The sequence below is a fragment of the Pseudomonas azotoformans genome (assembly GCF_001579805.1).
GTDB classification, from domain to species: domain Bacteria; phylum Pseudomonadota; class Gammaproteobacteria; order Pseudomonadales; family Pseudomonadaceae; genus Aquipseudomonas; species Aquipseudomonas azotoformans_A.
On sequence record NZ_CP014546.1, the window covers coordinates 2,749,294 to 2,977,285 of the forward strand.

The window sequence follows — 227,992 nt, forward strand, 5'->3', positions numbered from 1 at the left end:
CCTTTTTGTTGCAGGGTCAGGTCATCGCCTTCCAGCACGGTGGTGGGCGAGGCGAGCTGTTCGCTGCCCAACGGGTTGCCGGTGATGACTTGGGGTTGCAGCTCAAGCGCGTGGGCTTCGGAGCCAATCAACAGGGCCGCGGCAAGCGGGGACAAGCGCCAGAGAGAAGAGAGGGACATCGGACACATTCCTTGGCAAAACGACTAAAAGATTTGAAAGTTATAGTTACAATATAACATCTCTTTTTCATTGAGAACGGGAACTTTTTTCTTCGTGCTAAAGTGAGCGGCTGTATTTCTACTTTTTTGCAAAAGGCCTGGCATGACCGCGACAAGCAACGACCCACTTCACGGCGTGACCCTGCAACACGTCCTCACCACTCTGGTGGAACACTACGAATGGGAAGGCCTGGCCGAGCGCATTGATGTCCGCTGTTTCAAGAGCGACCCCAGCATCAAGTCGAGCCTCACGTTCCTGCGCAAAACTCCGTGGGCGCGGGAGAAAGTCGAAGGTCTGTACGTAAAACTGATGCGCACCAAACGCCCGCTGGATTGATTCGATGAAGCGGTTCGTGGCAGCAGCGGCGCTGGCCGGTTGGGCGGGGTTGGCGATCCAGCAATACCTGATTTTCTATTCGCGCTGGGAATCAGGTGCCAGCCTGTTGGGCGGGTTGATCAACTTTTTCAGCTTCTTCACCGTGCTCACCAACACCCTGACGGTGGTGGTGTTGAGCTATGCGCTGGTGAAACGTGATTCCCCTGCGAAGCGGTTTTTCCTTGCGCCGGTAATCTGCAGTGGCATCGCCGTGAGCATCCTGGTGGTAGGCCTGGCGTACAACCTGCTGCTGCGCCATTTGTGGCAGCCCGAAGGCTTCCAGTTCATCGCCGATGAGTTGCTGCACGACGTGATGCCGGTGCTGTTTTTCATCTACTGGTGGCGGTGTGTGCCCAAGGGCGATTTACGCTTGAAGCACATCGGCGGTTGGGTGATTTACCCGCTGGTGTACTTCGCTTACGCACTGCTGCGGGGGGATCTGCTCGGGCAGTATCAGTACCCTTTCATTGACGTGAGCACCCTCGGCTATCCACAGGTGTTTGTGAATGCCGGGGGGATTCTGATGGGGTTTGTGCTGATCGCGTTGGCGGTGGTGGGGCTGGATAAGCTGATCAAGCCCCGGCGCTGATCATTCCTCTTCGCCGCCTTCGGCACGCCAGTAACCCACGGCCTTGAGGTAGTCCTCATTGACCTGGTGCGTGTCCAGCAGCACACGGCGAACACGGCGCGACAACTTGGTTTCAGTGGCGACGAAGCTGTACAGCGAACCACTCGGCAGCGTCAGTTTCTGCACGGTGTCGAGCAGGTCGTCCTGGCCACGGATCACCCAGGTCACTTCAACATCGGCAGCGCTTTGCAGCGGCTGCTTTTCTTGCGCATTGGCGATCTCAATTACCGCCAGCACCTTACGCCCCGCCGACAACTCTTCCAGGCGTCGAGCAATGGCCGGCAGGGCGGTTTCATCGCCGATCAGCAAGTAGCTGTCGAAGATATCCGGCACGATCAACGAGCCCCGTGGCCCGCCGATGTACAGGTGCTGGCCGACCTGCACTTGTTCGGCCCAAGTGGATGCAGGGCCATCGCCGTGCAGCACGAAGTCGATATCCAGTTCGCCGATGCTGAGGTCAAAGCGACGCGGCGTGTAGTCGCGCATGGCCGGTTGCGGGCCGTCGCCCTTGATGGTGAATGTCGGACTTTCCAGTGCAGCCTGCTCGGCGGCGTTCTGTGGGAACAGCAGCTTGATGTGATCGTCGGCCCCCAGGCTGACAAACCCCGCCAGCTCAGGCCCGCCCAGGGTGATGCGGCGCATGCGTGGTGTGATGTCGACCACCCGCAGCACTTGCAGGCGGCGGCGTTTGATTTCGTGGGTAACGCGATGGATGGCTTGAGTATTCATTGGTCTTTCCCGTCGGCAATGGCTTGAGCGGTGCGATTGAGCAGCGCCGCGACACGAACGATTTCTTCCGGGCTCCAGCGCCCGTGGTGCGAGTGCAGGGCATGACGCAGGTTGTGCACCGCCTCGTGGATCTCCGGTGGGCGGTCATGACCGCGCAGTGAACGCTTGCTCACGTCGATGCGCATGCGTACGCCGTCCAGGGCGACCGCTTGCTCGCTTAAGAAGAGACGACCGGCGTCGGTGATTGTGTAGCGTTTTTTTCCGCCATCGGCGTCGCCCTGGATCAAATCGCTTTCTTCCAGGAAGGTCAGGGTCGGGTAGATCACGCCGGGGCTGGGGGTGTACGCGCCATCGAACAGGCTTTCGATCTGGCGGATCAAGTCGTAGCCGTGGCAAGGCTGTTCGGCGATCAGCGCCGGCAGCAGCAGTTTCAAATCGCCGGGTGCAAATACCCGGGGGCCGCGGCCGCGGCCGGAGCGCGGGTCAAAACCGTCGCGCGGATGAGGATGGTCTCGCATGGGTAGGCGCCTCTGTGTGTCTAGATATAACGTAAGATATATCTTATAGGGCTGGCAAGAGCGCCCGACGGACGGCACGTCGTCTCGCAGGTGTTCGCGCATGACGGCGAGATAAACTAGAGCAACTACTCAAGTTAAGCATTAAGTGGGTTAAGTCTAATAAATGCAGTTGTTTTTTATTGGGTGTAATCATATTCTTACGAATAAGAATGCAACTAAAGCATTCTCATTTGGTCTCGCGTAGTTTATGTCTTACGGCTATGTTTTAAGTTTTGGCAAAATGCCATAGCTTTCCTGTCAGTTGTAGTGTTACAAGGCTGCGCAACTAAGTGAATTCGCCTGATTACTTTAAATGACGTGAGCTGGATACTTGCCTGGCGTTGAACAAGTCGCCGACTTGCAATGCAAATAGTTGAAAAATATGTCGTTTTTCAACTGCTTCTAAGAACCCCTCTTTAGATGACAGGTAATCACCATGTTCAAGACACTCGCCGTAGCTGTCCCCTTCGTTGCGGCCGCCCTGAGTTCCTCCATCGCCATCGCTGCCGATGACGCACGTTCGCCCATCAGCATCACGGCCGACATTCCAACCAAGCAGTTCCACGCCCAGCCTCGTGACCCGAACTTCGGTAAAGACGAGACCATGAACTACAACCCTGTCAGCGGTGAACTCAGTTCCCTGCGGGCAACCTTCGATGTGAAAAACACCGACGGTTCGGTCAATGCCTACATCGAAGGCGGCCCAACCGCCGCTGCGCTGTACAACGGTTCGGACGGCATTGCCCTGACCAACACCTTCAACGGTGTGGTCCTGACCGGCACTTCGCAGGAAATGGTCGATGATCCGCAGTCCACGCCCGGCACCCAGGCTGACCTGGTGATCGCACCGGCTCGCCCGGCAGACACCCAGAACGGCCTGTACACCGCCAGCTACACCGTGATCTTCGACGCAGTACCACGTTGATTCCAGCGGGTGTGTAACCCCCAGGCCACCCTGGCCATGGGGGTATGAAAAGACCGGCCGGCGCCTTCCTCCTCGAACGCCGGCCTGGTTCAACCGTCCCGACTGTCCGTACCGACGAGTATTCCGTCCATGTTTTCGATGACGCCAATTGCGGGCGCGCTTGCGCTCTTGCTGTGCGCCACTGCGCTGGCCGCGCCAGCGACCCCCGGCACCACGCCCGGCAGTCTGTTATCTCAGTCCAAGGGACTGCCAGAAGATTTTGAACAACACTTTTTCGATGTGCCATTGCCAGTGCGCGTGGAACTGGATCAACAGTTCCTGGGCGAAGCCATGATTGTATTAGGACGCGATGATCGTATTACCCTGTTGCAATTCAATGATATCGGCGATAGCCCCGTCTCTGCCACCACCCGTGCAACTTTGGAGCAACTTCTGCAACAAGGCCTGCTGCTGGGAAGTTGCCAACAAAGTTGCCCGTCGCAACTGTTGGCCGTGCACTACAGCCTGGAAAAACTCACTGGTGTCGATTCTCACCGAGAACGTTGAGCGCAACGCCCAGATCAAACAGTTTTATGATCAACCGGACACCAGCAGTCTTGGCCTGATCGTCAATAACCAATTGAACGTTACCGGTGGCGAGAACGAAGCGGTCGGCGGACGTTACGGCGTCGTCGCCAGTTCCAGTCTCGGTAACTGGAGCCAGGCGATGAACCTGCAGTTGTCCCGTATCGGTGGCACCGCCACCACTCTGTACCATGCGATACACGAGCTTTATACCCAGCGCGAACTGGAAGGCAACTTCGTGCGCCTGGGCTATTTCACTCCCGGCTCCAACGGCCTCACCCGGCAGATCCGCTCGTTCGGCGCCAACCCCGACACCGCCATGGGGCTGATGTACGGCAGTTCCGACAGCCTGGTGATCAACAACCCCAAGCCCAGCGTGTACCCGGTGTATGTCACCGCCAGCCGCCAGGCCTCGGTGGAAATCTACCGTGCCGGCCTGCTGATCAATACGCAGCCGGTCGCCGCGGGCCTGCAAACCCTGGATACGCGGCCCTTGCCCGGCGGTATCTACGAAGTGGAAGTGCGCCTGATCGAAGATGGCCTCACCACATCCACCACCCAGGAGCTGATCTACAAGCCCAACAACTGGCGCAACCTCGACGAGCGCTGGCGCTATAACACTTTTGTCGGGCGCGAAAGCAAACTGCTGAGCAACTGGGACGAGCAGTCCAGCGGTTTCCTGACCTACGGCGCCGGCCTCAATTACTTGGCGCACCCACGGGTGATCCTCGGCCTGTCCACGCGCAAAGTGCGCGAAGCCATGCAATACGGCACCTCCATCGACTGGACCCTGGGCAACAGCCTCAGCCTGTATGCCAACGTCTACCAGACCCAGGACCACGGCACCGGCCTGGACCTGCAAACCCTGTATAGCTATGGCGCCGGCAGCGTGGTGTTCAGCCACAACCGCAGCTGGCTCGACACCACCAATATCTATGACGTGCTGCCGGACGGTACGCGCGTGCGTCAGCGCAACGTGTTTATCGGCCAGACCAGCAACTCGTCGTTGTCACTCAACCATCGACTCAGCAACACGAGTTCGATCAACTCGCGGCTGCCCTACAGCCAAGGCAATATCGAGGGGGTGGGCCTGGATGTGGGGTGGACTGAGCGCGGAACGTTCTTTGGCAGCGACGCCAACTGGCGCCTGTCGCTGTTCGATCGACCGGCCACCGCCAGCACCGGTGACAACCGCAACCGCGGCGTCGACCTCAGTGTCAGCGTGGCCCTCGGTTCACCGGGCGAGCAGTGGTCGGCCAGCATCGGCACCCGCACCGCACGCGATGGTACCCGCGACCATAACGGCTCGCTCACCTATACCAAGACCCTTGAAGACCACCTGCTGCAAAGCGTCTCCGGCACGGTACTGGCCGATACCTATGGCGTAGGTTTGTCCGGTCGCGCCAGCTTTCAAAATGATGCGCTCTACGGTGACACCTACGCACAGCGGTCGTCCTTCAACGGTCGCCTGTCCGGTGGCCTGAACCTCAGCAGCACCGTGGCGGTGGGCGGCGGCGCGGTGCTGCTGAGCAGCCAGCCCCAGGGCGGCGGGGCAGGGATGATCGTGGACGTCGAAACCGACGTCGACGACATCACTCTGCGCGCCGATGACTTGACCGGCGGCAGCACACGCCTGCGACCGGGGCGCAACTTTGTGCCGATCACCGCTTACAAGAACAGCACCCTCGCGTTCGACTTCGACGGCAACCACCCGCCGGCCGCCAACATTCAGCCGCCACGCAGCAACTACCACCTGAACAAGGGCGGCGTGGAGTACCGCAAGGTCAGCGTCATGAAGACCGTGACCGTGCTCGGGCGGCTGGTGGATGAAACCGGCCAGCCGCTGCGGGGCCACCAGGTGATCAACCACGCCAGCCGTGCGGTGAGCGAAGTGGACGGTTTCTTCTCGATGGAAATGACGGCCGGCGCGCCGACCCTGGAAGTGCGCTATGCCAACCAGCTGTTGTGCCAATTCCGGCTCGCCCCGAGTAATACGCGACAGGAGAGTGATGTGTTGATGATTGGGGATTTACGTTGTACGCCGGACACCTTGGCGGAAAACATTTCCAACCTGGCAACAGCAGGGTGAGCCGGATGACTGTAGTCAAGGTATCGCGGGGCGCGGGAAAAACCGCACTGTATGTCATGGGCTTGTGGGCGTGCCTGACGGCAGGAGCCGCCCAGGCGCTTGTTCAAGAGATCACTGCGCAATTTCGCCCAGCCCCGTCCAACCCGATGGTCAACCGGTTCAAGAACACCACCCCGGAAAGCGGCATCTGCCCTTGGCATATTCCCGAGAGGTGCAAGCAGTTGGGGATTTTCAGTATTCGGACCACGGCTATTCAGTTCAACTCCAACGGCCCAATCCTGGGCAATCACACAGACCCGCGTAAAGGCGCGATGTTCAAGGTGCCTACTGAATGGCGGGACTTGGTGGTGACCAATACGGTGACGGCGAAAACTGAAACGCTGCAGGTCAGAATTGCGGGCATTGGGGGTAAGTACGTGTTGCCAGTCTCAGACCGGTGGCTTTGGCTCTATGGCACTGGTGGGTGGCAATACGCTATTAGCCCTTGCTTGCCCACAGGCTACGCGATTGGCAACGATCGATATTTGTTGTGGTCGTGGATTACGCCGGTCGGCATCGGTGCCTGCGCAGTACCTGCGGCCAAAGACATTTCAACTCTGTTTTACGAAACGTTCGAGTATTCGTATGAGCTGAAGACCCCCAACCCGTTGAAAATGGACGCTGGCCAATACGTTGGCACCACCACCTACACCATCGGGCCGGGCGCGGATTTTGATTTCGGCGACATCATGATCCCGACCGACGACACCCTGACCTTCAACTTCACCCTGGATGTGGACCACCATCTCAAGGTCGAAGTCCCCCCCGGCGGCAACCGCATCCTGCTGGAGCCCCAAGGCGGCTGGCAGGCCTGGCTGCAAAACTGCGAAAACCCAGCCGCTTGTTCCGCGACCAAGCCATCAACCTGTGGACCAGTTCGGCCTTCAAGATGACCCTCGAATGCCCCGAGCCCCTGGGCAACACCTGCAGCGTGCGCAATGCGGCAGGCGTGCAGGTGCCGTTGGACATTGCGGTGACGCTGCCCAATGGCATGAGCGACGCCGCAGGGCGCCCGGTCAACCGCCTGCCGTTGCGGCTCGATGGCAGCGGCACGGAGCTGTTCCAGCCCACGCACTACATTGACCGCAAACCCAGCACCCTGCATTTCGAAATCAAGGCCGACGCTGTCGAGCAGATGCTCGACCACCCCGGCAGCACCTTCTCCGGCACCGTCACCGTGGTCTGGGATTCACAAGTTTGAAGCGCTTTTACATGAGGTTGAGTGAATGAAACGTTTGTTGATGCTGTGCGCCTTGTCGCTGTGTTCCCTCGGCGCCCTGGCCGGCCCGCAGATCAATGTGGGGGTGGTGTACGACTACCTCGCTGGCGATAAAAGTACCTACATGAAGCGGGTGTTCAACGGCGGCACGTCCACCGCGTTCGTCAAGGTCAATATCCTCGAGATGATCTACGACGACGATGGCACTTACCGCGAAGTGCCCCTGCAAAACCAGGCCGGCGCCACCGCCCGCGATGGCTTGATGGCCAGCCCGGCCCGGCTGATCGTGCCGGCCAACGACACTCAGGGCACACGGCTGCTGTTCATGGGCAACCGCGATAAAGAGCGTTATTTCCGCGTACGTTTTGTGCCGGTGGTGCCCCAGGCTGAGGATGACTTTGCCGTCACCGCAGACGAACGTGCTGAATATAAGGAAAGCCTCGCGGCCGGCGTTCGCGTGCTGGCGGGCTACGGCACGGTATTTTTCGTGCGACCGAAGCACACGCAGTTCAACACCCAACTGCAGGACGACGGCAAGCGCTACACCCTGCGCAACGACGGCAACAGCGTGGTGGTGGTCGATGAATTCAAGGACTGCGCCGCCGCGTCGCCGCAAGACTGCCGGCCGACTATTCGCCATCACATCCGCGCCGAGCGCTCCTACGGTTTTGACAAACAACCTGGCCGTGAATACCGCTTCAGCCTGATCGAAGGCGACGCAACCCGCAAAATCGAGGTCAAGGGGTGAAGCCATGTACAGAATAATTGCGCTGGTGGTGTTGGTGATTGTGCTGGTGTTGTCGATGTCCCAGTTGGAGGCCGCGGTCGAGCGCGAGACATTCGAGGTCTCGGTCACCATCCCCACCGCGGATTTCTACGTGCTGCCGGTTGACCCGCAACTGGTGCAGCGCGAGCAAGTGCTGGCGTACAACCCGGTGAGCTCGCAACTGGCAACCTTGCGCGCGCCGTTTGATGTAAAGAATGTCGGCGGGGCGATTGGTGCACGGCTGGACCAGGCGGCGTACCTGTTCAATGGTACGGATCGCGTCGACCTGCGTGTGAAGTTCAATGATGTGGAGCTGGGCCTGACCCAAAGCGAAGTGGTGTCCACCGCCGATGCCCGGCCCGGCAAACGCGTGGGCCTGGAGATCGCTGCGATCAAGCCCGATGGCGATTACCGGCCGGGGCATTACTTCGGCACGGTGCATATGGTGTTTGATGCGCTTGCGCCTTGATGCTGTCTGCGATGTTTCATGAGGCGGGCCCGGTCTCGTAGACCTCCAACCGTTGCAACACCTGGCGTGTCATGCGCCGGGCGAGGGCCTGCTCGCTCGGCACGTCCTCGGTGAAGCCGGCAGCCAGGATGCATTCGTAGCTTTCGGCGCTCATCGGCTGGCCGCTGAGCACATCGGCGTGGGGCACGTTGAGCGCGTCGGCCAGAATCAGCAGGCGAGGTTGCAGGACGCTGCGTTCTTCGGTCCCCGCGCTGGCCCATTGGTTCTGGGCGAATAGCAGGTCGTCCAGCGGGTCGATCAGTGCGTTCGCACGTTCAAGGCTGGCCTGGAATTCGGCGGCATGGGTGTCGCGCAGATGGCGGTCCCACAATGGTTGCTCAAGCATGCCGTCCACCAGCCCATCTCCTGTTTCCAGGCGCATCACTTCGTCGAACGCATGATTGAGCCGGGTGAGGCTGACATCGGCGGTCGCGCGGTAACTCATGTGCGGCGACACCCAGGGCAGTTTCAGGCGTGCCTTCAAGCCGCTGTGATAGGCCAGATACACCTCTACTTCATCCACTGTACCCGGTTCGCCGTCGATCACGTCGGTGCTGAAACGCAACCCTTGGCCACCTTCGTCCCGCGGTTTGATCCGCTGCCGGATATCGTCCTTGGCCACCTGGTTGAGGCGATCCAGGCGTGACTTCCCCCTGGCCAGCTGGGCCAGCTTCAAGGACTTCAGCTCACCGCGCAGGTCGCGATTGATCTCCACCAGCTGCACCTCAAAGCCCATCGCGTTGAAGATGTGTGCGCCGGCATCGGCGCAGGTCACCGGGTTACTGGCCATCTGAAACAACCGTGCACGCAGCTCCGGGTCGCCATCCATCGCCAGCAGCATGCGCCAGACCCTGTCAGTCAAGTTGGCACGGCCGTGTTCATACAGCTCGGCGTCATAGTCCTCTTCAACCAACGCCGAAGGCTCCAGGCTTTTGATCACTTCGAAAAAACCCTGGGAGCCGTGCTCTTCCTCGATGTCTTGCCACAGCTGCAACATCCAGGGCACATGCTCCTCACCTTCGTTCTGCAGCCAGAAGCTCGCATCGCCGCGCGGTGGGTAGCTGCGGTTTGGATCGAGGCCAGCCTCCAGGCGGTAACTGACCAGCAACTGCTCATTGGCCGGGCTCAGGTGGTTGCGATCCAGACGGGCGCGCGCCAGCACCCGGGCCTGGGCCTGCCAGGGCAAAAATTGCGGAAGGGTGTTGATCGGGGTGTTGCGCACATCCAGGAAAAAGTTGGCGGACCGTGGTTGGTCGAACAACCCCGCGGGCCATTCGCTGATCGCCGTGTTGTTCAACGACAAGGCTTCCAGGTGCGGCAAGCGGCTCAGGTCCGGTGCGCGGACAAGCTGGCGGTTATCACCCAGGAACAGCTGGCGTAAATGGGATCGGTTGGCGAGTTGTCGCAGGCTCCCGGCATCCCAGGCGATGGGATTGCTTTCCAGGTTCAGGTGCGTCAACGCGGGCATGTTTTGGATGGCTTGCGGCATCCGCGTCAGTTGATTGTCGCGCAGGTGCAGGCTTATCAGGTTGGGGAAGCTGTCGAGCAACGGCGTGTCGTTGTCCAGCAATTGGGTGTCGCTCAGTTCCAGATGCAGCACATGATCAAAGTTGGCGCGCAGGCGTAGATTGCCGAGCAGGCCCGTCAGGCGCACGCTTTGTATGCTCAGGCGCACCCCGATCTCGTCGCTGGCAAGGTGCTCCTCCCAGGTCCTGAGCAGCGCCTTGACCAGGTAGGCGCGCTGATGCGCCACGTCTGGCGGTTCGTTGATGGGCGCATCGGTGATCCAATTGCCGAGGTCATGTTGCAGCTCGGCTTTCTCGATCTCGCGCGCCTCGAAGCGCTGGCGTTGGAGCGGGTCGTCGAGGCTGCGCACGTAGGCGTCGATAAGGCTTTGTTTGGCGTAGGGGTAGAGTGCCTTGACCCGTTGTTCCAGAGTGCCGGGGAACAGGTCGCTGCGCCAGGCGGCCACGGGGTGCATGGGCGCTTGCACCAGTTGGCGCTGATCCTGGGGCGACAAGGCTTTGGTTTTCGGATCGGCCATGGTTGTGCGACGTGGTTCGGGCGCCAGCAATGTATCCATCACCCAATCTTTGAGGGCCGCGCCGTCGGCGCCTATTGCACCCCGTTTGGCAGCGGGTAGTGCGTGCAGCACGGCGTCGAAGAACTCCGTGGCGGGTTGCAGCAGTTGCTGGCGCTCATCGTAGACCTCATAGAACCCATTGGTTTTGCGCAGCAGGCGACGGTGGCGCGCCGGCTCTGGCCCGGCGCTCGCGCGGACGTTGGCGATGGGCGTGTGCTGGCGGATTTCGATTCGGCAATCTTCCAGGCTGTCGCTGTAGAGGCGCAGGGTGTTGAGCACCATTTGTTCGGTCTCGGGGCCGAGTAATTGTGGGTCGTAGAAACCCTGGTAGGCATGGGCGCCACGGGCCTGTAGCTGCAAGGCGCGGGCGAGGTTTTTCAGGCGCAGGGGCAGGCGTTTTTCAGTCGCCATGATCGCCAACTCTTGCTGATGCGCCTGGGCGAGCACGTGGCGAACCAGGCTTTTAGGCAGGTTGGGGCAGGTTTCGCGCACGCGCACGCCGTGCGCGGTGGTGAGGTCTTCACTGTGACGGTACAGGTAGTTGAACAATGCACCGCGGCGCGCGGCGAGATGGTCGGCGAGGCGATTGCGCAACGCATCGATTTGCGTGGCGCGGCCTTCGGGCAATGTGCCGAGCAGCGTTGTGAGCCTGGGCGGGTCGAGAAAATTCACCAAGCGTTCCGGCAGCTTGCCGAGGTTCAAATCCGCGCGGCTGATGAGCAGAGTGTGCACCGCCTCGGGGTCGCCGAAGCGCAGGGGCCCGCCGCTGAGGTCGGCGTCTTCGTACACCAGGATTGCCACATCGTACGGCCAGCCCGGCAGTTCGGTGGCAATGTGCGGGCTCCAGTAGGTGTCTTGGTCCACCGGTTCGCCGGCGCGCAGTTGCTCGGGCAGTTCGGCGGCCTGCTGGCTGAGGCGTACGCGCTTGAGCGTGTCGTCCAGCAGCGGCGCCGCCAGGTTATCGGCCTGCACGGCGCGCAGGGCGCCATGGTCGAGGCCACTGGTGCGCAGGATCTGTTGATGCTGTGCATCGGTGAACGGGCCGAGTGCCTGCAAGCGGCGCTCGTCGTTCCAGGCGCGGGGGCTGTCGTCGTGGCGGATCGACGGCGTATAGGCGTCTGAGCGGGTCGGGTGCTGGATGAGATGGTCGCCGCTAGCGGCATCGAACTTGACTGCGTAGTGCTGGCCTTCAAGGGGCAGGATCTTTTGCCCGGCATAGGTGTGGAGGCCCAGGGCGTCGGGCGTTGAGTCGGCGGGCAGTTGGAGGTTTTGCCGGTAGGGCGTCGGGTCGGGGTTCCACAGGCGTGTCCTGCCATTGACTTCGACCGGGCGCAGGCCATCGACGAACACCGAGCGCGCCAGCTCGCCGCCGACGCCAAACGCTGCCAGTTGCACCACGTCGCTGACCACGCCCACCAAATGCCCGGCGGCTTCCATCGCCTGGCCCTCGGCGAGGTCGACCACGCCTTCCACCAGCTCATCCAGTAATTGGTAGGCGGTGTAGGCCAGCATCGCTTCGCCGAGCAGCGGCACGAACGGAGTTGCCACCAGCAGTGCCACGTTGAGCAGGCCTTCGAGGGTTTGTGTGAGGGCGTCCCACCAGGCCCAGCGCGCTCGGCTGTCGGCCACTGCGGTGGCGACGGCGAGGTCGCGGCCATCGTTGAGGATTTTGTTCAGCGCGGCCCGGTACAGCTGCGGCCACAGGTCGCCGTCGATGCGGGCCGCGACAAGGGTCGGGTGCTGTTGCAGGCCACTGAAAAAGCGCGGGCGTTGCGAGTGGTCGACGAACTGGCTGAAGAACTGGCAGTAGGTGGAATCTTTCAACCGGTCGAGCAGTGCATCACGAAGTGCCGCGGTGCTGGGGTATTGCCGGATCGCGCCGTTGGGGTCATGGGGGATGTACGCCAGCACGGACACCACCGTCGTGGCCTGGTCGAGGTCGGCGGCGATCAGCAGGATGCCGGTGAGCAGTGTGTCCAGCATGCGCAGCCGATAAAACTGCATCAGCCCGCGCTCGCCTTTTACCGTGCGTTGCAGCACGTGAAAGGTATCGGCGGTGATGTCTCCGTGCAGTAACGCCAAGTGAGCGGCGCTATCGAGGGCGGCTTGCTGGCTCGCGATCACTTGGGGTTGCAGCGCCGTATTGTCGAGCAGGTGGTGTTGCAGGTGGCGTGCGTACTGCGCACCCAGGTCCACGTCGCGGCACAGGGCGACGAACTGCGCAATGCTCATGCGCGCATCATGGGCCAAGGGCTCGAAATGGCCGCGCGCGTCGGGGCGGGTGATGTAGCGCGAGTCGTCGGTGAAGGTCTCGCCGTGGGCGAAGTTCTGCAAGGCGGCGTCCAGCAATGACAGGGTGCGGCTGGTGGTGCCCGTGATCGATCCGCCTTGGGTTTTTACCAGAAACAGATAGGTGGCGCGCACGTCGAGTTCGAGCCCGTGGCGCTTGAGCAAGGCCTGGCTGAGCAAGGGTTGGGCAAAGGCGTAAACGTCTTGCAGGTCTTTGAGCTGCCGGTCGACGCTGTTCTGCGTGGCCCAGGCCCGGGCATTGGCCGCCTTGAGCGGGGCATGGTCGTGGTCGGTGGCACGCAACAGCGCCGGCACCTGCGCCAGCGGGGCCTGGCCCAGCGCCTGCGCACGTGGCCAGGCGGTGGATGCGAGCCAGTCGGGCAGGTTGCGTTTGATCAGTGAGTAGTGCGGGCCGTTGTGCGGGGGAGCAGGCATGGCGGATGACCTTGTGTCGTGGACAAGGCCATCAGCCTAGGGCCCGCGTGCAAGTGCCAGGGGTTAGATAGTTAGGTCATCGGCCAGCACCTCTACCGTTGGCCCGGCGGGCGGCGGAATGACCGGGCAGTTCGGCGCGAGTGCGCTGAGCTGGCCGTAGGTGTAGTCCAGCGCTTCGGTGGACAGCACGTCGCGCACGCTCCAGGTGTCGGTCCAGGGCGCGGTTTTGTCTGCCGCGTGAAACACCAATCTTGCGTCCATGTCGAGGTTCGGCCAGCCGCTTTGCGGCAGGTACGGCGAAAGGGTCGGGTGCTGGCGTTTCCAGCGTTCCCACAGCAGGTCGAGGTAGCAGTGATGCAGGAAGAACACCGGGTCGTTCGGTGAGGTGTTGACCCCCATATTGCCGCCCACCCAGCGATGCACCGGGTCGTGCAGCATGCCTTCGCAGAAATTCAGCCAGGTGTCGGGGCCGCTGGCGTAAGGGGTTTTTGACAGGGCCGCCGTGACCTGTTCGTTGTCGGGCAAGTGCGCGCCCGCTTCGTTGCCAAAATCACGGCGCAAGCCTGCATCGCCTGCCTCCTCATCCCAGATTCTTAGCGCAAACTGCCCTGCCTGTGCCGCAAACGGCCCGCTAACCACGCGAAAGTTCTGTTCGCGGTCGCCGTTGCCACCCAGAAAGGTCGGGGTGAATGGGTCGTTGGGGCCGTTCAACGTCCAGTCCCAGAACGGCAAGGTGATGCGGGTGTCATTGGCGGCCGTTTGCAGGGCGCGTTCGAACTGGCGCAGGAACACCCGATGCCAAGGGAAAAATAAGGGACTGCGGTGCGGCATGGGTTGGAATTGGTCGGTGCCGCCGAGGGCATTTTTATGCACCTGCACAAAGTCGTCGTAGCGGTTTTGCTGGCCGGGGCGCAGCACGCTGGCGGTGTCGTTTTTCAAGCGCAGGACGGCTTCGACAAAGGCGGTTTTCTGTTCGCGGGTCATGTGGCGATGGTTGAGCCGAATATCCATGGTGAGTCTCTGATTGGAATTGAGAGCGGCCAATTTAGAAACGAATCCGGGCCGGCACCATCATCCAAGGCGCCGCTGATTGTCGGAGGGCACCCTTTGCTCAGGTAAGCCTTGGGGCGCAGTAGATGTGTAGCGCGGCGAGGCGGGTGGGCGACGTTAGGATCAGGCTTAAACCTTATCGAGACCCCTTTGATGACTGCTTCCGATACCTCCGTGCGCCAAGTACACATCGGCGAAGTGCTGACCCTGTTCAGCGACCCCCCGTCCCTGAATGACGTCGCCGCCGACAGTGCGCAGGCCTACTTGGACTTGCATTTTGCCGGGCGTCATTACAACGCGAGCCACCTGTATATCGTTGCCCCCGGCGGACCCTATCGACCGCTGTTCGAGTGGGTGCTGGAGCGTTTATCTACGGCCAGCCCGACGTGGTTGGTCGAGCACCATCACCAAGTGCTGCAACGTCTGCGCGAAGACTACGTGCCGGGCGGTCCGAGCCATGCCGAGTTGGAGGCGTTGATCAACCGCTGTGGCGCCGAGTTGCTGGACTTTTACGCGCTGCGCCTGCAAGCCTGGTGGCGTGACGCGCTGCCGGTGGACATGACGCGCTGGGGCTACTTGTCGGATCAGTTGCTGGAAATGTTTTACGACTCGCCCCGCCCGTCCGGCATGAGCCAGGCACGGTTCGAGGCGATATTCCCCAAGGCGCACATCCATCCGCTGCGCCCTGATCGGTTGTGGAGCGCCCACGGCGCGACGTTGCGCGTGCAAACCGTGCACCTACAGCAACCGGCGCAGATGCTGCCGGTGTTGCTGTTCAGCCAACCTTCCCAGCCCGGCTTTTTGTTGTTCAGCCCCGCCAGCGGCGTGCAATGGCTGGACAGCCTGGACGCACTGCAAGGGTTATTGCCCGCCTACACACCCAGCGTTGGGCAATGGTTTACCGCCGACGTCCAGGGCGACCCGTTCGATGCCTTGGCCGCCAGTTACTTGCAGCGCCAGTTGCTGCAAATCGCAAGCCTGAGCCCCAAGGTGCCGCGCTCGCTGGAGGACTACACAGCGCTGCTGAGCCTGATCACCGACAGCCAGCGCTGGTTCGTGGTGCCGCTGACAGAGCGCCAACAGTTTTTGCAGGAAAAGCTGCCGCTGTGGCTGGCCCATGCGGATACCGCTGCCTGTATTGCCTACGCGCAACTGTTGCAGGCCTTGGTCCTTGATCGTCAGCAACAGGGGACGGCAAACTTTCTGGAGGGCATCCCTACGCTGAAAGACTATGCCGAGCAGCAACTGCAGGCCTGCCTGCGCAAGATTCCCAGGGCAGCGACGCTCGTGCCGGGCGATGTCAGGCTGACCTTCGAGCGGGTGATCGCCGCCGCGGTGCCGTCTCAAGGGGGCTTCATCGCCGGCGAGGTCGAGCGTATCGAGGTGACGCTGACCGAACTGGCCCAGGAAAACCTCGCCGGGTTCCCGTATGCCGCCAAGGCGGTCCACCCGGCGTGGCTGAGTTACGACACGCTCAAGGGCTGTGTGACGCAGGTCGATGTCGGCCAGGCCCTATCCGGCGCTGTTGAAAAAACACCTGGTGGATGACGCTGCCGAGGTGGCGCGCCGCCGCCAGCGTTTCAGCCGGCAACTGCGCATTCAACTGCCGATGCAGGTGCTGGAATGGCAAATTACCGGTAAGCATGGCCTTACCGCCGAGGGGTTTCGGCGCGTGCGAGCGGCGTTGCGCGCCACGGCCGCCGAGCGCCAGGGTATGGCGCTCTGGCCGTTGGCGTTCAAGGCTACGCCTGCTGCGGCGGCGGATACGGTGGCGAATATGTTCATCATCGGCCCGCACCACGGCGACGACGGTTGCCACGTGTTGTACCGGCCCTTGTTCGAGCCAGCGGTGCTGGAATACCCCTCGCTGGAGGCTTTATGCGAGGCGATCAGGCAACCGGGGGCGATCCAGGACAGCGTGTTGACCTGGATCGAATCCCGGCGCCAGGCGGTGTACGCCCACGGCGGTTTTCGTGAGCCCCATGTGCGGCATTTCCTGGCGGGCGATGAGTTCACCCGTTATGCGAAACCGGCTCCCGCGCAGTTGAGCAAAGCCCTGTCCAGCACAGACCCGGCGCAGCAATTGTTTACCAGCATGGCGCAGGCGCTGGTGGCGCTGGCCGACCGTCAATCGGTGTCGAATGCCGAACAACGCTGGGCCAGCCTCAAGCTCATCGGCTGGCTGCTGTTCGGCACCCTGCAACCGCTGTTGGCTGGGCCGCTGATGTTGGCGGGCTGGCTGGTGCAACTGATGGACAGTGCCGATCAGGACATCGTCGCCTTGCAAGGCGCCGATCCGCAAGCGCGTAACGCGGCGCTGCTGGATATGCTGGTGAACCTGACGGTGATCGTCGCGCACCAGGCCGCGCCCCATGATGTGCAGCGGCATGTGGCGCTGGAGCATCCGGTGTTTGCGCCGCAGGTCGATCCTGTCGTCTTGCCGCCCCGGCGAATCCAGGCGCCCGCGCAGTTCGTCGCACCCGCCGCCTGGGCCAATGCCCGTGATGCCCTGACCCCCGCCATGCAGGCGCGACTCACTGCATTGAGCCTGAAAAGCTATCCCGCGCCCTGGCCCAGGGCACTGCCCGGCGCCGAACAACGGGGTCAATGGCAAGGCTTGCTGCGGGTTGGGCAGCAATGGCAGGCACTGGTGCGCGGCCAGCAATTTCGCGTGCGCATGGAGCAAGGGCGGGTGCGGGTGGTCAGCGTCGATGGCAGTCGCCCTGGCCCGTGGCTTAAGGCGGTGAACTCGGGCCAATGGGACATCGACTTGCAATTGCGCCTCAGCGGTGGCGCTGACGCTGTGGAGGAGGCTGTGCCGGACCTCAAGCAGTTGGAAGCCCAGTACCAGCAGGCGATGACCGAACGTACCCGCGCGCAGCGGGCGATGGAGATTGCCCGCAACCTGACGCAGCAAAGCGGGCTGGATGAGCAACAACTCAGCAGTTTTAGAGCGCGCTATCGTCAGGCGCTGGAGGACAAGGTGCGGCAATCGATCAAGGAGTTGCAGCTGCTGCAACGCTTGCACCAACGGGCGCGCCGGCCCAGGCATGAAGAGGAGCTGAGCCAACTGCTGGAATCGCTTGTGCTCACGCTGCAACTGCTCGATATCCACTTGAGCAGTGAAGTGCGCCTGGCCAATACCCGTGTGGTGCCACTGCTCAACCGTTCTGACAACGACAGCGGCGACGAACAAGCCCACGCCGCGCTGAACCAGGGCATGCGCGCATTGGCGGCCAGTTACGACAGTGCTATCCGCTGGCGCAGCCAGGAAGATCGCTACCTGAATGAACTGCGCGAAGTGCCCCGGTTCGGACGTGACAAAAGTGCGGCGTTGCTCGCCCAGACGCCGGCACGCCCTTCGCTGCTAGACCTGCAATCCCTGCAATTGAGCACTTTGTGGGGGCTGGCTATCGATACGCCCGACACGGTGTTCGAGGACGATGTGTTTGAGCGCCTGTCGACGACCGTTGTCCGCGCGCGTTGGGCCAGCCGCTCGCTGGCGGAACGCGCACAGGTACAGGCCAGCGATGCCGAGCAGATTGAACTGCTCGACAGCATCAACCACATCTTTGCCCAGACCGATGACCAGATCGAATTCTGGCGCGCCATGGAGCCAGAGAAATTCGACCTGGAGTATTTGGAGAAACTCCAGCAATTGCTCACGGGCTTGCACCAGCAAGTCGAGCGTGACCTGAGTGCGTTGTTGCAGCCTGCATCAGTTGAAGCGACTGTACCCGCGCCTGGCACCAGCCCGCGCAAGAAGATCATCCGCACGCGTAACCGCGACCTACTTGTGGCCCGCACGGAACCGGCCGCCCGTACGACGGCGCAATTGACCGATGCCACCGGCAGTGTGATCGGCACCTTTACCGAGGCCGATGACGGTGTCTGGGAGCCAGTGCCTGCCCCTGCGCGCCCTGACCCGGAACTGGGCAGCCTGGTGAAAACCGCCCATGCGTTGCTGCAAGACGTTGACAGCACCATCACCAAGGTTGACACGCTGGCGGCGCGAGCAAACACCCCGGCTTCTCTTCAGGACCTGCTCGAAGCCGAGGCCCGCCGCCGCCTGTGGGTGGCCAACAAAATCCGCGAAAAGCTCAACGACGAGGGCAACATCCGCCTGGCTGCTGTACAGCAAACCAAAGCGCGCACCGCCGAAGCCGAGTTGCGCAAGGTGGTGACACGCCTGGAGTCTGCCGGTCTGGCGGCACGCATTCGCGCTACCCTGGGCAAACCCTTGAACCAGGATGACGTTGCGTTTTTGCACCAGCAACATCAAGTGAGCATCTTGCGTGAGGGTTCACGTGTCGCGCTCAAGGGCCGTCGCGATGACTATTTGCAGGTGTATGCGGTCAACGATGCCCACACCGGAAAAACGCTGGCCTACGCGCATTTTCACTACGCACGCGGCCAGGGCCCGGACGATCATTTCACTGCCGCGCACCTCAAGACCCCTGAGCAGGCACGGCTGGGGCGCCAGGCCCAGGCACAAGCCGAGGCGCAGGCATTTGCGCGCATGCGTATGGGGCAGACCGGGCGCGCGCAGCAAACCCTGGAGATCCATCGCTCAGAGATTCAATTGGCCTTGGCGCGGCGGGTGTTTTTCAGTGTCGACTAAAACACTGGGCTGACACTGCGTCAGGTCGCCCGGTTGCAGGTAGGGCATCAGGATCGGCGCCATGCCCTTGAGCACCTGCACGGGCAACGCCGAGGTAAAGGTGAAATGCTCCGCCGATTGGCCGGGCACAAAGGCCGTCAATGTGCCGAAGTGGTGTGCGCCCAGGTAGAACACAAAGGTCGCAGTGCGGTTGATGGATTTGGAGCTGAGAATTCGTCCGCCCGCCCCAATCGCCTCGATGCGGTTGTCGCCGGTGCCGGTCTTGCCGCCCATGGCCAGCGGCGTGCCGTCGGCCAGTTTGAAACTGCCGGCCACGCGTTTGGCGGTGCCGGCGTCCACCACTTGGGACAGTGCGCCGCGCAGGGCCCTGGCCACGTCTACGGGAATCACCTGCTTGCCCGGCGCCGGGTCGTTGACCACGCGGGTTTCGTAGGGAGTATCGGCGGCGAAGTGCAGGCTGTCGATGCGCAACACGCGGGGCCGCACGCCGTCATTGAGGATGATCCCCATCAGCTCCGCCAACGCGGCAGGGCGGTCGCCGGAGCTGCCGATGGCGGTGGCGAGCGACGGCACCAAGTGGTCGAAGGGGTAGCCCACGTCTCGCCAACGCTGGTGAATATCGAGGAACGCCTCGATCTCCAGCATGGTGCGGATGCGGCTGTCCCGTGCGCTTTGATGGCGGCTCTTGAACAGCCAGCTGTAAACCTCCTGGCGCTCGAACTGGCTGGCCTTGACCGCGTCGGTAAAGGTCGCTTCGGGATGGTTGAGCAGGTAACCCAGCAGCCACAGGTCCAGCGGGTGCACCTTGGCGATATAGCCTTGGTCGGGCAGGTCGTAGGTGCCGGGGCCGTAGTCCTTGTAGAGTTTTTCCAGGCGTTCATCGGTGAGCTTGACCGTGGTTTTTACGCCGGTCATGTGGGCGCGCACGAACAGGTTGAAGCTCGCCTGGCTGGCATTTGGCAGCAAATAGCGGTGCACGGCGGCCAGGCGGATCGGCGTGGGGCGCAGGCTGTCGAGGAAGGTTTCCAGGCGCGCCTGGGTGTCTTTTTTCTGGTACTTCTTCCAGAACTTGCGCAGGAAGGTGGTGCCTTCACGGTCGGCAAACCCGGCGAGGTATTCCTGGCGGCGCGGGTCGCTATCGTCCTTGAGCAGTTCGGCGCTGTTGTTTTCACCGGAGTAGGTGACATAGCGCACCACATCGCGCATCAGGCGAATGAACGGCAGGTTGATCGACTCGCGCAGGGCGTCGCGCAAGGTCGGGTTGCGGCCGTTGTCCTGGCTGCGAAAGTTGTGGAAGGTGTGCAGGCCGCCGCCGGTGAAAAAGCGTTCGCCGGGGTTGGCGGAATACGTGCGATCGAGGGCGGCGTCGAGCATTTTTGCCAGGGATTTGTCCGGTGCCTGGATCAGGTAATCGAGGGCCCAGCGGCTCAGGCGATCCTGGTCATCCACCGGGATTTTCTTCAGCTCGACCGGCGCCTTCGCCGCGTACTTGTCGTGCAGTTCACTGATGATTTGCAGGTACGTCGTGAGCACGCGCAGCTTAGCCGTGGAGCCCAGTTCCAGCTTGCTGCCTTCATTGATGTCGAAGGGCTGGTCGGTGTTGTCGGTCTGCACGCGCACGCGCGAGCCGTCCGGCGTCAGTTCGAACAGGGTAAAGCTGTAGCGCACTTGCGCGGTGCTGGCCGGGGTGAGCAGGCGCTCGCCGAGCAGGCCGATCTGACGGGCGTACTCCGGGTCGGCTAGATGCCGCAGGTAGTCGGTGGCCTGGCCTTGCAGCTCTGCTTGCAGGGTGGAGGTCGCGGACAGGTCCAGGCGGTCCAGGTCGTACAGCGGCCGGTCGAGCAGGGCGGCCAGGCGGCTGCGGGCGACGCTGATGCCTTTGTTGGTTTCGATCGGTTGAATCGTGGGCTGTTGCGCCCAGTCGCGATAAGTGACCTGGCTCGCCAGTGCGGCCTGCAACAGCGCCGGTTCGATCACGTCGTTCTGGGCCAGCAGGCGCAGGTGGCTGTCGGTGAGCTGCGCCAGTTCCTCGCGGCCCTTGGCCAAATAATACGACGGCCGACGCTGGGCGATGATCAGCGACAACACTTGGCGCAATGCCAAGCCTTGCTCCGCGCTTACCGGTCCTACCAACGCCTGGTTGACCTGGTTGAAATCGGCGCCGTACCACACCCGTAAACCTTCGGCCATGCCATGCACTTCGCCATGGCCGGGCACGGCGGACAGCGGCACGCTGTTGAGGTAGTCGCGCAGGATATTCTGCCGTGCAGGCAGGGTCTGCGGCCCATCGTGATAGGCGCGCACGGCGGCGGAAAACATCTGCCGCAGTTTCTCGCCGCCCGACAGGGTCAAGCCGTCCGGCGAATGGCGGTATTTTTCCAACTGGGTCGCCAGGGTGCTCCCGCCGGCACTCTGGCCCGGCAGGTGTAACAGCTTGGCCACTTGCGACCACGCCGCCTTGGCAAACCGCGGCCAGTCCACGGCAGGGTTGGCCTGGGGTTGGGCTGGATCGAGCAGGTCGCGGTTTTCGATAAACAACAGGCTGTTGGTCACCAACGGCGGGATCGCGGCGAAGCTGGCGTACAGCTGTTGCGGGTAGTTGTACTGATACAACGGCACTGCACGGCAATCGGTGATCGACAATCCCGCCTGGATTTTTTCCGCATAGGGCACAAAAAGTCCCTTGGCGCTGTAGTCCATCAATTCAGGCGAGAAACGTGCCTGGGCCTCGATCACATACCCGCGCTTGAGCAAGCGCGGCAGGAACGTATCGAGGTCGCTGTAGCCCAGGCGGCGGTCGAATGGGCCGGCGCCGGGGTAGGCAATGGCGTCACTGGGGCCGGGTTTGACCTGATAGGTCAGGTCGCGGGCCAGGCGGCTGAGTTCCTGGGCCTGCAGGCGTGAGGTGCGCATTTCCTTGGCGGCGGCAAACCCCAGGGCAATCAGGCCCATCAGCACAATGAGCCAGAACAGGCGGCGGGCGTAACGGGGCCGGGGTTTGTTTTCGGGTGACGGCGCTGGGTCCGAACTGCCTTGTACTTTCGCAGCCTGGGTCGAGTCGGTTTGCCACAGTGCGCCCATAGTCGATTGATCCTGCACGCAGATTGATCGGACTTGCTGAAAGCTTAGTCGATGGCGGCGATCCTGGCGTTTTAAGGTATTGGCAGCTTATCGCTGAGGGTCAGGCGTGCGAGCCAGGCCGGATCATTGGCTCGCGCCCATCGATAAGCCCCGGCATCGTTGAAAAACACCGAGATATCCAGCAGGTCCCATTCGATCATTTTGATATTCAGTGCGTGGATGTAATCAGCCGCGGCGCTGGTGACCGTCGACCACGGGTCGCAGATCCACACGTCGTCCCACCCGACTTCACCGAAGTTGATAGTTTGTACCAAGCCTGGCGGTGGTGTGCCCACCACGACAAACGCATGCCCAGCCGGCCGTGTGCCCCAGACACGCGCGGTACCGCCGTTTGTGCGGATCATCTCGCAGGCGATGTGGGCCATTTGGTCGCAATTGCCTGCGCCTGTCTTGAGGATGACTTCGGTGTAATTGGGATGGCCCATTTTGCTGTACTCCCACATCACGACGGGCTCGGCTACCCGCCAACGCTGCATTTCGGCGGCGCCCATGCCGAGGGTGTTGGCTGAGCCAACGCCGGTTTTTTCCACCACGGCCAAGGTGCTCGCGTTAGCCTTCTGCGCCAAATGCTGATTGATCTGTTGGGCGTTGGCGCCATCGGGCACGTTCGGCCGGGGTGGCCAGATGTCCAGCTGGATCGGTCGGTTGACCACTTGGATGTCCAGGCGCCGGCCCTGGTCGGAGGCGTTCAGTAATAATTCCCGTTGTTTGATTACGCTCAGTCGGCTGGCCTTGGTGCGCAGCCTCGCCATGCGAGCGGCATCAAAACCACGCCGTGTCAGTTGGCGATAAAGGGTTTCTAGGGTGGGCAGGGCGACCAGCGGCTGGTCCGGGATCAGCCCTCCGGCTTTCAAATACTGGTTGCGCCAGTCGCAGAAAGCCCCGATTAGTGCAGTGTCTTCACCGCCCAGGCTGTAATCCAGTTGCTGGAACTGCAACGCCCCCGCCGGTGTGGCGGTGGTCGCGTAAAACACGCCGGTGTCGGCCTCGACGACCCACTGGGTGCCATTCGGGCTGCCTGGCAAGGTGATGACCGCTGCTCGCAGGGTGCGGCTGTCTTCGATCCCGTCGAAAATGCCCTCCAGGCGCACGACTTGGGTCTGCCGGTTCAGGACGAAATCGAAGTCGTCGCCGGGCAGGCCGAACTGCATTTCATTGTCGATACGTTGGCCGCTGACCTGCTGTTTGTAGGTCAATGGCGTGCGGGGCCGCAGCGGCCGAAGTTCGAAGTCGTTCAGCGTCACGACGACCTCGTATACCCGGCGGTGCAACACCAGCCGGCGGTTGGCGCCCCCGATGACCGGCCCTGGAATCAGTCGGATATGGTCCAGGGCCTGGACCCGGCGTTTATGGATGGAGCCCAGGAAGGGATAGAGTTTTTTGCTGAAGCAGACAATGGGCACCGGGCTGCGTTTTGCCCGGCCGAGCGGGCAGGTGCTCTCAAGGGCATCGCTGAGTCGAATATAGGCGGCGCTGGTGATGTCGTTCAACTGTGCGCGGTTGTGCGGGGCCAATCGCCAGAGCTGATTACGCTCAAGAAGGTCGGTGGCGTCGGCACGGGGGATGATCAACGGCGGCGTTTCAAACAGGCGCTTCACCACACGGGCCTGATAGCCGTCGACGCTGCGCATCGGGTGGGTGACCAGCGCCGAATCCAGGCGCAGGTCACCCAGTGGCGGGCCATAGGGCCGGCTGCTGAAAGGGTCGAAGCCATACCAGGCTGCGGGACGATGGATGACCGGCAGGTGGGTTACCGTCTCGGCATGAAACAAGCGCGCGTTATCCACATCGGCCCGTTCGAGCAGGCGGCTGTAGTCCCGGCCACTGCCCTTGGCCAAGCGTTGCCGCGCGTGCCCCAGTGCAGTGTCCATCAAGTGGCGCCCGGCTTTGCTCAGCCTTACCCAGCCGTGGACGCCGAGGCGCACCAGCGACGGTAAGCCGTCGAGTGGGTTGAACGTTGCGTTCACATAGCGCGCACTGAGTGATGCCAGTTGCAGCAGTTTACGGCTGGCCGGCAAGGTTTTGCCCAGGGTAGACAGTGTGCGCGAGGCAAACACTTGAGTGGGGGCAAACACCCCCAGTACATCGAAGAAACAGCTCCATGCGCCCTCAATGGCCTGGCGGGTATCGCCCGAGCGCAGGTCTTGCACGCAGGACCAGAAGGGGACCAGGTTGAGCAGGTTGCGTATCAGGGCATCGTTGATGCGTTGTTGATCCTCTAGGATGTTGGACCCGCGTGCCTGCACAAGCAATGCATCAATATCGAGAAACAAGTGCTGGCGCGTGATCGCCTGGGCGATTGCCTGGCATCGCGGTGAATCGAAATCAAAAGCTGCGTCACTGGCCTGGGGGATATCAACGGGCAACGGGTCGGTGATCACGGTTGCCCATTGCTCCGTCTTGGGCTGTGAACCCTTGGCGTAAGCCGACCAGTCAATGGCCAATCGACTGCCGATATACAACTGGCTGCGTGGGTGAGTACTGGTGGGGCTGCCGGTGTTGAAGGACAGCGGCTGCCCGCCTGCTTGCAGGCTGATGGGCAGGCCTGGGTTCTTGCGCACGTGGTTGAGCATCGGGAACAGCTCGTAATACGTCACCACCGGGCGCTGCTCGCAACGTAGCAGGACCCCGTAACGCCCGGTGCGCGCCATTTTATCCACGACTGACTCCTGGTCCAGAGGCACCTTGGCGGGCTGGCGAAGCACCCACAGTTGCAGTTCGCCGTGCAGCAGCAGTTGCCTGTCAGCCAGGGGCAGTTGCGACAACAGGTACTGTATGGCGTGGGTATAGGCGCTTTTAAGGCGTGTCACGTAGGCGTCGGCGGCGTGGTTGAACTGGGCACTGATGTTGTTCAGGTATTTGAAACCGGGTTTGAGCCGCGCGAGATCAAGTTGTCGGTCGGTCGAGTGCCATTCTGGGCGGATCGGCGCCAGGTCTCCGCTGATGTGCAGGTCCACCAGGCTTTGGGGGGAAGGGTGGGCGCGCCGAAACGGCGGGGCTTTGCCGACGCCCTTGACCCATTGCAGGCATTGTTTTTTCAGCAAGGGGTGCTTGGGAAAGACGCGTTGCAAATCGGCCAGGGCCATGGCGCGGCGCGTCACCAGCGCAGTGGTCAATTGTTGGCTGGCGGACCTGAGGGCTTGCATGCGCGGTGCCAGTTGCTGTTTCAACGCCTCGATGGCGGCGAGCGAATAGGCCAGACCTTCGGGCACAGGGTGCAGTAGATTCCGGGCAACGCCCCAATCAATCAGGCTGGTGGTGGCGCAGTGTTCGTACCACAGCTGTTCATCGGCGGCGGCCTCCTGGGTCGCCAGGGTCATGACCTCGATAAATGTCATGTGTCGCGCTGCGCCACTGACCAGCGCCTCGGCCTGTAGAACGCCTTGCTTGAAGATCATCCAGGCGTAGGAACTCATGAAGTACAACGAGGCTGGAATGTCGCGCACCACGCATTCGGGCGCTACACCTGCCAGTAGCAGGTGGGCGGCAAGGGCCGTAGTGCGCGCGGTGGCGACACCCCGGTCGATCAGGTGTAATTCGACCGTTTGACGCAGCTCGACGTAATCGCGCCCCCAGAAGTCGCTGTGATTGAGGTCGAGACCGGCCACGCGATAGCGAACTTCGCCGGCGTGGGGGTCCAGGCTGAGTATCAGCGCGCCCAGTACCAGCGCGTCACGGCTGGCGCGGTTGGTCGGTTCATCGGGCCCCTGGCCGTACCAGCCGACCGCGCTGATCAGGCGGTCGGCCAGTGCCTGCGCGCGTGGGCTGTTGAGTAATTGATGCAGGCTTTCATCAGGTTCAGAGGGTTCCAAGGGGCCCAACAACATGGTCAGCAGCCCATTGATTGAGTCGGGCAGAAAAGCCGCGACCACCTCCCTGACTGCGGTGCGTTGCTGCGCCGAGAGCGTCAGCGCGCTCGGCTTGGGCAACCCCAGGGTTTCCCAGTAATTGCCCCAGCGCGGTTTAGCGTGGGCAGCGAGGGGCTGGTCGTAGTGCAACAATGCTACGTCGGAGTTGGCGAAGTCGCAGGCGGGCGGCACCGCCAGCGGTTCAGCCTGTTGCAGTTGCTCGATCACATCCCAGGCATCCTCGCGGCTCGCGGGCAGTGGCAGTTGATGCAGGTTGAGCAGTTGCGCCAGGCTGAAGCGGCCGTCCTGATGAATGAAGGTTTGCAGGCGCCCGGCGACGGCCATGAGCTCGTCAAACCGGGCTTGCGGCGGGAGCGCCAAGAGCTGTGCATGGCTGATCTCGACTGACGTGCCGCTGAGGGTGCCTGCGGTGGGATCAAAGGTGTAAACGTCACTCGCGGGTGCCAGGGCAATAAAGCGTGGATGTTCGATCAGGGCTTGCAACAGGGTGGCAGCTTGGCCCATGGCTCGGGCCCAGAACGAATTCGACGTCAGCCGGCATCGCGTTCGGTATAAGGCGAGTAAGTTGAAGGGGTCATCGGCCAAATCATGATGGCTGACCAGTGCGCGCAGTTCACGCGCCAGGGTTTGCGTGTCTTGGTGAAGCTGCTCGAAAGCGCTGTGCAGTTTTGGGGTCCCGGGCGTATCGGCGAAACCCTGGCGTGTACGCAAGGCATCCAACAGTACGCCCCGTTCGGCTGGCGTGCGCGGTTGTGGGTAGCCGTAGAAACGCAGGATTTGCCCAGGGCTCAGGAGGGGCAAGCCTTGGCTGTCGGGATCGATGATCCAGGCCAACTGTTGTTTGCGCCAAGGTTCGTTCTGTGCTTTGCGGTAGCACCGCAACCAGTTGTCCACCGAGCTGTGCGCCGGGATGTGCAGCGTCGCCTCAGGGGCGTCGCTGGCAAGATGATCGATCAGGCCGTTGATCAGCTCGCGGTCAGCCTGTTGGCGTTGAAGGGGCTCCATTCGTAGCGTCCTGCTGGAAAAACACCAGCCTGCCCGTTGGCTGCGTGACCTTCATCGCGAGCTTTCCGATTTATCCATGGGGAAACTCAACGTTGATTGAACGGCTTGAGATAGAGCTGCCCAGGGCGCAATAACGAATGCCGCCAGCGCTGCTGTCCTGCAACACCTCCCAACGATTCGCTAGCTGTTTATTGCCAGGGACATAGGGTATATGCTCCTGTTGTTTGTGCTTTTAGCAGCTGCTTTCACTAAATAGAATGGATTTTATGGTGAAAGAACCTATGTAGAGCTTTTTATACTGCATGCCCGCTGATCTTGCCTGGCAAGAAGGGCCCGCCCATGAGGCGGCTCCGGTTTCGGCAAGGGCGCAGGCTCACCGGCTTGTTCCCTTGAAACTCAACGGACAATCCAATAACAAAATGAGGTTGTACCCCTATGCCAGTCGGCAACCCACTGCCCCATGGCGAGACCGCTCAAGGCGGCCCGCTCAAACGCGAACTCGGCGAACGGCACATTCGCCTCATGGCCCTCGGTGCCTGTATCGGTGTCGGCCTGTTCCTCGGCTCGGCCAAGGCCATCGAGATGGCCGGCCCGGCGATCATGCTGTCGTACATCATCGGCGGCCTGGCCATTTTGGTGATCATGCGTGCCCTCGGCGAGATGGCGGTACACAACCCCGTCGCCGGTTCGTTCAGCCGTTACGCCCAAGATTATCTGGGCCCGTTGGCGGGTTTTCTCACCGGCTGGAACTATTGGTTCCTGTGGCTGGTGACCTGCGTGGCGGAGATCACCGCCGTGGCGGTGTACATGGGCGTGTGGTTCCCCGACACACCGCGCTGGATCTGGGCCCTGGCGGCGTTGATCAGCATGGGCACCATCAACCTCATTGCGGTGAAAGCCTTCGGTGAATTCGAATTCTGGTTCGCGCTGATCAAGATCGTCACGATTATTGCGATGGTCATCGGCGGCGTCGGCATCATCGCCTTCGGCTTTGGCAACGACGGCGTGGCGTTGGGTATTTCCAACCTGTGGAGCCATGGCGGTTTCATGCCCAACGGCGTGCAGGGCGTGCTGATGTCGCTGCAAATGGTGATGTTCGCCTACCTGGGCGTGGAGATGATCGGCCTCACCGCCGGTGAAGCACGCAACCCGCAGAAGACCATCCCCAGTGCGATCGGCTCGGTGTTCTGGCGCATCCTGTTGTTCTACGTCGGTGCGTTGTTCGTGATTCTGTCGATCTACCCGTGGAATGAAATCGGTACCCAGGGCAGCCCGTTCGTGATGACCTTCGAGCGCCTGGGCATCAAGACCGCCGCCGGCATCATCAACTTCGTGGTGATCACTGCGGCGTTGTCTTCCTGCAACGGCGGCATCTTCAGCACCGGGCGCATGCTCTACAGCCTGGCGCAGAATGGCCAGGCCCCGGCCACCTTCGGCACCACCTCCAGTAATGGCGTGCCGCGCAAAGCCCTGTTGCTGTCGATTTTCGCCTTGCTGCTGGGCGTGCTGCTCAATTACCTGGTGCCGGACCAGGTGTTTGTCTGGGTGACGTCCATCGCCACCTTCGGCGCGATCTGGACCTGGCTGATGATCCTGCTGGCCCAGCTCAAATTCCGCAAAGGCCTGAGCCCGGCCGAACAGGCGGGGCTCAAGTACCGCATGTGGCTGTACCCGGTCAGTTCGTACCTGGCCCTGGCATTTCTGGTGCTGGTGGTGGGCCTGATGGCGTACTTCCCGGATACCCGCGTGGCGCTGTATGTGGGCCCGGCGTTCCTGGTATTGCTGACGGTGTTGTTCTACGCCTTCAAGCTGCAACCGACCAACCTGGCCTCGCCTTCGGCGCGTTCGGCCTGATGCCTGGAAGGGCCCGTTGCGTGCAACGGGCCCTTGGGTCTATTGCGTCCGTGTCGCCAATTTGAGCGACTGATCCAGTCGCTTGTTGAATTCCAGCCACATCGCCAGCATCACCATCAAGGCCGCGCCGACCATTGCTGTCAGTATTTGCATGGCGAACGCATCGCCGGCCAAGGCATTGATCATGTCCGCGAGTGGCGCGAGTACCACGCCGAGGCAAAACACTTCCAGCGAATAACGGCCCATGCGACAGGTGTGCTGCGCCAACCAGTTTTCGGTCCATGCGCGGCCTGGCAGCAACTTTGCCGTGACATAGGCCAACGCGAGAAAATGCAGCAGGCGCACGGGCGACAGGTCAGTTTTGCTGATGGGGTAGAGCAGGTCGCTGAGTTGCGCGGGCATCCACGCGTCATGCACCTCCGGCCAGCGCCACGATAGCGTCAGGATACCTGCGGCCACCGCGTACAGGGCCGCCGCCACGAACAAGGGTTGCTGCGCGAGCGGGCGCGTGTCCACAGGACGTGTCTTCCCCGCCTGGATAGCCGCCGCGCCACCGAGCACAAACAAGAATTGCCAGGTGACCGGGTTGAAGTACCACACGCCATCGGCAATTGCCCTCAGGTTCCAGCCCATCCAGGGTGCCAGCAGGTAAATCGTTGCTGACCCGAGCACTACCATCCAGGTCTTGCGCAGCATCAGTGGCAGCACCAGCGGCAAGCCGGCCAGCAGCACGATATACAGCGGCAACGGGTCCATCAGGTTGGGCTTGAAGCGCAGCAGCAACTCATCGGTCAGGGCCTGTTGCGGATGGGTGACGAAGTGCGTCAGGCCCATCTCTTCTACCAGGTCGCGTGTTTCCACGTGGCTGTTGGCGAAGAACACGATGCCCATCAGCATCGCGAGCAAGAAGATATGCACCACGTACAACACCCAGGTACGACGCAGGATTTTCAGTGTGGCAATCCAGTAGCCATCACGTTGCAGGATCTTGCCGTAGGCCAATACGGCGGCGTAACCGGCGAGGAACACAAACACCTCCGCAGCATCGCTGAAACCGATGTTGCGCAGGGTGATCTGGCCGAGGGGGTTGTGGGGGACGTGATCCCAGAAAATGAAGATCAACGCCAGGCCCCGAAAAAAATCGATGCGCGGGTCGCGTCCGTTCGGCATGGCAGCGGGCTCTTGAACAAAAGGTTTAGTAATGACAGGCGAATGCGCGTGTTGTCGTACGCCGCACGTCGGGCGGGCGCAGGTTGGCGGTATTTGTAAGCAATTGCAAAGGTTGGGTATTACTGAATGTCTCTAGACATCCAGGATAACCAGAGTGCCATGGCTGCCTTCAAGCACGGCATGGGCGGTGCCGGCTTCTACCAGATACATCTGGCCGGCGCCGACCTTGATCTGTTCGCCGCCCAGTGACAAGTGCAGACACCCATCGATCACCAACAACCCCTCGTTGTAATCGTGGGTTTCCTCCACATACGCCTGCTCATCCATGCGCAGCACCTTGATCCGCGCCGGGCCAACCTGGCCCAGGCGTGTTGATTTCCAAGTATCGGGCAGTTGCTCGGCGATGGCAGTGAAGTCCAATAACGGCATGTGAATCTCCTTGTTTCAACGATGCCGTCGGTGGTCCGGTTCAGCAGGACTTGGTCTTTGTTTAAAACGCATCCATCAACAGCACTTTGCACGGCTTGGCTTGATAGGCATTGATTTGCGGCACCAGGCGGGTGAAGTGTTCGGCCTGGCAATGGGTGTCGAGGGCTGCCTGGTCGGGCCATAACTCGACAAAGATAAAGTGTCCTGGGTCTTTTTGATCAATGAACAAATCGTAGGCGATACACAGTGGTTCCTGACGGGTTTTCTCCACCAGCTCGGCGTACCACCCGCGCACGGTTTCTACATGTTCAGGCTTGATGAAATCTTCGGCGATGACCTTCAACACGGTGCGGCTCCTTACGCGGCGGCAACTTCATGGGGCTCGAAACTGTCCGCCCGTGCCATCTGCCACATGCGTGAATAGAACTCGCCATTCACCTCGCCGGTCAGCAGTTCACCTGGCTTGAGGAACACATGCAACTGCGAGAACAGCTTGATCTCGGTCGCCGACATGCGCCGTACCAGGTGCTTGGCCGACAACTGCGACGGATGATCCAGGCCTGCAGCAGCGAGCATTTCGGCGAGGGCCTTGAGAGTGTTGCGGTGGAAGTTGAACACGCGCTGGGCTTTGTCCGGCACCACCAGCGCACGTTGGCGCAGTGGATCCTGGGTGGCCACGCCGGTCGGGCATTTGTTGGTGTGGCAACTCTGGGACTGAATGCAGCCGATGGCAAACATGAAGCCCCGCGCCGAATTGGCCCAGTCGGCGCCGATGGCCAGGACGCTGGCGATGTCGAACGCGCTGACGATCTTACCGCTGGCGCCGAGCTTGATCTTGTCGCGCAGGTTCAGGCCCACCAGGGTGTTGTGCACGAACAGCAGGCCTTCACGCAGCGGTACGCCGATGTGGTCGGTGAATTCCACGGGCGCGGCGCCGGTGCCGCCTTCCTTGCCGTCGACCACGATAAAGTCCGGGAGGATGCCGGTTTCGAGCATGGCCTTGGCGATGCCCATGAATTCCCACGGGTGGCCCAGGCAGAACTTGAAGCCCACCGGTTTGCCGCCGGACAGTTCACGCAGTTGCGCGATGAACTGCATCAGTTCAATCGGCGTGGAGAACGCGCTGTGGCGTGACGGCGAGATGCAGTCCTCACCCATCAGGATGCCGCGGGTGTCGGCGATTTCCTGGGTGACTTTGTGCTTGGGCAAAATCCCGCCATGGCCGGGTTTGGCGCCCTGGCTCATCTTGATTTCGATCATGCGCACTTGCGGGTTCTGCGCCTGCACGGCGAAGCGTTCCGGGTCGAAACGGCCGTCGCTGGTGCGGCAGCCGAAGTAGCCGCTGCCCAGTTCCCAGGTCAGGTCGCCGCCGTTTTCACGGTGGTAGGGGCTGATGCTGCCTTCACCGGTGTCGTGGGCAAAGTTGCCCAGCTTGGCGCCCTGGTTGAGCGCGCGAATCGCGTTGGCACTCAACGAGCCAAAACTCATCGCCGAGATATTGAACACCGATGCCGAGTACGGCTGCGTGCATTGCGGGCCGCCGACCATCACGCGAAACGCGCTGGGATCGCTCAACGGCGCGGGGCGCATGGAGTGGCCGATGAATTCGAAGCCCGACTGGTACACGTCGATCAGGGTGCCGAACGGTTTGTCGGCGGTTTCATTCTTGGCGCGCGAATACACCAGTGAACGCTGGGCCCGGGAGAAGGGCAGGGCGTCGCTGTCAGACTCCAGCAGGTACTGGCGGATTTCCGGGCGGATGGCCTCCACCAGGTAACGGATATTGCCCAGGATCGGGTAGTTGCGGCGCACGGCGTGGGGGCTTTGCAGCAGGTCGAAAATACCGATCAGGCTCAACACGCCCGTGACCAGGGTGATCGGCCACAGCCATTCGTGTTCGATAAAGGGGAGGCTGGCGAGGGTGAAAATGACGCACACGGCAAAGAAGGCGTAACGGCTTAATAACGACAGGCTCATACGGTTTTCCTTGGTTCGGACTCATCGGCTAGGCGTTTTGCGCCTGTAGAAAGATCGAGAACAGCTCTGACTGGGATTTGATCCCTAGCTTGCTGTAGATGTGTTTCTTATGGACTTTCACGGTTTCAACAGAGATTTCCAGCTTACGAGCGATTTCCTTGCTGGAGCAACCGCTGAGCATCAAGCGGCCCACATCCAGCTCGCGGGCAGTGAGTTGCGCGCCCCAGTCATCATTCTGGATCGGCTGCGGGGTGCTGACCTGGTTGAGTTCATGGGGCAGGCGTTGGCGCAGCAGGCTCACGACCCAGGGTTGAATCAGCGATAGCAGGGCGATCTGCTGCGGGTCAAAGCGCTGCTTCGAGCCCAGCGACAGGCACAGGGTACGCCCATCCGGCAGGTGGCAATTGAATTGGATCTCATCAGCGACCACGTTCAGGCGGAAGTAGCGCTGGTAGTACTCGGTGAGTTCAAAGTGTTCCGGCGCCACTTCGGCCAGACGCAAAAGCCCGGTGCGCGCGTGTTCGCGGCTGGCGATGTAGAAGGGGTCGAGCAGGTACAGGCCGTTGAGGTAGTCCTGGAACAGGTGGTCCGGCGTGCCGTCGACGCCTGGGCATTCGGCGAACACCAGCGGTCGGTGCGCGCTGCTGAACAGCAGGGCTACCCAGCTGTCGGACGGCACGTATTGGTCCAGCAATCGGACAAGCTGGGTCCAGAAGTTGGGCTGGTCCAGCGCGTCTATCATTTGCCCCACCGCACGGTGCCAGGCGATGTCTTGCAGCGACATGGTCATTGATCTACCCCTATCGGGTTACCCCCGCCGCGTGATTCCCTGGTGGGTTGAGGCTGCGCATACTGCGGCACAGCTAAAGAACAAGGAATACCCATGAAGGTCGAATTTGCCCAGTTGGCCGGTCGTGATAACGATACAGCTTACAACCTTGAGCGCGCCTTGGCGGCCATTGCTGCCTGCGCCGACGATACGCAACTGATCGTATTCCCGGAAACCCACCTGACCGGTTTCCCCACGGCCGAGACCGTTGCGGCCATCGCCGAGCCGCTGGATGGCCCCACCGTGCAGGCGATTATCCAGGCCGCCCGTGCGCGCAACGTCGCCGTGGTCATCGGCATCGCTGAAAATGATGGCGGCCAGTTCTACAACGCGACCTTGTTGATCAATCCCGAAGGCATCGCCCTGAAGTACCGCAAGACCCACCTGTGGCCGTTGGAGCGCGGTGTGTTCAATCCTGGCGACCGTTACCCCACCTGTATGTGGAACGGTCTGCGCGTCGGCCTGTTGATCTGCTACGACATCGAGTTCCCCGAAACTGCCCGCGCCCTGGCGCAATTGGGCGCCGAGTTGCTGATTGTCACCAACGGCAACATGGACCCCTACGGGCCTACCCACCGCACCGCGATCATGGCCCGTGCCCAGGAAAACCAGGCATTTGCGCTGATGGTCAACCGGGTGCAAGAGGGCGATGGCGACCTGGTGTTCGCTGGCGGCAGTGCGTTGGTGGACCCGTTTGGCACGCTGCTGTTTGAAGCCGGGCGTGAGGAAGGGCAATACACGGTTGAGCTGGATCTCGACCGACTGGCGGCGGCTCGCAAGGATTACCGCTACCTGGATGACCAGCGCATGAAATTGCCGGGTGAGGTGATTGAACGCGCAGACGGGACCCGGGAGCTTTTGATCCCAAAACCCTGACCCGATCGTGTGGCACGGATGCCGTTGTGGCGAGGGAGCAAGCTCCCTCGCCACAGGTGACAACCATAAAAACAGATTCCGCTTCACCCACTTCAGTTCTGCCATAAATCTAATAATTGCGCGGAGAATCACCCATGGCTCGTTTGCAACGCACCCTGTCGTTAGGGTCGGTGGTGCTGTTTGGCATCGCCTATATGACGCCGATCATCGTGCTCGGCACCTTCGGCATCCTGGCGCAATCCACTGCGGGCATGGTCCCCGCCGCTTACCTGGCCGCCCTGGTGGCGATGTTTTTCACCGCCATGAGTTACGGGCGCATGGCTTCGGCGTTTCCGGTGGCCGGTTCCGCCTACAGCTATGTGCGCAAGGCCATCAGCCCCAAACTGGGCTTTATCGCGGGTTGGGCGGTGTTGCTCGACTACCTGTTCTTGCCCATGGCTATCTGGCTGATCGGTGCGGCGTACCTCAATTCAGCGTTCCCGGCGGTGCCGCAGTGGATCTGGGTGCTGGCCTTTATCGGCATCACCAGCGCCATCAATATCGTCGGTCTGAAGCTGGCCAACGGCATCAATGCGTTGCTGATGCTGGTGCAGTTCCTGGTGCTGATTGCGTTTGTGGTGCTGTGCATTCACTACATCGGTGGTGACGCAAGCAAGCCGCTGTGGACCATCGCCCCCTTCTTCAACGGCCAGATGCACATGCCGTTGATCATGAGCGGTGCAGCCATCGCTTGCTATTCGTTCCTGGGCTTTGACGCGGTGAGTACGCTGACCGAAGAAACCCGCGACCCACGCCGCACCATCCCACGGGCGATCATGTTGATCACCTTGATTGGCGGCCTGATCTTCGTGGCGGTGTCCTACTTTGTACAGATTGCCCATCCGTCGTTCGAATTCGCCAATGTGGATTCGGCGGCGTATGAAATTGCGCGCAATATCGGTGGCGACCTGTTCGTGTCGATCTTCCTGATCGGCCTGATTGTCGGCCAGTTCGCCTCGGGGCTGTCGGCCCAGGCCAGTGGTTCGCGCTTGCTGTTCGCCATGGGCCGCGACGGTGTGTTGCCCAAGTCGTTCTTCGGCGCTTTGCATGCGCGCTTCGGTACGCCGGTCAACAGTATCCTGCTGTGTGCAGTGGTCGCCCTGTTAGCGTTGAAGCTGGACGTGACCACCTCCACCTCGTTCATCAACTTCGGTGCATTCCTGGCGTTCAGCCTGGTCAACCTGTCGGTGATTTTCCACTACTGGATCGGCGCCAAGCAGCGGGGGGCGCGTGAATTGATCCTGTTCCTGGTCTTCCCGTTCATCGGCCTGTTGGCGGACCTGTGGTTGATGGTCAGCCTCGATCATCTGGCGATCTATCTGGGCCTGGTGTGGTTGGCGATCGGCCTGGTTTACCTGGGCGTGCTGACTCGCGGGTTCTCACAGCAGCCACCGGAGATGGACTTCCAGGAAGCCGCATAGAAGCGACGGGCCTATTCTTATTGCAATCGGTTCTCGTTTGGGTGCATGATTTGTGTTACTGTATAACACATCAAATGCACCTAGACGCCCCGGAGGCCTTATGAAAGCTGGTATCCATCCCGACTATCGCACCGTGCTGTTCCACGACACTGCCGCCGATGTGTTCTTCCTGATCGGCTCCACCGCCGACAGCGACCGCACCCATAAACACAGCGACGGCAACACTTACCCGTATATCCCACTGGACGTTTCCAGTGCCTCACACCCGATCTACACCGGCCAACAGCGCAAGACTCAGGTCGAAGGCCGCATCGCCGGGTTCAACAAGCGTTTCGCTTCGTTCGGTTCAAGCCCGAAAAAAGCTGACGCGTGAGGTTTACAGGTTTCACCTCGAAGGCCGCTCCGGAATCCGGAGCGGCTTTTTTGCTTCGGTGCTGACCGTTTGTCGCTACATCCCTGAGCGTGCTCAATGACCCGTTGAATATCCTGGGAACCCGTGTAGAGTTTGGCGTTAACGAATAACGTTAAGCATTAAGCGATGATCAGAAGCTTCAAATGCGTGGATACCAAAACCCTTTTTGAAACCGGTCGAATCCGGCGCTGGTCTGCCATCGTGTCGGTGATTGAACGAAAGCTCAGCATGCTCGATGCGGCCATTGATCTTGCCGACTTGCGCTCGCCACCTGGAAACAGGCTGGAAGCACTGTACGGTGACAGAGAGGGGCAGCACAGCATCCGAATCAATGGTCAATTCCGGATCTGTTTCATTTGGGGGCCCAACGGTCCGCAAAACGTTGAAATTGTGGATTACCACTGAGGTGAATCATGTTTAAAAACGGCATGCGTCCCGTACACCCTGGAGAGATTCTCAAGGAAGAATACTTGGAGCCGTTGGGCCTTACGGCTGCAGCCCTCGCGCGGGCGCTGCATGTCTCCGCGCCCACGGTGAATGACATTGTGCTGATGCGCCGTAGCATCAGTGCTGATGTGGCGCTTCGCTTGGCCGCTGCGTTGGAAACATCCGCGCAGTTTTGGCTTAACCTGCAGACCGCTTATGATTTGCGTACGGTGGAAATTGCCAAGGGCGCTCAGATATCCAAGGAAGTGGAGAAAGTCGCGCATTGCGCCTGATGTTCCACTACTTCTTCAAACCCGGCGAGAGTGTCGGGTTTTATTGGCGATTGAAAAAGAGTGATGCCTAAAAGCCATTACTTCTCAAAAAACCGACTAAGCTACTCAGTAATAGGTAAATCAGTAAGCGCCAGGGAGGCAGACCCCGACCATAAGGACCGCACACCGACGATCCGAGGTGTCCCATGGGAGAGTCAGTCACTTTTACCGATGCCGAACGTGCCGTGGTGCTGTTGATCGATGCCCACCCGGACGTCCTCAATAGCCTCACCCAACTGTTGCGGCTGGAACCCTTCGACCTGCACAGCGCCACCTGCGCTGTCGATGCCCTGGCCATTCTCGCCAGCCAAACCGTCGACCTGGTGATGAGCGCCGCGCGCCTGCCGGACATGGACGGCGCCTCGCTGCTGGCGCATATCCACCAGCACTACCCTCACACCGTGCGCATTCTGCTGACCGGCGAAACTGACTTGACCCTGATCGTCAAAGCCATCAACGAAGGTGAGATCTACCGCTACCTGAGCAAACCCTGGAAGGATGACGAATTGCTGTTGGCGTTGCGCCAATCCTTGGCCCATCAGCATTCCGAACGCGAACGCCTGCGCCTTGAACAGCTGATTCAGCAGCAGAACGAAGAACTCAAGCAGCTCAACGCCAGCCTGGAAAAACGCGTGGCCTCGCGCACCAGCGAGTTGCAGCAGACCGCTGACATGCTCGACTTGGCCTACGAAGAGCTCAAACACAGCTACGCCACCGGCACCGAGGTGTTCTCGCTACTGGCCAATCTGCGCCTGCCGCGAGCCAAACAGACCAACCGGCAGATCATCGAATTGGTTCGCACTTGGTGCAACACTCATGGTCTGGACGAGGCCAGCAACCGCGACCTGACCATGGCCGCCGCGCTCTACAACATCGGCAAGCTGAGCTGGAGCGACAGCATGATGGCCTCGCCCTCGGACCTGCTGCACAGCAGCGACCGTGAACGCTATCGCGCCTACGCCACCCAGAGCGAATCGTTGCTGATGACTCTGGAACCGATGAAAGATGCCGCGCGGCTGATCCGCCATCACCAGGAGCGCTGGGACGGCAGCGGTTTCCCGGATCACATCAAGGGCGAGGCGATTCCCGCCGGTTCACGCCTGTTGAAACTGGCAGTGGATTTTATCGAGTTGCAAAAGGGCCTGATCCTGGAGCGGCAGATGAACAGCGATGAGGCGTTGTTGTACATCCGCAAATACGCCGGGCGGCTGTATGACCCACAGATGGTTGAAGATTTCGTGCTGGTGTGTGCCACCTACCTCAATGACGTGACGCTGGGCGACCCGAACGTAAAAGTTCTCGGCACTCGCGAACTGGAGGAGGGCATGGTGCTTGCCCGTAGCTTGAATGCCGACAACGGCATGCTGCTGCTCAACGCCGGGAAGGTGTTGAACCTGCCGTTGGTGGACAAGTTGATTGCGTTCGAGACAATGGAAGGAGCCAGGTACAGCGTATTTATCAAGGTCGGTGATGGAGTGTTGCTAACCCAACAGTATAGCGCCAACACCTTGGGTGGCGGGGCTCCTACACCCCCCAGACTTTCGGCTTACTGCCGTGATAGTCGATGATTCCCCTGACGACGTAGATGTCCTTCCCGTCCTCCTTGCCTTTCTTTTCAACCGCCACCCGCCATCGACCCCGGCCTGTTCCGCTATCCAGTTGCGGTAGGTCGACATAAGTGTAGTTGCCGATTTTTTTTCGGCTGACGCGGCCTGCTCGAATATCCTGAATGATTTCTTCAACTTTGGTTTTGGCACTGATGGGCAGCAGCGCCAATTGAGCGTCTGCCAGTTCATCTAATGTCACGATGTTGATCGCGGTGTCGCTGGACGCAGAGGTTTCTGGAGGGGGCGGTGTTCCAGGCTTGCGGGGTGGTTTTTCAATTTTGTGTTTGGGCACGCGTGACGGTGAAAGCTCCAAAGGCGTTGAGAACTGCGGGATGTTTTTTTCAAACGCCACGATGCTGATACTGTCTACGACTTTCAGGCCCGCATCCGCTCCATGCGCGTCACCGTAAGACAAAGCAATATAAGGAACACCGGATTGCTTGAACTCATCGGAAAAAGAAACGACGCCCAGGCTGTTGAAAAGTTCTACTCGTTTGTCGATTCTGAATTGGTCCAATGTTTTCTGTATCTCTGGGGCAGACAGCAGGCGCTTCAATGCGTCCTCGGGGGTTAGTTTGTGATCGGACGCTATTTTTCCGAGAATTGCCCGGCGCCCTTTTTCGTCCAGGAACGCATTGAGCGTATCGTTGCTCCAAGTGGATAGCTGGAATTTTTGGTCGAACTTCTTGAGGTTGTTCATCTGTTTTTGTGTGAATGCATAGCCTACAAATTGCGCCCCGGTGTTGTGATCGATAACGCTGATTGATGCCCGGATGTGTTTTGAGAAGTCGTCATTTTTCCCAATCAAGCGCTTTATTTTTATGAAGAGTTTTTCCATCTCCATGGGAGAGAGTGTCAAGTAGTTGGAGAGGCCTTCGGTCGTCTTGTTCAAGTGCAGGTAGATGTTCGCGTCGAACCTGAGCTCCAACAGCGTGTTGCGTAATATCGGCGTTTGGGGCACGTCGTATTCACCCGAAACGATACGGCGAAAAGTGACCTCGTCGACCCTTAGCCGTTCGAGTGCTTGATCACGTAGCTTTTGTTTCTGCGGACCACTGAGCGTCTTGATGGCTTCTGCGTATTGTTGGTATTCCGTAGAGGACGTATAGACGCCGAGAGCCCTGGTCAGATCGTCATCCAGTTGCTGTTCAGCGGTGAGCGGTCGCAGGGCGCTCATCACCGGTCCTCCTCCCCTTGTCGTGCGTTCAAAGCGGGGCTTCCAGCTTTTGGCGTCGCCTGGAGCTACCATAAAGTCCGTTTTAAGGCCGAGCGGGTCTTTGACATAGCGCGCGCCATCTTCGACATAGGACGGGTACAGGTAATAGCGACCGTCATCCGCCCGCATGGCAATGAATTGGTTGTTGCGGCTGTCGATAAAACTGGGCGCGCTCAGATTGCGCGACAACCTGTAATGGTGCGTTTGTGCAAACGCCTCCACGTCAAAAAGCGTGTCGATGGGATCAGGTAACCGATACTCCGCGACGTTGACCCAGGCGGGGTCCAATGGTCGAATGGAGGTCGTTGCAGCCTTGATACCGGTGACGCGTGCGCCTGCACGGTTACCCAGCAGCCCTGGGATACGACGCCCCAGTTTTTGCGCTCTGCGTACCCCCCCGACGACAGCGCGATGCAGTAACGTGTGCACCGTCTTGACCATCAACAGGTCCACCAGGAAGTCGGCTAGTTCAACCCCGAACGCAAAGGCATTCACCGCCGATTCCCATGCAATTTGTGCGTTGCTGCGTGAACGGTGATCGGCATGCGCCAGTCGAAGGCCAAGGTGCGCCGAATACAGAAAGGCCTGCAAGTCACCCGTTGTAGGGCTCAAGGTGTAGCGGTTTGCACTGCGCGTATCTGTGAAGATCCGTGCAAGCTCCTGCGTATCTTGAGTGGCCATTCGCTGGGTGAAATAGGTGCGCCATTGTGGTTTTGCTTTGAGTGCATCCAGTTCCCCAAGCCCATTCACCAGTTCCCGGAAGGGTGCGTCATCCGGCGCATCTGGGGTGTAGAGGACACTGACACCCCCTGGCTTTGTGTGTTTTCGATGGATGATCAGCACGCCGTTGATGACCTGCCCCCCGCGCCCACTTTCCAGCTCGCTGCCCATCACCAATAGGTGGGTCACGATATCGAACGTGCCGACCTTAGGCCGGGTTGCCGGAACCGGAAAGTGGGTGATTGCATGTATCCAGTCAAACCCACTGCCTGGCGTTTTGAATGTGAACAGGTCAGAGACTGCGGGGTTCAAGCGGCTCTCAAGGCCCTCCTTGCGCATTCTTGCCGTATTCGCCTGTTGCCAGGCCGTGGATAGGGCCCGCCCCTCGCCACTTTGTGAAAAAGCTGATTTGAGGTAATCGTCATATTTTTTGCCAATGTTGGCCTCGTGGGCGAGTGCGCGTAAATCTGCATCGCCGAGCCTGCCGACTTTTGTCCCTGAGCGGTCGAATAGGCCGGCTGTGGCGGTGACCGACCTGTGTACTTCATGCGGCGACCACGGATCGACGTTACGCCGTGCGTAACTTGCCAGTGTGCGCAGATCCACGACCACCTTGGTTTTCCATTTACCCTTTGTCAGCACCCGCCCTTTCAAAAAGAGCGGGATATCGATGTTCGGGTCTTCGCTGATGTAAACCGTGTTGGCCTGTTCATCGCGATACCCCTTCACTTCGACGTCCGCAGAGGATGAAACGCGCAGCTTTACCAGGCTCTCGTAGGGGGATAGGTCAATCTGGGCAAATTCCGGTTTTTGTCGTTTCAGTACCCTGCTGACTTCGTCTTCTGAGAAAGCGGCCAATGACAAAATCTGCTCAAGCAGCGGTATGAGCGAGTCATGGCTTGCAATCATTGCTGCTTCATATTGACGGTACTGGACCTGATCCCGCGGGCTGGCGGCTTTCAACCAATCGGGTTCGTGCGGCTTGACCAGCCTCAGATTTCGGGCAGCAAGGGCTGTGGATGCATCCAACAGCGGTGCCAGGTACGCGGCGCAGTCAAGTTCGCCGGTCATCGGTAACGTCGACTTGCGCAGGAGTGCTCGGGTATTGAAGTATTGCCGCACTCGCAGCGAGCGAATGCTGTAGGCAATGACATCGGCCTTAATCATCGGCGGATTACCTGTCAACACAGGGGCGCCGTTCAATGTCTCGCGCGCTGCTGCCGGTATCGAAGCGGCTAGTAGCTTGCCTGCCGATTCGTTTTCGCGCAGCCGGGCCTCCACCGATTCGTTCAACCGCCCCAGATTTTCGTATTCTTCAAACCCTTCGCCTGGGGTGTAAAGCAATACGCTGCCCGTTGGCGGCATGACTGCGGTGGTGCTCAAGATGAACGCGCTGGCGAACTCACTGCCGTCCGCCAGCGCCAGGCGGTACACGCCGGGCCTTTGCTGGGGGACGAAGGCCATTTCCCGTGCTTCTTGGCTCGGGTATTTCAACACAGAGTCTGCCAGGGTTCGCGCTGCGGTCGACAGCGTGCCGTCCACTGTGCGTAATGCCAATTGATGGGCCAGCACTTGTCGTCGCACCGCAATCAGGCGCTCTTCGATGTTGGGTTGTGCGTCTTTTTTAGCCCTCCAGAACTCGTTGAGTTTTACCGTAAAGGCAATTTCCAAGACGCTGGCCAATGTCGCTGCAGGCTTGGTCACAGTCAGGCGTTTGTCTGCTTCCAGTGTCTGGGCTTCCCGATAGAAATTGCCGGTCTCTTCGATGAGGTAGGCATCGGCATCCAGCATGCGTAAGCGGTTAAGCAGCGATCCAAGCGATTCGCTGCTTAGCAGTCGTGTTTGTCCCTGCTCCGCCTCACGATAACGCGTATAAAAAATCCGATTCGGATCTATAGGCCGGTTCAATTCGGGAAACATGGCGGCCAGTTGCATCTGGTACACCGTCTCCAGGCTCGGTTGTTGCTGCAACAGATCGTCGGTTTGGGCATTGAGGCTGCTCAGTTCGCGAACAAGGTGTGTCTGTTGTTCCTCTCGGCTCTGGTTCGCCGGCGGCTCCACAGGCAGTGTCACAGGCTGTAAAGGGCTGTGTGTCACATGTTGGGCTGGGAGCGGCTCGGGATCGTCATACTGTGGTGTTTGAGGTGGCATGTGCATGCAGATACTCGCATGTAGGGGCGCTGTGTGCTGCTGCGCGGCAGGCCCAGTTGAATGAGAGTTCCGAGTCTAGGGATGGTAGCGAGACGCCTTGCGGTGCATGTGTGTGCTGGTTGCAAGCGTTCAAACTGTGTGCTGGCGGCTGGCCGTTAAGTTGATTGCAGCTGATGTGCATGCGAACCTTGGCGCCTTTTCGCTAGGGGTTAATGTTATGTCCACCACCATTCGTATTGCCGCCGCCCTGCTGATCGGCAGCGACGGCCAGACCCTGCTGGTGCGCAAGCGCGGCACCCAGGCCTTCATGCAACCCGGCGGCAAGATCGACGCTGGCGAGCAGCCTGCGCAAGCCCTGGCCCGTGAGCTGCACGAAGAGCTGAACCTGCGTATCGAGCCCAGCGCCGCCGTCTATCTCGGCAAGTTTTCCGCACCTGCGGTCAACGAGCCGGGTTTTACCGTGGAAGCCGAGCTGTTCCAGGTGCAGATCGATGTGGCGGTCACGCCAGCGGCCGAGATTGAAGAAGTGCGCTGGATCGACCCGGCCGGTGACGGCGGCCTGCAATTGGCCCCGTTGACGCGGGACCTGATCCTGCCGTTTTACCGCGCCTCGCTGACGGCATGATCATTCGCACGCTGGCGGCCAGCGATGCCGAGGCGTATCGGGCGTTGATGCTGGAAGCCTATGGCGTCTATCCCCAGGCGTTCACCTCCAGCGTGGCGGAGCGTGCAGCCATGCCGCTGAGTTGGTGGGAAAAACGCTTGAGCAGTCCGTTGGATTGCTTGCTCGGTGCGTTTGCCGAGGATGAGCTGGCCGGCATTGTCGGCCTGGCGTTTGAGCCGCGAGAGAAAGCGCGGCACAAGGTGACCCTGTTCGGCATGTACGTGAATGCAGGCCACCAACAACAAGGCTTGGGCCGGCAACTGGTGGAAGCGGCACTGGATGAAGCGCGCAAACAGCCGCGCCTCAAAGTGATCCAACTGACGGTCACCGCCGGCAATGACGCCGCCTTTGCCTTGTACCAGCGCTGCGGTTTCATCCAGTACGGCCTGGAGCCGCTGGCGGTGCGGGTCGGTGTGGATTACTTCGACAAGATCCACATGTGGCGCGAGCTGACGCGCTAGCGCACTGCGCTGACCCCATCCAGGGTGGAAAACGACGTGTCCTTGGCCGTCAGCAAAAAGTCGCGCATGTAGGGCGCATCCAGCATGTCCGCACGAATCCCGGCATACAGCGTGGCAAACAAACCTTTTTCACCCAGGCGCTTGGCCTTCACGTAGCCACGCGAGCTGTACTCATGCAGCGCCCAATGCGGCATACCGCACACGCCACGGCCGCTGGCCACCAGCTGCATCATCATCACCGACAGCTCGGACGTACGCACCTGCGCCGGTTCCACATCGGCGGGTTCGAGGAAGCGGGTGAAAATATCCAGGCGGTCGCGTTCCACCGGGTAGGTGATCAGGGTCTCGGTCAACAGGTCTTCCGGCACGATGTAAGCCTTGGTCGCCAGCGCGTGCTGGTTGGCGACGGCGAGCATGGCTTCGTAGGTGAACAGCGGCACGTAGGTGATGCCCGGCAGTTCCAGCGGGTCGGAGGTCACCACCAGGTCCAGGTCGCCACGGGCCAGGGCCGGCAGCGGGGCGAAGGCGAAGCCGGAGGCCAGGTCCAGCTCCACCTCCGGCCAGGCATCGCGGAACTGGTCGATGGTCGGCATCAGCCATTGGAAGCAGCTGTGGCACTCGATGGCCATGTGCAGGCGCCCGGCGGTGCCACCGGCCAACCTTGCGATGTCTCGCTCGGCGCCGCGTAGCAGCGGCAGGGTGGCGTCGGCCAGTTGCAGCAGGCGCAGGCCGGCGCTGGTGAAGCGCAGCGGCTTGGTCTTGCGCACGAAAAGCGGCATGCCCAGGCGCTCTTCCAACTCTTTGAACTGGTGGGACAGCGCCGACTGCGTCAGGTGCAGGCGCTCGGCGGCTTCCACCAGGCTGTCGGCTTCGCGCAGGGCGTGCAGGGTCTTGAGGTGACGGATCTCGAGCACGGGCTCTCCATGAATACAATTTGTGACGAATTCGAATGGCGTGAGTTTGTCTCATGTTGGCATGCCTGTCGATAAGCAGGTCGACAATGACCGCTGGGCACTCTTCATCAAACTGTCACGCAACTGTGGCAGCGCGCTTGAACAAACTTCATCAGACTCGCGCTCTACTGGGGTTCTGCGTTTCGGTGTTTTTCATGCGCGTGTTGCTTTTACTGGCCGCTCTGTTGTTCGGCCTGCCGTCTTTTGCGGCTTCTCGATGTGATGTCAATGTCCCGACCCAAACGGTCGACCTGGCTCAGGTTAGCATCGCCTACCAGAGCATCGGCCGTGCGTCCGATCCGGCGTTGCTGCTGGTGATGGGGCTGGGCGGGCAGTTGATCCACTGGCCGGATGAAGTGGTGGTCGCCCTGTGCCAACAGGGTTTTCGGGTGATCCGCTACGACAACCGTGACGTCGGCCTGTCCACGTGGCGCCAGGCACCGGCCAATGCCAACCTGACCTTTGAAGTGCTGCGCTACAAGCTCGGCCTGCCGGTGGCGGCGCCCTACACGCTGACCGACATGGCTGACGACGCCATCGGCTTGATGGACGCCCTGCAGATCCAGCAGTTCCACGTGCTGGGCGCGAGCATGGGCGGCATGATCGCCCAGCACCTGGCGGCCATGGCGCCGCAGCGGGTCGAGAGCCTTACGCTGATCATGACCAGCTCCGGCGCCGAAGGCTTGCCGGCGCCGAATGCGGCGTTGGTGCAACTGCTGTCGCGGCGCAGCGCTCCAAACCGTGAAGTGGCCCTGGAACAGCAGGCCGATCTGCTGGCGGCCCTAGGCAGCCCGAACGTGACGGATGATCGCCAGGCGCTGTTGCACCAGGCGGCGCTGTCCTACGACCGCGCCTTCAACCCGGACGGCGTGAAGCGCCAGATCATGGCGATCCTCGCCGAGCCGAGCCGCGTACCGTTGCTCAACCAACTGCGCGTACCGACCCTGGTAGTGCACGGCACCGCCGACCCGCTGTTGCCGGTGATGCATGGCGTGCACCTCGCGGCGCATATCCAGGGCAGCCAGTTGAAGCTGATTCCCGGCATGGCCCATCGTTTCCAGGAAGCGTTCAAGGCGCCGCTGCTGACGGCGGTGTTGCCGTACCTGCAAGCCCATCGCGAAGACGCGGCGCATTGGGCGCAGATTGACCTGGGCGAGCCTTCGAAGGTGTTGTGACATTGGTGTATCGTGCAACCTTTGTGGCCCATTTGCGCCTGCGAGGTTGCCTGTCATGAGTACTCCCCTGAAAATCGATTTCGTCAGCGACGTGTCCTGCCCCTGGTGCATCATCGGCCTGCGTGGCCTGACTGAGGCCCTCGACCAACTGGGCGCCGAGGTGCAGGCCGAGATCCATTTCCAGCCGTTCGAGTTGAACCCGAACATGCCTGCCATCGGTCAGAACATCGTCGAGCACATCACCGAAAAGTACGGTTCCACCGCCGAGCAATCCCAGGCCAACCGCGAGCGTATCCGCGACCTGGGCGCCGGGTTGGGCTTCGCGTTCCGCACCGACGGCCAAAGCCGCATCTACAACACCTTCGACGCGCATCGCCTGCTGCATTGGGCCGGGCTGGAAGGCTTGCAGTACAACCTCAAGGAAGCGCTGTTCAAGGCGTATTTCACTGATGGCCAGGACCCGTCCGATCACGCCACCCTGGCGATGATCGCCGAAAGCGTCGGCCTGGATATCCAGCGTGCGGCCGAGATTCTCGCCTCCGATGAATACGCCGCTGAAGTGCGCGAGCAAGAGCAACTGTGGATCTCCCGTGGCGTGACCTCGGTGCCGACCATCGTGTTCAACGACCAGTACGCCGTCAGCGGCGGCCAGCCGGCGGAAGCCTTTGTGGGGGCGATCCGCCAGATCATCCAAGAGGCCAAAGGCTAAGCGCTGGCCCGTCCCTTGCATTGACCCCCTAAAGCCCATCCGGTACCGGATGGGCGCTGCCATTAGGGGTGAAACATTACCTTGAACATTCTTGACCTCGACCACAGCCTCACCGGCCAGGCACCGATTGCCCGGCGTCTGGCCAGCGGCCGTGCCACGCGTATCGACCTGCTGGACCTGGGCCCCAAGCTGCGCCTGTGGTCCACCGAAAAAACCTGGAAGCGCTTCGCCGAACGCCTGGCCCAACGGCCCCGGCCCACCGATGCGCGCCCGGAAATCCTGTTTGTCGGCTCCGGCGACTATCACCACCTCACGCCAGCCTTTCTCGCCGACCTGAAAGAACCCATCAGCCTGATCCACTTCGACAATCACCCCGACTGGGTGCGCTTTGCGCCCAAGCGTCACTGTGGTTCGTGGGTCAACCGCGCGCTGAAGATGCCGGCGATCAAGCGCATCGTCACCCTTGGCCCGTGCAGCGACGACCTGCACAACCCGCAACTGCGCGGCGGCAACCTCGGCGCGCTCAAGCGCGGGCACTTGCAACTGTTTCCCTGGCAGCATCCACCGTCGAAAGTCTGGGGCCGGGTAGGGGATGGCGCCGGTCACCAGCAGCAGGAAAACCACCTGTACTGGCGCAACCTGGCCGAGCTGGATTGGGCGCAATTCCTCGATCAGATGATCACCAGCCTGCCCACCGAAGCGATCTGGATCACCATCGACAAAGACGTGCTTGCCAGCGAAGACGCGGCCACCAACTGGGACCAGGGCGGCATGCGCCTGATCCACCTGCTACAAGCCCTGCGGGCCTTGGCAGCGCGCAAACGCATCATCGGCATCGACGTGTGCGGCGAGTTCGCCACCCCCGCCTTCAGCAATGCGTTCAAGCGTTGGGAAGCCAAGTCCGACCAGCCACCGCCGGAGCGCTGGAGCGCGGAAGACCTGCAGCGCAATGCGGCCACCAATGAAGCCCTGATCGACCTGTTTGAGGAACTGTTCCCGTGACGTTGACCGTGGTGTTGCTGGTGGCGTTTTCCATCGTGCTCGATGTGATCGGCCAGTTGTGTTTCAAGATCGGCCTGGACCGGTTGCCCGAGTTGGACGGCGGTTTTCGCCTGAATGCGTTCTGGGGCCAGGTGTTCAATGCGCCGTTGTTGTGGGCCGGGATCGGTGCCTATGCCATTGAGTTCTTCGTGTGGCTCGAAGCCTTGTCCCGTGCGCCGTTGAGCCTGTTGTTCCCGGCCGCTGCGCTGGCTTATTGCGGCGTGGTGCTGGCGGGCAAGGTGGTGCTGGGCGAAACCGTCAGCCGCCGCCGCTGGCTGGGCACGCTGGTGATTACCTTAGGCGTGATGTTGGTAGCCATTGCAGGGAGTCAGGCATGAGTACGCAAACGATGAATAATGGATGGCTGCACGGGCGCCTCGGCACGGTGGTGCTGTGGGCCTTGTTGATCTGTACCGAAAGCGCCGGCCAGTTGTTTACCAAAGTGGCTGGGGATCAACTGGGGCAGATGGATTTGAGCTGGCAATGGCTGGCGGACGTGGCGCGCAACCCTGGGATTCTGGCGGCCATCGCCAGCTACATCGGCGCGTTTTTCGTGTGGATGCTGATCCTGCGGCGCAGCAGCCTGTCCCTGGCGTTTCCGCTGAGTTCACTGGTGTTTGTGGTGGTGTTGCTGGGGTCGTGGCTGGGGCTGGGGGAACATATCAGCCCGCTGCACTGGGTGGGGGTGGCGGTGATTATCGGTGGTATCGCCCTCCTGGCAGAAGGCGAAGAAAACTGATCACTTTGGTCTGGTTCGATTTGATTTTTGTGGTGAGCGGGCTTGCCCCGCGCGAGGCAAGCTCGCTCACCACAAAATCCCGGTTTCAGCCCTAGTTGTTGCGGTGCGCTACCAGAAAGCCCAACCCGTGTGACACCGGGAGCTGCTTGACCCCCGCCTCACGCTGCTGCTCGGCAATCTCCCGATGAAACGCCTTCACATGGGTCCAGTGCATCTTCGGCCGGTAATGGTGCTCGGCGTGATAGCCGTTGTTCATCCAGATCAGGTTGTATAGCACGCTGTAGGAACTCACGCCCCAGGCGATCGGCAGGTCCGGGTTGCCGCCGAAGTGTTCGTAGTAGCCATTGAGCGATGACAGGCACTGGCCCAGGTACCAGAACGGCAACAGCCACAACACCGCCTGCCAGTTGTAGAACGCCAGGGCGATATAGAACGCCACCGTCACGCCGATCTCAACTTTGACCCAACGCGCATCCGCAGGGCGCTTGCGCTTCATCTCGTCATAGAACGGCTTGGGATCGTCGCGGAAAAAACTCAGGAAAGTATAAGCCCACGGGTTTTCCGGCTGGCCATTGTGGCCGCGCTGGTAGATCGACAGCGGGTCAATGGTTTTACCGTCCGGGCCCGGCAGGTCGGCGTTGCCACGGTGATGGCGGTTATGGATGTCGCGGTAGAGCGTCTGGGAAAAGCCGATGGTCACCGACAGCAGCAGATCGAACGCCCGGTTCATCGCGCGATGCGTGAAGTAGGCGTTGTGGATCTGGTTGTGGGAGATGCTGTTGATGCTCCACGACAGGCTGATCGCATAGACCAGCGCCAGAGGCACCAGCGCCCACCAGCTCAGACTATGGAAGGCGGTGACCAGCCAAATGACAAAGGCGAAATGCGCCAGGCCCAGGGCAATGGGGATCAGGTCCCACAGCGAATGATGCAACAGGCGGTAAGCGGGGCGAGCCATGAAGAGTGTCCTGGAAAAATGGATTCCACGACCTCATTGCAAACCCCAGACCAACCTAATCGAACTTGTAGCTGATGGCCGTCTGCACCTGGCCCTGGTTCACGTCGCCGGTCTGCCGCACGATGCTGCTGTCGGCCGCCGAGCCGACCAGGTGAACCCAACTGGCGCTGGTCAGCAGCGACCATTTTTCGGCCAGGGGAAACTCGAAACTCTGCGTCAGCGTCAGGTTCTGGAAGCCGCCGTTGGCGTTGTAGGGGCGAAAGCCGGTGGCGGCGGCCTCGTTGTCATCCACGCCGAAAAACGTGTTGGTCTGGCGCGCATCGGCGAAATGCGCGACCAGGCCGCTGCTGCCGATAATCCCGCCACCCAGGGGGTAGCCCAGTTCGCCGCCGACTTTGCCCAGGGCACCGCTCTGCGAATGCCCCCCGCCCACGGCTTGCCCCAATTGCGCGTAGACCCGCCAGAAATCAGCCGGGGCGTATTGGATGAAACCACCGACTTCCGCCATGTCCGACACATTGCGCAGGCCCTGGAGATCGCCATTGGACGTGCGGCCCGACAGGTAATTGATGTAGGGGCCGGCGGTCAGGCCCTGGGTGTTGAGCGCGCTCCAGGTCAGGCCGTCATCGGTGCTCAGGCTGACATCGCCCCAGTCCAGGTCGAAGTAGGGAACCGGCCGCGTTTCGTAGCGGCTGCCGGTGGGGTCATGGGGCTGGTAGCTGACGCCTGCGCCGACTTCGCCGGTGATACCGCCGGCCTGAGCCGCGCTAGAAACGCTCCAGAGGCCCAGTAAACCGGCCAGTGCAGCGCAAGTGATCCTCAACATGGTCACTGTTCCTTGATTGATTACGTGCGCATGAACGCGCAAAGCATCCTTTCCACGCAAGCACTCATCTTGTTTGTAGCAAGCTACAAAAATTGTAGCTCCTGGGACACAAATTGCCCGCCATGCCAGGCAAAGCCCCAGCCCCGCTGGCTGTTGGCCAGTTGGCACACTCCCTGCTCTACCCCTTGTTACAAGCGCACACAGCGCGCTCCTCCAAGGTAAACAACGATGATCCACTGGCATATCGTGTGTGACTTCGACGGGACCATTACCCCCACCGATGTCATCGACAACGTCCTCCAACGCTTCGCCGGCCCCGAGTGGGAAACCATCGAACAGGAATGGCTGGATGGGCATATCGGTTCACGCGAATGCCTGAGCCGCCAACTGGCGCTGATCAAGGCGACCCCCTCCGAACTGCTGGCGTATTTCGACAGCGTCGAGATCGACCCGGACTTCCCGGACTTCGTCGACCACGTCATGGGCCTGGGCGCAACCATCGAAGTGGTCAGCGACGGCATCGAGCAGGGCATTGCGCGGATCCTGTCGCGCAACTACGTGACCTTGCTGCCGATCCTCGCCAACCGCCTGCGCCAAGTCGACCAGAACAGCTGGCGCATCGACTTCCCGTATTCCAGCGACGCCTGCCGCGCCGCCTCCGGCAACTGCAAGTGCAAGTCCACGCCGCGCAACAAGCGCGTGCTGGTGATCGGCGACGGCAAGTCCGACATGTGCGTGGCGTCCACCGCCGACTTCGTGTTCGCCAAGGGCAGCCTCGCCAAGTACTGCGAAGCCAACAACATTCCTCACGCACGCTTCGACACCTTTGCCGAACTGCCTGCGTTGCTGGCCCGACTGCCACAAGGCATCGCCGCCAACGCTACCTCCTTTACTGCTGCTGACAATCAGGAACTCTTCCACCATGTCTGATATCCGTATCGCTACCGCCGAAGACCAGATCCTTCTCGATAAAGAAGCCAAATACTGCTCCTACGGCGACACCGTCCACTACATCGAGCCGCCGCGCATTTTCAGCCGTTGCGAAGGCTCCTACGTGTGGGACACCGAAGACCAGGCCTACCTTGACCTGCAGATGTGGTACTCGGCGGTCAACTTCGGCTACGCCAACCCGCGCCTCAACAACGCGCTGAAACAGCAGATCGACACCCTGCCGCAGATCGCCAGCCAGTACCTGCACAAGGGCAAGATCGAGCTGTCGGAAATGATCGCGGTCGACGCCAAGAAGAAATTCGGCCTCGACGGTCGCGTGCACTTCAACGTCGGCGGTTCGCAGTCCATCGAAGACTCCCTGAAGGTGGTGCGTAACGCCACCAACGGCAAGAGCCTGATGTTCGCCTTCGAAGGCGGCTACCACGGGCGTACCCTCGGCGCTTCGTCGATCACCTCCAGCTACCGCTACCGTCGCCGCTACGGCCACTTCGGCGAGCGCGCGCAGTTCATCCCGTTCCCGTATCACTTCCGTGGCCCTAAAGGCATGACCAAGGAAGAGTACGGCAGCCACTGCGTGCAGCAATTCGCCCGCCTGTTCGAGACCGAATACAACGGTGTGTGGGACCCGAAAGTCGGTTCCAGCGAATACGCTGCGTTCTACGTCGAGCCGATCCAGGGCACCGGCGGCTACGTGATCCCGCCGATGAACTTCTACCGTGAGTTGAAGCACGTGCTGGATCAGCACGGCATCCTGATGGTCTCCGACGAGATCCAGATGGGCTTCTACCGCACCGGCAAACTGTGGTCGATCGAGCACTTCGACGTGCAACCGGACGTGATTGTGTTCGGCAAGGCGCTGACCAACGGCCTCAACCCACTGGGCGGCATCTGGGCCCGTGAAGAGTTGATCAACCCGAAGATCTTCCCACCTGGTTCGACCCACTCCACCTTCGCCTCCAACCCATTGGGCACGGCGGTAGGCCTGGAAATGTTCAAGATGACCAACGAAGTCGACTACGGCGCGATGGTCATGGCCAAGGGCAAGTTCTTCCTTGAAGGCCTGCAAGACCTGCAGAAGCGTTTCCCGATCATCGGTGACGTCGACGGCCTGGGCCTGGCCCTGCGCTGCGAAATCTGCGGCCCGGATGGTTTTACGCCGGACAAGGCAACCCTGGACTACATGGTCGAAGAAGGCATGAAGGGCGACATGGTGGTGGACGGTCAGAAACTCGGCCTGATCCTCGACGTGGGCGGTTACTACAAAAACGTGATCACCCTGGCACCGTCCCTGGAAATCAGCTACCCGGAAATCGAACTGGGCCTGAAGCTGCTTGAGCAACTGCTGGTGCGGGCGACCAACCGGTGAAAACGGCAGAGATCGACCTCGGTGAAGGTACTGCCGGCTTCGTTCTCGGTGATGGTCCGGTCGGGATTTTGTTGATCCACGGCCTGACCGGCACCCCGACGGAATTGCGCCAGGTCGCCAAGGGCCTGGCCAAGGTGGGCAATTGCACGGTGTACGTGCCCACCCTGGCCGGGCACTGCGGTGATAACAGCGACCTGCAAGCCACCGGCTGGCGCGACTGGTACGAAGGCGTGCGCAAGACGTTCGTCGGTGTGAAACAGCGCCATGAACAGGTGTTTGTCGGTGGTTTGTCCATGGGCGCGGTGATGTCGATGTACGTGGCCGCCGAGCACCCTGGGCAAGTCGCCGGGCTGCTGATGTATTCCACCACCCTGAAGTACGACGGTTGGAGCATCAACAAGTTGGCGTTCCTCACGCCGTTGCTGATGAAAATCCCCTTCGGCGTGCACATCTGCCGCTTCGAAGAGAAGCCGCCATACGGCATCAAGAATGAACGCCTGCGCGGCATCGTCGAGCGGCAGATGAAAGAGGGCGAGAGCAGCGAGGCGGGCTTGCTGACCATGGAGGGCATCACCGTGCGCGAGCTGCACCGGATGAACGCCGTGGTCAAGAAGCGCATGCCGCAGGTCAAGGTGCCGGCGTTGGTGTTGCACTCCATCGAGGACGACATCACCAGCCGTTGGAACGCAGACTATGTGGAACGCCACCTCGGTGGCCCGGTGACCAAGATCCTGCTGGACAACTGCTACCACATGATCACCGTCGACTTGCAATACCGCCGGGTGATCGAGTTGAGCGCGGAGTTTGTCGGGCAGCATGCCGAGTCCATTCCGGCCCCCCAAGATTATCGACAGCGGGCTTGAGCCTTAAGGAAACCCTTGTGATTACCGCCCAAGCCTTCCCGACCATCCGGGCCCTCCAGCGCAGTGCCTGGAACGACTGTTTCCCGGGTGCCCTGGAGGACTGGGACTATTACGTCGCCGTGGAAAACGCCGCTATCGATGATTTTCAGTGGCGTTACCTGGCGGTTTACGAAGATGGAACGCTGGTGGCTGTGGCGGCCGCGTTCATCACCCATTATCGCCTCGACACCACGGTGTCGGGCGCCGGCAAACGCTTGACCGAGCGTGTGGAGCGACTGTGGCCGGGGCTTTTGCAACTGGGCCTGTATGCCCTCGGCTCCCCGGTGGCGGAGCGCTGCGACGTTGGTTTTGCCAGCAGTGTGGCGGATACACGACGTCCGCTGCTGCTCAAGCACCTTTTGGAAGCCGCGCGCCAGGATGCCGATGACTTCGGTATCGGCCTGGTAGCGGTCAAGGACGCACCGAGCAAAGACCCGCACTGGGTCGAAAGTTGCCGCGCGGCGGGCTTCCAGAGCATGCCGAGCTTGCCCACGGGCGTGTTGCCGCTGCCCTACGGCTCGGTGGACGCCTACCTGGGGTCCCTGGGCAAATCCACACGCAAGGACCTGCGCCGCAAACTGCGCGCGCCGGGGCCGCGAGTGGAGTGGCGGCGCAATATCGACGACGTGCTGCCCGAGGTCATGCGCCTGTACGAGGCCACGCTCACGCGTGCCGAGTTGCAGTTCGAGCGGCTGCCCGCCGGTTACTTCACCGGTGTGCTCGAACGCCTTGATGAGCGGGCGGTCTGTGTTCTTTACTGGGTGGACGAGCAACTGGTGGCGTTCAACCTGATCCTGGTGGACGAGCACCGGCTGGTGGACAAGTTTTTCGGGCATGACGTGGAATTCACCCGTGACTACAACCTGTACTTCCGTAGCTGGCTGACCAATGTCGACTACTGTATTCAACACAATATTGCCGTGTATGAGTGCGGCCAGGCCGGGTATGCCAGTAAGCTGCGCCTGGGCTGCGAGTTCCAGGGCAACAGCGTGTTTTTCCGCCACCGCAACCGGCTGGTCAACGGCCTGCTCAAGCTTGTAAAACTGTTTATTCGACCGGATCGTTCCGACCCTGCCATGGCTGCTGCGATAAGCGAAACCTGATGATCACCAAGACCCGCCAGAAAGCCCGCCCCTTTGCCATTTCGCGTTGGAGCGTCCAGCGCAAGCTGGTGCTGGCGTTCTGGTTGGTCAGCGTGATCCCTACCATGATCGCCGCCGAACTGGCGGCCACCACGCTGTCGCAGATCTTCGACAGCAACGTGCGCATCTGGCTGCAGGAGTCGACCAAGATCGTCAAGGATGAGATCGGCGACATCCTTCACGACAACGCGCGCATGGCCAAGCTGTTCCTGCGCTACACCAGCCCGCCGTCGAGCCGGCAAGCCGCCAAGCACGACCGGCTGACCGCCGACATTGCCGACGCCACCGACATCGACGTGGTGGCGCTGATCCGCATGAGCGACCACAAGCTGGTGTTCAGCACCGCCTCTGACGACATCGTCAAGCAGATCAGCCTGACCAGCAACGCGGTGTTGCAGACCGTGCAGGTGGCCGGGGTGAGCACGGGGGTTGTGGTGTCGACTTTTGAAACCACCCAAGACGGTGTCGATTACCTGCTGTTGGTCGCCACTTATCTGGACAGCAGTTTCCTCACCAGCGTGGCCGATGTGCATTCCCTCGACCTGCGCCTGTACCTGGCCAATCCCAATGGCTTCTCAGAGATATTCTCGACCCAACGCTTTGAAGACCACCCGTCGCGCATCCCCAAGAACGTCGAAATCGCCATGCGCAGCACCAAGCAGCCGAGCGAACAGTTCACCAACAACTACAGCGGTTTGTACTGGCCGATCTTCAACGATGCCGGTGAGCTGCAAGGTGTGATCTTCAGTGGCTTGCTGCGCCACACCAGCCTGGTGGGGCTGGTAAACCAGAGCAATCTGTTCGTGCTGATTTTCCTGCTCAGTTCGGCGCTGTCACTGGCGGCGGGGGTGTTGGTATCGCGGCGCCTGACCAAGCCGCTGCGGGACTTGTCCCAAGGCGTGAGCGCGGTGATTTCCGGCGACTACGCGCACCGCGTGGTAGTCAGCGGCGGCGACGAACTGGCGCAGTTGAGCAGCACCTTCAACCATATGACCGAGCGGCTTGGCGAGTTGCATCACCTTGAAGCCCAGCTGCGTCGACGTGATCGCCTGCATGCCCTGGGTGAAGTCGCCATGGGCCTGGCCCATGAGATCCGCAACCCGCTGGGCATCATCAAGACGGCGACGCAGCTGCTGCACCGCCGCGCCGACCTGGCGGAAACCGACAAGCGTCATCTGGAATATGTGGTCAGCGAGGTCAGCCGTATCAACGACCTGATCACCGAATTCCTCGACTTTGCCAAGCCCAACCCGCCTCTGCGCGTGTTGCTGCCGGCGCGCCCGCTGGTGGAGGAAATCCTCGGCTTCTGCGCGCCGGAACTGGCCACCCATAACATCGACGCGCACATCGACGACCAGGCACCCGGAGCGACGATTTACGCGGATGCCAAACAGCTCAAGCAGGCGTGCCTCAACCTGATCCTCAACGCCATCGACGCGATGCCCGAAGGCGGGCGCCTGACCTTGGGCATTCGTACGGAAGGCGAGAACACGCTGATCAGCATTACTGACACCGGCCAAGGCATTCCGGCGGACATGATCGAGCGCATCTTCACGCCATTTGTCACCACCAAGGCGTCGGGCACCGGATTGGGCCTGGCCAAAGTCTATTCGATCATGGAAAGTCACGACGGCAGCATCGAATGTGCCAGTGAGAAAGATGCCGGCGCCACCTTCAGCCTGTACATTCCGGCGAGTGGCGAAGACGACGAGGACAGTCATGACGCATAACATTCTGGTAGTCGACGACGAACCCAAGCTCTGCGACCTGTTGGCCTCGGCCCTGGGCCAGAGCGACGTGCAGGTGTTTGTCGCCGGCAACGGCCTGCACGCGCTCAAGGTGCTGGAGCAGGAAGACATCGACCTGGTGATCAGCGATTGGCGCATGCCAGGCATGGACGGGCCGGCGCTGCTGGCCGAGATCAAGGTGCGCTACCCCCATGTGCCGGTGATCGTGATGACCGCCTACAGCACGGTGAAAAACGCCGTGCAGTCGATGCGCAACGGCGCCTACGACTACATCGCCAAGCCGTTCGATATCGACGAGCTGGACATCACCGTGGCCAAGGCCCTGCAATTTCGCGACATCATGCGCGACAACGCACGCATGCGTGCCGAGCTGGACGAACACGCCCAGTTCGACAGCCTGGTGGGCGACAGCCCGGCGTTTCGCAAAGTGCTGCAAGCGGTGGACTCGGTGCGCGACAGCAGCGCCACCATCCTGCTGACCGGCGAAAGCGGCACCGGCAAGGAAATGGTTGCCCGTGCCATCCACAAGCATGGCAGTCGCGCCGACAAACCCTTCGTGGCGGTCAATTGCGCAGCCATTCCGGAAGGGTTGCTGGAAAGCGAAATGTTCGGCCATCGCAAAGGCGCGTTTACTGGCGCCGTGGCTGACCGGATAGGGCGCTTCCAACAGGCCGACAAGGGCACGCTCTTTCTCGATGAAGTGGGCGACATGCCCCTGGCGTTGCAGGCCAAGATCCTGCGCGCGTTGCAGGAGCGGGTGATCGAACCGGTGGGCGATCCCCGCGAACGCAAGGTCGATGTGCGCGTGATCGCCGCCACCAACAAAAACCTGCTGGAAGCGGTGGCCAACAAGGAATTTCGCGAAGACCTGTACTACCGCCTCAACGTGTTCCCGATTCCCCTGCCGTCCTTGCGCGAACGGGTGGAAGACATCGCTCCCTTGGCCCGCCACTTCGCCCAGACCCTCAGCGCTACAGCGGGTAAACGCATCACCGGCTTCAGCCCGGAGGCGTTGCAGGCCATGGCGGCGTATCACTGGCCAGGCAATATCCGTGAACTGCAGAACTGCGTAGAGCGCGCGACCATCGTGGCGGCGTCGCCGGTGATCGAGGACATCGACTTGCCGGGTTACCTGTTTGCTTCCAAGCCAAGCGAGGACGGTGTGACGGCGATCCTCAGCGACGGGCCGGGCATTCCCCAGGACCTGGATGCGGCGCTGGCGGAGGTGGAGAAGGCCTACATACTCGCGGCGTTGCAGGAGAGCAATGGCGTGCAGGCGGCGGCGGCAGCGAAGATCGGCATTTCGGAGCGCAGCTTCTGGTATCGGCTGAAGAAGCTGGGCATTCAGGTCGACAAGATCGTGCGCTGATCAGGCGTGAACGCGGACCCACACGCTGACCAGCACCGTCGCGGCCATCAACCATGCTACTGCCGCCACGGCGAGTGACGCTTCCAACCGCATCCGATCGACCATCACATACAACGTCGCCAAATACACAAAATACGGAATGATCGACCACATCCCGAACAGGATCGTGGTCTTCAAGTCGTCCACCGAACGGCCTTTGCCGACGATGTAGTGGGCGATCAAGGCAAAGGTCGGAAACAGCGGCACCAAGCCTGCGATGTAGTAATTCCTGGTCTTGGCCAGCGCGGCCAGAATCAATACCACGGCCGCGCCCAGGGCGGCTTTCAATAGCAGATCCATCAGTGGCTCAACCCGTATTTTTTGACTTTGTCGAACAGTGTGGTCTTGGCCATCCCCAGTTCCTGGCTGGCCTGGGTCAGGTTGCCACCGCTGCGTTGCAAGGCATCGTTGAGCAGGTTGCGTTCGAAGGCTTCCACCGCTTCGGTGAAGGCCAGGCCCTGGCTGCCGCTGCTGGCGCCGCTTTTCTTGAACGCCGGCAGGCCGAGGGCGAAGCGTTCGGCGACGTTGCGCAGCTCACGCACGTTGCCCGGCCAGTCGTGGCTCATCAGGCTCGACAGGGTCTGGTTGTCCAGCTCCGGCACACTGCGGTCGAAACGCAGCGACGACTGCTGCAGGAAATGTTCGAACAGTTGCAGGATGTCTTCACGGCGCTCGCGCAGCGGCGGCAGTTCCAGGGTCACTACGTTGAGGCGGTAGTACAAGTCGCTGCGGAACTGGTTGGCACGGCTCAGTTCGTCGAGGTCGGACTTGGTGGCGGCGATCACCCGGCAATCCACCGCCACGCTCTGGTTCGAACCCAGGCGCTCCAGGGTGCGCTCCTGCAACACCCGCAGCAGTTTGATCTGCAGGTTGATCGGCATGCTTTCCACTTCATCGAGGAACAACGTGCCTTCGTGGGCGTGTTCGATCTTGCCGATGCGGCGCTTGCCGGCGCCGGTGAAGGCGTTGGCTTCGTGGCCGAAAATCTCGCTTTCGAACAGGTTCTCCGGCAGGCCGCCGCAGTTCAGGGCGACGAACTGGTGGGCGTGACGCCGGCTGAAATCATGCAGGCAGCGCGCGACCAGTTCCTTGCCGGTGCCGGTCTCGCCTTCGATCAGCACGTTGGCCGAGGTGTCGGCCACGTTGGCGATCAGCTCGCGCAGGTTCTGCATGGCCGGCGAGCGGCCGATGATGCGGCCTTCCAGTGAATCGCGCTCGGCCAATTGGCGGCGCAACGACCAGACTTCCCGCGCCAGCCCGCGCTGCTCCAGGGCGCGGCGCGCCACGTCGACCAGGCGTTCGGGGGAGAAGGGTTTTTCCATGAAGTCATAGGCGCCGTTGCGCATGGCGCCGACGGCCATGGAGATATCGCCATGCCCGGTGATCAGCACCACCGGCAGGCTTTTATCCAGGGCCTTGAGGCGGGTGAGCAGCTCCAGGCCGTCAATGCCTGGCAGGCGGATGTCGCTGATCACGATGCCGGCGAAGTTCTCGCCGATGCGCTTCAACGCTTCTTCAGCGCTGCCCACGCCGACGCTGGGAATGTCTTCCAGGGCCAGGGCCTGCTGGCAGCCGAGCAGCACATGGGGATCGTCCTCGACGATCAGCACGGTGAGCTCGTCTTTGATGGCTTTAGCGTCTGTATTCATGTCGACTCAGCTTTTTGAGCGCCCGCCAACGGCAGGCACAAGACAAAGGCCGTTCCACCACTGACCGGGTGCTCCACGGCAAGGTTGCCGCCGGTGGCGGCCGCGAGGCTGGCGGACAGCGTCAGGCCCAGGCCCAGGCCTTGCTCGCCGGGCTTGGTGGTGAAGAACGGTTCAAACAAATGTTTGCGCGCCTCGGCGTCGATACCGTGACCATTATCACGCACGTGCAGGCGGTATTTGCCCTCGCTGCTGCTGCCTTCCAGCCACAGCTCGGGCGTGGGTTGGGCCTGCATGGCGTCGAGGGCATTGCCGATCAGGTTGACCAGGATCTGCTCCAGGCGCGTCTGGTCGATTTGCAATTGGGCGGGGGAAAAGTCGCGGTGCAGGTTCAGTGGCAAGCTGTCCAGGCGTGCGCCGAGAACCTGGAAAGCCGCGTCGACCGCTTTGGCCAGGCTGGCCTCGCCCTGGTCATCGCCACGTCGGGCGAAGGAACGCAGGCTGGCGGTGATGCGGCCCATGCGGTCGATCAATTCGTTGATGGTCTTGAGGTTGGCGCTGGCGGTGTCCAGGGCGCCGCGCTCCAGGAAGCGCACGGTATTGCCGGACAAGGTGCGCAGCGCCGCCAGTGGCTGGTTCAATTCGTGGGCAATGCTGGTGGACATCTGGCCGATGGCCGCCAGTTTGCCGGCCTGCACCAGCTCATCCTGGGCGCGGCGCAGCGTCTCTTCGGCCTGGCGTCGTTCGCGGATCTGGCCCTTGAGCCGTTCGTTGCTGGCGCGCAGGTCGGCGGTGCGCTCGGCGATCCGCCGTTCCAACTGGCTGTTGGCTTCCTGCAAGGCTTCCCGCGCGGCGAGGCGGGTGGCGATGACCTTGCGCCGCTCGTTCCAGGCGATCAGCAAAAACGCCACCAGGCCAAACGCAACGGCCACCAAAATGCCCTGGTTGATCGCGGCGCGGCGTAGATCGTTGAGCGGCGTGAGCAGGGTGAAATTCCACGGCGTGTCATTCAGCGGGCGGGTTTGCGCCAGGTAGCTGACTTCGTGCTCGTCGTTGACCACTTCGCTGTTGGCCGGGAAGGTCAGTTTCTCGGTGCCTTCGTTGAGACGCTCGCGGGCCAGGGGTTCCAGCTCGTTGAGCGTCGCCCAGTAATATTGCAGGCTGTGGGCCAGGCGATCCTTGGTGTCATCGCTCAGCGGGCGCACGGCCTTGAGGCGGCGGGCCGGGTCGCTGGAGAGGATGATGATGCCGTTCTCGTCGCTCACAAAGGCTTCGAGGCGCGCACGCTGCCAGCGTTCTTCCAGGGCTTCGAGGCGCACCTTGACCACGGCGACGCCGATGATCTTGCCGTGCTCTTCGAGGCCGTGGGCCAGGTAGTAGCCGGGTTCGCCGTTGGTGCTGCCGATGCCATAGAAACGGCCAGGCTGGCCGCGCACGGCGTTCTGGAAATAGGCGCGGAAGGACAGGTCTTCACCCTGGTAACTGTCGGCATCGCGCCAGTTACTGGTGGCCAGTACGCGGCCGGTGGTGTCCATCACATAGATGGCCCGACTGCGACTGCGTCGGTTCAGGCCTTCGAGGTAATCGTTGACGGTCTTGCGGGTTTCCTGGTTCGGATCGGCCAGCAGCGTGGAGACGCTGGATTCCAACTCCAGAAGGCTCGGCAGGTAGGTGTATTTGCTCAGTTCACTTTCGACGGTGCGGGCATGCAGCTCCAGCTGGCGTTCGCCGGTATCGCTGAGGGTGCGGATGCCGTAGTACTCGCTGACCCAGAAGCCGATATAACCCAGGCCGATCATCAGGGCGATGATCAACGGCGGCAGGAACAGTTGGCGGATCAGACGTGGTTTCACGGCAAGTGATGGCGGTGCGGCGCGAAATTGGTTGGGGTCGCATTTCATCACAGATGCCTTGGGTCAACCAGTTGTGGTGAAGGGGATTGGGCCCTTCACCACATCTGGGCAGTGCTTAGTGCTGCAGGATTTTCTCAAGGAAGTGCTGCGCGCGTTCAGAGCGGGCGCTGATGTCGCCGAAGAACTCTTCTTTCGGGCAGTCTTCGATGATCTTGCCGGCGTCCATGAAGATCACGCGGTCGGCCACTTTGCGGGCGAAGCCCATTTCGTGGGTCACGCACATCATGGTCATGCCTTCGTGGGCCAGTTGCACCATCACGTCGAGCACTTCGTTGACCATTTCCGGGTCCAGCGCCGAGGTCGGTTCGTCGAACAGCATGACGATCGGGTCCATGGCCAGGGCGCGGGCAATCGCCACACGTTGTTGCTGACCGCCGGAGAGTTGGCCAGGGTGCTTGTGGGCATGTGCCGACAGGCCTACGCGGTCGAGCAGCTGCAGGCCTTTCTTGGTGGCTTCTTCCTTGCTGCGGCCGAGCACCTTGATCTGCGCGATGGTCAGGTTCTCAGTGATGGTCAGGTGCGGGAACAGCTCGAAGTGCTGGAACACCATGCCCACGCGCGAGCGCAGTTTCGGCAGGTTGGTCTTCGGGTCGGCAATCGAGGTGCCGTCCACTACAATGTCGCCCTTCTGGAACGGTTCCAGCGCGTTGACGCACTTGATCAGGGTGGATTTGCCCGAGCCGGACGGCCCGCACACCACGATCACTTCGCCTTTTTTAACCTCGGTGCTGCAATCGGTCAGCACCTGGAAGTCGCCATACCACTTGTTGATGTTCTTGATAGAGATCATACGGCAAACCTTTTTTGCAGACGCTTGACCAGCAGCGAGGCGGAAAAGCTGATGATGAAGTAGACGACACCGGCAAAGATCAGGAACTCGTTGGAGCGGCCGATGATGTCGCCGTTGGAGCGGGCGGAGTTGAGGAAGTCCACCAGGCCCACGGTGTAGACCAGCGAGGTGTCCTGGAACAGGATGATCGACTGTTGCAGCAGCAACGGGGTCATCTTGCGGAACGCCTGGGGCAGGATGATCAGGCGCATGGTCTGGCCATAGGTCATGCCCATCGCCTGTGCCGCCGCCATCTGGCCTTTGGGGATCGACTGCACGCCGGCCCGTACGATTTCACAGAAGTACGCGGCTTCGAACATCATGAAGGCCACGACGCACGAGGTGAACGCACCGATCGGCGTGTCTTCGCCGGTGATCCAGCGCAACACGAACGGCACCGCCAGGTAGAACCAGGTGATCACCAGCAGCAGCGGGATCGAGCGGAAGTAGTTCACATAAGCGCCGGCCACGCGCGACAGCAGTTTGCTGGACGACAGGCGCATCAGCGCCAGGACCGTCCCCAGCGCAATGCCGCCGACCACGCCCATGACCATCAACTGCAAGGTCATGACCATGCCGTTCCACAGGCCTGGGATAGCGGGGATGATGCCGCTGAAATCGAAGTCCATTATTTACCCCCCACGGAGATCAGGCCGGGCACTGCGACTTTCTTCTCGACCAGGCGCATGAGCAGCATCAGGCTCATGTTCAGGGTGAAGTAGATCAGCGTGGCCAGGGTGAAGGCTTCAAACAGGTTGGCCGAGAACTCGGCGGTCTGTTTGGTTTGCGCCAGCAGTTCCATCAGGCCGATCAAGGACGCCACGGAGGAGTTCTTGAAGACGTTGAGAAATTCCGAGGTGAGCGGCGGAATGATGATCCGGTAGGCCTGCGGCAGCAGCACGTTCCAGTAGATCTGCGGCAGCTTGAAGCCCATGGCGCGCGCAGCGGATTCCTGGCCACGTGGCAGCGCCTGGATGCCGGTACGCACTTGCTCACACACACGGGCGGCGGTGAACAGGCCCAGGCACACGACAACGCTCAGGTAGGCCGAGGTGGTCGGGTTGAGGTCTTGTTTGTACCAGTCCTGCAGGTTCTGCGGCAGCATGTCGGGTACCAGGAAGTACCAGATGAACAGCTGAACCAGCAGCGGCACGTTACGAAACAGTTCCACGTAGCAGGTCGCGATGCCCGATACGATGCGGTTTGGCACGGTGCGCATGACGCCCAGAATGGACCCCAGCAGCAAGGCGATAATCCATGCCACGACAGCGATGGCGATGGTCCAGCCCAAGCCGGCGATGTACCAGTCGAGATAAGTCTCGCTGCCCACGCCAGTGGACTTGAAGAACACGCCCCAGTCCCAGTTGTAATTCATTAGGGTCTCCCCTCGAGATCGATCGATGTACAAGCACCCGCTTGGGGAAGATCCTTTCCCGCCTGACGGTGAACGTCAGGCACACGCGATCGGCTCGAAAACCGCCAGGTCGAGTGTTCCACATTAAAGCCAGCAGGTAGTAACAGACGCCTGAGGGAGGGTTGGCTCCCTCAGGAGATAAGCTTAGTCAGGTATCAGATTTTTACGTCAGGCGCTGGCTTGTCGCTTGGGTTGGCGATCAGCTCCTTCACCTTGTCGCTCATCGGGAAGTTCAGGTTCAGGCCTTTTGGTGGGATCGGGCTCTCGAACCACTTGCTGTAGATCTTGTTGATTTCGCCGGATTTGTACAGGGCAACGATGGCGTCATCCACCGCTTTCTTGAAGGCTGGGTCGTCTTTACGCACCATGCACGCGTAGGCTTCGAAAGATTGCGGAGTACCGGTGATGACCCAGTCGTCCGGCTTCTTGGCCTTGGCTTCTTCACCGGCCAGCAGGGCGTCGTCCATCATGAACGCTACGGCACGGCCGCTTTCCAGCATCTGGAAGGATTCGCCGTGGTCTTTGGCGGAGATGACGTTCATGCCCATTTGCTTGTCGGCGTTCATCGCTTTGATGATGCGCTCGGACGTGGTGCCCGCAGTGGTCACGACGTTCTTGCCTTTCAGGTCAGCGAAGTCAGCGTAGGACGGCTTGCCATCCTTATCTTTCTTGACCAGCAGACGGGTGCCGATTTCGAAGATGTTGACGGTGAAATCAACTTGCTGGGCGCGTTCGGCGTTGTTGGTGGTGGAGCCGCACTCGAGGTCCGCGGTGCCGTTCTGGATCAGCGGAATACGGGTTTGCGAAGTGACCAGGTTGTACTTGGCCTTCAGGTCGGGTTTGTTCAGGTCTTTTTTCAGTTGCTCGACGACGGCCAACTGAATGTCGTGGGAGTAGCCCACAGGTTTGCCCGAACCATCCGCGATGTAGGAAAACGGAATGGAGCTGTCGCGGTGAGCGAGAGTGATGGTGCCGGAGTCGTTGATCTTCTTCAGCGTGCCGGTGAGTTCGGCGGCGAAAACTGGAGTGCTGATCAGAGCAGCAGCGATAGCTGCGCCCAGAATATGGGGAACGATGCGCATCAATACTTCCTCGACATTTGTTTTTTTTATGAAGCCGGCTAAACGGCTCTCTTGTACAGCGAATGCCCGTGACGGCTCCTGAGGCGTCCCAGGCAATCGTCCAAGAGTGTAGAGCATGAGTCGTGCCAGGCTCGATATAAAAGGTTAACTCCATGATTTATAGGGTAATTAACTTTATATGACGGCGTTTTTTCGGGGCTTGGGTCCGGCAAACCGAATAGATGGCAGTGTGGCGTTCGGAAAACCGAATGCAAAAAAAAGCCCCTGAGCCTTTCGGCGCAGGGGCTTTTGTAATACCGGTCTGTCAGGCCGCTTCAATCTTGCTGCGGTTCTGCTCAACGGTGGACAGGTAGCGCTGCACGTTGGCCTGTTCTTCCGGGGTGGTGAACAGACCCAGCTTGGTGCGACGCCACAGCACGTCCTGAGGTTGGGTCGCCCATTCTTCGGCGCACAGGTAATCCACCTCGCGGGTGTACAGGCCACCGCCCAAGTGCTCACCCAGGTCCGCCAGCGACTGCACGCCTTCCAGCAGGCGCCAGGTACGGCTGCCGTAGGTGGTGGACCAGCGGCGCGCGATCTCGCTCGGCACCCAGTCGAATTTGTTGCGGATGGCCTCGGCCAGGGCTTGCGGCGTGGTCATGTCTTCGCCGCCCGGAAGGCTGGCCTTGGCGGTCCAGCTTGGGCGCATCTGAGTGAAATACGGCGCCAGTTGTGCCATCGCCGATTCAGCGAGCTTGCGATACGTGGTCAGCTTGCCGCCAAACACCGACAGGATCGGCGCTTCGCCCTTGCCACCGGACAACGCCAGGGTGTAGTCGCGGGTGATGGCCGACGGGTTGTCCGATTCATCATTGCACAGTGGGCGCACGCCGGAGTAGGTGTGGACGATGTCGTCGCGGCTCAACTGCTTTTTGAAATGCGCATTGACCACTTTGAGCATGTAGTCCGTTTCACCTTCGGTGATCGCAACGGCAGCCGGGTCACCGGTGTATTCGCGGTCGGTGGTGCCGATGATGGTCAGGTGGTTCAGGTACGGAATGGTGAAGACAATGCGCTGGTCTTCGTTCTGCAGGATATGCGCGTGGGCGCCTTCGTACAGTTTCGGCACGATCAGGTGGCTGCCCTGGATCAGGCGGATGCCGTAAGGCGAATCCAGCTTCAGGTCGTCCCTGATGAACTTGGCGACCCATGGGCCCGCAGCGTTTACCAGGGCACGAGCACGGATCGAGAACAGGCTGCCATCGGCACGTTCCATGTTCATTTCCCACATGCCGTTGCTGCGGTGGGCGCTGATGCAACGGGTCTGGGTGTGGATGTGCGCGCCTTTTTCACGGGCGGCCATGGCGTTCAGCACGACGAGGCGGGCGTCATCCACCCAGCAGTCGGAGTATTCGAAGCCTTTGGTGATTTCGCTTTTCAGCGGGCTGTCGGCGCCGAACTTGAGGCTTTTCGAACCGGCGAGTTTTTCGCGCTTGCCGAGGTTGTCATACAGGAACAGACCGGCACGGATCATCCACGCTGGGCGCAGGTGCGGGCGATGCGGCAATACGAAGCGCATTTGCTTGACGATATGCGGGGCCTTGGCCAGCAGTACTTCACGCTCGGCCAGGGCCTCGCGCACCAGGCGGAATTCGTAATGTTCGAGGTAGCGCAGGCCGCCGTGGATCAGCTTGCTGCTGGCGGACGAGGTGTGGCTGGCCAGGTCGTCCTTTTCGCAAAGGAATACCGACAACCCGCGACCGGCTGCGTCTGCTGCAATGCCGACGCCATTGATCCCGCCACCGATAACGGCAACGTCATAGACTTCGGCAAGCGGTGGAGCAGGCAAGGTGGAAGGGTTCATCGGCTGGCCTCGCGATTTTTTCGTCTTGGAATTCGAACATTAATGTTCATTTGCGAAAATGGTAGCTGATAAACGCGCGCACAGCCAGCCGACTTCGATTGAAAAAACTCATCGAAGGGCTGGGAAAGGAAGATTTGTGAACATTATGTTCGGTTTAAAGGCGCGTTTGTGGCAAGCCCGCTCGCCACAGTGAAGAGTGGAGAGCCTCAGACGACTTCCAGCCGCACCTTATGGTCACTCAACAACTGCACCAACGCCGGCACCGGCTGCTGATCCGTGACCAAACAATCCACCAAGCTGATCGGCCCCAGGCGAATCATGGCATTGCGCCCGAATTTGCTGGAGTCCGCTGCCAGGATCACTTGGCGTGCATTGGCGATGATCGCCTGGGAAACCCGAACTTCCTGGTAATCGAAGTCCAGCAGACTGCCGTCTTCATCGATACCGCTGATGCCCACAAGGGCAAAGTCGACCTTGAACTGGTTGATGAAGTCCACACTCGCCTGACCCACCACACCGCCGTCACGCCGCACGTTACCGCCGGTCAACAACACGTCGAAGTCGTCCTTGGCACTGAGCATGGTGGCGACGTTGAGGTTGTTGGTGATGATTTTCAGGTGATTGTGGTTGAGCAGCGCACGGGCGATGGATTCGGTGGTGGTGCCGATATTGATGAACAGCGAGGCGTGATCGGGGATCTGCGCAGCGATGGCTTCGCCGATACGCTGTTTCTCGTCGCGCATCTGGTCGGCGCGCATGGCGTAGGCGGTGTTTTCGACACTGGAGTCATAGGCCGCGCCGCCGTGGTAGCGGCGCAGCAGATTGGCGTCCGCCAGCTGGTTGATATCGCGGCGGATGGTTTGCGGGGTGACAACGAACAGCTGCGCCATTTCCTCGATGCTGACGTAGCCGCGTTCGCGGACCAGCTCGAGGATTTGTTGTTGGCGGGGAGGCAGATTCATGGGGCGTCCTTTGGGCTGCCATACAAAAGTGGCCCATGATGACGCAGGAATCCGCTCCCTGCCAGTTACAACCGGACGTTGGCTTATTCAGCGCCTTCGTGAGGCTCCCAGTCGCGGGTGCGGCTGACCGCTTTTTGCCAGCCGGCGTAGAGCTTCTCTTTAGCCGCTTCGTCCAACTGCGGTTCGAATTCGCGCTCGATCACTGCCTTGCCGCGCAACTCTTCCAGGCTGCCCCAGAAGCCGCACGCCAGGCCGGCCAGGTAGGCGGCGCCCAATGCGGTGGTTTCGCGCATTTGCGGGCGCTCGACCTGGGTGCCGAGGATGTCGGCCTGGAACTGCATCAGGAAGTTGTTGGCCACCGCGCCGCCGTCCACGCGCAGGGCCTTGAGCCGTTCGCCCGAGTCCTGTTGCATGGCGTCGAGTACGTCGCGGGTCTGGTAGGCAATCGACTCCAGGGCCGCACGAATAATGTGGTCCACGCGTACGCCACGGGTCAGGCCGAACAGTGCGCCACGGGCGTACGGGTCCCAGTACGGGGCGCCCAGGCCGGTGAAGGCCGGCACCAGGTACACGCCGTTGCTGTCCTTGACCTTGCCAGCGAAGTATTCGGTGTCGTGGGCGTCGTTGATGATTTTCAGCTCATCACGCAGCCATTGCACGGTGGAACCGCCGTTGAACACCGCACCTTCCAGGGCGTAGGCCACTTCGCCACGCGGGCCGCAAGCGATGGTGGTGAGCATGCCGTGCTTGGATTTCACGGCTTTGTCGCCGGTGTTCATCAACAGGAAGCAGCCGGTTCCGTAGGTGTTCTTGGCTTGGCCGGCTTCGACGCACATCTGGCCGAACAGGGCGGCTTGCTGGTCGCCGGCGATACCGCCGATGGCAATGCCGCTCTTGGTGCGGCCGTAGATTTCGGACGACGACTTAACTTCCGGCAGCATCTCGCGCGGAATGTCGAGGATCTCCAGCATCTTCGCATCCCATTCCAGGGTGTGGATGTTGAAGAGCATGGTGCGCGAGGCGTTGGTGTAGTCGGTGACGTGGGTCTTGCCGCCGGTAAATTTCCAGATCAGCCAGCTGTCGACGGTGCCGAACAGCAGTTCGCCATTGCTCGCACGCTCGCGGCTGCCTTCGACGTTGTCGAGGATCCACTTGAGCTTGGTGCCGGAGAAGTAAGGGTCGGTGACCAGGCCGGTGGTGTCGCTGATGTACTGCTCGTGGCCGTCGCGCTTGAGTTGCTGGCAGATCTCGGTGCTGCGGCGGCACTGCCAGACGATGGCGTTGTAGATCGGGCGGCCAGTGACCTTGTCCCACACTACGGTGGTTTCACGCTGGTTGGTGATACCGATGGCGGCGACCTGATCATGGTGCAGGCCGGCCTGGGCCAGGGCCTCGACCATCACCGCGCTCTGGGTGGCGAAGATTTCCATCGGGTCATGCTCGACCCAGCCAGCCTGTGGGTAATGCTGTGCGAATTCACGCTGGGCGGTGCAGACCACGTTGGCGTCACGATCGAAGATGATCGCCCGGGAACTGGTGGTGCCTTGGTCAAGGGCAATGATGTAGTTCTTATTCTGAATATCGGTCATGTCGAATGCCTTGGAAAATAAGAAAATCGGTAATCAGCCTGGGCTACAAAGGGCAGGTGCCCAGGCTGGCGCTATCAGGAAATACGGGTCTTGCCGTTGACAGCCGTGTCAGGTGTTGCTTCATCTATAGCAGGTGCGGCGGTCGGCAGATGGCGGGCAATCAGCCCGCGATAGGCCGCAGCACCGAGGCATGCGCCGACGATCGGCGCGAAAATCGGTACCAGGAAGTAAGGGATATCACGGCCACCAGTGAAAGCCATTTCACCCCAGCCCGCGAAAAAGGTCATCAGCTTGGGCCCGAAATCCCGCGCCGGGTTCATCGCAAAGCCGGTCAACGGGCCCATGGCGCTGCCAATCACCGCGATCAGCAGGCCGATCAGCAGCGGGGCCAACGGGCCGCGTGGCAGGCCGTTGTTGTCATCGGTGAGGGCCATGATCACGCCCATCAGGATCGCGGTGATGACCATTTCCACCAGGAACGCCTGGGCGGTGCTCAGCAGCGCATGGGGGTAGGTGGAGAACACCGACGCCAATTCCAGGCTGGCCTGGGAACCGCGCACCATGTGATGGGTTTGTTCGTAATCGAAAAACAGGTTGCTGTAGAGCGTGTACACCAAGGCCGCCGAGCAAAAGGCACCGGCGATCTGGGCGAGGATATAGAAGGGCAGTTTGCGCTTTTCGAAGTCAGCGAAAATACACAGGGCAATACTGACGGCGGGGTTGAGGTGGGCCCCGGAAATCCCGGCGCTCAGGTAGATCGCCATGCTGACGCCGACCCCCCAGATGATACTGATCTCCCACAAGCCAAAGCTGGCTCCCGCGACCTTGAGCGCAGCGACGCATCCTGTACCGAAGAAGATCAGAAGCGCAGTCCCCAGGAATTCGGCCATGCATTGGCTCGAAAGTGAAGGCTGTTGAAGAGCAGTTGTCATGGAAAACCTCAGTTGTTGTTCTTGTCTGGCGCACAACCTCAACGGATTGTTGCGCGATTTTCACCGTGGCAAGGATCCCCATCCCGGTCACGGCTTACTGCTTGAATGCTGTAGGTCTATTCCTACAGTATTCGGAAACGAAAAAATATAGACAAGAATGACGGCTGTCAAAGGTCGAAAGTGAACCGTCAGTCACTTTCAAACTATTGGTCTGGTGAATGATCACGCTTGTCACATTGTGTGTGCACCTTAAGAGTGGGCGGACTAGAGCGTTTTGTGTGGGCTTGGCCTAGAATTGGCCATCTGTTTGCCACGCCCGGAGACGTCATGACCCCCGCATTGGACCTGTTGAAAAAAGTTCGCGCCGAACATCGTATCCACAGTTATGAACACGACCCCAAGGCGGCGTCCTATGGGCTGGAGGCCGCGGAAAAATTGGGCCTCGACCCGGCGCAGGTGTTCAAGACCTTGTTGGCGAGCAGCGAGAAGGGCGAATTGTTGGTGGCGGTGGTGCCGGTCGTCGGAAGTCTGGACCTGAAGGCTCTGGCTCACGCGGCAGGCGTCAAGAAAGTCGAAATGGCCGACCCGGCGGCGGCGCAGCGTTCAACCGGTTACCTGCTGGGGGGCATCAGCCCGTTGGGGCAAAAGAAACGCCTGCGCACGTTTATCGATGCAACAGCACAACCGTTTGCGACGATTTTTGTGAGTGCGGGGAGAAGGGGCTTGGAGGTTGAACTGCCGGCAGCGGTGCTGGCTGAACATACCCAGGCCAAATTCGCAGAAATTGGCCGGGCATGACAGCGCGTTAGACCGGGCTGTAGCGCCGCACGCCGGATTCGGCTTGAGGGATCTGCGCGGCGGTGCTGCCTGAGGCCTGAAACAACACCAGGTGTTCGGCCGCCACACGGATCCCCACATCCGCGCCGACCAGATGGTCGGCATGGCTCGGGAAAATCGACTCCAATTGCGCGCCGGTCGGCAGTTGCAGGCGATACAAGGTCGACGCGCCGAGGAAGGTCTTGCCGACGATCCGCGCTTTCAACGCGCTGTCCGGTGCGTAGACGATGTCATCCGGGCGCAGCAGCACATCCACCGCGCCGCCGGTCGGCCAGGTGTAGGCGCGGTTGCCGCGCAACTCACCCAGTTCGGTGCTGACCGACTCCGGCGAACTCAATTGGCCACGGATGAAGTAACCCTGACCGATAAAGCTGGCGACATAGGGCGTCTGCGGTTCGTGATAGAGGTTGTAGGGCGTGTCCCACTGCTCCAGACGACCCTCCTTGAAAACCCCGACTTGGTCGCTGACGGCAAAGGCTTCTTCCTGGTCATGGGTCACCAGAATCGCGCTGGTGCCGCGTGCCTTGAGGATGTCGCGCACCTCGTGGCTGAGCTTGCGGCGCAACTCGCCGTCCAGGTTGGAGAAGGGTTCATCCAGCAGCAACAGGGCCGGCTCCGGCGCCAAAGCGCGGGCGAGGGCGACGCGTTGTTGCTGGCCGCCGGAAAGTTCGTGGGGAAAGCGTTTGCCGAGGTTCTTCAGGTTGACCAGCTCCAGCAGCTCAGCCACCACACGATCTTTTTGCGGATGCTTGCGAATGCCGAAGGCAATGTTGTCGGCCACGCTGAGGTGCGGAAACAGTGCGTAGTCCTGGAACACCATGCCGATACGACGTTTCTCCGGAGCCAGTGTGAAACCGGCACTGGAGATCACTTCGCCCGCCAGGCTGATCTCGCCATCGTGCACCGGTTCAAACCCGGCAATCGCACGTAACGTGGTGGTCTTGCCACAACCCGAAGAGCCCAGCAGGCAACCGATGTCGCCGGCATTGAGGTGCAGGTTGAGGTTCTGTACCACCCGTTGATCTTGATAGCCGCATGCCAGATTGCGCAGGTTCAGCAGTAATGGCTGGCTCATGCGTGGTGGTACGACGGCGGGACGAGGAATTCGAGCAGGGCTTTTTGCGCATGCAGGCGGTTTTCAGCCTGGTCCCAGGCGACCGAGCGTGGGTCGTCGAGCAGGTCGGTGCTGATCTCTTCGCCACGGTGGGCCGGCAGGCAATGCATGAACAGCACGTCGGGCGCGGCCAGGTCGAGCAGAGCACGGGTCACCTGGTACGGGGCGAACAGGGCCAGGCGTTTGGCGGTTTCCTCTTCCTGGCCCATGGAGGTCCAGACGTCGGTGCTCACCAGGTGTGCGCCGATCATCGCGTCACGCGGGTCGCGCAGCAGGGTCACGCGGTCGCCGGCCTGGGCCAGGAAGCGCGCGTCAGGCTCGTAGCCTTCCGGGCAGGCAACGCGCAGTTGGAAGTCGAACTGGATCGCCGCTTCTATATAGCTGTTGCACATGTTGTTGCCGTCGCCGATCCAAGCCACGGTCTTGCCCTGGATCGAGCCGCGGTGTTCAAGGAAGGTTTGCATGTCGGCCAGCAACTGGCACGGGTGCAGGTCGTCGGTCAGGCCGTTGATCACCGGTACGCGGGAGTGGGCGGCAAATTCGGTCACGGTGCTGTGGGCAAAAGTACGGATCATCACGGCGTCGAGCATGCTCGACATCACCTTCGCGCTGTCGGCGATCGGCTCGCCACGGCCCAGTTGGGTGTCGCGCGAGGACAAGAAGATGGCTTGGCCACCCAGTTGGATCATGCCGGCTTCGAATGACACGCGGGTGCGGGTCGAAGACTTCTCGAAGATCATGCCGAGTACGCGGTTTTTCAAAGGCTCGAACAGTACGCCGCGGTTACGCAGGTCTTTAAGCTCAATGCCTCGACGGATCACGCTGACCAGCTCTTCGGGCGTGCAATCCATCAGGGAGAGAAAGTGCCTTGCGCTCATCATTAACTACCTTTTTGCAACAGACCGCAGATACTCAAAGCCTTGTTTATTGTGACAACGGGCGAGACCTGCGGCGAAAGCCGCACGGGGCGACGAAATAGGGGAAGGCGCGATCTTATAATTAAATGTCGCGTCTTACCAATAGGGCTACGGTTTTTAAGGGTGTTCAAGAAGGGCGCCAAGGCGCTTTTGAAGACAATTTCCAGACAGCAGCGAGCCATTTGTACACTGGCGCTGAGACCTTTTGCAACGTGCGGAGGCGGGCGCAGGCCAGGCTGCGTCGGTTTCAGAGGCGGTATGCCGGGTTTTGAAACATTTGCTCACGCTTGGCCATGGCCAGGCCTGATGCAGGTCGATTCACGGGACGAACGTTGGTGGCGCCTTTCTCGGTCGCGGCCCATAGTGAGATCAAAGCCCCTATAAAAGAGACTGGCCATGACCAAGACTCTCCACCACCGTGCCTGCCATCTGTGTGAAGCCATTTGTGGCCTGACCCTGGAAACCACCCATGCGGACGACGGCAGCCTGGCGATCACCTCGATCAAGGGCGATGCGCTGGATACGTTCAGCCGTGGGCATATCTGCCCCAAGGCCGTCGCGTTGCAGGATATCCAGAACGATCCCGACCGCTTGCACCAACCCATGTTGCGGGTCGGCAGCGAATGGCAGCCGATTGGTTGGGAAGACGCCTTTGCGCTTGTCGCCGAGCGCCTGTCAGGCATTCAGGCGCGGCACGGGCAGAATGCGGTGGCGGTGTACCAGGGCAACCCCAGCGTGCACAACTATGGGCTGATGACCCACAGCAACTACTTCCTCGGCCAGTTGAAGACGCGCAATCGGTTTTCCGCGACTTCGGTAGACCAGTTGCCCCATCACCTCACCAGCTATCTCATGTATGGCCATGGCCTGTTGTTGCCGATCCCGGACATCGATCACACCGATTTCATGCTGATCCTGGGAGGCAACCCGCTCGCATCCAACGGCAGCATCATGACCGTGCCCGACGTGGAGAAACGCCTCAAGGCGATCCAGGCGCGGGGCGGTAAAGTGGTGGTGGTCGACCCACGGCGCAGTGAAACGGCAGCAATGGCTGACCAGCATCTGTTCGTGCGCCCCGGTGGGGATGCGGCGTTGTTATTCGGGCTGCTCAACACCTTGTTCAGCGAGAACCTGACGCGTGACAGCCATCTACCGATTGAAGGCCTTGAGGAGGTGCGTCGTGCGATCGCCGGGTTTACCGCCGAGGCCATGAGCCGCCAATGTGCGGTGCCTGCCGAGCAGATCCGCCAGTTGGCACGGGACTTTGCTGCAGCCGACAAGGCCGTTTGCTACGGGCGCATGGGTGTGTCGACGCAGGCGTTTGGCACGCTCTGTCATTGGCTGGTGCAGTTGATCAACCTGGTGACCGGCAACCTGGACCGCGTTGGTGGCGCGCTATGTACCACGCCGGCGGTGGACCTGGTGGCGTCGACTGGTGGCGGGCATTTCAATCGCTGGCAGAGTCGGGTGTCCGGGCGTCCGGAGTACGGTGGGGAGTTGCCTGTGTCGGCGTTGGCTGAGGAAATGCTGACCGAGGGCGAAGGACAAATCCGTGCATTGGTGACGGTGGCGGGCAATCCGGTGTTGTCGACGCCCAACGGCCGGCAGTTGGAACAGGCCCTCGATGGGCTGGAGTTCATGGTCAGTATCGACCTCTATATCAACGAAACCACGCGCTATGCCGACCTGATCCTGCCGTCTACGTCGGCGCTGGAAAACGATCATTACGACACCACCTTCAATATGTTCGCGGTGCGTAATGTCACCCGCTTCAATCGGGCGATCTTGCCCAAGCCGGAAGGCGCGTTGCATGACTGGGAGATTTTCGTCGGTCTGGCCAAAGCCTTCGCAGCCCAGAACGGTGTCGCGCTCAAGCCGACGTTGCCTCCGGCGCACATGATTGATTTCGGTCTGCGTGCGGGTGTCTACGGTGATGCATCCAGCCACAAGTTGTCCGTGGCCATGCTGGCGGATCATCCCCACGGCGTCGACCTTGGGCCGCTGCAACCCAACCTTTCAGCGCGTTTGAAAACCGCTGATGGCAAGGTGCAGGCAGCGCCGCCGGTGATCCTCGTCGACCTGGCGCGCTTTGCCGCGCAACCGGTGCCTTTGGCCGACGAACTGCTGTTGATCGGCCGCCGCCATGTGCGCAGTAATAATTCCTGGATGCATAACTATCACCGGCTGGTGAAGGGTAAGCCGCGCCATCAATTGCTGATGCATCCGGATGATCTGGCCAGTCGGCAATTGAGCGATGGCCAGCGGGTCAGGGTCAGTTCGCGCATCGGCATGATCGAAGTGGAAGTCGTGGCCAGCCTGGACATGATGCCCGGTGTGGTCAGCCTGCCCCACGGTTGGGGCCACGGGCGTCCTGGGGTACAGATGACGATAGCCAGTGGGCAGCCAGGGGCGAGCGCCAACGATTTGACCGACGAACGGCAACTGGATGAGCTGTCGGGCAATGCGGCATTGAACGGCGTTCCCGTGCAGGTAGCAGCCGCCTGAGCACTGCGCTGGAATTTTGCGTTACAATGCGCCACCGTGCCGACCTGTGAGTCGCAAAGTTCCAGCCGAGGTGTTCCATGGATATCATCGAAACGATCAAAGAGCAGATTGCCAATAACACCATTCTGCTTTACATGAAGGGCGCGCCAAACGCTCCTCAGTGCGGTTTCTCCGCGAAGGCGTCCCAGGCCATCATGGCGTGCGGCGAGAAATTCGCTTACGTGGATATCCTGCAAAACCCTGAAATCCGCGCCAACCTGCCGAAATACGCCAACTGGCCGACTTTCCCACAGCTGTGGGTGGCCGGTGAGCTGGTCGGCGGTAGCGACATCATCGTTGAGATGGCGGCTGATGGTTCGCTGCAAACGCTGGTCAAAGAAGCAGCAGCCAACGCGGCGGCCAAGACCGACGCTTGATGCGCTTGCAATAAAAAGCCCCGCTTCTCGTGAGAGAGCGGGGCTTTTTTGTACCTGCTTGCTGGGGGCTTATTCTTCGCCCATCTGCGATTGCAGGTAGTTTTCCAGGCTGACTTTGTCGATCAGGCCCAGTTGGGTTTCAAGCCAGTCGATGTGTTCTTCCTGGTCTTCGAGGATGTCTTCCAGCAGTTCGCGGCTACCGAAGTCGCCCTTGGTTTCGCAATGAGCGATGGCGGCCTTGAGGTCGCTGTGGCTCTTGTGTTCGAACTTCAGGTCGCTGCTGATCATTTCCTGGGTGTGCTCGCCGATGTTCAGCTTGCCCAGGTCCTGCACGTTCGGCAGGCCTTCCAGGAACAGGATGCGCTTGATCAGCTTGTCCGCATCTTTCATGGCCTTGATGGATTCTTTGTATTCACGCTTGCCCAGCTTTTCCAGGCCCCAATCGTCATACATGCGCGCATGCAGAAAGTACTGATTGATCGCGACCAGTTCATTGGCAAGGATTTTATTGAGTTGCTGGATGACTGAGATGTCGCCTTTCATGACTGGGGTCCTGCCCTGTAATAGCTGTGTATAAGGCGGAGTTTGAGCGGCGAAATCCCTAGTGTCAAACCTAAGTTATTGAATAATAAATGAAAATTAATCGGAATAAGAATGTTTGTGTTCCGCGTCTTAGCGCTAACTTATTGAATTGCGGGCATAAAAAAACCGGACACTAAGTCCGGTTCTTTAAAACACGCCAATCAGGCGTGTGTAAATTCTGCTGAATAGGGGAGCGCGGCCTGGGCTGTCTGCAGCTGCGTCAGGGTTTCCCGAACCACTTGCTTGGCGAGGCAAGCACATTTACCGCACTGGCTGGCAACGCCGGTGGTTTCACGCACTTCCTTGTAGCTGCAGCAACCTTCATAGATTGCTTCGCGGATTTGTCCGTCGGTGACGCCAGTACAGAGGCACACATACATAAGGGAGAACCGTCGCGGGTTTAAGGCTTAAGTGCGATGGATCTTAATGTTAACGAGAATGATTGTCAAAGTAGATTCGTAGGGTATTTGCTGGCACCGCGCCCGCACTGACGAACGGTTTTTTCAGTGTATGATGGTCGGTCTTCACGAAGCGTGACCGCGTCACAGGGCTGTCGCTTGAATGCGGCAGACTCGGGGCCGGTCCTTTTACTTCAATCGTCACCCCTACATCAGGAGATACCCAATGAGCGTACTCGTCGGCAAACAAGCCCCGGATTTCGACGTCCCAGCCGTCCTCGGCAATGGCGAAATCGTAGACAGCTTCAAACTGTCTGAAGCCATCAAAGGCAAATACGGCCTGGTGTTCTTCTACCCGCTGGACTTCACTTTCGTCTGCCCTTCGGAGCTGATCGCTCTGGACCACCGCATGGACGATTTCAAGGCGCGCAACGTTGAAGTGGTAGCCGTTTCCATCGACTCCCATTTCACCCACAACGCCTGGCGCAACACTGCCATCAATGATGGCGGCATCGGCAAAGTCAAATACACCATGGCTGCCGACATGAAGCACGACATCGCCAAGGCCTACGACGTTGAGTCCGAAGGCGGCGTGGCGTTCCGCGGCGCGTTCCTGATCGACGACAAGGGCGTTGTCCGCTCCCAGATCATCAACGACCTGCCATTGGGTCGTAACATGGAAGAGCTGATCCGCCTGGTCGACGCCCTGCAATTCCACGAAGAGCACGGCGAAGTCTGCCCTGCCAACTGGAAAAAAGGCGACAAAGGCATGAACGCTTCGCCAGAAGGCGTTGCGGCTTACCTGACCGAGAACGCTGGCAAGCTGTAAGCCAGGTTTGAGGTACAAAAAAACCGGCCTGATAAGGCCGGTTTTTTTATGGGCGGGATAATCACCTCAATCGTTGAAGTCTTCCCAGCCGCCCATGTCTTTCCAGCGGTTGACGATGCCGCAGAACAGCTCGGCAGTCTTCTCGGTGTCGTAGCGAGCCGAGTGAGCCTCACGGCCGTCAAAATCGATACCCGCGGCCTGGCAGGCTTTCGCCAACACGGTCTGGCCATACGCCAGGCCGGCGAGGGTGGCCGTGTCGAAGCTGGAGAACGGGTGGAACGGATTGCGCTTCATGTCCAACCGCGCCACGGCGGCGTTCAGGAAGCCCAGGTCGAAGCTGCTGTTGTGGCCGACCAGGATCGCGCGTTTGCAGCCATTGGCCTTCAACGCCTTGCGCACACCACGGAAGATATCGGTCAATGCCGCTTCTTCACTGACCGCCATGCGCAGTGGGTGATCGAGCTTGATGCCGGTGAATTCCAAAGCGGCGGCTTCGATATTCGCGCCTTCAAACGGCTCGACGCGGAAGAAGTGAGTGTGTTCCGGGAACACAAAACCCTGCTCATCCATGCCAATCGTTGTTGCGGCGATTTCCAGCAACGCGTCGGTGGCGCAATTGAAACCACCGGTTTCTACGTCGATGACAACCGGCAGATAGCCGCGGAACCGCTCGGCCATCGGGTGACGGGAGCCGCCGCCACTGTGCTCGTGTTCGTCATCGTAATGGTCTTCACTCACTTGCTTTCCTCCAGCAGGCGCCAGCGCAGTGTTTCACCGGCGCGCAGCGGGATAACAGTCAGCTCGCCAAACGGCAGGCTGGCAGGGGCGGTCCAGTCTTCACGGACCAGGGTGATGCGGTCGGTATTCGCCGGCAGGCCGTAGAAACGCGGGCCGTTGAGGCTGGCGAAACCTTCGAGCTTGTCCAGGGCGTTACGTTGTTCGAACGCTTCGGCATACAACTCGATCGCTGCATAGGCGGTGTAGCAACCGGCACAGCCGCACGCCGCTTCTTTGGCATGCTGGGCGTGAGGCGCCGAGTCGGTGCCGAGGAAGAACTTCGGATTACCGCTGGTCGCCGCATCCAGCAAGGCCACCTGGTGGGTGTTGCGCTTGAGGATCGGCAGGCAATAGAAGTGCGGCCGAATCCCGCCCACCAGCATGTGGTTGCGGTTGTACAGCAAGTGATGCGCGGTGATCGTCGCGCCAACGTTGGCCGAGGCCTCGCTGACGAACTGCACGGCATCGGCGGTGGTGATGTGCTCGAACACCACCTTGAGGGTCGGGAACAGCTCGACCACACGGCGCATATGCTCGTCGATGAAGATCTTCTCGCGGTCGAACACGTCCACGTCACCACGGGTGACTTCGCCGTGGATCAGCAGTGGCATGCCGACTTCGGCCATGGCTTCGATGGCCGGCAGGATCTTGTCGATACTGGTCACGCCGGAGTCGGAGTTGGTGGTCGCGCCGGCCGGGTACAGCTTGGCAGCGTGCACGAAACCGCTGGCCTTGGCCTCACGAATCTCTGCGGGCTGGGTGCGGTCGGTGAGGTAGAGCACCATCAACGGTTCGAAGCGGCTGCCGGCCGGTCGTGCAGCGAGGATACGCTGGCGATAGGCATCGGCTTGCTCGGCATTACGCACCGGAGGTACCAGGTTAGGCATGATGATGGCGCGGCCAAACGTGCGCGCGACATCGGCCACGGTGTGGGGTAACGCAGCACCATCGCGAAGATGAATATGCCAGTCGTCGGGACGCAGCAGGGTCAGGCGGTCGGACATTGGGGATTCCAGGCGGGTCAATCTGGTGGGAATGCTACCGGAAAAGACTCTCTCAGGCACTCGCTATCAAGTTTTGCAGGATGCAACCGATAGCCTTGGGTATGCCTTATCGATGTATGACGCTTTGAAGTGTTGTAGAAACCAGTGGAGCCTCCCGTGCGCCAGCAATATCTAGCCCTGCTCAGTGTGTTCGCCAGCCTGCCTGCGATGGCCCTCACGTTCCAGACGCGTCTGGAGAATATTGAGTGGAAGGTGGAAGGCGACCAATTCGAGTGCCGCCTGACCCAGCCGATCACCGATTTCGGTTCGGGTGAGTTCGTGCGCCGGGCCGGCGAGCAGGCAACGTTTCGTCTGAAGGCCTACAACGGCTCGCTGGGCGCCGGTTCTGCCACCTTGCTGGCCGCCGCTGCACCGTGGCAGCCGGGGCGAGGGGATATCAACCTCGGCGCCGTGCGTGCCGGCAGTGGCGATGTGTTGTTCAACAGCTCCCAGGCCCAGGCCGGGCGTCTGTTCAATGGCTTGCTGGAAGGGCGTAGCCCGACCGTGAGGCACTATGGGCGCGAAGGCGGCTATTCGGAGATCCGCCTGCTGCCGGTCAAGTTCAATAAGGCCTACAACGATTACCAGCTGTGCACCGCCAAGCTGTTGCCGATGAATTACGACCAGGTCAAACAGACCGAAGTCGGCTTTCCCGGTGGCGGAATCGAGCTGGACGCGGCCGCCAAGAAGAAACTCGACGTGATTCTGGCATTCATGAAAGCCGACCCGACCGTCAACCATATCGAATTGAATGGCCATTCGGACAACAGCGGTAATCGTCTGACCAATCGAGACGTTTCGCGCCGTCGCGGCCTGGCGGTCATGGACTACTTCAAGGCCAACGGGATCCCGGAATCGCAGATCACCCTGCGTTTCCACGGTGAAAGCTACCCACTGGCGCCCAACACCAATGCGGCCAACCGGGCGCGCAACCGCCGCGTGAATATCCAGCTTGAACGCGTCGCAGCCCCCGAGAACCCGGCACCTCAGGCCACCAGCCCTAGCAACCCCGCGCACACGTCCTGAGGTGCGACCATCGGTCGCCCGTTCGACATAATCTGTCGCTTTATCTTCATTTGCTGTCGCGCCCCTGTAAATTCGCGGTTTTGGTCGGTAGAATCGACGCCTTTCCGTACAACCCCGTGGAGTGATGGCATGGCCGACGTAAACAAGGTCGTTCTCGCGTATTCCGGCGGCCTGGACACTTCGGTGATCCTCAAGTGGCTGCAGGATACTTATAACTGTGAAGTGGTGACCTTCACCGCTGACCTGGGTCAGGGCGAAGAGGTCGAACCTGCACGTGCCAAGGCGCAAGCCATGGGCGTGAAAGAGATCTACATTGACGACCTGCGCGAAGAGTTCGTCCGCGATTTCGTTTTCCCGATGTTTCGCGCCAACACCGTCTACGAAGGCGAGTACCTGCTGGGTACCTCCATCGCACGTCCGCTGATCGCCAAGCGCCTGATCGAAATCGCCAACGAAACCGGCGCCGACGCCATTTCCCATGGCGCCACCGGCAAAGGCAACGACCAAGTGCGTTTCGAGCTGGGCGCCTACGCCCTCAAGCCAGGCGTGAAAGTGATTGCCCCTTGGCGTGAATGGGACTTGCTGTCCCGTGAAAAGCTGATGGATTACGCTGAAAAGCACGCAATCCCGATTGAGCGCCACGGCAAGAAAAAGTCCCCGTACTCGATGGACGCCAACTTGCTGCACATCTCCTATGAAGGCGGCGTGCTGGAAGACACCTGGACCGAGCACGAAGAAGACATGTGGAAGTGGACCGTCTCCCCGGAGAACGCGCCCGACAAGCCGCAATACCTGGAACTGACCTACCGCAACGGCGACATCGTCGCGCTGGACGGCGTCGAGATGACCCCGGCCACCGTGCTGGCGACCCTGAACCGTATCGGTGGCGAACACGGTATCGGCCGTCTCGACATCGTCGAGAACCGTTACGTGGGCATGAAGTCCCGTGGCTGCTACGAAACCCCTGGTGGCACCATCATGCTGCGCGCCCACCGCGCGATCGAATCGATCACCCTGGACCGCGAAGTGGCTCACCTCAAAGACGAGCTGATGCCCAAGTACGCCAGCCTGATCTACACCGGCTACTGGTGGAGCCCTGAGCGTCTGATGCTGCAGCAGATGATCGACGCTTCCCAGGTTCACGTTAATGGCGTTGTGCGCCTGAAGCTGTACAAGGGCAACGTGATCGTGACCGGTCGCAAGTCCGATGAGTCGCTGTTCGACGCCAACATCGCCACCTTCGAAGAAGACGGCGGTGCGTACAACCAGGCAGACGCGGCAGGCTTTATCAAGTTGAACGCATTGCGCATGCGCATTGCTGCCAACAAAGGTCGCTCGCTGTTCTAAGTCTCAGCCTGTTGTGAAGAATGGCCCCTTGTTCAAGGGGCCATTTTTTTTGTCCTGTGATTGTGTAGAGATGTTAGATGTTTATAACGATTAAACGACTGTGGATGTTTTTCCTCAAAATCTTTATCAGAAATGGGGTTTGAATGAATTGTTGTTGAAAGTTTGTAGGGGGAATGAATTTTTTACATCTATGTAGGAACTGGTCTTACAGATAATTCACTCATACAAGTGCGGAGAAGATACGAAGCGCCGAATAGTCTGTAGGAATTAAGGATGTAAGTGAATATGTTAAATGGAACTAAAGCAGACGGAACGTTCTGGCCGTTTTCCCCTGCAGCAGGTGAGAGGCAAGGGGCATTTCCTGAGAGTCATGTGCGGCACGTTTACCCAAACCCCTATAAGCCACGGATATTTCACTCAAAGTATGTAAGTCCCAGGAAAGGTCTGAAAGGATCCACAAAACCAGATCCCTCCGAGAGGGCGTTTTTTTGTAGGGCAATTCCTTTATCGCTGTGGGGTGGGTCTCTGCTTGCTGTTGCTTGGGGGGTAATGCTATGCCAACTAGGAAACGACTAGGCTATTGTGCTTGCTCTAAATAATTCGAACAGCGAAATTGGACTTTCTTATGAATAAAGTGCTGATCGTGGATGATCATCCCGTCATTCGTCTTGCTGTGCGTATGCTAATGGAACGTCATGGTTATGAGGTCGTTGCCGAGACTGATAACGGTGTCGATGCGTTGCAACTTGCACGGGAGCATATGCCGGACATTGTGATACTGGATATCGGGATTCCCAAACTTGATGGCCTGGAAGTTATTTGCCGGCTGTCTTCTACCAAGCAACCTGCGCCCTTCAAGGTGCTGGTGCTGACGTCCCAGGCCCCGGGTCATTTTTCCATGCGTTGCATGCAAGCGGGGGCTGCCGGCTACGTGTGCAAGCAACAGGACCTCACCGAGTTGCTCAGTGCTATCAAGGCGGTCTTGTCCGGCTACAGCTACTTCCCCAACCAGGCGCTCAACTCGGTACGCTCCACCATGGGCAATGCCAGTGAAGCCGATATGGTCGAGCGCCTGTCCGGGCGGGAAATGATGGTATTGCAGCAGTTGGCGCGGGGCAGGACCAACAAGGAGATTGCCGACGGCATGTTTCTCAGCAACAAGACCGTCAGCACCTACAAGACGCGTTTGCTGCTCAAGCTCAATGCGCGTTCGCTGGTGGACCTGATCGAACTGGCCCCAGCGCAACGGCTTGGTATAGAGGAGGGTAAAGCACAGCGTATTGCCCGGGTCACCGGCAGAAAAAAGCCTCCCTGAAGGAGGCTTCCGGCTGTCGCTCGCTCGATCAGAGATCGAAGTCGTAATCGGCCAGCTGTTTTTGCAAGCGTCGTTCTTCCAGTAGATTGTCGATAGTGCGGCGTTTGCTCAAATTGGTCTTGGCGACCTCTGCCACAGGTGTCTCCGCCCCCTCGTCGTCCGACTCAACGAGGTCGTCTTCCACTTCCAGTTGCTCTTTGCCAGTGCTCATAAGGTTCACTCCGGGCTAAGACTGCCGTTGGCGCTCCTTATAACGATAATCCATGATCGGGTAAAAAAGATTTTTTCAATCGACTGATCGAGAAAACCAATGATCCCTTAATCGTCGGACGTCTTGTCCTTGTATTCGCACAGGTCTTCGATGCGACAGCTGCCGCAGCGCGGCTTGCGGGCCTGGCAAACGTAGCGGCCATGAAGGATGAGCCAATGGTGCGAATCCAGCAAATACGGCTTGGGTACGAACTTCATCAGTTGCTTTTCCACCTCCACCACGTTTTTTCCACGGGCGATGCCGGTTCGGTTGCTGACCCGGAAGATGTGGGTGTCCACGGCCATGGTCAGTTGCCGGAACGCGGTGTTGAGTACCACGTTGGCGGTTTTGCGGCCAACGCCTGGCAAGGCCTCCAGGGCTTCGCGGGTCTGCGGCACTTCACTGCCGTGCAGTTCCACCAGCAGGCGGCAGGTTTCGATGACGTTCTTGGCCTTGCTGTTGTACAGGCCGATGGTCTTGATGTATTCCGACAACCCCTCCACACCCAGGCCATAGATCGCCTCTGGCGTATTCGCCACAGGGTACAGCTTGGCCGTGGCCTTGTTCACGCCGACGTCCGTGGATTGGGCCGACAGGATCACCGCAATCAGCAACTCGAACGGCGTGGTGTAGGCCAGTTCGGTCTTGGGTTCTGGATTGTCTTCGTGGAGCCTGCGGAAAATTTCCAGGCGTTTTGCGGCGTTCATGGGGTGGGTTTTTCCTGGCAGTCGATCGGCGGAATTGTAGCAATACAGGCTTTGCGGGTCAGGCGTTGCCGTGGGCATCCACTTGGCGTTGCGCCTCGTCGAGGTCATGCTGCGCTTCGGCCAGTTGCTGCGGGCTGGCGTTCAAGTCCTGGGCTTTCTTCAACGCTGCGCGGCGCATCGCTAGCTGGATTTTCGCGCGTTTCAGGTCGGCAGTATTACCGGTTGCTGCCATTGTCTTCGGCGCGGTGCCCAGCTCTAGCGTCGTCAGCGCTTGTTCTGCCGCTTCGAACTGCTGCTGCAAGACGATCAACTGCGATTGTTGTTCAAAGGTTGGCGGGTGACCGAAGGCCTTCAAGGACTTATGCAGTTGGGCGCGGCTCATGGCGACTGTGATTTTGGCTTTCTTGATCGCGCCATCCTGTGCTGCATCGGCTTGCACGGGTAAAACCGGCACTGAGCGTTTGGCCCGCGCCTGGCGTTCGGCGACTTTTTGCGCTTCCTCTCGTTGCAGCCGCGCGTTGCGTTGCTCATACCGCCGCCTTGCCCGGTCGCGCTTGAGGTGGCGTTCATGGCGTTGCTGATCATTTGTCGCCAGGCCACCGACGATTGGCAAGACCGTGGCTGTCGGGCGCATTTCAATGCAGTCAACGGGGCAGGGCGCGACGCAGAGGTCGCAACCGGTGCACTCATCGACGATGACCGTGTGCATCAGCTTGGCGGCGCCAACAATGGCGTCTACCGGGCAGGCCTGGATGCACTTGGTGCAACCGATGCACTCGGCTTCACGTATATAGGCGATCTGGGCCGGGGCATCCCCTCGGCTGGTATCCAGTTCCAACACCGGCACGCGCAGTAGTTGCGCAAGGCCGGCAATGGTTTCGTTGCCGCCAGGCGGGCACTTGTTGATCGCTTCGCCTTGAGCAATACCCTCGGCGTAAGGCTTGCAACCAGGGTGCCCGCATTTGCCGCATTGGGTCTGCGGCAGCAGCGCGTCGATACGTTGAATGAGGTTCATGGGGTGATCATGGGTAGGCCGGTTATGCAAACTTGGTTGGAGTGGTTGTGCTTTCTTGTGGTGAGCAGGCTTGTCAGTGGAGAGCGGGCTTTTGTGGTGAGCGGGCTTGCCCCGCGCTGGGCTGCGAAGCAGCCCCATCATTGCCACCGCGGTCTTTACAGATAGAACCGGGTGGCTGGTTTTAGGGCCGCTTCGCGCCCCAGCGCGGGGCAAGCCCGCTCACCACAGACAAGCCCGCTCACTACAACCACACCCCCAGACCGTGCAGGCTTACTTGATACGTTGGCCCGGCTTGGCGCCGCTGTCAGGGCTGAGCAGGTAGATCTCTTCCCCACCAGGGCCGGCCGCCATCACCATGCCTTCGGAAACGCCGAACTTCATTTTCCGAGGCTTGAGGTTGGCGATCATCATGGTCAGGCGACCATCAAGCTTGGACGGGTCCGGATAAGCGCTCTTGATCCCGGAGAACACGTTGCGTTGCTCGCCACCGAGGTCCAGGGTCAGACGCAGCAGCTTGTCGGCACCCTCCACGGCTTCGGCCTTGACGATCAGCGCGACACGCAGGTCCACGGCAGCAAAAGCATCAAAGTCGATTTCCGCAGAGATCGGGTCCTTGGCCAACTCACCATTGCCAGCAGGTGCGGTCGAACCGGTATCGGTCTGGCTGGCAACCAAGTCTTCTTTCGAAGCGTCGGTCATGGCCTGAACTTTCACCGGGTCGATACGGGTCATCAGCGGCTTGAACTCGTTCAACTGATGGTTGCTGAGCAGCGTGGTGTGATCGTTCCAGGTCAGCGGCGCCACGTTGAGGAACGCCTCGGCGTCGGCGGCCAGCAACGGCAGCACCGGCTTGAGGAAGATCACCAGTTGGCGGAACAGGTTGACGCCCGTGGCGCAGATCGCCTGGACTTCCGCCTGCTTGCCTTCCTGCTTGTTCAGCGACCACGGTGCCTTGTCGGCGATCCAGGCGTTGGCACGGTCGGCCAGGCCCATGATTTCGCGCATGGCGCGGGCAAAGTCGCGCGCTTCATAAGCATCGGCAATGCTTGGCGCGGCGGCCAGGAACGCGTCAGTCAGTTCCGACGCAGCGTTCTCGGCCACCAGCAGGCCCGCGTTGCCCTTGTGGATAAACCCGGCACAACGGCTGGCAATGTTGACGACCTTGCCGACCAGGTCCGAGTTGACCTTCTGTACAAAGTCTTCCAGGTTCAGGTCCAGGTCATCGACACCCCGGCCCAGCTTGGAGGCGTAGTAGTAGCGCAGGTATTCCGGCGACAAGTGGTCCAGGTAGGTGCGCGCCTTGATGAAGGTGCCACGGGACTTGGACATCTTCTGGCCATTGACCGTTAGGTAGCCGTGCACGGCAATCGCGGTCGGCTTGCGGTAGCCCGACCCCTCAAGCATGGCCGGCCAGAACAGCGCGTGGAAGTTGACGATGTCCTTGCCGATGAAGTGGTATAGCTCGGCGGTGGAATCCTTGTTCCAGAACGCGTCGAAGTCCAGCTCCGGCGTGCGGTCGCACAGGTTCTTGAAGCTGGCCATGTAGCCGATCGGCGCATCCAGCCACACGTAGAAATACTTGCCCGGCTCGCCTGGGATCTCGAACCCGAAGTACGGCGCATCGCGGGAGATGTCCCACTGCTGCAGGCCGCTGTCGAGCCATTCGGAGAGCTTGTTGGCCACGGCGTCCTGCAGGGTGCCGCTGCGGGTCCAGGTTTGCAGCATCTGCTGGAAATCCGGGAGCTTGAAGAAGAAATGCTGGGAATCCTTGAGCACCGGGGTAGCGCCAGAGATTGCCGACTTAGGGTTCTTCAGCTCGGTGGGCGCGTAGGTCGCACCGCATTTCTCGCAGTTGTCGCCGTATTGGTCTTCGGTGCCGCATTTCGGGCAGGTGCCCTTGATGAAGCGGTCGGCCAGGAACATTTTCTTTTCCGGGTCGAAATACTGGGTCACCGAACGCTGGTCGATATGCCCGGCTTCTTTCAAGCGCAGGTAGATCTGGCTCGACAGCTCGCGGTTTTCTTCGGAGTGGGTCGAGTGGAAGTTATCGAAGTCCACCAGGAACTCGGCAAAGTCGGCGCTATGTTCAGCCTGTACATTGGCGATCAGTTGTTCCGGGGTGATCCCTTCCTTTTCGGCGCGCAACATGATGGCCGAACCGTGGGCGTCGTCTGCGCAGACATAAATGCATTGATTGCCGCGATGCTTCTGGAAGCGCACCCACATATCGGTCTGGATGTACTCAAGCATATGGCCAAGATGGATGGAACCATTGGCATAGGGCAGGGCGCTGGTGACGAGGATCTTGCGTGGCTCGGACATGGGGCTCGGCTACTTGATGAAACGGAGGTCGGCCACTATAAAGCGCCGGGAAATATATTTCACCCCGTGGCGCTGTTTCAGAATCTTCCGAACCCGCGAAAGCATGCCGTAACGCCGCTGGAACGGTTAGGATAGCCGCCTGTTTCAGTCAGTCTTTTTCGGGAGTAGCCCATGAGCGCCGTCAATCGCGCAGCGGTGGAAGCCGTGCTTCGCCAGTACACCGACCCTTATTTGAACCAGGACCCGGTCAGTGCCGGCTGTGTGCGTGCCATCGACGTCCAGGGCGACCAGGTGTCGGTTCAATTGGAACTGGGTTACGCCGCCGGCCTGTTCAAGAGCGGTTTGGCGCAGATGCTGCAGATGGCCATTGAAGGCCTCAACGGCGTGCGTTCGGCCAAGGTCGACATCCAGTGTGTGATCGCCGCGCACAAGGCCCAGGCGCAGATCCCGGGCCTGGCCAACGTCAAGAACGTGGTGGCCGTGGCCTCGGGCAAGGGCGGCGTGGGCAAATCCACCACGGCGGCCAACCTGGCCCTGGCCCTGGCGCGCGAAGGTGCGCGCGTGGGCATCCTCGACGCGGATATCTATGGACCGAGCCAAGGCGTGATGTTCGGCATCGCCGAGGGCACACGGCCGAAGGTCAAGGACCAGAAGTGGTTCGTGCCAATTGAGTCCTTGGGCGTGGAAGTGATGTCCATGGCCTTCCTGACCGATGACAACACGCCGATGGTCTGGCGCGGGCCAATGGTCTCCGGCGCCTTGCTGCAACTGGTCACCCAGACCGCCTGGGGCGACTTGGACTACCTGGTGATCGACATGCCACCAGGCACCGGTGATATCCAACTGACCCTGGCACAGAAAGTCCCGGTGGCCGGTTCTGTGATCGTCACCACGCCCCAGGACCTGGCGCTGCTCGACGCGAGAAAAGGCGTGGAGATGTTCCGCAAGGTCAATATCCCGGTATTGGGCGTGGTGGAGAACATGGCAGTGCACATCTGCTCCAACTGCGGCCACGCCGAGCACCTGTTCGGCGAAGGCGGTGGCGAGAAGCTGGCCACCCAATATGGGGTGGAACTGCTGGCCTCATTGCCACTGTCGATGGTCATTCGTGAACAGGCTGACGGCGGCAAGCCGACGGTCGCGGCGGACCCTGATGGCCAGATCGCCATGGTTTACCAGGAACTGGCTCGCCATATGGGCGCGCGTATTGTGCTGCAGGAAGCCGCTGCGCCAGCGATGCCGACCATCACCGTCAGCGACGACTGAGGGCTTTGAAGGGAAAAAGCCTCGACAGTGTCGGGGCTTTTTCATGTCTGGGCAGTGGTCAAGGCGGGTTTATTTCTCATTTACGCAATTGGTCGTGTAAGCATTCGCTTACTTTTTCGTAAGCGTTTGGGTTTTTTACCCGCCAAGTCCGTCCCGGTTAGGTGAAAGAGTTTTCTATCTTGTTGAAAAATAACAATTAATTATTGTCTGTTGAGCGTCGAAGCCTGTCAGCCACAGAAATGGATCCCGTTGAACTTCCCTTGGAACTCTCTAACATCAGCCCTGTGTCCACGGATTGACACAGCCATCAAGGAACGATGGTTAAGGGAATATCGCAGGATGCGATTCATCAGGATGATGAAAAGGAATACAGGGACTAGGGAAAAAATGTGGGCGGGTCATACCGCCCCTTTTTTTTGCCTGTAGGAAAGTGATACCCACCTTCCAGAAACGCAAAAAGGCCCGCAAGGGGCCTTTTTTGGACGCGACGCTATCAGCGTTCGAGGTCAGCAATTTTACCCGTCTTGCCATCCCATTCCGCAGCATCCGGCATCGGGTCTTTGCGCTCAGTGATATTCGGCCAGATTTCAGCCAGCTCGACGTTCAGCTGAATGAACTGCTCCATACCTGCCGGGACTTCATCCTCGGAGAAAATAGCGACGGCCGGGCATTCAGGTTCACACAGGGCGCAATCAATGCACTCGTCCGGGTGGATGACCAGGAAGTTCGGGCCTTCGTAGAAGCAGTCCACCGGACATACTTCCACGCAGTCGGTGTACTTGCACTTGATGCAGTTGTCGGTGACGACGAAGGTCATTTCTAATTTTCTCCTCAGGCGGCGGCAGCGAAACCCTTTGTGGCAGGGCTCGCGAGGTTCGGGAGCGATAGTCTGCAGGCCAGGCTAATAGCCTGCAGCATCCCAAACCGCGCGAGAGTCTACCAGCTTGCAAGCGTCAGCGTTATATCCGAGTCTTCAGTGCATATAACATTTCGAGCGCTTTTCGCGGCGTCAAGTCATCCAGGTCAAGCTTTGCCAACTCATCCAGCACCGGGTGGGGCAGGCTGGCGAACATATCACTCTGATGCGGTGCGGCCGGTTTGCTGGAGGCTTTGGCTGGGCTGGCGACCACGGTTTCATGGGGCAGGGCCGTGGTTTCAAGGCGGCTGAGGTGTTCGCGGGCGCGGGTGATCACGTCATTCGGCACACCGGCCAGTTGGGCCACGGCCAGACCGTAACTCTGGCTGGCCGGCCCCGGCAGCACGTGGTGCAGGAACACAATGCGCTCGTTGTGCTCAGTGGCGTTCAGATGCACGTTGGCCACCAGCGGTTCACTTTCCGGTAGCACGGTAAGTTCGAAATAGTGGGTGGCAAACAACGTATAGGCACGCAGATGCGCCAGGCGCTCGGCCGCCGCCCAGGCCAGGGACAGCCCGTCGAAAGTGCTGGTGCCGCGACCCACTTCGTCCATCAGCACCAGGCTGCGTTCAGTGGCGTTGTGCAAGATGTTGGCGGTCTCGCTCATTTCTACCATAAAGGTCGAACGGCCACCGGCCAGGTCGTCGCTGGAGCCGATCCGGGTGAAAATGCGATCCACCAGGGACAGCTCGCAACTGGCCGCCGGCACAAAGCTGCCGATGTGCGCCAACAGCACAATCAAAGCGGTCTGACGCATGTAGGTGGATTTACCGCCCATGTTCGGACCGGTGATCACCAGCATGCGGGTATCGTCGTCCAGCGACAGGTCATTGGCGACGAACGGCGTGGTCAATACCTGCTCTACAACCGGGTGGCGACCTTGCACGATGCGCATGCACGGCTCGCTGACAAAACGCGGGCAGTTCAGGTCAAGGTTCAGCGCGCGCTCGGCCAGGTTGCTCAGCACATCCAGCTCAGCCAAGGCGGCGGCGGTGTCCTGCAGCGGTGCCAACTGGCTGATCAGGTCTTCCAGCAGGTTTTCATAGAGCATCTTTTCCCGAGCCAGGGCACGGCTCTTGGCCGACAGTGCCTTGTCTTCGAATTCTTTCAGCTCTGGGGTGATAAACCGTTCGGCGCCTTTCAGTGTCTGGCGACGTTGGTAGTCGATGGGGGCCGACTCGGCCTGCTTGCTCGGCAACTCAATGAAGTAGCCGTGCACACGGTTGTAGCCGACTTTCAGGTTGGCCAGGCCGGTACGGGCTTTTTCGCGGGCTTCCAAGTCAATCAGGAACTGCCCGGCGTCTTCGCTCAGAGCTTGAAGTTCGTCCAACTCGCTGTCGTAACCGGTCTTCAGAACGCCGCCGTCACGGATGATTGCGGGCGGGTTGTCGATGATGGCTTTTTCCAGCAACGCCGCCAGTTCCGGGTAAGTACCGGCGGTGACTGCGAGCTGTTGCAGGTGCGGTGTGTCCAGTTCGGTCATCGCCGCTTGCAATTGTGGCAAGGCACCGAGGGCGTCACGCAGGCGCGCCAAGTCACGCGGACGCGCATTACGCAGGCCGATCCGCGCCAGGATGCGCTCGATATCACCGATTTCCTTGAGCTGTGGCTGCAGCTTTTCAAAGCGATAGCCGTCCAGCAGGCAAGTAATAGAAGTCTGACGCGCCTGCAGCACGCTCAAGTCGCGCAACGGGCGGTTCAGCCAACGGGTCAGCAAACGGCTGCCCATGGCGGTCTGGCAACGGTCGACCACCGATTGCAGGGTATTATCACGTCCACCGGCCAGGTTGGTGTCCAACTCCAGGTTGCGACGGCTCGCGCCATCGAGTACTACGGTGTCGTCCAGACGCTCATGGCGCAGGCTGCGCAAATGCGGCAAGGCGGTGCGCTGGGTTTCCTTGGCATAGCCCAGCAAGCAACCGGCGGCACCGATGGCCAGGGTCAGGGTCTCGCAACCGAAGCCTTTAAGGTCCTGCACTGAAAACTGTTGGCACAGACTTTTCAGCGCCGAGTCACGCTCAAAATCCCACGGCGCACGACGCTTGGCCCCACGGCGTTTTTCCGCCGGCAAATCCTTCGGCCAATCGTCCGGGATCAACAGCTCAACCGGGTTGATACGCTCCAGCTCGGCCAGCAGGTTCTCCCAGCCTTTGATCTCCAGCACGCTGAAGTTGCCGCTGGTGATATCCAGCACCGACAGGCCAAACAGACGCTCATCGCCCAACACTGCCGCGATCAGGTTATCGCGACGCTCATCCAGCAGCGCCTCATCACTCACCGTCCCCGGCGTAATAATGCGCACCACCTGACGTTCCACCGGCCCTTTGCTGGTGGCCGGGTCGCCGATCTGCTCACAGATCACCACCGACTCGCCCAGCTTCACCAGCTTGACCAGGTAACCTTCCAACGAGTGGTAAGGAATCCCACACATCGGAATCGACTGCCCCGCCGACTGCCCACGCGCCGTCAGGGTAATGTCCAGCAGCTTGGCGGCCTTCTTCGCGTCTTCATAGAAGATCTCGTAGAAGTCGCCCATGCGGTAGAACATCAACTGATCAGGGTGCTGGTTCTTGAGGCGCCAGTACTGCTGCATCATTGGGGTGTGGGAGGACAGGTCTGAAGTGGTTTTACTCATTGGGTCGTAGGCAAATTCGTTGAAAGGAGTGGGGCAAAGGTGGGGCATTCCGCCCTGCGATTTTGCGATGGGCGCAAGGTTAACACGCGAGGTCTGCCGTTCGCAGTCCACATCACCCCACTTGAAATAGCCCAGGAAATGCATCGAGTTTGCATAAATAATGCAAATTAGCATTTGCCAACCCCAAAATCTCCCGTCACTATCCCCGTTATGCAAAAACGCAACGTTTCTATCGTCTTACGCGAACTGCTGGACCGCGACCGGATCTCCCCCACGGAGCTTCACCGGCGTACCGGCGTGCCTCAATCCACGCTGTCTCGGATCCTCAGCGGCAAGATCGTTGATCCGTCGGACAAGCACATTTCCCGCATCGCCGAGTACTTCCGTGTGAGCACCGATCAACTGCGCGGGCGCGCAGCGGTGGGCGTTTCGCGGGAGGACGGGCGCGACCCGATGCATTCGGAACTCAAGGACATAAGCCTGTGGGACGATGACACGCCCGTCAATGACGACGAGGTGTCGATCCCCTTTCTGCGCGAGGTTGAATTGGCTGCTGGATCAGGAAGATTCGTCATCGAGGAAAGCGAGAAGGCCAGTCTGCGGTTCGGCAAGCGCAGCCTGCGACATAACGGTGTGCAGTTCGACCAGGCCAAGTGCGTGACGGTACGCGGCAACAGCATGTTGCCGGTGCTGCGCGATGGCGCGACAGTCGGGGTGAATGCGGGCAAGAGTGGCATTGGCGACATCGTCGATGGTGACTTGTATGCCATCAACCACAACGGCCAATTGCGGGTGAAACAGCTCTACCGCCTGCCTTCCGGGATTCGCCTACGCAGTTTCAATCGCGATGAACACCCGGATGAAGACTACAGCTTCCAGGATATCCAGGATGAGCAGATCAGCATCTTGGGTCATGTGTTCTGGTGGGGTATGTACGCTCGTTAACCTCCTTCTGTAAGACAAAGCCCGCCAACGAGCGGGTTTTTTTCGCCTGTGAAAAATCACCAAACCCGCTGCCCATAAGGTTGAGAATGCATTCATGCATTTGCTATCTGAAAATAAATGCATTTGTGCATTGACTGTATATGCATACATGCATATTCTCCATCTCAAGCCAGCCAACCAGGCCTGGTGGAGGCGGCAAGGATGCTGCCAGTCAATACAAGGAAGTCACGCAGCACCGGCAAGGACGCCATCCGAGCGATGGCAAGGACGCCAGCAACACCGGCAAGGATGCCGACGCTCTTTAGTTTCACCGCTTAACAAACAGGCAGCGATGAACCGGCCTTAACGGTTCAGAGGGTTGGCAACTGACCCGGGTGTGCAGCGTAAAGCACCAGAAGCAGTTATCCGGCAGACAGGGATCGTGGTCGGAAAAACATCGAGGAAAGATCCGTACCGCGCCAGTAGCGCCGAAAGATCGACTGAGGACCGTATTACTGAAAAGCCCGGGCAACCGGGCTTTTTGGAATGCCTACCTACCCATGGATTTACCCAAGAGCCGGCCCCGTGCCGGTAGTGCTCAGCCAGGAGGCGTGACATGACAAACGAGCAGCAAGCGTTAGCGGAAATGCCTATCTGGCTGGTGATCGTACTGGCGCTGATTGGCGGTGTATCCGGCGAAATGTGGCGCGCCGACAAGGAGGGCGCCCGTGGTTGGTCACTGATCCGGCGCCTGGCGCTGCGGTCCGGGGCATGCATGGTCTGCGGAGTCTCGGCATTGATGCTGTGCTACGCCGCCGGCATGTCGATCTGGACCGCTGGCGCCATTGGCTGCCTGACGGCCATGGCCGGTGCGGACGTGGCCATCGGCCTTTATGAACGCTGGGCGGCCAAGCGCATCGGGGTCAACGAGACCCCAACCTCTCGCCCGGATCAGCAGTAACCGCTGCAAGGATGCAAGCAGATGACACTTCTCGAAAAACCTTCCCAACTGCCTGTGGCGATTGGCGACGCGCTGAAGCGCGCGTTCCCACAACTACGGGTCGTGATCAGCGTGGAGCGCAATGGCCCGGGCGTTCGCTCCCTTGCCGGGCGCAAGGCGCATGCCTTGTCGGTTTCACTCAGGGCTACGGTCGTCAGTGGCTCGGCGCCCTTTGACGCCTGCGACCTGGCCAGCCGACTGATGGATTTGGCCCTGGATAACCGCTGGGGCCTGCCGCCCGATCAATGTGACCTGCCCACCGCGATTGTCGCGGCACCTTCCGTGCTCACCAGCGCGGAAACGGACTATGACACTTGGATTGTATCCTTCACCCAGAACTTTTACCTCGGACTGTCTCTGCTCAAAGATCCCGCAGGCATGCCGCCGTCTACGGACCTGTATGTAGGTGGGTGTGAGAGGGCGGCGAATGTAACGCCGCTTCCTAATCAATCACACGGAAAAGGTGGTTCAGTAAAAGGAATTTGCAGATGTTGAAAGAATTCAGATGCGGTAACTGCAACCGACTTCTCGCCCGCACGGGTGGGTTTTCAGAGCTCCAGATCAAATGTTCCCGATGTGGGACGCTGAATCATGTGAAGGCCGCGAGCCTTGAGCAATCGCCCATGAGCGCCATACGCCCAATCCAGAGGCCTGAACTTAAATCAGCTCAGTAACGGAGTTTAAAATGGAAAACGCAAACTCGGCGTCTCAAACCTTGCAAGATCTTTGGACTCAAGTACAACCGGTGGATAACACCGGCATGCTTAGGCGCGTGGTTTTTGCGCAAGGCAAGTTTTATGCGGTTGGTGGTAACGGTCTTAACACAACCACTCAGGTCGTCAGCGGAGGCGTAACTGGTACAGCGTGGACCAAGCTTAAGGGCGCCGTCACCTCTGATAGCGGAAAGGTCCTCAACGAGCTGTACTGGAACGGTATTGGGGTATCGCTTCAAGCCCTTTCTCAATCCGGCAATCTGATCTTCGGCGACGCAGCACGCCCTGAAAGGGTTTGGACAGACCTTACGGCAACTGTTCGCGCGTCCGGAGACTTGCAAGGCATTGTGTTTTATCAACCAATTTCCGGTAACAGCTACACCTGGATACTGGTTGGGTCTAACGGTAAAGTCTTTTCCCGTTATAGCGATTGGTCAGGCCTGGTGGAGCGCACTACGACCTTCACTTCTAGCGAGACTGTGTACTGCGTCAACGTCATTGGCAGTTTTGTGTTGGTTGCGGGATCGAATGGGAAGCTGCTTAGCGCAGTGAAGATGGCGACGGAAAATCCGCAAACATTCACGCCCAGAACCAGCACCTTTGGCACTAGCACTATCCTTTCCATGAAGCTTTGCAACGGGAAAATGTTTATCGTTGGTGCGGATGGCAAGATGGCATATTCATCCGATGGGCTTAGCTGGACTGCTGTTGAAGATACCAGTTTCGGTGGAACCATCATCCGCGACATTGCTTACGGTAATGGCAAGTATGTAGCTGTCGGCGACGGCGGCAAGACAGCCGTTTCCGAGGATGGGATCGGTTGGGTTCAGCAAGCCAACACTTTCGCAGGAACCGATATCCGGAGCGTCGCCTACGGCAACGGCAATTTTACAGCTGTTGGTGCAGGCGGCAAGATTGCTTACTGGACTCCATGATCTTCTACCTCCCTGCGTAATAGAGCCCAGCCGTCGCGCTGGGCTTTTTCATTTCTGATTCAGGCTCGCCACAGCCAGGGTGGCCCTTCGGGGGATGCCTGGACGCTGATAAGCCGGTAGTGCAGCGCTACGGAAAAAAACCGGCAGCCCGTGCGCTCTGTTCACACCTGACTTCCAGAGTGGCGCGAGACTGAATTGGCGAGATCGATGCATTGGGGCGTCGACGCTGGGCTGGTCTTTGGCTGACTGCGGGAAAGACCGCGCACCTATTCAGGGCCTCGACATGATCGGGGCCTTTTCGTTTTCGGCTCCACCACACCCATTGCTCCGAGCTGGGAGTGCTGCTGGGGCCGTTCCAATTCAAGTCATGCCCCACGGAGTCGAGCGCATGGAGTATTTACAGCGCCTGCTCGACAAGATCGACAGGTTCGAATTGTTGATTGCGGGCCTCGTTGGGGCGGTGATCGCCAGTTGGTGGCACAAGGACGACCTGGCGAATTGGCGTACCTGGGTGATCTTCTTAATCACTGGGGGCGCGAGTTCGTTGCACCTGGCTGGAATGGTCAGTGCCTATCGCAGTTCTAACACGGACGTTGGTTTGTCTACCTAGGGGGCTTTCAAGGTGACTGTGGTGGTGATAACGCAGCCTCAATTGATTCAAATCATTCCAGGCGCTAGCCGTATGGCGGGAGTTTTTTCAACCGCGTTGAATGCGTCTTTTGTTCGGTACGAAATCAACAGCGTGCTGCGCGCCGCCGCTTTTCTCGCGCAGATCGGCCACGAATCCGGCGAACTGCACTACGTGCGCGAACTCGGCAGCGATACTTATTTGAGCAAGTACGACACCGGTACGTTGGCCGCGCGCCTGGGCAATACGCCTGAAGCGGACGGCGACGGCCAAAAGTACCGGGGCAGGGGGCTGATCCAGATCACCGGTCGCCGCAACTACCTGGCATGCAGCCAAGCGCTGTTCGGCGATGATCGCTTGCTGCAACAACCCGAATTACTGGAGCAACCACAATGGGCCTGTGAATCCGCCGCCTGGTTCTGGCAAAGCAATGGCTTGAATGAACTCGCCGACAAGGACCAGTTCACCACCATCACGCGGCGTATCAACGGCGGGCTCAATGGCCTGGAGGACCGTTTGCAGTTGTGGGCGCGGGCGAAGGCGGTGTTATGCGTTTCTTAGTTGCGATTGGCGTATGCGTGCTGGTGGTCGTTGTCTGGCAGGTGCAGGCGTGGCGGTACGGGGCACAGATTGAACGCTTGTCGGCCGCACAGACCCAGAAAGCCCTGCATCTACAGCAGGCCCGAGCAAGACAGACGGCTGGCCCTTGAGCAACAGCTCAGTGCCATCGACCAACAACATGCCCGGGAGTTGAGCGATGCCCAACGTACTCAAGCAGCTTTGCGTGACCGCATTGCCACTGCTGATGTGCGGCTGTCAGTCCTTCTCGACGCCTCCAGTGGCTGCCCAATGCCAGCCGCCACCGCCGCCGGCAGCGTGGTTCATGCAGCCCCGCGAGCCCGACTTGACCCAGCGCATGCTCAGCGAGTTATCCGCATCACCGACGACGGCGACAGCGCCCTGATTGCCTTGCGTGCCTGCCAGGCGTATGTGCGAGCCGTCGCCCGTTAGTGTCTTGAGACAGTCCGTCACTTGCGCGTGCGATTGGCTCCTGTAGGGTAGGCGAACCCCCGCCCACGACTGGAGACGACCGTGAAGGAAATCACTCAACTGGCTGCTGAACTGGGGCGCCGTTTGCAGGTGCTCAATGCCCACGTCACCACTGCCGAGTCCTGCACCGGCGGCGGAATCGCGGAAGCCATCACGCGGATTCCGGGAAGCTCGGCCTGGTTCGAGGCGGGGTATGTCACCTATTCCAACCGCCAGAAGACCCGCCAGTTGAATGTGCCGGAAACGTTGTTTCCAAAAGTCGGTGCCGTCAGCCAGGAAGTGGTGGAGGCGATGGTGCGCGGTGCACAGGAAAAAAGCCTGGCGCGTTTTGCCGTTGCGGTCAGCGGTGTGGCGGGACCGGATGGCGGTTCGCCGGACAAACCAGTGGGCACGGTATGGCTGGCTTTCGGCGTCGGCGAGGAGGTCACGGCCGAGCTTGAGCACTTCACCGGCAACCGCGACGAGGTCCGCCGACAAACGGTAAAGGCCGCGCTAGAGGGCTTGTTGCGACGAGCTGCAGCAGAAATAGAAAATCAGGGGTAGGCGATCTCCGATCTTTGTGGAACAATACTGTCTACTTATACAGGTGTTGGCCGCCCCGGCCTTATTGATTACGTGAGGACTTTAATGGACGACAACAAGAAGAAAGCCTTGGCTGCGGCCCTGGGTCAGATCGAACGTCAATTCGGCAAGGGTGCCGTAATGCGTATGGGCGATCATGACCGTCAGGCGATCCCGGCTATTTCCACGGGCTCTCTGGGTCTGGACATCGCGCTCGGCATTGGCGGCCTGCCAAAAGGCCGTATCGTTGAAATCTACGGTCCTGAATCTTCCGGTAAAACTACCCTGACGTTGTCGGTAATTGCCCAGGCGCAGAAAATGGGCGCCACCTGTGCGTTCGTCGACGCCGAGCACGCCCTGGACCCTGAATACGCCGGCAAACTGGGCGTCAACGTTGACGACCTGCTGGTTTCCCAGCCGGACACCGGTGAGCAAGCCCTGGAAATCACCGACATGCTGGTGCGCTCCAACGCCATCGACGTGATCGTGGTCGACTCAGTGGCCGCCCTGGTGCCCAAGGCTGAAATCGAAGGCGAAATGGGTGACATGCACGTGGGCCTGCAAGCCCGTCTGATGTCCCAGGCGCTGCGTAAAATCACCGGTAACATCAAGAACGCCAACTGCCTGGTGATCTTCATCAACCAGATCCGTATGAAGATCGGCGTGATGTTCGGCAGCCCGGAAACCACCACCGGTGGTAACGCGCTGAAGTTCTACGCTTCGGTCCGTCTGGACATCCGCCGTACCGGCGCGGTGAAAGAAGGTGACGAGGTTGTCGGTAGCGAAACCCGCGTTAAAGTCGTGAAGAACAAGGTGGCCCCGCCTTTCCGTCAGGCCGAGTTCCAGATTCTCTACGGCAAGGGTATCTACCTGAACGGCGAGATGATCGACCTGGGCGTGCTGCACGGTTTCGTCGAGAAATCCGGTGCCTGGTATGCCTACAACGGCAGCAAGATCGGTCAAGGCAAGGCCAACTCGGCCAAGTTCCTGGCAGATAACCCGGACATCGCCGCCACGCTTGAAAAGCAGATTCGCGACAAGCTGCTGACCGCCGCTCCAGACGTGAAAGCTGCCGCCAACCGCGAGCCGGTTGAAGAAGTGGAAGAAGTAGACACTGACATCTAACGATGACAGTTGTACTGGATACACTCGTCGCCGTTCGGCGCACTGCGATGGACCTGCTCGCTCGCCGCGAGCATGGTCGAGTCGAGCTGACGCGTAAACTGCGTCAGCGCGGCGCAGAGCCCGAGATGATCGAAAGCGCCCTCGACCGCTTGACGGAAGAGGGGCTGCTTTCCGAAGCCCGATACCTCGAAAGTTTTGTTTCCTATCGCGCTCGCTCGGGCTATGGCCCGGCGCGTATTCGTGAAGAGCTGAGCCAGCGTGGCCTGCAACGCGCTGATATCGACCTTGCCCTGCGTGAGTGCGGGATCAGTTGGCAGGCGCAGTTGGAAGACACCTGGCGGCGCAAGTTCTCTGGCCATCTGCCGATTGATGCCAAGGAACGGGCGAAGCAGGGACGATTCCTCAGCTATCGCGGGTTTTCGATGGAAATGATCAGCCGCTTGTTGAGCGGTCGTGACATGGATGATTGATCTTCTGAACAAACAAAAAGACCCACTATGAAAATAGTGGGTCTTTTTTTTTGCCTCAAAAAATCACGCCGGCTCCGGCGCCACTCGCTGCTGCGCCTTGCCCTGAGCCTGTGCCCAGTTCTCCGGTAAATTGATGTAGTCCACCAACTCCCGCAGCCGGCCCTGATCGCGCCCGTTGAAGTTGAACACCAGCCGCGTTAAATGGCTGAACCTCGGTTCATCATGTTCTTCGCCGGTATACGCGAGCTGCTGGAACTCTCCACTCAGTCGCAGGCTGGCGAACTCGCCTTGCAAATGGGCCAATGCGCGTTCACTGAGCGGGTGATTCATGCGCACCACAAACTCGCGTTTCAACCAACGGGTGGAGTGGAAGTTGGCATAAAACTGGTTGATCTCTTCCACTGCCTCTTCGGCGCTGTACACCAGGCGTACCAGCTTGAGGTCGGTGGGCAGGATGTAGCGGTTGGCTTCCAATTGGCTGCGGATAAAATCCAGGGCGCCTTGCCAGAATCCGCCACCCGGCGCATCCAGCAGCACTACTGGGACCAGCGGACTCTTACCGGTCTGGATCAGGGTCAGCACTTCCAATGCTTCATCCAGGGTGCCGAAACCGCCTGGGCACAGCACCAGGGCATCGGCCTCCTTGACGAAGAACAGCTTGCGGGTAAAGAAGAAGTGGAAGGACAGCAGGTTCTCGGTGCCATCGATGGTCGGGTTGGCATGCTGTTCAAACGGCAGGGTGATGTTGAACCCCAGGCTGTGTTCCAGGCCCGCGCCTTCGTGGGCGGCGGCCATGATGCCGCCGCCGCCGCCGGTGATCACCATCAGGTCCGAACGTGCCAGTGCCGCGCCGACTTCGCGGGCCAGTGCATACAACGGGCTTTCTATCGGTGTGCGAGCCGAGCCGAACACCGTGACCTTGCGGCGGCCCTTGAACTGTTCGAGCACGCGAAAGGCATTGTCCAGCTCGCGAATGGCTTGCAGGGTGATCTTGGCGTTCCAGCGGTTGCGGTCGTCCTGGGCCATGCGCATCACGGTGAGGATCATGTCGCGATACAGGGGGATATTCGGGCTGTTGGGGGCGATCAGCTGGAGTTGTGCGTCGACCTGCTGGGTGAGGACGGTGCCGTGTTGTTCAAAATGTCGGAGCAGGCGGTCATTCGGTTCGTAAGGCATTCAACTTCTCCTTCTTGCAGGGCACCTTCGCCGCAGGCGACGACACTGCTTGTGTCGCTGTTCGCCGCAGGGGGCAACCTTCTTTTGCCCTGAAAATGTTACAGAACAGCATGAAAAGCGCTGTGGATGAACGGTTGGGATGACTTGATCATGGGCCGGAAAACCGTTGGCTGGCAACCACTTATTGGTCGCTCAGTTCAGAGTCTAGCTGCCTGGAAGACATTGAAGCGGGGGGAGTGCGCGCCACCGGACGGCAGCGCGCGAAGGTCAAGCCGTTACTTTTTCTTTTTTGCCGGTGCCGGGCAATCCGCTTCCACGAACTTCACCGAGGCTACAGGACGGTTGGTCTTATTCTCAGTGATTTCGTAGCGCATCACCGCGCCCTTGGCCATCAGCTCGCGGTACCCCTTGTTCAGGCACACGCTCTGACCGAGCTGGAAGTACACCGCCTTGGGGTTGGCGCGCATCTGTTCGGCGCGGTCGGGCAAGACACTCAGGTGATCGATCAGTTGCATGCCTTCAACGGTGTAGGCCACTTCCAGGGTCTTTTCGTCGATTTCCCGGGGCAGGTCCTTGTTGCTTTCAGCCGCGACGCTTTGCAGCTTGCGGTTCATTTGGGCCTCCAGCAGCGAGGCCGCCTGGGCGCACACGGGCAATACCAGCGCGAGGGCGACGGATGGGGCGACAAGGCGCAGCATGGAACGCAGCATGAAACTCTCCTGATTCGGTTACTGGTGCATAGACCAGCCACTGCGCTGTGCGTTCAGTGGCGCGCAATTATAGGTGAGCCCTTGCCACTACAGCCAGGCGTATCGCTGGTAAACTGCCGCCACTTCAGCCGTCCACGAGTTTTCACCGTGTCGATCTACCCGTCCCACCGGCGCATCCGATGAGCCACGCCGTTTCCCGCCTGCGCACCCAGCGTCTGGCCCGTGCCGTCCGGCCGTTCCTCAACCGTGGTTCGCGTGCCGAACGCTGCCCCGGCTGCCGGGTCATTCCTGAGTACTGCCTGTGTGCCTGGCGCCCCAAGGTCGAAGCACGGTCTGCCATGTGCCTACTGATGCACGACGTCGAACCCATGAAACCGAGCAATACCGGCTGGCTGATCGCCGATGTGATCGACGACACCACCGCGTTCGCCTGGTCACGTACCGAGGTCGATCCTGAACTGCTCACACTGCTGGCCGACCCGCAGTGGCAGCCCTATATCGTGTTCCCCGGCGAATTCGTCGCACCTGAGCGCGTCGTCAGCGAGGTGAAGGTAGAGGAGGGCAAGCGTCCACTGTTCATCTTGCTGGACGGCACTTGGAGCGAAGCACGCAAAATGTTCCGCAAAAGCCCCTACCTGGAGCATTTGCCGGTGCTCAGCCTGGCGCCCGAGCAGCTATCGCGCTACAAACTGCGCCGTTCCAAGCGCGACGACCACTTCTGCACCGCCGAAGTCGCTGCTCTGTGCCTTGAGCTGGCCGATGACCTGGTGGCCAGTGAAGTCCTGGACGCCTACCTGGATGTGTTCAGCACCCATTACCTGGCCGCCAAGTTCCAGATGCCGCTGGATCCGACGGATACTGTTCATGCGCGCCTTGCTCCCTATATTGCGACGGTATAACCAGACGACGTTTGCATGATGGCACCCCAACCCCGCAACCCGCTAAAATGCCCACGGGCGTAGCGCTTGACCCTCCAGGCTACGCTGGGCATGCTGGGCGCCGATCAGGGCACCCCTAAAAAACAGGATCATTTAATCAATGGCCACATACGAAATCCTGATAGCCGATGACCACCCGCTGTTTCGCAGTGCGTTGCACCAGGCCGTGACCTTGGGCCTTGGCCCGGACGTCCGCCTGGTTGAAGTGGCCAGCATTGCCGAGCTGGAAGCCCGTCTCACCGAAAAATCCGACTGGGACCTGGTGCTGCTCGACCTGAACATGCCCGGCGCCTATGGTTTCTCCGGGTTGGTGCTGTTGCGCGGCCAATACCCGCAGATCCCCGTGGTGATGGTCTCGGCCCAGGAAGAAGCCGACGTGGTGGTGCGCTCCAAGGAGTTTGGCGCCAGCGGTTTCATTCCCAAGTCCAGCGCGATGGAAGATATCCAGAAAGCTGTGCGCACGGTGCTGGATGGCGATGTGTCCTGGCCGCCGCAAGCGTTTGAAGAAATCAACGTGTCCGACGAAGCCAAGGCCGCCCGCGATGGCCTTGCCAGCCTGACACCGCAGCAGTTCCGGGTGCTGACCATGGTCTGCGAAGGCTTGTTGAACAAGCAGATTGCCTACGAGTTGAGCGTATCGGAGGCCACCATCAAGGCCCACGTCACGGCGATCTTCCGCAAACTCGGCGTGCGTACCCGCACCCAGGCGGCGTTGCTCTTGCAACAACTTGAGTCAATTTCGCAGCATTAAGCTGTCATCGATTCACGCTTTTTTGACTTGGCGTGATCTAGTTTCCCCACTTCTTTGGTTCAGTTGCCTACGTCTATGTCGCCTTTCAAGGGTCAAACCGGTATCAAACGTATCTTCAATGCTGGGGGCTATTCCCTGGATGGCCTGCGTGCGGCTTTCACCGGCGAGGCGGCGTTCCGCCAGTTGGTGTTGCTCAACGTGATCCTGATCCCATTGAGCTTCTTCCTGAGTGTGAGCCGGGTCGAGCGTGCGTTGCTCATCGCCGTGTGCCTGCTGGCGTTGATCGTCGAGTTGCTCAACTCGGCAGTCGAAGCGGCAATCGACCGCATCTCCCTTGACCGCCACCCGCTGTCGAAAAACGCCAAGGACATGGGCAGCGCCGCGCAATTCGTTGCGCTGACCATGATCACTCTGGTCTGGGCCGTGATCCTGATCTAACCCTCAGGCAATGCTCGGCAGCACGATCTCGTCGCTGCGCTGAACCCCGGCGGTGAAGGCGCGGCACAGTTCCAGGAACTCGCGCATCGCCGAGGTCTGGTACTTCTGCTTATGCCAGATGAAGTAGAACTGCCGGGCCAGGTCCAGGTCTGGGGTTTCCACCGGCACCAGGCTGCCACGCCGGAATGCGTCGCGCAGGGCCAGCCGCGAAATACAGCCAATCCCCAGCCCCGACTCCACCGCGCGCTTGATTGCTTCGGTGTGCTCCAACTCCAGGCGAATATTCAGCGCACTGCGGTGATGGCGCATAGCTTGGTCAAAGGTCAGGCGTGTGCCTGAGCCTTGTTCCCGCAGGATCCACGCCTCATGGGTCAACTCGTCCATGGTTGCCACCCCGCGCTTGGCTAAATGATGTTGCGGTGCGCAAAACACCACCAGTTCATCCTCCACCCAGGTTTGCACCTCGATATCCGGGTGGCTGCAGTCACCTTCGATTAGACCCAGGTCAATTTCGTAGTGCGCCACCTGATGCACGATATGGGCAGTGTTCTGCACATGCAGTTTCACCTGGCTCTCGGGGTGTTGCTGCATGAAGCTGCCGATCAGCAACGTGGCCAAGTAATTGCCGATGGTGAGGGTGGCGCCGACCGCCAGGGAACCGAAGCCGGACTTGCCGTTAAGCAGGTCTTCGATCTCCTTGGCCTGGTCCAGCAGCGCCACTGCCTGGGGCAATAGCTGATGACCGAGGGCGTTGAGGCTCAGGCGCTTGCCCGCGCGGTCGAATAATTGGCAGCTGGATTGGCGCTCCAGCTCGGTGATCGAGGTGCTGGCGGCGGATTGAGATAAGGCCAGAAGGCCAGCAGCGCGTGAGACGCTTTCCTGCTGGGCGACGGCGACGAAGACTTGCAGTTGACGGAGAGTAAATCGCATATCGATATAACCGATAACCCTTATCTTAATAATCCAGTTAACAGATATTGTCGCCGCCATTAGAATGCTGTGCAATTGCGCAACTACATTTGGCGCAGACCCATTTCCAGGAGTCCCCCGTACATGAGCAACATGAACCACGAGCGTGTCCTCAGTGTTCATCACTGGAACGACACTCTGTTCAGCTTCAAGTGCACCCGCGATCCGGGCCTGCGCTTCGAGAACGGTCAGTTCGTGATGATCGGCCTGCAACAGCCCAACGGCCGCCCGCTCATGCGCGCTTACTCCATTGCCAGCCCGAACTGGGAAGAGCATCTGGAGTTCTTCAGCATCAAGGTGCCGGATGGCCCGCTGACTTCCCAATTGCAGCACTTGAAGGAAGGCGACGAGATCATCATCAGCAAAAAACCGACGGGCACCCTGGTGCTTGACGATTTGAAGCCGGGCAAACACCTGTACCTGCTCAGCACCGGTACTGGCCTGGCGCCGTTCATGAGCGTGATCCAGGACCCGGAAACATACGAGCGCTTTGAAAAAGTGATCCTGTGCCACGGCGTGCGTTACGTCAACGAAGTCGCCTACCGCGAATTCATCACCGAGCACCTGCCGCAGAACGAATTCTTCGGCGAGGCCCTGCGTGACAAGTTGATCTACTACCCGACCGTGACCCGCGAGCCGTTCGAAAACGAAGGCCGCCTGACCGACCTGATGCGCAGCGGCAAGCTGTTCAGCGACATCGGCCTGCCACCGATCAACCCCGAGGACGACCGTGCCATGCTGTGCGGCAGCCCAAGCATGCTGGACGAAACCAGCGAAGTGTTGAACAGCTTCGGCCTGAAAGTTTCGCCACGGATGCGTGAGCCGGGTGATTACTTGATCGAGCGTGCGTTCGTCGAGAAGTAAACACCGCTCAAAAAAATGTGGGAGCTGGCTCCCACATTTTGTTTCCGGTTTCTTCAATGGGCGGGAAGCACTTCCAGCACACAAATCACCCCCGCCTCGGGATAGTGCCAGCGCACGTCCACATCCCAGAACTGAGCCCCGTATTCCCGCTCCGGCCCCGGCGTCTGGTACGCCGGCCGTGGATCCTGTGCCAGGCACTGATCAATCAGTTCCACCAACGGCTCGCCCAGGCGCTGCGCATGGCCTTGTGCCTGTTGCAGGGCGGTCTTCAGCCACTGCACCGGAATCAGCTGCGGCGCGGCGCTCGCGATGTCGTTGGTCGCCGTGTCGACCATGTCGGCATACGGCACATACGGCTTGATATCCAGCACCGGTGTGCCATCGAGCAGATCAATCCCGGAGATCCACAGCCGTCCAGGCTCCACTTTGTCCAACTTCACCACTGACTGGCCAATGCCATTCGGGCGATGAGTCGCACGGGTAGCAAACACGCCCATGGAGGTGTTGCCGCCCAGGCGGGGTGGGCGCACTTTCAGGCGTGGCTTGTCTTCCAGCGCCTGATGGAACAGGAACAACAGCCATACATGGCTGACCTGCTCCAGGCCCTGTACGGCCTCGCCGCCGTCGAACGGCGCCACCAACTCCAGCACGCCACGGGCGGCAGGCGCCAGTTGCGGTTGGCGTGGGATGGCGAACTTCTCCTTGAAACAGGAGCGCACGAAGCCGACGGGCGAGACGTGGTAGGTCATTTTTGGAGCCTCAAGTTGCAAGCTGCAAGCCTCAAGCTTTTCACTTGCGGCTTGAAGCTTGTGGCAGCTTTAAGCTCTGACGCGCAGCGTCAGGCCCTTGAGGAAGTTGCGCAGCAACTGATCGCCGCAGGTGCGGTAGTTGGTGTGGCCGAACTTGCGGAACAGTGCGCTCAGCTCAGGCTTGGACACCGGGAACTCGGCGGCCTTGAGGATGGCGTGCATGTCGTCTTCTTTCAGCTCGAAGGCCACGCGCAGCTTCTTGAGGATGATGTTGTTGGTCACCGGGGTCTCGATCGGCTGCGGCGGACGGCTTTCGTCCTTGCCGCGCTTGAAGATCACCAAGCCGTCGAGGAAGTGCGCCATGACTTCATCCGGGCAGAACACGAAGCCTTCTTCCTCGTCTTTCTTGAGGTAGGTCAGCAGGTCGTCCTTGGTCACGTCCATGCCGCCGAGCTTGATGATCTCGACCATCTTGTTGTCGCTGATGTCGAGCATGTAGCGCACGCTGCGCAGTACGTCATTGTGAATCATGGTGGGCAATCCTGGTATTCAACTGAGGACACCGCGCAAAAGAGGCGGTGTCGAGGAAAAGGGTAGCGGCTTAGAACTTCTCTTTGCCGGACAGGTAACGCCATTGGGCCAACCGGCACCTTGCCGATGGACACGCCGCCGATGCGGATACGACGGATGGCGACGACTTTGAGGCCAACCGCTTCACAGAACAGCGCGATCACGCCTGGCTGTGGGTTTTTCATCGCAAAACGCAGGCGGTTTTCGTTCTGCCAGCTGGCTTTGACCGCCGGCAGCTCTTTGCCTTTGTAGGTCAGGCCGTGGTTCAGGCGATTGAGGCCGTGGGCAACCATGTCGCCTTCCACTTCCACCACGTACTCCTGCTCGATCTTGGCGGCATCGGCGGTCAATTTGCGCAGGATCTTCCAGTCCTGGGTAAACACCAGCAGGCCGCTGGCCTTGGCTTGCAGGTCGGCGCTGGCGGTGAGGCGCAGGAAGTGGCCCTTGAGCGGGCGCTTGCCGAAGCGGTGTTCTTCCGAGAGGGTATCGGCGCTGATCGACGCCATGGCCGTTTCGGCATCTACCCCAGCTGGGGCGTGCAGCAGGATGGTCACGGGCTCGGGCGCGGTGGCCTTGGCGTCCGGGTCGAGTTCGACCTTCTGGGTGGTGACCTTGAACTGCGGTTCGTCGATCACTTCACCGTCCACCGAGACCCAGCCGCCTTCGATGAACAGCTCAGCCTCCCGACGGGAGCAACCGACCAGTTCGATAAGGCGTTTGGAGAGGCGTATGGGGTCAGTCATGACAAGGGCCGTAGCAAAAGGGGGCGGCTATTGTACCTGTGTGGGCGCGGTTAATCCCGGCCCCATTTCATTTAGCCTTGACTGGCTTGATGCTGCACCTGGCGCAAACGCATATGCAACAACGGATAGGGCTGCCCCAAACCGTCATGCTCCGTGCGTCCGATCACTTCGAAACCCTGTTTGAAGTAAAAACCCAAGGCCTGGGGGTTTTGTTCGTTGACGTCCAGCTCATCGGCGTTCAGGTGCTCGATCGCATAGCGCAGCAGTTGCCGACCCAGGCCTTCGCCCCGGTGCTTGGGGGCGATGAACAGCATCTCCACCTTGCCCGACGCCACGCCGGCAAACCCGGTGATACGCTGACGCGGGTCTTTGGTGCAGATCAACATCACAGCGTCCAAGTAACGCGTCAGCACCAGGTTCTTCAGCAACACGATGTAACTGTCCGGTAGAAAATCATGGGTCGCACGGACCGAGTCTTCCCAGATTTGTGCCAATTGCGTGTAGTCGCTGGTTTTAGGTGTGTGGATAACCGAATGCTGACGCATGCCCGCTGCCCCTTGCCGATGATTGGCGTCGATGGGCAAAACGATAGACCTAAAAAAGCCCCGCATCTTGTCCAGAGGCGGGGCTTTTTCAGTTTATTTACGGCTTAGTCGCGCTTTTCAGCCCACAAGTCGTATTCGTCGGCATCGGTCACGGTGCACCAGACCTTGTCGCCCGGCTTCAACCCGCTGGCATCGTCGATAAACACGTTACCGTCGATTTCCGGCGCATCGAAGAAGCAACGGCCGACTGCACCTTGCTCGTCGACTTCGTCGATCAGCACTTCGATTTCCTTGCCGATGCGCAGTTGCAGGCGCGCCGAGCTGATGGCCTGCTGGTGCGCCATGAAACGCTCCCAACGGTCCTGCTTGACGTCGTCCGGCACTACGGCCAGGTCCAGCAGGTTGGCTGGGGCGCCTTCCACCGGCGAGTACTGGAAGCAGCCGACGCGGTCCAGTTGGGCTTCGGTCAGCCAGTCCAGCAGGTACTGAAAGTCTTCTTCGGTTTCGCCGGGGAAGCCGACGATGAAGGTCGAGCGGATGATCAGCTCGGGGCAGATCTCGCGCCAGTTCTTGATACGTGCCAGGGTCTTGTCTTCGAACGCCGGGCGCTTCATGGCCTTGAGCACTTTGGGGCTGGCGTGCTGGAACGGGATGTCCAGGTACGGCAGGATCTTGCCGGCGGCCATCAGCGGGATCAGCTCGTCCACGTGCGGGTACGGGTAGACGTAGTGCAGACGCACCCACACGCCCAGGCTGCTCAAGGCTTCGCACAATTCGGTCATGCGGGTTTTCACCGGCGCGCCGTTCCAGAATCCGGTGCGGTACTTCACGTCGACGCCATAAGCGCTGGTGTCCTGGGAGATCACCAGCAGCTCTTTGACGCCGGACTTGACCAGGCGCTGGGCCTCGTCGAGCACGTCACCGACCGGACGGCTGACCAATTTGCCGCGCATCGACGGGATGATGCAGAAGCTGCAGCTGTGGTTGCAGCCTTCGGAAATCTTCAGGTATGCGTAGTGGCGCGGGGTCAGCTTGATGCCTTGCGGTGGCACCAGGTCGATCAACGGGTTGTGGTCCTGGCGCGGTGGCACCACTTCGTGCACGGCGTTGACCACCTGCTCGTACTGCTGCGGACCGGTCACCGCCAGCACGCTCGGGTGCACGTTGCGGATATTGCCTTCTTCCACGCCCATGCAGCCGGTCACGATGACCTTGCCGTTTTCCTTGATCGCTTCGCCGATCACTTCCAGGGATTCCGCCTTGGCCGAATCGATGAAGCCGCAGGTGTTGACCACCACCACGTCAGCGTCCTGGTAAGTGGACACAACGTCGTAGCCTTCCATACGCAGTTGCGTAAGGATGCGCTCGGAGTCGACAAGCGCCTTCGGGCAACCCAGGGAAACAAAGCCAACCTTGGGGTTGGCTTTTGCGATGGTGGTGGACATGTCTAACCTCGGTATTGAATGACGCCGCCAGTCGGGCACGACAAGGCTGCGGACGGGCGCTTGGTGCGCCTCTGATCAAAAAGTGCGCAATTCTAGCGACGGGCAACGCACTTGACCAGCTTTATGCAGGGAAATGCGACGAGTGCTGCGCTATGGGTTGGGTCAATGACTACGAGAACAATTCTGCATGGCTCCCCAAATCCACGAAGGTAATCAGGTCAACCCGCGAGTTCTCGTAAATCATCAGGAAATCACCACCGATATGGCACTCCCTGAAACCGTCCCAATTCCCGGTAAGCGCGTGGTCGCGATACTCCGCGGGTAGTTGCTCGCCTAAGAAAAGCATCACCATCACTACCCGGACCTCATTCATATCTCAGCGCCCAGCGCGCTTGTAGCGCTCCCAGGACTTTTTAAACTCAGGCGTCTGCGCACATTGCTTTGGCAGGTCAGCGCGCTTTTGCTTCTTCTCCGGCTTCGCCATCAGCGTCCCTTAGCATCTCGTCGATCGAGTCAAACTGGCGACGAATGGAACGCGCTTGTGTCATCGCACGAGCGGTCTTCTCCGAAGGGACGCGCACCTCAAAGGGTAATCCCTGCGTTGTTACGACCTGACGCAGGAAAAGGCGCATGGCGTCACTGAGGCTCAGCCCACAAGCATTGAGCACAGCGGTGGCACGCTCCTTCAAATCCTCGTCGATGCGGCAACGCACGTCAGTGGTTTTCAGTAATGTGGACATATCAGGACCTCCTCTCAAAATGTAGCTACGTTGGGGCTACAGTCCAAGTATGGGTCGTCCTATCGCGTTTGTTCAAACACTTTTTGTTCGGAACGCGTTGTTGGGCAATCCATGCGTCGGAAACCGCGGGTGGGGCAAATTAGCGCTGGCAGCAAGCAACTTCAATACAGGCAAATAGCTTTCAACTGCCCCTCATCTCTTAGGGCGATGCAGTTGAACAGCGAAATACGACGAGTGCTGCGCTATGCTTCGCGCCGTTGCGCGTAGGTAAAGTCCTAAGGTCAACAAAACGTCTGTTACGAGAAGTAAAACAGCGCATGCTAGGGTCAGCTTAGACGCGTTGTTAATAAAAGACCGCAGGTCAAAGGGCAGGAGTGGTTGATGGGTCACGCGAGTAATCAGGCAGCAGGTGCCGAGCAGTCAAACGCCAAGCCGATTGGCATGCTGGTGGCAGCGGTCGGGGTGGTTTACGGCGATATCGGGACCAGCCCGCTCTACACCCTTAAAGAGGTGTTCAACGGCGGTTATGGGGTTCAGGTCAATCATGACGGCGTGCTGGGGATCCTGGCGCTGATCTTCTGGTCGCTGATCTGGGTGGTGTCGATCAAGTACATGCTGTTCGTGCTGCGCGCCGATAACCAGGGCGAGGGCGGCATCATGGCGCTCACGGCACTGGCACGACGGGCGGCGGGGGAGCGCAAGAAGTTGCGCAGTTTCCTGGTGGTGTGTGGCCTGTGCGGCGCGGCGCTGTTCTACGGCGACAGCATGATCACCCCGGCGATTTCCGTGTTGTCTGCGGTTGAAGGCCTGGAACTGGCTTTCGACGGCCTGGAAAAATGGGTCGTGCCCATCGCCTTGGTGGTGCTGGTGGCGCTGTTCCTGATCCAGAAACATGGCACTGACCACATCGGCAAGCTCTTCGGGCCAGTGATGGTGACCTGGTTCCTGGTGCTGGGCGGCCTCGGTGTGTATGGCATCACCCTGCACCCTGAAGTACTCAGTGCGATGAACCCGATGTGGGCGGTGCGCTTCTTCGAGGCGCATCCTGGCATTGGCGTGGCCATCCTGGGCGCGGTGGTGCTGGCACTGACCGGCGCCGAAGCGCTGTATGCCGACATGGGCCACTTCGGCCGTAAACCCATCGCTCGCGCCTGGTTCATGCTGGTGCTGCCGGCGCTGGTACTCAATTATTTCGGCCAGGGCGCCATGCTGCTGGGTGACCCGGAAGCCGCGCGCAACCCGTTTTACCTGCTGGCGCCGAGCTGGGCGCTGATCCCGCTGGTGGTGCTGTCCACCCTGGCTACGGTGATCGCTTCCCAGGCGGTGATCTCCGGCGCGTTCTCGTTGACACGCCAGGCGATCCAGTTGGGTTACATCCCGCGCATGCACATTCAGCACACGTCGAGCGCCGAGCAGGGCCAGATCTACATCGGCGCGGTGAACTGGTCGCTGATGGTGGGTGTGATCCTGCTGGTACTGGGCTTCGAATCGTCCAACGCCTTGGCGTCGGCCCTACGGCGTGGCAGTGACCGGCACCATGCTGATGACCACTATTCTGGTGTCGGCAGTGATGCTGCTGCTGTGGAAATGGCCGCCAATCCTGGCCGTGCCGGTCCTGGTCTGCTGCCTGTTGGTGGACGGTCTGTATTTCGCGGCCAACGTGCCGAAGATCATCCAAGGCGGCGCCTTCCCGGTGCTGGCGGGCATCGTGCTGTTCGTGTTGATGACTACCTGGAAGCGCGGCAAGCAGTTGCTGGTGGAGCGTCTCGACGAAGGTGGCCTGCCGCTGCCGATCTTCATCAGCAGCATCCGCGTGCAGCCGCCTCATCGCGTGCAGGGCACCGCCGTGTTCCTCACCGCGCGCCCGGACGCCGTGCCTCACGCGCTGCTGCACAACCTGCTGCATAACCAGGTGCTGCATGAGCAAGTGGTGCTGCTGACGGTGGTCTACGAGGACATCCCCCGCGTACCGGCCGCACGGCGGTTCGAGGTGGATGCCTACGGCGAAGGTTTCTTCCGCGTGATCCTGCACTTCGGTTTCACCGATGAGCCGGACGTGCCAGAGGCGTTGAAGTTGTGTCACCTGGATGATCTGGACTTCAGCCCGATGCGCACCACCTACTTCCTCAGCCGCGAAACGGTCATCGCCTCGCGGATCAAGGGTATGGCCCGTTGGCGCGAAGCCTTGTTCGCCTTTATGTTGAAGAACGCCAACGGCAACCTGCGCTTCTTCAAACTCCCGGTAAACCGGGTGATCGAGCTGGGCACCCAGGTCGAAATGTAAGCTGTTGCAACACGGGGGCCAGCAATCGGCTCCCGCTTTTCGTTCTGAACCCTGTGCAATCCAGCGTTGTCGACTAGGCTCTAAGCACTGTTTGAATAGTGCCCACAGAACCCAGAAGAGGTGCGCCATGAGTCAGCTGCTCGAACCTTATACCCTCCGTCAATTGACCCTGCTCAACCGCATCGCCGTGTCGCCCATGTGCCAATACTCAAGCGTCGATGGCCTGGCTAATGACTGGCACCTGGTACACCTCGGCAGCCGTGCCGTCGGCGGCGCCGGGTTGATTTTCACTGAAGCCACCGCCGTGACTGCCGATGGCCGCATCACCGCCCAGGACCTGGGCTTGTGGAATGACGCACAAATCGAACCGCTGCAACGCATCACACGTTTCATTGCGGCCCAAGGCGCGGTGGCCGGCATTCAGCTGGCCCATGCCGGGCGCAAGGCCAGCACTCATCGGCCTTGGATCGGCAAGCACGGCAGCGTCAAACCGGAGGATGGCGGCTGGACGCCGGTAGGGCCATCACCGATTGCCTTCGACCCCCAGCACACCCAGCCCAAGCCATTGGACGAGGGCCAGATCCAGCAAGTGATCGCCGATTTTGTCGCCGCCGCCAAGCGCGCGTTGACCGCAGGCTTCGAAGTGGTGGAAATCCACGCGGCCCATGGTTACCTGTTGCATCAATTTCTCTCTCCTATCAGCAACCAGCGTCAGGACCAGTACGGCGGCTCGTTCGAAAACCGCATCCGCCTGGTGCTGCAAGTGACCCAGGCCGTGCGTGAAGTCTGGCCCCAGGAGCTGCCGTTGTTTGTGCGGGTGTCGGCCACCGATTGGGTGGAAGACGGCTGGAACCCCGATGAAACCGTAGAGCTGGCGCGTCGCCTGAAGGACCTGGGGGTGGACCTGATCGACGTCTCCTCCGGTGGCACCGCCGCCAACGCCGAGATCCCCACCGGCCCCGGTTACCAGACCCGTTTCGCCGAGCGCGTGCGCAAAGAGTCGGGCATGGCCACCGGCACCGTTGGCATGATCACCGAGCCGGCCCAGGCCGAGCACATCCTGCGTACCTGCCAGGCCGATATCATCTTCCTGGCCCGAGAACTGTTGCGTGATCCGTACTGGCCGCTGCATGCCGACGATGACCTGGGCGGACGCAAGGCTATCTGGCCGGCGCAGTACCAGCGCGCTACGCACCGGGATCAGCCGATTCATGAATCGGACCTGCGTGACTGAACCTGCCTGATGTGCCCACCAAGCCCACCCTGACCCGGTGGGTTTTTTCTTGCTCGTTGTTAATACAAGCCTGATCCTTGGTCGCCTAAAAGCAGGAGGCCATCATGCTGGTGGAACGCGCGTTAACTGAAAGTGACATCCCGTTGCTGGCAACCATCGACCGCACGGAGCTGATCCACCAATGCTATCGCGTGGACGGTGGTCAGTTGGTGTTGTACGCCGCTTGCCACGACATGCGCGGTTGGCCCGAAGGTGAAGCTGAACAGGACGCCGTGGCGCTGCATGCCTGCCTGAAACGCGGCGGGTGGTTGCTGGGTGTATTCGACGGTCCCGCCTTGGTCGCGGCGGCGGTGGTGGACAATCGCACCCTCCATAACCAGCAACTGCGCATGCGCCAACTGAAGTTCCTGCACGTCAGCCACGCGGCGCGCGGCTTGGGGCTGGGAGGGCGTCTGTTCGCGCTGGCCTGTGAGCACGGCCGTCAAACCGGCGCGGAGGCGTTGTATATCTCGGCCACGGAATCGCGCAATACCGTGGACTTTTACCTACGCCAAGGCTGCCTGTTACTGCAGCAACCTGATCCAGAACTGTTTGCACAGGAGCCCCATGACATTCATCTCTACCGACCGTTGGGTGAGAAAGGGCTGTAGGTCTTTGTTACCGAAGCAAATATTTAAGTGATTACTCTAAAAAAGTCGCACGCTCGGCAAGAAGGTTTCTACGCTTAGGATAAGCCTGATTTCTGGCCCAGGAAGTCAGTTGGTTTGCTCACTGAGGCATTGCGCTTCATGGGAGGCAGTTATGGGCAACGGGAGTATTTGATGGATATCAGGAGAAGCAGTCCATGGCCAGTTCCTATGGTGTAGCGGGTGTGGTGGCGTTATTTCTGGCCCGCAGGGTGTCTTTGCGTGGCCGAAGGCTGAGTTCGGATGAAGCTGAACTGCTGGCGCAATATCGCGCCCTGACCGAAAACGATCAGGTGGCGATGCGCTATTTGATTGGGGCGATGAAGAGTGTGTCGCGGTTCTGAGCCGCAGGAGGAACGTTCCCACGCACGCGTGGGAACGCGGTCAATCAGGTGTACTTACGCTGGTCCGGAGCCGGCGGGAAGTACTGGTACAACCAGGTTTCACTCAAGGTGCGGTCCTGGGTGCGAATGAACAGGCGCAGTTCCACCGGCTCCACGCTGTCGCTGGTCGGGTACCAGTCAAACAGGATGCGGTAGCCCTTGATGTTATCCAGCACCAGCACGCTGAAGTCTTTTACTTCGCCATGGGAGCAGGTCACCACCGGCTCGATCCCGGTGCCCGGTGGCAGGCGATCCAGGCCGCCGCCCTTGAAGTCCACGGCAAAACGGCGCGCCCACACGGGTGGGTAGTGCTCGCCCGGTGCCCAACCCTCGGTAAAGCCACCCATGCCTGAGCGGGTCGCGTCGACTTGTGCCAGCGGCGTACTCACCGGTGGCAGGGCGCTCCAGTACAGCTTGTAGCCATAGTTGAGCGAGTCGCCGGCTGCCACGGGTTTTTTCGGGGTCCAGAAGGCCACGATGTTATCCAGTGTCTCGCCGGTGGTAGGAATTTCCAGCAGGTCGATGGAGCCTTCACCCCACGCAGTGGTCGGTTCGACCCACAGGCTTGGGCGCTTGCTGTACCAGTCCACCGTATCCTGGTAACTGGCGAACTCATGGTCGGTCTGCACCAGGCCGAAGCCTTTCGGGTCTTTGTCGGCAAAGGCGTTGAATTGCAGCTTGGCTGGGTTGTTCAGCGGGCGGCAGATCCACTCGCCGTTGCCGCGCCACATGGCCAGGCGGTCCGAATCGTGGATCTGCGGGTGGATGGTGTCGCACATGCGCCGTTCGTGGGTGCCGCAGCTGAACATGCTGGTCATCGGTGCGATGCCCAGTTGTTCGATGGTGGTACGTGCATTGATGTGTGCGTCGATTGCCATCACCACCTGGTTGGCCTGGCAGTCGATATCGAAACGGTAGGCACCCGTGGCGCTCGGGGAGTCGAGCAGGGCGTAGACCACAAAGCGGGTGGCGTTCTTGTCCGGGGTTTCAAACCAGAACTGCGTGAAGTCGGGGAACTCCTCGCGTTTTTTCGCGTAGGTGTCGATGGCCAGGCCGCGGGCCGAAAGACCGTACTGCCCGGTGTTGTCCACCGCACGGAAGTAGCTGGCGCCGAGAAACGACAGCACGTCATGGCGGTCCAGTTCCGGCGCCTTGAACAGCTTGAAGCCGGAAAAACCCAGGTCCCCGGTCAGTTGCTTGGTGTCGACCGTGGTCTTTTCATAGTTGAACAGCGACGGGCGGAAATGTACTTCACGCGCTTCGCGGGTCTTGGGGTCGACGCTGTGCATGCGCACTGGCGTCTTGAAGCCCATGCCGACGTGGAAGAACTGCACGTCCAATTGGCCGTTCAACTCCTTCCATAGTGAATGGTTGCCGTCGTAGCCGATGGCGTTGAAATTCTGCGGGGTCATGGTCGCCAGCGTCGGCGGCAGCACCTGTTTGGTGTCCTTGTAAGCGGTCCCGGCCAGTTGTTTGGCCTGGGCCTTGAGCGATTCGAAATCGAACGCCACGGCCTTGCCATCTGCGGCACGGTTCCCGGCCCAGGCCTGGGCGGCAAGCAGGCCGCTGGCCGACAAACCGGTGTAAGCCGCAATGGCCATGGACGCTTTGAGCAAATTCCTGCGGTGCATAGAGACAACCTGTCGTGAGCAAATCCCGCGCCGTTCCTGGCACGTAGCGGATCAGAAATTACGGTTCGGACATGCCTTCGACCAAACGCAACGGACATTAAACAGACGCCGGATAGCTTAAGCGGTTCGATGACGTAGGAAAATTGATTGATGGCTGGGTGATGGCGTTGCAAGTGCGACAAGACATTTCCAATTGTCAGGCAGCCCTGTAGTGAGCGGGGCAAGCCCGCTCACTACAAGTCCTCAGCTCACTTCGCCCACAGCCCGGTAAGCTTCATCAATCGCCGCATGGGCATACGCACTCCACGCCGCGTCCGAGTTGGCGATGCTCACATGCCCCAGCGGCTTTTTCGCCAGGTTCATCCACGCTTCGCTCTGGTCCGCATCGTCGAACAAGCTGTTGGAGAAGCTCGCATAACCGTGTGACCAGCGGTTGACAGTGATCGCCAAAATGTCGGTCTCATGGTTGAACCCACCCGGCCCGAGCATGCGTTGCAACTGGTCACGCAGCTGCGCTTCCAGCTGTTCGAACGTCTGCCCATAGAGTTTGCCGCGTCCGGCGCGGGCCTGGTCGCGGGCGTTCATGCCGCTGTTGGGGCTGGTGGGGACGTAGACCATGTGCAAGCCGATCGGCTGCGTTGGGTCGCGCGGGTGGTCGTAGCCGCCCATGCTCACCGGGTAATCCAGCTTGATGCGGCTGTAGGGCTGGGTCGCCGCGTAGATTTCATGCACGCCCAACTTCTGGAACGACTGCCAATTGCGGATCACCACCTTGGTGTACACCAGCGGGTACTTCACGTTCTGGCTCAGGGCTTGGGCTTGGGTCGCGGGCAGGTCTTTCAGCAGATACGGAATCATCATGTTGTAGCAGGCCAGGATGCAGCGTTTGCCGCGCACCTGTGCGAGTTGTCCGCCACGGCTGTAGCCGATATGCACGCTGTTGCCGACGTTACGCACGCTGACTGCCGTGCTGTTCAAGCGTAAGCGCACGGCCACCTTGGGCTGGTCGAGCTTGGCGTAGTCAAACGCCGCCAGCACGATATCGTCCATGGTGTGCCCTGGTGCCACGCCCGGAATCAGGCTGCGCACCAGCAACCGCGCCACCGAGGCATTGCCATCCGGGAAGTGGTAGATGTAGGGCTCTTCCATTTCCGCTGCCGCTTCTTCGCTGATCGGCGCCAGGTTCATCCCGGCAAAGCCTGGGAAACCCACGCTATAAGCGTCAGCAGCAGCCACGGCATCGATGCTCAACGCCATGAAGTCATTGGTGCGGCTCTGGAAGTACTTCACTGCGCCTTCCGACAATCCTACGTTCTTGAGCAGGAAATCGCGGTAGCTGGTGGTAGCCAGGGTGTCGGCCTTTTCTTCGGCGGTCTTGCCCGGCAGGTAATCCTTGGGCGCGGTGTGCAGTTCGATCAGGGCCTGGCGATCGGCCGCTGGCAACGGGAAGTCATTGATGAAGTCGCTGATGGTGCGGGCATTCAACTGGTCCGGTGCAATATCGTCGGCCACCATCGGCGTCGGGTCGCCGGTCACCAGTTTGTCTTCGCCGAAGTTTTCCTTGTCGAAGAACACCCCGCGCGAAAGCCCAAGGCCTGGGTAGAACTGGCGGTCGAAGGCGGTTTCGAAGCGCTTGATGTTGACCCCGAGCTTTTTCAACAACCCGTTCACTTCCTTGCTGTACAGGTGGTTGGGCGACTGGAACGCCTCGCTGCCGCCGTAGCCGATGATCATGCGGCCACCGGCCTGGAATTCGTTGCGCTTGGCGTGACCGCCGAAGTCGTCGTGGTTTTCCAGGATCAGGATCTTCGCCTTGGGGTGCTTCTCGCGGTAAAACCACGCCGCCGACAAACCACTCAAGCCGCCGCCCACGACCACCAGGTCATAGTCCTCGGTGATCGGCAGTGCGTCGGTGTTGAACACCTTCTTTTCCCAGCCCATCTGGTGCGCCACTTCGAACGAGCCGGCATGGCTGCCGCGCAGGCCGGTGAGGGCGGGTGGGTAGTAACGGCCATCGGGAGCGGCTTGCAGGATTTGCAGCGGGGTCATGCCGGCGGCAATGGTGACAGCGACGCCGTTGAGGAAGTCGCGGCGGGTGATATCCATGGGGGATCCTGAAAATTATTGTTATAGGTTCCCGGCATCCAGGGAGGATGCCGGGTTAAATCGTCAGTGCTTGAACATCACATGGCGCACGGTGGTGTAGTCCTCCAGCCCGTACATGGACATGTCCTTGCCATACCCGGACAGTTTCTGGCCGCCGTGGGGCATTTCGCTGACGAGCATGAAGTGGGTGTTCACCCAGGTGCAGCCGTACTGCAGGCGTGCGGCCAAGCGGTGGGCGCGTCCTACATCGGCGGTCCACACGGATGACGCCAAGCCGTAGTCCGAATCATTGGCCCAGCCCAGTACCTGTGCTTCATCGGTGAACTTGGTTACCGAGACCACCGGCCCGAACACCTCTCGGCGCACGATTTCGTCGTCCTGCTGTGCGTCGGCCAATACCGTCGGTTCAAAGAAGAAACCATTGCCTTCCACGGCCTTGCCGCCGGTGACCAGGCGAATGTGCGACTGCGCCACAGCGCGTTCGACAAACCCGGCGACACGGTCGCGATGCTGCGCGGTAATCAATGGGCCCAGCTCGGTGGCCGGGTCATCCTGCAAGCCGTACTGGATACTGGCGACCGCCGCACCGAGCTTCTCGACAAACGCATCGTAGATATCCGCCTGCGCATAAATCCGGCAGGCCGCCGTGCAATCCTGGCCGGCGTTGTAGAAGCCAAAAGTACGAATACCTTCCACGGCGGCGTCTATGTCCGCGTCGTTGAAGATGATCACGGGCGCCTTGCCACCCAACTCCATGTGCATGCGCTTCACGCTGTCGGCGGTGCTGGAGATGATGTTTGCGCCGGTGGCGATGGAACCGGTCAACGACACCATGCGCACTTTCGGGTGGTTCACCAGCGGGCTACCGACGGTTGGCCCACGGCCGAACACCAGGTTGAGCACACCGGCCGGGAAGATTTCAGCGGCCAGTTCGACCATGCGTAGCGCGGTCAACGGGGTTTGCTCCGACGGCTTGAGCACCACGGTATTACCGGCGGCGAGGGCCGGGGCGATTTTCCAGGCGACCATCATCAGTGGGTAGTTCCACGGCGCGATGGACGCAATCACCCCCACCGGGTCGCGGCGGATCATCGAGGTATGGCCAGGCAGGTATTCACCGCCGGCCGAGCCGCTCATGCAACGGCTGGCGCCGGCAAAGAAGCGGAATACGTCGGCAATCGCCGGAATTTCATCGTTCAGGGCGGCGCTGTAGGGCTTGCCGCAGTTGTCTGATTCCAGCTTGGCCAGCTCTTCGCCATGGGCTTCGATCACGTCCGCCAGTTTCAGCAGCAGCAGCGAACGGTCCTTGGGCGCGGTTTGCGACCAGCTTTCGAAAGCCGCATCGGCTGCGCGCACGGCGGCGTCGACCTGGGCTTCGCTGGCTTCGTTGATTTCCACCAGCACGCGGCCGAGCGCCGGGTTGAATACCGCCTGGGCCGGGCCTTCGCCCTCGACCAGTTGGCCATTGATCAGCAGTTTGGTTTGCATCGCCATGTCCTCTTCAAACAATTATTTACCGCCACTACCGGCCACGCTTTCACCGCCGCGCGTCAGGTAATAGGCACCGAGAATCGGGAACATCGTCACCAGCATCACCAGCATCGCGACCACGTTGGTCACCGGCACATCCCGTGGGCGGCTCAGTTGGTTGAGCAGCCACAACGGCAAGGTGCGTTCGTGGCCGGCGGTGAAGGTGGTGACGATGATTTCGTCGAACGACAGCGCAAAGGCGAGCATGCCGCCGGCCAGCAGCGCCGAGCCCAGGTTGGGCATGATGATGTAGCGGAAGGTCTGCCAGCCGTCGGCGCCCAGGTCCATCGAGGCTTCGATCAAACTGTGGGAGGTACGGCGCAGGCGGGCGATGACGTTGTTGTAGACGATCACCACGCAAAAGGTCGCGTGGCCGACGATGATGGTGAACATCCCCGGCTCGATCCCGAGCGTCTTGAAAGTCGCCAGCAACGCGATACCGGTGATGATCCCCGGCAGCGCAATCGGCAGGATCAGCATCAATGACACGCCTTGCTTGCCAAAGAACTCACGGCGATACAGCGCCGCCGAGGCCAGGGTGCCGAGCACCATGGCGATCAGGGTAGCGATGGCCGCAATCTGCAACGACAGCTTGATCGCTTCCAGCACATCCGGCCGGGCGAAGGCCACGCTGAACCACTTCAACGTGAAGCCCTGTGGCGGGAAGCTGAACGCCGCTTCTTCTGTGTTGAAGGCGTAGAGGAAGATGATCAGGATCGGGAAGTGGAGAAAAACCAGTCCACCCCAAGCTGCGATCTTCAGGCCCATGGAAGATTTTTCAGAGTGCATCGAAGGCCCCCAGGCGTTTGACGATGGACAGGTAAACCGCGATCAGCACGATGGGCACCAGGGTGAACGCTGCGGCCATGGGCATATTGCCGATGGCGCCTTGCTGCGCGTAGACCATGCCGCCCACGAAGTAACCCGGCGGGCCCACCAGCTGCGGCACGATGAAGTCGCCCAGGGTCAGCGAGAAGGTGAAGATGGAGCCGGCGGCAATCCCCGGAATCGACAGCGGCAGGATCACCTGCATGAACGTCTGGCGCGGCTTGGCGCCCAAATCCGCCGACGCTTGCAGCAATGAGGGCGGCAAACGTTCCAGGGACGCCTGGATCGGCAGAATCATGAACGGCAGCCAGATGTAGACAAACACCATGAAGCGCCCCAGGTGCGAGGTGCTCAAGGTGCTGCCGCCCACGCCCGGAATGCCCAGCACGAACTGCAATACCGGCTCCAACCCCAGGTGCTGCACAAACCACTGCGCCACGCCGCCCTTGGCCAGCAGCAAGGTCCAGGCGTAGGCCTTGACGATGTAACTGGCCCACATCGGCATCATCACCGCGATGTAGAAGAACGCCTTGGTCTTGCCCGTGGTGTAGCGCGCCATGTAGTAGGCAATCGGAAAGGCGACGACGGCGCTGGCGATCGACACCACAATGGCCATGCTCAGGGTGCGCACGATGATGTCGAAGTTCGACGGCTGGAACAGCGCGGCGAAGTTAGCCAGGGTCAGGTCCGGGGTGACCGCCATGGTGAAGTCATCAAACGTATAGAAACCTTGCCACAGCAGGGTCAGCAACGAGCCGAGGTAGATCGCGCCGAACCAGATCAGCGGCGGCACCAGCAGCATCGCCAGGTAGAGGTTGGGCTTGCGGTACAGCAGGTTGGAAAACCTGCGCATCGGCGGTTGGGAAAGGGCCAGGCTCATGTCACACCTCGCCTGCGATATCGGTCAGCGGGGTCATGGCTTCCCGTGCCCAGCGAGCGGTGATGGACTGGCCGACCTGATGGCCGCTGCTGATGTCCAGCCATTGGTTGTTGGCCTGGCTGATGTTCAGCGCCTGGCCGTTTTCCAGTTTCAGTTCATAGCGAGTGGCGCTGCCCTGGTATTGGATATCGTGGAGCAGACCGCTGATTTCCACTTCGCCAGCGCCCAGCGGGCCTTCGGCAAAGCGCACGTGTTCCGGGCGGATCGAGAAGGGTTGTGCAGTGCCGCTGAGGCGCTGGGCCAGCTCGCCACGAATCACGTTGGAGGTGCCGACAAACTCAGCGACAAACGACGTGGCCGGTTTCATATAGAGATTGCGCGGGGTGTCGACCTGCTCGATGCGGCCTTTGTTGAACACGGCGACGCGGTCGGACATCGACAGCGCTTCGGTCTGGTCGTGGGTCACGAAGATAAAGGTGATGCCCAACTGGCGTTGCAGCTTTTTCAGCTCGCTTTGCATCTGTTCGCGCAGCTTGAGGTCGAGGGCGCCCAGGGGTTCGTCCAGCAGCAGCACCCGTGGACGATTGACCAGGGCGCGGGCCAGGGCCACACGCTGGCGCTGGCCGCCGGACAGTTGCACCGGCTTGCGGTCGCCGTAGCCGCCGAGGGCGACCATGGCCAGCGCCTCTTCGGCACGGTTCAGGCGTTCCGCCTTGCCCACGCCCTTGACCTTGAGGCCGTAGGCCACGTTGTCGCGCACATTCATATGGGGGAACAGCGCGTAATCCTGGAACACGGTGTTCACATCGCGCTGATAGGGCGGCAAGCCGGCGGCTTCCTCGCCATGGATACGGATCGAGCCTGCGCTCGGCTGCTCAAACCCGGCGATCAGGCGCAGGCAGGTGGTCTTGCCCGAGCCGGAAGGGCCGAGCATGGAAAAGAACTCGCCGTCCTGGATGTCGATGGAAACCCGGTCAACGGCTTTCACTTCGCCGAACTGACGGGAAACGTGGGTGAATTGGACTGCAAGCGTCATGGTGCGGTGCTCCAAAAAGGCGCGGGTCGTCGCAGCGGCCCGGCCTGGACTTCTGAAAAAACGAGGATGCATGGGTGCTGCGCTGAAACGGTGAAAATCGGGCTTTTGTGGTGAGCGGGCTTGCCCCGCGCAGGGCAAGCCTGCTCACCACAAGAAGCAGTTTCTGCAGGGACCCTTAGCGGCCGCCCATGATCGCGATGTAATCCTGGGTCCAGCGGCTGTAAGGCACGAACTTGCCGCCTTCAGCCTGCGGGGTTTTCCAGAAGGCGATCTTGTCGAACTGGTCGAAACCGTTGGTCTTGCAGCCTTCGGCGCCGAGCAATTCGCTTTCCTTGCACGCCGCAGGCACCGCCGGCAGCGAACCGAACCAGGCGGCAACGTCGCCCTGGACCTTCGGCTGCAGCGACCAATCCATCCACTTGTAGGCGCAGTTCGGGTGCTTGGCCTCGGCGTGCAACATGGTGGTGTCGGCCCAGCCGGTGGCGCCTTCCTTTGGAATGGTCGAGGCAATCGGCTGTTTCTCGTTCTGCAGGCCGTTGACCTGATACGGCCAGGCGCTGGAGGCCACTACGCCTTCATTCTTGAAGTCACTCATTTGCACGGTGGTGTCGTGCCAGTAGCGGTGGATCAGCGGTTGTTGCGCGCGCAGCAATTCGAGCACGGCCTTGTACTGGGTTTCAGTCAGTTCATAGGGGTTCTGGATGCCCAGTTCCGGCTGGGTCGACTTGAGGTACAGCGCCGCGTCCGCGATGTAGATCGGGCCGTCATACGCCTGCACGCGACCTTTGTTCGGCTTGCCGTCCGGCAGGTTCTGCGCTTCGAACAGCACATTCCAGCTGGTGGGCGCGGTCTTGAACACGTTGGTGTTGTACATCAACACGTTCGGGCCCCACTGGTACGGGGTGCCATAGGTTTGCTGGCCGACTACGTACCACGGCGCATCTTTCAGGCGCGGGTCGATGTTCTTCCAGTTGGGGATCAGCGAGGTGTTGATCGGCTGCACACGTTTGCCGACGATCAACCGCAACGACGCATCGCCCGATGCGGTGACCAGGTCATACCCGCCCTTGGCCATCAGGCTGACCATTTCGTCAGAGGTGGCGGCGGTTTTCACGTTGACCTTGCAGCCGGTTTCCTTCTCGAAACCGGTCACCCAGTCGTAGGCCTTGTCGCTTTCGCCACGTTCGATATAACCGGGCCAGGCGACGATATCCAACTGGCCTTCACCGGCGCCCACCGCTTTGAGCGGTTCAGCGGCCTGGAGGCTGGCGCTGGCCAGCAGCGCGGTGGTCAGGGCACTGAGCAGTGCGGTCTTGTGCGCAGACATGGGGGTTCCCTCTTCTTTAATTATGGTCGGGGCAGTGTTTGAAGCCGGTAACGCAACAGCTTAGTTGTTGTTTTAAAGATGCTGGCCGTGGCGCGCCATGATGTGGCGCACCACGCTGTAGTCCTGCAGCGAATCGCTGGACAGATCCTTCCCATACCCCGAGCGCTTCAAGCCGCCGTGGGGCATTTCGCTGACCAGCATGAAATGGCTGTTGATCCAGGTGCAGCCGTATTGCAGGCGCGCCGCCACCTGCATGGCCTTGTCCAGGTTCTGGGTCCACACCGAGGAGGCCAGGCCGTATTCGGAGTCGTTGGCCCAGTCCACCGCCTGTTCCAGCTCATCGAAACGGGTCACGGTGACCACCGGGCCGAACACTTCGCGCTGCACGATTTCATCGTTCTGTTTACAGCCGGCGAGCAAGGTCGGCTGGTAATAGAAGCCCGCACCGGAATGCACGGCGGCGCCGGTGATGCGTTCGATATGCGGCTGGCCGAGGGCGCGTTCGACAAAACTGGCGACGCGGTCGCGCTGACGCGTGCTGATCAGCGGGCCGAGCTCATTGTCGGCATCGCGCTTGCCGGCAAAACGCAGGCTGCTGACCGCCACGCCCAGCTCAGCCACCAGTTTGTCGTGGATCCCGGCCTGGGCGTAGATGCGGCACGCGGCGGTGCAGTCCTGGCCGGCGTTGTAATAGCCATAGGCGCGCACGCCTTCGACCACAGCTTGCAGGTCGGCGTCGTTGCACACGATCACCGGCGCCTTGCCGCCCAATTCCAGGTGTGTGCGTTTGAGGGTTTTGGAGGCGGCTTGCAGGATTTTCTGCCCGGTGACGATATCGCCGGTCAGCGAGACCATGCGCACCTTGGGGTGACTGACCAAGTGACTGCCGACGCCTTCGCCGCCGCCACACAGAATGTTGATCACACCACGTGGCAGCAGCTCTTTAAGCACGGGCGCCAGGGCCAGGATCGACAGCGGCGTGTGTTCCGACGGTTTGAACACCAAAGTATTACCGGCGGCCAGGGCTGGGGCGATCTTCCACGCGGCCATCATCAACGGGTAGTTCCACGGCGCAATCGAGGCCACTACGCCAATCGGATCGCGACGCACCATGCTGGTGTAACCGGGCAGGTATTCACCGCTCAACTGCCCGGTCTGGCAACGCACGGCTCCGGCGAAGAAGCGGAATACATCGACGGTGGCACTCAAGTCATCCTGGCGGGCCAAGTGCAACGGCTTGCCGCAGTTCAGGGATTCGAGGCGGGCCAGGTAATCAGCTTGTTTTTCGATGGCGTCGGCGATGCCGAGCAGGATGTTCGAACGCTGCTGCGGCGTGGTGCGCGACCAGCCGGCAAAGGCGCGGTGGGCGGCGAGGATCGCGGTTTCGACCTGCTCTGTGCTGGCTTCGGCGATCTGAGTGAGCACTTCACCGGTGGCCGGGTTGAGGATCGGCTCGGCAAACCCCTGGCCCTGGACCAGTTCGCCGTCGATCAGCAACGCAGTGAGCAGCGGGGTGGGCGCGCCGGACATTTTTCGCGATCTCTTTTCTTGTGTGGCCATGGGCGTTCTCTTACAAGGCGCCTGACCTTCTCTTATGGGATGAACAGAGACTAGAGGTCAGGCGCGAGGTCAACAAATACTAAATACTGAATGCAGCATTCGATTAAATAGATGGCTTGCGCGGGTGCGGCTGTTCGCGGGCCACCGTCAGGAACGGGTCCACCAGCGCTGGGCGTGCGGTGCCACGGCGCCACGCCAGGCCCACGTCGAGGGTCTGGCTGAGGTCGGCGATCGGGCGCGCTTCAATGATGTCGCCTTCAAGCGACCACGGTCGGTAGGTCATGTCCGGCTGGATCGACACGCCGAGGCCCGCGGCCACCAGGCTGCGCACGGCTTCGGTGGAGGCGGTGCGCAACGTCACGCGCGGTTGCAGGCCTGCGCCGGTCCACATGCGCTGGGCGTTGTGGCCCATTTCATCGACGTTCAGCTGGATCAGCGGTTCACGCGCCACATCGGCCAGGTTGATGCTGTCGTGTTCCAGCAGTGGATGCTGCGCCGGTAGCCACAAGCGGTGCGGGGAGTGGGTGAGGACTTCGGTCTGCAAGGCATGGCGGTCTTCGAGGTTGGAGAGGATCAGCACGCCCACATCGATTTCGCCGCTGACCAGCAAATGCTCGATGTACGGGCGCTCATCCTCCATCACGCGGATTTCCACATTGGGGTAGGCGCGCTGGAATCGCGTCAGCAGGTCAGCGAGGTAATAACCGGCCACCAGGCTGGTCACACCGATGATCAGTTGCCCGGCTACCTGATCAGTGCTCTGTTGCAGGCTGCGTTTGGCGTTGTCGACGGTGGCAAGGATCAGGTGCGCCTGGCGCAGGAATTGATGGCCCTGGTGGGTCAGGGTCATGCCCTTGGCATGCCGGTTGAACAGGTTAACGCCGATTTCCTGCTCCAATTGCTGGATCGCCAGGGTCAGGGTGGACTGGGAAATGAACGCCGTCTGCGCGGCGGCAGAGATCGAGCCGGTCTCGGCCACGGCGATAAAATGCCGGATTTGACGCAAGGTCATCATGCTGGAATTACCAGTGGGGTGTTTTTATAGATTTGTTCGAGTGTATATCGATTTAAGCGAAGGGCGGCCGCGTTACATCTGGAAGCACTCTAGATCGAGGCTTTTTGGCACTTAGTTTTACGCTGGGGGCCTATTGGTCCTATGAACCCTAGTGTCTGGAGGCTACGAATGAATACCCGTGGATTGCTCGATCAGTTGCTCAAGTCTGGCCAGGACATGTTGCAAAACAAGGCTGGCGGCCAGCGTAAACAGGACGACAAAGGTGCACTGGGCGGTTTGCTCGGCGGTGGCGGCCTGGGCAGCCTGCTCGGTGGCGCGGGCGGCGGTGCCTTGGCGGCCGGCGCGATGGGCTTGCTGTTGGGTAACAAAAAAGCCCGCAAATTCGGCGGCAAAGCCCTGACCTACGGTGGTTTGGCCGCATTGGGCGTGATTGCCTACAAAGCCTATGGCAACTGGCAGGCCAGCCAAGCCAATGCGCCACAAGGCGAACCGCAGACCATCGACCGACTGCCACCGGCCCAGGTCGAGCAACACAGCCAAGGCATCCTCAAGGCACTGGTCGCCGCCGCCAAGGCTGACGGCCATGTGGATGAGCGCGAGCGCGCGCTGATCGAGGGCGAATTCACCAAACTGGACAATGACCGCGAACTGCAAAGCTGGCTGCACGCCGAACTCAACAAACCCCTCGACCCGGCCGACGTAGCGCGGGCTGCCGGCACACCGGAAATGGCTGCCGAGATGTACATCGCCAGTGTGATGCTGGTGGATGAGGAAAACTTCATGGAAAAGGCCTACCTCGATGAGTTGGCCCGTCAACTGAAACTGGAGCCGGGTTTGAAGCTGGAGCTGGAAAAACAGGTGCGCCAAGCGGCGCTCTGAGCCCGTCGCTTTATCGAAAACACCCCGGATGCCATAAAGGCCCGGGGTGTTTTTGCATTCTGTGAGCGCTACATCAAAACCCGTTGATAAATGAGGGCTTCTGCTCAGCTATACTCCCCGGCATTTGATCGGCCCTTCGAGGAATTACTGTGAAGAACTGGACCTTGCGCCAACGGATCTTGGCAAGCTTTGCGGTCATTATCGCCATCATGCTGTTAATGGTTGTGGTCTCCTATTCACGGTTGCTGAAGATCGAAACCAGCGAAGTCGCGGTGCGCGATGACGCGGTGCCGGGGGTCTATCTCAGTTCAATGATCCGTAGCGCCTGGGTCGACAGCTACCTGCAGACCCTTGAATTGCTGGGCCTGCGTGAGAACAAGCAACTGAGCGACGCTGATCGGGCGGAGTTCAAGTCCTTTGAAGCGCGCATCCTGCAGCAGATGAGCAACTACGACAAAACTATTGCCGGCAGTGAAGACCGTTCCGAGTTCGACAAATTCGAAGCCCTGCACCAGGCCTACAACAAGAGCCTGTCCACGGTGCTCGACAGCCTGCAACGCGGTGACCTGGCGGCCGCCCGCAAAGAGTTTGATACGCAGCTGACGCCGACCTGGACCGCAGGCCGCATGAAGCTCAACGACATCATCACCGAGAACAAGAACGTCGCCGACCGTGCGACCAACGCCATCGATGATGCGGTTTCCGCTGCTAAAATCAGCATGTTCGTATCGCTGGTCGTCGCCATCCTCGCCGCCGGCCTGTGTGGCCTGCTGCTGATGCGCGCGATCATGGCGCCGATGCAACGCATCGTCGATATCCTCGAAACCATGCGCGACGGCGACCTGAGCAAGCGCTTGAACCTGGAGCGCAAAGACGAATTCAATGCGGTGGAAACCGGCTTCAACGACATGATGACCGAGCTGACGGCCCTGGTATCCCAGGCCCAGCGTTCGTCGGTGCAGGTCACCACCTCGGTCACCGAGATTGCTGCCACGTCCAAGCAGCAACAGGCCACCGCCACTGAAACCGCTGCGACCACCACTGAAATCGGTGCCACCTCCCGCGAAATCGCGGCCACGTCCAAGGACCTGGTGCGCACCATGACCGAAGTGTCCACCGCCGCCGACCAGGCTTCGGTCGCCGCCGGTTCCGGCCAGCAAGGCCTGGCACGCATGGAAGAAACCATGCACTCGGTGATGGGCGCGGCCGACCTGGTCAACGCCAAGCTGGCGATCCTCAATGAGAAGGCCGGCAACATCAACCAAGTGGTGGTGACCATCGTCAAGGTTGCTGACCAGACCAACCTGCTGTCCCTCAACGCGGCCATCGAGGCTGAAAAAGCCGGCGAATACGGTCGCGGTTTTGCCGTGGTGGCCACCGAAGTGCGTCGCTTGGCCGACCAGACGGCCGTGGCCACCTACGACATTGAGCAGATGGTGCGCGAGATCCAGTCGGCGGTGTCCGCTGGCGTGATGGGCATGGACAAGTTCTCCGAAGAAGTGCGTCGCGGCATGTTTGAAGTGCAGCAAGTGGGCGAGCAGTTGTCGCAGATCATCCATCAGGTGCAGGCCCTGGCGCCGCGGGTGTTGATGGTCAACGAAGGCATGCAGGCCCAGGCCACCGGTGCCGAGCAGATCAACCACGCCCTGGTGCAACTGGGCGATGCCAGCAGCCAGACCGTCGAGTCCCTGCGTCAGGCCAGCTTTGCCATTGACGAGCTGAGTCAGGTGGCGGTCGGTCTGCGCAGCGGCGTGTCGCGCTTCAAAGTCTGATGAGCGACCTCGCGGCTAAACGCGGCGCCGTCCCGGCAGCGAAAAAGGCGTTGTTCCTGGTGTTCCACATCGGCAACGAACGTTACGCCCTCAAGGCCACCGAAGTGGCCGAGGTGCTGCCGCGCCTGCCTTTGAAACCCATCGCCCATGCGCCGCTGTGGGTGGCGGGCATTTTTGCCCACCGTGGTGCACTGGTGCCGGTGATCGACCTCAGCGCCTTGACCTTCGGCACCGCCGCCCAGGCGCGTACCAGCACGCGGCTGGTGCTGGTCAATTACCAGCCCGAGCCCTGGATTGAAGCGCGCTGGCTGGGGCTGATCCTGGAGCAGGCCACCGACACGTTGCGCTGCGACCCGGCGGAGTTTCAGCCCTATGGCCTCGACAACCGCCAGGCGCCGTACCTGGGGCCGGTGCGTGAAGACGCGTTGGGCTTGATGCAATGGATCGGCGTGAATGACCTGCTCACCGATGAGGTGCGCGCCGTGCTGTTTTCTGCCGAGCTGAGCCTATGAGCAGCGATCCGCGTTTCTTTGCCTTCCTTAAAGAGCGCATCGGCCTGGATGTGGCATCGGTGGGCGAAGCCATCATCGAGCGCGCGTTGCGCCAGCGTAGCCAGGCCGTCAATGCGCAGACGGCCGGCGAGTACTGGCAGCACCTGCAAAGTTCCGAGGATGAGCAGCAGGCGCTGATCGAAGCGGTAATCGTCCCGGAGACCTGGTTTTTCCGGTACCCCGAATCGTTCGCGACCCTGGCCCGCTTGGCCAAGGCGCGGCTGATCGAAATCAAGCAGATGCGCGCACTGCGCATCCTCAGCCTGCCGTGCTCCACCGGTGAAGAACCTTATTCGATTGCCATGGCATTACTGGACGCTGGCCTCGCGCCGCACCAGTTCAAGGTGCTGGGCCTGGATGTCAGCCCGCTGTCGGTGGAGCGTGCGCGGCGCGGGGTGTATGGCAAGAACTCGTTTCGCGGTGGCGATATTGCCTTTCGCGACCGCCATTTCACCGAGTATGGCGACGGTTACCACATTGCCGACCGTGTGCGCGAACAGGTGCGCCTGCAGGTGGGCAACCTGCTTGATCCGGGCTTGCTGGCGAATGAGGCGAGCTACGACTTCGTGTTCTGCCGCAACCTGCTGATCTACTTCGACCAGCCGACCCAGAAGCAGGTTTTCGATGTGCTCAAGGGCCTGACCCATTTGGACGGCGTGCTGTTTATCGGCCCGGCCGAAGGCAGCTTGTTGGGGCGCCATGGCATGCGTTCGATTGGGGTGCCGCAGTCGTTTGCGTTCAGTCGGCATGCCGAGCCGGTCAAGCCTGAACCCGTGTTTGTGCCGATTGCCGCGCCTATCCCGCAACGCAGTGCGGCGCCGATTCCGAGCAAGCCACGGCCGTTCAGCACGGCCAGCGCTCAAGTGGTGCCGATCAAGGCGCCGCACACCGATGCGGGCGACCTGCTCAGCCGCATCGCCACCCTGGCCAATGAAGGCAAGAGTGCCGAAGCCCGCGCCGCGTGCGAACAGTATCTGAGCAACCACCCGCCGGCTGCCCAGGTGTTCTACTGGCTCGGGTTGTTGAGTGATGTGGCCGGCAGTGCCCTGGAGGCCCAGGGTTATTATCGAAAAGCCTTGTACCTGGAACCCCAGCACCCGCAGGCCTTGATGCACCTGGCCGCGTTGCTCGAATCCCAGGGCGATAGTGCGGGAGCGCGCCGCTTGCAGGCGCGGGCTGCCCGTAGCGAGCGAGCTGACAGTGAGTCCAAACGATGAGTAACACCGAGGCGCTCGACACCGCAGGCCTGGACCTGACCCTGGCCGACACCCAAGCCATCGACGACTGCTGGAACCGCATCGGCATCCATGGCGACAAATCCTGCCCGCTGTTGGCAGACCATATCCATTGCCGCAACTGCTCGGTGTACTCGGCGGCAGCCACGCGCTTGCTGGACCGCTACGCCTTGCAGCAGGACGCGCATCGCCCGCATGCCGCTGTCGAGCTGGGCGAAGATGTGGTCACCCGTTCGTTGCTGATGTTCCGCCTCGGCGAAGAATGGCTGGGCATTGCCACCCGTTGCCTGGTGGAAGTCGCGCCGTTGCAACCGATACATTCCCTGCCGCACCAACGCTCGCGCGCCTTGCTCGGCGTGGCCAATGTGCGGGGTGCGCTGGTGGCGTGCCTGTCGCTGGTGGAACTGCTGGGCCTGGATGTCACCAGCAACGGCGCCAGCGGCGGCCGCATCATGCCGCGCATGCTGATCATTGCCGCACAGGATGGCCCGGTGGTGGTACCGGTGGATGAAGTCGACGGGATCCACGCCATCGATGAGCGCACCTTGAAGGCGGCTTCGGCCTCCGGCACCCAGGCCAGCGCGCGCTACACCCAAGGCGTGTTGCAGTGGAAAGGTCGCAGCCTGCGTTGGCTGGACGAGGTGCAATTGTTGTCCGCCGTGACCCGGAGCCTCACATGACCCCCGACCAGATGCGCGATGCCTCGCTGCTGGAGCTGTTCAGCCTGGAAGCCGACGCGCAGACCCAGGTGCTGAGCGCGGGCCTGCTGGCCCTGGAACGCAACCCGACCCAGGCCGATCAGCTTGAAGCCTGCATGCGCGCCGCTCACTCGCTCAAGGGGGCGGCGCGTATCGTCGGGGTCGACGCCGGGGTCAGCGTCTCCCATGTGATGGAAGATTGCCTGGTCAGCGCCCAGGAAAGCCGCCTGTACCTGCAACCCGAACATATTGATGCGTTGCTGCAAGGCACCGACCTGCTGATGCGCATCGCCACGCCCGGCAATAACGTGGGGCCGGCGGATATCGAAGCCTATGTGGCGTTGATGGAGCGCCTGTTGGACCCGTCCCAGGCGCCGGTCAAGCCTGTGGCGCCGCCGCCAGAGCCTGTACCTGTCGTTGAAGAACTGCCGCCGGAACCCGAGCCTGCGCCGCCGGTGGTTGCCGAGCCGCTGCGCCAGAACAAACGCATGACCGAAGGCGGCGAGCGCGTGCTGCGGGTTACCGCTGAGCGCTTGAACAGCCTCTTGGACCTGTCGAGCAAATCCTTGGTGGAAACCCAGCGGCTCAAGCCGTATTTGGCCAGCCTGCAGCGCCTCAAGCGCATTCAAAACCAGAGCGTGCGGGCCCTGGATGCGCTGGACGGGCAACTCAAGACCCAAAATCTGAACCTGGAAGCTCAAGAGGCGCTGGCCGACACCCGCCGTCTGCTCAGCGAAGCCCAGGCCCTGCTGGCGGAAAAAACCGCCGAGCTGGACGAGTTTGGCTGGCAGGCCGGGCAGCGCGCCCAGGTGCTCTACGACACCGCTTTGGCCTGCCGCATGCGCCCGTTTGCCGATGTGCTGGCCGGGCAAGTGCGCATGGTGCGCGACCTTGGCCGCAGCCTCGGCAAACAGGTACGCCTGGAGATCGAGGGCGAAAAGACCCAGGTCGACCGTGATGTGCTGGAAAAACTCGAAGCGCCGCTCACCCATTTGTTGCGCAATGCGGTCGACCACGGCATCGAAATGCCTGAGCAACGCCTGCTCGCAGGCAAGCCGGCTGAAGGCCTGATCCGCCTGCGCGCGTCCCACCAGGCCGGCTTGCTGGTGCTGGAATTGAGCGATGACGGTAATGGCGTCGACCTGGAACGGCTGCGCGGCACCATCGTCGACCGGCATCTGTCGCCGCTGGAAACCGCCCTGCGCCTGAGCGAAGAAGAGTTGCTGACGTTCCTGTTCCTGCCGGGGTTCAGCCTGCGTGACAAGGTCACCGAAGTGTCCGGGCGCGGCGTCGGCCTGGACGCGGTGCAGCATATGGTTCGCCAACTGCGCGGCGCGGTGGTGCTGGAGCAGACGGCGGGGCAGGGCAGCCGCTTCCACCTGGAGGTGCCATTGACCCTGTCGGTGGTGCGCAGCCTGGTGGTGGAAGTCGGCGAAGAAGCCTACGCCTTTCCGCTGGCTCACATTGAGCGCATGTGCGACCTGGCGCCGGACGATATCGTGCAACTGGAAGGTCGCCAGCATTTCTGGCACGAAGGCCGGCACGTCGGCCTGGTTGCCGCCAGCCAGTTGTTGCAGCGTCCGGCGGGGCAGGGCCAGTCGGACACCTTGAAAGTCGTGGTGATCCGCGAGCGTGATGCGGTGTATGGGATTGCCGTGGAGCGATTTATCGGCGAGCGTACCCTGGTGGTGCTGCCGCTGGATGATCGCCTGGGCAAGGTCCAGGATATTTCCGCTGGCGCGTTGCTGGATGACGGCTCGGTGGTGCTGATCGTCGATGTCGAAGATATGCTGCGTTCGGTGGACAAACTGCTCAACACCGGCCGCCTGGAACGTATCGCGCGGCGTAGCCAACAAGCCACTGAGGCACCGCGTAAACGCGTGTTGGTGGTGGACGACTCGCTGACCGTGCGTGAACTGCAACGTAAATTGTTACTTAATCGTGGTTATGAAGTGGCCGTGGCGGTCGATGGCATGGACGGCTGGAACGCCTTGCGCTCCGAAGACTTTGACCTGTTGATCACTGATATTGATATGCCTCGTATGGACGGTATTGAATTGGTCACACTCTTGCGCCGAGACAGTCGCCTGCAATCGTTGCCGGTGATGGTGGTGTCCTACAAGGATCGCGAAGAAGACCGACGTCGTGGACTGGACGCCGGTGCCGACTATTATTTAGCCAAAGCCAGTTTCCATGATGATGCCCTGCTGGATGCCGTGGTGGAACTGATCGGAGGCGCGCGGGCATGAGGATTGCGATCGTCAATGACATGCCCCTGGCAGTGGAGGCCTTGCGCCGCGCCTTGAGCTTCGAGCCCGCGCATCAAGTCGTCTGGGTGGCCGCCAATGGCCTCGAAGCGGTGCAGCGCTGCGCTGAACTGACGCCGGACCTGATCCTGATGGACCTGATCATGCCGGTGATGGACGGCGTGGAAGCCACCCGCCAGATCATGGCCGAGACCCCGTGCGCCATTGTGATCGTGACCGTCGACCGTCAGGCCAACGTCAGCCGGGTATTTGAAGCCATGGGCCACGGCGCGTTGGACGTGGTGGACACACCGCCCCTGGGCGTGGGCAACCCCAAGGATGCGGCGGCGCCGCTGCTGCGCAAGATCCTCAATATCGGCTGGCTGATCGGCCAGCGCGGCAGCCGCGTACGTGCCGAAACCGTTGCGCCGCGAATGACCGGTAAACGCCAGAGCCTGGTGGCAATCGGTTCATCGGCCGGTGGTCCGGCTGCCCTGGAAATCCTGCTCAAGGGTTTGCCCCGGGACTTTCCCGCCGCCATTGTGCTGGTGCAGCATGTGGACCAAGTGTTCGCCGCCGGCATGGCCGAGTGGCTGGGCAGCGCTTCCGGCCTGCCGGTGCGCCTGGCCCGTGAAGGCGAGCCCCCGCAAAGCGGCGTGGTGCTGCTGGCCGGCACCAACCACCACATTCGTTTGCTGAAAAATGGCACGCTGGCCTATACCGCAGAGCCGGTGAACGAGATTTACCGGCCTTCGATCGACGTGTTTTTCGAAAGCGTGGCCAGCCATTGGAATGGCGATGCCGTCGGCGTGCTGCTGACCGGCATGGGGCGTGACGGGGCCCAGGGCCTCAAGTTGCTGCGTGAACAAGGTTATTTAACCATCGCCCAGGATCAGCAAAGCTCGGCGGTGTATGGCATGCCCAAAGCGGCGGCGGCAATTGATGCTGCTGTTGAAATTCGCCCACTGGATAGAATTGCGCCCCGATTGCTGGAGGTCTTTGCAAAATGAACATGACCTCCCGCGGTGCTGGCTGGCAGGTAGTAATTCAGGTGACTGCACATGAATGATTTACAGATCGACGACATCAAGACCGACGAAAATGCCGCCATGGTGTTGCTGGTCGACGACCAGGCCATGATCGGCGAAGCCGTGCGACGCGGCCTGGCCCATGAAGAAAATATCGACTTCCACTTCTGCGCCGATCCACACCAGGCGATTGCCCAGGCGATCCGCATCAAGCCGACCGTGATCCTGCAGGATCTGGTGATGCCGGGCCTCGACGGTCTGACCTTGGTGCGCGAATACCGCAATCATCCGGCCACCGCGAATATCCCGATTATCGTGCTGTCCACCAAAGAAGATCCGCTGATCAAGAGCGCGGCTTTTTCTGCAGGGGCCAATGATTACTTGGTCAAGCTGCCGGACAACATCGAATTGGTGGCGCGCATTCGCTATCACTCGCGGTCCTACATGACCCTGTTGCAGCGGGATGCGGCTTATCGTGCGCTGCGGGTCAGCCAGCAACAGTTGCTGGACACCAATCTGGTACTGCAACGGCTGATGAACTCTGATGGCCTGACCGGGCTGTCCAACCGTCGTCACTTTGATGAATATTTGGAGCTGGAGTGGCGTCGGGCCATGCGTGATCAGACTCAGTTGTCGTTGTTGATGATTGATGTGGATTTCTTCAAGACCTATAACGACAGTTTTGGGCACGTTGAGGGTGACGAAGCCTTGCGCAAGGTGGCGGCGACCATTCGTGAGGCCAGCAGTCGGCCTTCGGATTTGCCGGCGCGCTATGGAGGGGAGGAGTTTGCCCTGGTGCTGCCTAATACCTCGCCGGGCGGTGCGCGGTTGGTGGCTGAGAAGCTGCGCATGGCGGTGGCTGCGTTGAAGATTCCGCATAACGCGCCGACTGAGGGGTCGAGCCTGACGATTAGCATTGGGTTGTCGACCATGACGCCGCAGCAGGGGACGGATTGCCGGCAGGTGATCTTGGCGGCGGATAAGGGGTTGTATACGGCTAAGCATAATGGGCGGAATCAGGTGGGGATTGAGTAGGGCTGAGTGCTTCTGTGTACATATCCGTTGCTGCGGTCACGGCTGCTATTGGTTCCGCTCTTACAGCGGGTCACTTTTTGAAAAGCGCAAAAAGTAACCAAAAACGCTTCGCCCCAACACTCGGCACCTCGCTTAGGCTCGGTGTGCCCTCACTCCGGCTTGAATCCGTGGGCCGCCGCGATGGGCCATCCTTGGCCCAGCGCGGCTAACCCGGCGTCCTGCCGGGTTACCCACGGATTCAAGCCTGCGTTCGGCCAGCGTGTTTGACGGGGCGCCTAAGATCAAAAGCAGAAGCAAGAGCGTGGCGGCCTTAGAGCCGACCGGTATTGTTTGGTCTAACTCGGTAAAATGTGGGAGCTGGCTTGCCTGCGATGCAGACACCTCTGTACATCAGGCACACCGAGTTGATGCCATCGCAGGCAAGCCAGTTCCCACAGAAAAGCAGATCCAATTCAGCTCTGGCTCTGGCTCCGGCTCTGGCTCTGGCTCTGGCTCTGGCTCTGGCTCTGGCTTTGTTTTTGATTTTGATCTTAAGCGCCCCGTCAAACACGCTGGCCGGAATTCGGCAGGGATTTGGGGGGTAAACCGGCAGGGATGCCGGTTTAGCCGCCCCGCGCCATGGATGGCGCGTGGCGGCGGCCCCCCCAAATCACTGTCGGATTACGGGCACACCGAGCCTAGGCGAGGTGCCGAGTGTTGGGGCAAGAGCGCTTTGGTTACTTTCGCGCTTTTCGAAAGTGACCCGCCGTAAGGGCGGAACCCTAAGTGGCCGTTACCCAAATAACGGATATGCCCCCCCACCAACCCCAACCCTTTTCGCCCAGCGGACTGCCGCTCCCCCCCATTTCCCGTTATACTCGCCGGCTTTCAAAAGTTCGCCAACGAGTGCTGCCCGCCATGGAAATCAACCCGATCCTTAACACCATCAAGGACCTGTCCGAGCGCTCCGAAACTATTCGGGGGTATCTTTGACTACGATCAAAAGCATGAGCGTCTGACCGAAGTCAATCGCGAGCTTGAAGATCCTGCTGTCTGGAACAAACCTGAATACGCCCAGGAACTGGGCCGCGAGCGCGCTGCGCTGGCGCAGATCGTCGATACCCTCGACGAACTGAACACCGGTCTGGCCGATTGCCGTGACCTGCTGGACATGGCCGTCGAAGAAAACGACGAAGGCGCAGTGGGCGATGTCGTCGCCGAGCTGGCCCGTCTCGAGGAAAACCTCGCCAAACTCGAATTCCGCCGCATGTTCAGCCACGAGATGGACCCGAACAACGCTTACCTGGACATCCAGGCCGGTTCCGGTGGCACCGAGGCCCAGGACTGGGCCAACATCCTGCTGCGCATGTACCTGCGCTGGGCAGACAAACGCGGTTTCGAAGCGACCATCATGGAACTGTCCGCCGGTGAAGTTGCCGGTATCAAGGGCGCGACCGTGCACATCAAGGGCGAATACGCCTTTGGCTGGTTGCGCACCGAGATCGGCGTACACCGCCTGGTACGCAAGAGCCCGTTCGACTCCGGCAACCGTCGCCACACTTCGTTCTCTGCGGTGTTCGTCTCGCCAGAGATCGACGACAAGGTCGAGATCGAGATCAACCCGGCCGACCTGCGCATCGACACCTACCGCTCCTCCGGTGCCGGTGGTCAGCACGTAAACACCACCGACTCGGCCGTCCGTATCACCCACGTACCGACCAACACCGTGGTCAGCTGCCAGAACGAACGTTCCCAGCACGCCAACAAAGACACCGCCATGAAAATGCTGCGGGCCAAGTTGTACGAGCAGGAAATGCAGAAACGCAACGCCGCGTCCCAAGCGCTGGAAGACACCAAGTCGGATATCGGCTGGGGTCACCAGATCCGCTCTTATGTGCTCGATGCGTCGCGGATCAAGGATCTGCGCACTAACATCGAACGCAGCGATTGTGACAAGGTGCTCGATGGCGACATCGACGAGTATCTGGAAGCCAGCCTGAAATCAGGCCTGTAACACCCTAATTCTGTGATGGAAAATTTAAAGACATGAGCGACCAACAACTCGACCAGGCCCTGCAACAGGAAGAAAACTCCCTGATCGCCCTGCGCAAGGAAAAGCTTGCTGCCGAGCGCGCCAAGGGCAATGCCTTCCCCAACGACTTCCGCCGCGAAAACTACTGCGATGCCTTGCAGAAGCAATACGCGGACAAGACCAAGGAAGAGCTGGCAGAGGCAGCGATCCCGGTCAAGGTGGCAGGTCGCATCATGCTCAACCGTGGCTCGTTCATGGTGATCCAGGACATGACCGGTCGCATCCAGGTCTACGTCAACCGCAAGACCTTGCCGGAAGAAACCCTGGCCTCGGTGAAAACCTGGGACATGGGCGACATCATCGCCGCCGAAGGCACCCTGGCCCGTTCCGGCAAGGGCGACCTGTATGTGGAAATGACCAGCGTGCGCCTGCTGACCAAGTCGCTGCGCCCGCTGCCGGACAAGCACCACGGCCTGACCGACACCGAACAGCGCTACCGCCAGCGCTACGTTGACCTGATCGTCAACGAAGAAGTGCGCCACACCTTCCGTGTGCGCTCGCAAGTGATCGCGCACATCCGTACCTTCCTGATGCAGCGCGACTTCCTGGAAGTGGAAACCCCGATGCTGCAAACCATCCCCGGTGGTGCCGCAGCCAAGCCGTTCGAAACCCACCACAACGCGCTGGACATGGAAATGTTCCTGCGTATCGCGCCGGAGCTGTACCTCAAGCGTCTGGTTGTTGGCGGCTTCGAAAAAGTGTTCGAGATCAACCGCAACTTCCGTAACGAAGGCGTTTCGACCCGTCACAACCCAGAATTCACCATGTTGGAGTTCTACCAGGCCTACGCCGACTACGAAGACAACATGGACCTGACCGAAGAACTGTTCCGCGAGCTGGCGCAGCTGGTCCTGGGCAGCACCGACGTGCCGTACGGCGACAAGGTGTTCCACTTCGGCGAGCCGTTCGTGCGTCTGTCGGTGTTCGATTCGATCCTCAAGTACAACCCTGAGTTGACTGCTGACGACCTGAACGACATCGACAAGGCCCGCGCCATCGCCAAAAAAGCCGGCGCCAAGGTGCTGGGCTTCGAAGGCCTGGGCAAACTGCAGGTGATGATTTTCGAAGAGCTGGTCGAGCATAAGCTGGAGCAGCCGCACTTCATTACCCAGTACCCATTCGAAGTGTCGCCGCTGGCCCGTCGTAACGACGACAACCCGAACGTCACCGACCGCTTCGAGCTGTTCATCGGCGGCCGCGAAATCGCCAACGCCTACTCCGAGTTGAACGACGCGGAAGACCAGGCCGAGCGCTTCATGGCCCAGGTGGCCGACAAGGACGCCGGTGACGACGAAGCCATGCACTACGACGCTGACTTCGTCCGTGCCCTGGAGTACGGCATGCCGCCAACGGCCGGTGAAGGCATCGGCATCGACCGTTTGGTGATGCTGTTGACCAACTCGCCGTCGATCCGCGACGTGATCTTGTTCCCGCACATGCGGCCACAAGCGTAACCGAAGCGAAATCCGAAGCCGCCTTTTATAAGGCGGCTTTTTTATGTGGCGTCTTTAAGCGTCAAGCAAACAGCGCCAGGTTTTGATCTATTCAAGGATGTGTGTCGTGAACCGCGTAACCGCTCAAGAAGGCGCCGCCGGCATTGCCGCTGCCGTGGCTGAAAGCGTCCAGTACCAGGGCCGCAAGGCCAGTCGTCGGGGTAGCGAGCAGCGCAGGCAAGACATCCTCGATGCAGCCATGCGCATTGTAGTGCGCGATGGTGTACGGGCCGTTCGTCATCGGGCAGTGGCGGCGGAGGCGGGGGTGCCGTTGTCGGCCACTACCTACTATTTCAAGGATATCGATGACCTGCTCACCGATACCTTCGCCCAATACGTCGAACGCAGCGCCGCGTTCATGGGCAAGTTGTGGGTGCGCAACGAGGGCCTGCTGCGCGAGATGGTCGCCTATGGCGATGGCAGCCCACAATCACGCTCGCAACTGGCTGATGACATTGCGCGCCTGACCGCCGACTACGTCTTGCGCCAACTGACCAACCGGCGTGAGCACCTGATGGCCGAGCAGGCGTTCCGCCAGGAGGCCTTGCTCAACCCGCGTTTGGCCGAGTTGGTACGCTCCCACCAGCAGATTCTGTTGCAGGGCACCGGGCAGTTTTTCCAGGTGCTGGGCTCCCGCGAGCCACAACAGGATGCCAAAGTGTTGACGGCGATAATCAGTCGGATGGAATATCAGGGCCTGCTGGGCGGCGCAGAGCCTCTGACCGGTGAAGAGATGCTTGAGATCCTCAAGCGTTACATGCATTTGGTGTTGGCCTCGGTCTGACACCGGGGGATGTCCAATGAAAACCTGGCGTGTGGTAGTAATCGCCTTGTCGTTCCTGCTACTGAGTGGTTGCCTGGTGACCTTCAAGGACCCGCTGCCGGCCCGTGACGCCGCACCGCAGGCCTTGCTGGGTCAATGGTCGAGCAAAAACGCCTGGGGTGAGCCGCTCAACCTGCACATCACCGCCGTGGGTGAGCACCGTTACAAAGCCGTGAGCTACCCTACAGCCAAGCCGGGCCAGCGTGATGAGTACCTGTTCAGCGTTTCGCGCCATGGTAGCCGCTGGTATTTGTCGGCGCCGCTGCCGGCCAAGCTCGGCGGGAACTTCATTCTGGCGGGCTTCGAAATCAACGAAAAGCATGAATTGGTGGTCTACAACCTCGATCTGGAGCAGATCCATCAAGCCATCGGCCAAAAGGCGTTGCACGGCAGTACCGTGGAGACCGTCGAAGGGGCTGGCGTGTTGGTGGACAGCCCCTTGGACCAGGTGTTTGCCTACCTGGATGATCCGGCTAACGCCGATGTATTCGTGGAAGCCGTGCGCTACCAGCGCGCGGGCAAATAACGTTTAAAGAGGAAGCACCGGGTGGACGATTACCAGCAGACGATACGCACCTTGTCTGATCGCATTGTGCTGGCGCAAACACCGATTCGCGTCCTCGACGCCGTGAAGTGGGACGACACTATTCGCCAGGGGTTCCTCAAGGCCAAGGGCAAGGAAATGCCGGCGGTGAGCCGCGACTACTACCTCAACCGGCCGCTGTCGTTCGACTCCAGCGCGGTGAAGCTGGAGTTCCAGAACATCGAGCGCGATATCACCCGTCGCCTCGGGCAGTTCAGCCCGGTCGGGCAGATCATGCGCCGCATGTGCAAGGAATACCGCATGGTGGTGCGCATGCTTGAAGCACGCGGCACCGAGGATTTCGGCCTGATTTCCCAGGAACTCTATGGTGCGGCCTCCGATGCGTTCCACGCGGGCGACCCGACCCTGGCTGACTTGGGCCTGATGCTTTCGGACTACCTGAACAACATCGACGGTCGTGGCGACTTGAAGGACGAGGCCAAGACCCTCACCGCCAAGGACGCCGTGGCCCTGCTGCAAACCCGCTTGAACAAAGTGTTTGGCGAGGCCGAAGAGACCATTCGCGTGTTCGAGTCCGACGGTATCGTCGCCGACGCGGCGGCGGGTGCCGACTATATCAAGATCCGCGCCGACGCGATGTTCAACGACCGCGACGTACGCGCCCTGGAAGTGCATGAAGGCCTGGTGCATGTCGGCACCACCCTCAATGGCCAGAACCAGCCGATCTGCACCTTCCTGTCAAAAGGCCCGCCATCGTCCACCGTGACCCAGGAAGGCCTGGCGATCCTGATGGAAATCATCACCTTCGCTTCCTACCCGAGCCGCCTGCGCAAGCTGACCAACCGCACCCGGGCCATCCATATGGTGGAAGAGGGCGCCGACTTCCTGCAGGTGTTCGAGTTCTTCCGCGAACAAGGCTTTGAGATGGCCGAAAGCTACGGCAACGCCAGTCGCGTTTTCCGGGGCTCGGTGCCGACCGGTCTGCCGTTTACCAAGGACTTGTCCTACCTCAAGGGCTTCATCATGGTCTACAACTACATCCAGCTCGCCGTGCGCAAGGGCAAGCTGGAACAAGTGCCGCTGCTGTTCTGCGGCAAGACCACCCTGGAAGACATGCGCACCTTGCGCCAACTGGTCGACGAAGGCCTGGTGGTACCGCCCAAGTACCTGCCGGAACAATTCCGTGACATGAACGCACTGGCGGCGTGGATGTGCTTCTCCAACTTCCTCAATCACTTGAGCCTGGATCGGATCGAGGCGGATTACTCCAATATCCTTTAAACCGTGGTATTCGCGAGGCTTCAACGGATGAGAATCCTCGGCATTCTGTGCCTGCTACTCACATTGAACGGCTGCAGCTCGCTGCTGTTCTACCCCGAGCCCGGCCTGCCGTTCACGCCGGAAAAAGCCCACCTGCACTACCGCGACGTTAGCTTGACCACCGCCGACGGCGTGAAGCTCCATGCCTGGTGGTTGCCGGCCAAGCCCGGTGTGCCGCTCAAGGGCACGGTGCTGCATTTGCATGGCAACGGCGGCAACCTGGCCTGGCACCTGGGCGGCAGTTGGTGGCTGCCCGAGCAAGGCTACCAAGTGCTGTTGCTGGACTATCGCGGTTATGGCTTGTCGCAAGGCAAACCCTCGCTGCCCGCGATCTATCAGGACGTGGACGCGGCGTTCAGTTGGATCGACCAGGCGCCGCAAACCCAGGGCCAGCCGCTGATTATTCTCGGCCAAAGCCTGGGCGGGGCGTTGGCGGTGCACTACCTGGCCGCCCATCCGGAGCGCCAATCCCAGCTCAAGGCCCTGGTGTTGGACGGCGTCCCCGCCAGTTATCGTGACGTAGGACAATTCGCCCTGAGCACTTCCTGGTTAACATGGCCGTTTCAGGTGCCCCTGTCCTGGCTGGTGCCGGACGGCGACAGTGCAATCTATGCCATGCCCCAACTCACAGGCGTGCCGAAGCTGTTGTTCCACAGCCTGGACGACCCGATCGTGCCGGTGGCCAATGGCATCCGCCTCTACCAGGCCGCGCCACCACCCCGGGTGCTGCAGTTGACCCGGGGCGGACATGTGCAGACCTTTGCCGACAAGACCTGGCAAACGGTGATGCTGCGCTACCTGGACGACCCGCAGCACTTCAACGGCTTGCGCCGCCTGGGCGAGATTCCGAACTTTCCTAAAGTTGATTCATCAGAGAGCCCGCAATGAGCGAAGAACGCAACATGATCCCGCTGATCCTTACCGGTATCGGCACCATCATCGGCACCGTTGGCTGCCTGTGGTTCTACGGTTACCTGCACTTTGCCAAGCCGGAAGATGCCTTGCTGCTCAGCGATTTCACCATGCTCAAGACGGTGCCGGGCGAGGACTACAAGATCTCCCTGACCCCGGCCGCGCAAGTGGCGCAGTGCGTGGATGGCGTGCTGGTGATGTTCGACACCGAGCAGAAAGGCCTCAGCGGCGTGTTGGTGAACAACAAGAAGCAGGCTGTGCGATGCATGGGGCAGGAAACCCCGCAATTGCAGCAGTGAAGGCGGTTTTTGCCGGTGTGGGAAAGCTCCGTTTTGCGTGCCGACTAATGATTTAACACTGATAAGCCGCTCGGCACGCCGGAACCCGCCTGCCGTGCTCACCACAGATCATGGACTGATTGGATTTACCAATCGGTCCATTTTTTCATGACGCTGGAGTGAGCAAATATGGCGGGTATAAACGCAATGCCGGGTGTAGGCAGCATGGGCGGTGGTGGACAGGTTGCCGGTGGCCCTCAACAGAACCAGGGGCTGGATCAGCAGATCAAGGACGTTCAAAGCAAAATCAAAGAGATGCAGTCACAAGGTGCTAAAGGCGGCCAGGGCAGCGAGGGCGGAGGTGGCCTCGACGAACTGATGAAACTGTTGGAGAAACTGCTCGCCCAAAAAGCTCAAGGTGGGCAGGGTGCGCAAGGCGATCAAGGCGCGCAGGATGGCCAAGGTGGCGGCCAGGGTCAGGGCCAGATCCAAATGCCGGAGACCCAAGGCACAGGCAAGGTCGGCGGTTAAACGCCACCTCTCGAAAACCGCCCTTTCAGGGCGGTTTTTGCGTGCTCAATCCGCTATTCAGCCTGTAACGACGTGAGTGGCGTACTACAGGGTGTCGCACGTCATGCAGATGAAATGGAAATGTCTGGAACCGGTTCGACTTTAATGCCACATAAAAAGTGGCTACCTACATAGATTGGGTCGAGGATGAAAATACATATTCCTGTATTGGAAAACATGTTGGCCATGGCAAGGCAGCATGTGGCGCTGGAACAGGAAGCCGCTCGCAGGTACAAGCGCGATCAAGGCAGGGACGAGCATGCGAGCGCGAAGATTGAAATGCCAGCCGAGGACACGAATCGCACTATCCAGTTTGACGAGCCGAAAAAAAACCCACCGTGAGGTGGGTTTTCTTATCCAACGCCAATCAATCAGTTGGCAACGGAAGACCGTGGCTTGACGGGCTGGTTGTCGTTGGAGATGGTCACTTCAACGCGGCGGTTCATGGCACGGCCCGAGACGCTGCCGTTGTCGGCAACCGGGTATTCCTTGCCGTAACCCTGGGTCACGATGCGCGAGATATCCACGCCTTGTTGAGCCAGTGCGCGTTGTACCGAAGCGGCACGACGCTCGGACAGGCTTTGGTTGTACGAATCGGAACCGGTGCTGTCGGTGTAGCCTTCGACGATCACTTTACGGTCCGGGTTATCGCGCAGGAACTGAGCCAGCTTGGTGATGTTCACGAGGCCGCTGGATTTCAGGTCGGACTTGTTGGTGGCGAACAGCACGTCACCAAAGGTGACCAGCGTGCCGCGATCGGTCTGCTTGGCGTTCAGGCTGTCCTGCAGTTGCTTGATCTGCGCATCGCGGGCATCCAGCAACGCACGGGCACGTTCGTCGCCGGCGTTTTTCAGCTTGGCTTCGGATTCACGTAGCACGATGGTGTCTTTGGCGACTTCAACGCGCTGGTTGGTCAGGTAGGGCCAGTTGGTCGACTTTCTTCTGGTCTTCCTTGTCGCGGTAGGCCTTGTCAGCCTTGTCCAGCCATTCGCTGGCGTCCTTGGTTTCCAGGGCCGCGAGCTTGGTGGCTTGCGGGTTGGTCTGCAGGGAGGAGAAGTTGGTCCGCGCGTTTTCCAGGTTCGCGTTTGGCGGGGTGGAGCAGGCCGCCAGTGCAACGCTCATCGCCAGCAGGGCAGGGATCATCAATTGTTTACGCATAGTCGTGTCGTCCTTTCAATTCTTTATCGGGTGCGATTGGGTCACAGGAAGCGTCTTACTTCTGCTGGATAGCAGCTGGACGCATGCCTTCCTTACGCAACTCATCAACAGCCTTTTGGGAATCCTTCACAGCCTGTTCAGCCTTGGCGGCCTGGGCCTTGCGCTCTGCGACGCGGGCGTCCCACTCGGCTTGTTCAGCCAGGCGGCGGGCTTCGTCGTAGTTCTTGTCGTGCATGGCAATCTCGGCTTGCTTGAGCTTGTCCTGGGCCGACTTCATTTCCACCGCAGCGTACTCAGTACCGCCAGCGCTGACAGCGCTGTTTACCGCGGACTGGGTGACGGCGTACTGCTCGGTCGGAGGATTGCCGGCGCAGCCCGCCAGAACGAAGCTGGTGCCGATTGCCAGCGCGGCCAATTTGAGCCCGCGCAGGTGGTTAAACGAGGATTTGGCAGTGCTGGTCTTCATCGTCTTCAACTCCATTGGATAACTCCTGAAAAACATCAAAATCCATGTCACTGGTCTGCGGCGGCGGGCTTGGCACTGATGCGCAAATTGCCCTTTAAAACGACCGTTCCAAGTGATGGCTTACTGGCTGTGACCGGAGGCTTTTTTCAAAAGTTCAGAGAAGATGGCGATTTGCCTAAAAAAATATCTGACTGGTTGGTCAGCGTAAAAAGTTGGAACTTCTGCGTTGCGCAGCGGTACGCCGGGCCCTTTAGGAGCCCGGAATACAAGGGATTTTGTGGGGTTGAGTCAGTGTTTCTGTTCGTCGCTGCTCGCTGACAGATCATGCAGATAACGGCGCGACAGTGTCAGAAAACGTGGGGTAGGGCCGACGTCTTCGTACAGGGGGTCGCCTTCTTCATCGGTGGCAATGACGTGCTGGCCCTTGATGTAGGGGAAGCTGGCTTCCAGCTCTTCAAGCGCTGCGCCGATCAACTCACCGAGCAATTCTTCGGGGTGGCGCTTGGGGTACATCTCGGTAATGGCCGCCAGCCGCGCGGCGGACTCCATATCCAGGTGGATGGCGTACTCGGTCTTGGTCAAGCGACCCTTGGCGTTCTCTTCCCAATGCTGGGCCAGTTCTCGAATTTTCATGGCAACCTCAATGAAGCCCGCTTTTAGCAGGCGGTGATGAGTGTCCAGTCGCCTGCGCGGATAAACGCGACGACTTATCCTTGAGACTAGCTGCAACTCACAAGGTTTAAAGTCTTGTCATAAATCGAGGCTGGCGGCACTCTGGCAAACCTGCGCGTCCCGGATTTCTGGCTGGAGATTGGCTGATGAGTGATATCGATGCACGCTTGCGTGAGGATGTTCACCTGCTGGGTGAGCTATTGGGCAACACCATTCGAGAGCAGTATGGCGATGATTTCCTCGACAAGATCGAGCAGATCCGCAAAGGCGCCAAGGCTGACCGGCGCGGTGCCGGCGATGAACTGAGCACCAGCCTCAACCAGTTGCAGGAAAACGAACTGTTGCCGGTGGCCCGTGCCTTCAACCAGTTCCTCAACCTGGCCAACATTGCCGAGCAGTACCAATTGATCCACCGGCGTGATGAGTCGCAGCCGGCACCGTTCGAGTCCCGCGTCTTACCTGAATTGCTGGCGCGGCTGCAAAGCGAAGGCCATAGCAACGAATCCCTGGCCCGTCAGTTGGGGCGCCTGGAGATCGAACTGGTCCTCACCGCCCACCCTACCGAAGTGGCGCGCCGCACCCTGATCCAGAAATACGATGCAATCGCCGCGCAACTGGCGGCCCAGGATCACCGCGACCTCACCACGGCTGAGCGCGAGCAGATCCGCCAGCGCCTGCAACGTTTGATCGCCGAAGCCTGGCACACCGAAGAAATCCGCCGCACCCGACCCACGCCCGTGGACGAAGCCAAGTGGGGCTTTGCAGTGATCGAGCACTCGCTGTGGCACGCGATCCCCAACTATTTGCGCAAGGCTGACCAGGCGCTGCACGCCGCCACCGGTTTGCGCTTGCCCCTGGAGGCGGCGCCGATCCGCTTTGCGTCGTGGATGGGCGGCGACCGTGACGGCAACCCGAATGTCACAGCCCCGGTCACCCGCGAAGTGCTGCTGCTGGCGCGCTGGATGGCCGCCGACCTGTACTTGCGCGATATCGATCACCTGGCCTCTGAGCTGTCGATGCAGCAAGCCAGCCCGGCGTTGCAGGACAAGGTCGGTGATAGCGTCGAGCCTTATCGCGCCTTGCTCAAGCAACTGCGCGAACGCCTGCGCGCTACACGGCAATGGGCACATACCGCGTTGAGCAGTAGCACCCCGGCGCCGGCCGAGGTATTGCAGAAAAACCGCGACCTGTTGGAGCCGCTGGAGCTGTGCTACCAGTCGCTGCACGAATGCGGCATGGGCGTGATCGCCGATGGCCCGTTGCTCGACTGCCTGCGCCGTGCGGTGACCTTCGGTCTGTTCCTGGTGCGCTTGGATGTGCGTCAGGATTCCAGCCGTCATTCGGCCGCCATGACCGAAATCACCGACTACCTCGGGCTGGGTCGTTACGAGGACTGGAACGAAGAGATGCGCATCAGCTTCCTGATGAAGGAGCTGGCCAACCGTCGACCGCTGCTGCCGGGCTATTTCAAACCGTCAGCGGACACTGCCGAGGTGCTCAACACCTGTAAGGAAGTCGCCGCCGCACCGGCTGCATCCTTGGGTTCGTATGTCATTTCCATGGCCGGTGCTGCGTCGGACGTTTTGGCGGTGCAACTGCTGCTTAAAGAGTCGGGCGTGCAGCGGCCGATGCGCGTAGTGCCGCTGTTCGAAACCCTCGCCGACCTGGATAACGCCGGCCCGGTGATCGAGCAACTGTTGCTGTTGCCCGGCTATCGTGCGCGTTTGCAGGGCCCGCAGGAAGTGATGATCGGCTACTCGGACTCGGCCAAGGACGCCGGCACCACCGCCGCCGCGTGGGCGCAGTACCGGGCGCAGGAGCGTCTGGTGGATATCTGCCGCGAGCAACAGGTGGAGTTGCTGTTGTTCCATGGTCGCGGCGGCACCGTCGGCCGTGGCGGCGGCCCGGCTCACGCGGCAATCCTGTCGCAGCCACCGGGTTCGGTGGCGGGGCGGTTTCGCACCACCGAACAAGGCGAGATGATCCGCTTCAAGTTCGGCCTGCCGGATATCGCTGAGCAGAACCTCAACCTTTATCTGGCTGCTGTGTTGGAGGCGACGCTGCTGCCACCGCCGCCGCCGGAGCCGGCCTGGCGCCATTTGATGGATGAATTGGCGGCAGATGGTGTCAGCGCTTACCGCGCCGTGGTGCGGGAAAATCCGCAGTTCGTCGAGTATTTCCGCCAATCCACGCCGGAACAGGAACTGGGTCGCTTGCCCTTGGGCAGTCGCCCGGCCAAGCGTCGTGCGGGCGGGATTGAAAGCCTGCGCGCGATCCCGTGGATCTTCGGCTGGACCCAGACCCGCCTGATGCTCCCGGCCTGGCTCGGCTGGGAAGCGGCATTGAGCAAGGCCCTGGAGCGCGGCGAAGGCGAGTTGCTGGGACAGATGCGTGAACAGTGGCCATTTTTCCGCACCCGTATCGATATGCTGGAAATGGTGCTGGCCAAGGCGGATGCCGATATCGCCCGCCTGTATGACGAGCGGCTGGTGCAGCCGGACCTGCTGCCATTGGGTGCGCATCTGCGCGACCTATTGTCGCAGGCGTGCAGCGTGGTGCTTGGCCTGACCGGCCAGTCGCAACTGCTGGCCCATAGCCCGGACACCCTGGAGTTCATCCGCCTGCGCAACACCTACCTCGACCCCCTGCACTTGCTGCAGGCCGAGTTGCTGGCGCGTTCACGCCAGCAGGAAGCGGCGCAGGATAGCCCTCTGGAACAGGCGCTGCTGGTCTCCGTGGCGGGTATTGCTGCGGGTTTGCGTAACACCGGTTAAGGTTTTTTGCGTGTTCTCAATGGCTTGCAGATAAACCGCAGCGGCTGCCCTGAAAAGGGCAGTCGGCATTTATGGGGCCGGGTTGCACTCAGGCACACCCTACCTATGACGCATGCCCTGCGCGGGTTCCTGCGACTTTTGGCGGCTTGTGTGGTTAAGACCTGCTGTGTATCTTGATCAGCCTTTGGCCGTTTGGGCGGCCCGAATTCTATTTTTACGCGATTGGCCCCACGCGGCGAATCCGAGCACCATCTCTATAAAAAATTGAGGAGCACATCAATGCGCGTCATTCTGCTGGGAGCTCCCGGGGCCGGTAAAGGTACTCAGGCAAAGTTCATCACTGAAAAATTCGGCATTCCACAAATCTCCACTGGCGACATGCTGCGTGCGGCGGTCAAGGCCGGCACCGAGCTGGGCCTGATCGCCAAGAGCGTGATGGACAGCGGTGGCCTGGTTTCCGATGACTTGATCATCAACCTGGTCAAGGAACGCATCAGCCAGGAAGACTGCAAGAACGGTTTCCTGTTCGACGGCTTCCCACGCACTATTCCCCAGGCTGAAGCCCTGGTGAAAGCCGGCGTTGAGCTGGATGCGGTGGTTGAAATCGCGGTGGAAGATGAAGAGATCGTCCAGCGCATTGCCGGTCGTCGCGTTCACGAAGCCTCGGGCCGCGTGTACCACACCGTCTACAACCCACCAAAAGTGGAAGGCAAGGACGATGTGACCGGCGAAGACCTGGTACAGCGTAAAGACGACACTGAAGAAACCGTGCGTCATCGCCTGTCGGTCTATCATTCCCAGACCAAGCCGCTGGTGGACTTCTACCAGAAGCTGTCCGCTGCCCAGGGCAAGCCTAAGTACAGCCATATTCCTGGCGTCGGCTCGGTTGAAGCGATCACGGCCAAAGTGCTGCAAGCACTGAGCTGATCGCTCCACCGGCTTCACGGATAACGGCCCGCTTGCGGGCCGTTGTTGTTTATACTGGCGCACTTTTTTTCGACTTGGACACCCACACCGATGAGTACCCTGCTGGCCCTGGACACCGCGACTGAAGCTTGCTCCGTTGCCCTGCTGCACGATGGCAAGGTGACGAGCCACTACGAGGTGATCCCGCGTCTGCACGCGCAGAAGCTGTTGCCAATGATCAAGCAACTGTTGGAAGACGCCGGCACTACGCTGGCTGCGGTGGATGCCATCGCCTTCGGCCGTGGTCCGGGTGCGTTTACCGGCGTGCGTATTGCCATCGGTGTGGTGCAGGGCCTGGCGTTTGCGCTGGAACGCCCGGTATTGCCGGTGTCCAACCTGGCCGTACTGGCCCAGCGCGCCTTGCGTGAACATGGCGTTCATCAGGTTGCGGCGGCTATCGACGCACGCATGGATGAGGTGTACTGGGGCTGTTACCGCGAAACGGCAGGCGAGATGCGCCTGGTGGGTGTAGAAGCCGTGCAGCCGCCTGAGTCGTCCGTATTGCCGGGTGATGCCAGTGGTGACTGGTTCGGTGCTGGCACCGGTTGGGGTTACGGCGAGCGCATCGCGGTGCCTTTGATTGGCCAGGACGCTGCGATGTTGCCGCATGCTGAAGATTTGCTGGCCCTCGCGCGTTTTGCATTTGATCGCGGAGAGGCAATTCCAGCGGACCAGGCGGCTCCGGTTTATCTACGCGATAAGGTGGCGCAGACAAAGGCTGAACGCGGGATTATTTGACGTCAAAAATGATGGCAATTTGGGGCTAAATTCACCAATCGTCAGAATTTGGCCCCGGTTTTAAACCTTTTTCAAATTATGTGTTCTAGTTATCACCAGAGCATTTGCGCACCACGGATGATGCTGCCAAAATGCCATTACTGATAGCGAGTTCGCGCCCATGCGTATTGATGGCTTTTCCTCACAGTCTTACCCAATCAAGCGCAAGCCGCGTAAGGCAAACGTCACGGTAGACGAGTCTGTCGAGGATTCGCCGGACTTCATCGAGGTCCAGTCCGACGCCCAAGCCAACGCTCAAGCCCGTATCAGCGGTCTTCCCGCCCGTCAGCAAGACATGGTCTTCCCGCGCTCCATGAGCAAAAGCGTCGCCACCGCCCTGGCCAGCTACCTGACCACCGCCGGTTTTGTCGAATGGGATATGGAAGTGCTGGGCCTCGATATCCACATCTGATGCGCCTGCCTTACTACCTCGGTTGCCCGTCCTGGAGTGAAAACGCCTGGCGCGAATACCTGTACCCCGCCGATGCCCGTTCCAGCGACTACCTCGCGCTCTACTCCCAGGTCTTCAACGCCGTTGAAGGCAACACCACGTTCTATGCACGACCCTCGGCCGCCACGGTGCAACGCTGGGCTGAAATCATGCCCGACGATTTCCGTTTCACGGCCAAGTTTCCCGGTGATATCAGCCACAGCGGCAACCTGATTGAGCAGCTACCGGCTGCGGAAAGCTTTGTGGGTTTGATGAGCCCTCTGGGTGAACGGGTCTCGCCGCTGTGGTTGCAGCTGCCCGCGACGTTCACACCGCAGCGTCTGGGGGAGTTGGCAGGCTTCGTTGATGGCCTTGAGCGGCCCATGGCGGTGGAAGTGCGTCATTCGGAATTCTTCGCCAAAGGCGATGCCGAGCGCATGCTTAACCGCTTGTTACGGGACCGGGGTGTGGAGCGCATCTGCCTGGACCCGCGTGCGTTGTTCAGTTGCACGTCTACATCAGCCGCCGTGCTGCACGCCCAATCGAAAAAGCCCAAGGTGCCGCCACGGCCGGCGGCACTGACGCAATTTCCCCAAGTGCGTTTTATCGGTCATCCCGAATTGGAAGCCAACGACCCGTTCCTGATGCCGTGGGTGGAAAAAGTCGCCGGGTGGATCGAAGAAGGCCGCACCCCCTACGTGTTCCTGCACACCTCGGATAATCGCCTCGCCGCACAACTGGCCCTGCGTTTCCACGACCAGCTGACGTTGCGCCTGCCGGGTCTGCCGCCGCTGCCGACCTTGGATCGTGCTCCCGCCGTGGAGCAACTGGGGTTACTCTAGGGCTCCTTTTCCCGCCAGGAGCCAGACATGGATGCCCAAACCCTTCGCGCCGAAACCTTCAAGGTCTTGCACGAGCGTGACCGCGCGTTCGTGATGCCCAACCCGTGGGATGCAGGCTCCGCCGTGATGCTGGCCAGCCTGGGGTTTGAAGCCCTCGCCACCACCAGTGCGGGCTACGCGTTCAGCCTGGCGCGCCCGGATGCGGAAGGTGCGTTGTCCTTGGACGACACCTTGATCAACGCCCGCATGATTGCCCAGGCCACGGCGTTGCCGGTAGCGGCTGACCTGGAGAACGGCTTCAGCGACACCCCCGAAGGCTGCGCCCAGACCATCCTGCGTGCCGCCGCCACCGGCATTGTCGGCGGCTCCATTGAAGACGCCACGGGCATTGCCGCCGATCCGATCTATCCTTTCGACCTGTCCGTCGAGCGCGTCGAAGCTGCGGTGGCCGCCGCGCGCAGCCTGCCATTCCCGTTCACCTTGACGGCCCGTGCGGAAAACCTCCTGCATGGTCGCCTGGATTTGCCTGACACTATCCGCCGCCTGCAAGCCTACGCCGAAGCCGGTGCCGACGTGCTGTACGCGCCGGCGCTGCGCAGTGCCGAAGAAGTGCTGGCGGTGGTCAAGGCGGTGGCGCCCAAGCCGGTGAACGTGTTGATGTCCGGCGGCTTGAACCTCAGTGTCGCGCAGCTCAGCGCGATGGGCGTGCGGCGGATCAGCGTCGGCTCGGCCCTGGCGTTGGCGGCCTATGGCGAGTTCTATCGTGCCGCCCAGGAAGTGTACGAACTGGGCACGTTCACCTTTACCGAGCGCAAGATGCCCTTCAGTCAGGCCAACGAGTTCTTCAAGGGCTAAGGGATGCGCTTTTTCAAAGTGATGGGCGTGCTGCTGATCCTGGCGGGCGGTTTTGCCGTTGGCGTCTGGCGTGGCTGGGTGCCTCTGCCGGCTGATTGGAATCCTTGGGCGCCGCTGGATGTGCGCGCCAGCCCGAACTTGTTGACCCGCTACAAGCTGGGGCGCCTACAGGATGACCCTGCGTTGTGCGACCAAGTGCTGGAAACCTCGGGCCTGCGCGTCAGTCATCAAGCCGATACACCCGCCGATGCCGCGTGTCCGCTGCGCAATACCTTGCGCGTTCAGGGGGCCGCGGTTGGGCTGAGCAGCAGTTTTCTCGCCAGTTGCCCGCTGGCGGTGGCGTTCGCCCTGTTCGAGCGCCACAGCCTGCAGCCGGCGGCCCAGGCTGTGTTCGGCCAGGCGGTGACGCGGGTCGATCATCTGGGCAGCTTTGCCTGCCGCAATATGTATAACCGCGCCGAAGGGCGACTCAGCCAGCATGCGTCCGCCAATGCCCTGGACATCGCCGGTTTTCGCCTGGCGGACGGGCGCAGTATCAGCTTGCTCAAGGATTGGCCGGGGGAGGGCGACAAGGCGCGCTTCCTGCGTCAGGTCCGCGACAGTGCCTGCGATGATTTCAACGTGGTGTTGAGCCCGGACTACAACGCCGCGCACCGCAACCATTTCCATCTGGATATGGGGCGTTGGTGGGTGTGTCGCTGAGTGTCAGGCGGCCAGGCGCAGGTTCTGGGTGACCAGCGGGCGCGCCCAGTAGTAGTCGAAGTCGAGCGCCTTTTGCTGAGCGACCAGCTCTTCAGTCGGGTACGGCGTGGCAGCCGGCGGCAGCAGGTCCAGTTCGAATTCGGCGATGGGCAGGTGCAGTGGGCGTGGCTCCGGCGCCGGACCTGGCTCTGGCAGCGGTTCGCCAGCGGTGAGCACAATCGGGCGCACCCAACCGCTTTCGAAGTTCTGCTGGCGTTGCTGGGCGACGATTTCTTCTTGCGGGAACGGCGTGGCAGCCGGTGGCAGCAGCTCGGTTTCGAACTCGGCGATCGGCAGGAACAGCGGTTCTGGTGGGGCAATTTCGGTGTCTTTCACGTCGCACTCACGCTGGGTGAGGATCTGCGACAACAGGTCGGCGCCGGCGCTGGGTTCTACCGCTGGGTCCGCCGGTGCCGGCGCCTGCACTGCCAGCGCGTCCGGCGTATCGCCGAGCTGTTCGGCCAACGCGCGGGCGAAGAAGTCCTGCCACACATGACTCACCCCGGCCAGCGCTTGGGTATTGCGCAGGCCGTAGTGGTTGTGGGTCGGCAGTACACCGATGGTTAGGGGAAGAATGTCTGACATTTTTCTCGGTCGACGCTCAGCTCTGGCAAAATACCTGACTGTTGTTTTTATCGGCCGCTGTTTGCCGATCCTTAATATTTTTGAGCGTAGCGATTGATGAGCGAACAACCAGCGGCCAGCCGCATCCAGGTCGAGGCCTTGGGCGAAGCGTTCCAGGGCCGTGCCGAGCAGTGGGCAACACTGCTCGGGTTGCCGATGCGCCTGGCGGATGCGGACTTTTCCCTGCAAGTGGGCGAGCACGGCCTACAGCTGCAACAGCTCGGGCCTGACGCGCCGGGGCCGGTGCGGGTGGACTTTGTCGAAGGCGGCGCGGCGCATCGGCGCCTGTACGGTGGTGGCAGCGGGCAGATGATCGCCAAGGCCGTGGGCATCGCCCAAGGCGTGCGTCCACGGGTGTTGGACGCCACGGCTGGCCTGGGCAAGGACGCCTTCGTGCTGGCCAGCCTGGGCTGCGAGATGAGCCTGATCGAGCGTCAGCCGCTGATCGGCGCCTTGCTTGAGGATGGTCTGGCGCGAGGCGCGGATGATTTTGAGGTAGCGCCGATCGTGGCGCGCATGAAATTGCTCAAGGGCAACTCCATCGACGTGATGCGCGACTGGGAAGGCGAGCCGCCCCAGGTGATCTACCTCGACCCGATGTTTCCACACCGTGAGAAAACCGCCCTGGTGAAAAAGGAAATGCGCCTGTTCCGGCCGCTGGTGGGGGATGATCCGGACGCGCCGGCGCTGTTGGCGGCCGCCCTGGCCCTGGCCAGCCACCGTGTGGTGGTCAAGCGTCCGCGCAAGGCGCCGTGCATCGAAGGGCCTAAGCCGAGCCATGCGCTAGATGGCAAGTCCAGCCGGTATGACATCTACCCCAAGAAAGCGCTCAAGGTTTAAGCGGCAAGCGGCAAGCAAAAGCGCTTTCAACTTGCAGCTTGCAGCTAACCGCTTGCCGCTGCCTCCCTCCTATACGCCCGCATAAACAACCCCACCACCTCCTGCACATGCGCTTCGGCGGCTTCTTCACTCAGTTGCCCGCCGCAGCCATACAGCAAGCAGAAATTCGCCGTGCCCTTGAGCAGGCAGAAAAAATGCTCGGCCGCCGTAAAGGGCTTGTCGATGCTCAGTGCGCCGCTCTGGTCGATCTTGCCGAGCAGGCGTTCCATGCCTTGCAACATGCGCATGGGACCGGCCTCGAAGAAAATCTGCGAGAGTTTCACGTCCTGATTGCCGGTGGTCATCATCAGGCGATGCAGGTTGACCGATTCCTCGCTGTTGATCAGGCGATGGAACCCTCGCGCGATATTCAGCAACACAGTCTCCACGGGCATGCCCGCAGGCAACTCGAAGTACATCACCGGCAGTTGCTCTTCGCACTTGGCCACCACTGCGGCGGTGAACAAGGTCTCTTTGTCGTTGAAGTGGCTGTACACGGTCAGTTTCGACACGCCGGCCTCAAGGGCCACGGCATCCATGCTGGTACTGGCGTATCCATTGCTCAAAAACAGGATTTTCGCTGCTTCGAGGATTGCCTGGCGTTTTGCCATGTCCTTGGGGCGCCCGGGGCTATTGGTGTTTACGGGATTGTCGGACATTTTCACCTTTAATACTGGACTGATGAGTTTGGTATTAATAACATACCCGCCAGTATAATTATTCTTAGCTTCATTTGCGAAAGGTCCTACAGCATGCGCAGTACTTTCCTGCCCTTTGCGTTGCCTGTCAGTCTGGTCTTCCTGTTGGCCGGATGCGGTCATGAAGAAGCGGCCCAGACCACCCTCCGTCCGGCCATGGTGGTGCAGCCACAGCCTTCTGCACAGTCGATGGACAGCTACCCCGGTGAAGTGCGCGCCCGTTATGAGCCAGACCTGGCCTTTCGCATCGGTGGCAAAGTCAGCAAGCGCTTGGTGGAAGAGGGCGAGCGGGTCAAGGCCAATCAGGCGCTGGCCGAACTCGACCCTCAGGACGTGCGCCTGCAACTGGAAGCGACCCGTGCCCAAGTCGCCGCCGCCGAGGCCAACCTTAGCCTGGTGCGCGCCGAGCGTGACCGCTACAAGACCCTGATGGACCGTCAGATGGTCAGCCGCTCCCAGTACGACAATTCCGAAAATCTCTATCGATCCGGTGAGGCCCGTCTCAAGCAGATCAAGGCCGAGTTCGACGTGGCCAGCAACCAGGCCGGCTATGCGGTGCTGCGTGCGCCACAGGACGGGGTGGTGGCCAAGCGTGCGGTGGAAGTCGGCCAGGTGGTGTCCGCCGGCCAGACCGTGTTCACCCTCGCTACCGATGGCGAGCGCGAAGTATTGATCAGCCTGCCGGAGCAGGGTTTTGGTCGTTTCAAGATCGGCCAGCCGGTATCGGTCGAGCTATGGAGCCAGCCCGACCAGCGCTTCAGCGGTCGCATTCGTGAGCTGTCGCCGGCTGCCGATCCAAAGTCGCGTACGTTCGCTGCCCGTGTGGCGTTTACCGGCGGCAAGGTCCCGGCCGAACTGGGCCAGAGCGCCCGGGTGTTCATACAGGTCGACGGCGATATTCCACTCTCGGTCCCACTATCGGCCCTCAGCGCGGAGAACGGTGCGTCCTACGTGTGGCGTGTACAGCCAGACAACACCCTCAAGCGCACACCCGTGCGCATCGGTGCCTTCGGAGAAAAAACCGTGCCGGTACTGGAGGGTTTGAGCGCCACGGATTGGGTCATTGCTGCGGGTGTGCATGTGCTCCATGAGGGCCAGCAAGTGCGCCCGGTGGATCGCTCCAACCGTGTGGTGAATCTGGCGGCCAAGGAGTAGTCCCCGATGGGTTTCAATCTTTCCGAATGGGCGTTGCGTAATCGCCAGATCGTACTGTTCCTGATGATCCTGCTGGCAGTGGTCGGCACCTTGTCCTACTCCAAGCTGGGACAAAGCGAAGACCCGCCGTTCACCTTCAAGGCCATGGTGATCAAGACCAACTGGCCCGGCGCCACGGCCCAGGAAGTCTCGCGGCAAGTCACCGAACGCATCGAGAAAAAACTCATGGAGACCGGTGAGTACGAGCGCATCGTCTCGTTCTCGCGCCCCGGCGAATCCCAGGTCACCTTCATGGCCCGTGACTCCATGCATTCGGCGCAGATTCCCGAGCTGTGGTACCAGGTGCGCAAGAAGATCAGCGATATCCGCCAGACCTTGCCGCCGGATATCCAGGGGCCGTTCTTCAACGATGAATTCGGCACCACCTTTGGCAATATCTACGCCCTGACCGGCGACGGCTTTGATTACGCCGTGCTCAAGGACTACGCCGACCGTATCCAGATTCAGCTGCAGCGCGTGGCGGATGTGGGCAAGGTCGAGCTGCTGGGCCTGCAAGACGAGAAGATCTGGATCGAGCTGTCCAACCTCAAGCTGGCCACCCTGGGTTTGCCGTTGGCGGCGGTACAGCAGGCGTTGCAGGAACAGAACGCCGTCTCCACTGCCGGTTTCTTCGAAACCCCGAGCGAGCGTGTGCAGCTGCGCGTGTCGGGCAACTTCAAGAGCGTGGAAGAGATCCGCAACTTCCCGATTCGCGTAGGTGATCGAACCTTCCGCATCGGCGACGTGGCCGACATCCACCGTGGCTTCAATGACCCACCGGCACCGCGCATGCGCTACATGGGCGAAGACGCGATCGGCCTGGCCGTGGCCATGCGCGACGGCGGCGATATCCTGGTATTGGGCAAAGCCCTGGAAGGCGAATTCGCACGCCTGCAGAAGAACCTTCCGGCCGGCATGGAGCTGCGCAAGGTGTCGGACCAACCGGCAGCGGTGAAAACCAGTGTCGGCGAATTCGTGCAGGTACTGGCCGAAGCGCTGGCCATCGTGTTGCTGGTGAGTTTCTTCTCCCTCGGCGTGCGTACCGGCATGGTGGTGGCCCTGGCGATTCCGCTGGTGCTGGCGATGACGTTTGCCACCATGTATTACCTCGGTATCGGCCTGCACAAGATTTCCCTCGGCGCATTAGTGCTGGCGTTGGGTTTGCTGGTGGACGACGCGATCATTGCCGTGGAAATGATGGCGATCAAGATGGAACAGGGTTACGACCGGCTCAAGGCCGCGAGCTTTGCCTGGACCAGCACTGCGTTCCCGATGCTCACCGGTACGCTGATCACCGCAGCGGGCTTCCTGCCGATTGCCACCGCGCAATCGAGTACCGGCGAATACACCCGTTCGATCTTCCAGGTGGTGACCATTGCCTTGCTCGCCTCCTGGGTGGCTGCGGTGGTGTTTGTGCCGTATCTGGGGGAAAAACTCCTGCCGGACCTGGCGAAGATTCATGCCGCCAAGCACGGCACCGATGGTCCGGATCCCTACGGCACACCTTTCTATCAGCGAGTAAGACGCTTGGTGGAGTGGTGCGTGCGTCGGCGTAAAACCGTGATTGTCCTGACCCTGTTGCTGTTTATCGGCTCGGTGGCGCTGTTCCGTTTTGTGCCGCAGCAGTTCTTCCCGGCTTCTGGCCGTCTGGAGCTGATGGTCGATCTGAAGCTGGCCGAAGGGGCTTCCCTGAGCAACACCGCCGACCAGGTCAAGCGCCTGGAAGCCTTGCTCAAGGAACACGCGGGCATCGACAATTACGTGGCTTACGTCGGCACCGGTTCGCCGCGTTTCTACTTGCCGCTGGATCAACAACTGCCAGCCGCCAGCTTTGCCCAGTTTGTTGTGCTGGCCAAAACCATCGAGGAGCGTGAAAGCCTGCGCACCTGGCTGATCGAAACCCTCAACGAACAATTCCCCGACCTGCGCTCAAGGGTCACGCGCCTGGAGAACGGCCCGCCCGTGGGCTACCCAGTGCAGTTCCGTGTGACCGGCGAACATATTGAAGAAGTCCGCGCCCTGGCTCGGAAAGTTGCGGCGAAGGTTCGCGAAAATTCCCACGTGGTCAACGTGCACCTGGACTGGGAAGAACCGAGCAAGATCGTCTACCTCAATATCGATCAGGATCGCGCCCGTGCCCTTGGTGTGAGCACGGCCAACCTGTCGAAATTCCTGCAGAGTTCGTTGACCGGCTCCAGCGTCAGCCAATACCGCGAGGACAACGAATTGATCGAGATCCTCCTGCGCGGCACCGTGCATGAACGCACCGAGCTGTCGTTGCTGCCCAGCCTGGCGGTGCCGACCGACAATGGCAAAAGCGTAGCGCTGTCGCAGATTGCCACCCTTGAATACGGTTTCGAGGAAGGCATCATCTGGCACCGCAACCGCTTACCCACGGTGACCGTGCGCGCTGACATCTATGGCAAGGAACAGCCGGCGACGCTGGTCCAGCAGATTCTGCCGACCCTTGAAGGCGTACGTGCCGAACTGCCGGATGGCTACCTGCTGGACGTTGGCGGCACAGTCGAGGACTCGGCCCGTGGCCAGAACTCGGTCAAAGCCGGCGTGCCGCTGTTTATCGTGGTGGTGCTGACCCTGTTGATGCTGCAACTGCGCAGTTTCTCACGCACGGCCATGGTGTTCCTGACAGCGCCGCTGGGGCTGATCGGTGTGACGCTGTTCCTGCTGGTATTCCGCCAGCCGTTCGGCTTTGTGGCCATGCTGGGGACTATCGCGCTGTCCGGGATGATCATGCGTAACTCGGTGATCCTGGTGGATCAGATCGAACAGGACATCAAGGCGGGCCTGGCGCCCTGGCAGGCAATCATCGAGGCGACCGTCCGACGTTTCCGCCCGATTGTGCTGACAGCCCTGGCGGCGGTGCTGGCCATGATTCCGCTGTCACGCAGTGTGTTTTTCGGGCCCATGGCCGTGGCGATCATGGGCGGATTGATTGTGGCGACGGCGCTGACGTTATTGTTTTTACCGGCCTTGTACGCAGCCTGGTTCCGGGTCAAGCCACCGGCCGTGTAAAGAGTTGTCGTAGGGGATTTCACAAAGAAGCTAAGGAGGCGGGAACGCTTCCAAGGCGGGGGCCACTCATTGATTACCTGATTGCCAGGTCTTTCGCCGGTAGGGCTTCACCCCTGCCGGTGGGAGCTTAAATCTGATGATTCAAGGAGTGCTCATGAAAATTGATATCAATGTCAGCTCTTCCCGGTCCGCGTGCAACAGCAACCCCTGCGGACCCAGCAAGCCTGAACCGGCCAAGCCTGACCCTTGCAAGGACTCTTGCAAGCCCGGCAAGAGCCTGGCCATCGGCTTCGGTGTCATGCCCCTGGGCATGATCGCGTTTGGTGGTTTTGGCCTAGGAAAGTTCTTCTGATCGTAGAAGATCCGCTTGAAGCCAGGCAGGTGAGCCCCCCACACCTGCCTGGGTTTATTTTCGGTTTACAGCGCGCCGAAGACTTTCTTCGCCAGGCTGGTCGCGGCGGCCGCAGGGTTCTCGCGAATGGTTTCTTCCTGCTTGGCAATCATCTTGAACAACCCGTCCAGCGCCTGTTCGGTCACGTAGTTTTCGACGTTGGCGCTCTTGGCATCCACTGCACCAAAGGCCGCGGCTTTGCCGGCCAGGGCGTTGTATTGCTGGGCGACGCCGACCTTGTCGGTTGCGGCCTTGACGATCGGCAGGAACTTGGCGCGGATCTGTTCGCGGCTGCTTTTGTTGAGGTACTGGGTAGCTGAGTCCTGACCGCCACTGAGAATGCCCTTGGCGTCCGTCACGCTCATGTTTTTCACGGCGTTGACCAGGATCGGCTGGGCCTGGGTCACGGCGGTTTCGGCGGCCTTGTTCATGCTGGTTTCCAGCTGGGTCACCTGGTCGCCCATGCCGAACATTTTCAGTTTGTCGGCAACTTTGCCCAGCTTGCCAGGCAGGCCTATTTTCACTTCCGGGTTGTTGCTGAAACCACCGGGTACGCCCAGTTGCTTCACGGCGATCTGCGCGCCTTGGGTCAGGGCGTCCTTGAGGCCGCCGCTGGCGTCGCCCTGGGACAGGCTGCTCAAGTCCAGGGCCATGGCGTTGGCGCCGAACAGCAGGCCGGCACACAGGGCAGTAAGACGAAGGGAGTTACGGAGCATGGGCGCTTCCTTTTTGATCTGGCTTAAATTCTAGAGACTGTCAGTGTGCGACAGCATCAACCCGCAGGCGCAACGGTTGCACGTCCTGGCCGTTGAGCTGCACAGCGTGCCGTTCGGTGGTGATAAACAGTAGCTTGCCCTCCACTTCGATGCGAGCGCTCACCGAATAAGTGTGGCCGGGTTTGACTTGCGCCGGGTCGTAGCTCAGGTGAAACGGCAGCGGCACCTGGCCTTTGACCGGGCCTTTCTGCTCGGCCAGGGTCACGGCCGGGGCGTCCATCAACGACACGTCTTGCAGGCTGACGCTCAAGGTCGCGGTCGGTGGCAGGGCGATGCGTTGCAGGTAGAACACTTCGCCATCAAGGCTGGCTTTGGGGGCAGGGCTCATGGATTGGCAGGCTCCGAGCAGGGCAGTCAGGCCCAGGAGGATGATCTTTTTCATGGTGTTGCTCCTTTTCAACGGCGCCGGAATCCCTCCGGCGCCTCTTTAAATCTAGCGGGTTTCTTCAGGTGCAGTGGCTTCGGGTTCGACCGGTGCTTCAGCGGCGCCATCAACACGATGCAACGCCACCTGGCGGATCGACAGGCGAATCTCCGCCGGCAACACGCGCTTGGCCGCGCCTTCGGCCAGTTCGCCGAGCAGGTCGTGATAACTCAGCTTGCCGGCCTCGTCGCGGCGCAACACATCTTGCTCCAGCAAGGTCTGGATGAAATGTCGGAAAAGGCTCTTGTCGAAGAATTCCGGGGCGTTGAGGCCATGCAGGATCGACAGGCGCTGGGCCATGATCGTGCACAGGTCTTCCAGCTCTTCGGCGCTGATGCTGTTCTGGCCACTGTTGAGCAGCAGCGAAATCGCCATGTAGAAACGTTGCAGGGTCTGGGCAATGCTCTTGGACAGCAAGGTCAACAGCACAAAGTGCCGCGAGCTTGGCGCCGGGCGCAGGTACACATTGTTTTCGAAACGCAGCAGGCCTTGTTCGACGAAGGCCTCCAGCCATTGGTCGATCACCGTGTCCAGTTCTTCCAGCGACCAACGAATGAACAGCTCCGATTGCAGGTACGGGTACAGCGCGTGGGTGTAGCGCAGGATCTGGTCGCGGCTCATCCGCGAGCTGCTCTGGAAGAAGCTCGCCAGCAGCGCCGGCAGGGCAAAGATGTGCAGCACGTTGTTGCGGTAATAAGTCATCAGGACGGCATTCTGCTCGTCCAGGTACAGGATCTTACCCAGTGCGTCGCTCTGTTCCGACAGCAGGTCCATGTCCTTGACGTGCTTGATCAGCGCCAGGCCATCGCCTTCCGGCAGAGTGGTATGGGGCGAGTAGGGCACGCGGCGCAGCAGCGCCAGGTACAGGTCCAGCTGGCGCGCCATGGCCTGTTCATCCAAGGCCAGGCGGGTGGTGGACAGCAGCGCCAGAGCCACCAGGTTCACCGGGTTCACCGCCGCTGCTTCATTCAAGTGGCGCGCCACCTGTTCGCCAAGGCGGTTGGTGGTTTCGTTGAGCCAGGCGGGTTTATAGTTCGGGCCCAGTTCCTGGGAACGCCAGTCCGGTTGTTCGTTGTCGAGGAATTCGGCCAGCTTGATCGGCTCGCCGAAGTTGACCGCGACCTGGCCAAAGCGCTGCTTGAGCGCGCCGATCACTTTGAAGATGTCGAAGATCGATTCTTTCTTCTTGCTCGCGCCGCGCAGCTCGCCCAGGTAGGTGCGGCCTTCGAGTACGCGCTCATAACCGATGTACACCGGCACGAACACGATTGGCATGCGCGAGGAGCGCAAGAAGCTGCGCAGGGTGATCGCCAACATCCCGGTCTTCGGCTGCAACATGCGCCCGGTGCGTGAGCGACCGCCCTCGACGAAGTACTCCACCGGGAAACCCTTGGTAAACAGGGTGTGCAGGTATTCGTTGAACACTGAGGTGTACAGCGGGTTGCCCTTGAAGGTGCGGCGCATGAAAAACGCACCGCCACGGCGCAGCAGGCTGCCGATCACCGGCATGTTCAGGTTGATCCCGGCGGCGATGTGCGGCGGGGTCAGGCCGTTCTTGAACAGCAGGTAGGACAGCAACAGGTAGTCGATGTGGCTGCGGTGGCAAGGCACGTAGATCACCTCGTAACCCTGGGCAACCTTTTGCACACCTTCGATGTTATTGACCTTGATGCCGTCGTAGATCTTGTTCCAGAACCAGCTCAACACCACTTCGAGGAAGCGGATCGCTGTGTAGGTGTAGTCCGAGGCGATCTCGTTGCCGTAGCGCAGGGCCTGGGCCTTGGCTTTTTCCGGGCTGATCTTCTCCCGCTCGGCCTCATCGGCAATGGCCTGGCGCACCAGCGGCATGTTGACCAGGCCCTTCACCAGGTTGCGCCGGTGTGACAAATCCGGACCGATGACCGCCGTCTTCAGGTTACGAAAGTGCACGCGCAGGATGCGTTGGGCCATGCGCACGGTGCGTTCGTGGCCTTTATTGTGCTCGATCAATTCACGCAGGTTGATAGGCGCAGAGAATTGCACCCGGGTCTTGCGACCGAGGATCAAGATGCTCAACAGCCGGCGTAGACGCCCGGTGACGGCCCAGCTGTCGGCAAACAACAGCTTCCACGGGCTGGACTCGCTCTCGGGGGATTGGCCCCAGAACACGCTCACGGGAATGATTTGTGCATTCTCTTCCGCGTGTTCGGTGAGGGTGTTGACCAAGCGGGTCAGAGTGGGTGGCGCCCCGCGCTTGTCCTGGCGACCGAGCCAGTCCGGTTCCGGTGTGAGGTAGAAGAACGCCGCCGGTTCCATCAACGGGCCGACCGATACCGGCAGCACCGGGCGTGGCAGACCGGCCTTGGTGCACTCGGCGTCGACCACGGCCAATTCGGTGAGGGAGGGCGATTGCAGGACGTAGAACACCGGCCGGCTGCGGTCCAGGTTAAGGGTCAGGGACGACTGGTTGATCGTCTCCGAGCGAACCCAGAGGTACAACAGTCGGCGCAAGGTGCCGAACACTAGACGGCGGAACGGGGAACGGGTCATAGGCGTGCTGCTTCAAGTGGAAAAAACCGAGCAGGCGCTCGGGCGGGTAGTGTGCCGTATTCGCCGAAAATCGGCAAAAAAGCAGCGATGTAAACTTGAGTTGATCGTTTTTGAGCCTGTCTTATACTCGGCAGTTCAATGCGAGCGACTCAACAATAAAAATGCATGTGGGAGTAAGACAGATGGCAACGCGTGAAACCGGCAATGTGAAGTGGTTCAACGATGCAAAAGGTTACGGGTTTATCCAGCGTGAAGATGGCAAGGATGTGTTTGTGCACTATCGCGCCATTCGCGGTGACGGCCACCGCTCTCTGGCTGAGGGCCAGCAGGTGGAATACGCCGTGGTGACCGGCGAGAAGGGGTTGCAGGCGGAGGATGTGGTCGGTCTGTAAGGCCGAGCGGCAAGCTGCAAGCTACAAGCTTTTGACTTGCAGCTTGCCGCTGCTTTAAGCCGTTTTCCAGGTGATCTGCTCTTCACCGTCCTCGCTGATGCGAATCCAGGTATCAGCGCTTTCTTCACCTTCTTCCTCAACCCAAGTCCCCGGCGCGCAACGCACTTCCACGTTCAGCGCAGCAAACGCAGCGCGGGCGCAGGCGATGTCGTCATCCCACGGCGTCTGGTCGCTTTCCAGGTACAGGCTGTTCCATTTACCGACGGCTTTGGGCAGCCAGGTAACCGGCACATTGCCGGCCTTGCATTTGTAGGTCTGGCCTCTCTGGACCCAGTCGGAGCACGGGCCCAGGGCGGCGCCCAGCCAGGCGGCGATGGCCTTGTGGTCGACGTCGGCGTCCTTCAGGTAAATCTCGATATCGGGTTGGCGCATGGATGTTCCTCGTTGCGGGATTCGAAAATCCATTCGCGGATGCTGGAAAGTCAGTTATTGAAGCACGAAATAGTCGTAGCGCATCGACACAGTGACCACCAGCGGCTCGGCCGCTTCGATCACCTGTGCACGGCGCTCGGCGCTGGCACGCCAACCGTGGGGTGTCATGGCTAGCAGGTTGGCGCGGTCCTGGGGCTCGGCCAGGCTCAGGGTGAATTCCAGCGTCTCGCTGTGCGCCAGGCTCATGCCGTCCGGCACCAGAGCCAGGTGCTTGTCGTCGGTGTACTCGCGCACTTCGTCGTACAGGCGTTCGCGCAGCTCCATCAGGTGGCCGCTGGTCGGGCCGACCTTCATCAAGCCGCCGCCGGGGCTGAGCAGGCGCTTGGCCTCTTCCCAATCCAATGGGCTGAACACGCTGGCGAGAAACTGGCAGCTGCCTGACGCCAACGGCACTCGGGCCATGCTGGCGATCAACCAGGTCAGCGACGGGGTGCGCTTGCACGCCCGCTTGACCGCTTCCTTGGAGATATCCAACGCGTAGCCGTCGGCGTGGGGCAGGGCGTCGGCGATCTGCGCGGTGTAGTAACCCTCGCCGCAACCGATGTCGACCCAGCGCTGCGGTGCGCGCTCGGCGGCCAGTTCGGCCAGGCGCCTGGCCACCGGGGCGTAGTGCCCGGCGTTGAGGAAGTCGCGGCGCGCTTCTACCATCGCCAGGTTATCGCCGGGGTCGCGGCTGTTCTTGTGCTGCACCGGCAACAGGTTCAGGTAACCCTGGCGTGCGCGGTCGAAACGGTGTCCGGCCGGGCACGCCACGCCATTGTCCACCGCGTTCAGCGGTGCGCTGCAAAGGGGGCACGCGAGCATCAGGCGAGCAACTTGATCAGGGTCTGGTAGTAGATTTCGGTCAGCACATCGAGGTCGCTGGCCAGAATGCGTTCGTTGACCTGGTGGATCGTCGCGTTGACCGGGCCCAGCTCAACCACCTGGGTGCCGAGGGTGGCGATGAAACGTCCGTCCGAGGTACCGCCACTGGTGGACGCCTGGGTCTCACGCCCGGTGATCGCCTTGATGCTGGCCGAGACTGCATCCAGCAGCGCGCCCGGCTCGGTGAGGAACGGCAGGCCCGACAGCGCCCACTCCACGTGCCAGTCCAGGCCGTGTTTGTCGAGGATCGCCGCAACGCGCTGCTGCAGGCCTTCAACAGTGGATTCAGTGGAGAAACGGAAGTTGAACACCGCCGTCAGGTCACCCGGAATCACGTTGGTCGCGCCGGTGCCGGAATTGAGGTTGGAGATCTGGAAGCTGGTCGGCGGGAAGAAGGTGTTGCCGTCGTCCCAATGTTCGGCGGCCAATTCGGCCAGTGCCGGCGCAGCCAGGTGGATCGGGTTCTTCGCCAGGTGCGGGTAGGCCACGTGGCCTTGCACGCCGCGTACGGTCAGGGTCGCGCCAAGAGAGCCGCGACGGCCGTTCTTGACCACATCGCCGACCAGGGTGGTGCTCGACGGTTCGCCGACGATGCACCAGTCCAGGCGCTCCTTGCGCGCTGCGAGGCGTTCGATCACGGCTTTGGTGCCATGGTGCGCCGGGCCTTCTTCATCGCTGGTGATCAGGAAGGCTACCGAGCCCTTGTGGTCCGGGTAGTCGGCCACAAAACGCACCGACGCCACCAGCATCGCCGCCAGGCTGCCTTTCATGTCCGCCGCGCCACGCCCGCAGAGCATGCCGTTTTCATCGATCAACGCGTCGAATGGGTCGTTCTGCCAGGCCTGCACCGGGCCGGTCGGCACCACGTCGGTGTGGCCGGCGAAGCACAGCACCGGGCCTTCGTGCTTGCCGTGGGTGGCCCAGAAGTTGTCCACGTCTTCGATGCGCATTGGCTCAAGCGCAAAACCGGCGTCGCCCAGGCGCTGCATCATCAGCTTCTGGCAATCGGCGTCGATCGGCGTGACCGACGGACGACGGATCAGGTCGATGGCAAGTTGAAGGGTCGGCGAAAGGTCGGCATGGGCCGTCATGGGGGGAACTCCGGAGCTTTTATAAATGAGCAGGCAAGGCGCACAAAACGGCCGTTATCTTATAGCAAAACGGCGGCCAGAGGCCGCCGTTTAGTGCATTGCGCAAGTTTTTACGCCGCTGGCGCGGGTTCCGGCGCCGCCGCAGGTTTAGGCAGCGAAGACAGGAACGCCATGATCAGTGCCGCCACATACGGCAGCGACTGCACCAGCAACATCACCACCCAGAAGCGGATGTCATTGCTTGGCAGGCCCTGCACCAGGTAAATCCCCAGCGCCGCGCCCCACAACAGCAGCATGATGAACATTTCTTCGCGCGCTTCGGAAATCGCCACCCAGAAACCATGGTTATCCGCGTTTTTGGGGGTACGGAAGAACGGGATACTGGTGGTGAAGAAGCCATACAGCACCGCCTTGGCGATGGTGTGCGACAACGCCAGCCCGGCCAGGGCCGCACAGAATGCATCCTTCAAGTTCACGCCTACCGCACGACGGTAGAGGAAGATGATCTTGCCGACCTTGAACACAAACAACGCCAACGGCGGGATCGCGAAAATCAGCAGCGGCGGGTCAACCCGCGTCGGCACGATGATCATTGCCGCCGACCACAACAACGCGCCGACGGTGAAGAAGATGTTCATGCCATCCGCCACCCACGGCAACCAGCCCGCTAGGAAGTGGTAGCGCTGGCCACGGGTCAGCTCGGTGTCCTTGCCGCGCAAGAGGCTTGCGGTGTGACGCTTGATGATCTGGATCGCGCCGTAGGCCCAGCGGAAACGCTGTTTCTTGAAGTCGATAAAGGTATCCGGCATCAAGCCCTTGCCGTAGCTGTCGTGGTAATACGCCGCCGACAGGCCTTTCTCGAATACGCGTAGGCCCAGTTCGGCATCTTCGCAGATACACCAGTCGGCCCAGCCCAGTTCTTCAAGCACCGAGCGACGGGTCATGGTCATGGTGCCGTGCTGGATGATCGCGTCACGGTCGTTGCGAGTGACCATGCCGATATGGAAGAAGCCCTTGTATTCCGCGTAGCAGAGCTTCTTGAAGGTGCTTTCGTTCTGGTCGCGATAATCCTGCGGCGACTGCACCACGGCGATTTTCGGGTCGGCGAAGTGCGGCACCATATGCTTGAGCCAGTTCGGCGACACGCAGTAGTCCGAGTCGATCACCGCGATCACTTCGGCGTCCTTGGCGGTGTGCGGAATCAGGTAGTTCAGCGCGCCACCCTTGAAACCGGCCAGGGGCGCGACGTGGAAGAACTTGAAGCGCGGGCCCAGGGTTTCGCAGTAGTCGCGCACCGGTTCCCATACCGCCGGGTCTTTGGTGTTGTTGTCGATGATCAGGACTTCGTAGTCCGGGTAATCCAGGGCGGCCAGGGCGTCGAGGGTCTGTTTGACCATCTCCGGCGGCTCGTTGTAGCACGGCACATGGATCGACACTTTCGGACGGTAGTCCGAATCCCCCTCGACCGGCAGGAATTCACGCCGACGCTTGTGGGTCCACACCGCTTCCGCCAGTTCGTGGGCTTCGGTCAGCAACACGATAAACACGCCGAGCGCGCCGAGGGCGAGCAGGATGCCCACGGTGACGCTGAACCAGGTGCTGTATTGCTGGCTGTAGTCGTAGCCGATCCACACCAGCACCGAACCGCAGAGGAACGCGATAAAGGTCAGGAAGGTGCGACCACGCTGGCGCAGGGCCGAGCCGTCGATCATCAGCAGGGTCAGGGACAGCAGGGCCAGCACCACCGAACCAATGGCCAGCACGCGCCATTGCGGGATTGCGACCACGGGCCCTTCAAAGTTGAATTTCTGCTGGCGTGCGGCGTTGTACACGCCCCAGTAAGCGCCCGCCGAGCCTTCGTCGCTGACTTTCCACGGCTGATCGAAGGCCTCGATCACAAAGTAGTTGAAGCCCTGGCGGTTCAGTTTGTTCACCAGCGTGCGCAGGTAGATCGCCTGGTCGGCGGGGGAGGTTTCATTGCCCCCGCGCATGCGGCCGTTGCTCGGCCAACCGACTTCCGACAGCAGCAGCGGTTTTTTCGGGAAGAGTTTCTTCAGGTCGCGGGCACGGTCGAGTACGTATTGGCCGGCCTTGTCCATCGGGATGTATTCCCAGAACGGCAGGATGTGCGCGGCGATCAGGTCGACGTGCTTGGCCAGTTGCGGGTTTTTCTCCCAGATGTGCCATTGCTCGGACGTGGTCACCGGCACTTTCACGGCGGCGCGCACCCGGTCCAGCAGCACGATCAGCGCTTCTGGGGTGATTTCTTCACGGAACAGCGCTTCGTTGCCGACCACCACCCGCACCACACTGCGCGAGCTGTTGGCGATTTCGATGGCGCGCTGGATTTCCCGCTCGTTGCGCTCAAGGTCCGGGCTGATCCAGATCCCCAGGGTCACACGCAGGCCGAATTCTTCCGCCAGTTTGGGGATATCCCCCAGAGTGCCGTCGACCGAGTAGGTACGGATGTTGTCCGTCAGCTTGCTCATGATCTCGAGGTCGCGACGCATCTGGTCGTCGGTCGGGTACTGGTCTTTCTGCGGGTACTGGCCTTGCTGGAACGGCGAGTAGGAAAAACCGGAGATCTGTTCAGGCCAGTTGGGGGTGGTGACGGGGCGGTTGATCAGCGCCCAGAAACCGGTGAACAGCGCGGCGATTGCCAGCACGATCACCAGGTTGAGTCCAAATTTACGCGATGCCATGGCTATTTCGGGTTCCAAAGGGTGTGGAACGAAAAGAGGTGTCGGCCTGCGCCGAACGGCGCGCATCCTACACCGGCCCTTCCCTGACCGTACAGCAAGCAGAGAAAAACCGGACATTAGTCAGCGAAAGGCCATCTTAGTTCTTAACTTGTAGCTTGAAGCTTCGAACTTGTCGCTGCGTAGCCCTATAATGCGCGCCGGTTTTTGGGGTAATGGTCATGAGCACAGAAGATCCGCGGTTTGCAGGCGTCGCCCGCTTGTATGGCATTGAAGGCCTGGAACGCTTGAAAGCAGCCCATGTGGCTATTGTCGGCGTTGGCGGCGTAGGCTCCTGGGCGGCGGAAGCCGTGGCCCGTTGCGGGGTGGGCGAGATTTCGCTGTTTGACCTGGATGACGTCTGCGTGAGCAACAGCAACCGTCAGTTGCACGCGCTGGACAGCACCGTGGGCAAGCCCAAGGTCGAGGTGATGGCGGAGCGCCTGCGCGGCATCAACCCGGATTGCACCGTGCATGCGGTGGCGGATTTCGTGACCCGCGACACCATGGCCGAATACATCACGCCGGACATCGATTGCGTGATCGACTGCATCGACGCGGTCAACGCCAAGGCCGCGCTCATCGCCTGGTGCAAGCGTCGCAAGATCCAGATCATCACCACCGGCGGCGCCGGCGGGCAGATCGACCCGACGTTGATCCAGGTCTGCGACCTGAACCGCACCTTCAATGACCCGTTGGCCTCGAAAGTGCGCTCGACCCTGCGCCGCGACTACAACTTCTCCCGTACCGTGACCCGCCATTACAGCGTGCCGTGTGTGTTTTCCACCGAACAGCTGCGTTATCCCAAGCCGGACGGCAGCATCTGTTTGCAGAAGAGTTTTGTCGGGGATGGCGTGAAGCTGGACTGCGCGGGCGGTTTTGGTGCGGTGATGATGGTGACGGCCACGTTCGGCATGGTGGCGGCCACCAAGGCGGTGGACAAGATTGTGGCCGGAGTGCGCCGGCCTTCCGAGCGGGTCAAGGCGTCGTAACGGCGCTCAGTTGCCGCATGCGCTGCAGCACGGCATTCAGGCCATTGCTGCGCGACGGTGACAGTTGGCGGGACAGCCCCAACTGTGCAAACCAGTCAGGCAGATCCACCGCCTGCAATTCTGCGGCGGACAGGCCATTGACCCGCGCCAGCAGCAACGCCACCAACCCACGAATCATCCGTGCGTCGCTGCTGGCGGCGAACTGCCAGTGGCCATCGCGCAATTCTGCGACCAGCCACACCAGGCTTTCGCAGCCCTGTACGAGATTGGCGTCGACTTTATCCTCATCGGCCAGGGCAGGCAGACGCTCGCCCCATTGCATCAGCATCCGCGCGCGCTGCTCCCAACTGCCGACGGCCTGAAACGCCTCAAGTGCGGCTGCGGCATCCACCGGTAAGCTCATCGCAGCATATCCAACGCTTGATCCAGCGCTTCAAAGAAGCGTTCCAGGTCATCGGAATCGTTATACAGCGCCAGGGACACGCGAATCGCCCCTGACAGATGCATCGCCTTGAGCAACGGCATGGCGCAGTGATGCCCGGCGCGTACGGCAATGCCTTGCTCGGTCAGCAGGTGCGCGAGGTCGGCGTTATGCACGCCATCGACCACAAAGCTGACCAACGCCACCTGGGGCGAACCCAGCACGTGCACGCCATTGCGCGCCTTGAGCCCGCGCAACAGGTAGTCATGCAACGCCGCTTCATGGGCGATCACTGCCGGCTGATCCAGCGAACTCAAGTAATCCAGGCTGGCGCCCAGGCCGATCACGCTGGCAATCGGCGGGGTGCCGGCCTCAAAGCCCAGCGGCGCCGGGCGGAAGCTGGCGCTGTGGTAATCGGCCTGTTGCACCATCTCGCCGCCGAACTGCCAGTGGCGTACGTGGTGCAGCGCTTCATTGCGACCAAACAGCACACCGACGCCGTCCGGGCCATACAGTTTGTGGCTGGAAAACACATAGAAGTCGCAACCCAGCGCCTGCACGTCGTGACGACCATGGACGATGCCTTGGGCGCCGTCGATCACGGTCAGGGCGCCGTGGGGCTGGGCGAGTGCCAGCAGGGCTTCCAGTGGCTGCCAGGCGCCGAGCACGTTGGACAGCTGGCTCACTGCGAGTAATCGCGTGCGCGGGCCGATCAGCTCGGCAGCGGCAGCCAGGTCGATCACGCCGTTATCATCCAGTGGCAGTACCACTAGGTTCAGTGCGCGACGCTTGGCCAGTTGCTGCCAGGGCAGCAGGTTGGCGTGGTGTTCCAGGGCGCTGATGACAATCTCATCGCCCGCATTGAATAAGTGCTCAAGGCCATAGGCCAAGAGGTTCAGCGCAGAAGTTGCGCCGTGGGTGAACACGATCTGCCCGCTGTCGCCTGCATTCAACCACTGTGCGACCTTGCTGCGGCTGTCTTCGAACGCCTGGGTCGCATGGGCGCCTGGCAAATGCTGGGCGCGGTGCACATTGGCTGCGCCGTTGGCGTAGTAATGGCTGATGGCATCCAACAAAGCCTGGGGTTTTTGCGTGGTGGCGGCGTTGTCCAGGTAGGTCTGGTCTTGCCGTTGCAGGGTGGCGATGGCCGGAAAGTCGGCGCGCCAGGGGGAGGGCACTAGCATGGTGTTCAAGACTCGTATAAGCGAGCCCCAGGGTCGGGGCCCGCTAGGGGCATCGAGTGGCTGCTTAGTTGTGAGCGTGCAGCGCTTCGTTCAGTTCGATGGCCGATTTGTGGGTTTTGCACTCCACGGCACCGGTCTCGGAGTTGCGGCGGAACAGCAGGTCCGGTTGGCCGGCCAGTTCGCGTGCCTTGACCACTTTGACCAGTTGGTTCTGCTCGTCCAGCAGCGCAACCTTGGTGCCGGCGGTGACGTACAGGCCCGATTCCACGGTGTTACGGTCGCCCAACGGGATACCGATACCGGCGTTGGCGCCGATCAGGCAGCCTTCGCCAACCTTGATCACGATGTTGCCGCCGCCCGACAGGGTGCCCATGGTGGAGCAACCGCCGCCCAGGTCCGAACCCTTGCCGACGAATACGCCTGCCGATACACGACCTTCGATCATGCCTGGGCCTTCGGTGCCAGCGTTGAAGTTGACGAAACCTTCGTGCATCACGGTGGTGCCTTCGCCCACATAGGCACCCAGGCGGATGCGTGCTGCGTCAGCGATACGCACACCGCTCGGCACCACGTAGTCGGTCATTTTCGGGAACTTGTCCACCGAGAACACTTCCAGCAGTTCGCCACGCAGGCGGGCTTCCAGCTGGCGTTCGGCCAGTTCGTTGATGTCGATCGCGCCCTGGCTGGTCCAGGCCACGTTCGGCAGCTGCGGGAACACACCGGCCAGGCTCAGGCCGTGGGGCTTGACCAGGCGGTGGGACAGCAGGTGCAGCTTGAGGTAGGCCTCAGGCGTGGAGGTCAGTGCAGCGTCTTCGGCCAGCAGGGTGGCGACCAGCGGCGTGTGGCTTTCGGCCAGGCGGTTGAGCAGCGCGGCTTGGGTAGCGTCGACATTCTTGAGCGCATCAGCCAGTTGCAGCGCTTGGCTGATGGTGAAGGTGATCGCCTGGTTGCCTTCGGTGTAGCCGAGGATCGGCGCGATGGCTGCGACGATTTCTGCCGACGGGTTGAGCAGCGGTTGTGCGTAAAACACTTCCAGCCAAGCACCTTGGCGGTTCTGAGTGCCGACGCCGAAGCCCAGGCTGAACAGGGAATTGGACATGCTGTTACCTCTACAAAAATGGAAAGGGCTGGCCTACTTGAGGGCCGCCGAATAACTATCTGGCTTGAAGCCAATCAGGGTTCTGTCACCGAGATCAAGCACCGGGCGCTTGATCATCGAGGGTTGTGCGAGCATCAATTCAATGGCTTTCGACTGATCGAGATCGGCTTTGCGTTCGTCTTCGAGTTTGCGAAAGGTGGTGCCCGCACGGTTCAAAACCACCTGCCAACCGTGCTCGTCGCACCATTGGGTCAAGTGTTCGCGGTCGATACCGGCCGTTTTGTAGTCGTGGAACTCATAGTTGGCGCCGTGCTCATCGAGCCAGGTGCGCGCCTTTTTCATGGTGTCGCAGGCTTTGATGCCGAAAAGGTGCAACGTTTTGCTTGAAGCGGTCAAGGAATTGCCCCCCTTTGGACCAAGTAGAAACGAAAGGTCACGGATTATGCCACGACCAGCGCGTTTGGGTGCCGCTCGTCAGCGCTGTGCGACTTTTGTGCAAAAGCCAGCGAGTAACATAGCCGGGTAATATGGCACTTCAACGGCCAGTTGTTGCCTGATGTGTGTCGTTGCAAGTCGATTGTCCGGGAAAACCGCGTTATGCAAACCGCCTACACCGTTCTTATCCTGCTGATGCTGGTCAGCGTTTCGCGTCTGGTCGGGCGTGTCATTCCTCTGCCGTTGCCTCTGGTGCAGATTGCCGCCGGTGCCTTGCTGGCCTGGCCGACGCTGGGATTGCATGTGGCGCTGGACCCCGAGTTGTTCCTGTTTCTGTTCCTGCCGCCGTTGCTGTTCTCCGATGGCTGGCGTATGCCCAAGCGCGAGTTGTGGCGGCTGCGCGGGCCGATCCTGACGTTGGCGGTGGGCCTGGTGCTGTTTACCGTGGTGGGCGCCGGTTACTTCATCCATTGGATCTTGCCAACTATCCCGTTGCCGGTGGCCTTCGCCCTGGCGGCCGTGTTGTCGCCGACGGATGCCGTGGCGGTGTCGGCCATTTCCCAGAATCGCTTGCCCACGCCGCTGATGCACATGCTCCAGGGCGAGGCCTTGATGAATGATGCTTCGGGCCTGGTGACCTTCAAGTTCGCCCTGGCGGCGGCGCTGACCGGGGTGTTTTCCCTGGCGGATGCCAGCCTCACATTCGTCTTGGTGGCTGTCGGTGGCCTGGCAGTCGGCGTGGCCCTGAGCTGGCTGGTCGGCCGTTTGCGCGCGTGGATGATCGCCCGTGGCTGGGACGACCCGGCCACCCACGTGGTGTTCATGTTGCTGCTGCCGTTTGCGGCCTATGTGCTGGCCGAACGCTTGGGTGCATCGGGCATTTTGTCGGCGGTGGCGGCGGGCATGATGCAAAGCTGGCTCGACCTGTTGCCGCGCCAGACCAGCACGCGCCTGCTCAATCGCAGCGTGTGGTCGTTGCTGGAGTTCGCCTTCAACGGTTTGATCTTCCTGCTGCTGGGCCTGCAACTGCCAGACATCATCAAGGCAGTCGTCAGTCACGAGACGACGTTGTGGCCAACCCTGTTTTATCGCTGCCTGGATGTCATCGCGATCTTCCTGGTGCTGGTGGTGCTGCGCTTTATCTGGGTGCAGAGCATCTGGCGGTTGTCGGGCTTGCTGCGCAGGTTGCGTGGCAAAAGCGAACTGACGCTGGTGCCGACTGCGCGTTCCTGCTGGCTGTTGACGGTCGGCGGCGTGCGCGGTGCGGTGACGTTGGCGGGTGTGATGTCGGTGCCGTTGTTGCTGGCGCCGGGGCAGGATTTTCCCGAGCGTGACCTGCTGATTTTCATCGCGGCAGGCGTGATTCTGTTGTCGCTGGTCGCCGCCTGTATCGCGTTGCCGCTACTGTTGCGTGGCATCGAAAAAAGCCCGGACGAAAAACGCCACAAGGAAGTGCGCGAAGCCTGGAAGAGGACTGCCGTTGCGGCCATCCACGCGCTTGAAGCGCAGGAACCGGCAGACGCCGAAACCCAGGACGCCGCTCAAGCCGCGCTTGCCACGGAGCTCAAGGCACGGCTGATGTCGGAATATCGCCATCAATTGGACGTGTTCAACGACTCCGCCGAAGCCCAGGCCTTGGCGCAGCAGATGGACCTGCTGGAGCGCAAACTGCGGCTCAAGGCCCTGCGGGCGCAGCGGTTGGAGTTGTACAGTTTGAGTCGTCATCACCAGATTGGTGATGACGTTTTGAGGGAGGTGCTGGCGGAGTTGGATATGAGTGAGGCGAACCTAGGTCAGGTGAAGTGACCCTGATCGCGCCTTAGCGGCGACGTTGGATAAAGTCGCGGATCCGCTCCGCCGCTTCCACGCACTCCGCCAACGGCGCAACCAGCGCCATGCGCACACGGCCGGCGCCAGGGTTGAAGCCGTCCACTTCCCGTGACAGGTACGAACCCGGCACGACGGTCACGTGTTCTTCCACGAACAGGTCACGGCAGAACGCGGCGTCGTCGCCATTCACATTCGGCCACAAATAGAAGCCGCCATCCGGGCTCTCTACGTCCAGCACTGGCTTGAGAATCGCCAACACCGCGTCGAATTTTTCGCGATACAAGTCACGATTGGCGAGCACGTGGGCTTCATCCTGCCAGGCCGCAATGCTCGCCAGCTGTGTCTGCACCGGCATCGCGCAACCGTGGTAGGTGCGGTACAGCAGGAACGCCTTGAGGATGTCGGCGTCGCCGGCCACGAAACCGGAGCGCAGGCCCGGCAGGTTGGAGCGCTTGGACAGGCTGTGGAACACCACGCAGCGCTTGAAGTCCTGGCGGCCGAGTTCGACGCAGGCGCTCAACAGGCCGGGTGGCGGGGTTTGTTCGTCGAAGTACAACTCGCTGTAGCACTCGTCGGCGGCGATGACGAAGTCGTATTCGTCGGCCAGGGCGATGAGTTTTTTCAGGGTGTCGACCGGGATCAGTGCGCCGGTCGGGTTGCCGGGCGAGCACAGGAACAGGATCTGGCAGCGTTTCCAGATGTCTGGCGTCACGGCGTCGAAGTCCGGGTTGAAGCCATTGGCGTCCAGGCACGGCAGGTAGTGCGGCTTGGCCCCGGCGAGGAACGCGGCGCCTTCGTAGATCTGATAGAACGGGTTCGGGCTGACTACCAGCGCGTCGTCGCCACGGTTGACCACGGTTTGGGTGAAGGCGAACAGCGCTTCACGGGTGCCGTTGACCGGCAGGATGTTGCGCGCCGGGTCGAGCCAGCCCTTGGGCACGTTGAAGCGGCGTTCGCACCAGGCACCGATAGCTTCGCGCAGGGCCGGGATGCCCAGCGTGGTCGGGTACACGGCCATCTGGTCGAGGTTGTTGCTCAATGCTTCGGCCACGAAAGTGGGCGATTTATGTTTCGGTTCGCCGATGGAGAGCGCGATCGGGCGCTTGTCCGGGTTCGGCGTGACGCTGCCGAGCAGGGCGCGAAGTTTCTCGAACGGGTAGGGCTGGAGCTGGTTCAGAGCGTTGTTCATCGGTGGATCTCGTGCAAGGCGTTAAAAACTGGGGCGGCGCTTTTCAAATGGTCAGGCGTGTCAGCTCGACGCCGGGTTCCTGGGTGACACTCAACTGCTGGACGATGGCTTCCTGCAGGCGCAGGCACAGTTCCGGGTCGGACAGCGGCTGGTTGTCGGCATCTGTGATGAAGAACACGTCTTCCACGCGCTCGCCGAGGGTCGCGATCTTGGCGTTTTGCAACGACAGGTCGAACTCCAGGAAAATCCCGCCGATGCGGGCCAGCAGGCCCGGACGATCCGGGGCGCTGAGTTCCAGTACCGTCACCGGCCGCTGGGCGTCATTGGAAATGGTCACCTGTGGCGCAAACGCAAAGTGCTTGAGTTGGCGCGGTACCCGACGCTGGATGATGGTCGGGTAGTCGTCAGGGTTGCGCAGGGCCTCGGTCAGGCCTTCGCGGATCTTTTTCACGCGTGCCGGGTTGTCGCCAATCGAGTCGCCATCGGTGTCGAGCACGATATAGGTGTCGAGGGTGAACTGGCTGCTGGAGGTGATAACGCGGGCGTCATGGATGTTCAGGTTGAGCTGGTCCATGGCTGCCACGGTCACGGCGAAGAAGTCGTGCTGGTCCGGCGCGTAGATGAAAATCTGCGTGCCGCCTTCGAATTCGCGCTGGGTGGTTTCCTTGATCAGCACCAGCGGGCCGCCATCGGCGGGCTGTTGCAGGATTGCGTCGGTGTGCCAGGCGACATCGCCGGCGGTGTGGCGCAGGAAGTAATCGTCACCCAGCTGCGACCACAACTGCTCGACGTCGTCCGGGTCGTTACCGCCGCGCACCAGAATGTCCAAGGCCGCGCTTTGGGTGCGGCGGATCTGCTCTTCGCGGTCCACCGGGTTCTCCAGGCCACGGCGCAGGGCGCGCTTGGTCTCGGTGTACAGCTGGCGCAACAGGCTGGCACGCCAGGAGTTCCACAGCGTCGGGTTGGTGGCGTTGATGTCTGAGACGGTCAGCACGTACAGATAGTCGAGGCGGGTTTCATCGCCGACGATCTGCGCAAAGTCGTGGATCACCTGCGGGTCGGACAAGTCCTTGCGCTGGGCGGTGGTCGACATCACCAGATGGTTCTGCACCAGCCAGACGATCAGGCGGCTGTCCCACACGGGCAGTTGGTGGCGTTGGCAGAACGCCTCGGCGTCAACCGCGCCCACCTCAGAGTGGTCGCCATGCCGACCCTTGCCGATGTCGTGGTACAGGCCGGCCAGGTAGATCAGCTCGGGCTTGGGCAGCTTGGCCATGAGTTTGCTGGCCAGCGGGAATTTCTCTGACACTTGCGTGTACTGAAGCTTACGCAGGTGCTTGATCAGGTTCAGGGTGTGCGCGTCCACGGTATAGATGTGGAACAGGTCGTGCTGCATCTGCCCGACGATAAAACCGAACTCCGGCAGATAGCGCCCGAGGATGCCGTAACGGTTCATGCGTCGCAGGTTGCGGTGGATACCGATCTTGCACTTGAACAGCTCGATGAACAGGCTGGTGTTGCGGATGTCGTTGCGGAAATCGTCGTCGATCAGGTGACGGTTCTCCCGCAGCAGGCGGATGGTGTCGGCGCGCACGCCTTTGATTTCCGGCTGCTGGGCCATCAGCACGAAGATTTCCAGCATGGCGAACGGTGTGCGGCGGAACACGTTGTCGTTGCGCGCCTCGATATAGCCGTCGTGCAGTTGGAAGCGCGCGTTGATCGGCTGCGGCGGCGCTTCGTCTTCGGGGGCCAGGATCACCTCTTCGAAGTGCTGGATGATCAGGTCGCTGAGCTGGGCAATGCTCATGACCACCCGGTAATACTGCTGCATGAAGCTTTCGATGCTGGTCTTCGCGTCCTCGCCCTCAAAGCCCAGCAGGGTGGCGATGGAGCGCTGGTGGTCGAACAGCAGACGGTCCTCGGAGCGCCCGGCGAGCATGTGCAGGGCGTAGCGCACTTTCCACAGGAACTCCTGGGACGAGGCCAGCAGGGCGTTTTCGCTCTCTACCAGGAAGCCCTCGCCAGCCAGGGCGCGCAGGTTCAGGGTGCCGTACTGGCGACGGGCAACCCACAAAATCGTCTGGATATCCCGCAGGCCACCGGGCGAGCCTTTGACGTTGGGTTCCAGGTTGTATTCGGTGTCGTTGTACTTGTGGTGCCGGGCCTTCTGTTCGGCACGCTTGGCCAGGAAGAAGTCCTTGCTCGGCCACATGTGTGCGGTGCTGGTGACTTCGAGCATGCGCTGGCGCAGGCGCTCGGGGCCGGCAATGGTGCGGCTTTCCATGAGGTTGGTGATGACGGTGAGGTCGGCGCGGGCCTCTTCGGCGCATTCGTCGACCGAGCGCACGCTTTGGCCGACTTCCAGGCCGATGTCCCACAACAGCGTCAGAAAACGCTCGATGGAATCGCGAAAGATCTCATGATCGGCGCTGTCCAGCAGGATCAGCAGGTCGATGTCCGAGTAGGGATGCAGCTCGCCGCGCCCATAGCCGCCGACCGCCACCAGGGCGATATCGGCGTCTTCACTCCAACTGAACTGTTCCCAGGCCTTTTGCAGGATGTTATCGACGAACCAGGCGCGGTCCTCGATCAGTCGGCGGATGTCCCGGCCGCTGCGAAAGCGCTCGTCGAGCACCTCGCGGGCCTGGCGGATAGCCTTCTTGAATGCGGCGATAGGGCTCGCCTTCAGGGCCAGTTCGGCCTGGAACTGGCCACGGTCGAAGAGTTCGGGGTCCACCTGGGGCATCGATCGGCTTTCCTTTCTATCTAGTAAGTCAGTGACAGGGTTGCGGGAAAACCGAAGCAATCATCACGCCGAAACGCGTGGAATGGTGTCGTCAGCGCGCAGGGTGAAGATCTCGTAGCCGGTCTCGGTGACCAGCAGGGTGTGTTCCCACTGGGCCGAGAGCTTGCGGTCCTTGGTGATAGCGGTCCAGCCGTCGCCCAGCACCTTGGTGTCGGCCTTGCCCTGGTTGATCATCGGCTCGATGGTGAAGGTCATGCCCGCCTTGAGCTCCATGCCGGTGCCAGCGCGGCCGTAGTGCAGGATCTGCGGCTCTTCGTGGAACACGGTGCCGATACCGTGGCCGCAGAATTCGCGCACCACCGAGAAGCCGTTCTTTTCCGCGTGCTTCTGGATCACTTCACCGATGTCGCCCAGGCGGCAGCCAGGCTTGACGATTTCGATGGCCTTGTACATGCATTCCTGGGTGACCTGGGACAGGCGCTCGGCCCAGACTGGCACATTGCCGACATGGAACATGCGGCTGGTGTCGCCGAAGTAACGGTCCTTGATCACGGTGACGTCAATGTTCAGGGTGTCGCCGTCCTTCAATGGCTTGTCGCCTGGAATCCCGTGGCAGACCACGTGGTTGACCGAGGTGCAGATCGACTTGGGGAAGCCTTTGTAGTTCAGCGGCGCAGGGATGGCGCCCTGCACGTTGACTATATAGTCGTGGCAGATCTGGTTCAGGGTTTCGGTGGTGACGCCGGGCTTGACGTGTTCGGCGATCATTTCCAGCACGTCGGCAGCCAGTTTGCCGGCGATGCGCATGCCAGCGATGTCTTCGGCGGTTTTCAAGCTAACGGTCATACAGGCTCTCTCTAGCGCGACGCGCTGAAATCAATACGGTTTACGGGCGTGCGACAAAAGGTTGCAGAGTTCGCACAAGCCATAGAAAACGCGATTCTAACAGACGATGGCCTCAAATCATGAGCCTCTGATGATCGCTTCTCTCTATAAGGTAGGGCTATGTCGGCTCTATTCAAGGGGTTACACGAAAGCGCGCAGCGGCAAATGTGATTGCGTATTCCGTTTTTGCCGATGCTGTGGTATAAAATGCGCCGCTTTCCGGGGATACCTCGTAAAGCTTAAATCCACACACGTGTCGACACGATGACCTGGGTGCCGGAGGCCTTGATGCCGCTGGTTGGTCATTGGGATACGTGGAGGCCAAACCCGACTTATTAAGGAACTATCATGTCCCAAGTCAACATGCGCGATATGCTGAAGGCCGGTGTGCACTTCGGTCACCAGACCCGTTACTGGAACCCGAAAATGGGTAAATACATTTTCGGCGCGCGTAACAAGATCCACATTATCAACCTTGAAAAAACCCTGCCAATGTTCAACGAAGCTCTGACTTTCGTAGAGCGCCTGGCCCAGGGCAAAAACAAGATTCTGTTCGTCGGCACCAAGCGTTCCGCTGGCAAGATCGTTGCTGAAGAAGCAGCACGTTGCGGTTCGCCGTACGTCGATCACCGCTGGTTGGGCGGCATGCTGACCAACTTCAAAACCATCCGTGCTTCCATCAAGCGTCTGCGTGACCTTGAAGTGCAAGCCGAAGACGGTACTTTCGCCAAGCTGACCAAGAAAGAAGCGCTGATGCGCTCCCGTGACCTGGAAAAGCTCGATCGTTCTCTGGGTGGTATCAAGGACATGGGCGGTCTGCCTGACGCACTGTTCGTTATCGACGTTGATCACGAGCGCATCGCGATCACCGAAGCCAACAAGCTGGGCATCCCTGTTATCGGCGTAGTCGATACCAACAGCAGCCCGGAAGGCGTTGACTACATCATCCCAGGCAACGATGACGCAATCCGCGCTATCCAGCTGTACATGGGTTCGATGGCTGACGCTGTAATCCGTGGTCGCAACCACGTTGCTGGTGGTACCGAGCAGTTCGTTGAAGAAGCTCCGGTAGCTGCCGCTGAGTAATTAGCGCCCTGGCGTTGACTCAGTAAGCAAAAAGGGGGCTTGGCCCCCTTTTTGCCACCTCGAAAACCGTTTGTCGGTAACGCAGCTACATCATTTGTAACGTGCAGTGGCCTACAACGGAGATTCGGGAAGAATTGATCGCCCGTTTGATCGGGTGGAATGGTTGAAAACCTATCCAAGAGGATTTTGAAATGGCAGAGATTACTGCAGCGTTGGTTAAAGAACTGCGTGAGCGTACCGGCGAAGGCATGATGGATTGCAAAAAGGCCTTGACCAAGGCCGGCGGCGACATCGAAAAAGCCATCGACGACATGCGTGCCTCGGGCGCCATCAAGGCCGCCAAGAAAGCCGGCAACGTCGCTGCTGAAGGCGCTATCGCTCTGGTTGAAGACGGTAAAGCTGCTGTTCTGCTGGAAGTGAACTCGCAGACCGACTTCCTGGCCCTGCAAGATGACTTCAAGGCATTCGTTGCTGCCAGCGTCAAGAAAGCATTCGACGACAAGCTGACTACCGTTGAGCCGCTGATCGAAGCTCAAGAAGCTGATCGCCTGGTACTGGTCGGCAAGGTTGGCGAAAACGTCAATATCCGTCGCCTGACTCGCGTTGAAGGTGATGTGGTGGGTGGTTACCTGCACGGCAACAAGATCGGTGTAGCCGTTGTTCTGAAAGGCGGCGACGTTGAGCTGGCCAAAGACATCGCTATGCACGTTGCTGCAAGCAACCCAGAATTCCTGCTGCCTTCGGAAGTTTCTGACGAAGCGATCGAGCGTGAAAAAGCTGTGTTCCTGAGCCTGAACGCCGACAAGATCGCCGGCAAGCCAGAAAACATCGTTGAAAACATGATCAAAGGCCGTATCAGCAAGTTCCTGGCTGAAGCGAGCCTGGTTGAGCAGGCGTTCGTCAAGAACCCTGAAATCAAGGTTGGCGAACTGGCTAAGAAAGCCGGTGCTGAAATCGTTTCCTTCACTTACTACAAAGTAGGCGAAGGCATCGAGAAGCCGGTCGACAACTTCGCTGAAGAAGTTGCTGCCCAGCTGGCTGCCGCCAAGCAATAAGACAGTTTTCAACTGTCGCCCGAAAGAGGCTGCCCGCTCACGCGCGCAGCCTCTTTTCAAATGGGAAGGCCGATTTTAATTGGCCTCCCTTCGGAACTGGCTTACAAAGCCGTGTTCCGATGGCGCTGTAGCAGCGTCCAGCTAGAGTGAACGCAAGCCGTAAACGGCTCGCCAAGAATTTTTAAAAATACGCCGCAGGAGAGATTCGCAATGGCTCAGCAGGGCAGTGGTTATCAGGCTCGCTATAAACGCATTCTACTCAAGCTTAGCGGCGAGGCCCTGATGGGCTCGGAAGAGTTCGGGATCGATCCCAAGGTGCTCGACCGCATGGCGTTGGAAGTCGGCCAGCTGGTCGGTATCGGCGTACAAGTCGGTCTGGTGATTGGCGGTGGCAACCTGTTCCGCGGTGCGGCACTGAGCGCCGCCGGCATGGATCGGGTCACTGGCGACCACATGGGCATGCTGGCCACTGTGATGAACGCCCTGGCCATGCGTGACGCCCTGGAGCGTGCCAACATCTCGGCTATCGTGATGTCGGCTATTTCCATGGTCGGCGTGACCGATCACTATGACCGTCGCAAAGCCATGCGCCACCTGAATTCCAAGGAAGTGGTGATCTTCGCTGCTGGTACGGGCAACCCGTTCTTCACCACCGACTCCGCAGCCTGCCTGCGCGCTATCGAAATCGACGCTGACGTGGTGCTGAAGGCGACCAAGGTGGATGGCGTGTACACTGCCGATCCATTCAAAGACCCGCATGCCGAGAAGTTCGATCATCTGACCTACGATGAAGTGCTGGATCGCAAGCTGGGCGTGATGGACCTGACGGCTATTTGCCTGTGCCGCGACCACAAGATGCCGCTGCGCGTATTTAACATGAACAAGCCCGGCGCCCTGCTGAATATCGTACACGGCGGCGCAGAAGGGACTCTGATCGAGGAAGGCCAACAATGATCAACGAAATCAAGAAAGACGCCCAGGCGCGTATGCAGAAATCCCTGGAATCCCTGAGCCATGCATTCGGCCAGATCCGTACCGGCAAGGCGCACCCAAGCATCCTGGGCAGCGTGATGGTGCCTTACTACGGTTCCGATACCCCGATCAGCAGCGTCGCCAACATTACCGTTAAAGACTCGCGCACCCTGCAAGTCGTCGCGTTCGAGCGCAACATGCTGGGTGCTGTCGACAAGGCCATCCAGAGCGCCGGTTTGAACCTCAACCCGACCAACCTGGGTGAGTTGCTGTTGATCTCCATGCCCGCCCTGACTGAAGAAACCCGCAAGGGCTTCACCAAGCAGGCACGCAGCGCAGCCGAAGACGCCCGTGTTGCCGTGCGCAACATTCGTCGCGATGCCCTGGGTGACCTGAAGAAACTGGTCAAGGACAAGGAAATCAGCGAAGACGAAGAGCGTCGTGCCACCGCTGATATCGACAAGCTGACCAAAGATGCCGAGGCCCAGATCACCAAGGCCACGGAAGAAAAAGAAAAGGACCTGATGGCCGTATAAGGGGTCAGGACGCCTTCATGGAAAAGACCAAGCAGACTGTACCCTCTGTGGTGCCGCGCCATGTCGCGATCATCATGGATGGGAATAATCGCTGGGCGAAGAAACGCTTTATGCCGGGTGTTGCCGGGCATAAAGCGGGTGTCGATGCGGTAAGGGCTGTGATTGAGGTGTGCGCCGAAGCCAAGGTCGAGGTGCTGACCTTGTTCGCCTTCTCCAGTGAGAACTGGCAACGGCCCGCCGAAGAAGTCAGCGCCTTGATGGACCTGTTCTTCAAGGCCTTGCGTCGTGAAGCCAAGCGCCTCAACGACAACAACATCAGCCTGCGCATCATCGGCGATCGCTCGCGCTTTCATCCCGAACTGCAAGCCGCCATGCGCGAAGCCGAGGCCATTACGGCCGGGGCCAATCGATTTGTGCTACAGATCGCAGCCAACTACGGTGGCCAGTGGGATATCGCCCAGGCTGCACAGCGTCTGGCGCGTGAAGTGCAGGCCGGTCATCTACGGCCGGACGACATCACCCCCGAACTCTTGCAAACCTGCCTGGTGACTGGCGATCTGCCGTTGCCTGACTTGTGCATCCGTACCGGTGGCGAGCACCGCATCAGCAATTTCCTGCTGTGGCAGCTGGCGTACACCGAGCTGTACTTCTCCGACCTGTTCTGGCCGGACTTCAAACACGATGCCATGCGCAATGCGCTGGCCGATTTCGCTTCCCGTCAGCGTCGCTTCGGTAAAACGAGCGAGCAGATCGAAGCTGGAGCCCGGGTTTAAATGCTTAAACAACGAATCATCACAGCACTGATCCTGTTGCCGATCGCCTTGTGTGGGTTTTTCCTGCTCGACGGTTCCGCCTTTGCGCTGTTTATCGGTCTGGTCGTCACCCTGGGTGCCTGGGAGTGGGCGCGTCTGGCGGGTTTCAGCGCGCAATTGCCGCGTGTCGTGTATGCCGCTGTCGTAGCTGCCTTGGCGTTCCTCTTGTACATCCTGCCGGACCTAGCGCCTTGGGTGTTGGGGGCGGCCTTGTTGTGGTGGGCGCTGGCGACATTCCTGGTGCTGACCTTTCCACGCACCAGCGGCAAGTGGTCAAGTGTGGCCTGCAAGTTGGTGATTGGCTTGTTGATTCTGTTGCCGGCCTGGCAAGGGTTGGTGGAGATCAAGCGTTATCCAATGGGTAACTGGCTGATCCTGGCGGTCATGGTGCTGGTCTGGGGCGCTGATATCGGTGCGTACTTCTCAGGCCGGGCCTTCGGCAAGCGCAAGCTGGCGCCGGCGGTCAGTCCAGGCAAGAGCTGGGAGGGCGTGTATGGCGGCCTGGCGTTGACGCTGGTGATCGCGCTGGTCGTCGGTGTTGTGCGTGGCTGGTCGGTGAAAGAGATTTTCCTGGCGCTGCTGGCCACTGCCATCGTCGTGTTCATCTCGGTCGTGGGCGATCTCACCGAAAGCATGTTCAAGCGTCAGGCCGGGATCAAGGACAGCAGTAACCTGCTGCCGGGTCACGGCGGCGTGCTGGACCGTATCGACAGCCTGACCGCTGCCATCCCGATCTTCGCAGTACTCTTGTGGATGACCGCTTCGTGAGCCGCCTGCAGCAAGTCACCGTGCTGGGTGCAACCGGTTCGGTGGGGCTGAGCACCCTCGATGTTATTGCTCGTCATCCTGATCGCTACCAGGTCTTTGCCCTGACCGGTTTTACCCGTTTGAGCGAATTGCTGGCCTTGTGCGTGCGTCATGCGCCGCGTTTCGCCGTGGTGCCTGAGGCGGCGGCGGCTCGTGGGCTGCAGGACGATCTGCGGGCTGCCGGGCTGTCCACTCAAGTGTTGGTGGGTGAGGAGGGGCTGTGTCAGGTCTCGGCCGATGCTGAAGTCGATACTGTCGTCGCCGCCATTGTGGGTGCTGCGGGCCTGCGTCCGACCTTGGCTGCAGTGGATGCTGGCAAGAAGATCCTGCTGGCCAATAAAGAAGCGCTGGTTATGTCCGGTGCGCTCTTTATGCAGGCGGTGCGCAAGAGCGGTGCCGTGTTGTTGCCGCTGGACAGCGAACACAATGCAATCTTCCAGTGCATGCCCGGCGATTATGCCCGTGGCCTGAGCCAGGTGGGTGTGCGTCGGATTCTGCTGACGGCTTCCGGTGGCCCGTTCCGACAAACCCCGCTGGCTGAACTGGAGCACGTATCGCCCGACCAGGCGTGCGCTCATCCGAACTGGTCCATGGGGCGCAAGATCTCCGTGGATTCGGCGAGCATGATGAACAAAGGCCTGGAGCTGATCGAGGCGTGCTGGTTGTTCGATGCGCGTCCGGATCAGGTCGAGGTGGTGATTCACCCACAAAGTGTGATTCATTCCCTGGTCGACTACGTCGACGGTTCGGTCCTGGCGCAGTTGGGCAACCCTGATATGCGCACGCCGATTGCCAACGCCCTGGCCTGGCCGGAGCGGATCGACTCGGGCGTAGCACCTTTGGACCTGTTTGCCGTGGCCCGCCTGGATTTCGAGGCGCCGGACGAACAACGCTTCCCTTGCCTACGCCTGGCGCGGCAGGCGGCTGAAGCGGGTAACAGCGCGCCGGCGATGCTCAACGCGGCCAACGAAGTGGCTGTGGCAGCGTTTCTCGAACGGCGCATCCGCTTTCCGCAGATCGCGAGTATCATCGAGGACGTCCTGGCGCTTGAGCCTGTCGTCGCGGTGAATGAGCTTGGGGCCGTCTTCGAGGCCGATACCAAGGCTCGGGCCCTGGCAGAACAATGGTTGAGCCGCAACGCGCGTTAGTCTGCAGGCAGATTTGAGTCTTCAGGCACTGGATTGGAATGCGGAGAAATTAGATGAGTGCGCTTTACATGATTGTCGGCACCCTGGTTGCTCTGGGTGTGCTGGTTACCTTCCACGAATTCGGCCACTTCTGGGTGGCGCGTCGTTGCGGCGTCAAGGTACTGCGCTTTTCCGTCGGTTTCGGCATGCCGCTGGTGCGCTGGCACGACCGTCGTGGCACCGAGTTCGTGATTGCAGCCATTCCGCTGGGTGGCTACGTCAAGATGCTCGATGAGCGCGAAGGCGAAGTGCCGGCAGATCAGTTGGATCAGTCTTTCAATCGCAAGACCGTTCGTCAGCGTATCGCCATTGTCGCCGCCGGCCCGATCGCCAACTTCCTGTTGGCGATGGTGTTCTTCTGGGTGTTGGCCATGCTGGGCAGCCAGCAGGTGCGTCCGGTCATTGGTGCGGTCGAGTCGGACAGTATTGCCGCCAAGGCTGGATTGGTTGCCGGGCAGGAAATTGTTTCCATTGATGGCGAACCCACCACGGGCTGGGGCGCGGTCAATTTGCAGTTGGTGCGTCGCCTCGGTGAAAGCGGCATCGTCAATGTGGTGGTGCGCGAGCAGGATTCCACCAGTGAAACCCCGCGTGAGCTGGCCCTCGATCATTGGCTCAAGGGCGCTGATGAGCCTGATCCGATCAAGTCCCTGGGCATACGCCCATGGCGTCCGGCCTTGCCGCCGGTCCTCGCTGAGCTGGACCCGAAAGGTCCGGCCCAGGCTGCCGGCCTGAAAACCGGTGATCGCCTGTTGGCCCTTGACGGGCAGGTGCTGGGTGACTGGCAGCAGGTGGTCGATCTGGTTCGTGTACGTCCTGATACTAAAATTGTGCTGAAAGTTGAGCGCGACGGTGCTCAAATCGACGTCCCGGTGACCTTGTCGGTCCGTGGGGAAGCCAAGGCTGCTGGGGGTTACCTGGGTGCCGGGGTCAAGGCTGTCGACTGGCCGCCATCGATGGTGCGCGAGGTGAGCTACGGGCCGTTGGCAGCGATTGGTGAAGGTGCAAAACGCACTTGGACCATGAGTGTGCTGACCCTGGAATCCCTCAAGAAAATGTTGTTCGGCGAGCTCTCGGTAAAAAACTTGAGTGGACCGATAACCATTGCTAAAGTGGCGGGCGCTTCTGCCCAGTCGGGTGTCGCGGATTTCCTGAATTTCCTGGCTTATCTGAGTATTAGCCTGGGTGTTCTGAATTTGTTGCCCATTCCTGTACTGGATGGGGGGCATCTGTTGTTTTATCTGGTCGAGTGGGTGCGTGGTCGCCCCTTGTCGGATCGGGTGCAGGGTTGGGGGATACAGATCGGTATCAGTTTGGTGGTCGGGGTGATGTTATTAGCCTTGGTCAACGATCTGGGTCGACTGTAACGCTTCGCTGAATTGCGAATCTGCCGCATTTTGCGGCAGTTTGTTTATTGCCAGTTGGAATAAGAAAGGACTTCATGAAACGTCTGCTGCTAACTGCGGTTCTCACCGTATTGATGATCGCCGAAGTTCACGCCGAGTCCTTCACCATCTCCGATATTCGCGTCAACGGCCTCCAGCGGGTTTCCGCGGGTAGCGTCTTTGGTGCATTACCGTTGAACGTCGGTGAACAGGCTGATGACCGTCGCCTGGTGGAATCCACTCGTGCGCTGTTCAAAACCGGTTTCTTTCAAGACATCCAACTGGGTCGCGAAGGCAACGTCCTGGTCATCACCGTGGTCGAGCGACCTTCCGTCGCCAGTATCGAGATCGAAGGCAACAAGGCGATCTCTACTGAAGATCTGATGAAAGGTCTCAAGCAATCCGGCCTGGCCGAAGGCGAGATCTTCCAGCGCGCCACCCTTGAAGGTGTGCGTAACGAACTGCAACGCCAGTACGTTGCCCAGGGTCGCTATTCCGCGACCGTGGAAACGGAAGTGGTGCCGCAACCTCGTAACCGTGTCGGCCTCAAGGTCAACATCAACGAAGGCACCGTGGCGGCGATCCAGCACATCAACGTGGTGGGCAATACCAAGTTCGCTGATGAAGACCTGATCGACCTGTTCGAACTCAAGACCACCAACTGGTTGTCGTTCTTCAAGAACGATGACAAGTACGCCCGCGAAAAGCTGTCCGGTGACCTGGAACGCCTGCGTTCCTACTACCTGGACCGTGGTTATATCAACATGGATATCGCTTCGACCCAGGTGTCCATCACCCCGGACAAGAAGCACGTCTACATCACCGTCAACGTCAACGAAGGCGAGAAGTACAAGGTTCGTGACGTGAAGCTGAGCGGCGACCTGAAAGTGCCTGAAGACCAGGTCAAGGCGCTGTTGCTGGTGCAGAAGGACCAAGTGTTCTCGCGCAAGCTGATGACCACCACTTCCGAGCTGATCACCCGTCGCCTGGGTAACGAAGGCTACACCTTCGCCAACGTCAACGGCGTGCCGACGCCCCATGATGATGACCACACCGTGGACATCACCTTTGTGGTCGATCCAGGCAAGCGTGCCTACGTGAACCGTATCAACTTCCGTGGCAACACCAAGTCTGCGGACGAAGTGCTGCGTCGTGAAATGCGCCAAATGGAAGGTGGCTGGGCATCGACTTACCTGATCGACCAGTCCAAGACCCGTCTTGAACGCCTGGGCTTCTTCAAGGAAGTCAACGTCGAAACCCCGGCCGTACCGGGTGTGGATGACCAGGTTGACGTGAACTACGCCGTGGAAGAGCAAGCATCGGGTTCCATCACCGCCAGCGTCGGCTTCGCACAGAGTGCCGGTCTGATCCTCGGTGGTTCGATCACCCAGAACAACTTCCTGGGTACCGGTAACCGTGTTTCCATCGGCCTGACCCGAAGCGAATACCAGAGCCGATACAACTTCGGTTATACCGACCCCTACTGGACTGCTGATGGTGTGAGCCTGGGCTACAACGCCTTCTACCGCACCACCGACTACAAAGACCTCGACGTTGACGTTGCAAGCTATGCGATCGACAGCCTCGGCGCCGGTGTCAACGTGGGCTATCCGATCAGCGAGACTTCGCGTCTGACGTTCGGTTTGACCGCGCAACAGGATGAGATCAAGACCGGTGTGTACACCGTGGACGAGATCTTCGACTTTACCCGTCGTGAAGGTGACAAGTTCCTGAACTTCAAGGCGTCTGCCGGCTGGTCCGAGTCGACCCTGAACAAAGGTGTACTGGCAACCCGTGGTCACTCCCAGAGCCTCACCCTGGAAACCACCACGCCGGGCAGCGACCTGTCGTTCTTCAAACTCGACTACCGTGGCCAGTTGTTCACGCCGTTGAGCGACAATTACACCATGCGCCTGCACACTGAACTGGGTTATGGCGATGGTTATGGCTCCACCAATGGTCTACCGTTCTACGAGAACTACTACGCGGGTGGCTTCAACTCCGTGCGTGGTTTCAAAGACAGCACCTTGGGCCCTCGTGGTACTCCAAGCCGTGGTGTTGGCGTAACCGGTAACCAGGGCACTGTGGTTGACTCGGACAATGACCCACTGCCGTTTGGTGGTAACGTTCTGATCCAGGGCGGTGCGGAAATCCTGTTCCCGCTGCCGTTTGTGAAAGATCAGCGTTCCCTGCGGACTTCGGTCTTCTGGGACGTGGGTAACGTGTTCGACTCCAAGTGCGAGCAGATCACCAACCCGAGCGGTGTGAAGTCCAAGACCGAGTGCAACGACGTGAGCCTCAGTAATCTGGCAAGCTCCGTGGGTGTGGGTGTGACCTGGGTGACCGCGCTGGGCCCATTGAGCTTTGCTCTGGCCATGCCGATCAAGAAACCGGATAACGCTGAAACCCAGATTTTCCAATTCTCCCTCGGCCAGACGTTCTAAGCGTCTGACCCAAGATAACGACAACGGATTCTGTAGGAGTGCATCGTGCGTAAGTTGACTCAATTGGTTCTGCTGGCAACCGTGCTGGTAGCGACCCCGGCCTTCGCCGAAATGAAAATCGCTGTCCTGAACTATCAGATGGCCCTGCTGGAGTCCGATGCGGCCAAGCGTTATGCCGTGGATGCCGAGAAAAAGTTCGGCCCACAACTGACCAAGCTCAAGACTCTGGAAAGCAGCGCTAAAGGTATCCAGGATCGTCTGGTTGCCGGTGGCGACAAGATGCAGCAAGGCGAGCGCGAGCGTCTGGAGCTTGAATTCAAGCAAAAAGCCCGTGACTACCAGTTCCAGTCCAAAGAACTGAACGAAGCCAAGGCTGTTGCTGACCGTGAAATGCTGAAACAACTGAAGCCGAAACTCGACAGCGCTGTAGAAGAAGTCATCAAGAAAGGTGCCTTTGACCTGGTGTTCGAGCGTGGCGCTGTGATCGACGTCAAGCCTCAATACGACATCACCCGTCAGGTGATCGAGCGCATGAACCAGCTGAAGTAAGCCATGACCGCGACTATCAAGCTCGGCGAGTTGGCCGAGTTCCTGGGAGCCACCTTGCGTGGCTCCCCGGAGAAAGAAATCACTGGGCTAGCCACCTTGCAGGAGGCTGGCCCAGCTCAGTTGAGCTTCCTCGCAAACCCCCAATACCGTAAATACCTGGTCGATAGCCAAGCTGCAGCCGTGTTGCTGAAAGCCGCTGACGCCGAAGGGTTTGCCGGGGATGCGCTGGTGGTGCCTGACCCGTATCTGGCCTATGCGCGGGTGTCGCACCTGTTCGATCCGAAACCCAAGGCTGCTGCCGGTATTCATCCGTCTGCGGTCATTGCCGAGGATGCCCAGGTTGATCCTGCGGCCAGCATCGGCGCCTTTGCGGTGATCGAGAGTGGGGCACGCATTGCGGCCGATGTCACGGTTGGTGCCCACTGCTTTATCGGCGCGCGCTGCCAAATCGGCGCCGGCGGTTGGCTGGCGCCGCGCGTGACCCTGTACCACGATGTGCGTATCGGTGAGCGTGTAGTCATCCAGTCGGGTGCCGTGATTGGCGGTGAAGGTTTCGGCTTTGCCAACGCCAAGGGCATCTGGAACAAGATCGCCCAGGTCGGCGGTGTGCTGATCGGTGACGACGTGGAAATCGGCGTGAACACGGCTGTCGATCGCGGGGCCCTGGCCGATACCGTGATTGGCAATGGCGTGAAGCTCGACAACCAGATCCAGATCGCCCATAACGTGCAGATTGGCGATCACACCGCCATGGCGGCCTGCGTGGGTATCTCCGGCAGCACCAAGATCGGCAAGCATTGCATGCTCGCCGGTGGCGTTGGGCTGGTAGGGCATATCGATATTTGCGACAACGTCTTCATCACCGGCATGACCATGGTCACCCACTCGATCACCGAGCCAGGGGCCTATTCTTCCGGTACCGCCATGCAGCCTGCGGCTGAATGGCGCAAGAGTGCAGCACGGTTGAGGCAGCTCGACGACATGGCTCGACGTCTCAAACAGCTGGAAAAGCGTGTTGGGGACGTGACCCCTGGCGGTAATGCTTCATCAGAAGGCTGATACCATTTCCATATCAAGTGTGCACAGCCGCTAGACTGCCTCCTTGATTTGCTAGCGGGGCGTGCGTTTAGTTCGCCCGCCCCCAATCTTTATTACAGGCTTCCCCCCGAAATGATGGACATCAACGAGATTCGCGAATACCTGCCTCACCGTTACCCGTTCCTGCTGGTGGATCGCGTAGTGGACCTCAACATCGAGGAAAAGCGCATTCGTGCCTACAAGAATGTCAGCATCAACGAACCGTTCTTCAACGGTCACTTTCCCGCGCATCCCATCATGCCGGGTGTGTTGATCATCGAAGCGATGGCCCAGGCTGCCGGTATCCTTGGTTTCAAAATGCTCGACCTCAAGCCTGCCGACGGCACGCTTTACTATTTCGTGGGCTCCGACAAGTTGCGTTTCCGCAACCCGGTTACCCCGGGTGACCAGTTGATCCTGGAAGCCAAGTTCATCAGCTGCAAGCGCCAGATCTGGAAGTTCGAATGCCAGGCTTCGGTGGACGGCAAGCCGGTATGCTCCGCCGAGATCATCTGCGCGGAACGCAAACTATGAGTTTGATTGACCCTCGCGCAATCATCGATCCGTCGGCCGTTCTGGCCGCCGACGTTGAGGTCGGCCCCTGGTCGATCATCGGCGCAGGTGTGGAAATCGGCGAGGGGACTGTCATCGGGCCGCACGTGATCCTCAAAGGTCCGACCCGCATTGGCAAACACAATCGCATCTACCAGTTCTCGTCGATAGGCGAGGACACCCCGGACATGAAGTACAAGGGGGAAGAAACACGCCTGGTAATCGGTGACCACAACACCATCCGTGAAGGCGTGACCATTCACCGTGGTACCGTTCAGGATCGGGCCGAGACCACCCTGGGTGATCACAACCTGGTGATGGCCTATGCGCATATCGGTCACGACAGCGTCATCGGCAACCACTGCATCCTGGTCAACAACACCGCGTTGGCCGGGCATGTGCACGTTGACGATTGGGCGATTCTGTCCGGGTTCACCCTGGTCCATCAGTACTGCCATATTGGCGCCCACAGCTTTTCCGGCATGGGCACCGCCATTGGCAAGGACGTTCCGGCATTTGTCACGGTATTCGGCAACCCGGCCGAAGCGCGCAGCATGAACTTCGAAGGCATGCGCCGTCGTGGTTTCAGCGAAGACGCCATCCACGCCCTGCGCCGAGCCTACAAGGTGGTTTACCGCCAGGGGCTCACGGTTGACCAGGCGTTGACCCAACTGGTCGAGCCGGCAGCGTTGTTCCCGGAAGTCGCGGTGTTCCGTGACTCGATCCAGGCGTCGACCCGCGGCATCACCCGCTGATCATGGCCAATCTGCGTATCGCGCTGGTGGCCGGGGAAGCTTCCGGCGACATTTTGGGCGCAGGTCTTATGCGGGCCCTCAAGGCCCAGCATCCGGCGGTTGAATTCATTGGCGTCGGCGGTCCACTGATGCAGGCTGAAGGGCTCACGTCCTACTTCCCTATGGAGCGTTTGTCGGTCATGGGGCTGGTCGAAGTGCTGGGTCGCCTGCGTGAGCTGTTGGCCCGTCGCAAGCTGCTGATCCAGACCCTGATCGAAGAAAAGCCCGACGTGTTCATCGGCATCGATGCGCCGGATTTCACGCTCAATATCGAACTCAAATTACGTCAGGCCGGCATCAAGACCGTGCACTACGTCAGCCCGTCCGTGTGGGCGTGGCGGCAAAAGCGCGTGCTCAAGATCCGTGAAGGCTGTGACCTGATGCTGACGTTGCTGCCGTTCGAGGCCCGATTCTACGAAGAGAAGGGCGTGCCGGTAAGGTTTGTCGGACATACCCTGGCCGACACGATTCCGTTGCAGGCTGACCGCGCCGCCGCGCGTGCCGAACTGGGCTTGCCCGACGGCCCGTTGGTCGCGCTGATGCCTGGCAGTCGTGGTGGCGAAGTTGGCCGGCTGGCCTCGGTATTTTTTGATGCTGCCGAGCGTCTGCAAGCCTTGAAACCGGGCGTACGTTTCGTGCTGCCCTGCGCGAGCCCGCAGCGTCGTGCGCAGATCGAAACGCTGCTGGAAGGCCGCAACCTGCCGTTGACCCTGCTCGACGGCCAGTCGCACCTGGCCCTGGCAGCCTGTGATGCGGTGCTGATTGCCTCCGGCACTGCCACTCTGGAGGCCTTGCTCTACAAGCGTCCGATGGTGGTGGCCTACCGCTTGGCGCCGCTGACCTTCTGGATTCTCAAGCGCATGGTCAAAAGCCCTTACATCTCCCTGCCCAACCTGCTGGCCCAGCGCCTGTTGGTACCGGAATTGTTGCAGGACGATGCGACGCCTGAGGCCCTTGCGCAAACGCTACTACCGTTGATCGACGGCGGCGAAGAACAGACCCGTGGTTTTGACGACATCCATCGCATATTGCGCCGCGATGCCTCGAACCAGGCGGCCGACGCCGTGCTGACCTTGATCGGCCAGAAAAAGGAAAGCGTATGAACACGCAAATAGGCCTGGATTTCAGCCTGGTTGCCCAAGCCCACGAACTGGTCGCCGGTGTCGACGAAGTCGGGCGTGGGCCTTTGTGCGGTGCCGTGGTCACGGCGGCGGTGATCCTCGATCCGAACCGTCCGATCCTCGGCCTCAATGACTCGAAGAAACTCACCGAGGCGCGCCGTGAAAAGCTCTACGATGAGATCATCGAAAAAGCCTTGAGCTGGCACATCGCCCGGGCCGAAGTCGAAGAAATCGACGAGCTGAATATTCTTCACGCCACCATGCTCGCGATGCAGCGTGCGGTTGAAGGCCTGCACATCACGCCAAAAATGGCGATGATCGACGGTAACCGTTGCCCCAAGCTGGCCATGCCTTCTGAGGCAGTGGTGAAGGGCGATAGCAAGGTACCTGCCATCGCAGCCGCCTCGATCCTCGCCAAAGTCAGCCGTGATCGTGAAATGGCCGCGTTCGAATTGATCTACCCCGGCTACGGCATTGGCGGGCATAAAGGCTATCCGACGCCCGTTCATCTGGAAGCCCTGGCTCGCCTGGGGCCGACGCCGATCCATCGCCGTTCGTTCGCCCCGGTTCGCCAGGCCTACGAGCTGCGCGAGAGCCTCAACGAGGTCTAGTCGCAAGGCTGATGTTTTGCTCAAGGCCCGGTACAATCCGGGCCTTGTTGTTTTCCACGTATAAGAGATCACTATGCCGGCTTCATTCGTTCACCTACGCCTGCACACTGAATACTCCTTGGTCGACGGCCTGGTACGGATCAAACCGCTGGTCAAAACCCTGGTGGGCATGAACATGCCTGCGGTCGCGGTGACCGATCAGAACAACATGTGCTCCCTGGTCAAGTTCTACAAGAACGCCATGGGCGCCGGCATCAAGCCGATCTGCGGCGCCGATCTATGGCTGTCCAACAAAGATCCGGATAACCCGCTGAGCCGCATCAGCCTGTTGGCGATGAACGGCGTGGGTTATCGCAACCTCACCGAACTGATTTCCCGTGGTTTCATCGACGGCCAGCGCAATGGCTCGATCATCATCGAGCGCGAATGGGTCGCCGAGGCCAGCGATGGCCTGATCATGCTGTCGGCCGCCAAAGAGGGCGAAATCGGTGTCGCGCTGTTGGGCGGCAACCCGCAGGAAGCCGAAGTCTTGGCCAAGGAGTGGATGCAGGTCTTCCCTGACCGTTTCTACCTGGAAGTCCAGCGCACCAATCGCCCCAACGACGAAGAGCACCTGCACGCCGCCGTGGCCCTGGCTGACAAGTTGGGCGCGCCGCTGGTTGCCACCAACGATGTACGCTTCATCAAGAAGGAAGATTTCGAGGCCCACGAAACCCGCGTGTGCATCGGTGAAGGCCGGGCTTTGGACGACCCGCGTCGCTCGAAGAACTACAGCGAAGAGCAGTACCTCAAAAGCGCCGACGAAATGGCCGAACTGTTCAGCGACCTGCCCGAGGCCCTGGAAAACTCCGTCGAAATTGCCAAGCGTTGCAACATCGAAGTCAAGCTGGGCAAGCACTTCCTGCCCAACTTCCCGATTCCGGATGGCATGACCATCGACGAGTACTTCCGCAAAGTCTCGTTCGACGGCCTCGAAGAGCGGCTCAGCGTCCTGCTGCCCAAGGAAACCACCGAAGATTACGACGCCAAGCGCCAGGTCTACGTCGATCGGCTGAATTTCGAGCTGGATATCATCATCCAGATGGGGTTCCCCGGTTACTTCCTGATCGTAATGGACTTTATCCAGTGGGCCAAAAGCAACGGCGTGCCGGTAGGTCCGGGACGGGGGTCGGGTGCCGGTTCGCTGGTGGCTTACGTACAGAAGATTACCGACCTCGACCCGCTGGAATATGACCTGCTGTTCGAGCGCTTCCTGAACCCGGAACGGGTTTCCATGCCCGACTTCGACGTCGACTTCTGCATGGACGGCCGTGACCGCGTGATCGAGTACGTGGCCGAGAAATACGGTCGCAATGCGGTGAGCCAGATCATCACCTTCGGTTCCATGGCGGCGAAGGCTGTAATCCGTGACGTGGCGCGGGTGCAGGGCAAGTCCTACGGCTTGGCGGACCGTCTGTCGAAGATGATCCCGTTCGAAGTCGGCATGACCCTGGAAAAAGCCTACGAGCAGGAAGAAATCCTGCGCGACTTCATCAAGATCGATGAAGAAGCCGCCGAAATCTGGGACATGGCGCGCAAGCTTGAAGGCGTGGTGCGTAACGTCGGTAAACACGCCGGCGGTGTGGTGATTGCGCCTACAAAGCTCACCGACTTTTCGCCGATTTATTGCGACGAAGAAGGCGACGGCCCTGGTAACCCAGTTCGATAAGGATGATGTGGAGGCGGCCGGCCTGGTGAAGTTCGACTTCCTCGGCCTGCGGACCCTGACGATCATCGACTGGGCGCTCAAGACCATCAACCGTGACCGCGCCAAGGTCAACGAAGCGCCGCTGGATATTGCGTTTATCCCGCTGGACGACAAACCGACCTACCAGTTGCTGCAAAAGGCCGAAACCACGGCGGTGTTCCAGCTTGAGTCGCGGGGCATGAAAGAGCTGATCAAAAAGCTCAAGCCCGACTGCCTGGAAGACTTGATCGCACTGGTGGCCCTGTTCCGTCCGGGCCCGCTGCAATCGGGCATGGTGGACGACTTCATCAACCGTAAGCACGGCCGCGCCGAGCTGGCGTATCCGCACTCTGACTACCAGTATGAAGGCCTCAAGCCGGTATTGGCGCCGACTTACGGCATCATCCTGTATCAAGAACAGGTGATGCAGATCGCCCAGGTGATGGCCGGTTACACCCTGGGTGGCGCGGACATGCTGCGTCGCGCCATGGGTAAGAAAAAACCCGAGGAAATGGCCAAGCAGCGTGGCGGTTTCATTGAGGGTTGTGCAACCAACAATATCGACGCGGACCTGGCGGGTAACATTTTCGACCTGGTGGAAAAATTCGCCGGTTATGGCTTCAACAAATCCCACTCCGCCGCCTACGGCCTGGTGTCGTACCAGACTGCCTGGCTGAAGGCCCACTACCCGGCGCCATTCATGGCGGCGGTACTCTCGGCGGATATGCACAACACCGACAAGGTCGTGACCTTGATCGAAGAAGTGCGCACCATGAAGCTGCGCCTCGATGCGCCGGACGTGAACGCCTCTGAGTTCAAGTTCACGGTGAACGACGAAGGCCGCATCATTTATGGCCTGGGCGCGATCAAAGGCGTAGGCGAAAGCCCGGTGGAAGCTATCGTTGAAGCGCGTCAGAGTGGGCCGTTCGCCGACCTGTTCGACTTCTGCGCGCGGGTTGACCTCAAGCGCATTAACAAGCGTACCCTCGATGGCCTGATCCGCAGCGGCGCACTCGACCGTCTCGGCCCGTATTTCCATGATGAGCCCAAGGCTTACCAGGCGAATATCGACCGCAACCGTGCGGTGCTGCTCACCGCCATGGAAGAAGCGATCAAGGCTGCCGAACAGACCGCCCGCACCCATGACAGCGGCCATGCCGACCTGTTTGGCGGGTTGTTCGTCGAAGAAGACGCGGATGTGTACGCTAACCACCGCAAGGCCAAGGAGCTGACTCTCAAGGAGCGCCTCAAGGGTGAGAAAGACACCTTGGGCCTGTACCTTACCGGTCACCCGATTGATGAATACGAGGGTGAGATCCGCCGTTTCGCCCGTCAGCGCATCATCGACCTGAAACCTGCGCGGGATACCCAGACCGTTGCCGGCATGATCATCGCCTTGCGGGTGATGAAGAATAAAAAGGGCGACAAGATGGGCTTCATCACCCTCGATGACCGTTCGGGGCGCATCGAAGCCTCTCTGTTTGCCGATGCATTCCACTCCGCACAGTCGCTGTTGCAGACCGATGCCATGGTGGTGGTGGAGGGGGAGGTCAGCAATGATGACTTCTCCGGTGGCCTGCGCCTGCGGATCAAGCGGGTGATGAGCATGGAAGACGCGCGCACCAATCTGGCCGAAAGCCTGCGCTTGAAGGTGAAAACCGAAGCGCTCAAGGGCGATCAGCTACGCTGGTTGGGTGATTTGCTCAAGCGCCACCGTGGCGCGTGCCCGGTGACCATGGAGTACACCGGCAGTGACGCCAAGGCCATGTTGCAGTTTGGCGAGACCTGGCGAATTGATCCGGCTGATGGCTTGATTCAAGCATTGCGTGACCAGTTCGGCCGTGACAACGTCTTCCTCCAATACCGTTGACGGTCAGGCAGTCCTACATAGCCTGATCTCGACTGAACATTTAATCTCGACCTAAACGCGCCTCTCCCTTAAGGTAGGGCGCGAATAGACAACCGGCTGGCCAGGCACGCCCTGGCCGTCGACCCAAGACGGACGCTTATGAACCCGAATTTTCTTGATTTCGAACAGCCGATCGCTGACCTGCAAGCCAAGATCGAAGAGCTGCGCCTGGTCGGCAATGACAATTCGCTGAATATCGGCGATGAGATCGCTCGCCTGCAAGACAAGAGCAGCACGCTCACCGAAGACATCTTCGGCAAGCTGACCAGCTGGCAGATCGCGCGCCTGGCCCGCCACCCGCGCCGTCCGTACACCCTGGACTACATTCAGCACATCTTCACCGAGTTCGACGAGCTGCACGGCGACCGCCACTTCTCCGACGACGCGGCCATCGTGGGCGGTATTGCTCGCCTGGACGACCAGCCGGTAATGGTGATCGGTCACCAGAAAGGCCGTGAAGTGCGCGAAAAAGTGCGCCGCAACTTCGGCATGCCGCGTCCTGAAGGCTACCGCAAGGCGTGCCGCCTGATGGAAATGGCCGAACGCTTCAAGATGCCGATCCTGACCTTCATCGACACGCCGGGTGCTTACCCAGGTATCGACGCTGAAGAGCGCAACCAGAGCGAAGCGATCGCCTGGAACCTGCGCGTCATGGCCCGCCTGAAAACCCCAATCATCGCCACCGTGATTGGTGAGGGTGGTTCCGGCGGAGCACTGGCTATTGGCGTCTGTGACCAGTTGAACATGCTGCAGTATTCGACCTACGCGGTGATTTCGCCGGAAGGTTGCGCCTCGATCCTGTGGAAAACGGCCGAGAAAGCGCCGGACGCTGCCGAAGCCATGGGTATCACCGCTGATCGCCTCAAAGGTTTGGGTATCGTGGATAAAGTCATCGCCGAGCCTTTGGGCGGCGCCCACCGCGACCCGGCTGCTGCCGCCGCGACGATCCGTGCTGAACTGGGTTCGCAGCTGGCGATGCTCAAGAAGCTGGATAACGAAGCGCTGCTGGCCCGTCGTTATGAGCGTTTGATGAGCTACGGTCTGTAAGACTACGCAGGACCAAGTGTGGGAGCGGGCTTGCTCGCGAATGCGGTGGATCAGTCGACACTTTCAGTGACTGACACTCTGCATTCGCGAGCAAGCCCGCTCCCACATTTGCTTTGTGTATGCTGAGTCATTGCATTCCAGATAGATGGCGGTATTTCTCATGAAGCCTTCCTTAGCCGCCAAACTCTTGCAAGTTCTGTCACCCTGGCGCAATGCCCCGGCCTGGCACATCGCATTCTCCGGTGGCCTTGATTCCACCGTCCTGCTGTACCTCCTCGCCAATTTGGCCAACACCGAATCGCTCCCGCCCCTCAGTGCTGTGCATGTTCATCATGGCCTACAAGCTGCAGCTGATGCATGGCCCGCTCACTGTCAGTCGACATGCGACAGCCTGGGCGTGCCGTTGCGCGTGATGCGTGTGCAGGTGCAACCCGGCGCCAGTCTTGAGCGTGCTGCCCGTGACGCGCGTTACCAGGTGTTTACCGAGGTGACCGGAGCAGGGGAGGTGCTACTGACGGGCCAGCATCGCGACGATCAGGCAGAAACCTTGTTGTTCCGTCTGCTGCGTGGGGCAGGGGTGCGCGGGCTGGCGGCAATGCCGGTACAGCGCCCGCTGGCGGCAGGCTACCTTGTACGGCCCTTGTTGGATGTCCCGCGTGCAGAGCTGGAAGCCTATGCCGAGGCGCACCAGCTCACATGGATTGAAGATCCTTCGAACGCGGACTCGCGGTTCTCCCGTAATTACCTGCGCCACCGCGTGCTTCCAGTACTGGCGGAGCGCTGGCCGCAGGCTAACTCAAACCTGGCGCGGACTGCCGAGCACCTCAATGAGGCCCAGGCCCTGCTGGATGAGTTGGCACAGATGGACCTGCAAGCGGCCAATCAGCCTTCGCCGTTTCCCTGGTTGCACTTGCCGTCCCTGTCGCTTACGCCGTTGCGCGAGCTATCCGACGCCCGCCAACGCAACGCCCTACGTCACTGGCTAACCCCTCTGACCCGTTTGCCCGACAGCGACCACTGGGCCAGTTGGTATTCCCTGCGGGATGCCAAGGGTGACGCACAACCCCAATGGCGCTTGGCTGATGGCGAATTGCACCGCAGCGGTGAACGTATCTGGTGGCTGCCCTCCACTTGGTCGGAATTTTCCGACGCAACGGTGAGCTGGCCCGATCCGCAAAACCCACTAGAGTTACCCGGCAATGGTCAGGTGAAACTGACGGGCAGGATACCCGGAGGCCCATTGACGATCCGCTACCGCCAGGGCGGCGAAATCCTTGCTGTGCCCGGCCGAGGTCGGCGCGACTTGAAGCGCCTGCTTAACGAAAGTGGCCTGCCGGGTTGCGTCCGTGGCAGATTGCCGCTGCTTTACCAGGGCGAGCAATTGCTGGGTGCGCCCAGCCTTGCGGGACTCTGGCCGGCACCGAGTGATGACTGGCAATTACATTGGATGCCACAGACCTGCGATCAAGGTTTGAGCTGATAGCGCCTTTCCGGTAGACTACGCTCCCTTCTTGATACAACTTCTGTGGATTCGTTTGAATCGCAGCAGTTGCCGATTACCAAGCAGTCTTTGCTGGGCGATTCCAAAAAATGTGTAGCGATCAACGTACCGGTGTTTCATTGCTGGTCTGTCACCACGCGGCGGTTTTTTTGAAAGGTGCACTGTGATTAATGCAGGTGATCGGGGGCTTCGGCCTTCCTTCGCTTTCCCCGGCGGCTCGGACCGCTTTAACGCAGACTTCTAGGGTTTTTCATGACGCGCTACATATTCGTCACGGGCGGTGTTGTTTCTTCATTGGGGAAAGGCATCGCATCGGCTTCATTGGCGGCCATCCTGGAGGCGCGGGGACTTAAGGTCACCATGCTCAAGCTGGACCCGTACATCAACGTTGACCCGGGCACCATGAGCCCGTTCCAGCACGGTGAAGTGTTCGTCACCCACGACGGCGCCGAGACCGACCTGGACCTGGGCCACTACGAGCGGTTCATCCGCACGACCATGACCCAGAACAACAACTTCACCACCGGCCGTGTCTACGAGCACGTGCTGCGCAAGGAGCGCCGTGGTGACTACCTGGGTGCAACCATCCAGGTGATCCCGCACATCACCGACGAAATCAAGCGCCGCATCATCAAGGGTGCAGGCGATGCCGACGTGGCCATGGTCGAGATCGGTGGCACCGTCGGTGACATCGAATCCCAACCGTTCCTCGAAGCCATCCGCCAGCTGCGTTTCGAAGTCGGCGCCAAGCGCGCGATGCTGATGCACCTGACCCTAGTGCCGTACATCGCCACTGCCGGCGAAACCAAAACCAAGCCAACCCAGCACTCGGTCAAGGAACTGCGTTCCATCGGCCTGCAGCCGGACGTGCTGGTGTGCCGCTCCGATCACCCGATCGACATTTCCTCGCGTCGCAAGATCGCGCAATTTACCAACGTTGAAGAACGTGCGGTGATCGCGCTGGAAGACGCCGACACCATCTACAAGATCCCGGGCATCCTGCATTCGCAAGGCCTGGACGATTTTGTGGTCGAGCGTTTCGGCCTGCAATGCAACGGTGCGGACCTGTCCGAGTGGGAAGCCGTGGTCGACGCCAAGCTCAACCCTGAGCACGAAGTCACCATCGCGATGGTCGGCAAGTACATGGAACTGCTGGACGCGTACAAGTCGCTGATCGAAGCGATGAGCCACGCCGGTATCAGCAACCGTACCAAGGTCAACCTGCGCTACATCGACTCTGAAGACATCGAGAACCAAGGCACTGCCTTGCTCGAAGGTGTCGACGCGATCCTCGTTCCCGGCGGTTTCGGCCTGCGTGGCGTGGAAGGCAAGATCACCGCTGTTCAATATGCTCGCGAGAACAAGGTGCCGTACCTGGGTATCTGCCTGGGCATGCAAGTGGCCGTCATCGAGTTCGCCCGTAACGTGCTGGGCTGGAAAGACGCCAACTCCACCGAGTTCGACAGCAAGAGCGGTCACCCGGTCGTGGGCCTGATCACCGAGTGGGAAGATGCCACCGGCGCGGTCGAGACCCGTACCGAAGCGTCCGACCTGGGCGGCACCATGCGCCTCGGCGCGCAGGACTGCCTGCTGGAGCCGGGCTCGCTGGTTCACGATTGCTACGGCAAGGACGTGATCGTCGAGCGTCACCGTCACCGCTACGAAGTGAACAACAACCTGCTGCCGCAAATCAAAGAGGCCGGCCTGAAAATCTCCGGTCGCTCCGGTGATGGCGCGCTGGTTGAAGTGGTCGAAGCACCGGATCATCCGTGGTTCGTGGCGTGCCAGTTCCACCCTGAGTTCACCTCGACGCCGCGCGACGGTCACCCGTTGTTCAGCGGTTTCGTCAAGGCCGCACTGACGCAACACCAGAAGAAGGCGTAACCCTGATGGCCCAGAAGATCATTCGCGTCGGCGACATCGAGATTGCCAACGACAAGCCCATGGTGCTGTTCGGCGGCATGAACGTGCTGGAAAGCCGCGACATGGCGATGCAGGTCTGTGAAGAGTACGTGAAGGTTACCGAGAAACTCGGTATCCCTTACGTGTTCAAGGCCAGCTTCGACAAGGCCAACCGTTCGTCCGTGACCTCCTATCGCGGCCCAGGCCTTGAAGAAGGCATGCGGATCTTCCAGGACATCAAGCAAGCCTTCGGCGTGCCGATCATCACCGACGTCCACGAGCCTGAACAGGCTGCCGTGGTCGCCGAGGTGTGCGACATCATCCAGTTGCCGGCCTTCCTGTCGCGCCAGACCGACCTGGTCGTGGCGATGGCCAAGACCGGCGCGGTGATCAATATCAAGAAAGCCCAGTTCCTCGCACCCCAGGAGATGAAACACATCCTGAACAAGTGCGTGGAAGCGGGTAACGACCAGTTGATCCTCTGCGAGCGCGGTTCGAGCTTCGGCTACAACAACCTCGTGGTGGACATGCTCGGTTTCGGCATCATGAAACAGTTCGAATACCCGGTGTTCTTCGACGTGACCCACGCGCTGCAAATGCCCGGTGGTCGCGCCGATTCCGCGGGCGGGCGCCGTGCCCAGGTGCTGGACCTGGCCAAGGCTGGCATCAGCCAGTCCCTGGCGGGCCTGTTCCTGGAAGCCCACCCGGACCCGGACAACGCCAAGTGCGACGGCCCATGCGCCCTGCGCCTGGACAAGCTGGAGCCATTCCTGGCCCAGCTCAAGCAGTTGGACGAACTGGTCAAGAGTTTTCCGACGGTAGAGACCGCGTAAGCCGCGTTTCTCCGGTAGAATTTCCCACGCTTTACGCTCAGGCCTGCGGGCCTGAGCCTTGTCGTCTGCAAGCCTGCCTCGTTGTTCCACCCTTGCGGTCGGTCAAAAGATTTCCTTCAGCTGCGTCGTTTTCGTCAACTTTGGAGTGTTTACAACAATGGCAAAAATCGTCGACATCAAAGGTCGTGAAGTTCTCGACTCCCGTGGCAACCCCACCGTCGAAGCCGACGTGCTTCTCGATAACGGCATCATCGGCAGCGCCTGCGCGCCGTCCGGTGCTTCTACCGGTTCGCGCGAAGCGCTGGAGCTGCGTGATGGCGACAAGAGCCGTTACCTGGGCAAGGGTGTACTCAAGGCTGTAGCCAACATCAACGGCCCGATCCGTGACCTGTTGCTGGGCAAGGACCCGCTGGACCAGAAAGCCCTGGACCACGCGATGATCAAGCTCGACGGCACCGAAAACAAAGGCAGCCTGGGCGCCAACGCCATCCTCGCCGTGTCCCTGGCCGCCGCCAAGGCCGCTGCCCAGGACCAGGACCTGCCGCTGTACGCACACATCGCCAACCTGAACGGCACGCCGGGTGTTTACTCCATGCCAGTGCCGATGATGAACATCATCAACGGTGGCGAGCACGCCGATAACAACGTCGACATCCAGGAATTCATGGTGCAGCCGGTTGGCGCCAAGTCCTTCTCCGAAGGCCTGCGCATGGGCACCGAGATTTTTCATCACCTCAAAGCTGTGCTGAAGGCCCGTGGCCTGAGCACTGCGGTAGGTGACGAAGGGGGGTTCGCACCGAACCTGGCGTCCAACGAAGATGCACTGAAAGTGATCTCCGAAGCCGTGGCCAACGCTGGCTACAAGCTCGGCACTGACGTGACCCTGGCCCTGGACTGCGCGGCCAGCGAGTTCTTTGAGGACGGCAAGTACAACCTGTCCGGTGAAGGCCAGGTGTTCAACTCCGAAGGTTTCGCTGACTACCTGAAGGGCTTGACCGAGCGCTACCCGATCATCTCGATCGAAGACGGCCTGGACGAGTCCGACTGGGACGGCTGGAAAATCCTCACCGACAAGATCGGCGAGAAAATCCAACTGGTGGGCGACGACCTGTTCGTGACCAACACCAAGATCCTGAAAGAAGGCATCGATAAAAAGATCGCCAACTCGATCCTGATCAAGTTCAACCAGATCGGCACCCTGACCGAAACCCTGGAAGCCATCCAGATGGCCAAGGCTGCGGGCTACACTGCCGTGATCTCCCACCGCTCCGGCGAAACCGAAGATTCGACCATTGCCGACCTGGCTGTTGGCACCTCGGCGGGCCAGATCAAGACCGGTTCCCTGTGCCGTTCCGACCGCGTTTCCAAGTACAACCAATTGCTGCGTATCGAAGAGCAACTGGCAGGCAAGGCCAAGTACAACGGTCGCGGCGAGTTTCGCGGCTGATCAGTAAATGGTAAAAAGTCAGCGGATTGCGTCGGAAAACTCACGACAGTGTGTATTTCGACGCTAATCTGATGGCTATCAAGCACAAGCCTGGTTCTTCCAGGCTTCGTGCTATCAGTTGCTTCAAAAGTTTTGCATGGCTGTCTTTTTTCACTGGATACCCGATATTCGATGCGCAGTCCCAATTGGTTGTTCCTCGTCTTGCTCTTGTTGCTGGCTGGCCTGCAGTACCGCCTATGGGTGGGTAATGGCAGCTTTGCGCAGGTAAAAGACCTGACTGAGCAAATTGCTGCACAGCACGCCGAAAACGAGATCTTGCTGGAGCGTAACCGCGTCCTCGATGCTGAAGTGCTTGAGCTGAAAAAAGGCACGGAGACCGTTGAAGAGCGGGCTCGTCATGAATTGGGCATGGTCAAGGAGGGTGAAACCCTCTACCAGTTGGCCCAATGAACCCTAGTTTACCGGCCTTCTGGGCCGTGATTCCTGCCGCGGGCGTCGGTGCCCGTATGGCTGCGGACCGTCCCAAGCAATACTTGCAGTTGGGCGGGCGCACTATTCTCGAACACAGCCTTGGCTGTTTTCTCGACCATCCATCGCTCAAAGGCCTGGTGGTCAGCCTTGCTCCTGAAGATCCTTATTGGCCGACGCTGGCGTGTGCGGCTGACCCGCGTATCCAGCGTGCGGACGGTGGCTCGGAGCGTTCGGGCTCGGTACTCAATGCGCTGTTGCACCTGAATGCCCTGGGTGCCAGTGATGACGATTGGGTGCTGGTGCACGATGCGGCACGACCGAACCTGAGTCGCGATGACCTCGACAAACTGCTGGCTGAGCTGGCGCACGACCCGGTCGGCGGCCTGCTGGCCGTGCCGGCCCGCGATACGCTCAAGCGCGTCGACAAGCACGGACGTGTGGTGGAGACCGTCGACCGCAGCCTGATCTGGCAAGCCTACACGCCGCAGATGTTCCGCCTCGGTGCCTTGCACCGCGCATTGGCCGACAGCCTGGTGGCGGATGCCGTCATCACTGACGAAGCGTCGGCGATGGAGTGGTCCGGCCAGGCGCCGCGCCTGATCGAAGGGCGCTCGGACAATATCAAGGTGACCCGGCCGGAAGACCTGGAGTGGTTGCGGTTGCGGTGGGCGAACCGACGTTAAGCCACGCCATACTCGGGCCTTTCAGCCAGCCCGGCTTTCAAGAAATCCACCAACTTCCTGACCTTCGGCGACAAATGCCGCTGCTGCGGATACAGCGCCCACACCGCGGTATTCGGCGGCTGATGCGCTTCCAGCAACGACACCAGCGCGCCACTGTTTAGGTGCTCCAGCACGTAATAGTCCGGCAACTGGCATAACCCCACGCCCTGCAGCGCCGCGTCCAGCACCGCTTGCCCACTGTTGCAGCGCCAGTTTCCCTGCACCCGCTGGGAAAATTCCCGCCCGTCCTGGGCGAGTTGCCAGATATCCGAGCTGCCAATCAAGCAGTTATGCCGACTCAATTCCGACAGACTATGAGGCCGACCATACCGCGCCAGGTAGGACGGCGACGCGCACAAGTACATACGCCTCGGTGCCAGTCGGCTGGCGACCATGCGCGAATCCTGCAAACGCCCCAGGCGGATCGCCAGGTCGAGGCCTTCATGCACCAGGTCCAGCTGGCGGTTGCTCAGCTCGATATCCACCCGCAACTGTGGATAGAGCGCCATGAACCGTGTAACCAGCGGCACGATAAAACGCTCGCCGTACGCCACCGCGCAGGTCATGCGCAACATGCCCTTGGGTTCGCTGGCGAGGTCGCCCACCGCGCGCAAGGCTTCTTCGCGACCGTCCTGCAGGCGCTGACAATGTTGCAGAAAGGTCTGGCCGGCTTCGGTCAGGGTCACCTTGCGTGTACTGCGATACAGCAGCCGCGTTTGCAGGCGTTCTTCCAGGCGCGCCACTTGGCGGCTGATGTGGGACGACGACACGGCCAGCCGTTCCGCCGCCGCGGTGAACTGGCTGCATTCGGCGACCGCGACGAACTCATCGATGCCTTCCCAGCGGTTTTCCAACATCACGATTATCCCTGTACAGCAATAAAGTTTTGCTTTTGTCCGGATTATTCATCAGTCAGCCATGTTTTACACTCACCGTCTCAATTTTCAACCGCCTGGAGAAACCCGGATGATCAAGTCCCGCGCTGCCGTAGCCTTCGAAGCCAAGAAGCCCCTTGAGATCGTTGAAGTGGATGTCGCCATGCCCAAGGCCGGCGAAGTGTTGCTGCGCGTAGTCGCTTCGGGCGTGTGCCATACCGACGCCTACACGCTGTCGGGTGCTGATCCGGAAGGCATCTTCCCGTCGATTCTCGGTCACGAGGGCGGTGCGGTGGTCGAAGCGATCGGCGAGGGCGTGACGTCGGTGGCGGTGGGTGATCACGTGATCCCGCTGTACACCCCGGAGTGCGGCAAGTGCAAATTCTGCCTGTCGGGTAAGACCAACCTGTGCCAGGCCATCCGTTCCACCCAGGGCAAAGGCCTGATGCCGGACGGCACCACGCGTTTCTCCTACAAAGGCCAGCCGATTTTCCACTACATGGGCACCTCGACTTTCTCCGAGTACACCGTGCTGCCGGAAATTTCCGTGGCCAAGATTCCTAAAGAAGCCCCGTTGGAAAAAGTCTGCCTGCTGGGCTGTGGCGTCACCACCGGTATCGGTGCAGTGATCAACACGGCCAAGGTCAAGCCGGGCGACACCGTGGCCATCTTCGGCCTCGGCGGTATCGGCCTGTCAGCGGTGATCGGTGCGGTCAAGGCCAAGGCCGGCCGCATCATCGCCATCGATATCAACCCGGCCAAGTTCGAGATCGCCAAGCAATTGGGCGCCACCGACTGCATCAACCCGAAAGACTACGATCGCCCGATCCAGGACGTGATCGTCGACCTCACCGACGGCGGCGTGGACTTCTCCTTCGAATGCATCGGCAACGTACAACTGATGCGCGCCGCGCTTGAGTGCTGCCACAAAGGTTGGGGTGAGTCGGTGATCATCGGCGTCGCCGGTGCCGGTCAGGAAATCGCTACTCGTCCGTTCCAGTTGGTGACCGGTCGCGTCTGGCGCGGTTCGGCCTTCGGCGGCGTGCGCGGCCGCAGCGAATTGCCAAGCTATGTGGAGATGGCCCAGACCGGGGAGATCCCGCTGGATACCTTCATCACCCACACCATGGGCCTGGAAGACATCAACAAAGCGTTTGACCTGATGCATGAAGGCAAGAGCATTCGTACCGTCATTCATTTTTGAAGCAGCGGCAAGCTATAAGCGGCAAGCTGCAAGCGGGTGTACGCCTTGCTTGCGGCTTGAAGCTTGCAACTTGCAGCTGGGAGCATTCCCATGACCCTGGAAAATATCTCCTGCCAGAAAAGTTTTGGCGGTTGGCACAAACGTTACAAGCACAGCTCCAACGTGCTCGGTTGCGACATGACCTTCGCCGTCTACCTGCCGCCGCAAGCGGAGGAGGGCGGCAAGTTGCCGGTGCTGTACTGGCTCTCCGGCCTGACCTGCACCGACGAGAACTTCATGCAGAAAGCCGGCGCCCAGCGCATGGCTGCCGAGCTGGGCTTGATAATCGTTGCGCCGGACACCAGCCCACGTGGGCCGGGTGTTCCGGGTGATCCGGATAACGCCTGGGATTTCGGGCTCGGCGCTGGCTTCTACCTGAATGCCACCCAGGAACCTTGGGCCAAGCACTATCGGATGCATGACTACGTGGTGCAGGAATTGCCGGCCTTGGTTGAAGCGCATTTCCCGGCTTCTGACAGGCGCGGCATCAGTGGCCACTCCATGGGCGGCCACGGGGCGCTGGTGTGTGCGTTGCGCAACCCTGGGCGCTACTTGTCGGTGTCGGCGTTTTCGCCGATCAACAACCCGATGGATTGCCCGTGGGGCCAGAAAGCCTTCTCGCGTTATTTGGGCGAAGAGCGCTCTAAATGGCGCGAGTGGGATGCCTGCGTGCTGATCAGCGAAGCCTCGGAAAAGCTGCCGCTGCTGGTGGACCAGGGCGACCGCGACGATTTCCTCGCCGTGCAACTCAAGCCTGAAGCCCTGCAGCAAGCGGCCAAGGCGGCCGTTCATCCGCTGGAACTGCGCCTGCAACCTGGCTACGACCACAGCTACTTCTTTATCGCCAGCTTCATCGAAGACCATTTGCGACACCATGGCCGTGCTTTGCTCGGTTAATGTGAGGCAAAAGTAGGTAGAATCACGCCCTGAATTAAATCGGGGCGTTTTTTTATGCGTATTGGCCACGGCTACGATGTGCACCGTTTCGCTGAAGGCGATTTCATCACCCTGGGCGGCGTGCGCATTGCGCACCACCATGGGTTGCTGGCTCATTCCGACGGCGACGTTGTGTTGCATGCCTTGAGCGATGCCTTGCTCGGCGCAGCGGCGTTGGGCGATATCGGCAAGCACTTTCCGGACACCGACCCGACCTTCAAGGGCGCGGACAGCCGTGTACTGCTGCGTCATGTGGTCGGCTTGATCCATGCCAAAGGCTGGAAGGTCGGCAACGTCGATAACACCATCGTGGCCCAGGCGCCGAAGATGGCCCCCCATATCGAGTCGATGCGTGCGCTGATTGCCGCGGATCTGCACATTGAACTGGATCAAGTGAACGTGAAAGCCACCACCACCGAAAAGCTCGGCTTCACCGGTCGGGAAGAGGGCATTGCGGTGCACTCTGTTGCCTTGTTGCTGCGCGCATGAATGACCTGCAACTGTTGGGTCCACGGGCCTATGGCGAGGCCTTGGGCAGCGCGGTACTGAAGGCGACGGCCGAAGACTTCCAGGTCGACGAAGTGCTGGATATCCCGCTAACCGGAGAAGGTGAGCACCTGTGGTTGTGGGTGGAAAAACGCGGGCTCAATACCGAGGAAGCCGCGCGGCGGATCGCCAAGGCAGCGGGCGTGCCGTTACGCACGGTCAGCTATGCCGGGCTCAAGGATCGCCAGGCGTTGACTCGCCAGTGGTTCAGCGTGCAGCTGCCCGGCAAGGCCGACCCGGACATGAGCGCGGCGGAAAACGACACGCTCAAGATCCTCAAGACCGCCCGCCACAAGCGCAAGCTGCAACGCGGTGCGCACTCGGCCAATGGTTTCACCTTGCGCCTGACCCAGTTGGCCGGTGATACCGCCGCTATCGATGCGCGGTTGCAACTGATTGCACAACACGGCATTCCCAACTATTTCGGCGCCCAGCGTTTTGGCCACAACGGCGGCAACGTGGTCGACGCCCGTGAGTGGGCCGCGCGCAAGGCCTTGCCGGAACAGCGCAACGTGCGATCGCGGTTGCTGTCCACGGCGCGCAGCTTCTTGTTCAACAAAGTGTTGGCGGCGCGTGTGGCCGATGGTTCGTGGCAACGTGCCCAGGTCGGCGACTTGCTGGCGTTTACCGACAGCCGCAGTTTTTTTCCGGCAGGGGAGGCTGAATGCAGCGACCCGCGCCTGGCGATCCTGGACCTGCACCCGACCGGCCCGCAGTGGGGCGAAGGCGATTCGCCTGCCACGGGTGCAACCTTTGAACTCGAACAGGCTGTTGCTGCCGATGAAGCCGACCTGCGTGATTGGCTGGTGAATGCCGGCATGAGCCAGGAACGTCGCATTCTGCGACTGCCCATTGGCGGTTTGACGTGGCATTATCCCTCGCTGGACATTCTGCAATTGGAATTCGTCCTGCCGGCCGGATGCTTCGCCACTGTCTTGGTGCGCGAGCTTGTTGATCTGGTGCCGGTGGGGCAGACGGACAACCCATGCGTATTCTGATATCAAACGATGACGGTGCCACCGCACCCGGTCTTGCCGCGCTCTATGCTGCGCTGGAAGATTACGCCGAGTGCGTGGTGGTCGCCCCCGACCAGGACAAGAGCGGCGCCAGCAGTTCGCTGACGCTCGACCGTCCGCTGCACCCGCACGTCCTGGCCAATGGCTTTATCAGTGTGAACGGCACCCCTACCGACTGCGTCCATTTGGCGATCAACAGCCTGCTGGATCAGGAGCCGGACCTGGTGGTATCGGGTATCAACCTCGGCGCCAACCTGGGCGATGACGTGCTGTATTCCGGCACGGTGGCGGCGGCACTCGAAGGTCGCTTCCTGGGGCGTACGGCGTTCGCCTTTTCGTTTGCTTCGCGCCAACTGGATAACCTGCCGACCGCTGCGTATTTTGCGCGAAAGCTGGTGGAGGCCCATGGCTCCCTGAACCTGCCACCGCGCACGGTGCTCAACGTCAATATTCCCAACTTGCCCCTCGACCATATTCGCGGCATCCAGCTGACGCGGCTGGGCCATCGCGCCCGCGCGGCGGCGCCGTTGAAGGTGGTCGACCCGCGTGGCAAGGAAGGCTATTGGATTGCCGCGGCGGGTGATGCGGAAGATGGCGGTGAAGGCACGGACTTTCATGCCGTGATGCAAGGCTACGTATCGATTACCCCGTTGCAATTCGATCGCACCTTCAGTGATGCCTTCAGTGGTCTCGATGGCTGGCTGGAGGGGCTGCGCTGATGGGCCGCGAACAAGACGACTTGCTGCGCCGGGGCATTGGCATGACATCCCAGCGCACCCGCGAACGCTTGATCCAGCGCTTGTACGAAGAGGGTCTGTCCAACGCTCAAGTGCTGGAAGTGATCCGGCGTACGCCTCGGCACCTGTTTGTCGATGAAGCCCTGGCCCACCGTGCCTATGAAGACACGGCGCTGCCTATCGGCCACAACCAGACCATCTCCCAGCCGTACATGGTGGCGCGCATGAGCGAGCTGCTGTTGGCGGCGGGGCCTTTGGACAAGGTGCTGGAAATCGGCACCGGCTCCGGCTATCAGACCGCCGTACTGGCGCAACTGGTGGAGCGGGTGTTTTCGGTGGAGCGCATCAAGGTGCTGCAAGACCGTGCCAAGGAGCGCCTGGTGGAGTTGAACCTGCGCAACGTGGTGTTTCGCTGGGGCGATGGCTGGGAAGGCTGGCCGGCGCTGGCGCCTTACAACGGCATCATCGTCACCGCCGTAGCCACCGATGTGCCCCAGGCGTTGCTCGATCAACTCGCTCCAGGCGGACGTCTGGTCATCCCGGTAGGCTCCGGTGAAGTGCAACAATTGATGCTCATTATCCGTGAGGAAGAAGGCTTTTCCCGGCATGTACTCGGCGCCGTGCGCTTCGTGCCATTGCTCAATGGCCCGCTGGCCTGATCATTTGTTCGCGGGCAGTGAATTCTGTTGGCGGGGATGTGTCTTACGGCGGGGTCTATCGAGTCAACATGATCGGGCGTCGGCATTAAACACGATGAATTTTTCGTTTCAGTCGTGTGCCGGTAAAAAGCCAATGCCCAGTTATACTTGCGTCATATTTCAAGCCTGATACAGGCATTCATGTTCAGCCACCACAAAGGGAGCGGCGGGTGAGTCTCACAGGTCTTGCGCAGCGTATGAGTAAAACAAGCTTTCATCGACTGGTGCTTGGCCTCGTCTTCAGTTCCGTGTTGGTCGGGTGTTCCAGCTCGCCAAGCAGCGGCGCACGGGTGGTTGACCGTAATAATGCCGCCCCGCAGAAACCGACGGTGACCACCGGACAATATGTGGTGCGCAAGGGCGATACGATGTTCTCGATCGCCTTCCGATATGGTTGGGATTACAAGGCACTTGCAGCACGTAACAATATTCCTGTGCCATACACGATACATCCGGGTCAGACGATTCGCTTCGACGGGCGTACCGGTTCAACGCCTACGGCAGTTGTGACAAACACCGGATCTTCGCCGTCGTCTTCGAGCAAAACCACCATCATCACCCGGCCTGCAGGCACCGCCACACCGGCCCCTGCGACCAAGCCGGCACCCGCGCCGTTGCCACCTGCCGGGCCTGCGCCGACCGGTTGGGGATGGCCCTCAAACGGAGTGCTGATTGGAAAATTCTCTTCAAACGGTAGTTTGAATAAAGGCATTGATATCGCCGGTGATTTGGGACAGCCTGTTTTAGCTGCGTCTGATGGGACAGTGGTGTACGCCGGGAGTGGTTTACGGGGCTACGGCGAGCTGGTCATCATCAAACACAGCGATACCTACGTCAGTGCTTACGGTCACAACCGTAGGCTGTTGGTTCGGGAGGGGCAGCAGGTCAAAGTCGGACAGACAATTGCCGAAATGGGGTCAACTGGTACAGACCGGGTGAAACTGCACTTTGAGATTCGCCGCCAAGGGAAGCCTGTAGACCCACTGCAATTCCTACCCCGTCGTTGATGTGTTGCACAGCCTGTTCCCTCACGTAGAAGGAACAGGCTCCAGCGTTGCCAAGGATAAAGGCGCCGCTTGAGCTTGAGGTCGAACTCACCAAAGGACTATAACAATGGCTCTCAGTAAAGAAGCGCCGGAGTTTGACATCGACGATGAGGTTCTCCTTATGGAGACCGGTATCGATACGGAATCGATGTCGAATGAGGGACCTGCTGTACCTTCAGTTCGCACCAAGTCCAAGAACTCCACCGCGTTAAAGCAACACAAGTACATTGACTACACGCGGGCGCTCGATGCGACCCAGCTTTACCTCAATGAAATCGGCTTTTCCCCTCTGCTGACCCCCGAAGAAGAAGTCCATTTTGCGCGCTTGTCGCAAAAGGGCGATCCGGCTGGGCGCAAGCGCATGATTGAAAGCAACCTGCGCCTGGTGGTGAAAATCGCCCGACGCTATGTCAATCGTGGGCTGTCCCTGTTGGACCTGATCGAGGAGGGCAACCTGGGCTTGATCCGGGCTGTGGAGAAGTTTGACCCTGAGCGGGGCTTCCGCTTTTCGACCTACGCCACCTGGTGGATTCGTCAGACCATCGAACGGGCGATCATGAATCAGACCCGCACGATCCGGTTGCCGATCCATGTGGTCAAGGAGCTCAACGTCTACCTGCGGGCCGCGCGTGAGCTTACCCAAAAACTCGATCATGAACCTTCGCCTGAAGAAATCGCCAACCTGCTGGAAAAACCGGTGGGAGAGGTCAAGCGCATGCTGGGTCTCAATGAGCGCGTGTCTTCGGTCGATGTCTCGCTGGGTCCGGATTCGGATAAAACCCTGCTGGACACCCTGACGGATGATCGTCCTACCGATCCTTGCGAGCTGTTGCAGGACGATGATCTTTCCCAAAGCATTGACCAGTGGCTGTCGGAGCTCACGGACAAGCAGCGTGAGGTGGTGATTCGCCGCTTCGGCCTGCGTGGCCATGAGAGCAGCACCCTGGAGGACGTAGGCCTGGAGATCGGCCTGACCCGTGAGCGGGTGCGGCAGATCCAGGTGGAGGGGCTCAAGCGCTTGCGTGAGATCCTGGAGAAGAATGGCTTGTCGAGTGAGTCGTTGTTTCAGTAACTACGCAGGACGAAATGTGGGAGCGGGCTTGCTCGCGAAAGCGGAGTGTCAGTCAACGAATGTACCGACTGATTCACCGCCTTCGCGAGCAAGCCCGCTCCCACATTTTTTGTGCTCGGCATTACATGGGTGTTAGAACCAAATCCCGGGCATAAAAAAACCCCGCTTTTAAGGGCGGGGTCTTTTCGACTAAGTCAGTACAAGTTAGATAACTTGAACTTCTTCAGCTTGCATGCCTTTCTGACCGCGGGTAGCGATGAAAGAAACCTGTTGGCCTTCTTTCAGGCTTTTGAAGCCGTCGGATTGGATAGCTTTGAAGTGAACGAACAGGTCGTCACCGGATTGTGGAGTGATGAAGCCGAAGCCTTTTTCATCGTTGAACCACTTAACGGTACCAGTTTGGCGATTAGACATGGTGTATCTCCTTGGACAAAGTTAACTGCGACTCAGGAAAAGCCCTGGCCGAGACTGAGTGCAAAGAGCAGGAAAAATTCTTGGAGATGGTTGGATCGAAATTCAACATATCGTGTAGAGATTCTCAGTGACACAAGCAGCACAGTGGCGCCACCTTAACCCTTTTTCCGGGACGTGCCAATGATATTTCCGAAGGTTTCTCCATTTTCGTGACTGGCGGTGATGTTTCCGCTCACCGGGCACGCCAATACAGGTCCCGGCCCCGCTGGCTACGGCTTATAGCAGCAGGCGCATTCGTCAAGAAAAGCCTTGTGACCTTTGAACCCCAACGCCGGCCCCGGTAAGATGCCCCACAGAATTTTTCCACCTCGCTATTCAGGACACCCGCCATGAGCATCAAATCGGACAAGTGGATTCGCCGCATGGCGCAGGAACACGGCATGATCGAACCGTTCGTCGAGCGCCAGATCCGTGGCCAGGGCGATGCGCCGGTGATTTCCTACGGCGTTTCCAGCTACGGCTACGATGTGCGCTGCGCCGATGAATTCAAGGTGTTCACCAACATCAATTCGGCGATCGTCGATCCAAAGAATTTCGATGAAAAGAGCTTCGTCGACGTCAAGAGTGACGTGTGCATCATTCCGCCGAACTCCTTCGCCCTGGCGCGCACCGTGGAATTCTTCCGTATTCCCCGTGACGTGCTGACCATCTGCCTGGGTAAAAGCACCTACGCGCGTTGCGGCATCATCGTCAACGTGACACCGCTTGAGCCTGAGTGGGAAGGCCACGTGACCCTTGAGTTCTCCAACACCACCACGCTGCCCGCGAAAATCTACGCCAACGAAGGCGTGGCACAGATGCTGTTCCTGCAGTCCGACGAGGCCTGTGAAGTGTCCTACAAAGACCGCGCAGGCAAGTACCAAGGCCAGCGAGGCGTCACCCTCCCACGCGCTTGATCGAAAGCTCCTACGCGTAAAGGGAATTAGTCTGCAGAAAGTGACTCTATCTAGGTGTACTGCCCCGGCGTGTGTAAAACGCGCCGGGCCACGCTTGAGGAGTACCTTATGAAGCTCGACCCGCGAATAAGCGCAGAACTTGCCCGGCTTGAACCCAATCAGATTGGCGTTCTGGCCTGGTCCCTGATGGCCGATCCTGCTTATGCCGGCGGCATCCCCGGCCAGCCTGAGCCGGACTATCCACAGCCCACCGAACCAGGCGAGCCGACCTTGCCGGACGAGCCACCACCCGCGCCTGTCGCCTGATTACTAGCTCACCGGCCAGACTTCATGATCGCCAATCACATAGATTCGGCGGTCATTGTCCTGCTCCACCCCATGCCCGCCGGTAAATGCACCGAACGCCGGCAGCAGGCTGACTCGGGCGCCGATCACAAAGCACGGCAGCCGCAAGCTCTGCCGACCCTTGCCGCGCAACCGGTACACCGGATGTACATGCCCCGCCAGCACGTGGTGGCTGGGATGGGCGTCAGGTTCGTGCTGCAAGGCAAAAGGGCCCACCAGCAGCGGCTCCGTTACCACGTCTATCCTCAAGTCCTCGGGCGGGTCCCCCGCGCGTTTATCGTGATTGCCCCGAATCAATGTAATGGGCAGGTCAGGATTAAGGGCCCGCCAGCGTCTCAATGCGCCCAGCGTGCCACTGGCGTGTGATCCCGGACCGTGCAGGAAGTCGCCGAGAAAGATCACCTGAGTGCAGGCTAGCGCCGAGAGCAACCGGTCCAGGCGCTGCAGGTTCTCTGTGGTGGTGCCTTGTGGCACCGGCTGCCCGAGGCTGCGATACGCCGAGGCCTTGCCGAAATGTGCGTCGGCGATCATCAGGCATTGGCGCGCAGGCCAGTAGACCGCCTTGTCTGCCAGCAACCACAATTCCTCACCCTCCAGCATCACCGTGCACACCATCAGCGTTTCCCGTTATCCGCGACTTTTTCCAGGTCCTTGACCATCCGTGCGATGCGCTCTGAGAGTTTTTCCGAACTCATGCTTTCGCGCATCCGTTCAACCAGCAGCGGGAATGCCAAGGGCGTAGGGCGTTCGATCCGATGCAAGTCCAGTTTCAGCGCGCAAAGATGACGTAATGTCTCTTCGAGGCGACGAATGTCCAGCTCATCGCGTAGGACTTCTTCGCCTGCCTGGGTCAGCAACAAGTTCTGTGGGTCGTACTGCTTGAACACCTCAAAGAACAACCCGCTGGAAGCCTGCACCTGCCGGGTACTTTTCGGCGCGCCGGGGTAGCCGGCAAATACCAACCCGGCAATGCGCGCGATTTCACGAAAACGGCGCAGGGCCAGTTCCCCGGCATTCAGGCTGGCCGCTACATCTTCCAGGAGGTTCTGCGGACTCAGCAGCGCTCCGTTCAATACCGTCGGCCAATCCACTTCGGTGGCACTCAGCAGTTCCAGCCCATAATCGTTGACCGCGATCGAGAAGGTAACGGCCTGCCCTTGGCTCACGCGCCATGCCAACAGACTCGCCAGCCCCAGGTGCACCTGGCGCCCGGCAAAGGGATAGAGAAACAGGTGCCAGCCTTCGCGTGACTTAAGCGCCTCAGCCAACAAATGCTTGCGAGTCGGCAAGCCCGACCAGCGCAACTGTGTCTGCAACAAGGGTTGCACCGCTTGCATCTCCGGCCCTTCAAAGTGCCCATGGGCCGCAGCATCAAAGCGCTCCACCACCGCTTGCGCCAGTTCATTGGAAAGCGGCATGCGCCCGCCATTCCAGCGCGGCACAGCGGCTTTCTTGGCGCTGCTGCGACGTACATAAGCGGTCATGTTTTCCACACGGACCAATTCCAGCAGGCGCCCGGCAAACAGGAACCCATCTCCCGGTTTGAGCCGTGCAATAAACCCTTCCTCGACACTGCCCAGGTTCTTGCCGCCACCACCCTTGCTCCAGAATTTCAGATGGATGCTGGCGTCACTGACGATAGTGCCCACGCTCATCCGATGGCGCCGCGCCAGTCGTGCATCCGGGACGCGCCAGATGCCGTGCTCGTCCGGCTCCACGCGTCGGTAATCCGGGTAGGCCGTCAGCGACAGCCCCCCGTGCCGCACAAAACCCAGGGCCCAGGCCCAGTCTTCAGCCGTCAGGTCATGGTAGGGCCCAGGCACTGCGCACTTCCGCCAGCAACGCATCCGGCGTAAAGCCACCGCCCAGCGCCATGCTCACCAAATGTTGTACGAGTACATCCAAAGGCTTGTAAGGCGATTCCCGTGCCTCGATACGCCGTTGCGCAATCGCATCCTGGGCCGCGGCGGCTTCCACCAACTCCAGGCTGTGGGTCGGCACCAACGTCACCCGCGACGGCCGCCCCGGCGCATGCCCCGAGCGCCCGGCGCGTTGCATCAGCCGCGCCACACCTTTGGCCGAGCCGATCTGCAGCACACGCTCCACTGGCAGGAAATCCACTCCCAGGTCCAGGCTTGAGGTACACACCACGGCCTTGAGCTGGCCGTCTTTCAAGGCCCGTTCCACCCAGTCACGGGTTTCTCTGGATAAAGAGCCATGGTGCAGCGCAATCACCCCGGCCCAATCGGGGCGGGCGTCCAGCAATGCCTGAAACCAGATCTCCGATTGCGCCCGCGTGTTGGTAAACACCAGGCAACTATTACTGGCGTCTACCTCGGCCACCACCTGGGGCAACATTTTCAAACCGATATGACCGGCCCACGGAAAGCGCTCGGTCACGGGGGGCAATAAGGTGTCGATCACCAACTGTTTAGCCGTTTGCCCCTGCACATTGATCCCGTCGCCCTGTGGGACCAAGACCTCCAGTGCGTGAGCCTGATTACCCAAGGTCGCCGAAATACCCCACACCATCAAATCTGGGTGCCAGCGCCGCAACCGTGCCAGCGCCAGTTGCAGTTGCACGCCGCGTTTATTACCGATCAGTTCGTGCCATTCATCCACTACCACCATGCGCAGGTGCCCCAGGCTGGTCTCGCTGTCGGCACGGGCGAGCATCAGCGTCAGACTTTCCGGGGTGGTGACCAGCGCGGTGGGCTGGCGACGGGTCTGCCGCGCGCGTTCGCTGTTGCTGGTGTCGCCGGTACGCAGGCCCACGCTCCACGGAATCTGTAGCGCTTCAAGTGGCGCTTCGAGGGCGCGCGCGGTGTCGGCGGCGAGGGCGCGCATCGGCGTGATCCACAGCACCGTCAACGGTTCGGCAGGCGGTTTGCGTTTGCCGGTAGTCGGGGCGCGGGCGATGGCGATGGCGAAACGATTGAGGGCAGCAAACCACAGCGCGTAGGTTTTCCCGGAACCGGTGCTGGCATGCAGCAATCCCGAGTGGCCTGCTTTAACCGCCGCCCATACGTCTTTTTGAAAGGTGAACGGCTTCCAGCCCTTGGCGGCAAACCATGTCTTGGCGAAGTTGTGGGAAGTTGCCATACAACGGCTGATGCTCTGGAGGGCCTATTTCACAGACCCTCCGGGCATGGCAAAGGTTTAACCGGTTATTGCGACTTGACACCGCAATAATGCAACCCGGAAGCGTTGGCCTGGCCCACCCTTGCGCAAGTGACGGACGCCGGCATGTCCAGCGGCATGCTGGCCTGGCGTCGAACCAGATAAAAGTCCTGGGACAGTGGCAGCTGTTGCAGCTGTTGGGTGTGGCGAGCCCAGCCAGCACTGTAAAACTCCGCCGAATAGGAGCGCGTCCCCAGATAGATCAGGTCGCCGGGGGCGGCGGGTTGTTGCACCTTCCACAAGGCAACCATGTCTTTCTGGTTTTGTGGGCGATCGGACAGCTGGCCGCTGATGATGATCAGGCAGCCGGTGATCGGCAGTGCCAGTGCTACGGCGGCGATGACGATTGCGCGTATTTTCTGGCAGATGACATCGGCCAGCAGTAGCGCCCAGGCCGGCAGCGCAGGCAGTACGTAGGTCCAGAGAATGTTGGTGGAGAGGGTGAAGAACAGCGGTGTTGAAAGCGCCCATGCCAGTACAAAGATGAAGTATTCGCGCTGGCCATGCACTGAGGAGCGCCACTTCACCAGCAATGGCAGGAACAATGCCCAAGGTAAAAGCCCGCCCAGCAGATGCAGCCAGATCATCGCCAAGGGTTGGGCATGTGCGCTGCCGTAGAGGTCGCCCTGCCAGTTGCTGATGACGTAGCGGCTGAAGTGTTCGCCGACGATGAAGTATTTCAGGAACCCCGGTGTCTTTTGTTCCGCCAGCCAATACCAAGGCAGCGCCACGGCAAGCATCAACGCGATGCCTGGCAACCACGGCAGGCTGAGCAGCCGGCGCCAGTGGCCAGTGAGGGCCAGCCACAGGGCTGCTGGCAGCGTAATCAGAACCAGCGCCAATGGGCCCTTCGCGAGCAGGCCGAGGCCCAGCCCAAAAAAACCGACCAGCGCCCAGCCTCGGTCCGCGTGTACCAGCCCGCGCCACAACCCCAGATGGGCGAGCAGAAGGGCGAAGGCCAGTGCGCTGTCAGTCAAGACCGCGCCGCTGGCAAAGAACCCGAGGGCGCATGTCGAATAGATAATCGCCGCGGTCAACCCGACCTGAAGGCTGCGTTCCCGGCTGGCGAAATGCACGATGAGCAGGCAACTGGCGACATGCATCAACCAGCTGGAGAAACGGCTGGCGAACTCGTTGATGCCGAACACCTGCATGCTCAACGCCTGTAGCCAGAATGACAGCGGCGGTTTGCCCCAGAATGGCACGCCGTGGTCGAACATCGGGGTGATCCAGTCATTGGAGACCAGCATCTTGCGGGCAATTTCCGCATAGCGGGCTTCCGACGTGTCCATGAGCGGATACAGCCCCAGTGTGACCAGGCGCACCAGCAGCACGGTCATCAGGATGCCCCAGAGCAGACGGATGGAGGCGGAGCGGTTCATGGCGACAACCTTTTCGAAGGGATTCAAGGGTGCTTGCGTTTATGCAGAGCGTTGGGCCTGGGGCTCACCACCTTCAGCACCCGGCCGACGTACTCGCCGATCACGGCGGTGCCCAGGCACAGCAACAGGATCGATTGCACCAGCAGATGTTCGTAAGTGAGTTCACCGAAGGTCGCCGCCGCAACGACCCAAAGCGAGCCGATCAGAAAGCTGGTGACACTCAAGTAGCTGTAAATCCGCAGTGGACGTGTGGAGAAGGCCAGAATCGAGTCGGCACACAGGTCCAGCAATGACAGCGTGTTCCATTTGGTCCTGCCGGCCTGGCGCGCGGTGCGGTCGTAGTTCACTTCGGTACTCGGATAGCCGAGCCAACTGACCAGCAGTTTCAACACGCCGGCGTTGTCGTCCATGGCGCGTATGGCTGCCCGTGCATGGGGCCCGATCAACCTGAAGTCGCTGACTTGCTGGGGTATCTCAAAGTCGTCGATCAGTTGATCCATGGTCGCGTAGTAAAGTCGCGCGGCCGTGCGTTTCGCCCAGGAGTCACACCGCCGCGAGCGGCGTTGCATGTTCACGATCTCGTAGCCTTTGAGCCATTCCTGCACCATCTGCGGGATCAACTCGGGCGGGTCCTGCAGGTCGCTGTCCATGATGATCACCGCGCCGCTTTCCACGGCATTGATGCCCGCGCGCATGGCGGCTTCCTTGCCGAAGTTACGGCTCAAGTGCAGGCTCTTGACCCGTGGGTCCTGGGAAAACTGATCGATGATCGCCGCTGTCCGGTCTTGGCTGCCGTCATTGATATAGAGCACTTCAGTGGGGACTTTCAATCCGTCGACGATTGCCATCAGCCGTGAGTGAAGTTCGGCTATTACGCATTGTTCGTTAAAGCAGGGGACCAGTATTGTAAGTTGTGCATCCGGTATGGGTTCACTGGAAAGGCTTGCGATGAAGGTCATGTTTGAATACCCAGAAGTGGTTGATCGTAAAGCCCTGAAAGGTAACGGCGGCGGTTGCCAGTACTTGTGCAAGCAGTGGAGGAGCCCCCCAGAAGGTCAGTAAGTTGACCATTAAGGTGTTGGTTAAAACCTGGCTGGTGGCCGTAATAAAAAAACGCAATCTGTTACAGGATCGTTGTGCAAATACCCAATGCCTGGACAGGCAATAGGCGATCAAAGCCCCTGTAGACGCAGCAAGAAACGTCGATGGCGTGGGGGCGAACCACCTTAATAAACAAACAAATACCCCGTAATGAACCAACGTCGCGATGGCGCCTGCGCTCAAGTAGCGGATGAACAAACTCAGTATTCTTTGCATTGCCAGAATGTATAAGATGAGACGTGAATCAAATGTCACGTTGTGAAATGGTATTTGTTGTGGGTTTTTAATTGTTTGCTGAAGGAAATGTCTTAACTGTTTGTGCGAATTTGGAGTTTGTCTTTATGGAAATATTACTGGTGGAAGATGATCACGCATTGGCAGGTTCGTTGGGAGATTATCTCGGCGAGTTTGGTTACGAAGTGGACTTCGCGCGTGATGGGCGAAGTTGCCTGGAACGTGTCCGCCAGCATGAATACGACCTGATTGTGATGGATGTCGCCATGCCCCGTATGAGCGGTTTTGACACCTGTCGCCAATTGCGCCGGGAGCAGAATGAAACGCCGGTCCTGTTCCTGACCGCCCGCGATGCGCTCCCTGATAAGGAGGAGGGTTATGAAGCCGGCGGTGACGATTACTTGATCAAGCCGTTCGAGCCCCAGGAGTTGATCTGGCGCATCCGTGCGCTGATGCGCCGTGGGGCGCCGCGCAAACCGCGAAGTCCTCGGCAATTGGGCGACCTGATCATTGACCCGGCCTCTCAATCGTTGCGCCACAACGGTGTCGTCAAGGTGTTGCCTGCCCTTCAGTTCAGCCTGTTGAACCTGTTGGCTGATGTGGCGCCGGAGCCGGTCAGCCGACACAAGCTTGAAGCCGCACTGTGGCCCGAAGGCGATCCGCCGGACAGTGATGCGCTACGCACCTACATTTACCGGCTGAGGCAAACCCTGGGCAAACCCTACGGCAATGATCTGATCCGGACTGTCCACGGGAAAGGGTACCGCCTTGCTATTCCCCACTGACTCATTCTTCACGCGAATCCTCTACACCCTGCTGCCGTTCATGGCATTGATCACCGGGTTCTATAGCCTGCTGATCTGGCTCGCAGTCGCCGTCACCGAGGATTACATCGTCGAGAGCTATCTGAACCTGGAGGCCGAGGCGTTTCAGGGTAAACACGCCCAGGTGGGACGTGCCGCGCCAATGCCCAACGCGATCTACCTGAAAGGCTATTGGTCGACGGACCCCACATTGCCTTTGGTTGCCCTGAACCTGCCGCCGGGGCACCACGAACTTGCGAAAGGGGATGTGCACGTATTGGTGAGTGCCGTTGGCGGCGAGTCCGCGTTGCTGGTCTTGTTACTGGATGAATCCAAGCTCAGCCAGACTGAAGGCTACCGCACGCAGATTTTCGGACTGTTGTGTGCAGGCGCAGGCTTGATCCTGATCCTTGGCGCCATCCTGGCCATCGCCATTGCCCGGGCCATTGCCCAGCCAGTGAGCCAGTTGGCGGCGGAAGTCGCGGATGCCGTGCCTGGGCCGGTCCGGTTCAGCGGCTTTGATCGCCAGGATGAGATCGGCACCTTGAGCCGCACGCTGTCTTCACTTGTAACCCAGCAACACAGCACGTTGCAGCGGGAAAAGGCATTCACCCGACACGTCAGCCATGAGTTGCGCACGCCCCTGAGTATCTTGAACAACTGCCTGGCGATCCTGCGCCTGCCAGGCTGCAACGCGGAAAAATCAGCGCGTAGCCTGTTGCGCATGGAAGCTGCCCTGGCCGGGATGAAAATGACGATCGAGCTGTTTTTGTCCCTGGCCCGTGAACCGCGGCAATTGCCCCATGAGGCGATTGACCTGGCTGCTGTCGTCGCCGAACAGATCGAGAAATATCAGCTGCTTTACCCCCATGCCGCCGGTGCGCGGGTGTTTGCCGGTGCGCCGACGATCACCCAGGCCAACGAGGCGATCGCCCGCAGCGTGGTGCAGAACCTGCTGGGTAACGCTGTTCAGCACGGTGCCGGGAAAATCCGCGTGGTCCTCACGGAGCAGCATCTAGTCATCCTGAATAACCGGGTGGACCAGCTCGCGTCACCGGGCTTCGGCTTTGGCCTGGAAATCGTCTCGCGCGCCTGCACCCATGCCGGCTGGCGCCTTGAAACCCGGCGCACGCTGCATACCTTCCGGGCTCACGTCAGGTTTACTTGAGATTGCCGCTGAGGAACTGCTGTAACCGTTCGCTCTTCGGATTACCCAGCACCTCTTCCGGCACGCCTTGTTCCTCCACCAGGCCCTGGTGCAGGAACAACACCTGGCTCGACACTTTGCGTGCAAAGCTCATTTCGTGGGTCACCATGATCATGGTGCGGCCTTCCTCGGCCAACCCCTGGATCACCTTCAACACTTCGCCCACCAGCTCCGGGTCGAGGGCCGAGGTGGGTTCGTCGAACAGCATCACCTCTGGCTCCATGGCCAAGGCGCGCGCGATGGCGACGCGTTGCTGCTGGCCGCCGGAGAGGAACGCCGGGTACTGATCCGCCACGCGTGCCGGTAAGCCCACCTTGTCCAAGTAACGACGGGCACGGTCCTCGGCGTCCTTCTTGCTGCAGCCCAGCACCCGGCGCGGGGCCATGGTGATGTTCTCCAGCACGCTCATGTGGCTCCACAGGTTGAAGTGCTGGAACACCATCGCCAGGCGCGTGCGCAGGCGCTGTAGTTCGGCATCATCGGCCACGCGCATGCCGTGGCGGTCGCTGACCATGCGGATCGGCTGGCCGTCGAGGGTCATGGCGCCGTCGTTGGGGGTTTCCAGGAAGTTGATGCAGCGCAAAAAGGTGCTCTTGCCCGAGCCGCTGGCGCCGATCAGGCTGATCACGTCACCGGTCTTGGCCTTGAGCGAAACACCTTTGAGCACCTCATTGTCGCCATAGCTTTTATGCAGGCCTTCAACGGTCAATTTGTACATGGGGCGTGCATCCTCAAGGCGAAAGTAGATAGCCGCTGCGGTAGGCATCAAGGCCTGCGACATGGGCGATGACCATCCCGGCAGTGGCCATGCGGCGCAGCGAACGGGCGTAAAGCAGGCCGGCATTGCGGCAATGCACGGGCGTTACGCGGTCGGAAATGGGGTCGATGATTTCGGCAATCAGTTGTCCGGCTTCCAGGTATTCACCAGGCAGGGCACTGAACACCAGCAGGCCGCCCATGGGTGTAGCCACCGGCTCAACGCCCGCCAGGGGTGTGGCCGGGTAGGGCAGCTCGGGCAGCGGTGCGACGTCACCGGCGATGGCGCCGAAGTGAATCAGGTAATCGATGATCGCCTGGCAGTCGAGGGCGGCCAGGCCGTGGTTGACGTCGCCTTGGCCACGCAGTTCTACGGTCACCGAAAAGCTGCCCATGGGGATCGGGAAGCGCTCGCCGAAGCGTTGCTGCAACTGCCACCACACCAGGGTGAAACACTCATCGAAGGATTGCCCGCCGGAGTCGGTCGCCAGCAGGTTGGCCTCCGAGCCGATATAACGCGCCAACGGCTCAACCTGCGGCCAGGCCTCGGGCGTGGTGTACAGGTGCGCCACGGCTTCGAAGTCGCAATGCAGGTCCAGCACCATGTCGGCGTCACATGCCAGGCGTTGCAGCACCAAGCGCTGGGATTGCAGTTGGGTCTCAGCGCTTTGCGCAGCGAGGGCGGTGGACAGCGCGGCGCGGATCAACTCGACGTTGTGCTGGGGATCCTCCCCAAGCAGCTCTTCGACTTGATTACCCACGGTTTCACTGAGGTCGACAAACAGGCGATTGAAATTCTGCCCGCTTTCCAGCTCATAGCGGCCCAGGGGGATATCCATCAGCACCTGTTCCAGGCCCACCGGGTTGGCGATGGGCACCAGCACAATCTCGCTGCGCAGGCGACCGGCCGCCGCCAGTTCAGCCAGCCGCACCTTCAGGTGCCAAGCCACCAGCATGCCCGGCAGCTCATCGGCATGCAGCGACGACTGGATGTAGATCTTGCCTTCAGCCTGCTCCGGGCCGAAGTGAAAACTGTGAATCTGCCGTGCCGTGCCTGGCACCGGCGCGATCAGTTCATGGACCTGATGACGCATGAAAACTCCTTAATGGCTCGGCCCGAGGAAGGCCAGCCAACGACGCTCCGCCAACCGGAACAGACCGACCAGGGCGAAGGTCACGGTCAGGTAGATCAGCGCAGCGATTCCGAATGATTGAAAAGTCATGAAGGTCGCCGAGTTGGCATCCCGCGCCACTTTGAGGATGTCGGGGATCGTCGCGGTGAAGGCCACCGTGGTCGAATGCAACATCAGGATCACTTCATTGCTGTAGTACGGCAACGAACGACGCAACGCCGACGGCATGATCACATAGGCGTAGAGCTTCCAGCCGCTCAAGCCGTAGGCTTTGGCCGCTTCGACTTCACCGTGGGCCATGCTGCGGATCGCCCCGGCAAAAATCTCCGTGGTGTAGGCGCAGGTGTTGAGGGCGAAGGCCAGGATGGTGCAGTTCATCGCGTCGCGAAAGAACGCATCCAGCAACGGTTGTTCGCGCACGGCGGCGAGGCTGTAGATGCCGGTGTAGCAGATCAGCAGCTGGATATAGAGCGGCGTGCCCCGGAACAGGTAGGTGTAGAACTGCACCGGCCAACGCACCAGGCGCTTGCGCGACACACGGGCGATGGACAGCGGGATCGATACCAGAAAGCCGATGACCAGTGCGGCCGTGAGCAACCACATCGTCATCGCCAGGCCGGTGATGTGCTGGCCGTCGCTATAAAGGAAGGGGCGCCAGTATTCCTGCAAGAGTTCGATCATCGCACGGCCTCCCGGGCGCCAGCGGAGTAGCGACGTTCAAGGCGGCGCAGGACGAAGTTGGACGCGCTGGTGATCAACAGGTAGATCAACGCCGCGAGTACCAAAAAGTAAAACAGCTGGTAGGTGCTCTTGCCAGCATCCTGGGCGGCTTTGACCAAGTCGGCCAGGCCGATGATCGACACCAGCGCCGTGGCCTTGAGCATTACCATCCAGTTATTGCCGATCCCCGGCAGGGCAAAGCGCATCATCTGCGGGAAGGTCACGTAGCGAAACCGCTGGCCACGCTTGAGGCCGTAGGCTGTGGCGGCTTCCAGTTGGCCACGGGGCACTGCGAGGATCGCGCCGCGAAACGTCTCGGTGAAGTATGCACCGTAGATAAAACCGAGGGTGATCACCCCGGCGCTGAAGGGGTCGATTTCGATGTATTCCCATTCCATGAAATCGGTCAAACCGGTCAGC

General features: G+C 60.4%; 202 protein-coding genes and 9 pseudogenes (2 of these 211 running past the window's edge). 123 read left to right on the forward strand and 88 right to left on the reverse strand.

All coding sequences use genetic code 11. The features are described from left to right. Nucleotides 1-179, reverse strand: partial view of a TonB-dependent receptor gene (locus tag AYR47_RS12735; RefSeq protein ID WP_061435442.1) — the start only. It extends 1,840 nt beyond the left edge of the window; 179 of the gene's 2,019 nt are visible here — the first part of the coding sequence; the start codon lies at nucleotides 177-179; its stop codon lies off the left edge, out of view. A 142-nt stretch (nucleotides 180-321) separates the two neighbouring features. Here AYR47_RS12735 and AYR47_RS12740 point away from each other — a divergent pair, with 142 nt between their 5' ends. Together AYR47_RS12740 and AYR47_RS12745 are read left to right on the forward strand one after the other, a co-directional pair. Further along, nucleotides 322-555, forward strand: a complete 234-nt coding sequence (locus tag AYR47_RS12740) for a VF530 family DNA-binding protein (protein ID WP_016977534.1) — start codon at nucleotides 322-324, stop codon at nucleotides 553-555. Nucleotides 556-559: 4 nt separating this feature from the next. Then, complete coding sequence (locus AYR47_RS12745; RefSeq protein WP_061435444.1) at nucleotides 560-1,183, forward strand: Pr6Pr family membrane protein; 624 nt, start codon at nucleotides 560-562, stop codon at nucleotides 1,181-1,183. On the opposite strand, the gene AYR47_RS12750 is transcribed toward AYR47_RS12745, so the two are convergent. Both AYR47_RS12750 and AYR47_RS12755 read right to left on the reverse strand, forming a co-directional pair. After that, a complete protein-coding gene (locus AYR47_RS12750; protein WP_033896367.1) occupies nucleotides 1,184-1,951 on the reverse strand; it encodes a siderophore-interacting protein in 768 nt (255 codons plus the stop codon). Then, a complete protein-coding gene (locus AYR47_RS12755) occupies nucleotides 1,948-2,469 on the reverse strand; it encodes a PadR family transcriptional regulator (RefSeq protein ID WP_033896368.1) in 522 nt (173 codons plus the stop codon). The genes AYR47_RS12750 and AYR47_RS12755 overlap by 4 nt, the downstream gene beginning before the upstream one ends. A gap of 475 nt (nucleotides 2,470-2,944) precedes the next feature. Between AYR47_RS12755 and AYR47_RS12760 the strand changes: the two genes are divergently transcribed. The 6 genes and pseudogenes from AYR47_RS12760 (at nucleotide 2,945) to AYR47_RS12780 (ending at nucleotide 8,579) form a co-directional block, all read left to right on the forward strand. Continuing rightward, entirely contained in the window at nucleotides 2,945-3,433 is a 489-nt protein-coding gene (locus tag AYR47_RS12760) for a CS1 type fimbrial major subunit (protein ID WP_061435446.1), read from the forward strand. A 129-nt stretch (nucleotides 3,434-3,562) separates the two neighbouring features. Further along, nucleotides 3,563-6,086, forward strand: a pseudogene (locus tag AYR47_RS12765) (CS1-pili formation C-terminal domain-containing protein). Nucleotides 6,087-6,091: 5 nt separating this feature from the next. Further along, nucleotides 6,092-7,018: a hypothetical protein gene (locus tag AYR47_RS33235; protein ID WP_335340611.1), complete on the forward strand. Its 927-nt coding sequence runs from the start codon at nucleotides 6,092-6,094 to the stop codon at nucleotides 7,016-7,018. Further along, the gene (locus AYR47_RS33240) at nucleotides 7,015-7,326 is read left to right on the forward strand and encodes a hypothetical protein (RefSeq protein ID WP_335340612.1); all 312 of its coding nucleotides are present in this window, start codon (nucleotides 7,015-7,017) and stop codon (nucleotides 7,324-7,326) included. The genes AYR47_RS33235 and AYR47_RS33240 overlap by 4 nt, the downstream gene beginning before the upstream one ends. Before the next feature lie 25 nt (nucleotides 7,327-7,351). Next, a complete protein-coding gene (locus tag AYR47_RS12775) occupies nucleotides 7,352-8,092 on the forward strand; it encodes a hypothetical protein (RefSeq protein ID WP_061435448.1) in 741 nt (246 codons plus the stop codon). A gap of 4 nt (nucleotides 8,093-8,096) precedes the next feature. Next, on the forward strand, nucleotides 8,097-8,579 hold the full coding sequence (locus AYR47_RS12780; RefSeq protein ID WP_061435450.1) for a CS1 type fimbrial major subunit: 483 nt from the start codon (nucleotides 8,097-8,099) through the stop codon (nucleotides 8,577-8,579). Between the two features lie 16 nt (nucleotides 8,580-8,595). On the opposite strand, the gene AYR47_RS12785 is transcribed toward AYR47_RS12780, so the two are convergent. Both AYR47_RS12785 and AYR47_RS12790 read right to left on the reverse strand, forming a co-directional pair. Further along, on the reverse strand, nucleotides 8,596-13,425 hold the full coding sequence (locus AYR47_RS12785; RefSeq protein WP_061435452.1) for an NEL-type E3 ubiquitin ligase domain-containing protein: 4,830 nt from the start codon (nucleotides 13,423-13,425) through the stop codon (nucleotides 8,596-8,598). 63 nt (nucleotides 13,426-13,488) lie between these two features. After that, nucleotides 13,489-14,436 (reverse strand): tyrosinase family protein, encoded by a 948-nt coding sequence (locus tag AYR47_RS12790; protein WP_082461362.1) that lies wholly within the window; start codon nucleotides 14,434-14,436, stop codon nucleotides 13,489-13,491. Between the two features lie 192 nt (nucleotides 14,437-14,628). Here AYR47_RS12790 and AYR47_RS32935 point away from each other — a divergent pair, with 192 nt between their 5' ends. Both AYR47_RS32935 and AYR47_RS12795 read left to right on the forward strand, forming a co-directional pair. Further along, nucleotides 14,629-16,023, forward strand: a complete 1,395-nt coding sequence (locus AYR47_RS32935; protein WP_237142549.1) for a hypothetical protein — start codon at nucleotides 14,629-14,631, stop codon at nucleotides 16,021-16,023. Next, on the forward strand, nucleotides 15,974-19,096 hold the full coding sequence (locus AYR47_RS12795) for a hypothetical protein (RefSeq protein WP_237142550.1): 3,123 nt from the start codon (nucleotides 15,974-15,976) through the stop codon (nucleotides 19,094-19,096). Before AYR47_RS32935 ends, AYR47_RS12795 begins: the two co-directional genes overlap by 50 nt. On the opposite strand, the gene AYR47_RS12800 is transcribed toward AYR47_RS12795, so the two are convergent. Continuing rightward, entirely contained in the window at nucleotides 19,046-22,177 is a 3,132-nt protein-coding gene (locus AYR47_RS12800) for a transglycosylase domain-containing protein (RefSeq protein ID WP_061435453.1), read from the reverse strand. The two genes, AYR47_RS12795 and AYR47_RS12800, sit on opposite strands and share 51 nt — an antisense overlap. A 71-nt stretch (nucleotides 22,178-22,248) precedes the next feature. Beyond that, a complete protein-coding gene (locus tag AYR47_RS12805) occupies nucleotides 22,249-27,111 on the reverse strand; it encodes a hypothetical protein (RefSeq protein ID WP_061435455.1) in 4,863 nt (1,620 codons plus the stop codon). A 435-nt stretch (nucleotides 27,112-27,546) separates the two neighbouring features. On the opposite strand from AYR47_RS12805, the gene AYR47_RS12810 reads away from it, so the two are divergent. Next, nucleotides 27,547-28,965: an amino acid permease gene (locus tag AYR47_RS12810; protein WP_033896376.1), complete on the forward strand. Its 1,419-nt coding sequence runs from the start codon at nucleotides 27,547-27,549 to the stop codon at nucleotides 28,963-28,965. A gap of 39 nt (nucleotides 28,966-29,004) precedes the next feature. Here AYR47_RS12810 and AYR47_RS12815 read toward each other — a convergent pair whose 3' ends face one another. The 5 genes from AYR47_RS12815 to AYR47_RS12835 all read right to left on the reverse strand — a co-directional run bounded on the left by AYR47_RS12815 (nucleotide 29,005) and on the right by AYR47_RS12835 (nucleotide 33,331). Next, the gene (locus AYR47_RS12815) at nucleotides 29,005-30,135 is read right to left on the reverse strand and encodes an OpgC family protein (protein ID WP_061435457.1); all 1,131 of its coding nucleotides are present in this window, start codon (nucleotides 30,133-30,135) and stop codon (nucleotides 29,005-29,007) included. A 132-nt stretch (nucleotides 30,136-30,267) separates the two neighbouring features. Then, nucleotides 30,268-30,564 carry a cupin domain-containing protein gene (locus AYR47_RS12820; RefSeq protein ID WP_033896378.1) on the reverse strand — a complete coding sequence of 99 codons (297 nt, stop codon included), beginning with the start codon at nucleotides 30,562-30,564 and terminating at the stop codon, nucleotides 30,268-30,270. A 61-nt stretch (nucleotides 30,565-30,625) separates the two neighbouring features. Continuing rightward, nucleotides 30,626-30,910, reverse strand: a complete 285-nt coding sequence (locus AYR47_RS12825; protein WP_033896379.1) for a putative quinol monooxygenase — start codon at nucleotides 30,908-30,910, stop codon at nucleotides 30,626-30,628. Between the two features lie 11 nt (nucleotides 30,911-30,921). Continuing rightward, nucleotides 30,922-32,541: an FMN-binding glutamate synthase family protein gene (locus AYR47_RS12830; RefSeq protein WP_033896380.1), complete on the reverse strand. Its 1,620-nt coding sequence runs from the start codon at nucleotides 32,539-32,541 to the stop codon at nucleotides 30,922-30,924. A gap of 28 nt (nucleotides 32,542-32,569) precedes the next feature. After that, nucleotides 32,570-33,331 (reverse strand): helix-turn-helix transcriptional regulator, encoded by a 762-nt coding sequence (locus AYR47_RS12835; protein ID WP_061435459.1) that lies wholly within the window; start codon nucleotides 33,329-33,331, stop codon nucleotides 32,570-32,572. Between the two features lie 93 nt (nucleotides 33,332-33,424). Between AYR47_RS12835 and AYR47_RS12840 the strand changes: the two genes are divergently transcribed. From AYR47_RS12840 to AYR47_RS12865, 6 genes and pseudogenes are all read left to right on the forward strand, one after another. Beyond that, complete coding sequence (locus AYR47_RS12840; RefSeq protein WP_061435461.1) at nucleotides 33,425-34,246, forward strand: carbon-nitrogen hydrolase family protein; 822 nt, start codon at nucleotides 33,425-33,427, stop codon at nucleotides 34,244-34,246. Between the two features lie 134 nt (nucleotides 34,247-34,380). Continuing rightward, complete coding sequence (locus tag AYR47_RS12845; RefSeq protein WP_033896383.1) at nucleotides 34,381-35,706, forward strand: APC family permease; 1,326 nt, start codon at nucleotides 34,381-34,383, stop codon at nucleotides 35,704-35,706. 100 nt (nucleotides 35,707-35,806) lie between these two features. Beyond that, entirely contained in the window at nucleotides 35,807-36,079 is a 273-nt protein-coding gene (locus AYR47_RS12850) for a type B 50S ribosomal protein L31 (protein ID WP_033896384.1), read from the forward strand. Nucleotides 36,080-36,244: 165 nt separating this feature from the next. Further along, entirely contained in the window at nucleotides 36,245-36,523 is a 279-nt protein-coding gene (locus AYR47_RS12855; protein ID WP_033896385.1) for a type II toxin-antitoxin system RelE/ParE family toxin, read from the forward strand. Between the two features lie 8 nt (nucleotides 36,524-36,531). Further along, a complete protein-coding gene (locus AYR47_RS12860) occupies nucleotides 36,532-36,837 on the forward strand; it encodes a HigA family addiction module antitoxin (protein WP_033896386.1) in 306 nt (101 codons plus the stop codon). A 185-nt stretch (nucleotides 36,838-37,022) separates the two neighbouring features. Continuing rightward, nucleotides 37,023-38,354 (forward strand): annotated as a pseudogene (locus AYR47_RS12865) (HD domain-containing phosphohydrolase); the annotation flags it as partial. 46 nt (nucleotides 38,355-38,400) lie between these two features. Here the strand turns inward: AYR47_RS12865 and AYR47_RS12870 are convergent. Beyond that, nucleotides 38,401-42,576, reverse strand: coding sequence for a hypothetical protein (locus AYR47_RS12870; protein WP_061435463.1), 4,176 nt, complete (start codon nucleotides 42,574-42,576; stop codon nucleotides 38,401-38,403). A 211-nt stretch (nucleotides 42,577-42,787) separates the two neighbouring features. On the opposite strand from AYR47_RS12870, the gene AYR47_RS12875 reads away from it, so the two are divergent. Beyond that, entirely contained in the window at nucleotides 42,788-43,195 is a 408-nt protein-coding gene (locus AYR47_RS12875; protein ID WP_033896388.1) for an NUDIX hydrolase, read from the forward strand. Continuing rightward, nucleotides 43,192-43,695: a GNAT family N-acetyltransferase gene (locus AYR47_RS12880; protein ID WP_033896389.1), complete on the forward strand. Its 504-nt coding sequence runs from the start codon at nucleotides 43,192-43,194 to the stop codon at nucleotides 43,693-43,695. The genes AYR47_RS12875 and AYR47_RS12880 overlap by 4 nt, the downstream gene beginning before the upstream one ends. On the opposite strand, the gene metR is transcribed toward AYR47_RS12880, so the two are convergent. Next, on the reverse strand, nucleotides 43,692-44,609 hold the full coding sequence (gene metR / locus AYR47_RS12885; protein WP_033896390.1) for a transcriptional regulator MetR: 918 nt from the start codon (nucleotides 44,607-44,609) through the stop codon (nucleotides 43,692-43,694). The two genes, AYR47_RS12880 and metR, sit on opposite strands and share 4 nt — an antisense overlap. A gap of 194 nt (nucleotides 44,610-44,803) precedes the next feature. Between metR and AYR47_RS12890 the strand changes: the two genes are divergently transcribed. The 5 genes from AYR47_RS12890 (at nucleotide 44,804) to AYR47_RS12910 (ending at nucleotide 48,312) form a co-directional block, all read left to right on the forward strand. Then, complete coding sequence (locus AYR47_RS12890; RefSeq protein ID WP_061435465.1) at nucleotides 44,804-45,823, forward strand: alpha/beta fold hydrolase; 1,020 nt, start codon at nucleotides 44,804-44,806, stop codon at nucleotides 45,821-45,823. A 55-nt stretch (nucleotides 45,824-45,878) separates the two neighbouring features. Next, the gene (locus AYR47_RS12895) at nucleotides 45,879-46,532 is read left to right on the forward strand and encodes a DsbA family oxidoreductase (RefSeq protein WP_061435466.1); all 654 of its coding nucleotides are present in this window, start codon (nucleotides 45,879-45,881) and stop codon (nucleotides 46,530-46,532) included. An 81-nt stretch (nucleotides 46,533-46,613) separates the two neighbouring features. Next, on the forward strand, nucleotides 46,614-47,534 hold the full coding sequence (locus AYR47_RS12900) for a hypothetical protein (RefSeq protein ID WP_061435467.1): 921 nt from the start codon (nucleotides 46,614-46,616) through the stop codon (nucleotides 47,532-47,534). Next, entirely contained in the window at nucleotides 47,531-47,911 is a 381-nt protein-coding gene (locus AYR47_RS12905; protein ID WP_010212789.1) for a transporter, read from the forward strand. Before AYR47_RS12900 ends, AYR47_RS12905 begins: the two co-directional genes overlap by 4 nt. Next, nucleotides 47,908-48,312, forward strand: coding sequence for an EamA family transporter (locus tag AYR47_RS12910; protein WP_033896394.1), 405 nt, complete (start codon nucleotides 47,908-47,910; stop codon nucleotides 48,310-48,312). Before AYR47_RS12905 ends, AYR47_RS12910 begins: the two co-directional genes overlap by 4 nt. Before the next feature lie 91 nt (nucleotides 48,313-48,403). On the opposite strand, the gene AYR47_RS12915 is transcribed toward AYR47_RS12910, so the two are convergent. Next, nucleotides 48,404-49,270: a fatty acid desaturase family protein gene (locus tag AYR47_RS12915; RefSeq protein WP_033896395.1), complete on the reverse strand. Its 867-nt coding sequence runs from the start codon at nucleotides 49,268-49,270 to the stop codon at nucleotides 48,404-48,406. Nucleotides 49,271-49,325: 55 nt separating this feature from the next. Beyond that, a complete protein-coding gene (locus tag AYR47_RS12920; protein ID WP_061435468.1) occupies nucleotides 49,326-50,096 on the reverse strand; it encodes a MipA/OmpV family protein in 771 nt (256 codons plus the stop codon). A gap of 228 nt (nucleotides 50,097-50,324) precedes the next feature. On the opposite strand from AYR47_RS12920, the gene AYR47_RS12925 reads away from it, so the two are divergent. From AYR47_RS12925 to AYR47_RS12950, 6 genes are read left to right on the forward strand one after another with little or no spacing between them, the layout of a single operon-like run. Continuing rightward, nucleotides 50,325-51,026 carry an MtnX-like HAD-IB family phosphatase gene (locus tag AYR47_RS12925; RefSeq protein ID WP_033896397.1) on the forward strand — a complete coding sequence of 234 codons (702 nt, stop codon included), beginning with the start codon at nucleotides 50,325-50,327 and terminating at the stop codon, nucleotides 51,024-51,026. Further along, the gene (locus tag AYR47_RS12930; RefSeq protein ID WP_016977483.1) at nucleotides 51,019-52,413 is read left to right on the forward strand and encodes an aspartate aminotransferase family protein; all 1,395 of its coding nucleotides are present in this window, start codon (nucleotides 51,019-51,021) and stop codon (nucleotides 52,411-52,413) included. The genes AYR47_RS12925 and AYR47_RS12930 overlap by 8 nt, the downstream gene beginning before the upstream one ends. Beyond that, entirely contained in the window at nucleotides 52,410-53,276 is an 867-nt protein-coding gene (locus tag AYR47_RS12935; RefSeq protein WP_033896398.1) for an alpha/beta hydrolase, read from the forward strand. The genes AYR47_RS12930 and AYR47_RS12935 overlap by 4 nt, the downstream gene beginning before the upstream one ends. 17 nt (nucleotides 53,277-53,293) lie before the next feature. Further along, entirely contained in the window at nucleotides 53,294-54,418 is a 1,125-nt protein-coding gene (locus AYR47_RS12940) for a GNAT family N-acetyltransferase (RefSeq protein ID WP_033896399.1), read from the forward strand. After that, on the forward strand, nucleotides 54,418-56,187 hold the full coding sequence (locus AYR47_RS12945; RefSeq protein ID WP_038847825.1) for a sensor histidine kinase: 1,770 nt from the start codon (nucleotides 54,418-54,420) through the stop codon (nucleotides 56,185-56,187). Before AYR47_RS12940 ends, AYR47_RS12945 begins: the two co-directional genes overlap by 1 nt. After that, nucleotides 56,177-57,574 carry a sigma-54-dependent transcriptional regulator gene (locus AYR47_RS12950; RefSeq protein WP_061435469.1) on the forward strand — a complete coding sequence of 466 codons (1,398 nt, stop codon included), beginning with the start codon at nucleotides 56,177-56,179 and terminating at the stop codon, nucleotides 57,572-57,574. The genes AYR47_RS12945 and AYR47_RS12950 overlap by 11 nt, the downstream gene beginning before the upstream one ends. On the opposite strand, the gene AYR47_RS12955 is transcribed toward AYR47_RS12950, so the two are convergent. From AYR47_RS12955 to AYR47_RS13005, 11 genes are all read right to left on the reverse strand, one after another. Beyond that, nucleotides 57,575-57,913, reverse strand: coding sequence for a GlpM family protein (locus AYR47_RS12955; RefSeq protein WP_033896402.1), 339 nt, complete (start codon nucleotides 57,911-57,913; stop codon nucleotides 57,575-57,577). After that, on the reverse strand, nucleotides 57,913-59,193 hold the full coding sequence (locus tag AYR47_RS12960; protein ID WP_237142563.1) for a sigma-54-dependent transcriptional regulator: 1,281 nt from the start codon (nucleotides 59,191-59,193) through the stop codon (nucleotides 57,913-57,915). The genes AYR47_RS12955 and AYR47_RS12960 overlap by 1 nt, the downstream gene beginning before the upstream one ends. 65 nt (nucleotides 59,194-59,258) lie before the next feature. Next, entirely contained in the window at nucleotides 59,259-61,160 is a 1,902-nt protein-coding gene (locus tag AYR47_RS12965) for a sensor histidine kinase (protein WP_061435471.1), read from the reverse strand. 67 nt (nucleotides 61,161-61,227) lie between these two features. Then, nucleotides 61,228-61,962 carry an amino acid ABC transporter ATP-binding protein gene (locus AYR47_RS12970; protein WP_003188952.1) on the reverse strand — a complete coding sequence of 245 codons (735 nt, stop codon included), beginning with the start codon at nucleotides 61,960-61,962 and terminating at the stop codon, nucleotides 61,228-61,230. Beyond that, nucleotides 61,959-62,630: an amino acid ABC transporter permease gene (locus AYR47_RS12975; protein WP_010212763.1), complete on the reverse strand. Its 672-nt coding sequence runs from the start codon at nucleotides 62,628-62,630 to the stop codon at nucleotides 61,959-61,961. The genes AYR47_RS12970 and AYR47_RS12975 overlap by 4 nt, the downstream gene beginning before the upstream one ends. After that, on the reverse strand, nucleotides 62,630-63,376 hold the full coding sequence (locus tag AYR47_RS12980) for an amino acid ABC transporter permease (protein WP_010212762.1): 747 nt from the start codon (nucleotides 63,374-63,376) through the stop codon (nucleotides 62,630-62,632). Before AYR47_RS12980 ends, AYR47_RS12975 begins: the two co-directional genes overlap by 1 nt. A gap of 194 nt (nucleotides 63,377-63,570) precedes the next feature. Further along, a complete protein-coding gene (locus tag AYR47_RS12985; RefSeq protein ID WP_010212760.1) occupies nucleotides 63,571-64,497 on the reverse strand; it encodes a glutamate/aspartate ABC transporter substrate-binding protein in 927 nt (308 codons plus the stop codon). A gap of 304 nt (nucleotides 64,498-64,801) precedes the next feature. Next, a complete protein-coding gene (glpD, locus tag AYR47_RS12990) occupies nucleotides 64,802-66,340 on the reverse strand; it encodes a glycerol-3-phosphate dehydrogenase (RefSeq protein WP_061435473.1) in 1,539 nt (512 codons plus the stop codon). 206 nt (nucleotides 66,341-66,546) lie between these two features. After that, on the reverse strand, nucleotides 66,547-67,302 hold the full coding sequence (locus AYR47_RS12995; RefSeq protein WP_061435475.1) for a DeoR/GlpR family transcriptional regulator: 756 nt from the start codon (nucleotides 67,300-67,302) through the stop codon (nucleotides 66,547-66,549). 83 nt (nucleotides 67,303-67,385) lie between these two features. Next, nucleotides 67,386-68,891 (reverse strand): glycerol kinase GlpK, encoded by a 1,506-nt coding sequence (glpK, locus tag AYR47_RS13000; protein ID WP_061435476.1) that lies wholly within the window; start codon nucleotides 68,889-68,891, stop codon nucleotides 67,386-67,388. Between the two features lie 74 nt (nucleotides 68,892-68,965). Further along, the gene (locus AYR47_RS13005) at nucleotides 68,966-69,823 is read right to left on the reverse strand and encodes an MIP/aquaporin family protein (RefSeq protein ID WP_033896408.1); all 858 of its coding nucleotides are present in this window, start codon (nucleotides 69,821-69,823) and stop codon (nucleotides 68,966-68,968) included. 327 nt (nucleotides 69,824-70,150) lie between these two features. Here AYR47_RS13005 and ybaK point away from each other — a divergent pair, with 327 nt between their 5' ends. Beyond that, on the forward strand, nucleotides 70,151-70,621 hold the full coding sequence (gene ybaK, locus AYR47_RS13010) for a Cys-tRNA(Pro) deacylase (RefSeq protein ID WP_028619057.1): 471 nt from the start codon (nucleotides 70,151-70,153) through the stop codon (nucleotides 70,619-70,621). Nucleotides 70,622-70,628: 7 nt separating this feature from the next. Here ybaK and AYR47_RS13015 read toward each other — a convergent pair whose 3' ends face one another. After that, nucleotides 70,629-71,735, reverse strand: a complete 1,107-nt coding sequence (locus AYR47_RS13015) for an ABC transporter ATP-binding protein (protein WP_061435478.1) — start codon at nucleotides 71,733-71,735, stop codon at nucleotides 70,629-70,631. Continuing rightward, on the reverse strand, nucleotides 71,732-72,652 hold the full coding sequence (argF, locus tag AYR47_RS13020; protein ID WP_061435479.1) for an ornithine carbamoyltransferase: 921 nt from the start codon (nucleotides 72,650-72,652) through the stop codon (nucleotides 71,732-71,734). Before argF ends, AYR47_RS13015 begins: the two co-directional genes overlap by 4 nt. A gap of 435 nt (nucleotides 72,653-73,087) precedes the next feature. Here argF and AYR47_RS13025 point away from each other — a divergent pair, with 435 nt between their 5' ends. Further along, nucleotides 73,088-75,196: a molybdopterin oxidoreductase family protein gene (locus AYR47_RS13025; RefSeq protein WP_061435481.1), complete on the forward strand. Its 2,109-nt coding sequence runs from the start codon at nucleotides 73,088-73,090 to the stop codon at nucleotides 75,194-75,196. Nucleotides 75,197-75,273: 77 nt separating this feature from the next. Beyond that, nucleotides 75,274-75,612: a Grx4 family monothiol glutaredoxin gene (grxD, locus tag AYR47_RS13030; RefSeq protein ID WP_033896413.1), complete on the forward strand. Its 339-nt coding sequence runs from the start codon at nucleotides 75,274-75,276 to the stop codon at nucleotides 75,610-75,612. Between the two features lie 69 nt (nucleotides 75,613-75,681). Here grxD and bfr read toward each other — a convergent pair whose 3' ends face one another. Continuing rightward, nucleotides 75,682-76,155: a bacterioferritin gene (bfr, locus tag AYR47_RS13035; protein WP_033896414.1), complete on the reverse strand. Its 474-nt coding sequence runs from the start codon at nucleotides 76,153-76,155 to the stop codon at nucleotides 75,682-75,684. Between the two features lie 200 nt (nucleotides 76,156-76,355). Further along, a complete protein-coding gene (locus tag AYR47_RS13040) occupies nucleotides 76,356-76,574 on the reverse strand; it encodes a bacterioferritin-associated ferredoxin (RefSeq protein ID WP_010564137.1) in 219 nt (72 codons plus the stop codon). Between the two features lie 244 nt (nucleotides 76,575-76,818). On the opposite strand from AYR47_RS13040, the gene AYR47_RS13045 reads away from it, so the two are divergent. After that, entirely contained in the window at nucleotides 76,819-77,421 is a 603-nt protein-coding gene (locus AYR47_RS13045; RefSeq protein ID WP_003172097.1) for a peroxiredoxin, read from the forward strand. Between the two features lie 66 nt (nucleotides 77,422-77,487). Here AYR47_RS13045 and rnt read toward each other — a convergent pair whose 3' ends face one another. Together rnt and pyrC are read right to left on the reverse strand one after the other, a co-directional pair. Then, nucleotides 77,488-78,159, reverse strand: a complete 672-nt coding sequence (gene rnt, locus AYR47_RS13050; protein WP_010212742.1) for a ribonuclease T — start codon at nucleotides 78,157-78,159, stop codon at nucleotides 77,488-77,490. Further along, the gene (gene pyrC / locus AYR47_RS13055; protein ID WP_061435483.1) at nucleotides 78,156-79,202 is read right to left on the reverse strand and encodes a dihydroorotase; all 1,047 of its coding nucleotides are present in this window, start codon (nucleotides 79,200-79,202) and stop codon (nucleotides 78,156-78,158) included. The genes rnt and pyrC overlap by 4 nt, the downstream gene beginning before the upstream one ends. Nucleotides 79,203-79,358: 156 nt before the next feature. Here pyrC and AYR47_RS13060 point away from each other — a divergent pair, with 156 nt between their 5' ends. From AYR47_RS13060 to AYR47_RS13070, 3 genes are all read left to right on the forward strand, one after another. Next, a complete protein-coding gene (locus AYR47_RS13060) occupies nucleotides 79,359-80,267 on the forward strand; it encodes a flagellar protein MotY (RefSeq protein ID WP_061435485.1) in 909 nt (302 codons plus the stop codon). Nucleotides 80,268-80,396: 129 nt separating this feature from the next. Continuing rightward, nucleotides 80,397-81,614 carry an argininosuccinate synthase gene (locus AYR47_RS13065; protein WP_010212738.1) on the forward strand — a complete coding sequence of 406 codons (1,218 nt, stop codon included), beginning with the start codon at nucleotides 80,397-80,399 and terminating at the stop codon, nucleotides 81,612-81,614. 625 nt (nucleotides 81,615-82,239) lie between these two features. Then, the gene (locus AYR47_RS13070) at nucleotides 82,240-82,929 is read left to right on the forward strand and encodes a response regulator transcription factor (RefSeq protein ID WP_061435486.1); all 690 of its coding nucleotides are present in this window, start codon (nucleotides 82,240-82,242) and stop codon (nucleotides 82,927-82,929) included. Nucleotides 82,930-82,957: 28 nt separating this feature from the next. Here the strand turns inward: AYR47_RS13070 and AYR47_RS13075 are convergent, their stop codons facing one another. The 4 genes from AYR47_RS13075 to metG all read right to left on the reverse strand — a co-directional run bounded on the left by AYR47_RS13075 (nucleotide 82,958) and on the right by metG (nucleotide 87,223). Next, nucleotides 82,958-83,140 (reverse strand): PA3496 family putative envelope integrity protein, encoded by a 183-nt coding sequence (locus AYR47_RS13075; protein ID WP_033899805.1) that lies wholly within the window; start codon nucleotides 83,138-83,140, stop codon nucleotides 82,958-82,960. A 107-nt stretch (nucleotides 83,141-83,247) separates the two neighbouring features. Continuing rightward, complete coding sequence (gene nth / locus AYR47_RS13080; protein WP_033899807.1) at nucleotides 83,248-83,886, reverse strand: endonuclease III; 639 nt, start codon at nucleotides 83,884-83,886, stop codon at nucleotides 83,248-83,250. 58 nt (nucleotides 83,887-83,944) lie between these two features. Further along, nucleotides 83,945-84,901 carry an electron transport complex subunit RsxB gene (gene rsxB / locus AYR47_RS13085; RefSeq protein WP_033899808.1) on the reverse strand — a complete coding sequence of 319 codons (957 nt, stop codon included), beginning with the start codon at nucleotides 84,899-84,901 and terminating at the stop codon, nucleotides 83,945-83,947. A 270-nt stretch (nucleotides 84,902-85,171) separates the two neighbouring features. Then, entirely contained in the window at nucleotides 85,172-87,223 is a 2,052-nt protein-coding gene (metG, locus tag AYR47_RS13090) for a methionine--tRNA ligase (RefSeq protein ID WP_061435488.1), read from the reverse strand. 171 nt (nucleotides 87,224-87,394) lie between these two features. Between metG and apbC the strand changes: the two genes are divergently transcribed. Then, complete coding sequence (apbC, locus tag AYR47_RS13095; RefSeq protein WP_061435490.1) at nucleotides 87,395-88,489, forward strand: iron-sulfur cluster carrier protein ApbC; 1,095 nt, start codon at nucleotides 87,395-87,397, stop codon at nucleotides 88,487-88,489. Nucleotides 88,490-88,982: 493 nt separating this feature from the next. Here apbC and fdxA read toward each other — a convergent pair whose 3' ends face one another. Both fdxA and mutS read right to left on the reverse strand, forming a co-directional pair. Beyond that, the gene (fdxA, locus tag AYR47_RS13100; protein ID WP_033899812.1) at nucleotides 88,983-89,306 is read right to left on the reverse strand and encodes a ferredoxin FdxA; all 324 of its coding nucleotides are present in this window, start codon (nucleotides 89,304-89,306) and stop codon (nucleotides 88,983-88,985) included. 142 nt (nucleotides 89,307-89,448) lie between these two features. Beyond that, a complete protein-coding gene (gene mutS, locus AYR47_RS13105; RefSeq protein WP_061449423.1) occupies nucleotides 89,449-92,040 on the reverse strand; it encodes a DNA mismatch repair protein MutS in 2,592 nt (863 codons plus the stop codon). A gap of 210 nt (nucleotides 92,041-92,250) precedes the next feature. Between mutS and AYR47_RS13110 the strand changes: the two genes are divergently transcribed. The 11 genes and pseudogenes from AYR47_RS13110 to recX all read left to right on the forward strand — a co-directional run bounded on the left by AYR47_RS13110 (nucleotide 92,251) and on the right by recX (nucleotide 99,446). Then, nucleotides 92,251-92,985 (forward strand): LexA family transcriptional regulator, encoded by a 735-nt coding sequence (locus AYR47_RS13110; protein ID WP_010212723.1) that lies wholly within the window; start codon nucleotides 92,251-92,253, stop codon nucleotides 92,983-92,985. 595 nt (nucleotides 92,986-93,580) lie between these two features. Continuing rightward, the gene (locus tag AYR47_RS13115; RefSeq protein WP_016977943.1) at nucleotides 93,581-93,925 is read left to right on the forward strand and encodes a phage holin family protein; all 345 of its coding nucleotides are present in this window, start codon (nucleotides 93,581-93,583) and stop codon (nucleotides 93,923-93,925) included. Nucleotides 93,926-93,946: 21 nt separating this feature from the next. Then, nucleotides 93,947-94,459: a hypothetical protein gene (locus AYR47_RS13120; RefSeq protein ID WP_033899914.1), complete on the forward strand. Its 513-nt coding sequence runs from the start codon at nucleotides 93,947-93,949 to the stop codon at nucleotides 94,457-94,459. Then, nucleotides 94,453-94,638, forward strand: a complete 186-nt coding sequence (locus AYR47_RS32040) for a zinc finger domain-containing protein (protein ID WP_082461604.1) — start codon at nucleotides 94,453-94,455, stop codon at nucleotides 94,636-94,638. The genes AYR47_RS13120 and AYR47_RS32040 overlap by 7 nt, the downstream gene beginning before the upstream one ends. Before the next feature lie 11 nt (nucleotides 94,639-94,649). Then, nucleotides 94,650-95,612: a hypothetical protein gene (locus AYR47_RS13125; protein WP_033899916.1), complete on the forward strand. Its 963-nt coding sequence runs from the start codon at nucleotides 94,650-94,652 to the stop codon at nucleotides 95,610-95,612. Nucleotides 95,613-96,000: 388 nt separating this feature from the next. Beyond that, nucleotides 96,001-96,186 (forward strand): annotated as a pseudogene (locus tag AYR47_RS13130) (MFS transporter); the annotation flags it as partial. A gap of 57 nt (nucleotides 96,187-96,243) precedes the next feature. Then, a complete protein-coding gene (locus tag AYR47_RS13135; RefSeq protein WP_033900004.1) occupies nucleotides 96,244-96,801 on the forward strand; it encodes a glycoside hydrolase family 19 protein in 558 nt (185 codons plus the stop codon). Then, nucleotides 96,789-97,251 (forward strand): annotated as a pseudogene (locus AYR47_RS13140) (lysis system i-spanin subunit Rz). Before AYR47_RS13135 ends, AYR47_RS13140 begins: the two are co-directional and overlap by 13 nt. An 81-nt stretch (nucleotides 97,252-97,332) precedes the next feature. Next, nucleotides 97,333-97,833: a CinA family protein gene (locus AYR47_RS13145; protein ID WP_033899920.1), complete on the forward strand. Its 501-nt coding sequence runs from the start codon at nucleotides 97,333-97,335 to the stop codon at nucleotides 97,831-97,833. An 84-nt stretch (nucleotides 97,834-97,917) separates the two neighbouring features. Next, on the forward strand, nucleotides 97,918-98,976 hold the full coding sequence (gene recA / locus AYR47_RS13150) for a recombinase RecA (protein WP_010170065.1): 1,059 nt from the start codon (nucleotides 97,918-97,920) through the stop codon (nucleotides 98,974-98,976). A gap of 2 nt (nucleotides 98,977-98,978) precedes the next feature. Continuing rightward, the gene (gene recX / locus AYR47_RS13155; protein ID WP_033899922.1) at nucleotides 98,979-99,446 is read left to right on the forward strand and encodes a recombination regulator RecX; all 468 of its coding nucleotides are present in this window, start codon (nucleotides 98,979-98,981) and stop codon (nucleotides 99,444-99,446) included. A 63-nt stretch (nucleotides 99,447-99,509) separates the two neighbouring features. Here recX and AYR47_RS13160 read toward each other — a convergent pair whose 3' ends face one another. Continuing rightward, a complete protein-coding gene (locus AYR47_RS13160) occupies nucleotides 99,510-100,622 on the reverse strand; it encodes a TIGR00730 family Rossman fold protein (RefSeq protein ID WP_061435491.1) in 1,113 nt (370 codons plus the stop codon). Nucleotides 100,623-100,897: 275 nt separating this feature from the next. Further along, nucleotides 100,898-101,332 carry a PA3611 family quorum-sensing-regulated virulence factor gene (locus AYR47_RS13165; protein ID WP_016977934.1) on the reverse strand — a complete coding sequence of 145 codons (435 nt, stop codon included), beginning with the start codon at nucleotides 101,330-101,332 and terminating at the stop codon, nucleotides 100,898-100,900. 179 nt (nucleotides 101,333-101,511) lie between these two features. Between AYR47_RS13165 and AYR47_RS13170 the strand changes: the two genes are divergently transcribed. The 3 genes from AYR47_RS13170 (at nucleotide 101,512) to AYR47_RS13180 (ending at nucleotide 103,459) form a co-directional block, all read left to right on the forward strand. Next, a complete protein-coding gene (locus tag AYR47_RS13170; RefSeq protein ID WP_061435492.1) occupies nucleotides 101,512-102,231 on the forward strand; it encodes a tRNA-uridine aminocarboxypropyltransferase in 720 nt (239 codons plus the stop codon). Nucleotides 102,232-102,370: 139 nt separating this feature from the next. Beyond that, nucleotides 102,371-103,021 carry a response regulator transcription factor ErdR gene (gene erdR, locus AYR47_RS13175; RefSeq protein ID WP_003189050.1) on the forward strand — a complete coding sequence of 217 codons (651 nt, stop codon included), beginning with the start codon at nucleotides 102,371-102,373 and terminating at the stop codon, nucleotides 103,019-103,021. Between the two features lie 75 nt (nucleotides 103,022-103,096). Continuing rightward, nucleotides 103,097-103,459, forward strand: a complete 363-nt coding sequence (locus AYR47_RS13180; protein ID WP_034096172.1) for a diacylglycerol kinase — start codon at nucleotides 103,097-103,099, stop codon at nucleotides 103,457-103,459. A gap of 3 nt (nucleotides 103,460-103,462) precedes the next feature. On the opposite strand, the gene AYR47_RS13185 is transcribed toward AYR47_RS13180, so the two are convergent. Then, entirely contained in the window at nucleotides 103,463-104,389 is a 927-nt protein-coding gene (locus AYR47_RS13185) for a LysR family transcriptional regulator (RefSeq protein WP_003189054.1), read from the reverse strand. 123 nt (nucleotides 104,390-104,512) lie between these two features. Here AYR47_RS13185 and fpr point away from each other — a divergent pair, with 123 nt between their 5' ends. Beyond that, the gene (fpr, locus tag AYR47_RS13190; protein ID WP_003189055.1) at nucleotides 104,513-105,292 is read left to right on the forward strand and encodes a ferredoxin-NADP reductase; all 780 of its coding nucleotides are present in this window, start codon (nucleotides 104,513-104,515) and stop codon (nucleotides 105,290-105,292) included. A 53-nt stretch (nucleotides 105,293-105,345) separates the two neighbouring features. Here the strand turns inward: fpr and tsaA are convergent, their stop codons facing one another. The 7 genes and pseudogenes from tsaA to AYR47_RS13225 all read right to left on the reverse strand — a co-directional run bounded on the left by tsaA (nucleotide 105,346) and on the right by AYR47_RS13225 (nucleotide 110,084). Further along, nucleotides 105,346-106,041, reverse strand: coding sequence for a tRNA (N6-threonylcarbamoyladenosine(37)-N6)-methyltransferase TrmO (gene tsaA / locus AYR47_RS13195; protein WP_061435493.1), 696 nt, complete (start codon nucleotides 106,039-106,041; stop codon nucleotides 105,346-105,348). 69 nt (nucleotides 106,042-106,110) lie between these two features. Then, nucleotides 106,111-106,572 carry a DUF1456 family protein gene (locus AYR47_RS13200; RefSeq protein WP_032893248.1) on the reverse strand — a complete coding sequence of 154 codons (462 nt, stop codon included), beginning with the start codon at nucleotides 106,570-106,572 and terminating at the stop codon, nucleotides 106,111-106,113. A gap of 70 nt (nucleotides 106,573-106,642) precedes the next feature. Then, nucleotides 106,643-107,354: pseudogene (locus tag AYR47_RS13205) on the reverse strand (rRNA pseudouridine synthase). A 71-nt stretch (nucleotides 107,355-107,425) separates the two neighbouring features. Beyond that, complete coding sequence (locus tag AYR47_RS13210) at nucleotides 107,426-107,899, reverse strand: GNAT family N-acetyltransferase (RefSeq protein WP_061435495.1); 474 nt, start codon at nucleotides 107,897-107,899, stop codon at nucleotides 107,426-107,428. 104 nt (nucleotides 107,900-108,003) lie between these two features. Continuing rightward, on the reverse strand, nucleotides 108,004-109,344 hold the full coding sequence (gene rimO / locus AYR47_RS13215) for a 30S ribosomal protein S12 methylthiotransferase RimO (RefSeq protein ID WP_003231334.1): 1,341 nt from the start codon (nucleotides 109,342-109,344) through the stop codon (nucleotides 108,004-108,006). A gap of 169 nt (nucleotides 109,345-109,513) precedes the next feature. Then, nucleotides 109,514-109,717 (reverse strand): type II toxin-antitoxin system YafQ family toxin, encoded by a 204-nt coding sequence (locus tag AYR47_RS13220; protein WP_061435497.1) that lies wholly within the window; start codon nucleotides 109,715-109,717, stop codon nucleotides 109,514-109,516. Between the two features lie 76 nt (nucleotides 109,718-109,793). Further along, nucleotides 109,794-110,084: a type II toxin-antitoxin system RelB/DinJ family antitoxin gene (locus AYR47_RS13225; protein ID WP_033899935.1), complete on the reverse strand. Its 291-nt coding sequence runs from the start codon at nucleotides 110,082-110,084 to the stop codon at nucleotides 109,794-109,796. Nucleotides 110,085-110,465: 381 nt separating this feature from the next. On the opposite strand from AYR47_RS13225, the pseudogene AYR47_RS13230 reads away from it, so the two are divergent. The 4 genes and pseudogenes from AYR47_RS13230 (at nucleotide 110,466) to AYR47_RS13245 (ending at nucleotide 114,632) form a co-directional block, all read left to right on the forward strand. Next, nucleotides 110,466-112,368, forward strand: a pseudogene (locus tag AYR47_RS13230) (potassium transporter Kup). Nucleotides 112,369-112,495: 127 nt separating this feature from the next. After that, nucleotides 112,496-113,602, forward strand: coding sequence for an NADH:flavin oxidoreductase/NADH oxidase (locus tag AYR47_RS13235; RefSeq protein ID WP_033899937.1), 1,107 nt, complete (start codon nucleotides 112,496-112,498; stop codon nucleotides 113,600-113,602). A gap of 104 nt (nucleotides 113,603-113,706) precedes the next feature. Continuing rightward, nucleotides 113,707-114,252: a GNAT family N-acetyltransferase gene (locus AYR47_RS13240; protein ID WP_061435499.1), complete on the forward strand. Its 546-nt coding sequence runs from the start codon at nucleotides 113,707-113,709 to the stop codon at nucleotides 114,250-114,252. Nucleotides 114,253-114,446: 194 nt separating this feature from the next. After that, entirely contained in the window at nucleotides 114,447-114,632 is a 186-nt protein-coding gene (locus AYR47_RS13245) for a hypothetical protein (RefSeq protein ID WP_033899941.1), read from the forward strand. A 44-nt stretch (nucleotides 114,633-114,676) separates the two neighbouring features. Here the strand turns inward: AYR47_RS13245 and AYR47_RS13250 are convergent, their stop codons facing one another. The 9 genes from AYR47_RS13250 to AYR47_RS13290 form a co-directional block, all read right to left on the reverse strand. After that, entirely contained in the window at nucleotides 114,677-116,302 is a 1,626-nt protein-coding gene (locus AYR47_RS13250; RefSeq protein WP_061435502.1) for a glucan biosynthesis protein D, read from the reverse strand. Nucleotides 116,303-116,545: 243 nt separating this feature from the next. Next, nucleotides 116,546-118,408, reverse strand: coding sequence for an NAD(P)/FAD-dependent oxidoreductase (locus AYR47_RS13255; RefSeq protein WP_061435504.1), 1,863 nt, complete (start codon nucleotides 118,406-118,408; stop codon nucleotides 116,546-116,548). A 63-nt stretch (nucleotides 118,409-118,471) separates the two neighbouring features. After that, a complete protein-coding gene (locus AYR47_RS13260) occupies nucleotides 118,472-119,896 on the reverse strand; it encodes a gamma-aminobutyraldehyde dehydrogenase (protein ID WP_038849307.1) in 1,425 nt (474 codons plus the stop codon). Between the two features lie 21 nt (nucleotides 119,897-119,917). Beyond that, on the reverse strand, nucleotides 119,918-120,727 hold the full coding sequence (locus AYR47_RS13265; protein ID WP_012722540.1) for an ABC transporter permease: 810 nt from the start codon (nucleotides 120,725-120,727) through the stop codon (nucleotides 119,918-119,920). After that, complete coding sequence (locus AYR47_RS13270; RefSeq protein WP_016977918.1) at nucleotides 120,717-121,646, reverse strand: ABC transporter permease; 930 nt, start codon at nucleotides 121,644-121,646, stop codon at nucleotides 120,717-120,719. The genes AYR47_RS13265 and AYR47_RS13270 overlap by 11 nt, the downstream gene beginning before the upstream one ends. Before the next feature lies 1 nt (nucleotide 121,647). After that, nucleotides 121,648-122,682 carry an ABC transporter ATP-binding protein gene (locus AYR47_RS13275; RefSeq protein ID WP_061435506.1) on the reverse strand — a complete coding sequence of 345 codons (1,035 nt, stop codon included), beginning with the start codon at nucleotides 122,680-122,682 and terminating at the stop codon, nucleotides 121,648-121,650. A gap of 175 nt (nucleotides 122,683-122,857) precedes the next feature. Then, complete coding sequence (gene ydcS / locus AYR47_RS13280) at nucleotides 122,858-124,009, reverse strand: putative ABC transporter substrate-binding protein YdcS (protein WP_061435508.1); 1,152 nt, start codon at nucleotides 124,007-124,009, stop codon at nucleotides 122,858-122,860. Between the two features lie 72 nt (nucleotides 124,010-124,081). Continuing rightward, nucleotides 124,082-125,539: a gamma-aminobutyraldehyde dehydrogenase gene (locus tag AYR47_RS13285; RefSeq protein WP_061435510.1), complete on the reverse strand. Its 1,458-nt coding sequence runs from the start codon at nucleotides 125,537-125,539 to the stop codon at nucleotides 124,082-124,084. 133 nt (nucleotides 125,540-125,672) lie between these two features. Continuing rightward, nucleotides 125,673-126,584 (reverse strand): LysR family transcriptional regulator, encoded by a 912-nt coding sequence (locus tag AYR47_RS13290; RefSeq protein ID WP_003209548.1) that lies wholly within the window; start codon nucleotides 126,582-126,584, stop codon nucleotides 125,673-125,675. A gap of 168 nt (nucleotides 126,585-126,752) precedes the next feature. On the opposite strand from AYR47_RS13290, the gene AYR47_RS13295 reads away from it, so the two are divergent. From AYR47_RS13295 to AYR47_RS13385, 17 genes are all read left to right on the forward strand, one after another. Continuing rightward, the gene (locus tag AYR47_RS13295) at nucleotides 126,753-127,463 is read left to right on the forward strand and encodes a tellurite resistance TerB family protein (RefSeq protein ID WP_033899955.1); all 711 of its coding nucleotides are present in this window, start codon (nucleotides 126,753-126,755) and stop codon (nucleotides 127,461-127,463) included. Between the two features lie 149 nt (nucleotides 127,464-127,612). Beyond that, on the forward strand, nucleotides 127,613-129,235 hold the full coding sequence (locus AYR47_RS13300; protein ID WP_033899957.1) for a methyl-accepting chemotaxis protein: 1,623 nt from the start codon (nucleotides 127,613-127,615) through the stop codon (nucleotides 129,233-129,235). Then, nucleotides 129,235-129,747 carry a chemotaxis protein CheW gene (locus tag AYR47_RS13305; RefSeq protein ID WP_033899959.1) on the forward strand — a complete coding sequence of 171 codons (513 nt, stop codon included), beginning with the start codon at nucleotides 129,235-129,237 and terminating at the stop codon, nucleotides 129,745-129,747. Before AYR47_RS13300 ends, AYR47_RS13305 begins: the two co-directional genes overlap by 1 nt. After that, nucleotides 129,744-131,003, forward strand: a complete 1,260-nt coding sequence (locus AYR47_RS13310; protein WP_061435511.1) for a CheR family methyltransferase — start codon at nucleotides 129,744-129,746, stop codon at nucleotides 131,001-131,003. The genes AYR47_RS13305 and AYR47_RS13310 overlap by 4 nt, the downstream gene beginning before the upstream one ends. Continuing rightward, entirely contained in the window at nucleotides 131,000-131,701 is a 702-nt protein-coding gene (locus AYR47_RS13315; protein ID WP_033899964.1) for a chemotaxis protein CheW, read from the forward strand. Before AYR47_RS13310 ends, AYR47_RS13315 begins: the two co-directional genes overlap by 4 nt. Continuing rightward, nucleotides 131,698-133,968, forward strand: coding sequence for a hybrid sensor histidine kinase/response regulator (locus tag AYR47_RS13320; RefSeq protein ID WP_033899966.1), 2,271 nt, complete (start codon nucleotides 131,698-131,700; stop codon nucleotides 133,966-133,968). The genes AYR47_RS13315 and AYR47_RS13320 overlap by 4 nt, the downstream gene beginning before the upstream one ends. Then, the gene (locus AYR47_RS13325) at nucleotides 133,965-134,975 is read left to right on the forward strand and encodes a chemotaxis response regulator protein-glutamate methylesterase (protein ID WP_033899968.1); all 1,011 of its coding nucleotides are present in this window, start codon (nucleotides 133,965-133,967) and stop codon (nucleotides 134,973-134,975) included. The genes AYR47_RS13320 and AYR47_RS13325 overlap by 4 nt, the downstream gene beginning before the upstream one ends. Before the next feature lie 51 nt (nucleotides 134,976-135,026). Next, the gene (locus AYR47_RS13330; RefSeq protein WP_033899969.1) at nucleotides 135,027-136,028 is read left to right on the forward strand and encodes a diguanylate cyclase domain-containing protein; all 1,002 of its coding nucleotides are present in this window, start codon (nucleotides 135,027-135,029) and stop codon (nucleotides 136,026-136,028) included. An 897-nt stretch (nucleotides 136,029-136,925) separates the two neighbouring features. Then, nucleotides 136,926-138,021 (forward strand): peptide chain release factor 2 gene (prfB, locus tag AYR47_RS13345; RefSeq protein ID WP_100215725.1). Its coding sequence is split into 2 segments (ribosomal slippage): nucleotides 136,926-136,997 and nucleotides 136,999-138,021, totalling 1,095 coding nucleotides; the frame shifts between segments, so codons are not numbered across the junction. A gap of 32 nt (nucleotides 138,022-138,053) precedes the next feature. Continuing rightward, complete coding sequence (lysS, locus tag AYR47_RS13350; RefSeq protein WP_033902829.1) at nucleotides 138,054-139,553, forward strand: lysine--tRNA ligase; 1,500 nt, start codon at nucleotides 138,054-138,056, stop codon at nucleotides 139,551-139,553. Between the two features lie 106 nt (nucleotides 139,554-139,659). After that, complete coding sequence (locus AYR47_RS13355) at nucleotides 139,660-140,376, forward strand: TetR/AcrR family transcriptional regulator (RefSeq protein ID WP_016979842.1); 717 nt, start codon at nucleotides 139,660-139,662, stop codon at nucleotides 140,374-140,376. Nucleotides 140,377-140,392: 16 nt separating this feature from the next. After that, nucleotides 140,393-140,941 (forward strand): hypothetical protein, encoded by a 549-nt coding sequence (locus AYR47_RS13360; RefSeq protein ID WP_061435515.1) that lies wholly within the window; start codon nucleotides 140,393-140,395, stop codon nucleotides 140,939-140,941. A gap of 21 nt (nucleotides 140,942-140,962) precedes the next feature. Next, the gene (locus AYR47_RS13365) at nucleotides 140,963-142,240 is read left to right on the forward strand and encodes a flavohemoglobin expression-modulating QEGLA motif protein (RefSeq protein ID WP_033902826.1); all 1,278 of its coding nucleotides are present in this window, start codon (nucleotides 140,963-140,965) and stop codon (nucleotides 142,238-142,240) included. A 27-nt stretch (nucleotides 142,241-142,267) separates the two neighbouring features. Continuing rightward, on the forward strand, nucleotides 142,268-143,167 hold the full coding sequence (locus AYR47_RS13370) for an alpha/beta hydrolase (RefSeq protein WP_033902825.1): 900 nt from the start codon (nucleotides 142,268-142,270) through the stop codon (nucleotides 143,165-143,167). Continuing rightward, nucleotides 143,164-143,490, forward strand: a complete 327-nt coding sequence (locus AYR47_RS13375) for a hypothetical protein (protein WP_017738324.1) — start codon at nucleotides 143,164-143,166, stop codon at nucleotides 143,488-143,490. Before AYR47_RS13370 ends, AYR47_RS13375 begins: the two co-directional genes overlap by 4 nt. 168 nt (nucleotides 143,491-143,658) lie before the next feature. Next, nucleotides 143,659-144,000, forward strand: coding sequence for a hypothetical protein (locus AYR47_RS13380; RefSeq protein WP_082461958.1), 342 nt, complete (start codon nucleotides 143,659-143,661; stop codon nucleotides 143,998-144,000). Between the two features lie 186 nt (nucleotides 144,001-144,186). Then, complete coding sequence (locus AYR47_RS13385) at nucleotides 144,187-144,381, forward strand: hypothetical protein (RefSeq protein ID WP_061435517.1); 195 nt, start codon at nucleotides 144,187-144,189, stop codon at nucleotides 144,379-144,381. 29 nt (nucleotides 144,382-144,410) lie between these two features. Here the strand turns inward: AYR47_RS13385 and AYR47_RS13390 are convergent. The 3 genes and pseudogenes from AYR47_RS13390 to AYR47_RS13400 form a co-directional block, all read right to left on the reverse strand. Then, nucleotides 144,411-145,197, reverse strand: a pseudogene (locus AYR47_RS13390) (OmpA family protein). Nucleotides 145,198-145,252: 55 nt separating this feature from the next. Beyond that, nucleotides 145,253-145,678 (reverse strand): DUF4398 domain-containing protein, encoded by a 426-nt coding sequence (locus tag AYR47_RS13395; RefSeq protein ID WP_033902822.1) that lies wholly within the window; start codon nucleotides 145,676-145,678, stop codon nucleotides 145,253-145,255. 273 nt (nucleotides 145,679-145,951) lie between these two features. Continuing rightward, nucleotides 145,952-146,296, reverse strand: a complete 345-nt coding sequence (locus AYR47_RS13400) for a hypothetical protein (protein WP_033902821.1) — start codon at nucleotides 146,294-146,296, stop codon at nucleotides 145,952-145,954. 185 nt (nucleotides 146,297-146,481) lie between these two features. On the opposite strand from AYR47_RS13400, the gene ppc reads away from it, so the two are divergent. The 7 genes from ppc (at nucleotide 146,482) to AYR47_RS13435 (ending at nucleotide 153,681) form a co-directional block, all read left to right on the forward strand. Continuing rightward, a complete protein-coding gene (ppc, locus tag AYR47_RS13405) occupies nucleotides 146,482-149,109 on the forward strand; it encodes a phosphoenolpyruvate carboxylase (protein WP_061435519.1) in 2,628 nt (875 codons plus the stop codon). Between the two features lie 279 nt (nucleotides 149,110-149,388). Continuing rightward, complete coding sequence (adk, locus tag AYR47_RS13410; RefSeq protein WP_010212617.1) at nucleotides 149,389-150,036, forward strand: adenylate kinase; 648 nt, start codon at nucleotides 149,389-149,391, stop codon at nucleotides 150,034-150,036. A gap of 90 nt (nucleotides 150,037-150,126) precedes the next feature. After that, nucleotides 150,127-150,813 (forward strand): tRNA (adenosine(37)-N6)-threonylcarbamoyltransferase complex dimerization subunit type 1 TsaB, encoded by a 687-nt coding sequence (tsaB, locus tag AYR47_RS13415; RefSeq protein WP_033902818.1) that lies wholly within the window; start codon nucleotides 150,127-150,129, stop codon nucleotides 150,811-150,813. Between the two features lie 160 nt (nucleotides 150,814-150,973). Further along, nucleotides 150,974-151,264, forward strand: a complete 291-nt coding sequence (locus AYR47_RS13420) for a hypothetical protein (protein WP_016979856.1) — start codon at nucleotides 150,974-150,976, stop codon at nucleotides 151,262-151,264. After that, nucleotides 151,264-152,124, forward strand: a complete 861-nt coding sequence (locus AYR47_RS13425; protein ID WP_061435521.1) for a DUF72 domain-containing protein — start codon at nucleotides 151,264-151,266, stop codon at nucleotides 152,122-152,124. Before AYR47_RS13420 ends, AYR47_RS13425 begins: the two co-directional genes overlap by 1 nt. Nucleotides 152,125-152,151: 27 nt before the next feature. Then, entirely contained in the window at nucleotides 152,152-152,979 is an 828-nt protein-coding gene (locus AYR47_RS13430) for an isocitrate lyase/PEP mutase family protein (protein ID WP_061435523.1), read from the forward strand. 3 nt (nucleotides 152,980-152,982) lie between these two features. Then, a complete protein-coding gene (locus AYR47_RS13435; RefSeq protein WP_061435525.1) occupies nucleotides 152,983-153,681 on the forward strand; it encodes an extensin-like domain-containing protein in 699 nt (232 codons plus the stop codon). Between the two features lie 3 nt (nucleotides 153,682-153,684). On the opposite strand, the gene AYR47_RS13440 is transcribed toward AYR47_RS13435, so the two are convergent. Next, nucleotides 153,685-154,305: a hypothetical protein gene (locus tag AYR47_RS13440; RefSeq protein WP_033902814.1), complete on the reverse strand. Its 621-nt coding sequence runs from the start codon at nucleotides 154,303-154,305 to the stop codon at nucleotides 153,685-153,687. Between the two features lie 96 nt (nucleotides 154,306-154,401). Between AYR47_RS13440 and AYR47_RS13445 the strand changes: the two genes are divergently transcribed. Continuing rightward, a complete protein-coding gene (locus AYR47_RS13445; protein ID WP_033902813.1) occupies nucleotides 154,402-155,184 on the forward strand; it encodes a class I SAM-dependent methyltransferase in 783 nt (260 codons plus the stop codon). A 44-nt stretch (nucleotides 155,185-155,228) separates the two neighbouring features. Here AYR47_RS13445 and AYR47_RS13450 read toward each other — a convergent pair whose 3' ends face one another. Continuing rightward, a complete protein-coding gene (locus AYR47_RS13450; protein ID WP_033902812.1) occupies nucleotides 155,229-155,882 on the reverse strand; it encodes a TetR/AcrR family transcriptional regulator in 654 nt (217 codons plus the stop codon). Between the two features lie 93 nt (nucleotides 155,883-155,975). On the opposite strand from AYR47_RS13450, the gene AYR47_RS13455 reads away from it, so the two are divergent. The 3 genes from AYR47_RS13455 (at nucleotide 155,976) to AYR47_RS13465 (ending at nucleotide 160,500) form a co-directional block, all read left to right on the forward strand. Next, on the forward strand, nucleotides 155,976-157,076 hold the full coding sequence (locus AYR47_RS13455) for an efflux RND transporter periplasmic adaptor subunit (RefSeq protein WP_061435528.1): 1,101 nt from the start codon (nucleotides 155,976-155,978) through the stop codon (nucleotides 157,074-157,076). A gap of 6 nt (nucleotides 157,077-157,082) precedes the next feature. Further along, a complete protein-coding gene (locus AYR47_RS13460; protein WP_061435530.1) occupies nucleotides 157,083-160,148 on the forward strand; it encodes an efflux RND transporter permease subunit in 3,066 nt (1,021 codons plus the stop codon). A gap of 154 nt (nucleotides 160,149-160,302) precedes the next feature. After that, the gene (locus tag AYR47_RS13465; protein WP_061435532.1) at nucleotides 160,303-160,500 is read left to right on the forward strand and encodes a hypothetical protein; all 198 of its coding nucleotides are present in this window, start codon (nucleotides 160,303-160,305) and stop codon (nucleotides 160,498-160,500) included. Between the two features lie 65 nt (nucleotides 160,501-160,565). Here the strand turns inward: AYR47_RS13465 and AYR47_RS13470 are convergent, their stop codons facing one another. From AYR47_RS13470 to plsB, 3 genes are read right to left on the reverse strand one after another with little or no spacing between them, the layout of a single operon-like run. Next, nucleotides 160,566-161,255 (reverse strand): DUF4197 domain-containing protein, encoded by a 690-nt coding sequence (locus tag AYR47_RS13470; protein ID WP_033902808.1) that lies wholly within the window; start codon nucleotides 161,253-161,255, stop codon nucleotides 160,566-160,568. A 40-nt stretch (nucleotides 161,256-161,295) separates the two neighbouring features. Beyond that, nucleotides 161,296-161,697 (reverse strand): YbaY family lipoprotein, encoded by a 402-nt coding sequence (locus AYR47_RS13475; protein ID WP_033902807.1) that lies wholly within the window; start codon nucleotides 161,695-161,697, stop codon nucleotides 161,296-161,298. Between the two features lie 51 nt (nucleotides 161,698-161,748). Further along, on the reverse strand, nucleotides 161,749-164,268 hold the full coding sequence (plsB, locus tag AYR47_RS13480; protein WP_061435534.1) for a glycerol-3-phosphate 1-O-acyltransferase PlsB: 2,520 nt from the start codon (nucleotides 164,266-164,268) through the stop codon (nucleotides 161,749-161,751). 182 nt (nucleotides 164,269-164,450) lie between these two features. Here plsB and AYR47_RS13485 point away from each other — a divergent pair, with 182 nt between their 5' ends. Next, complete coding sequence (locus tag AYR47_RS13485; RefSeq protein WP_032891681.1) at nucleotides 164,451-164,660, forward strand: cold-shock protein; 210 nt, start codon at nucleotides 164,451-164,453, stop codon at nucleotides 164,658-164,660. Nucleotides 164,661-164,714: 54 nt separating this feature from the next. Here the strand turns inward: AYR47_RS13485 and AYR47_RS13490 are convergent, their stop codons facing one another. The 4 genes from AYR47_RS13490 to AYR47_RS13505 form a co-directional block, all read right to left on the reverse strand. Then, a complete protein-coding gene (locus tag AYR47_RS13490; protein ID WP_033902805.1) occupies nucleotides 164,715-165,092 on the reverse strand; it encodes a hypothetical protein in 378 nt (125 codons plus the stop codon). 54 nt (nucleotides 165,093-165,146) lie between these two features. Then, on the reverse strand, nucleotides 165,147-165,956 hold the full coding sequence (locus AYR47_RS13495) for a putative RNA methyltransferase (protein WP_033902804.1): 810 nt from the start codon (nucleotides 165,954-165,956) through the stop codon (nucleotides 165,147-165,149). Further along, nucleotides 165,956-167,107 carry a succinyl-diaminopimelate desuccinylase gene (gene dapE / locus AYR47_RS13500; RefSeq protein WP_061435536.1) on the reverse strand — a complete coding sequence of 384 codons (1,152 nt, stop codon included), beginning with the start codon at nucleotides 167,105-167,107 and terminating at the stop codon, nucleotides 165,956-165,958. The genes AYR47_RS13495 and dapE overlap by 1 nt, the downstream gene beginning before the upstream one ends. Before the next feature lie 110 nt (nucleotides 167,108-167,217). Next, the gene (locus AYR47_RS13505) at nucleotides 167,218-169,809 is read right to left on the reverse strand and encodes a glycosyltransferase (RefSeq protein WP_033902802.1); all 2,592 of its coding nucleotides are present in this window, start codon (nucleotides 169,807-169,809) and stop codon (nucleotides 167,218-167,220) included. 218 nt (nucleotides 169,810-170,027) lie between these two features. On the opposite strand from AYR47_RS13505, the gene tcdA reads away from it, so the two are divergent. Next, nucleotides 170,028-170,837: a tRNA cyclic N6-threonylcarbamoyladenosine(37) synthase TcdA gene (gene tcdA / locus AYR47_RS13510; protein WP_038849221.1), complete on the forward strand. Its 810-nt coding sequence runs from the start codon at nucleotides 170,028-170,030 to the stop codon at nucleotides 170,835-170,837. Here the strand turns inward: tcdA and AYR47_RS13515 are convergent. The 4 genes from AYR47_RS13515 to AYR47_RS13530 all read right to left on the reverse strand — a co-directional run bounded on the left by AYR47_RS13515 (nucleotide 170,824) and on the right by AYR47_RS13530 (nucleotide 173,883). Further along, on the reverse strand, nucleotides 170,824-171,240 hold the full coding sequence (locus AYR47_RS13515; protein ID WP_033902800.1) for a SufE family protein: 417 nt from the start codon (nucleotides 171,238-171,240) through the stop codon (nucleotides 170,824-170,826). The two genes, tcdA and AYR47_RS13515, sit on opposite strands and share 14 nt — an antisense overlap. Further along, nucleotides 171,237-172,442, reverse strand: coding sequence for an aminotransferase class V-fold PLP-dependent enzyme (locus AYR47_RS13520; RefSeq protein ID WP_061435538.1), 1,206 nt, complete (start codon nucleotides 172,440-172,442; stop codon nucleotides 171,237-171,239). Before AYR47_RS13520 ends, AYR47_RS13515 begins: the two co-directional genes overlap by 4 nt. A gap of 64 nt (nucleotides 172,443-172,506) precedes the next feature. Further along, nucleotides 172,507-173,541, reverse strand: coding sequence for a 2,3,4,5-tetrahydropyridine-2,6-dicarboxylate N-succinyltransferase (dapD, locus tag AYR47_RS13525; protein WP_033902798.1), 1,035 nt, complete (start codon nucleotides 173,539-173,541; stop codon nucleotides 172,507-172,509). A 33-nt stretch (nucleotides 173,542-173,574) separates the two neighbouring features. After that, on the reverse strand, nucleotides 173,575-173,883 hold the full coding sequence (locus AYR47_RS13530) for an arsenate reductase (protein WP_237142565.1): 309 nt from the start codon (nucleotides 173,881-173,883) through the stop codon (nucleotides 173,575-173,577). Nucleotides 173,884-174,138: 255 nt separating this feature from the next. Between AYR47_RS13530 and AYR47_RS13535 the strand changes: the two genes are divergently transcribed. Beyond that, nucleotides 174,139-175,782, forward strand: coding sequence for a Na+/H+ antiporter (locus AYR47_RS13535; protein WP_061435542.1), 1,644 nt, complete (start codon nucleotides 174,139-174,141; stop codon nucleotides 175,780-175,782). Nucleotides 175,783-175,795: 13 nt separating this feature from the next. On the opposite strand, the gene dapC is transcribed toward AYR47_RS13535, so the two are convergent. The 3 genes from dapC to map all read right to left on the reverse strand — a co-directional run bounded on the left by dapC (nucleotide 175,796) and on the right by map (nucleotide 180,587). Further along, a complete protein-coding gene (dapC, locus tag AYR47_RS13540; RefSeq protein ID WP_033902795.1) occupies nucleotides 175,796-176,995 on the reverse strand; it encodes a succinyldiaminopimelate transaminase in 1,200 nt (399 codons plus the stop codon). 43 nt (nucleotides 176,996-177,038) lie between these two features. Continuing rightward, a complete protein-coding gene (locus tag AYR47_RS13545) occupies nucleotides 177,039-179,741 on the reverse strand; it encodes a [protein-PII] uridylyltransferase (RefSeq protein ID WP_061435544.1) in 2,703 nt (900 codons plus the stop codon). Between the two features lie 63 nt (nucleotides 179,742-179,804). Beyond that, nucleotides 179,805-180,587 (reverse strand): type I methionyl aminopeptidase, encoded by a 783-nt coding sequence (gene map, locus AYR47_RS13550; RefSeq protein WP_016975842.1) that lies wholly within the window; start codon nucleotides 180,585-180,587, stop codon nucleotides 179,805-179,807. 387 nt (nucleotides 180,588-180,974) lie between these two features. On the opposite strand from map, the gene rpsB reads away from it, so the two are divergent. From rpsB to ispD, 23 genes and pseudogenes are all read left to right on the forward strand, one after another. Next, nucleotides 180,975-181,712 (forward strand): 30S ribosomal protein S2, encoded by a 738-nt coding sequence (rpsB, locus tag AYR47_RS13555; protein WP_003189158.1) that lies wholly within the window; start codon nucleotides 180,975-180,977, stop codon nucleotides 181,710-181,712. Between the two features lie 191 nt (nucleotides 181,713-181,903). Continuing rightward, nucleotides 181,904-182,767: a translation elongation factor Ts gene (gene tsf / locus AYR47_RS13560; RefSeq protein WP_038849203.1), complete on the forward strand. Its 864-nt coding sequence runs from the start codon at nucleotides 181,904-181,906 to the stop codon at nucleotides 182,765-182,767. Nucleotides 182,768-182,977: 210 nt separating this feature from the next. Next, complete coding sequence (gene pyrH, locus AYR47_RS13565) at nucleotides 182,978-183,721, forward strand: UMP kinase (RefSeq protein WP_003189161.1); 744 nt, start codon at nucleotides 182,978-182,980, stop codon at nucleotides 183,719-183,721. Next, on the forward strand, nucleotides 183,718-184,275 hold the full coding sequence (gene frr / locus AYR47_RS13570) for a ribosome recycling factor (protein WP_012722596.1): 558 nt from the start codon (nucleotides 183,718-183,720) through the stop codon (nucleotides 184,273-184,275). Before pyrH ends, frr begins: the two co-directional genes overlap by 4 nt. Nucleotides 184,276-184,292: 17 nt before the next feature. Beyond that, complete coding sequence (gene uppS / locus AYR47_RS13575) at nucleotides 184,293-185,048, forward strand: polyprenyl diphosphate synthase (protein WP_016974405.1); 756 nt, start codon at nucleotides 184,293-184,295, stop codon at nucleotides 185,046-185,048. Continuing rightward, the gene (locus tag AYR47_RS13580) at nucleotides 185,049-185,855 is read left to right on the forward strand and encodes a phosphatidate cytidylyltransferase (RefSeq protein WP_061435545.1); all 807 of its coding nucleotides are present in this window, start codon (nucleotides 185,049-185,051) and stop codon (nucleotides 185,853-185,855) included. Further along, a complete protein-coding gene (gene ispC / locus AYR47_RS13585; RefSeq protein ID WP_061435546.1) occupies nucleotides 185,852-187,042 on the forward strand; it encodes a 1-deoxy-D-xylulose-5-phosphate reductoisomerase in 1,191 nt (396 codons plus the stop codon). Before AYR47_RS13580 ends, ispC begins: the two co-directional genes overlap by 4 nt. A 53-nt stretch (nucleotides 187,043-187,095) precedes the next feature. After that, the gene (rseP, locus tag AYR47_RS13590; protein ID WP_033902790.1) at nucleotides 187,096-188,448 is read left to right on the forward strand and encodes a sigma E protease regulator RseP; all 1,353 of its coding nucleotides are present in this window, start codon (nucleotides 187,096-187,098) and stop codon (nucleotides 188,446-188,448) included. A 74-nt stretch (nucleotides 188,449-188,522) separates the two neighbouring features. Then, nucleotides 188,523-190,910 carry an outer membrane protein assembly factor BamA gene (bamA, locus tag AYR47_RS13595; RefSeq protein WP_033902789.1) on the forward strand — a complete coding sequence of 796 codons (2,388 nt, stop codon included), beginning with the start codon at nucleotides 188,523-188,525 and terminating at the stop codon, nucleotides 190,908-190,910. A gap of 45 nt (nucleotides 190,911-190,955) precedes the next feature. Beyond that, nucleotides 190,956-191,459, forward strand: coding sequence for an OmpH family outer membrane protein (locus tag AYR47_RS13600; RefSeq protein WP_033902788.1), 504 nt, complete (start codon nucleotides 190,956-190,958; stop codon nucleotides 191,457-191,459). A 3-nt stretch (nucleotides 191,460-191,462) separates the two neighbouring features. Next, nucleotides 191,463-192,518: a UDP-3-O-(3-hydroxymyristoyl)glucosamine N-acyltransferase gene (gene lpxD, locus AYR47_RS13605; RefSeq protein WP_033902787.1), complete on the forward strand. Its 1,056-nt coding sequence runs from the start codon at nucleotides 191,463-191,465 to the stop codon at nucleotides 192,516-192,518. A 111-nt stretch (nucleotides 192,519-192,629) separates the two neighbouring features. Further along, nucleotides 192,630-193,070, forward strand: a complete 441-nt coding sequence (gene fabZ / locus AYR47_RS13610) for a 3-hydroxyacyl-ACP dehydratase FabZ (protein ID WP_016976866.1) — start codon at nucleotides 192,630-192,632, stop codon at nucleotides 193,068-193,070. Next, nucleotides 193,067-193,843 carry an acyl-ACP--UDP-N-acetylglucosamine O-acyltransferase gene (gene lpxA, locus AYR47_RS13615; protein WP_061435547.1) on the forward strand — a complete coding sequence of 259 codons (777 nt, stop codon included), beginning with the start codon at nucleotides 193,067-193,069 and terminating at the stop codon, nucleotides 193,841-193,843. The genes fabZ and lpxA overlap by 4 nt, the downstream gene beginning before the upstream one ends. 2 nt (nucleotides 193,844-193,845) lie before the next feature. Then, a complete protein-coding gene (gene lpxB, locus AYR47_RS13620) occupies nucleotides 193,846-194,985 on the forward strand; it encodes a lipid-A-disaccharide synthase (RefSeq protein ID WP_033902785.1) in 1,140 nt (379 codons plus the stop codon). Further along, nucleotides 194,982-195,614 carry a ribonuclease HII gene (rnhB, locus tag AYR47_RS13625; protein WP_033902784.1) on the forward strand — a complete coding sequence of 211 codons (633 nt, stop codon included), beginning with the start codon at nucleotides 194,982-194,984 and terminating at the stop codon, nucleotides 195,612-195,614. Before lpxB ends, rnhB begins: the two co-directional genes overlap by 4 nt. 73 nt (nucleotides 195,615-195,687) lie before the next feature. Next, nucleotides 195,688-199,210 (forward strand): annotated as a pseudogene (gene dnaE / locus AYR47_RS13630) (DNA polymerase III subunit alpha). 138 nt (nucleotides 199,211-199,348) lie between these two features. Then, nucleotides 199,349-200,296, forward strand: a complete 948-nt coding sequence (locus AYR47_RS13635) for an acetyl-CoA carboxylase carboxyltransferase subunit alpha (protein ID WP_016976871.1) — start codon at nucleotides 199,349-199,351, stop codon at nucleotides 200,294-200,296. Between the two features lie 160 nt (nucleotides 200,297-200,456). Next, the gene (gene tilS / locus AYR47_RS13640; protein WP_061435548.1) at nucleotides 200,457-201,776 is read left to right on the forward strand and encodes a tRNA lysidine(34) synthetase TilS; all 1,320 of its coding nucleotides are present in this window, start codon (nucleotides 200,457-200,459) and stop codon (nucleotides 201,774-201,776) included. 273 nt (nucleotides 201,777-202,049) lie between these two features. Then, nucleotides 202,050-203,681, forward strand: a complete 1,632-nt coding sequence (locus AYR47_RS13645; protein ID WP_010212443.1) for a CTP synthase — start codon at nucleotides 202,050-202,052, stop codon at nucleotides 203,679-203,681. 5 nt (nucleotides 203,682-203,686) lie between these two features. Next, nucleotides 203,687-204,532: a 3-deoxy-8-phosphooctulonate synthase gene (gene kdsA / locus AYR47_RS13650; protein ID WP_010212442.1), complete on the forward strand. Its 846-nt coding sequence runs from the start codon at nucleotides 203,687-203,689 to the stop codon at nucleotides 204,530-204,532. A gap of 157 nt (nucleotides 204,533-204,689) precedes the next feature. Further along, nucleotides 204,690-205,979, forward strand: coding sequence for a phosphopyruvate hydratase (eno, locus tag AYR47_RS13655; protein ID WP_016976873.1), 1,290 nt, complete (start codon nucleotides 204,690-204,692; stop codon nucleotides 205,977-205,979). Nucleotides 205,980-206,150: 171 nt separating this feature from the next. After that, the gene (gene ftsB / locus AYR47_RS13660) at nucleotides 206,151-206,429 is read left to right on the forward strand and encodes a cell division protein FtsB (RefSeq protein ID WP_003231201.1); all 279 of its coding nucleotides are present in this window, start codon (nucleotides 206,151-206,153) and stop codon (nucleotides 206,427-206,429) included. Then, complete coding sequence (gene ispD, locus AYR47_RS13665) at nucleotides 206,426-207,133, forward strand: 2-C-methyl-D-erythritol 4-phosphate cytidylyltransferase (protein WP_033902781.1); 708 nt, start codon at nucleotides 206,426-206,428, stop codon at nucleotides 207,131-207,133. Before ftsB ends, ispD begins: the two co-directional genes overlap by 4 nt. Here the strand turns inward: ispD and AYR47_RS13670 are convergent. Beyond that, on the reverse strand, nucleotides 207,130-208,029 hold the full coding sequence (locus tag AYR47_RS13670) for a LysR substrate-binding domain-containing protein (RefSeq protein ID WP_061435550.1): 900 nt from the start codon (nucleotides 208,027-208,029) through the stop codon (nucleotides 207,130-207,132). The two genes, ispD and AYR47_RS13670, sit on opposite strands and share 4 nt — an antisense overlap. Before the next feature lie 109 nt (nucleotides 208,030-208,138). On the opposite strand from AYR47_RS13670, the gene AYR47_RS13675 reads away from it, so the two are divergent. From AYR47_RS13675 to rpoS, 8 genes are all read left to right on the forward strand, one after another. Continuing rightward, entirely contained in the window at nucleotides 208,139-209,251 is a 1,113-nt protein-coding gene (locus AYR47_RS13675; protein ID WP_010212435.1) for an S-(hydroxymethyl)glutathione dehydrogenase/class III alcohol dehydrogenase, read from the forward strand. A 90-nt stretch (nucleotides 209,252-209,341) separates the two neighbouring features. Next, nucleotides 209,342-210,187 (forward strand): S-formylglutathione hydrolase, encoded by an 846-nt coding sequence (gene fghA / locus AYR47_RS13680; RefSeq protein ID WP_033902778.1) that lies wholly within the window; start codon nucleotides 209,342-209,344, stop codon nucleotides 210,185-210,187. A gap of 54 nt (nucleotides 210,188-210,241) precedes the next feature. Next, entirely contained in the window at nucleotides 210,242-210,715 is a 474-nt protein-coding gene (ispF, locus tag AYR47_RS13685) for a 2-C-methyl-D-erythritol 2,4-cyclodiphosphate synthase (protein ID WP_025855145.1), read from the forward strand. Further along, a complete protein-coding gene (gene truD, locus AYR47_RS13690; RefSeq protein ID WP_033902777.1) occupies nucleotides 210,712-211,770 on the forward strand; it encodes a tRNA pseudouridine(13) synthase TruD in 1,059 nt (352 codons plus the stop codon). The genes ispF and truD overlap by 4 nt, the downstream gene beginning before the upstream one ends. Continuing rightward, nucleotides 211,758-212,507, forward strand: coding sequence for a 5'/3'-nucleotidase SurE (surE, locus tag AYR47_RS13695; protein ID WP_061435552.1), 750 nt, complete (start codon nucleotides 211,758-211,760; stop codon nucleotides 212,505-212,507). The genes truD and surE overlap by 13 nt, the downstream gene beginning before the upstream one ends. A gap of 41 nt (nucleotides 212,508-212,548) precedes the next feature. Continuing rightward, nucleotides 212,549-213,184: a protein-L-isoaspartate(D-aspartate) O-methyltransferase gene (locus AYR47_RS13700; protein WP_010212427.1), complete on the forward strand. Its 636-nt coding sequence runs from the start codon at nucleotides 212,549-212,551 to the stop codon at nucleotides 213,182-213,184. Between the two features lie 209 nt (nucleotides 213,185-213,393). Continuing rightward, nucleotides 213,394-214,230, forward strand: coding sequence for a peptidoglycan DD-metalloendopeptidase family protein (locus tag AYR47_RS13705; protein ID WP_016976881.1), 837 nt, complete (start codon nucleotides 213,394-213,396; stop codon nucleotides 214,228-214,230). Between the two features lie 106 nt (nucleotides 214,231-214,336). Continuing rightward, nucleotides 214,337-215,341: an RNA polymerase sigma factor RpoS gene (gene rpoS / locus AYR47_RS13710; protein WP_016976882.1), complete on the forward strand. Its 1,005-nt coding sequence runs from the start codon at nucleotides 214,337-214,339 to the stop codon at nucleotides 215,339-215,341. A gap of 204 nt (nucleotides 215,342-215,545) precedes the next feature. Here the strand turns inward: rpoS and AYR47_RS13715 are convergent, their stop codons facing one another. Continuing rightward, nucleotides 215,546-215,755 (reverse strand): cold-shock protein, encoded by a 210-nt coding sequence (locus tag AYR47_RS13715; protein ID WP_002554837.1) that lies wholly within the window; start codon nucleotides 215,753-215,755, stop codon nucleotides 215,546-215,548. 389 nt (nucleotides 215,756-216,144) lie between these two features. On the opposite strand from AYR47_RS13715, the gene dcd reads away from it, so the two are divergent. Further along, complete coding sequence (gene dcd, locus AYR47_RS13720) at nucleotides 216,145-216,711, forward strand: dCTP deaminase (protein WP_010212421.1); 567 nt, start codon at nucleotides 216,145-216,147, stop codon at nucleotides 216,709-216,711. A 108-nt stretch (nucleotides 216,712-216,819) separates the two neighbouring features. Further along, complete coding sequence (locus AYR47_RS13725) at nucleotides 216,820-217,017, forward strand: hypothetical protein (RefSeq protein ID WP_016976883.1); 198 nt, start codon at nucleotides 216,820-216,822, stop codon at nucleotides 217,015-217,017. A 3-nt stretch (nucleotides 217,018-217,020) separates the two neighbouring features. Here the strand turns inward: AYR47_RS13725 and pdeM are convergent, their stop codons facing one another. From pdeM to AYR47_RS32055, 5 genes and pseudogenes are all read right to left on the reverse strand, one after another. Then, complete coding sequence (gene pdeM, locus AYR47_RS13730; RefSeq protein WP_033902776.1) at nucleotides 217,021-217,671, reverse strand: ligase-associated DNA damage response endonuclease PdeM; 651 nt, start codon at nucleotides 217,669-217,671, stop codon at nucleotides 217,021-217,023. Then, nucleotides 217,671-220,158: pseudogene (locus tag AYR47_RS13735) on the reverse strand (ligase-associated DNA damage response DEXH box helicase). Before AYR47_RS13735 ends, pdeM begins: the two are co-directional and overlap by 1 nt. Nucleotides 220,159-220,223: 65 nt before the next feature. After that, nucleotides 220,224-221,618, reverse strand: a complete 1,395-nt coding sequence (locus tag AYR47_RS13740; protein WP_061435553.1) for an ArnT family glycosyltransferase — start codon at nucleotides 221,616-221,618, stop codon at nucleotides 220,224-220,226. Nucleotides 221,619-221,641: 23 nt separating this feature from the next. Then, the gene (locus AYR47_RS13745) at nucleotides 221,642-222,577 is read right to left on the reverse strand and encodes a glycosyltransferase family 2 protein (RefSeq protein ID WP_082781494.1); all 936 of its coding nucleotides are present in this window, start codon (nucleotides 222,575-222,577) and stop codon (nucleotides 221,642-221,644) included. Beyond that, nucleotides 222,549-222,917, reverse strand: a complete 369-nt coding sequence (locus AYR47_RS32055) for a GtrA family protein (protein ID WP_162240134.1) — start codon at nucleotides 222,915-222,917, stop codon at nucleotides 222,549-222,551. The genes AYR47_RS13745 and AYR47_RS32055 overlap by 29 nt, the downstream gene beginning before the upstream one ends. 89 nt (nucleotides 222,918-223,006) lie before the next feature. Here AYR47_RS32055 and AYR47_RS13750 point away from each other — a divergent pair, with 89 nt between their 5' ends. Together AYR47_RS13750 and AYR47_RS13755 are read left to right on the forward strand one after the other, a co-directional pair. Next, nucleotides 223,007-223,738, forward strand: a complete 732-nt coding sequence (locus tag AYR47_RS13750) for a response regulator transcription factor (RefSeq protein WP_156487797.1) — start codon at nucleotides 223,007-223,009, stop codon at nucleotides 223,736-223,738. After that, entirely contained in the window at nucleotides 223,722-224,924 is a 1,203-nt protein-coding gene (locus AYR47_RS13755) for a sensor histidine kinase (RefSeq protein ID WP_061435556.1), read from the forward strand. Before AYR47_RS13750 ends, AYR47_RS13755 begins: the two co-directional genes overlap by 17 nt. Here the strand turns inward: AYR47_RS13755 and AYR47_RS13760 are convergent. The 4 genes in view from AYR47_RS13760 to AYR47_RS13775 are tightly spaced (at most 13 nt apart) and all read right to left on the reverse strand, a layout consistent with a single transcriptional unit that may run on beyond the window. Beyond that, nucleotides 224,917-225,681: an ABC transporter ATP-binding protein gene (locus AYR47_RS13760; RefSeq protein ID WP_061435558.1), complete on the reverse strand. Its 765-nt coding sequence runs from the start codon at nucleotides 225,679-225,681 to the stop codon at nucleotides 224,917-224,919. The genes AYR47_RS13755 and AYR47_RS13760 overlap by 8 nt on opposite strands. A gap of 13 nt (nucleotides 225,682-225,694) precedes the next feature. Further along, nucleotides 225,695-226,813, reverse strand: coding sequence for a succinylglutamate desuccinylase/aspartoacylase family protein (locus tag AYR47_RS13765; RefSeq protein ID WP_061435560.1), 1,119 nt, complete (start codon nucleotides 226,811-226,813; stop codon nucleotides 225,695-225,697). 9 nt (nucleotides 226,814-226,822) lie between these two features. Next, a complete protein-coding gene (locus AYR47_RS13770; protein ID WP_028619222.1) occupies nucleotides 226,823-227,533 on the reverse strand; it encodes an ABC transporter permease in 711 nt (236 codons plus the stop codon). Next, nucleotides 227,530-227,992, reverse strand: the 3' portion of a protein-coding gene (locus tag AYR47_RS13775; protein ID WP_010212412.1) for an ABC transporter permease. The gene runs 266 nt beyond the window's last position; the window shows 463 of its 729 coding nt (coding positions 267-729); its start codon lies beyond the right edge, outside the window — the gene reads right to left on this strand; it ends in the stop codon at nucleotides 227,530-227,532. The genes AYR47_RS13770 and AYR47_RS13775 overlap by 4 nt, the downstream gene beginning before the upstream one ends.

Excerpts from the sequence above, each read along its gene's own strand:
- AYR47_RS12740 (WP_016977534.1), top strand. The coding sequence starts at position 322 with ATGACCGCGACAAGCAACGACCCACTTCACGGCGTGACCCTGCAACAC.
- AYR47_RS12745 (WP_061435444.1), top strand. The coding sequence starts at position 560 with ATGAAGCGGTTCGTGGCAGCAGCGGCGCTGGCCGGTTGGGCGGGGTTG.
- AYR47_RS12750 (WP_033896367.1), bottom strand. The coding sequence starts at position 1,951 with ATGAATACTCAAGCCATCCATCGCGTTACCCACGAAATCAAACGCCGC.
- AYR47_RS12755 (WP_033896368.1), bottom strand. The coding sequence starts at position 2,469 with ATGCGAGACCATCCTCATCCGCGCGACGGTTTTGACCCGCGCTCCGGC.
- AYR47_RS12760 (WP_061435446.1), top strand. The coding sequence starts at position 2,945 with ATGTTCAAGACACTCGCCGTAGCTGTCCCCTTCGTTGCGGCCGCCCTG.
- AYR47_RS33235 (WP_335340611.1), top strand. The coding sequence starts at position 6,092 with ATGACTGTAGTCAAGGTATCGCGGGGCGCGGGAAAAACCGCACTGTAT.
- AYR47_RS33240 (WP_335340612.1), top strand. The coding sequence starts at position 7,015 with ATGACCCTCGAATGCCCCGAGCCCCTGGGCAACACCTGCAGCGTGCGC.
- AYR47_RS12775 (WP_061435448.1), top strand. The coding sequence starts at position 7,352 with ATGAAACGTTTGTTGATGCTGTGCGCCTTGTCGCTGTGTTCCCTCGGC.
- AYR47_RS12780 (WP_061435450.1), top strand. The coding sequence starts at position 8,097 with ATGTACAGAATAATTGCGCTGGTGGTGTTGGTGATTGTGCTGGTGTTG.
- AYR47_RS12785 (WP_061435452.1), bottom strand. The coding sequence starts at position 13,425 with ATGCCTGCTCCCCCGCACAACGGCCCGCACTACTCACTGATCAAACGC.
- AYR47_RS12790 (WP_082461362.1), bottom strand. The coding sequence starts at position 14,436 with ATGGATATTCGGCTCAACCATCGCCACATGACCCGCGAACAGAAAACC.
- AYR47_RS32935 (WP_237142549.1), top strand. The coding sequence starts at position 14,629 with ATGACTGCTTCCGATACCTCCGTGCGCCAAGTACACATCGGCGAAGTG.
- AYR47_RS12795 (WP_237142550.1), top strand. The coding sequence starts at position 15,974 with ATGTCGGCCAGGCCCTATCCGGCGCTGTTGAAAAAACACCTGGTGGAT.
- AYR47_RS12800 (WP_061435453.1), bottom strand. The coding sequence starts at position 22,177 with ATGGGCGCACTGTGGCAAACCGACTCGACCCAGGCTGCGAAAGTACAA.
- AYR47_RS12805 (WP_061435455.1), bottom strand. The coding sequence starts at position 27,111 with ATGGAGCCCCTTCAACGCCAACAGGCTGACCGCGAGCTGATCAACGGC.
- AYR47_RS12810 (WP_033896376.1), top strand. The coding sequence starts at position 27,547 with ATGCCAGTCGGCAACCCACTGCCCCATGGCGAGACCGCTCAAGGCGGC.
- AYR47_RS12815 (WP_061435457.1), bottom strand. The coding sequence starts at position 30,135 with ATGCCGAACGGACGCGACCCGCGCATCGATTTTTTTCGGGGCCTGGCG.
- AYR47_RS12820 (WP_033896378.1), bottom strand. The coding sequence starts at position 30,564 with ATGCCGTTATTGGACTTCACTGCCATCGCCGAGCAACTGCCCGATACT.
- AYR47_RS12830 (WP_033896380.1), bottom strand. The coding sequence starts at position 32,541 with ATGAGCCTGTCGTTATTAAGCCGTTACGCCTTCTTTGCCGTGTGCGTC.
- AYR47_RS12835 (WP_061435459.1), bottom strand. The coding sequence starts at position 33,331 with ATGACCATGTCGCTGCAAGACATCGCCTGGCACCGTGCGGTGGGGCAA.
- AYR47_RS12840 (WP_061435461.1), top strand. The coding sequence starts at position 33,425 with ATGAAGGTCGAATTTGCCCAGTTGGCCGGTCGTGATAACGATACAGCT.
- AYR47_RS12845 (WP_033896383.1), top strand. The coding sequence starts at position 34,381 with ATGGCTCGTTTGCAACGCACCCTGTCGTTAGGGTCGGTGGTGCTGTTT.
- AYR47_RS12850 (WP_033896384.1), top strand. The coding sequence starts at position 35,807 with ATGAAAGCTGGTATCCATCCCGACTATCGCACCGTGCTGTTCCACGAC.
- AYR47_RS12855 (WP_033896385.1), top strand. The coding sequence starts at position 36,245 with ATGATCAGAAGCTTCAAATGCGTGGATACCAAAACCCTTTTTGAAACC.
- AYR47_RS12860 (WP_033896386.1), top strand. The coding sequence starts at position 36,532 with ATGTTTAAAAACGGCATGCGTCCCGTACACCCTGGAGAGATTCTCAAG.
- AYR47_RS12870 (WP_061435463.1), bottom strand. The coding sequence starts at position 42,576 with ATGCACATGCCACCTCAAACACCACAGTATGACGATCCCGAGCCGCTC.
- AYR47_RS12875 (WP_033896388.1), top strand. The coding sequence starts at position 42,788 with ATGTCCACCACCATTCGTATTGCCGCCGCCCTGCTGATCGGCAGCGAC.
- AYR47_RS12880 (WP_033896389.1), top strand. The coding sequence starts at position 43,192 with ATGATCATTCGCACGCTGGCGGCCAGCGATGCCGAGGCGTATCGGGCG.
- AYR47_RS12890 (WP_061435465.1), top strand. The coding sequence starts at position 44,804 with ATGCGCGTGTTGCTTTTACTGGCCGCTCTGTTGTTCGGCCTGCCGTCT.
- AYR47_RS12895 (WP_061435466.1), top strand. The coding sequence starts at position 45,879 with ATGAGTACTCCCCTGAAAATCGATTTCGTCAGCGACGTGTCCTGCCCC.
- AYR47_RS12910 (WP_033896394.1), top strand. The coding sequence starts at position 47,908 with ATGAGTACGCAAACGATGAATAATGGATGGCTGCACGGGCGCCTCGGC.
- AYR47_RS12915 (WP_033896395.1), bottom strand. The coding sequence starts at position 49,270 with ATGGCTCGCCCCGCTTACCGCCTGTTGCATCATTCGCTGTGGGACCTG.
- AYR47_RS12920 (WP_061435468.1), bottom strand. The coding sequence starts at position 50,096 with ATGTTGAGGATCACTTGCGCTGCACTGGCCGGTTTACTGGGCCTCTGG.
- AYR47_RS12925 (WP_033896397.1), top strand. The coding sequence starts at position 50,325 with ATGATCCACTGGCATATCGTGTGTGACTTCGACGGGACCATTACCCCC.
- AYR47_RS12930 (WP_016977483.1), top strand. The coding sequence starts at position 51,019 with ATGTCTGATATCCGTATCGCTACCGCCGAAGACCAGATCCTTCTCGAT.
- AYR47_RS12945 (WP_038847825.1), top strand. The coding sequence starts at position 54,418 with ATGATCACCAAGACCCGCCAGAAAGCCCGCCCCTTTGCCATTTCGCGT.
- AYR47_RS12950 (WP_061435469.1), top strand. The coding sequence starts at position 56,177 with ATGACGCATAACATTCTGGTAGTCGACGACGAACCCAAGCTCTGCGAC.
- AYR47_RS12955 (WP_033896402.1), bottom strand. The coding sequence starts at position 57,913 with ATGGATCTGCTATTGAAAGCCGCCCTGGGCGCGGCCGTGGTATTGATT.
- AYR47_RS12965 (WP_061435471.1), bottom strand. The coding sequence starts at position 61,160 with ATGAAATGCGACCCCAACCAATTTCGCGCCGCACCGCCATCACTTGCC.
- AYR47_RS12970 (WP_003188952.1), bottom strand. The coding sequence starts at position 61,962 with ATGATCTCTATCAAGAACATCAACAAGTGGTATGGCGACTTCCAGGTG.
- AYR47_RS12975 (WP_010212763.1), bottom strand. The coding sequence starts at position 62,630 with ATGGACTTCGATTTCAGCGGCATCATCCCCGCTATCCCAGGCCTGTGG.
- AYR47_RS12980 (WP_010212762.1), bottom strand. The coding sequence starts at position 63,376 with ATGAATTACAACTGGGACTGGGGCGTGTTCTTCAAGTCCACTGGCGTG.
- AYR47_RS12985 (WP_010212760.1), bottom strand. The coding sequence starts at position 64,497 with ATGCGCATCGTTCCCCATATTCTGGGCGCAGCTATCGCTGCTGCTCTG.
- glpD (WP_061435473.1), bottom strand. The coding sequence starts at position 66,340 with ATGAACCCTTCCACCTTGCCTGCTCCACCGCTTGCCGAAGTCTATGAC.
- AYR47_RS12995 (WP_061435475.1), bottom strand. The coding sequence starts at position 67,302 with ATGAATCTGCCTCCCCGCCAACAACAAATCCTCGAGCTGGTCCGCGAA.
- glpK (WP_061435476.1), bottom strand. The coding sequence starts at position 68,891 with ATGACCGATATTCAGAATAAGAACTACATCATTGCCCTTGACCAAGGC.
- AYR47_RS13005 (WP_033896408.1), bottom strand. The coding sequence starts at position 69,823 with ATGACAACTGCTCTTCAACAGCCTTCACTTTCGAGCCAATGCATGGCC.
- ybaK (WP_028619057.1), top strand. The coding sequence starts at position 70,151 with ATGACCCCCGCATTGGACCTGTTGAAAAAAGTTCGCGCCGAACATCGT.
- AYR47_RS13015 (WP_061435478.1), bottom strand. The coding sequence starts at position 71,735 with ATGAGCCAGCCATTACTGCTGAACCTGCGCAATCTGGCATGCGGCTAT.
- argF (WP_061435479.1), bottom strand. The coding sequence starts at position 72,652 with ATGAGCGCAAGGCACTTTCTCTCCCTGATGGATTGCACGCCCGAAGAG.
- AYR47_RS13025 (WP_061435481.1), top strand. The coding sequence starts at position 73,088 with ATGACCAAGACTCTCCACCACCGTGCCTGCCATCTGTGTGAAGCCATT.
- grxD (WP_033896413.1), top strand. The coding sequence starts at position 75,274 with ATGGATATCATCGAAACGATCAAAGAGCAGATTGCCAATAACACCATT.
- bfr (WP_033896414.1), bottom strand. The coding sequence starts at position 76,155 with ATGAAAGGCGACATCTCAGTCATCCAGCAACTCAATAAAATCCTTGCC.
- AYR47_RS13040 (WP_010564137.1), bottom strand. The coding sequence starts at position 76,574 with ATGTATGTGTGCCTCTGTACTGGCGTCACCGACGGACAAATCCGCGAA.
- AYR47_RS13045 (WP_003172097.1), top strand. The coding sequence starts at position 76,819 with ATGAGCGTACTCGTCGGCAAACAAGCCCCGGATTTCGACGTCCCAGCC.
- pyrC (WP_061435483.1), bottom strand. The coding sequence starts at position 79,202 with ATGTCCGACCGCCTGACCCTGCTGCGTCCCGACGACTGGCATATTCAT.
- AYR47_RS13065 (WP_010212738.1), top strand. The coding sequence starts at position 80,397 with ATGGCCGACGTAAACAAGGTCGTTCTCGCGTATTCCGGCGGCCTGGAC.
- AYR47_RS13070 (WP_061435486.1), top strand. The coding sequence starts at position 82,240 with ATGAATAAAGTGCTGATCGTGGATGATCATCCCGTCATTCGTCTTGCT.
- AYR47_RS13075 (WP_033899805.1), bottom strand. The coding sequence starts at position 83,140 with ATGAGCACTGGCAAAGAGCAACTGGAAGTGGAAGACGACCTCGTTGAG.
- nth (WP_033899807.1), bottom strand. The coding sequence starts at position 83,886 with ATGAACGCCGCAAAACGCCTGGAAATTTTCCGCAGGCTCCACGAAGAC.
- rsxB (WP_033899808.1), bottom strand. The coding sequence starts at position 84,901 with ATGAACCTCATTCAACGTATCGACGCGCTGCTGCCGCAGACCCAATGC.
- metG (WP_061435488.1), bottom strand. The coding sequence starts at position 87,223 with ATGTCCGAGCCACGCAAGATCCTCGTCACCAGCGCCCTGCCCTATGCC.
- apbC (WP_061435490.1), top strand. The coding sequence starts at position 87,395 with ATGAGCGCCGTCAATCGCGCAGCGGTGGAAGCCGTGCTTCGCCAGTAC.
- fdxA (WP_033899812.1), bottom strand. The coding sequence starts at position 89,306 with ATGACCTTCGTCGTCACCGACAACTGCATCAAGTGCAAGTACACCGAC.
- mutS (WP_061449423.1), bottom strand. The coding sequence starts at position 92,040 with ATGAGTAAAACCACTTCAGACCTGTCCTCCCACACCCCAATGATGCAG.
- AYR47_RS13110 (WP_010212723.1), top strand. The coding sequence starts at position 92,251 with ATGCAAAAACGCAACGTTTCTATCGTCTTACGCGAACTGCTGGACCGC.
- AYR47_RS13115 (WP_016977943.1), top strand. The coding sequence starts at position 93,581 with ATGACAAACGAGCAGCAAGCGTTAGCGGAAATGCCTATCTGGCTGGTG.
- AYR47_RS13120 (WP_033899914.1), top strand. The coding sequence starts at position 93,947 with ATGACACTTCTCGAAAAACCTTCCCAACTGCCTGTGGCGATTGGCGAC.
- AYR47_RS32040 (WP_082461604.1), top strand. The coding sequence starts at position 94,453 with ATGTTGAAAGAATTCAGATGCGGTAACTGCAACCGACTTCTCGCCCGC.
- AYR47_RS13125 (WP_033899916.1), top strand. The coding sequence starts at position 94,650 with ATGGAAAACGCAAACTCGGCGTCTCAAACCTTGCAAGATCTTTGGACT.
- recA (WP_010170065.1), top strand. The coding sequence starts at position 97,918 with ATGGACGACAACAAGAAGAAAGCCTTGGCTGCGGCCCTGGGTCAGATC.
- recX (WP_033899922.1), top strand. The coding sequence starts at position 98,979 with ATGACAGTTGTACTGGATACACTCGTCGCCGTTCGGCGCACTGCGATG.
- AYR47_RS13160 (WP_061435491.1), bottom strand. The coding sequence starts at position 100,622 with ATGCCTTACGAACCGAATGACCGCCTGCTCCGACATTTTGAACAACAC.
- AYR47_RS13165 (WP_016977934.1), bottom strand. The coding sequence starts at position 101,332 with ATGCTGCGTTCCATGCTGCGCCTTGTCGCCCCATCCGTCGCCCTCGCG.
- AYR47_RS13170 (WP_061435492.1), top strand. The coding sequence starts at position 101,512 with ATGAGCCACGCCGTTTCCCGCCTGCGCACCCAGCGTCTGGCCCGTGCC.
- erdR (WP_003189050.1), top strand. The coding sequence starts at position 102,371 with ATGGCCACATACGAAATCCTGATAGCCGATGACCACCCGCTGTTTCGC.
- AYR47_RS13180 (WP_034096172.1), top strand. The coding sequence starts at position 103,097 with ATGTCGCCTTTCAAGGGTCAAACCGGTATCAAACGTATCTTCAATGCT.
- AYR47_RS13185 (WP_003189054.1), bottom strand. The coding sequence starts at position 104,389 with ATGCGATTTACTCTCCGTCAACTGCAAGTCTTCGTCGCCGTCGCCCAG.
- fpr (WP_003189055.1), top strand. The coding sequence starts at position 104,513 with ATGAGCAACATGAACCACGAGCGTGTCCTCAGTGTTCATCACTGGAAC.
- tsaA (WP_061435493.1), bottom strand. The coding sequence starts at position 106,041 with ATGACCTACCACGTCTCGCCCGTCGGCTTCGTGCGCTCCTGTTTCAAG.
- AYR47_RS13200 (WP_032893248.1), bottom strand. The coding sequence starts at position 106,572 with ATGATTCACAATGACGTACTGCGCAGCGTGCGCTACATGCTCGACATC.
- AYR47_RS13210 (WP_061435495.1), bottom strand. The coding sequence starts at position 107,899 with ATGCGTCAGCATTCGGTTATCCACACACCTAAAACCAGCGACTACACG.
- rimO (WP_003231334.1), bottom strand. The coding sequence starts at position 109,344 with ATGTCCACCACCATCGCAAAAGCCAACCCCAAGGTTGGCTTTGTTTCC.
- AYR47_RS13220 (WP_061435497.1), bottom strand. The coding sequence starts at position 109,717 with ATGAATGAGGTCCGGGTAGTGATGGTGATGCTTTTCTTAGGCGAGCAA.
- AYR47_RS13225 (WP_033899935.1), bottom strand. The coding sequence starts at position 110,084 with ATGTCCACATTACTGAAAACCACTGACGTGCGTTGCCGCATCGACGAG.
- AYR47_RS13235 (WP_033899937.1), top strand. The coding sequence starts at position 112,496 with ATGAGTCAGCTGCTCGAACCTTATACCCTCCGTCAATTGACCCTGCTC.
- AYR47_RS13240 (WP_061435499.1), top strand. The coding sequence starts at position 113,707 with ATGCTGGTGGAACGCGCGTTAACTGAAAGTGACATCCCGTTGCTGGCA.
- AYR47_RS13245 (WP_033899941.1), top strand. The coding sequence starts at position 114,447 with ATGGCCAGTTCCTATGGTGTAGCGGGTGTGGTGGCGTTATTTCTGGCC.
- AYR47_RS13250 (WP_061435502.1), bottom strand. The coding sequence starts at position 116,302 with ATGCACCGCAGGAATTTGCTCAAAGCGTCCATGGCCATTGCGGCTTAC.
- AYR47_RS13255 (WP_061435504.1), bottom strand. The coding sequence starts at position 118,408 with ATGGATATCACCCGCCGCGACTTCCTCAACGGCGTCGCTGTCACCATT.
- AYR47_RS13260 (WP_038849307.1), bottom strand. The coding sequence starts at position 119,896 with ATGCAAACCAAACTGCTGATCAATGGCCAACTGGTCGAGGGCGAAGGC.
- AYR47_RS13265 (WP_012722540.1), bottom strand. The coding sequence starts at position 120,727 with ATGCACTCTGAAAAATCTTCCATGGGCCTGAAGATCGCAGCTTGGGGT.
- AYR47_RS13270 (WP_016977918.1), bottom strand. The coding sequence starts at position 121,646 with ATGAGCCTGGCCCTTTCCCAACCGCCGATGCGCAGGTTTTCCAACCTG.
- AYR47_RS13275 (WP_061435506.1), bottom strand. The coding sequence starts at position 122,682 with ATGACGCTTGCAGTCCAATTCACCCACGTTTCCCGTCAGTTCGGCGAA.
- ydcS (WP_061435508.1), bottom strand. The coding sequence starts at position 124,009 with ATGTCTGCGCACAAGACCGCACTGCTCAGTGCCCTGACCACCGCGCTG.
- AYR47_RS13285 (WP_061435510.1), bottom strand. The coding sequence starts at position 125,539 with ATGTCCGGCGCGCCCACCCCGCTGCTCACTGCGTTGCTGATCGACGGC.
- AYR47_RS13290 (WP_003209548.1), bottom strand. The coding sequence starts at position 126,584 with ATGATGACCTTGCGTCAAATCCGGCATTTTATCGCCGTGGCCGAGACC.
- AYR47_RS13295 (WP_033899955.1), top strand. The coding sequence starts at position 126,753 with ATGAATACCCGTGGATTGCTCGATCAGTTGCTCAAGTCTGGCCAGGAC.
- AYR47_RS13305 (WP_033899959.1), top strand. The coding sequence starts at position 129,235 with ATGAGCGACCTCGCGGCTAAACGCGGCGCCGTCCCGGCAGCGAAAAAG.
- AYR47_RS13310 (WP_061435511.1), top strand. The coding sequence starts at position 129,744 with ATGAGCAGCGATCCGCGTTTCTTTGCCTTCCTTAAAGAGCGCATCGGC.
- AYR47_RS13315 (WP_033899964.1), top strand. The coding sequence starts at position 131,000 with ATGAGTAACACCGAGGCGCTCGACACCGCAGGCCTGGACCTGACCCTG.
- AYR47_RS13320 (WP_033899966.1), top strand. The coding sequence starts at position 131,698 with ATGACCCCCGACCAGATGCGCGATGCCTCGCTGCTGGAGCTGTTCAGC.
- AYR47_RS13325 (WP_033899968.1), top strand. The coding sequence starts at position 133,965 with ATGAGGATTGCGATCGTCAATGACATGCCCCTGGCAGTGGAGGCCTTG.
- AYR47_RS13330 (WP_033899969.1), top strand. The coding sequence starts at position 135,027 with ATGAATGATTTACAGATCGACGACATCAAGACCGACGAAAATGCCGCC.
- lysS (WP_033902829.1), top strand. The coding sequence starts at position 138,054 with ATGAGCGACCAACAACTCGACCAGGCCCTGCAACAGGAAGAAAACTCC.
- AYR47_RS13360 (WP_061435515.1), top strand. The coding sequence starts at position 140,393 with ATGAAAACCTGGCGTGTGGTAGTAATCGCCTTGTCGTTCCTGCTACTG.
- AYR47_RS13370 (WP_033902825.1), top strand. The coding sequence starts at position 142,268 with ATGAGAATCCTCGGCATTCTGTGCCTGCTACTCACATTGAACGGCTGC.
- AYR47_RS13375 (WP_017738324.1), top strand. The coding sequence starts at position 143,164 with ATGAGCGAAGAACGCAACATGATCCCGCTGATCCTTACCGGTATCGGC.
- AYR47_RS13380 (WP_082461958.1), top strand. The coding sequence starts at position 143,659 with ATGGCGGGTATAAACGCAATGCCGGGTGTAGGCAGCATGGGCGGTGGT.
- AYR47_RS13385 (WP_061435517.1), top strand. The coding sequence starts at position 144,187 with ATGAAAATACATATTCCTGTATTGGAAAACATGTTGGCCATGGCAAGG.
- AYR47_RS13395 (WP_033902822.1), bottom strand. The coding sequence starts at position 145,678 with ATGGAGTTGAAGACGATGAAGACCAGCACTGCCAAATCCTCGTTTAAC.
- AYR47_RS13400 (WP_033902821.1), bottom strand. The coding sequence starts at position 146,296 with ATGAAAATTCGAGAACTGGCCCAGCATTGGGAAGAGAACGCCAAGGGT.
- ppc (WP_061435519.1), top strand. The coding sequence starts at position 146,482 with ATGAGTGATATCGATGCACGCTTGCGTGAGGATGTTCACCTGCTGGGT.
- adk (WP_010212617.1), top strand. The coding sequence starts at position 149,389 with ATGCGCGTCATTCTGCTGGGAGCTCCCGGGGCCGGTAAAGGTACTCAG.
- tsaB (WP_033902818.1), top strand. The coding sequence starts at position 150,127 with ATGAGTACCCTGCTGGCCCTGGACACCGCGACTGAAGCTTGCTCCGTT.
- AYR47_RS13420 (WP_016979856.1), top strand. The coding sequence starts at position 150,974 with ATGCGTATTGATGGCTTTTCCTCACAGTCTTACCCAATCAAGCGCAAG.
- AYR47_RS13425 (WP_061435521.1), top strand. The coding sequence starts at position 151,264 with ATGCGCCTGCCTTACTACCTCGGTTGCCCGTCCTGGAGTGAAAACGCC.
- AYR47_RS13430 (WP_061435523.1), top strand. The coding sequence starts at position 152,152 with ATGGATGCCCAAACCCTTCGCGCCGAAACCTTCAAGGTCTTGCACGAG.
- AYR47_RS13435 (WP_061435525.1), top strand. The coding sequence starts at position 152,983 with ATGCGCTTTTTCAAAGTGATGGGCGTGCTGCTGATCCTGGCGGGCGGT.
- AYR47_RS13440 (WP_033902814.1), bottom strand. The coding sequence starts at position 154,305 with ATGTCAGACATTCTTCCCCTAACCATCGGTGTACTGCCGACCCACAAC.
- AYR47_RS13445 (WP_033902813.1), top strand. The coding sequence starts at position 154,402 with ATGAGCGAACAACCAGCGGCCAGCCGCATCCAGGTCGAGGCCTTGGGC.
- AYR47_RS13450 (WP_033902812.1), bottom strand. The coding sequence starts at position 155,882 with ATGTCCGACAATCCCGTAAACACCAATAGCCCCGGGCGCCCCAAGGAC.
- AYR47_RS13455 (WP_061435528.1), top strand. The coding sequence starts at position 155,976 with ATGCGCAGTACTTTCCTGCCCTTTGCGTTGCCTGTCAGTCTGGTCTTC.
- AYR47_RS13460 (WP_061435530.1), top strand. The coding sequence starts at position 157,083 with ATGGGTTTCAATCTTTCCGAATGGGCGTTGCGTAATCGCCAGATCGTA.
- AYR47_RS13465 (WP_061435532.1), top strand. The coding sequence starts at position 160,303 with ATGAAAATTGATATCAATGTCAGCTCTTCCCGGTCCGCGTGCAACAGC.
- AYR47_RS13470 (WP_033902808.1), bottom strand. The coding sequence starts at position 161,255 with ATGCTCCGTAACTCCCTTCGTCTTACTGCCCTGTGTGCCGGCCTGCTG.
- AYR47_RS13475 (WP_033902807.1), bottom strand. The coding sequence starts at position 161,697 with ATGAAAAAGATCATCCTCCTGGGCCTGACTGCCCTGCTCGGAGCCTGC.
- plsB (WP_061435534.1), bottom strand. The coding sequence starts at position 164,268 with ATGACCCGTTCCCCGTTCCGCCGTCTAGTGTTCGGCACCTTGCGCCGA.
- AYR47_RS13485 (WP_032891681.1), top strand. The coding sequence starts at position 164,451 with ATGGCAACGCGTGAAACCGGCAATGTGAAGTGGTTCAACGATGCAAAA.
- AYR47_RS13490 (WP_033902805.1), bottom strand. The coding sequence starts at position 165,092 with ATGCGCCAACCCGATATCGAGATTTACCTGAAGGACGCCGACGTCGAC.
- AYR47_RS13495 (WP_033902804.1), bottom strand. The coding sequence starts at position 165,956 with ATGCTCGCGTGCCCCCTTTGCAGCGCACCGCTGAACGCGGTGGACAAT.
- dapE (WP_061435536.1), bottom strand. The coding sequence starts at position 167,107 with ATGACGGCCCATGCCGACCTTTCGCCGACCCTTCAACTTGCCATCGAC.
- AYR47_RS13505 (WP_033902802.1), bottom strand. The coding sequence starts at position 169,809 with ATGGCATCGCGTAAATTTGGACTCAACCTGGTGATCGTGCTGGCAATC.
- tcdA (WP_038849221.1), top strand. The coding sequence starts at position 170,028 with ATGAGCACAGAAGATCCGCGGTTTGCAGGCGTCGCCCGCTTGTATGGC.
- AYR47_RS13515 (WP_033902800.1), bottom strand. The coding sequence starts at position 171,240 with ATGAGCTTACCGGTGGATGCCGCAGCCGCACTTGAGGCGTTTCAGGCC.
- AYR47_RS13520 (WP_061435538.1), bottom strand. The coding sequence starts at position 172,442 with ATGCTAGTGCCCTCCCCCTGGCGCGCCGACTTTCCGGCCATCGCCACC.
- dapD (WP_033902798.1), bottom strand. The coding sequence starts at position 173,541 with ATGTCCAATTCCCTGTTCAGCCTGGGCTTCGGCGTCGGCACTCAGAAC.
- AYR47_RS13530 (WP_237142565.1), bottom strand. The coding sequence starts at position 173,883 with ATGAAAAAGGCGCGCACCTGGCTCGATGAGCACGGCGCCAACTATGAG.
- AYR47_RS13535 (WP_061435542.1), top strand. The coding sequence starts at position 174,139 with ATGCAAACCGCCTACACCGTTCTTATCCTGCTGATGCTGGTCAGCGTT.
- dapC (WP_033902795.1), bottom strand. The coding sequence starts at position 176,995 with ATGAACAACGCTCTGAACCAGCTCCAGCCCTACCCGTTCGAGAAACTT.
- AYR47_RS13545 (WP_061435544.1), bottom strand. The coding sequence starts at position 179,741 with ATGCCCCAGGTGGACCCCGAACTCTTCGACCGTGGCCAGTTCCAGGCC.
- map (WP_016975842.1), bottom strand. The coding sequence starts at position 180,587 with ATGACCGTTAGCTTGAAAACCGCCGAAGACATCGCTGGCATGCGCATC.
- rpsB (WP_003189158.1), top strand. The coding sequence starts at position 180,975 with ATGTCCCAAGTCAACATGCGCGATATGCTGAAGGCCGGTGTGCACTTC.
- tsf (WP_038849203.1), top strand. The coding sequence starts at position 181,904 with ATGGCAGAGATTACTGCAGCGTTGGTTAAAGAACTGCGTGAGCGTACC.
- pyrH (WP_003189161.1), top strand. The coding sequence starts at position 182,978 with ATGGCTCAGCAGGGCAGTGGTTATCAGGCTCGCTATAAACGCATTCTA.
- frr (WP_012722596.1), top strand. The coding sequence starts at position 183,718 with ATGATCAACGAAATCAAGAAAGACGCCCAGGCGCGTATGCAGAAATCC.
- uppS (WP_016974405.1), top strand. The coding sequence starts at position 184,293 with ATGGAAAAGACCAAGCAGACTGTACCCTCTGTGGTGCCGCGCCATGTC.
- AYR47_RS13580 (WP_061435545.1), top strand. The coding sequence starts at position 185,049 with ATGCTTAAACAACGAATCATCACAGCACTGATCCTGTTGCCGATCGCC.
- rseP (WP_033902790.1), top strand. The coding sequence starts at position 187,096 with ATGAGTGCGCTTTACATGATTGTCGGCACCCTGGTTGCTCTGGGTGTG.
- bamA (WP_033902789.1), top strand. The coding sequence starts at position 188,523 with ATGAAACGTCTGCTGCTAACTGCGGTTCTCACCGTATTGATGATCGCC.
- lpxD (WP_033902787.1), top strand. The coding sequence starts at position 191,463 with ATGACCGCGACTATCAAGCTCGGCGAGTTGGCCGAGTTCCTGGGAGCC.
- fabZ (WP_016976866.1), top strand. The coding sequence starts at position 192,630 with ATGATGGACATCAACGAGATTCGCGAATACCTGCCTCACCGTTACCCG.
- lpxA (WP_061435547.1), top strand. The coding sequence starts at position 193,067 with ATGAGTTTGATTGACCCTCGCGCAATCATCGATCCGTCGGCCGTTCTG.
- lpxB (WP_033902785.1), top strand. The coding sequence starts at position 193,846 with ATGGCCAATCTGCGTATCGCGCTGGTGGCCGGGGAAGCTTCCGGCGAC.
- rnhB (WP_033902784.1), top strand. The coding sequence starts at position 194,982 with ATGAACACGCAAATAGGCCTGGATTTCAGCCTGGTTGCCCAAGCCCAC.
- AYR47_RS13635 (WP_016976871.1), top strand. The coding sequence starts at position 199,349 with ATGAACCCGAATTTTCTTGATTTCGAACAGCCGATCGCTGACCTGCAA.
- tilS (WP_061435548.1), top strand. The coding sequence starts at position 200,457 with ATGAAGCCTTCCTTAGCCGCCAAACTCTTGCAAGTTCTGTCACCCTGG.
- AYR47_RS13645 (WP_010212443.1), top strand. The coding sequence starts at position 202,050 with ATGACGCGCTACATATTCGTCACGGGCGGTGTTGTTTCTTCATTGGGG.
- kdsA (WP_010212442.1), top strand. The coding sequence starts at position 203,687 with ATGGCCCAGAAGATCATTCGCGTCGGCGACATCGAGATTGCCAACGAC.
- eno (WP_016976873.1), top strand. The coding sequence starts at position 204,690 with ATGGCAAAAATCGTCGACATCAAAGGTCGTGAAGTTCTCGACTCCCGT.
- ftsB (WP_003231201.1), top strand. The coding sequence starts at position 206,151 with ATGCGCAGTCCCAATTGGTTGTTCCTCGTCTTGCTCTTGTTGCTGGCT.
- ispD (WP_033902781.1), top strand. The coding sequence starts at position 206,426 with ATGAACCCTAGTTTACCGGCCTTCTGGGCCGTGATTCCTGCCGCGGGC.
- AYR47_RS13670 (WP_061435550.1), bottom strand. The coding sequence starts at position 208,029 with ATGTTGGAAAACCGCTGGGAAGGCATCGATGAGTTCGTCGCGGTCGCC.
- AYR47_RS13675 (WP_010212435.1), top strand. The coding sequence starts at position 208,139 with ATGATCAAGTCCCGCGCTGCCGTAGCCTTCGAAGCCAAGAAGCCCCTT.
- fghA (WP_033902778.1), top strand. The coding sequence starts at position 209,342 with ATGACCCTGGAAAATATCTCCTGCCAGAAAAGTTTTGGCGGTTGGCAC.
- ispF (WP_025855145.1), top strand. The coding sequence starts at position 210,242 with ATGCGTATTGGCCACGGCTACGATGTGCACCGTTTCGCTGAAGGCGAT.
- truD (WP_033902777.1), top strand. The coding sequence starts at position 210,712 with ATGAATGACCTGCAACTGTTGGGTCCACGGGCCTATGGCGAGGCCTTG.
- surE (WP_061435552.1), top strand. The coding sequence starts at position 211,758 with ATGCGTATTCTGATATCAAACGATGACGGTGCCACCGCACCCGGTCTT.
- AYR47_RS13700 (WP_010212427.1), top strand. The coding sequence starts at position 212,549 with ATGACATCCCAGCGCACCCGCGAACGCTTGATCCAGCGCTTGTACGAA.
- rpoS (WP_016976882.1), top strand. The coding sequence starts at position 214,337 with ATGGCTCTCAGTAAAGAAGCGCCGGAGTTTGACATCGACGATGAGGTT.
- AYR47_RS13715 (WP_002554837.1), bottom strand. The coding sequence starts at position 215,755 with ATGTCTAATCGCCAAACTGGTACCGTTAAGTGGTTCAACGATGAAAAA.
- dcd (WP_010212421.1), top strand. The coding sequence starts at position 216,145 with ATGAGCATCAAATCGGACAAGTGGATTCGCCGCATGGCGCAGGAACAC.
- AYR47_RS13725 (WP_016976883.1), top strand. The coding sequence starts at position 216,820 with ATGAAGCTCGACCCGCGAATAAGCGCAGAACTTGCCCGGCTTGAACCC.
- pdeM (WP_033902776.1), bottom strand. The coding sequence starts at position 217,671 with ATGGTGTGCACGGTGATGCTGGAGGGTGAGGAATTGTGGTTGCTGGCA.
- AYR47_RS13740 (WP_061435553.1), bottom strand. The coding sequence starts at position 221,618 with ATGAACCGCTCCGCCTCCATCCGTCTGCTCTGGGGCATCCTGATGACC.
- AYR47_RS13745 (WP_082781494.1), bottom strand. The coding sequence starts at position 222,577 with ATGACCTTCATCGCAAGCCTTTCCAGTGAACCCATACCGGATGCACAA.
- AYR47_RS13760 (WP_061435558.1), bottom strand. The coding sequence starts at position 225,681 with ATGTACAAATTGACCGTTGAAGGCCTGCATAAAAGCTATGGCGACAAT.
- AYR47_RS13765 (WP_061435560.1), bottom strand. The coding sequence starts at position 226,813 with ATGCGTCATCAGGTCCATGAACTGATCGCGCCGGTGCCAGGCACGGCA.
- AYR47_RS13770 (WP_028619222.1), bottom strand. The coding sequence starts at position 227,533 with ATGATCGAACTCTTGCAGGAATACTGGCGCCCCTTCCTTTATAGCGAC.